This is a genomic window from Hyperthermus butylicus DSM 5456, assembly GCF_000015145.1.
Lineage (GTDB): Archaea > Thermoproteota > Thermoprotei_A > Sulfolobales > Pyrodictiaceae > Hyperthermus > Hyperthermus butylicus.
Genome location: NC_008818.1, coordinates 1,375,874 through 1,606,559 on the forward strand (window position 1 = coordinate 1,375,874; position 230,686 = coordinate 1,606,559).

Annotated in this window: 245 protein-coding genes, 3 tRNA genes, 1 other RNA gene and 3 pseudogenes (1 of these 252 only partly in view); 131 read left to right on the forward strand and 121 right to left on the reverse strand. The window is 54.9% G+C overall.

Translation table 11 applies throughout. From position 1 onward, the window contains the following. Positions 1–101: 101 nt before the first annotated feature. From HBUT_RS07215 to HBUT_RS07235, 5 genes are all read left to right on the forward strand, one after another. A complete protein-coding gene (locus HBUT_RS07215; RefSeq protein WP_011822523.1) occupies positions 102–1,130 on the forward strand; it encodes a 4Fe-4S dicluster domain-containing protein in 1,029 nt (342 codons plus the stop codon). Positions 1,131–1,142: 12 nt separating this feature from the next. After that, positions 1,143–2,072: a 4Fe-4S binding protein gene (locus tag HBUT_RS07220; protein WP_011822524.1), complete on the forward strand. Its 930-nt coding sequence runs from the start codon at positions 1,143–1,145 to the stop codon at positions 2,070–2,072. A 101-nt stretch (positions 2,073–2,173) separates the two neighbouring features. Then, complete coding sequence (locus HBUT_RS07225; protein ID WP_011822525.1) at positions 2,174–2,542, forward strand: hypothetical protein; 369 nt, start codon at positions 2,174–2,176, stop codon at positions 2,540–2,542. 129 nt (positions 2,543–2,671) lie between these two features. Continuing rightward, a complete protein-coding gene (locus HBUT_RS09590; RefSeq protein WP_048061546.1) occupies positions 2,672–3,307 on the forward strand; it encodes a hypothetical protein in 636 nt (211 codons plus the stop codon). Then, a complete protein-coding gene (locus tag HBUT_RS07235) occupies positions 3,273–3,620 on the forward strand; it encodes a GNAT family N-acetyltransferase (RefSeq protein WP_194840473.1) in 348 nt (115 codons plus the stop codon). The genes HBUT_RS09590 and HBUT_RS07235 overlap by 35 nt, the downstream gene beginning before the upstream one ends. A gap of 217 nt (positions 3,621–3,837) precedes the next feature. Here the strand turns inward: HBUT_RS07235 and HBUT_RS07240 are convergent, their stop codons facing one another. Then, entirely contained in the window at positions 3,838–4,689 is an 852-nt protein-coding gene (locus HBUT_RS07240; protein ID WP_011822527.1) for a M55 family metallopeptidase, read from the reverse strand. Between the two features lie 460 nt (positions 4,690–5,149). Between HBUT_RS07240 and HBUT_RS07245 the strand changes: the two genes are divergently transcribed. Beyond that, the gene (locus HBUT_RS07245) at positions 5,150–5,917 is read left to right on the forward strand and encodes a hypothetical protein (RefSeq protein ID WP_011822528.1); all 768 of its coding nucleotides are present in this window, start codon (positions 5,150–5,152) and stop codon (positions 5,915–5,917) included. Here HBUT_RS07245 and hemB read toward each other — a convergent pair. Continuing rightward, positions 5,914–6,930 carry a porphobilinogen synthase gene (gene hemB, locus HBUT_RS07250; RefSeq protein ID WP_011822529.1) on the reverse strand — a complete coding sequence of 339 codons (1,017 nt, stop codon included), beginning with the start codon at positions 6,928–6,930 and terminating at the stop codon, positions 5,914–5,916. The genes HBUT_RS07245 and hemB overlap by 4 nt on opposite strands. Before the next feature lie 113 nt (positions 6,931–7,043). On the opposite strand from hemB, the gene HBUT_RS07255 reads away from it, so the two are divergent. Both HBUT_RS07255 and ffs read left to right on the forward strand, forming a co-directional pair. Beyond that, positions 7,044–7,673: a hypothetical protein gene (locus tag HBUT_RS07255; protein WP_011822530.1), complete on the forward strand. Its 630-nt coding sequence runs from the start codon at positions 7,044–7,046 to the stop codon at positions 7,671–7,673. Positions 7,674–7,745: 72 nt separating this feature from the next. Beyond that, positions 7,746–8,059: signal recognition particle sRNA (ffs, locus tag HBUT_RS09280), an RNA gene on the forward strand. Positions 8,060–8,631: 572 nt separating this feature from the next. Here ffs and HBUT_RS07260 read toward each other — a convergent pair. After that, positions 8,632–8,769: a hypothetical protein gene (locus tag HBUT_RS07260; protein WP_153801418.1), complete on the reverse strand. Its 138-nt coding sequence runs from the start codon at positions 8,767–8,769 to the stop codon at positions 8,632–8,634. 433 nt (positions 8,770–9,202) lie between these two features. Between HBUT_RS07260 and HBUT_RS07265 the strand changes: the two genes are divergently transcribed. The 7 genes from HBUT_RS07265 (at position 9,203) to HBUT_RS07290 (ending at position 17,373) form a co-directional block, all read left to right on the forward strand. Next, the gene (locus tag HBUT_RS07265; protein ID WP_011822531.1) at positions 9,203–11,710 is read left to right on the forward strand and encodes a multiheme c-type cytochrome; all 2,508 of its coding nucleotides are present in this window, start codon (positions 9,203–9,205) and stop codon (positions 11,708–11,710) included. Between the two features lie 143 nt (positions 11,711–11,853). Continuing rightward, positions 11,854–13,371: a hypothetical protein gene (locus HBUT_RS07270; RefSeq protein ID WP_011822532.1), complete on the forward strand. Its 1,518-nt coding sequence runs from the start codon at positions 11,854–11,856 to the stop codon at positions 13,369–13,371. A gap of 175 nt (positions 13,372–13,546) precedes the next feature. Beyond that, positions 13,547–14,233, forward strand: a complete 687-nt coding sequence (locus HBUT_RS07275) for a hypothetical protein (RefSeq protein ID WP_110138763.1) — start codon at positions 13,547–13,549, stop codon at positions 14,231–14,233. 19 nt (positions 14,234–14,252) lie between these two features. Further along, positions 14,253–14,873 (forward strand): hypothetical protein, encoded by a 621-nt coding sequence (locus HBUT_RS09885; RefSeq protein ID WP_011822534.1) that lies wholly within the window; start codon positions 14,253–14,255, stop codon positions 14,871–14,873. Then, positions 14,857–15,321, forward strand: a complete 465-nt coding sequence (locus HBUT_RS09285; RefSeq protein WP_052287769.1) for a 4Fe-4S dicluster domain-containing protein — start codon at positions 14,857–14,859, stop codon at positions 15,319–15,321. The genes HBUT_RS09885 and HBUT_RS09285 overlap by 17 nt, the downstream gene beginning before the upstream one ends. 24 nt (positions 15,322–15,345) lie before the next feature. Beyond that, complete coding sequence (gene nrfD / locus HBUT_RS07285) at positions 15,346–16,602, forward strand: NrfD/PsrC family molybdoenzyme membrane anchor subunit (protein ID WP_011822536.1); 1,257 nt, start codon at positions 15,346–15,348, stop codon at positions 16,600–16,602. Positions 16,603–16,770: 168 nt separating this feature from the next. After that, positions 16,771–17,373, forward strand: coding sequence for a hypothetical protein (locus HBUT_RS07290; RefSeq protein WP_011822537.1), 603 nt, complete (start codon positions 16,771–16,773; stop codon positions 17,371–17,373). Between the two features lie 50 nt (positions 17,374–17,423). On the opposite strand, the gene HBUT_RS09055 is transcribed toward HBUT_RS07290, so the two are convergent. Then, positions 17,424–19,214 (reverse strand): radical SAM protein, encoded by a 1,791-nt coding sequence (locus HBUT_RS09055; protein WP_011822538.1) that lies wholly within the window; start codon positions 19,212–19,214, stop codon positions 17,424–17,426. Positions 19,215–19,420: 206 nt separating this feature from the next. On the opposite strand from HBUT_RS09055, the gene HBUT_RS07300 reads away from it, so the two are divergent. The 11 genes and pseudogenes from HBUT_RS07300 (at position 19,421) to HBUT_RS07345 (ending at position 29,669) form a co-directional block, all read left to right on the forward strand. Beyond that, complete coding sequence (locus HBUT_RS07300) at positions 19,421–20,677, forward strand: hypothetical protein (RefSeq protein ID WP_048061550.1); 1,257 nt, start codon at positions 19,421–19,423, stop codon at positions 20,675–20,677. A gap of 61 nt (positions 20,678–20,738) precedes the next feature. Next, complete coding sequence (locus HBUT_RS07305; RefSeq protein WP_011822540.1) at positions 20,739–22,076, forward strand: cyclic 2,3-diphosphoglycerate synthase; 1,338 nt, start codon at positions 20,739–20,741, stop codon at positions 22,074–22,076. 117 nt (positions 22,077–22,193) lie between these two features. Then, complete coding sequence (locus HBUT_RS07310; RefSeq protein WP_048061551.1) at positions 22,194–22,535, forward strand: translation initiation factor aIF-1A; 342 nt, start codon at positions 22,194–22,196, stop codon at positions 22,533–22,535. A 45-nt stretch (positions 22,536–22,580) separates the two neighbouring features. Beyond that, positions 22,581–22,796, forward strand: coding sequence for a hypothetical protein (locus HBUT_RS09595; protein WP_153801419.1), 216 nt, complete (start codon positions 22,581–22,583; stop codon positions 22,794–22,796). A 288-nt stretch (positions 22,797–23,084) separates the two neighbouring features. After that, positions 23,085–24,686, forward strand: a complete 1,602-nt coding sequence (locus HBUT_RS07315; RefSeq protein ID WP_011822542.1) for a hypothetical protein — start codon at positions 23,085–23,087, stop codon at positions 24,684–24,686. Positions 24,687–25,339: 653 nt separating this feature from the next. Beyond that, a complete protein-coding gene (locus HBUT_RS09600) occupies positions 25,340–25,489 on the forward strand; it encodes a hypothetical protein (RefSeq protein WP_153801420.1) in 150 nt (49 codons plus the stop codon). A 21-nt stretch (positions 25,490–25,510) separates the two neighbouring features. After that, positions 25,511–26,791 (forward strand): MFS transporter, encoded by a 1,281-nt coding sequence (locus HBUT_RS07325; RefSeq protein WP_194840474.1) that lies wholly within the window; start codon positions 25,511–25,513, stop codon positions 26,789–26,791. A 412-nt stretch (positions 26,792–27,203) separates the two neighbouring features. Then, positions 27,204–27,589, forward strand: a pseudogene (locus HBUT_RS09290) (HEPN domain-containing protein). Then, entirely contained in the window at positions 27,558–27,890 is a 333-nt protein-coding gene (locus HBUT_RS07335; RefSeq protein ID WP_228546737.1) for a nucleotidyltransferase domain-containing protein, read from the forward strand. The pseudogene HBUT_RS09290 and the gene HBUT_RS07335 overlap by 32 nt, the downstream one beginning before the upstream one ends. 424 nt (positions 27,891–28,314) lie before the next feature. Continuing rightward, entirely contained in the window at positions 28,315–29,094 is a 780-nt protein-coding gene (locus HBUT_RS07340; protein ID WP_011822546.1) for a serine protein kinase RIO, read from the forward strand. Further along, a complete protein-coding gene (locus tag HBUT_RS07345; protein WP_011822547.1) occupies positions 29,091–29,669 on the forward strand; it encodes a KH domain-containing protein in 579 nt (192 codons plus the stop codon). The genes HBUT_RS07340 and HBUT_RS07345 overlap by 4 nt, the downstream gene beginning before the upstream one ends. An 855-nt stretch (positions 29,670–30,524) precedes the next feature. On the opposite strand, the gene HBUT_RS07350 is transcribed toward HBUT_RS07345, so the two are convergent. From HBUT_RS07350 to HBUT_RS07360, 3 genes are all read right to left on the reverse strand, one after another. Then, positions 30,525–31,124 carry a hypothetical protein gene (locus HBUT_RS07350; protein ID WP_048061556.1) on the reverse strand — a complete coding sequence of 200 codons (600 nt, stop codon included), beginning with the start codon at positions 31,122–31,124 and terminating at the stop codon, positions 30,525–30,527. Positions 31,125–31,170: 46 nt separating this feature from the next. After that, positions 31,171–33,564, reverse strand: a complete 2,394-nt coding sequence (locus HBUT_RS07355; protein WP_011822549.1) for a hypothetical protein — start codon at positions 33,562–33,564, stop codon at positions 31,171–31,173. 438 nt (positions 33,565–34,002) lie between these two features. Next, positions 34,003–34,611: a restriction endonuclease gene (locus HBUT_RS07360; protein ID WP_048061557.1), complete on the reverse strand. Its 609-nt coding sequence runs from the start codon at positions 34,609–34,611 to the stop codon at positions 34,003–34,005. Positions 34,612–34,661: 50 nt separating this feature from the next. On the opposite strand from HBUT_RS07360, the gene HBUT_RS07365 reads away from it, so the two are divergent. The 7 genes from HBUT_RS07365 to HBUT_RS10075 all read left to right on the forward strand — a co-directional run bounded on the left by HBUT_RS07365 (position 34,662) and on the right by HBUT_RS10075 (position 41,219). Then, on the forward strand, positions 34,662–35,714 hold the full coding sequence (locus HBUT_RS07365) for an MBL fold metallo-hydrolase (protein WP_052287771.1): 1,053 nt from the start codon (positions 34,662–34,664) through the stop codon (positions 35,712–35,714). Positions 35,715–36,076: 362 nt separating this feature from the next. Then, positions 36,077–36,238: a hypothetical protein gene (locus tag HBUT_RS09605; protein ID WP_153801421.1), complete on the forward strand. Its 162-nt coding sequence runs from the start codon at positions 36,077–36,079 to the stop codon at positions 36,236–36,238. 21 nt (positions 36,239–36,259) lie between these two features. Next, a complete protein-coding gene (locus HBUT_RS07370) occupies positions 36,260–36,955 on the forward strand; it encodes an ABC transporter ATP-binding protein (protein ID WP_011822552.1) in 696 nt (231 codons plus the stop codon). Between the two features lie 314 nt (positions 36,956–37,269). Further along, a complete protein-coding gene (locus HBUT_RS07375; RefSeq protein WP_052287772.1) occupies positions 37,270–38,055 on the forward strand; it encodes a DUF72 domain-containing protein in 786 nt (261 codons plus the stop codon). A gap of 269 nt (positions 38,056–38,324) precedes the next feature. Then, positions 38,325–39,443 (forward strand): DegT/DnrJ/EryC1/StrS family aminotransferase, encoded by a 1,119-nt coding sequence (locus HBUT_RS07380; protein WP_011822554.1) that lies wholly within the window; start codon positions 38,325–38,327, stop codon positions 39,441–39,443. Positions 39,444–39,449: 6 nt separating this feature from the next. Next, a complete protein-coding gene (locus HBUT_RS07385; RefSeq protein WP_228546809.1) occupies positions 39,450–40,475 on the forward strand; it encodes a Gfo/Idh/MocA family protein in 1,026 nt (341 codons plus the stop codon). Positions 40,476–40,499: 24 nt separating this feature from the next. Next, entirely contained in the window at positions 40,500–41,219 is a 720-nt protein-coding gene (locus HBUT_RS10075; RefSeq protein WP_011822556.1) for an acyltransferase, read from the forward strand. Between the two features lie 87 nt (positions 41,220–41,306). Here the strand turns inward: HBUT_RS10075 and HBUT_RS07395 are convergent, their stop codons facing one another. From HBUT_RS07395 to HBUT_RS07415, 5 genes are all read right to left on the reverse strand, one after another. Further along, complete coding sequence (locus HBUT_RS07395; protein ID WP_011822557.1) at positions 41,307–42,194, reverse strand: ABC transporter permease; 888 nt, start codon at positions 42,192–42,194, stop codon at positions 41,307–41,309. A 2-nt stretch (positions 42,195–42,196) separates the two neighbouring features. After that, complete coding sequence (locus tag HBUT_RS07400; protein WP_011822558.1) at positions 42,197–43,294, reverse strand: ABC transporter permease; 1,098 nt, start codon at positions 43,292–43,294, stop codon at positions 42,197–42,199. Positions 43,295–43,331: 37 nt separating this feature from the next. Continuing rightward, positions 43,332–44,828, reverse strand: a complete 1,497-nt coding sequence (locus tag HBUT_RS07405; RefSeq protein WP_048061559.1) for an ABC transporter ATP-binding protein — start codon at positions 44,826–44,828, stop codon at positions 43,332–43,334. A gap of 136 nt (positions 44,829–44,964) precedes the next feature. Further along, positions 44,965–46,356, reverse strand: a complete 1,392-nt coding sequence (locus HBUT_RS07410; RefSeq protein WP_011822560.1) for a BMP family lipoprotein — start codon at positions 46,354–46,356, stop codon at positions 44,965–44,967. Between the two features lie 70 nt (positions 46,357–46,426). Further along, positions 46,427–47,401 (reverse strand): glycosyltransferase, encoded by a 975-nt coding sequence (locus HBUT_RS07415; protein ID WP_011822561.1) that lies wholly within the window; start codon positions 47,399–47,401, stop codon positions 46,427–46,429. Positions 47,402–47,520: 119 nt separating this feature from the next. Here HBUT_RS07415 and HBUT_RS07420 point away from each other — a divergent pair, with 119 nt between their 5' ends. Both HBUT_RS07420 and amrB read left to right on the forward strand, forming a co-directional pair. Then, on the forward strand, positions 47,521–48,882 hold the full coding sequence (locus tag HBUT_RS07420; RefSeq protein ID WP_011822562.1) for a nucleotide sugar dehydrogenase: 1,362 nt from the start codon (positions 47,521–47,523) through the stop codon (positions 48,880–48,882). 214 nt (positions 48,883–49,096) lie between these two features. Continuing rightward, positions 49,097–50,002, forward strand: coding sequence for an AmmeMemoRadiSam system protein B (gene amrB / locus HBUT_RS07425; protein ID WP_011822563.1), 906 nt, complete (start codon positions 49,097–49,099; stop codon positions 50,000–50,002). A 329-nt stretch (positions 50,003–50,331) separates the two neighbouring features. Here the strand turns inward: amrB and HBUT_RS07430 are convergent, their stop codons facing one another. From HBUT_RS07430 to HBUT_RS07455, 6 genes are all read right to left on the reverse strand, one after another. After that, a complete protein-coding gene (locus tag HBUT_RS07430) occupies positions 50,332–51,399 on the reverse strand; it encodes a hypothetical protein (protein WP_011822564.1) in 1,068 nt (355 codons plus the stop codon). 255 nt (positions 51,400–51,654) lie between these two features. Beyond that, positions 51,655–52,356, reverse strand: a complete 702-nt coding sequence (locus tag HBUT_RS07435) for a nucleotidyltransferase family protein (protein WP_011822565.1) — start codon at positions 52,354–52,356, stop codon at positions 51,655–51,657. A 100-nt stretch (positions 52,357–52,456) separates the two neighbouring features. Further along, positions 52,457–52,921 (reverse strand): NUDIX hydrolase, encoded by a 465-nt coding sequence (locus tag HBUT_RS07440; RefSeq protein WP_011822566.1) that lies wholly within the window; start codon positions 52,919–52,921, stop codon positions 52,457–52,459. A gap of 357 nt (positions 52,922–53,278) precedes the next feature. After that, on the reverse strand, positions 53,279–56,248 hold the full coding sequence (gene ileS / locus HBUT_RS07445; RefSeq protein ID WP_011822567.1) for an isoleucine--tRNA ligase: 2,970 nt from the start codon (positions 56,246–56,248) through the stop codon (positions 53,279–53,281). 52 nt (positions 56,249–56,300) lie between these two features. Then, positions 56,301–57,437 carry a hypothetical protein gene (locus tag HBUT_RS07450; protein ID WP_011822568.1) on the reverse strand — a complete coding sequence of 379 codons (1,137 nt, stop codon included), beginning with the start codon at positions 57,435–57,437 and terminating at the stop codon, positions 56,301–56,303. Positions 57,438–57,685: 248 nt separating this feature from the next. Beyond that, on the reverse strand, positions 57,686–58,399 hold the full coding sequence (locus HBUT_RS07455; protein WP_011822569.1) for a B3/B4 domain-containing protein: 714 nt from the start codon (positions 58,397–58,399) through the stop codon (positions 57,686–57,688). Between the two features lie 497 nt (positions 58,400–58,896). Here HBUT_RS07455 and HBUT_RS07460 point away from each other — a divergent pair, with 497 nt between their 5' ends. Beyond that, complete coding sequence (locus tag HBUT_RS07460) at positions 58,897–59,754, forward strand: pantoate kinase (protein WP_153801422.1); 858 nt, start codon at positions 58,897–58,899, stop codon at positions 59,752–59,754. Here the strand turns inward: HBUT_RS07460 and HBUT_RS07465 are convergent. The 3 genes from HBUT_RS07465 to HBUT_RS07475 are packed head-to-tail and all read right to left on the reverse strand — an operon-like array spanning position 59,736 to position 62,510. After that, on the reverse strand, positions 59,736–60,059 hold the full coding sequence (locus tag HBUT_RS07465) for a transcriptional regulator (protein ID WP_011822571.1): 324 nt from the start codon (positions 60,057–60,059) through the stop codon (positions 59,736–59,738). The two genes, HBUT_RS07460 and HBUT_RS07465, sit on opposite strands and share 19 nt — an antisense overlap. Positions 60,060–60,095: 36 nt before the next feature. Next, complete coding sequence (locus HBUT_RS07470) at positions 60,096–61,481, reverse strand: aspartate aminotransferase family protein (protein ID WP_011822572.1); 1,386 nt, start codon at positions 61,479–61,481, stop codon at positions 60,096–60,098. Positions 61,482–61,511: 30 nt separating this feature from the next. Next, positions 61,512–62,510 carry an NAD(P)H-dependent amine dehydrogenase family protein gene (locus HBUT_RS07475; protein ID WP_228546738.1) on the reverse strand — a complete coding sequence of 333 codons (999 nt, stop codon included), beginning with the start codon at positions 62,508–62,510 and terminating at the stop codon, positions 61,512–61,514. A 91-nt stretch (positions 62,511–62,601) separates the two neighbouring features. Here HBUT_RS07475 and HBUT_RS07480 point away from each other — a divergent pair, with 91 nt between their 5' ends. After that, positions 62,602–62,829 carry a hypothetical protein gene (locus tag HBUT_RS07480; RefSeq protein WP_048061560.1) on the forward strand — a complete coding sequence of 76 codons (228 nt, stop codon included), beginning with the start codon at positions 62,602–62,604 and terminating at the stop codon, positions 62,827–62,829. Here HBUT_RS07480 and HBUT_RS07485 read toward each other — a convergent pair. Then, positions 62,826–63,863 (reverse strand): MraY family glycosyltransferase, encoded by a 1,038-nt coding sequence (locus tag HBUT_RS07485; protein ID WP_011822574.1) that lies wholly within the window; start codon positions 63,861–63,863, stop codon positions 62,826–62,828. The genes HBUT_RS07480 and HBUT_RS07485 overlap by 4 nt on opposite strands. Positions 63,864–63,974: 111 nt before the next feature. Here HBUT_RS07485 and HBUT_RS07490 point away from each other — a divergent pair, with 111 nt between their 5' ends. Then, positions 63,975–64,736, forward strand: coding sequence for an ATP/GTP-binding protein (locus HBUT_RS07490; protein WP_011822575.1), 762 nt, complete (start codon positions 63,975–63,977; stop codon positions 64,734–64,736). Positions 64,737–64,798: 62 nt separating this feature from the next. Here the strand turns inward: HBUT_RS07490 and HBUT_RS07495 are convergent, their stop codons facing one another. Continuing rightward, the gene (locus HBUT_RS07495; protein WP_011822576.1) at positions 64,799–65,233 is read right to left on the reverse strand and encodes a hypothetical protein; all 435 of its coding nucleotides are present in this window, start codon (positions 65,231–65,233) and stop codon (positions 64,799–64,801) included. Between the two features lie 500 nt (positions 65,234–65,733). On the opposite strand from HBUT_RS07495, the gene coaBC reads away from it, so the two are divergent. Beyond that, positions 65,734–67,008, forward strand: coding sequence for a bifunctional phosphopantothenoylcysteine decarboxylase/phosphopantothenate--cysteine ligase CoaBC (gene coaBC, locus HBUT_RS07500; protein ID WP_048061561.1), 1,275 nt, complete (start codon positions 65,734–65,736; stop codon positions 67,006–67,008). Here coaBC and HBUT_RS07505 read toward each other — a convergent pair. From HBUT_RS07505 to HBUT_RS07525, 5 genes are all read right to left on the reverse strand, one after another. Further along, positions 66,961–67,662, reverse strand: coding sequence for a queuosine precursor transporter (locus tag HBUT_RS07505; RefSeq protein WP_011822578.1), 702 nt, complete (start codon positions 67,660–67,662; stop codon positions 66,961–66,963). The two genes, coaBC and HBUT_RS07505, sit on opposite strands and share 48 nt — an antisense overlap. Before the next feature lie 17 nt (positions 67,663–67,679). Continuing rightward, positions 67,680–68,498: an ABC transporter permease gene (locus tag HBUT_RS07510; protein ID WP_011822579.1), complete on the reverse strand. Its 819-nt coding sequence runs from the start codon at positions 68,496–68,498 to the stop codon at positions 67,680–67,682. Beyond that, positions 68,485–69,297 (reverse strand): ABC transporter permease, encoded by an 813-nt coding sequence (locus tag HBUT_RS07515; protein ID WP_011822580.1) that lies wholly within the window; start codon positions 69,295–69,297, stop codon positions 68,485–68,487. Before HBUT_RS07515 ends, HBUT_RS07510 begins: the two co-directional genes overlap by 14 nt. Positions 69,298–69,316: 19 nt before the next feature. Next, positions 69,317–70,354 (reverse strand): ABC transporter ATP-binding protein, encoded by a 1,038-nt coding sequence (locus HBUT_RS07520; protein WP_011822581.1) that lies wholly within the window; start codon positions 70,352–70,354, stop codon positions 69,317–69,319. 154 nt (positions 70,355–70,508) lie between these two features. Then, positions 70,509–71,369, reverse strand: coding sequence for a cation transporter (locus tag HBUT_RS07525; protein ID WP_228546810.1), 861 nt, complete (start codon positions 71,367–71,369; stop codon positions 70,509–70,511). A 92-nt stretch (positions 71,370–71,461) separates the two neighbouring features. On the opposite strand from HBUT_RS07525, the gene HBUT_RS07530 reads away from it, so the two are divergent. Further along, on the forward strand, positions 71,462–72,535 hold the full coding sequence (locus HBUT_RS07530) for a glycoside hydrolase family 130 protein (protein ID WP_011822583.1): 1,074 nt from the start codon (positions 71,462–71,464) through the stop codon (positions 72,533–72,535). Between the two features lie 296 nt (positions 72,536–72,831). Here HBUT_RS07530 and HBUT_RS07535 read toward each other — a convergent pair whose 3' ends face one another. Both HBUT_RS07535 and HBUT_RS07540 read right to left on the reverse strand, forming a co-directional pair. Beyond that, on the reverse strand, positions 72,832–73,230 hold the full coding sequence (locus HBUT_RS07535; RefSeq protein ID WP_011822584.1) for a type II toxin-antitoxin system VapC family toxin: 399 nt from the start codon (positions 73,228–73,230) through the stop codon (positions 72,832–72,834). Beyond that, positions 73,205–73,471 carry an AbrB/MazE/SpoVT family DNA-binding domain-containing protein gene (locus tag HBUT_RS07540; protein ID WP_011822585.1) on the reverse strand — a complete coding sequence of 89 codons (267 nt, stop codon included), beginning with the start codon at positions 73,469–73,471 and terminating at the stop codon, positions 73,205–73,207. The genes HBUT_RS07535 and HBUT_RS07540 overlap by 26 nt, the downstream gene beginning before the upstream one ends. Positions 73,472–73,735: 264 nt before the next feature. Here HBUT_RS07540 and HBUT_RS07545 point away from each other — a divergent pair, with 264 nt between their 5' ends. Beyond that, positions 73,736–75,223, forward strand: coding sequence for a hypothetical protein (locus HBUT_RS07545; protein ID WP_153801423.1), 1,488 nt, complete (start codon positions 73,736–73,738; stop codon positions 75,221–75,223). Here HBUT_RS07545 and HBUT_RS07550 read toward each other — a convergent pair. Further along, positions 75,220–77,079 carry a phosphoenolpyruvate carboxykinase (GTP) gene (locus HBUT_RS07550; protein ID WP_048061884.1) on the reverse strand — a complete coding sequence of 620 codons (1,860 nt, stop codon included), beginning with the start codon at positions 77,077–77,079 and terminating at the stop codon, positions 75,220–75,222. The two genes, HBUT_RS07545 and HBUT_RS07550, sit on opposite strands and share 4 nt — an antisense overlap. 288 nt (positions 77,080–77,367) lie before the next feature. On the opposite strand from HBUT_RS07550, the gene HBUT_RS07555 reads away from it, so the two are divergent. The 5 genes and pseudogenes from HBUT_RS07555 (at position 77,368) to HBUT_RS07575 (ending at position 81,116) form a co-directional block, all read left to right on the forward strand. Further along, positions 77,368–77,940 carry a nucleotidyltransferase gene (locus tag HBUT_RS07555; RefSeq protein WP_011822588.1) on the forward strand — a complete coding sequence of 191 codons (573 nt, stop codon included), beginning with the start codon at positions 77,368–77,370 and terminating at the stop codon, positions 77,938–77,940. A 420-nt stretch (positions 77,941–78,360) separates the two neighbouring features. Next, a complete protein-coding gene (locus HBUT_RS07560) occupies positions 78,361–79,389 on the forward strand; it encodes an SIS domain-containing protein (RefSeq protein ID WP_011822589.1) in 1,029 nt (342 codons plus the stop codon). Positions 79,390–79,467: 78 nt separating this feature from the next. After that, positions 79,468–79,719, forward strand: a complete 252-nt coding sequence (locus HBUT_RS07565; RefSeq protein WP_011822590.1) for a hypothetical protein — start codon at positions 79,468–79,470, stop codon at positions 79,717–79,719. A 415-nt stretch (positions 79,720–80,134) separates the two neighbouring features. Then, a pseudogene (locus tag HBUT_RS10140) lies at positions 80,135–80,380 on the forward strand (KamA family radical SAM protein); the annotation flags it as partial. A 451-nt stretch (positions 80,381–80,831) separates the two neighbouring features. Then, positions 80,832–81,116: a hypothetical protein gene (locus tag HBUT_RS07575; protein WP_048061563.1), complete on the forward strand. Its 285-nt coding sequence runs from the start codon at positions 80,832–80,834 to the stop codon at positions 81,114–81,116. A 68-nt stretch (positions 81,117–81,184) separates the two neighbouring features. On the opposite strand, the gene HBUT_RS07580 is transcribed toward HBUT_RS07575, so the two are convergent. Genes HBUT_RS07580 through HBUT_RS07600 form a run of 5 tightly spaced genes read right to left on the reverse strand, consistent with a single transcriptional unit; the run spans position 81,185 to position 85,733 of the window. Then, positions 81,185–82,642, reverse strand: a complete 1,458-nt coding sequence (locus HBUT_RS07580) for a menaquinone biosynthesis decarboxylase (RefSeq protein ID WP_011822592.1) — start codon at positions 82,640–82,642, stop codon at positions 81,185–81,187. 6 nt (positions 82,643–82,648) lie between these two features. Beyond that, positions 82,649–83,365 carry an ABC transporter ATP-binding protein gene (locus HBUT_RS07585; protein ID WP_011822593.1) on the reverse strand — a complete coding sequence of 239 codons (717 nt, stop codon included), beginning with the start codon at positions 83,363–83,365 and terminating at the stop codon, positions 82,649–82,651. Further along, on the reverse strand, positions 83,341–84,147 hold the full coding sequence (locus HBUT_RS09730; protein ID WP_048061564.1) for an ABC transporter permease subunit: 807 nt from the start codon (positions 84,145–84,147) through the stop codon (positions 83,341–83,343). Before HBUT_RS09730 ends, HBUT_RS07585 begins: the two co-directional genes overlap by 25 nt. Further along, a complete protein-coding gene (locus HBUT_RS07595; RefSeq protein WP_011822595.1) occupies positions 84,066–85,109 on the reverse strand; it encodes an ABC transporter substrate-binding protein in 1,044 nt (347 codons plus the stop codon). Before HBUT_RS07595 ends, HBUT_RS09730 begins: the two co-directional genes overlap by 82 nt. A gap of 54 nt (positions 85,110–85,163) precedes the next feature. Further along, positions 85,164–85,733, reverse strand: coding sequence for a hypothetical protein (locus HBUT_RS07600; protein WP_011822596.1), 570 nt, complete (start codon positions 85,731–85,733; stop codon positions 85,164–85,166). A 143-nt stretch (positions 85,734–85,876) separates the two neighbouring features. Here HBUT_RS07600 and iorA point away from each other — a divergent pair, with 143 nt between their 5' ends. From iorA to HBUT_RS10080, 5 genes are all read left to right on the forward strand, one after another. Next, on the forward strand, positions 85,877–87,712 hold the full coding sequence (gene iorA / locus HBUT_RS07605; RefSeq protein ID WP_048061885.1) for an indolepyruvate ferredoxin oxidoreductase subunit alpha: 1,836 nt from the start codon (positions 85,877–85,879) through the stop codon (positions 87,710–87,712). Between the two features lie 7 nt (positions 87,713–87,719). Further along, complete coding sequence (locus tag HBUT_RS07610) at positions 87,720–88,328, forward strand: indolepyruvate oxidoreductase subunit beta (RefSeq protein ID WP_011822598.1); 609 nt, start codon at positions 87,720–87,722, stop codon at positions 88,326–88,328. A 400-nt stretch (positions 88,329–88,728) separates the two neighbouring features. Then, on the forward strand, positions 88,729–88,890 hold the full coding sequence (locus HBUT_RS09610) for a hypothetical protein (protein WP_153801424.1): 162 nt from the start codon (positions 88,729–88,731) through the stop codon (positions 88,888–88,890). A gap of 240 nt (positions 88,891–89,130) precedes the next feature. Further along, positions 89,131–89,454, forward strand: coding sequence for a hypothetical protein (locus HBUT_RS07620; RefSeq protein WP_011822599.1), 324 nt, complete (start codon positions 89,131–89,133; stop codon positions 89,452–89,454). Continuing rightward, entirely contained in the window at positions 89,451–89,585 is a 135-nt protein-coding gene (locus tag HBUT_RS10080) for a hypothetical protein (protein WP_267195204.1), read from the forward strand. Before HBUT_RS07620 ends, HBUT_RS10080 begins: the two co-directional genes overlap by 4 nt. 18 nt (positions 89,586–89,603) lie before the next feature. On the opposite strand, the gene cobB is transcribed toward HBUT_RS10080, so the two are convergent. Both cobB and HBUT_RS09615 read right to left on the reverse strand, forming a co-directional pair. Next, complete coding sequence (gene cobB, locus HBUT_RS07625) at positions 89,604–90,362, reverse strand: NAD-dependent protein deacetylase (protein ID WP_048061886.1); 759 nt, start codon at positions 90,360–90,362, stop codon at positions 89,604–89,606. A 157-nt stretch (positions 90,363–90,519) separates the two neighbouring features. Beyond that, positions 90,520–90,672 carry a hypothetical protein gene (locus HBUT_RS09615; RefSeq protein WP_153801425.1) on the reverse strand — a complete coding sequence of 51 codons (153 nt, stop codon included), beginning with the start codon at positions 90,670–90,672 and terminating at the stop codon, positions 90,520–90,522. A 94-nt stretch (positions 90,673–90,766) separates the two neighbouring features. Between HBUT_RS09615 and HBUT_RS07630 the strand changes: the two genes are divergently transcribed. The 3 genes from HBUT_RS07630 to HBUT_RS07640 are packed head-to-tail and all read left to right on the forward strand — an operon-like array spanning position 90,767 to position 93,975. Next, positions 90,767–92,194 carry a bifunctional hydroxymethylpyrimidine kinase/phosphomethylpyrimidine kinase gene (locus tag HBUT_RS07630; RefSeq protein ID WP_011822601.1) on the forward strand — a complete coding sequence of 476 codons (1,428 nt, stop codon included), beginning with the start codon at positions 90,767–90,769 and terminating at the stop codon, positions 92,192–92,194. Between the two features lie 35 nt (positions 92,195–92,229). Then, on the forward strand, positions 92,230–93,654 hold the full coding sequence (locus HBUT_RS07635) for an FAD-binding oxidoreductase (RefSeq protein WP_011822602.1): 1,425 nt from the start codon (positions 92,230–92,232) through the stop codon (positions 93,652–93,654). Between the two features lie 18 nt (positions 93,655–93,672). After that, a complete protein-coding gene (locus HBUT_RS07640; RefSeq protein ID WP_011822603.1) occupies positions 93,673–93,975 on the forward strand; it encodes a 4Fe-4S dicluster domain-containing protein in 303 nt (100 codons plus the stop codon). Here HBUT_RS07640 and HBUT_RS07645 read toward each other — a convergent pair. Next, positions 93,972–94,595, reverse strand: a complete 624-nt coding sequence (locus HBUT_RS07645; RefSeq protein ID WP_011822604.1) for a hypothetical protein — start codon at positions 94,593–94,595, stop codon at positions 93,972–93,974. The genes HBUT_RS07640 and HBUT_RS07645 overlap by 4 nt on opposite strands. Before the next feature lie 169 nt (positions 94,596–94,764). Here HBUT_RS07645 and HBUT_RS07650 point away from each other — a divergent pair, with 169 nt between their 5' ends. From HBUT_RS07650 to HBUT_RS07670, 5 genes are all read left to right on the forward strand, one after another. Continuing rightward, positions 94,765–96,582 carry an ABC transporter substrate-binding protein gene (locus tag HBUT_RS07650; RefSeq protein ID WP_011822605.1) on the forward strand — a complete coding sequence of 606 codons (1,818 nt, stop codon included), beginning with the start codon at positions 94,765–94,767 and terminating at the stop codon, positions 96,580–96,582. Between the two features lie 16 nt (positions 96,583–96,598). Beyond that, the gene (locus HBUT_RS07655) at positions 96,599–97,552 is read left to right on the forward strand and encodes a carbohydrate ABC transporter permease (protein ID WP_011822606.1); all 954 of its coding nucleotides are present in this window, start codon (positions 96,599–96,601) and stop codon (positions 97,550–97,552) included. Further along, positions 97,552–98,529: a carbohydrate ABC transporter permease gene (locus HBUT_RS07660; RefSeq protein ID WP_011822607.1), complete on the forward strand. Its 978-nt coding sequence runs from the start codon at positions 97,552–97,554 to the stop codon at positions 98,527–98,529. The genes HBUT_RS07655 and HBUT_RS07660 overlap by 1 nt, the downstream gene beginning before the upstream one ends. Next, positions 98,529–99,656 (forward strand): ABC transporter ATP-binding protein, encoded by a 1,128-nt coding sequence (locus tag HBUT_RS07665; protein ID WP_011822608.1) that lies wholly within the window; start codon positions 98,529–98,531, stop codon positions 99,654–99,656. Before HBUT_RS07660 ends, HBUT_RS07665 begins: the two co-directional genes overlap by 1 nt. 120 nt (positions 99,657–99,776) lie before the next feature. Continuing rightward, entirely contained in the window at positions 99,777–100,175 is a 399-nt protein-coding gene (locus HBUT_RS07670) for a hypothetical protein (RefSeq protein ID WP_011822609.1), read from the forward strand. Between the two features lie 85 nt (positions 100,176–100,260). On the opposite strand, the gene HBUT_RS07675 is transcribed toward HBUT_RS07670, so the two are convergent. Further along, positions 100,261–100,917 (reverse strand): Snf7 family protein, encoded by a 657-nt coding sequence (locus tag HBUT_RS07675; RefSeq protein ID WP_011822610.1) that lies wholly within the window; start codon positions 100,915–100,917, stop codon positions 100,261–100,263. A gap of 565 nt (positions 100,918–101,482) precedes the next feature. On the opposite strand from HBUT_RS07675, the gene HBUT_RS07685 reads away from it, so the two are divergent. Continuing rightward, positions 101,483–102,730, forward strand: a complete 1,248-nt coding sequence (locus HBUT_RS07685) for a M20 family metallopeptidase (protein ID WP_011822611.1) — start codon at positions 101,483–101,485, stop codon at positions 102,728–102,730. On the opposite strand, the gene HBUT_RS07690 is transcribed toward HBUT_RS07685, so the two are convergent. Beyond that, positions 102,727–103,710, reverse strand: a complete 984-nt coding sequence (locus HBUT_RS07690) for a hypothetical protein (protein ID WP_011822612.1) — start codon at positions 103,708–103,710, stop codon at positions 102,727–102,729. The two genes, HBUT_RS07685 and HBUT_RS07690, sit on opposite strands and share 4 nt — an antisense overlap. Before the next feature lie 272 nt (positions 103,711–103,982). On the opposite strand from HBUT_RS07690, the gene HBUT_RS09065 reads away from it, so the two are divergent. The 8 genes from HBUT_RS09065 to HBUT_RS09625 all read left to right on the forward strand — a co-directional run bounded on the left by HBUT_RS09065 (position 103,983) and on the right by HBUT_RS09625 (position 106,857). Then, positions 103,983–104,459 carry a PadR family transcriptional regulator gene (locus tag HBUT_RS09065; protein ID WP_011822613.1) on the forward strand — a complete coding sequence of 159 codons (477 nt, stop codon included), beginning with the start codon at positions 103,983–103,985 and terminating at the stop codon, positions 104,457–104,459. 91 nt (positions 104,460–104,550) lie between these two features. After that, positions 104,551–105,201, forward strand: coding sequence for an SIR2 family protein (locus tag HBUT_RS07700; RefSeq protein ID WP_011822614.1), 651 nt, complete (start codon positions 104,551–104,553; stop codon positions 105,199–105,201). Positions 105,202–105,283: 82 nt separating this feature from the next. Continuing rightward, positions 105,284–105,559 (forward strand): hypothetical protein, encoded by a 276-nt coding sequence (locus HBUT_RS07705; RefSeq protein WP_228546811.1) that lies wholly within the window; start codon positions 105,284–105,286, stop codon positions 105,557–105,559. A 117-nt stretch (positions 105,560–105,676) separates the two neighbouring features. Further along, positions 105,677–105,817 (forward strand): hypothetical protein, encoded by a 141-nt coding sequence (locus HBUT_RS09620; RefSeq protein ID WP_153801426.1) that lies wholly within the window; start codon positions 105,677–105,679, stop codon positions 105,815–105,817. Positions 105,818–105,887: 70 nt separating this feature from the next. Next, positions 105,888–106,175, forward strand: coding sequence for a hypothetical protein (locus HBUT_RS07710; RefSeq protein ID WP_153801427.1), 288 nt, complete (start codon positions 105,888–105,890; stop codon positions 106,173–106,175). Between the two features lie 97 nt (positions 106,176–106,272). Then, positions 106,273–106,494, forward strand: coding sequence for a hypothetical protein (locus tag HBUT_RS07715; protein ID WP_011822617.1), 222 nt, complete (start codon positions 106,273–106,275; stop codon positions 106,492–106,494). A gap of 2 nt (positions 106,495–106,496) precedes the next feature. Beyond that, on the forward strand, positions 106,497–106,697 hold the full coding sequence (locus HBUT_RS07720) for a helix-turn-helix domain-containing protein (protein WP_048061571.1): 201 nt from the start codon (positions 106,497–106,499) through the stop codon (positions 106,695–106,697). Then, positions 106,684–106,857, forward strand: coding sequence for a hypothetical protein (locus HBUT_RS09625; RefSeq protein WP_153801428.1), 174 nt, complete (start codon positions 106,684–106,686; stop codon positions 106,855–106,857). The genes HBUT_RS07720 and HBUT_RS09625 overlap by 14 nt, the downstream gene beginning before the upstream one ends. Positions 106,858–106,946: 89 nt before the next feature. Here HBUT_RS09625 and HBUT_RS07725 read toward each other — a convergent pair whose 3' ends face one another. Beyond that, entirely contained in the window at positions 106,947–107,459 is a 513-nt protein-coding gene (locus tag HBUT_RS07725; protein WP_011822618.1) for a hypothetical protein, read from the reverse strand. A gap of 186 nt (positions 107,460–107,645) precedes the next feature. On the opposite strand from HBUT_RS07725, the gene HBUT_RS07730 reads away from it, so the two are divergent. Then, positions 107,646–112,070 (forward strand): coiled-coil domain-containing protein, encoded by a 4,425-nt coding sequence (locus HBUT_RS07730; RefSeq protein ID WP_153801429.1) that lies wholly within the window; start codon positions 107,646–107,648, stop codon positions 112,068–112,070. Between the two features lie 45 nt (positions 112,071–112,115). Here HBUT_RS07730 and HBUT_RS07735 read toward each other — a convergent pair whose 3' ends face one another. Both HBUT_RS07735 and HBUT_RS07740 read right to left on the reverse strand, forming a co-directional pair. Continuing rightward, the gene (locus HBUT_RS07735) at positions 112,116–112,715 is read right to left on the reverse strand and encodes a hypothetical protein (RefSeq protein ID WP_011822620.1); all 600 of its coding nucleotides are present in this window, start codon (positions 112,713–112,715) and stop codon (positions 112,116–112,118) included. A gap of 4 nt (positions 112,716–112,719) precedes the next feature. Then, the gene (locus HBUT_RS07740; RefSeq protein WP_048061573.1) at positions 112,720–113,028 is read right to left on the reverse strand and encodes an acylphosphatase; all 309 of its coding nucleotides are present in this window, start codon (positions 113,026–113,028) and stop codon (positions 112,720–112,722) included. A gap of 437 nt (positions 113,029–113,465) precedes the next feature. On the opposite strand from HBUT_RS07740, the gene HBUT_RS07745 reads away from it, so the two are divergent. Continuing rightward, positions 113,466–113,696, forward strand: a complete 231-nt coding sequence (locus HBUT_RS07745; protein WP_048061574.1) for a hypothetical protein — start codon at positions 113,466–113,468, stop codon at positions 113,694–113,696. A gap of 36 nt (positions 113,697–113,732) precedes the next feature. On the opposite strand, the gene HBUT_RS07750 is transcribed toward HBUT_RS07745, so the two are convergent. The 11 genes from HBUT_RS07750 to HBUT_RS10150 all read right to left on the reverse strand — a co-directional run bounded on the left by HBUT_RS07750 (position 113,733) and on the right by HBUT_RS10150 (position 121,874). Beyond that, complete coding sequence (locus HBUT_RS07750) at positions 113,733–114,188, reverse strand: uL10 family ribosomal protein (protein ID WP_011822622.1); 456 nt, start codon at positions 114,186–114,188, stop codon at positions 113,733–113,735. A 34-nt stretch (positions 114,189–114,222) separates the two neighbouring features. Beyond that, positions 114,223–114,531 (reverse strand): hypothetical protein, encoded by a 309-nt coding sequence (locus tag HBUT_RS09070; protein ID WP_011822623.1) that lies wholly within the window; start codon positions 114,529–114,531, stop codon positions 114,223–114,225. A 233-nt stretch (positions 114,532–114,764) separates the two neighbouring features. Further along, positions 114,765–114,902: a hypothetical protein gene (locus HBUT_RS09630; protein WP_153801430.1), complete on the reverse strand. Its 138-nt coding sequence runs from the start codon at positions 114,900–114,902 to the stop codon at positions 114,765–114,767. Between the two features lie 363 nt (positions 114,903–115,265). Next, a complete protein-coding gene (locus tag HBUT_RS10145) occupies positions 115,266–115,544 on the reverse strand; it encodes an MBL fold metallo-hydrolase (RefSeq protein WP_110138765.1) in 279 nt (92 codons plus the stop codon). Positions 115,545–115,692: 148 nt separating this feature from the next. After that, the gene (locus tag HBUT_RS07765) at positions 115,693–116,904 is read right to left on the reverse strand and encodes a cytochrome ubiquinol oxidase subunit I (RefSeq protein WP_011822624.1); all 1,212 of its coding nucleotides are present in this window, start codon (positions 116,902–116,904) and stop codon (positions 115,693–115,695) included. Between the two features lies 1 nt (position 116,905). Next, the gene (locus tag HBUT_RS07770; protein WP_011822625.1) at positions 116,906–118,585 is read right to left on the reverse strand and encodes a cytochrome ubiquinol oxidase subunit I; all 1,680 of its coding nucleotides are present in this window, start codon (positions 118,583–118,585) and stop codon (positions 116,906–116,908) included. Between the two features lie 311 nt (positions 118,586–118,896). After that, complete coding sequence (locus HBUT_RS09900) at positions 118,897–119,322, reverse strand: hypothetical protein (RefSeq protein WP_011822626.1); 426 nt, start codon at positions 119,320–119,322, stop codon at positions 118,897–118,899. A gap of 532 nt (positions 119,323–119,854) precedes the next feature. Further along, positions 119,855–120,235 (reverse strand): CopG family ribbon-helix-helix protein, encoded by a 381-nt coding sequence (locus HBUT_RS07780; RefSeq protein ID WP_011822627.1) that lies wholly within the window; start codon positions 120,233–120,235, stop codon positions 119,855–119,857. After that, positions 120,232–120,888, reverse strand: a complete 657-nt coding sequence (locus tag HBUT_RS07785) for a metal ABC transporter permease (RefSeq protein ID WP_228546812.1) — start codon at positions 120,886–120,888, stop codon at positions 120,232–120,234. The genes HBUT_RS07780 and HBUT_RS07785 overlap by 4 nt, the downstream gene beginning before the upstream one ends. Positions 120,889–121,245: 357 nt before the next feature. Further along, positions 121,246–121,602, reverse strand: a complete 357-nt coding sequence (locus HBUT_RS10085) for an ATP-binding cassette domain-containing protein (protein ID WP_052287775.1) — start codon at positions 121,600–121,602, stop codon at positions 121,246–121,248. Further along, positions 121,599–121,874 carry an ATP-binding cassette domain-containing protein gene (locus tag HBUT_RS10150; protein WP_052287776.1) on the reverse strand — a complete coding sequence of 92 codons (276 nt, stop codon included), beginning with the start codon at positions 121,872–121,874 and terminating at the stop codon, positions 121,599–121,601. The genes HBUT_RS10085 and HBUT_RS10150 overlap by 4 nt, the downstream gene beginning before the upstream one ends. Before the next feature lie 289 nt (positions 121,875–122,163). Between HBUT_RS10150 and HBUT_RS07795 the strand changes: the two genes are divergently transcribed. Beyond that, entirely contained in the window at positions 122,164–123,096 is a 933-nt protein-coding gene (locus HBUT_RS07795; protein ID WP_011822629.1) for a 4-hydroxybenzoate octaprenyltransferase, read from the forward strand. A gap of 20 nt (positions 123,097–123,116) precedes the next feature. On the opposite strand, the gene HBUT_RS07800 is transcribed toward HBUT_RS07795, so the two are convergent. The 11 genes from HBUT_RS07800 to HBUT_RS07845 form a co-directional block, all read right to left on the reverse strand. Further along, positions 123,117–123,193: transfer RNA gene (locus tag HBUT_RS07800), tRNA-Lys, on the reverse strand. 38 nt (positions 123,194–123,231) lie between these two features. Continuing rightward, positions 123,232–123,831, reverse strand: a complete 600-nt coding sequence (locus HBUT_RS07805) for an endonuclease dU (RefSeq protein ID WP_011822630.1) — start codon at positions 123,829–123,831, stop codon at positions 123,232–123,234. Between the two features lie 2 nt (positions 123,832–123,833). Beyond that, complete coding sequence (locus tag HBUT_RS09635; protein WP_153801432.1) at positions 123,834–124,004, reverse strand: hypothetical protein; 171 nt, start codon at positions 124,002–124,004, stop codon at positions 123,834–123,836. Positions 124,005–124,035: 31 nt separating this feature from the next. After that, the gene (locus HBUT_RS07810; protein ID WP_011822631.1) at positions 124,036–124,773 is read right to left on the reverse strand and encodes a hypothetical protein; all 738 of its coding nucleotides are present in this window, start codon (positions 124,771–124,773) and stop codon (positions 124,036–124,038) included. Next, positions 124,746–126,020 carry a DUF58 domain-containing protein gene (locus HBUT_RS07815; RefSeq protein ID WP_011822632.1) on the reverse strand — a complete coding sequence of 425 codons (1,275 nt, stop codon included), beginning with the start codon at positions 126,018–126,020 and terminating at the stop codon, positions 124,746–124,748. The genes HBUT_RS07810 and HBUT_RS07815 overlap by 28 nt, the downstream gene beginning before the upstream one ends. 17 nt (positions 126,021–126,037) lie before the next feature. Beyond that, positions 126,038–126,985: an AAA family ATPase gene (locus HBUT_RS07820; RefSeq protein ID WP_011822633.1), complete on the reverse strand. Its 948-nt coding sequence runs from the start codon at positions 126,983–126,985 to the stop codon at positions 126,038–126,040. Between the two features lie 126 nt (positions 126,986–127,111). Continuing rightward, on the reverse strand, positions 127,112–128,044 hold the full coding sequence (locus HBUT_RS07825) for an ATP-binding protein (protein ID WP_011822634.1): 933 nt from the start codon (positions 128,042–128,044) through the stop codon (positions 127,112–127,114). A gap of 22 nt (positions 128,045–128,066) precedes the next feature. Next, entirely contained in the window at positions 128,067–129,263 is a 1,197-nt protein-coding gene (locus tag HBUT_RS07830) for an MATE family efflux transporter (protein WP_194840478.1), read from the reverse strand. Next, a complete protein-coding gene (locus HBUT_RS07835) occupies positions 129,187–129,534 on the reverse strand; it encodes a hypothetical protein (RefSeq protein WP_048061580.1) in 348 nt (115 codons plus the stop codon). Before HBUT_RS07835 ends, HBUT_RS07830 begins: the two co-directional genes overlap by 77 nt. Before the next feature lie 131 nt (positions 129,535–129,665). Further along, on the reverse strand, positions 129,666–129,938 hold the full coding sequence (locus HBUT_RS07840; RefSeq protein ID WP_011822636.1) for a hypothetical protein: 273 nt from the start codon (positions 129,936–129,938) through the stop codon (positions 129,666–129,668). Positions 129,939–129,968: 30 nt separating this feature from the next. Then, positions 129,969–130,445 carry a TSUP family transporter gene (locus HBUT_RS07845; RefSeq protein WP_011822637.1) on the reverse strand — a complete coding sequence of 159 codons (477 nt, stop codon included), beginning with the start codon at positions 130,443–130,445 and terminating at the stop codon, positions 129,969–129,971. A gap of 115 nt (positions 130,446–130,560) precedes the next feature. Here HBUT_RS07845 and HBUT_RS07850 point away from each other — a divergent pair, with 115 nt between their 5' ends. After that, the gene (locus HBUT_RS07850) at positions 130,561–130,797 is read left to right on the forward strand and encodes a ribbon-helix-helix domain-containing protein (protein ID WP_011822638.1); all 237 of its coding nucleotides are present in this window, start codon (positions 130,561–130,563) and stop codon (positions 130,795–130,797) included. 20 nt (positions 130,798–130,817) lie between these two features. Next, the gene (gene sat / locus HBUT_RS07855) at positions 130,818–131,987 is read left to right on the forward strand and encodes a sulfate adenylyltransferase (protein ID WP_011822639.1); all 1,170 of its coding nucleotides are present in this window, start codon (positions 130,818–130,820) and stop codon (positions 131,985–131,987) included. A 52-nt stretch (positions 131,988–132,039) separates the two neighbouring features. Here the strand turns inward: sat and HBUT_RS09085 are convergent, their stop codons facing one another. From HBUT_RS09085 to HBUT_RS07865, 3 genes are read right to left on the reverse strand one after another with little or no spacing between them, the layout of a single operon-like run. Then, positions 132,040–132,270, reverse strand: coding sequence for a type II toxin-antitoxin system VapC family toxin (locus tag HBUT_RS09085; protein WP_011822640.1), 231 nt, complete (start codon positions 132,268–132,270; stop codon positions 132,040–132,042). 53 nt (positions 132,271–132,323) lie between these two features. Continuing rightward, entirely contained in the window at positions 132,324–132,485 is a 162-nt protein-coding gene (locus tag HBUT_RS09640) for a hypothetical protein (protein ID WP_153801433.1), read from the reverse strand. Then, positions 132,472–132,699 (reverse strand): type II toxin-antitoxin system CcdA family antitoxin, encoded by a 228-nt coding sequence (locus HBUT_RS07865; RefSeq protein WP_011822641.1) that lies wholly within the window; start codon positions 132,697–132,699, stop codon positions 132,472–132,474. The genes HBUT_RS09640 and HBUT_RS07865 overlap by 14 nt, the downstream gene beginning before the upstream one ends. 192 nt (positions 132,700–132,891) lie before the next feature. Here HBUT_RS07865 and HBUT_RS07870 point away from each other — a divergent pair, with 192 nt between their 5' ends. From HBUT_RS07870 to HBUT_RS07885, 4 genes are all read left to right on the forward strand, one after another. Further along, complete coding sequence (locus HBUT_RS07870; RefSeq protein ID WP_011822642.1) at positions 132,892–134,250, forward strand: alkaline phosphatase family protein; 1,359 nt, start codon at positions 132,892–132,894, stop codon at positions 134,248–134,250. A 122-nt stretch (positions 134,251–134,372) separates the two neighbouring features. Then, entirely contained in the window at positions 134,373–134,585 is a 213-nt protein-coding gene (locus tag HBUT_RS07875) for a hypothetical protein (protein ID WP_011822643.1), read from the forward strand. 231 nt (positions 134,586–134,816) lie between these two features. After that, the gene (locus HBUT_RS07880; RefSeq protein ID WP_011822644.1) at positions 134,817–136,016 is read left to right on the forward strand and encodes a glycosyltransferase; all 1,200 of its coding nucleotides are present in this window, start codon (positions 134,817–134,819) and stop codon (positions 136,014–136,016) included. A 99-nt stretch (positions 136,017–136,115) separates the two neighbouring features. After that, on the forward strand, positions 136,116–137,393 hold the full coding sequence (locus HBUT_RS07885) for a glycosyltransferase (protein WP_083756370.1): 1,278 nt from the start codon (positions 136,116–136,118) through the stop codon (positions 137,391–137,393). Between the two features lie 320 nt (positions 137,394–137,713). On the opposite strand, the gene HBUT_RS07890 is transcribed toward HBUT_RS07885, so the two are convergent. From HBUT_RS07890 to HBUT_RS09095, 12 genes are all read right to left on the reverse strand, one after another. Next, complete coding sequence (locus HBUT_RS07890) at positions 137,714–138,097, reverse strand: hypothetical protein (RefSeq protein ID WP_011822646.1); 384 nt, start codon at positions 138,095–138,097, stop codon at positions 137,714–137,716. A 119-nt stretch (positions 138,098–138,216) separates the two neighbouring features. Further along, on the reverse strand, positions 138,217–138,558 hold the full coding sequence (locus HBUT_RS07895; RefSeq protein ID WP_011822647.1) for an alkaline phosphatase family protein: 342 nt from the start codon (positions 138,556–138,558) through the stop codon (positions 138,217–138,219). Between the two features lie 189 nt (positions 138,559–138,747). Continuing rightward, entirely contained in the window at positions 138,748–138,894 is a 147-nt protein-coding gene (locus tag HBUT_RS09645) for a hypothetical protein (protein WP_153801435.1), read from the reverse strand. Between the two features lie 90 nt (positions 138,895–138,984). Beyond that, positions 138,985–139,824, reverse strand: a complete 840-nt coding sequence (tatC, locus tag HBUT_RS07900; protein WP_011822648.1) for a twin-arginine translocase subunit TatC — start codon at positions 139,822–139,824, stop codon at positions 138,985–138,987. Between the two features lie 116 nt (positions 139,825–139,940). Next, positions 139,941–140,276 carry a twin-arginine translocase TatA/TatE family subunit gene (gene tatA, locus HBUT_RS07905; RefSeq protein ID WP_011822649.1) on the reverse strand — a complete coding sequence of 112 codons (336 nt, stop codon included), beginning with the start codon at positions 140,274–140,276 and terminating at the stop codon, positions 139,941–139,943. Positions 140,277–140,415: 139 nt separating this feature from the next. Further along, a complete protein-coding gene (locus HBUT_RS07910) occupies positions 140,416–141,093 on the reverse strand; it encodes a hypothetical protein (protein ID WP_011822650.1) in 678 nt (225 codons plus the stop codon). A gap of 45 nt (positions 141,094–141,138) precedes the next feature. Beyond that, entirely contained in the window at positions 141,139–141,549 is a 411-nt protein-coding gene (locus HBUT_RS07915; RefSeq protein WP_011822651.1) for a hypothetical protein, read from the reverse strand. After that, on the reverse strand, positions 141,530–142,603 hold the full coding sequence (gene ccsA / locus HBUT_RS09090; RefSeq protein ID WP_052287777.1) for a cytochrome c biogenesis protein CcsA: 1,074 nt from the start codon (positions 142,601–142,603) through the stop codon (positions 141,530–141,532). Before ccsA (HBUT_RS09090) ends, HBUT_RS07915 begins: the two co-directional genes overlap by 20 nt. Before the next feature lie 247 nt (positions 142,604–142,850). Further along, the gene (locus HBUT_RS07925; protein ID WP_011822653.1) at positions 142,851–143,501 is read right to left on the reverse strand and encodes an ABC transporter ATP-binding protein; all 651 of its coding nucleotides are present in this window, start codon (positions 143,499–143,501) and stop codon (positions 142,851–142,853) included. Beyond that, positions 143,498–146,527 carry a cytochrome c biogenesis protein CcsA gene (gene ccsA / locus HBUT_RS07930; protein WP_011822654.1) on the reverse strand — a complete coding sequence of 1,010 codons (3,030 nt, stop codon included), beginning with the start codon at positions 146,525–146,527 and terminating at the stop codon, positions 143,498–143,500. Before ccsA (HBUT_RS07930) ends, HBUT_RS07925 begins: the two co-directional genes overlap by 4 nt. A gap of 17 nt (positions 146,528–146,544) precedes the next feature. Next, positions 146,545–148,116: a thioredoxin fold domain-containing protein gene (locus HBUT_RS07935; protein WP_011822655.1), complete on the reverse strand. Its 1,572-nt coding sequence runs from the start codon at positions 148,114–148,116 to the stop codon at positions 146,545–146,547. Between the two features lie 153 nt (positions 148,117–148,269). Next, on the reverse strand, positions 148,270–149,124 hold the full coding sequence (locus HBUT_RS09095; protein ID WP_011822656.1) for a helix-turn-helix domain-containing protein: 855 nt from the start codon (positions 149,122–149,124) through the stop codon (positions 148,270–148,272). Between the two features lie 539 nt (positions 149,125–149,663). Between HBUT_RS09095 and HBUT_RS07945 the strand changes: the two genes are divergently transcribed. Further along, complete coding sequence (locus HBUT_RS07945) at positions 149,664–150,056, forward strand: CBS domain-containing protein (RefSeq protein WP_011822657.1); 393 nt, start codon at positions 149,664–149,666, stop codon at positions 150,054–150,056. A gap of 21 nt (positions 150,057–150,077) precedes the next feature. Further along, a complete protein-coding gene (locus tag HBUT_RS07950) occupies positions 150,078–151,004 on the forward strand; it encodes a hypothetical protein (protein WP_011822658.1) in 927 nt (308 codons plus the stop codon). A gap of 104 nt (positions 151,005–151,108) precedes the next feature. Here HBUT_RS07950 and HBUT_RS07955 read toward each other — a convergent pair whose 3' ends face one another. The 9 genes from HBUT_RS07955 to HBUT_RS09650 form a co-directional block, all read right to left on the reverse strand. Beyond that, positions 151,109–152,563 carry a hypothetical protein gene (locus HBUT_RS07955; protein WP_011822659.1) on the reverse strand — a complete coding sequence of 485 codons (1,455 nt, stop codon included), beginning with the start codon at positions 152,561–152,563 and terminating at the stop codon, positions 151,109–151,111. A gap of 295 nt (positions 152,564–152,858) precedes the next feature. Continuing rightward, complete coding sequence (locus HBUT_RS09100; protein ID WP_011822660.1) at positions 152,859–153,524, reverse strand: molybdenum cofactor biosynthesis protein MoaE; 666 nt, start codon at positions 153,522–153,524, stop codon at positions 152,859–152,861. Between the two features lie 59 nt (positions 153,525–153,583). Beyond that, complete coding sequence (locus HBUT_RS07965) at positions 153,584–154,207, reverse strand: hypothetical protein (protein WP_011822661.1); 624 nt, start codon at positions 154,205–154,207, stop codon at positions 153,584–153,586. Positions 154,208–154,506: 299 nt separating this feature from the next. Then, positions 154,507–155,229 (reverse strand): DNA/RNA nuclease SfsA, encoded by a 723-nt coding sequence (locus HBUT_RS07970; RefSeq protein WP_011822662.1) that lies wholly within the window; start codon positions 155,227–155,229, stop codon positions 154,507–154,509. Continuing rightward, entirely contained in the window at positions 155,180–156,046 is an 867-nt protein-coding gene (gene panB, locus HBUT_RS07975; protein ID WP_011822663.1) for a 3-methyl-2-oxobutanoate hydroxymethyltransferase, read from the reverse strand. The genes HBUT_RS07970 and panB overlap by 50 nt, the downstream gene beginning before the upstream one ends. Then, positions 156,010–156,954 carry a ketopantoate reductase family protein gene (locus HBUT_RS07980; RefSeq protein WP_011822664.1) on the reverse strand — a complete coding sequence of 315 codons (945 nt, stop codon included), beginning with the start codon at positions 156,952–156,954 and terminating at the stop codon, positions 156,010–156,012. Before HBUT_RS07980 ends, panB begins: the two co-directional genes overlap by 37 nt. A 109-nt stretch (positions 156,955–157,063) precedes the next feature. Further along, positions 157,064–157,315, reverse strand: a complete 252-nt coding sequence (locus tag HBUT_RS07985; RefSeq protein WP_011822665.1) for a hypothetical protein — start codon at positions 157,313–157,315, stop codon at positions 157,064–157,066. Positions 157,316–157,336: 21 nt separating this feature from the next. Beyond that, the gene (locus tag HBUT_RS07990; RefSeq protein WP_011822666.1) at positions 157,337–157,927 is read right to left on the reverse strand and encodes a MarR family transcriptional regulator; all 591 of its coding nucleotides are present in this window, start codon (positions 157,925–157,927) and stop codon (positions 157,337–157,339) included. Positions 157,928–158,013: 86 nt separating this feature from the next. After that, positions 158,014–158,283 (reverse strand): hypothetical protein, encoded by a 270-nt coding sequence (locus HBUT_RS09650; RefSeq protein WP_153801436.1) that lies wholly within the window; start codon positions 158,281–158,283, stop codon positions 158,014–158,016. Positions 158,284–158,456: 173 nt separating this feature from the next. On the opposite strand from HBUT_RS09650, the gene HBUT_RS07995 reads away from it, so the two are divergent. Genes HBUT_RS07995 through HBUT_RS08005 form a run of 3 tightly spaced genes read left to right on the forward strand, consistent with a single transcriptional unit; the run spans position 158,457 to position 161,140 of the window. After that, positions 158,457–159,512: a hydroxymethylglutaryl-CoA synthase gene (locus HBUT_RS07995; RefSeq protein ID WP_011822667.1), complete on the forward strand. Its 1,056-nt coding sequence runs from the start codon at positions 158,457–158,459 to the stop codon at positions 159,510–159,512. A 19-nt stretch (positions 159,513–159,531) separates the two neighbouring features. Beyond that, positions 159,532–160,686 carry a thiolase domain-containing protein gene (locus HBUT_RS08000; protein ID WP_011822668.1) on the forward strand — a complete coding sequence of 385 codons (1,155 nt, stop codon included), beginning with the start codon at positions 159,532–159,534 and terminating at the stop codon, positions 160,684–160,686. A gap of 28 nt (positions 160,687–160,714) precedes the next feature. Next, a complete protein-coding gene (locus HBUT_RS08005) occupies positions 160,715–161,140 on the forward strand; it encodes a Zn-ribbon domain-containing OB-fold protein (protein ID WP_011822669.1) in 426 nt (141 codons plus the stop codon). Between the two features lie 43 nt (positions 161,141–161,183). Here HBUT_RS08005 and HBUT_RS08010 read toward each other — a convergent pair whose 3' ends face one another. Then, positions 161,184–161,477, reverse strand: a complete 294-nt coding sequence (locus HBUT_RS08010) for a ferritin family protein (RefSeq protein ID WP_011822670.1) — start codon at positions 161,475–161,477, stop codon at positions 161,184–161,186. A 156-nt stretch (positions 161,478–161,633) separates the two neighbouring features. Here HBUT_RS08010 and hmgA point away from each other — a divergent pair, with 156 nt between their 5' ends. The 4 genes and pseudogenes from hmgA to HBUT_RS09300 form a co-directional block, all read left to right on the forward strand. Beyond that, a complete protein-coding gene (gene hmgA, locus HBUT_RS08015) occupies positions 161,634–162,920 on the forward strand; it encodes a hydroxymethylglutaryl-CoA reductase (NADPH) (protein ID WP_011822671.1) in 1,287 nt (428 codons plus the stop codon). Between the two features lie 211 nt (positions 162,921–163,131). Beyond that, positions 163,132–164,376, forward strand: coding sequence for a hypothetical protein (locus tag HBUT_RS08020; protein ID WP_048061583.1), 1,245 nt, complete (start codon positions 163,132–163,134; stop codon positions 164,374–164,376). A gap of 937 nt (positions 164,377–165,313) precedes the next feature. Beyond that, positions 165,314–165,571: an AbrB/MazE/SpoVT family DNA-binding domain-containing protein gene (locus HBUT_RS08025; protein ID WP_011822673.1), complete on the forward strand. Its 258-nt coding sequence runs from the start codon at positions 165,314–165,316 to the stop codon at positions 165,569–165,571. A 46-nt stretch (positions 165,572–165,617) separates the two neighbouring features. Then, a pseudogene (locus HBUT_RS09300) lies at positions 165,618–165,986 on the forward strand (PIN domain-containing protein); the annotation flags it as partial. 221 nt (positions 165,987–166,207) lie between these two features. On the opposite strand, the gene HBUT_RS08035 reads toward HBUT_RS09300, so the two are convergent. Beyond that, a complete protein-coding gene (locus HBUT_RS08035) occupies positions 166,208–167,251 on the reverse strand; it encodes an MFS transporter (RefSeq protein WP_153801437.1) in 1,044 nt (347 codons plus the stop codon). Positions 167,252–167,373: 122 nt separating this feature from the next. Here HBUT_RS08035 and HBUT_RS08040 point away from each other — a divergent pair, with 122 nt between their 5' ends. Together HBUT_RS08040 and HBUT_RS08045 are read left to right on the forward strand one after the other, a co-directional pair. Further along, positions 167,374–168,363 (forward strand): ABC transporter ATP-binding protein, encoded by a 990-nt coding sequence (locus tag HBUT_RS08040; RefSeq protein ID WP_011822675.1) that lies wholly within the window; start codon positions 167,374–167,376, stop codon positions 168,361–168,363. A 1,235-nt stretch (positions 168,364–169,598) separates the two neighbouring features. After that, on the forward strand, positions 169,599–170,498 hold the full coding sequence (locus HBUT_RS08045; protein WP_048061585.1) for a hypothetical protein: 900 nt from the start codon (positions 169,599–169,601) through the stop codon (positions 170,496–170,498). A 142-nt stretch (positions 170,499–170,640) separates the two neighbouring features. Here HBUT_RS08045 and HBUT_RS08050 read toward each other — a convergent pair whose 3' ends face one another. The 3 genes from HBUT_RS08050 to HBUT_RS08060 are packed head-to-tail and all read right to left on the reverse strand — an operon-like array spanning position 170,641 to position 174,024. After that, positions 170,641–171,219 (reverse strand): CDP-alcohol phosphatidyltransferase family protein, encoded by a 579-nt coding sequence (locus HBUT_RS08050; protein ID WP_011822677.1) that lies wholly within the window; start codon positions 171,217–171,219, stop codon positions 170,641–170,643. Between the two features lie 5 nt (positions 171,220–171,224). Further along, entirely contained in the window at positions 171,225–172,379 is a 1,155-nt protein-coding gene (locus tag HBUT_RS08055) for a DNA double-strand break repair nuclease NurA (RefSeq protein ID WP_011822678.1), read from the reverse strand. Beyond that, positions 172,351–174,024, reverse strand: a complete 1,674-nt coding sequence (locus HBUT_RS08060; protein ID WP_011822679.1) for an ATP-binding protein — start codon at positions 174,022–174,024, stop codon at positions 172,351–172,353. The genes HBUT_RS08055 and HBUT_RS08060 overlap by 29 nt, the downstream gene beginning before the upstream one ends. Positions 174,025–174,139: 115 nt before the next feature. Between HBUT_RS08060 and HBUT_RS08065 the strand changes: the two genes are divergently transcribed. Together HBUT_RS08065 and HBUT_RS08070 are read left to right on the forward strand one after the other, a co-directional pair. Then, a complete protein-coding gene (locus tag HBUT_RS08065) occupies positions 174,140–175,339 on the forward strand; it encodes an FprA family A-type flavoprotein (RefSeq protein WP_011822680.1) in 1,200 nt (399 codons plus the stop codon). A gap of 56 nt (positions 175,340–175,395) precedes the next feature. Then, entirely contained in the window at positions 175,396–176,751 is a 1,356-nt protein-coding gene (locus HBUT_RS08070; protein WP_011822681.1) for a phosphoadenosine phosphosulfate reductase domain-containing protein, read from the forward strand. On the opposite strand, the gene HBUT_RS08075 is transcribed toward HBUT_RS08070, so the two are convergent. After that, complete coding sequence (locus HBUT_RS08075) at positions 176,707–177,015, reverse strand: hypothetical protein (protein ID WP_011822682.1); 309 nt, start codon at positions 177,013–177,015, stop codon at positions 176,707–176,709. The genes HBUT_RS08070 and HBUT_RS08075 overlap by 45 nt on opposite strands. Before the next feature lie 168 nt (positions 177,016–177,183). On the opposite strand from HBUT_RS08075, the gene HBUT_RS08080 reads away from it, so the two are divergent. The 5 genes from HBUT_RS08080 to HBUT_RS09920 all read left to right on the forward strand — a co-directional run bounded on the left by HBUT_RS08080 (position 177,184) and on the right by HBUT_RS09920 (position 181,238). Then, positions 177,184–178,518 (forward strand): DNA double-strand break repair nuclease NurA, encoded by a 1,335-nt coding sequence (locus HBUT_RS08080; RefSeq protein WP_011822683.1) that lies wholly within the window; start codon positions 177,184–177,186, stop codon positions 178,516–178,518. Positions 178,519–178,564: 46 nt separating this feature from the next. Next, positions 178,565–179,185 carry a YbhB/YbcL family Raf kinase inhibitor-like protein gene (locus tag HBUT_RS08085; protein WP_011822684.1) on the forward strand — a complete coding sequence of 207 codons (621 nt, stop codon included), beginning with the start codon at positions 178,565–178,567 and terminating at the stop codon, positions 179,183–179,185. Between the two features lie 122 nt (positions 179,186–179,307). Continuing rightward, positions 179,308–180,288 carry a hypothetical protein gene (locus tag HBUT_RS09910; protein ID WP_228546740.1) on the forward strand — a complete coding sequence of 327 codons (981 nt, stop codon included), beginning with the start codon at positions 179,308–179,310 and terminating at the stop codon, positions 180,286–180,288. Next, the gene (locus HBUT_RS09915) at positions 180,263–180,406 is read left to right on the forward strand and encodes a hypothetical protein (RefSeq protein WP_228546741.1); all 144 of its coding nucleotides are present in this window, start codon (positions 180,263–180,265) and stop codon (positions 180,404–180,406) included. Before HBUT_RS09910 ends, HBUT_RS09915 begins: the two co-directional genes overlap by 26 nt. A 109-nt stretch (positions 180,407–180,515) precedes the next feature. After that, a complete protein-coding gene (locus HBUT_RS09920) occupies positions 180,516–181,238 on the forward strand; it encodes an ATP-binding cassette domain-containing protein (protein ID WP_228546742.1) in 723 nt (240 codons plus the stop codon). Here HBUT_RS09920 and HBUT_RS08095 read toward each other — a convergent pair. Genes HBUT_RS08095 through HBUT_RS08105 form a run of 3 tightly spaced genes read right to left on the reverse strand, consistent with a single transcriptional unit; the run spans position 181,235 to position 184,518 of the window. Next, positions 181,235–182,455, reverse strand: coding sequence for a tyrosine-type recombinase/integrase (locus tag HBUT_RS08095; RefSeq protein WP_011822685.1), 1,221 nt, complete (start codon positions 182,453–182,455; stop codon positions 181,235–181,237). The two genes, HBUT_RS09920 and HBUT_RS08095, sit on opposite strands and share 4 nt — an antisense overlap. Positions 182,456–182,469: 14 nt before the next feature. Further along, a complete protein-coding gene (locus HBUT_RS08100; RefSeq protein ID WP_048061586.1) occupies positions 182,470–183,747 on the reverse strand; it encodes an amino acid kinase family protein in 1,278 nt (425 codons plus the stop codon). Between the two features lie 54 nt (positions 183,748–183,801). Next, positions 183,802–184,518, reverse strand: a complete 717-nt coding sequence (locus HBUT_RS08105) for an RNA ligase partner protein (protein WP_011822687.1) — start codon at positions 184,516–184,518, stop codon at positions 183,802–183,804. Positions 184,519–184,656: 138 nt separating this feature from the next. Between HBUT_RS08105 and HBUT_RS08110 the strand changes: the two genes are divergently transcribed. Further along, complete coding sequence (locus HBUT_RS08110) at positions 184,657–185,283, forward strand: hypothetical protein (protein WP_011822688.1); 627 nt, start codon at positions 184,657–184,659, stop codon at positions 185,281–185,283. 154 nt (positions 185,284–185,437) lie between these two features. Here the strand turns inward: HBUT_RS08110 and HBUT_RS08115 are convergent, their stop codons facing one another. From HBUT_RS08115 to HBUT_RS08135, 5 genes are all read right to left on the reverse strand, one after another. Next, positions 185,438–186,610 carry an RNA ligase gene (locus tag HBUT_RS08115; RefSeq protein WP_011822689.1) on the reverse strand — a complete coding sequence of 391 codons (1,173 nt, stop codon included), beginning with the start codon at positions 186,608–186,610 and terminating at the stop codon, positions 185,438–185,440. A 146-nt stretch (positions 186,611–186,756) separates the two neighbouring features. Beyond that, a complete protein-coding gene (locus tag HBUT_RS08120; RefSeq protein WP_011822690.1) occupies positions 186,757–187,056 on the reverse strand; it encodes a heavy metal-binding domain-containing protein in 300 nt (99 codons plus the stop codon). A gap of 111 nt (positions 187,057–187,167) precedes the next feature. Then, on the reverse strand, positions 187,168–187,521 hold the full coding sequence (locus HBUT_RS08125) for a DUF4258 domain-containing protein (RefSeq protein ID WP_011822691.1): 354 nt from the start codon (positions 187,519–187,521) through the stop codon (positions 187,168–187,170). After that, complete coding sequence (locus tag HBUT_RS08130) at positions 187,487–189,298, reverse strand: aldehyde ferredoxin oxidoreductase family protein (RefSeq protein ID WP_011822692.1); 1,812 nt, start codon at positions 189,296–189,298, stop codon at positions 187,487–187,489. The genes HBUT_RS08125 and HBUT_RS08130 overlap by 35 nt, the downstream gene beginning before the upstream one ends. 35 nt (positions 189,299–189,333) lie before the next feature. Then, the gene (locus tag HBUT_RS08135) at positions 189,334–189,813 is read right to left on the reverse strand and encodes a metal-dependent hydrolase (protein WP_011822693.1); all 480 of its coding nucleotides are present in this window, start codon (positions 189,811–189,813) and stop codon (positions 189,334–189,336) included. Between the two features lie 69 nt (positions 189,814–189,882). Here HBUT_RS08135 and HBUT_RS08140 point away from each other — a divergent pair, with 69 nt between their 5' ends. Continuing rightward, the gene (locus HBUT_RS08140; RefSeq protein ID WP_420804938.1) at positions 189,883–190,710 is read left to right on the forward strand and encodes an SDR family NAD(P)-dependent oxidoreductase; all 828 of its coding nucleotides are present in this window, start codon (positions 189,883–189,885) and stop codon (positions 190,708–190,710) included. Positions 190,711–190,750: 40 nt separating this feature from the next. Here HBUT_RS08140 and HBUT_RS08145 read toward each other — a convergent pair whose 3' ends face one another. From HBUT_RS08145 to HBUT_RS08165, 6 genes are all read right to left on the reverse strand, one after another. Continuing rightward, entirely contained in the window at positions 190,751–190,966 is a 216-nt protein-coding gene (locus tag HBUT_RS08145; RefSeq protein ID WP_052287779.1) for a DUF1641 domain-containing protein, read from the reverse strand. Positions 190,967–190,994: 28 nt separating this feature from the next. Then, a complete protein-coding gene (locus HBUT_RS09655) occupies positions 190,995–191,168 on the reverse strand; it encodes a hypothetical protein (protein ID WP_153801438.1) in 174 nt (57 codons plus the stop codon). After that, complete coding sequence (locus tag HBUT_RS08150) at positions 191,131–191,526, reverse strand: hypothetical protein (RefSeq protein WP_011822695.1); 396 nt, start codon at positions 191,524–191,526, stop codon at positions 191,131–191,133. Before HBUT_RS08150 ends, HBUT_RS09655 begins: the two co-directional genes overlap by 38 nt. A gap of 589 nt (positions 191,527–192,115) precedes the next feature. Then, positions 192,116–192,898 carry an FKBP-type peptidyl-prolyl cis-trans isomerase gene (locus tag HBUT_RS09105; protein ID WP_011822696.1) on the reverse strand — a complete coding sequence of 261 codons (783 nt, stop codon included), beginning with the start codon at positions 192,896–192,898 and terminating at the stop codon, positions 192,116–192,118. A gap of 6 nt (positions 192,899–192,904) precedes the next feature. Then, positions 192,905–193,447: a PUA domain-containing protein gene (locus tag HBUT_RS09110; protein WP_011822697.1), complete on the reverse strand. Its 543-nt coding sequence runs from the start codon at positions 193,445–193,447 to the stop codon at positions 192,905–192,907. Next, a complete protein-coding gene (locus HBUT_RS08165) occupies positions 193,420–194,442 on the reverse strand; it encodes an RsmB/NOP family class I SAM-dependent RNA methyltransferase (protein WP_011822698.1) in 1,023 nt (340 codons plus the stop codon). Before HBUT_RS08165 ends, HBUT_RS09110 begins: the two co-directional genes overlap by 28 nt. Before the next feature lie 87 nt (positions 194,443–194,529). On the opposite strand from HBUT_RS08165, the gene HBUT_RS08170 reads away from it, so the two are divergent. Then, positions 194,530–195,051: a nicotinamide-nucleotide adenylyltransferase gene (locus tag HBUT_RS08170; protein ID WP_011822699.1), complete on the forward strand. Its 522-nt coding sequence runs from the start codon at positions 194,530–194,532 to the stop codon at positions 195,049–195,051. 19 nt (positions 195,052–195,070) lie between these two features. Beyond that, entirely contained in the window at positions 195,071–196,150 is a 1,080-nt protein-coding gene (gene rtcA / locus HBUT_RS08175) for an RNA 3'-terminal phosphate cyclase (RefSeq protein WP_011822700.1), read from the forward strand. Here the strand turns inward: rtcA and HBUT_RS08180 are convergent. Together HBUT_RS08180 and HBUT_RS08185 are read right to left on the reverse strand one after the other, a co-directional pair. After that, positions 196,140–197,243 (reverse strand): NOG1 family protein, encoded by a 1,104-nt coding sequence (locus HBUT_RS08180; protein ID WP_194840479.1) that lies wholly within the window; start codon positions 197,241–197,243, stop codon positions 196,140–196,142. The two genes, rtcA and HBUT_RS08180, sit on opposite strands and share 11 nt — an antisense overlap. A gap of 58 nt (positions 197,244–197,301) precedes the next feature. Beyond that, on the reverse strand, positions 197,302–197,886 hold the full coding sequence (locus HBUT_RS08185) for a TFIIB-type zinc ribbon-containing protein (protein ID WP_228546813.1): 585 nt from the start codon (positions 197,884–197,886) through the stop codon (positions 197,302–197,304). Positions 197,887–198,082: 196 nt separating this feature from the next. Here HBUT_RS08185 and psmB (HBUT_RS08190) point away from each other — a divergent pair, with 196 nt between their 5' ends. Both psmB (HBUT_RS08190) and HBUT_RS08195 read left to right on the forward strand, forming a co-directional pair. Then, entirely contained in the window at positions 198,083–198,697 is a 615-nt protein-coding gene (gene psmB / locus HBUT_RS08190; protein WP_011822703.1) for an archaeal proteasome endopeptidase complex subunit beta, read from the forward strand. A gap of 22 nt (positions 198,698–198,719) precedes the next feature. Beyond that, complete coding sequence (locus HBUT_RS08195) at positions 198,720–199,463, forward strand: endonuclease V (protein WP_011822704.1); 744 nt, start codon at positions 198,720–198,722, stop codon at positions 199,461–199,463. A gap of 35 nt (positions 199,464–199,498) precedes the next feature. Here HBUT_RS08195 and HBUT_RS08200 read toward each other — a convergent pair whose 3' ends face one another. Continuing rightward, positions 199,499–200,548, reverse strand: coding sequence for an NAD(P)-dependent glycerol-1-phosphate dehydrogenase (locus HBUT_RS08200; RefSeq protein WP_011822705.1), 1,050 nt, complete (start codon positions 200,546–200,548; stop codon positions 199,499–199,501). Positions 200,549–200,650: 102 nt separating this feature from the next. Here HBUT_RS08200 and psmB (HBUT_RS08205) point away from each other — a divergent pair, with 102 nt between their 5' ends. Continuing rightward, a complete protein-coding gene (gene psmB / locus HBUT_RS08205; protein ID WP_011822706.1) occupies positions 200,651–201,289 on the forward strand; it encodes an archaeal proteasome endopeptidase complex subunit beta in 639 nt (212 codons plus the stop codon). A 263-nt stretch (positions 201,290–201,552) separates the two neighbouring features. After that, complete coding sequence (locus HBUT_RS08210) at positions 201,553–203,502, forward strand: beta-CASP ribonuclease aCPSF1 (protein WP_338034135.1); 1,950 nt, start codon at positions 201,553–201,555, stop codon at positions 203,500–203,502. 3 nt (positions 203,503–203,505) lie between these two features. On the opposite strand, the gene HBUT_RS08215 is transcribed toward HBUT_RS08210, so the two are convergent. Further along, entirely contained in the window at positions 203,506–203,994 is a 489-nt protein-coding gene (locus tag HBUT_RS08215) for a DUF1947 domain-containing protein (protein ID WP_011822708.1), read from the reverse strand. A 79-nt stretch (positions 203,995–204,073) separates the two neighbouring features. On the opposite strand from HBUT_RS08215, the gene HBUT_RS08220 reads away from it, so the two are divergent. The 9 genes from HBUT_RS08220 to HBUT_RS08260 are packed head-to-tail and all read left to right on the forward strand — an operon-like array spanning position 204,074 to position 213,533. Continuing rightward, entirely contained in the window at positions 204,074–204,307 is a 234-nt protein-coding gene (locus HBUT_RS08220) for an LSm family protein (protein ID WP_011822709.1), read from the forward strand. 57 nt (positions 204,308–204,364) lie between these two features. Continuing rightward, positions 204,365–204,553: a 50S ribosomal protein L37e gene (locus HBUT_RS08225; RefSeq protein WP_011822710.1), complete on the forward strand. Its 189-nt coding sequence runs from the start codon at positions 204,365–204,367 to the stop codon at positions 204,551–204,553. A 46-nt stretch (positions 204,554–204,599) separates the two neighbouring features. Next, the gene (locus tag HBUT_RS08230) at positions 204,600–204,851 is read left to right on the forward strand and encodes a DNA-directed RNA polymerase subunit H (protein ID WP_011822711.1); all 252 of its coding nucleotides are present in this window, start codon (positions 204,600–204,602) and stop codon (positions 204,849–204,851) included. Positions 204,852–204,896: 45 nt separating this feature from the next. Continuing rightward, positions 204,897–208,289, forward strand: coding sequence for a DNA-directed RNA polymerase subunit B (locus tag HBUT_RS08235; protein WP_048061910.1), 3,393 nt, complete (start codon positions 204,897–204,899; stop codon positions 208,287–208,289). 25 nt (positions 208,290–208,314) lie between these two features. Continuing rightward, positions 208,315–210,960 (forward strand): DNA-directed RNA polymerase subunit A', encoded by a 2,646-nt coding sequence (rpoA1, locus tag HBUT_RS08240; RefSeq protein ID WP_011822713.1) that lies wholly within the window; start codon positions 208,315–208,317, stop codon positions 210,958–210,960. 4 nt (positions 210,961–210,964) lie between these two features. Continuing rightward, a complete protein-coding gene (rpoA2, locus tag HBUT_RS08245; protein WP_011822714.1) occupies positions 210,965–212,239 on the forward strand; it encodes a DNA-directed RNA polymerase subunit A'' in 1,275 nt (424 codons plus the stop codon). 6 nt (positions 212,240–212,245) lie between these two features. Further along, a complete protein-coding gene (locus HBUT_RS08250) occupies positions 212,246–212,584 on the forward strand; it encodes a 50S ribosomal protein L30e (protein ID WP_011822715.1) in 339 nt (112 codons plus the stop codon). An 18-nt stretch (positions 212,585–212,602) separates the two neighbouring features. Then, a complete protein-coding gene (locus HBUT_RS08255; RefSeq protein WP_011822716.1) occupies positions 212,603–213,034 on the forward strand; it encodes a NusA-like transcription termination signal-binding factor in 432 nt (143 codons plus the stop codon). 55 nt (positions 213,035–213,089) lie between these two features. Continuing rightward, positions 213,090–213,533, forward strand: a complete 444-nt coding sequence (locus tag HBUT_RS08260) for a 30S ribosomal protein S12 (RefSeq protein ID WP_011822717.1) — start codon at positions 213,090–213,092, stop codon at positions 213,531–213,533. 67 nt (positions 213,534–213,600) lie between these two features. Here the strand turns inward: HBUT_RS08260 and HBUT_RS08265 are convergent, their stop codons facing one another. Next, positions 213,601–214,092 carry a bifunctional nuclease family protein gene (locus tag HBUT_RS08265; protein ID WP_011822718.1) on the reverse strand — a complete coding sequence of 164 codons (492 nt, stop codon included), beginning with the start codon at positions 214,090–214,092 and terminating at the stop codon, positions 213,601–213,603. A 143-nt stretch (positions 214,093–214,235) separates the two neighbouring features. Here HBUT_RS08265 and HBUT_RS08270 point away from each other — a divergent pair, with 143 nt between their 5' ends. The 6 genes from HBUT_RS08270 (at position 214,236) to HBUT_RS08295 (ending at position 219,412) form a co-directional block, all read left to right on the forward strand. After that, positions 214,236–214,844 (forward strand): 30S ribosomal protein S7, encoded by a 609-nt coding sequence (locus HBUT_RS08270; RefSeq protein ID WP_011822719.1) that lies wholly within the window; start codon positions 214,236–214,238, stop codon positions 214,842–214,844. A gap of 135 nt (positions 214,845–214,979) precedes the next feature. Then, positions 214,980–216,302: a translation elongation factor EF-1 subunit alpha gene (tuf, locus tag HBUT_RS08275; RefSeq protein ID WP_011822720.1), complete on the forward strand. Its 1,323-nt coding sequence runs from the start codon at positions 214,980–214,982 to the stop codon at positions 216,300–216,302. A 198-nt stretch (positions 216,303–216,500) separates the two neighbouring features. Beyond that, positions 216,501–216,809 carry a 30S ribosomal protein S10 gene (gene rpsJ, locus HBUT_RS08280; protein ID WP_011822721.1) on the forward strand — a complete coding sequence of 103 codons (309 nt, stop codon included), beginning with the start codon at positions 216,501–216,503 and terminating at the stop codon, positions 216,807–216,809. 553 nt (positions 216,810–217,362) lie between these two features. Next, a tRNA-Ser gene (locus HBUT_RS08285) sits at positions 217,363–217,450 on the forward strand. Positions 217,451–217,746: 296 nt separating this feature from the next. Then, on the forward strand, positions 217,747–218,175 hold the full coding sequence (locus HBUT_RS08290) for a ParB N-terminal domain-containing protein (RefSeq protein ID WP_011822722.1): 429 nt from the start codon (positions 217,747–217,749) through the stop codon (positions 218,173–218,175). 16 nt (positions 218,176–218,191) lie between these two features. Then, entirely contained in the window at positions 218,192–219,412 is a 1,221-nt protein-coding gene (locus HBUT_RS08295; protein WP_011822723.1) for a PLP-dependent cysteine synthase family protein, read from the forward strand. 645 nt (positions 219,413–220,057) lie between these two features. Here HBUT_RS08295 and HBUT_RS08300 read toward each other — a convergent pair. Together HBUT_RS08300 and HBUT_RS08305 are read right to left on the reverse strand one after the other, a co-directional pair. Continuing rightward, the gene (locus tag HBUT_RS08300; RefSeq protein ID WP_011822724.1) at positions 220,058–220,714 is read right to left on the reverse strand and encodes a hypothetical protein; all 657 of its coding nucleotides are present in this window, start codon (positions 220,712–220,714) and stop codon (positions 220,058–220,060) included. A 77-nt stretch (positions 220,715–220,791) separates the two neighbouring features. Continuing rightward, positions 220,792–221,757 (reverse strand): BadF/BadG/BcrA/BcrD ATPase family protein, encoded by a 966-nt coding sequence (locus tag HBUT_RS08305; RefSeq protein WP_011822725.1) that lies wholly within the window; start codon positions 221,755–221,757, stop codon positions 220,792–220,794. 329 nt (positions 221,758–222,086) lie between these two features. Here HBUT_RS08305 and HBUT_RS08310 point away from each other — a divergent pair, with 329 nt between their 5' ends. Then, entirely contained in the window at positions 222,087–222,569 is a 483-nt protein-coding gene (locus HBUT_RS08310; protein ID WP_011822726.1) for a hypothetical protein, read from the forward strand. A gap of 216 nt (positions 222,570–222,785) precedes the next feature. Here HBUT_RS08310 and HBUT_RS08315 read toward each other — a convergent pair whose 3' ends face one another. From HBUT_RS08315 to HBUT_RS08330, 4 genes are all read right to left on the reverse strand, one after another. After that, positions 222,786–223,943, reverse strand: coding sequence for a pyridoxal-phosphate-dependent aminotransferase family protein (locus HBUT_RS08315; protein ID WP_011822727.1), 1,158 nt, complete (start codon positions 223,941–223,943; stop codon positions 222,786–222,788). Between the two features lie 239 nt (positions 223,944–224,182). Continuing rightward, positions 224,183–224,260 (reverse strand) — tRNA-Glu (locus HBUT_RS08320). Positions 224,261–224,304: 44 nt separating this feature from the next. Continuing rightward, entirely contained in the window at positions 224,305–224,667 is a 363-nt protein-coding gene (locus HBUT_RS08325; RefSeq protein WP_011822728.1) for a hypothetical protein, read from the reverse strand. Between the two features lie 11 nt (positions 224,668–224,678). Beyond that, entirely contained in the window at positions 224,679–225,371 is a 693-nt protein-coding gene (locus tag HBUT_RS08330; RefSeq protein ID WP_011822729.1) for a 16S rRNA methyltransferase, read from the reverse strand. A gap of 35 nt (positions 225,372–225,406) precedes the next feature. On the opposite strand from HBUT_RS08330, the gene HBUT_RS08335 reads away from it, so the two are divergent. The 12 genes from HBUT_RS08335 to HBUT_RS08390 all read left to right on the forward strand — a co-directional run. Next, on the forward strand, positions 225,407–225,754 hold the full coding sequence (locus HBUT_RS08335; protein WP_011822730.1) for a ribonuclease P protein component 4: 348 nt from the start codon (positions 225,407–225,409) through the stop codon (positions 225,752–225,754). 1 nt (position 225,755) lies between these two features. Next, complete coding sequence (locus HBUT_RS08340) at positions 225,756–226,118, forward strand: YhbY family RNA-binding protein (protein ID WP_011822731.1); 363 nt, start codon at positions 225,756–225,758, stop codon at positions 226,116–226,118. Then, positions 226,103–226,564: a 30S ribosomal protein S19e gene (locus HBUT_RS08345; RefSeq protein ID WP_011822732.1), complete on the forward strand. Its 462-nt coding sequence runs from the start codon at positions 226,103–226,105 to the stop codon at positions 226,562–226,564. Before HBUT_RS08340 ends, HBUT_RS08345 begins: the two co-directional genes overlap by 16 nt. Before the next feature lie 59 nt (positions 226,565–226,623). After that, positions 226,624–226,977: a DNA-binding protein gene (locus tag HBUT_RS08350; protein WP_011822733.1), complete on the forward strand. Its 354-nt coding sequence runs from the start codon at positions 226,624–226,626 to the stop codon at positions 226,975–226,977. A gap of 34 nt (positions 226,978–227,011) precedes the next feature. Continuing rightward, positions 227,012–227,167, forward strand: coding sequence for a 50S ribosomal protein L39e (locus HBUT_RS08355; RefSeq protein WP_011822734.1), 156 nt, complete (start codon positions 227,012–227,014; stop codon positions 227,165–227,167). Positions 227,168–227,180: 13 nt separating this feature from the next. Next, positions 227,181–227,483, forward strand: coding sequence for a 50S ribosomal protein L31e (locus HBUT_RS08360; protein ID WP_011822735.1), 303 nt, complete (start codon positions 227,181–227,183; stop codon positions 227,481–227,483). A gap of 122 nt (positions 227,484–227,605) precedes the next feature. Then, entirely contained in the window at positions 227,606–228,283 is a 678-nt protein-coding gene (locus HBUT_RS08365; RefSeq protein ID WP_011822736.1) for a translation initiation factor IF-6, read from the forward strand. A 28-nt stretch (positions 228,284–228,311) separates the two neighbouring features. After that, positions 228,312–228,575 (forward strand): 50S ribosomal protein L18Ae, encoded by a 264-nt coding sequence (gene rpl18a, locus HBUT_RS08370; protein WP_011822737.1) that lies wholly within the window; start codon positions 228,312–228,314, stop codon positions 228,573–228,575. Next, positions 228,572–229,036: a prefoldin subunit alpha gene (pfdA, locus tag HBUT_RS08375; protein WP_011822738.1), complete on the forward strand. Its 465-nt coding sequence runs from the start codon at positions 228,572–228,574 to the stop codon at positions 229,034–229,036. Before rpl18a ends, pfdA begins: the two co-directional genes overlap by 4 nt. A 92-nt stretch (positions 229,037–229,128) precedes the next feature. Further along, a complete protein-coding gene (ftsY, locus tag HBUT_RS08380; RefSeq protein ID WP_011822739.1) occupies positions 229,129–230,067 on the forward strand; it encodes a signal recognition particle-docking protein FtsY in 939 nt (312 codons plus the stop codon). A 59-nt stretch (positions 230,068–230,126) separates the two neighbouring features. Further along, entirely contained in the window at positions 230,127–230,336 is a 210-nt protein-coding gene (locus HBUT_RS08385; RefSeq protein WP_011822740.1) for a protein translocase SEC61 complex subunit gamma, read from the forward strand. Between the two features lie 6 nt (positions 230,337–230,342). After that, positions 230,343–230,686, forward strand: the 5' portion of a protein-coding gene (locus tag HBUT_RS08390; protein ID WP_011822741.1) for a transcription elongation factor Spt5. It continues 175 nt past the right edge of the window; the window shows 344 of its 519 coding nt (coding positions 1–344); its start codon is at positions 230,343–230,345; its stop codon lies beyond the right edge, outside the window.

Sequence of the window (230,686 nt, forward strand, 5' to 3'; positions counted from 1 at the left end):
GGCTCCCGAAGCAATAGTAATCAACATAACGTAGCTTGCGTAATGTAGCCTGTGTCGTGCGAAGTAGAGGGATAGCACGGCGAGAGGGTGGTGTAACATACTTGGGTAGTCACCATCGCTTCTCTATGACGAGGCGTGAGTTCCTTAAGGCTGGGCTCACAATTGCAGCTGTGGCAGCCGCAGCACCAGTGTCCAGGCTCCTAGTCGGAATAGAGGTTGCTAGTACCAGCAGGGATTCACAGCGGATCTACTACGAGTTCTTCGATGTAACAGATGATGAGAATAGGATAGAATACTATGGAGCCCTAGGCTTCGTAATTGAAAGGGATGGAAGAAAGTGCGTAGCTAACGTTTTGCTCCCAGGCCGCTGCATTACCTATACAAAGCCTGTCTGGGAGGACTGGTTCCCTACCCCTCTACCAGTTGCCACTAAGGACTTCTATGCTCGGTGTATCCGCTGCGGCCTATGCTACTACGCTTGTAACTACATGGGATACCATGCCATACGCCTTGCCGGTTTAAGGGATGGATTCAGCTTGCTGGGTGCGCCTACACTAGATAATCTATTGACGAATCCATGTACGCTATGCATGGAGTGTGTTAAGGTGTGTCCAACTGGCGCGCTGGCAGAGACTCCTGAGGATGGGGTGTCGGGAGTAGCTATTATCGACCCAGACCTCTGCTTGGCATGGAATAGTGGTGACTGCAAGAGCTGCGCAAAGGCATGCCCATACGGTTCTGAGGTCTTCGAGTTTACGTTTAACGAGTGGGGCATCCATACGAGGGTTAAAGCGAAGGTGGTAGGCGATAAGGTGGTAACTCCGTGCAGGGGTTGCGGCCTCTGCGTGCAGGCCTGCCCGATAGGTGGTTCAGCGATACACATACTCCCACGTGACGAGTACATTCGGAGAGTGAAGAACTACAAGAATACGGGTATGAGCTACGAGGAGTACCTCCAGCTTATACTTAAGACGGAGCAAGAGGACACGTTTAAGGCTACCTGGCGCTCAGCGATAAACATCGATTACATCATGAACGTTCGCGGTCTTGAGGAGGAGAAGATCCAGGCGGAGCTAGCGCCCGCGGAGAAGACGGGGAAAGGGAGCCCGGAAAGGAGCATGGCGCAGTAGGAGTGAGCAGCCGTGAGGGCCAGGAGTTCGTTCGCGCATAAGCTGAAGCTGGCGATTCGTGGTGTACCACCACGCGGCAAGTACACTATTGCGAGGAGAGCCCTGCAACTGGCCATCCTCACATTATTCTCCACGCAGCTCCTCGTGTCGGGAGCAATACTTATGGGTAGCCTTGCTTCGAGCAGAATACTCCGCACAATCCCCCTAATGGATCCCTTTGCCTGGCTCGAGCAGACCGCAGCTGCACATGGCCCCGCTCCAGAGTCGATAGTGGCGGTGTTGATTGTAGTCGCGATCTACAGTGTGCTGGGCAGGTTCTTCTGTGGCTGGGTCTGTCCGATGGATCTCCTCTTTAGCCTCTTTGAGCGTAAGCTAGCTGGCCCGAGGGCGCCTCCACAGTCGAGGCCCCACATGGCCGGCAAGGTGGAAAAGATGATACCACTGGCAATGATGGCAGTCTATATAGTGCTATCGGTGCGGCTGGGGCAGCCATTCTTCACAACGTACTCTCCCGTGGCGGGCGCTACAAAGCTTGGATCCGCGATCGTGAAGATCTTGTTTAACATACCGGGGGCTGCAATAGGCTCAATCATGGCTTGGGCCACCATAACGGGGTTCGCCCTAATAGTCAACATCGCAGCAGAACACGTGTTTGGTGTCAAGAGGCTCTGGTGCCGCTACATCTGCCCAATAGGCAACCTTTACGGCTACGTAATGAACCGGTATAGCCCGCTCGTGCTAAAGGTGCGGCATGCAGATCAGTGTCGTGGATGCATGCTATGCAGCATGGTGTGCCCAATGGGCATCGATGTGGCCAAGTATGTTGGGGAGGGACGCGATGTGAGGGACTACCGCTGCTTCCACTGTGGCCGCTGCGCAGAGGTCTGCCCATGGGGAGTCCTAAGCCTGGGTTTTGCCCCGCCACGCGCAAGGAAGGCCTAGATCATACAATCTATTTCTTCTTTCCAGGCATGTTTCGGCTAAATAGTAAATTAGCGTGAAGGGCTAGGATTAGAGCGCGGGACTGTAAGAGGTGCATAGTATTGGCTTTTGCCTCGGGATTCATGATAATAACGCAGCCCTACCGTAGCGAGCCCAAGAGGAGCGAGGTTAGGCAGCACCTCGAAAGACTGGGCTTTGAGCTCTACGAGGTGGGCAAGGACGCTTTCATAGTGTTCTACGTTGAGGCGCCAACTCTAGCCGATATAGAGGAGATAATAAAGGCGGCAGAGCGGCATGAAGGCATTGCAAAGGCCTACGTGGTCTATGCATTTGCAGGAGACAACGCTACGAAGGAGTGGATTAACTGGGCGCTAGAGAGAGGCGAGATAGAGCTAGATGAGTCGATGATGGAGTATATCAGAAACATACTCGTAAAGCTGAAGGGGCCAGCAGGCACGGCGAATCCTTAGACAGCCCAGCCAGCTACATTATCCTGTGAACGCCTCTGACAAGCAACAATTACGGCTCCAACGCTCGTTATGGATAGCATGTTCAAGACCCCGCTACTAGCTGGGCTGCTCGGTTTCGTGGTGTAGTTTATGCTACGTATTGTCGAAAACTATGATGGAACTGATCGCGAGATAAATGAGGCTTTAGCGAGGGTATATGATGCTTTTCATGTCGAGGAGAGATGGTGTATTAGACGCCTAGATGCCAGCGATATAGAGAGGTGGTTTAGGGATACCTCCCCCGGCGAGAATGCTCTATGCTTTATGGGTGATAATGTAGCTGGTTTCGGGTTTGCTTGGCAGGCTTCCGGCTCTAACTCTGTCTGGATAGTTATAGATGCCTCGGCGCCTATAGAGTTGCAAATGCATACGGCTAGGTCTCTGCTTGCATGGGCTCGTTTAAGCTTTGAACGCAGAGGCATACGGGGAGTTGCAGACCTTAGGTGTGGATTCTGGTTTGGGCATATGCACAGGATGATGACGGATCTCCTCAGGGCATCGGGGCCTGAAATCTCATGGGGGACGCTAATGGTGTATCAGGGTGGGACTGAGAGGTATACAGCTCCTCGCGGCTACAATATTCGGCCGTGTAGCCTAGCTGACGTGCCGCGTATTGTCGAGGTTGTAAATGCTGCCTTTTCCGGGTACGAGTGGTGGCACCCTATCAGCGTCGAGGATGTGTCTAGACACATTGAGAGGGAACGTTATCTGCTACGTAGCGCTTGATAACACTGGGAACGTGGTGGGATATGTTGATGCTAGCATTTACGAGGCTCTAGACGGCGGCCGTACCGCTGACATGGGACTTCTTGCCATCGACCCGGAGCATCAGGGTAAAGGCCTGGGCAAAGCGCTGATGGGCACAGTTGTTGGTGCTCTCTCCAGGCTAGGTGTTAGGCGCATAGTCCTTGACAGTGTTAGTTGTCTTGAAAGGTTCTATAGCAGGTTCGGCTTTAGGGAGTACCGTAGATGGGTTACAATTAGAACACCTATCCAGACTCTGCAACAGGAACTACCCAGCCTAGAGAGGTGGCGATAACAGTACAACTACTAACGCTGACCAATGTTCAGCCGAGTCATCATCTTTACTCCCTTCCATGAGCACGCGAGCTTTAGAGCCATAGTCTACATCTGAATCCACAAGTACGACTACCCAACGATAACACAGTGTACCATCCGTCTGGCTTCCCCAACCCTACTGATGAAGTATGGGGTGAAAAGGGTTGACCTTGACATTCGTTGTGATTTCCGATGGATTACCCCCTCATTTTCTCCATCATCGCTGATGCCGCGTAGCCTATCCATGCGACGAGCTCTACGAATGCTAGTGCGTCGCGTGCCGAGTAGGCGCGGTAACGTAGGGTATAGGCGTCTAGCCTCTCCGCCCTGGGCAGCAGCTGTGCCATGTCTGCGTAGAGGCTGTCGCGCAGCTCTACTCGGAGCTCCAGCTCGCCGTTTGGCTTTAGTGGCTGGGCTTTGCCGCGCTTCAGCCTCTCAACGGCTTCTCTGACCGCCTTCCTTAGCTTCTGCTCTACCAGCGACTTCGACTCATACATGGCTGCAAGCCTTCCATACCCCTTCTTGAGCGGCAGGAATACAGCCCACGGGGTATGCTTCTCGACCTGGCTCCGGAGATGCTCATCCCCCGCAACCAGTACTACTGGAACACCGTGCTCGCCAGCGTAGAGCGCGTTTAGCAGGTACTCGCTAGCCAACTCGCCGTTGACGTAGATTCTGTGGATAACCCTGGAGCTGTAGGTGTGCTCGAGGAATCCACCTGTGGTGCCAGCGGCGGCGTGGTAGCCTATGAACATTGCAGCGTCGAAGCCCTCCTCCACGCCGAGAACCATCGAGAATGGTCTAGGGTAGCCTTGCACTAGCCGGACACGCTCATCAACATCAATGTAATCTATGTTCGCCATGAACCCGTGGCTATCAGCTACAACTACATCATCCACACCGAGCACTGAAAACTCGTCCGCAAGAACATTCACGATCCAGGTCATGATGCGGCGTGCATCCCCGTAGAGAGGGTAGCCGGGCGCGACCTGGGACAGCGTTGATATGCCAGGTAGGCCTTCAAGGTCTACGGAGACGTAGATCTTCAAGGCTCAGAAGCCCTCCAAGATACAGCCTGATCCAGGGTAGACGGTTAAACATCCAACCCTGCAGTAACAGTGCCATCCCCTAGCAGGCCCGGCCCTTCCCTCCATGGAGGCTTGTAGCTCTGACAATTAGGCCTCTGAACAATGCCTCGACGATGGTCTATCCGCCAGCCTACAGTTCCGTCCCGCAGAGCCCAAGATGTGACAGAGGGGTAGAGGCTCGGGAGCACAACACGATACCGCGGCCAAGCATCCAGAACAGCCATGCATGCTGGCCCGGCTCACGTGGCTCGCCGGTAGCTGCAGGATGTGTGGCAGTCATCTGGCATATTACGGCCATAGCATTGCCCGGGTTTGCGGCTAGTAGACATGTATACTGCCGGCTAGGTGGCTAGGTATTTGGTCAGCCCTAGCGGTTATAATACTCTGGCTTGCCTGTTCCCCTAGCTAATGGGTGCAAGTGTTGCACCTCACCATCTACATTCACCCATCCTGCCCTGCCAGCCGCAACCTGGTGCTATACCTCCACGAGAAGGGGCTCCTTAACCGGGTTGAACTCGTCTCGACGGCACGGCCATCTACATCGGGTTTGTTGAGGGAGGCTGTGTGGAGCGTACCGTGGCTTGTGGGAGAGGGGGTGCCGCTTGCAACGGACCCCATAGAGCCCGGGGAGGCGGAGCTCATCATAAGGGAGTTTAGGACTACGAGGACCAGCAATCCGCTGGATGATTTCGCTGAGGCTATCCTCCACAGCGCTTACGCGTCCGCAGTAGCATATCTTCACGGTAGCCTTGAGCCGGTACTGGATTGCGACTTTGTCATGGCTGCTACTAGGGCCAAGCTGCGTGGTCTGGACGTCTCCCAGGTGCTCCTCGAGGCTGGGCACCGTGCTGCAGACCTCTACGCCGACCTGGAGGACAAGATAATGAGGGCCCTCGGGATATCCTATGTACGCGAGCTCTACTGGGCCAGCGGCGGGAGCCTAAGCCGGGAGGAGCTTGTAGAGCTAGCAACACCCATACATGTCGGTGCGTGGCTGATAGCCAAGGCCAGCCTTGGCCGGAGCGGGCTCCCCTCGAAGCCGGTGCCGGATAAGGCCAGGCTTGAGAGGCTCGCAAGCTTCGTTAGGAGGGGTGCAGCTGGCCTGCTTAGGAGGATTGAGAGAGAGTACCAGGAGGTTATGGAAGATGAAAACTACTGGAGGATACTTGAGGAGCACGGGCTAGCCTAGAACGGGCTGTAGCCCTCCCGGAGCCACCGAGCCACGTCAAGCGCATGATAAGTTATCACTATGTCTGCACCCGCCCTCCTTATAGCAGTTATTATCTCCATTGTTACGAGCTTCTCATCTATCCAGCCCTTCTCAGCAGCAGCCTTGACCATGGAGTATTCTGCGCTCACGTTGTAGGCTGCTAGGGGGTACTGGGGAAACGCCTCCTTAACCAGTCTTATAACGTCAAGGTATGCCAGGGCCGGCTTCACCATGAGGATATCCGCTCCCTCCTCGATATCCAGCATCGCCTCCTTAATCGCCTCCATCGCATTCCTCGGGTCCATCTGGTAGCTTCTCCGGTCGCCAAACCGTGGTGCTGATCCAGCAGCCTCTCTGAATGGGCCGTAGAAGCCGCTGGCATACTTTACAGCATAGCTCATAATCCCGACCTCGGTGTAGCCAGCGTCGTCTAGCGCCTCCCTTATCGCTGACACCATACCATCCATCATTCCTGAGGGAGCTACGAAGTCTGCTCCAGCCTCAGCGTGGGTGACAGCTATGCGGGCGATGACCTCTAGGGTTGAGTCGTTGTCTATGAGCTGTCTCCCGTGCCTTTCAACGGGTATGCCGCAATGCCCATGGGTGGTGTAGCCGCATATGCAGACGTCGGTGAAGATGGCTGGCTCCCAGCCGAGCTCGCGGCGTATCAGCCTTATCGCAGTGGGCACGGGGCCCCGTGGGTCGTAGGCGTAGGTGCCGCGGAGGTCCTTCTTCTCGTCCGGGACAACGCCGAACAATAGGAATGACTTGATGCCGAGGTCTAGTGCCTCGCGTATAACGTCCACGACCCTCTCCGGGGGATAGCGGTACTGGCCCGGCATGCTGGGGATGGGCTCGGGCTCCTTTATCCCCTCCTTAACGAATATCGGCATCATGAGCTGGCTGGGCGAAACCAGGGTCTCGGCGACAAGGTCGCGGATCGCCTTGGTGAGCCTTAGCCTCCGAGGCCGGAGCTCAGGGAACCCGGGCACCCAGCATCCACCACTGTTAGCATAGGCCTAGCAGGCGATTAGGAACTTTACCCCGAGCCTTCCAGCAGCCCCGCCTAGCAAGAGACGCAGCGCGGGGAAGGGGCTGCAAGGCTTTGCGCAGGATACTCCTAGCCTACCATCGGCCAGGCAAGCCCCGGGAGGAGGAGAGGGTCGAACAGCTAGCCCAGACGGTAGCGATGTTGGCGCGCGGCAGGCTAGCTGTGGACACAATGGTTGTCGATGAGGTTGACGAAGCTGCAGGTGAGAGATACGACGCGATATACCTCCTAATGTTCACCAGGGGTGGCCACTGGCTCTCCGTGATAGAGGCTACTGGTAGAACGCCAAAACTGATACCCCTACACCTAACAGCCGCGATACTAGCCTCGAGAGCGGCTGAAGCAGGGGCCAGGAGGCTCCTGCTCTTAGGCCTCAGGGCCCGCAGGCTCGAGCACCTACAGCTAGAGGACCTGGGGAGGCTGAGCCTCCTACTGGCAACCTGGAAGCTGGGGATGAGCTACCAGCTCCTAGAAGCCATTGACTCCCAGCCCAGGATGCAGGAGAAATGGTGCCGCAGCGACACTCTAGTAGCGCCACTAGCTCTCCTCGACGGCAAGCTAGCGGACCATGCCAGAGCCCTAGCAAAAGCATGCGGTGCAGCCCACGCAGGCCCACTGCTACACCACTCAGCTCCCACGATAGCAGCCTGGATAGCCGAAGACGCGGCCTACCCCAGGGTGTAGAGGGAATGAACAAGATAACCCCTCCACAAGCACAGTAGACATGCAGGAGCCCCGGGGGCCCCGAAGGGGCTCCGCGCGGGTAGGGCCGGGGGGCTCGCCCTCCCCCCACGCCCGAAACGGGCGCAATGCGGGGGCCAGTAACCCGGCTTGGGGCTGTAGGCCCCCGCGGCAGACCCAGCCGACCAATGACCCCCGTCCCGCGGGGCCGGCGGCGGCGGAGCCCCCTCCGGAGGGAGGGCGGCTACCGCCCTTGCCGGGGGAACCAGGCCAGGCCCGGAAGGGAGCAACCTAACCCCGGACGCCCGGCGTTCGCGGGGGCGCGGGGTGAGGCAACGGCTGGGCCCGCTGCCGCCGAGGGTCTACAGCCGCAAGCCGGGGGCCGCGCGGGCCCCGGGAGAGCCCCGTGCCTCCTCCTTCCGGTGCTAGCGCTTATCCCCAGGCCGGCCGGCACACTATTCTACACGGGCCGGGTATCGCCCGGGCAAGCGTGCCGCGTAACGGCGCGGGGATGAGCCCGGGTATCCGTTCCAGGCCCCAGACGGGGGCACAAGCTCCTCCTCAACTTGCCGGCCTACTTCTATGGCGGTGACGCAGTTGTTGCCAGCTGGATTTTGCGGGCAGAGCTGCTTTGGCCATAACCGCCCACTGGTGGTGTCTAAGCCCGCGTCTACAGGGGCATAGCTGCTAGGAGGATCAGAGTATGCCCGGGTGCTGTGTCCAATATACATGTGTGTCCAAGGAAGCTAGAGGAGGAAATGGAAAAAAGCTCAGCGGCTTATTTTTAACTGAGAGGAGAGATATGAAGCTTCTAGAGGAGAGGGTGAAGCGGCATCGCAGGCTTGCAGGCCTAGGCCAGCAAGGTGCTTGAGCAGTGTTCAGTCATTCCGAGGGGCACGGCGGTAGGGTGCAACGTAGAGCCGTGATCGACTTGTCGCGAAGGAATGCTGTCCTGGAGGTGTTAGACCTCCTGTATCTCTATATTCTCGGGTAGGTACTGCGCTATGAATCTCCATACGCGCTCGTTGAAGCGCTCCTTGGGGACTAGCACTGTTATGCCACGACCGCGGAGTATGATCCTTATGAACTGGTTGGCCACCCCACCACCGGTTACATAGCTTCGCTTTTGTATATCTCTATATAAGTTTGCATACTTCATACACCTCTACATAATAAGCAGCGATAATTAACGGTTTGCTCTGGGAGTATGGCCTGCATGTACCTAGCCTGGCCCGAGACAAGAGGAACTAGTCTTAGGCTGTCCCTCCCTGAGGGCTGGTAGAGTGTCTTCTCCTGCTCGACAGTAATGCTGCAGGTTCAGCTACGCTAGTGTCTCCTAAGGCAGGCTTCTTGCGGCACCGGAGTCCTGCACGGTTGCTAGCCATGGTGTAACGGGACGCAGTGGTGTTTGTAACAGTAGTTAATTAACATATCATGGTGTGCCGAAAAATTAGGGTTGTAGACATAACTAGATGCACGTAATTGTCGAACTATCACGGCCTAGACAAGGGTGTGTGGAGGTACGTCGGGGCATGAAGCGTCTTCTATTAGCTAGCATTATAGTTGTGACTCTCCTTCTATCGAGTGCTGCACCAGCCTTCGCGGCTCAGTTTGGCGATGAGCTGGTAGCTAAGGTTCAGGAGCTAATGCAGAGTGACAAGGTGAGCCCACAGACAAAGCTGTGTATAAGCTGCCACATACAATACACGCCAGGCATTGTATACGAGTGGGCCAACAGCAAGCATGCAATGTACACGCCAGCCGAGCTAGCAGAACTCTACAAGGCCATTGGTGCCCCGGAGTGGGCTGACAAGATAGCCGACAAGTTCAAGGACTATCCGTACGTCGTGGGCTGCTACGAGTGTCACGGTATGTTCAAGGAGGCCGATAGGCCCGACGTGATCGAGAACCACAACGGCTACAAGATAGTGACCATTGTCACCAGGAAGGACTGCAGCCAGTGCCACCCCAAGGAGAGCGCAGAGCTGAGCTGGACCTGGCACGCGACCGGTGCTGCTATGTCGCCGTTTAAGCCCTGGTACCAAGGTATTCTGGAGTGGGCCAAGAGCCAGGGTGCAAACCCGTTCGGCGACGAGCAGGCCAAGCAGCTTTACGAGAAGTACCTCCCACCATACCTGACCAAGCAGCGCGGTGTAGATGACGTCAACTGGGACTTCTACAAGGAGATCGCAAAAGCTGTAATGGACTACTTTGAGACCGGCCAGGAGAACGACATAATAAAGATACTCAAGGAAGCAACCGGTATGATAACACCATATGACATGGACTTCAAGAACTGGATAAGCCCGCTATGGCCGGCCAGCGGCGTGCTCAACACAACAATACTAAAGAAGCTGAATATCGAGGTAACCGTAACAGCTATGGGTGAACAGACAGCAACAATAAACAACATCATGGAGCACCCAATGTTTAGGAACGGCTACTTGTACCACGCATGTTTCGAGTGTCACGGCAGCATAGTTGTTCCATACAAGAAGGAGACCGTTAACATCAACGGCGTACAGGTTAGCAGGGTAGCCCTATGGGGCTGGCCAAACAACGGCGCGGCCCGTATAGACCCCGACGGTAGCCTCGGTACATGTACAGCTTGCCACCCGAGACACTTGTTTAGTGTGAAGCAGGCACGCGAGCCATGGACCTGTGGCCAGTGCCACCTAGGCTATGACCACCCACACATTGAGATCTATGAGGAGAGCAAGCACGGCAACATCTGGGACGCCTATGGCCATGAGTGGAACTGGGAGCAGATACCATGGCGTGTAGGCGTCGACTTCAACGCGCCAACCTGTGCCACATGCCACATGAGCACCCTGGCAGACGCTAATGGCAACATACTAGTGCCGGGCACTCACGACCTAGCAAGGAGGCTGGTATGGGATCAGATGCACTTCTTCAGCCACCCGAAGCCAGTGATACCAGACAAGCTCCAGGTAAGCTTGTTCCTTGGCGGCTTTAGCGTGCTAAAGGGCAAGATGGAGGACGTCTACGCAGCAGCCGAGAAGATACCAGAAAGCTCGCCATACAAGTACCCTGTCTTCATGGGCCTAAAGATCGTCGACGAGGTGAAGCCAGGCGAGCCAGGATTCCCAAGGCTGCTAAAGATAGAGTACACTGGCGAGCTAAAGGAGCACCGCGAGGAGATGAAGGCTGTATGCAAGCTATGCCATAGCAGCCAGTGGGTGGACAACTTCTTCCGCACAGCTGACCAGAACATCATTGACTATGACGTAGTTGCTAGGTTTGCATTTAGCCTGCTACAGCTAGCCTGGAATGAGGGCATACACGATAACACGAACCCGCTCGACGAGTACATGGAGATAATGTGGTACTACATCTGGCACCATGAGGGCCGCCGCTGGAGGAACGGCGTCTTCATGATGGGTCCAGACTTCGCCCACTGGTTTGGCATCGTTGACACTGTCCTGGACAAGCTAGGCAGGATGACTAACTACCTCTACATAGCGATGAAGGTGAGGCTGCTAGAGACCGAGCTGCAGGCGCTAAAGCAGGCTGCTGCTGGCGCACCATACACGCCAGAGCTAGCGGCACAGATAGCAGAGCTACAGAAGGAGCTGGAGACCCTCAAGCAGCAGCTAGCAGCTCTAGAGGCGCAGGTGCCAGCGCTAAAGAGCCAGATACAGAGCCTAGAGGCTGGCTACAGCAGCGTTGAGGGCGAGCTAGGCACGCTGAAGACTGATGTCAGCACGCTGCTACAGCAGCTAGACGAGCTGAGCAAGCAGCTGGAGGCTCTAAGCCCACAGGCCAAGGATATACAAGCGCTAGTCTCTAAGATAAAGGAGATAGCTGTGCAGCTAGAGCAGCTGGGCCAGAAGACCGAGGCAGCGAGCAGCAAGGCTAGCCAGGCGCTAGCAACTGCTGAGGAGATTGGCAGCAAGATCGACGAGCTAAGCAGCAAGATAGACAGTGTATCCGCAACGGCCTACACCCTGGGCGCTATAGCGCTAGCAGCTGCTGTAATAGCTCTAGGCTTATCGATACTCTACAGCCGCCGCAGCTAGCCGGAAAAGCTAGCTCCCCCGAGGAGCTGTTTAGACCGATTATTTTTACCTCCATAACGCGTTACGCTCACCTCCTCTTCCCTCCCCCTAAGCGTATTAGGTGTGGATCCGTCTGCTTGTTACGGCTTGTGAGGGACTAGTAGATGCAGCTGGCCCGCTACGTGGCGGCTATGGTGTTGTTGGAGTTCATTGTCGGCCACGTGGTTCTTGCCGGTGTTGTGGAGGGTTTGTTGGCTAGGGACTTCTATAGGCTTGTTGTAGTGTTTAGAGAGCCTCTGGACGGTGATGCATGGAGTGTCTATGTGGCGTTTAGTGGGCCGGGGGCAGGTGTGAATTGTAGCGGGCAGCTGCGCCCTAACCTGTACTACCTGCAGACCAAGACTATCTCCCGCGGCTTGGTGGTGGCACCACTCTACTATGTTCTCAGCAGCATCTGTCCCAGGGTGCTCTCGGAGTTACAGCTCCTAGCTGGAAGTCGTGGCGATGAGCTGCTGGTTGTCGAGCTGGAAGCCCCCCAGGGCTACTCTGTTAGGAGTGGCATGGACTGGCGCGGGTTCGGCAAAGCTGGCGGTCCCTACACTCTCCCGCTCAGCGCTTTTGTGAGATACTACGTGTTTGACGGCGTTGTAGTTGCTGGTGAGGAGTATCGGGTGGTTGACGACTCGGCGCTAAACCTTACGGTGGTGGCTCTGCAGGCCTCGAAGGAGACTGTTGAGTATACAGTGGAGAGTCTTGTGGCTGTGCGGGATGCGGTTGCAGAGTGGCTTGGCCCTAGCCCCCGCTCGCCGGTTGTACTCGTAGTTGCCGGGCCGGGAGAGCACCAGTACCTGCCGCCCGGCACCGCCCACAGCATGGGGGGTGTGGTCTACGTCAAGCTGGGTGTGGTGGAGAACCTCCCATGGCTCGTCCACACGGTGGCACACGAGGCTCTCCACGGTTGGTTCAACCACGGCATGCTCTACGGCGATTTCAGCTTCCAGGAGGCGGCGGCAGAGTTCCTAGCGGTGAAGGCCCTGCACGACCAGAGGCCGAGCCTCTACGAGCTTGCAGCTAGCTACCTCGAGTACATGCTGGCAGTGGACGAGCAGTATGCTGTGTGGATGCGTGTCAACGCTGCGCTATGGCATGCAGGGCTGAGAGCCTGCGGGGAGGACTTGTACATGTACGCGGTCCGGGAACTGTACAATAGGGTTATCACGGATGGGTTCTCGGGGCCCGTAAGCCTGCTAGACGTGGCCTCGCTAATGGTCGAGAAGGCGTCCACACAGTGCAGGGAGGCCCTAGAAGCGATGATAGGCTGGGTACTCCTAGCACCTAGGAGTGGGACTAGCGAGTGGCCATACATAGACACCGGCAGCTACAATGCCGGGGCTGGAACATCAGCCATAGACAGCCTTGGTACGCATGTAGAGCCGGTGGTCCCCTACAACGCCACCCTGCCGGGGATGGAGCAGTCCGAAGCTGGTAGTGGAGAGAGCGGGGCAGCCCAGAGCCAAACGGGGGCACGGGCTCTACATCCCGCGGGCCAGCCGGAGCCTACTCCAGGCGCATGTGGGGGATCCGGGAGCCCTACCTACTGGCTAGTGGTTGGCTTCGTGGCAGGGCTGGGGGTAGCCTCCCTGGCCTGGATTGCTGCTAGGCGGCGTAGGGGGAGGAGCTAGGCGCGACTATGAACAGGATTATCCTCTTGGGTCTGCGGCGGGACTGACTGGCTGAAGAGGGGAACTTTTTCGGGCTAGTGTTTAATACTCAACAGCTACTGCCACTACCTCGTCATGGCGAAAGTGTAGTGTTAGCAAGTAACAGACCATTGTTGACTCCTTGGAGGTGCCTAGCATGTGCCAGTACTCCCGTGCAGAGTGGAGCCTGGCAGCTTTAGCCCTAGCCGCGGTGGTAACACCCCTACTCTACGCTGCAACGGCGAGCGCCCAGGACGCCACGCAGCTCTATCCGTGTACCACTTGCCACAATGTCCTAAACCTAACCGGCGACAGGAAGGCAGTGCCATTCCACGGGATAGACCTTACCGTGGGGGCACACCGTGGGCTCTACTGCTCCAACTGCCACGTCGCGCCTGTGATGCAGGAGCTTGTTAATGGTGCCGAGGTCTACATTCCAGGGTTGCACACAATGGAAGAGCTCATGGAGACCAATAAGGTGTGCGCCGTATGCCATCCACGAGAGTTTGCGGACTACCAGTACTTGGTGCATGGTAACAAGACCTATGTCTGCCCAGGCGGCAACGTGACGAAGGTTATAGGTTACAAGGGCGTGACCTACGACTTCCACATCTGCAGCGATTACCGAAACCTAGAGACGGTACCCGCCAGGGCCTGCGTGGAATGCCACAACCCTCATACACCAACCATGCCACCGGTCAGTATCCTGCCGGTACCCTCTGAGAGGCCAGCACCACCCGACGAGTCAAGCATTGCATACGGTACAGCAGCTGCTGTTATAGGCGGGCTAATTCTCGCCATAGGCGCCCTCATCCTCCCCCTAGGTCACACGCGTAGCCGGTAAAGCTGGGGTGGAGGCCGGGATGGTGGAGAGGAGCAGCCCAGGAAAAAACAGTACCCAGGTTGATCGGTCTAGGAGGGAATTCCTCAAGGCAGCTACTGTTGCAGCTAGCGTCTCGGCAATCTCCTTCCTAGCTGTGAACCGGGACGAGCTGGATAGAGTCCTGGTGCCGGTTAAGCTTGGGGACCTCCTAGCTGAGGCTGAAGAGGGCGAGAGCGAACTCGAGCGCAGGGCTAGGAGGAAGGAGGAGGAGCTGAGGAAGTGGTGCCAGGCGGAGGCCGAGAAGATATGTGGCGAGTACGGTGAGGACTCTGACGCTTGTAGGGAGGCTAGGAAGCGCTGCGAGATGATAAGGGTTAAGGCTACGGGGCCCCGGAAGGGAGCCCGCTACGCCATGGCCCTTGACATTAACAAGTGTATAGGGTGCCGCCGCTGCGCCTACGCTTGTGTCATGGAGAACAATCAGGCGAGAAACCTGGGGATAGAGTGGATCAGAGTACTAGAGCTGCCCAGGGAGGGGGAGCTAGAGCTACTTCACGCCGACATGTACTACGCCGAGGCCCCCAAGGAAGGACAAGGTCTACGTGCCAGTAGCATGTATGCACTGCGAGAACCCGCCGTGTGTCATGGTTTGCCCGGTTAGGGCTACCTGGAAGGAGCCCGATGGCATTGTAGTGATTGACTATGACCGCTGCATAGGCTGTAGATACTGTATAACAGCATGTCCCTACGGTGCACGCCGCTTCAACTGGGCCAAGCCCTATGTGCCAGTGACAGAGCTAAACCCCAACATGCACATACTCGGCAACGTGCCACGCCAGATACACGTCGTGGAGAAGTGTACCTGGTGCATACAGCGCACCCGCGATGGCGGCGTACCGGCGTGCGTCGAGGTCTGCCCTGTTGGTGCGAGAGTCTTCGGAGACCTCAACGACCCTGAGAGTCCGATACGCCGCGTCCTAAGAGAGTACGGTGGCTTCGTATTGAAGCCCGAGGCTGGCACCAAGCCCAGATTCTTCTACTTCTTTGGCCCCAAGCGTACACCTCCACGCGAATCCACGGAGACAAGGGCAGCTCAGGGACAAGGGTAGACCTCTCCGAGGGGGTGTGCCTGGATGACGCGTAGCGGTGGCTTCCTAGACACGATAAAGTACGTTATCCGGGAGGCGCTACTAACTGGTAGCCCACGCTACTACATGGCATTCTTGGGCCTGCTGCTGGTAGCAGCGTACGGCATCTACCTCTGGATATTCGTCCAGCATGCCCCGATATTCCTCGGCAAGGATGAGGGAGGCCTAATACTCACCAACCTCAGCGACACTGTGCCATGGGGGATCTACATATCGTTCTTCGTGTTCTGGGTCGGAGTGGCAGCGGCAGGCATAATGTTCGGCATAGCAGCATACGTATTCGGGGACAAGGAGTTCAAGAAGGTAGCGGTACTCGGCGAGGTACAGGCGGTAGCAGCAATAATAACCGTGCTGACACTAATCATGGTCGATGTCGGTAGGCCGTTCCGCGCGCTAATACTGCTACCGCAGCTGCCAAACCTAAAGTCGATGCTAGACTGGGACTTCATAGTGCTAACCACCTACCTAGCACTAAATCTGATAGGTGTGCTGGTAACAGTGCACTACTACCGCCAGGACAAGCCGCTACCCAAGAAGTTCATAGTGCCATTCATAATCATAGCGGCGCCCTTCGCGATAGGTATACACACTGTGACAGCATTCATATCGCAGGCACTAACAGCTAGGCCTATCTGGAACAGCCCACTACTCGCACCACGCTATGTTGCAACAGCATTCGCTAGTGGACCAGCCATACTGCTAATAGCACTATACCTCGCCGAGCGCTACATAGACGGTTTCAAGGTAGACTTCAGCGTCTACAAGAAGACTCTATACGTAATAGTAGGCTCGCTGATAGTAGGCCTATACTTCACCTTCAGCGAGATTCATGAGATATTCTGGTACACCACTGAGTCTATGAAGAAGGCGCAGGCTGAGGTGCTATTCTTTGGCTACCACGTGCCATACCTAGCGATACTAGTGTGGCTCTGGATAGGCCTAGGCATAGCGGCAGTAATCCTAGGCATACTGCCACGGGTACACAATACGAAGAGGGGCATACTCTTAGTCTCGGCAATAACGGTGATAGCAGTGGTGGCAGAGAAGACGATGACGATAATCATACCAGGATACATACCAGGAAGCCTTGGCGAAATACGCCCATACTACCCGACACCGCTAGAGATAGGTATAACGATCGGCGTACACGCGCTAGGCATACTAGTCTACCTGCTACTCGCAAGGCCAGCGCTGAAAGCAGTGATAACCCACTACTACAAAGGCGGCAGTGTACACCACTAACAACAGCCATGAAGTGGAAAACCCTACTCCCCTCACGGTGTTTCTAGATGTTTTCACACGCGTACAACGCCGCGATGAATACCGAAAACATACACATGGTGGGCTCTCGGGTAGAGTGTAGGGGATTCCCCAAAGGGAGAGGCAGGCCAGGATGGGGGTGGGCACTGCATGCGTGACCGCGCCTCGGCGCCTGTGTTACTTACAGCGGTACTCGTACTAGCACTAGCATCCATAGGTGCTGCCGCACTATCCGCGGAGGAGGCTGAGAAGCTATTCCAGTCGAGCGGTTGCACGGGCTGCCATAACGGTGTAGTAGCGCCAGACTTTCAGGGCACCATAGCAGTCATTAGGGAGTGGGCATCAAAATATGAGACCCTCGACGAGGCTGTGGCTGCAGAGGCTCCCAACTTTAAGATGTTTAATAATGCTAAGAGCTGGGATGAGCTAATGAGCTCGATGCCGGGAATAACACCTGAGCTCAAGGATTACTTTGCAAGGGTTTTCGAGGAGGCAAAGACTGGAGCAGTACCAGTCCAGGAGCAGCCAGCAGGTGAAACCACCGAACAGCCAGTGCAGCCGACAACACCGGTGGTGACGCAACCAAAACCCAAGCCGGCGGTTAACGTCACGAAACTGCCAGAGGTATCGGCTCCAAACCCCTCAGCGCAGGCAGAATCACTAGTAAAGACAGGCCTACCGGCAGGCGTAGCAGTCCTCATAACAGCAATAGTAATCCTGGCAGCCTTCACAAAGAAGGCCAGGCAGCACTAACCCAGACCCCCCACTATTTTTTACAACAGCTCCAGACCGTGTGGGGGCTCCTAGGCTTTGTATATGTGGAGCCTTCTGTTGTCGATTTGTATCGTTGCCAGCTCCAGTACCTTGTCGGGATCGTTTTCTGCTGGGTAGTCTAGACTGATTATGGATGCACCCAGGCCCTTCAAGGCTTCCAGCAGTTTTGCCACGGCTCTAGGTAGGAGGTATGCATATGCCGTGTCTGCCCGGCGCGGCCTGAACACGGCCAGGTCGGATACTACAGTGTGCGCCAGGGGGTTGTCTCTCAGCCTTCTATGGGCCTCTACTGCTAAGGTCTCGTCGAGCTCTAGGCAGATGGTGTGCATTCCCCGTTCCGCGGCCTTGGCTGCCACGGTGGCTGTGCCGCAGCCCGGCTCATAGTATATGGGCTGCCGGTTTCCGGCCCTAGCTGCAGCCATGGCTTCCACAAGGTCTAGTATCGTGTCCACGATATCGCTGCTTGTTGGAACGTAGGGCGAGAGGCTACCCGCAGCATCCATTATGGAGGCAAAGGCGTCGTAGAGTAGTTGTATTGTCCTACCAAGCTCTAGCTCGTCCAGTACAAGCTCATCTGATTCCATGGGGTCGGTGGGAAACCGCTCCTCCCCACCCTTGCGTGTCGGTGGCCTGTCTCTCGTCATCCCCCCACCCCCTGGCTGTTCCGTGTCTGCTAGCTTCCCTAAGAGCTTCTGGAGAGCACCTCCCTCTACTATGCGGCGTAGCTTGTTCTCGTGCACCCGGTAGGCTTTGCGGATCCAGCTGGGCTGGCCCTCCAGGCTCCCACTGCATGCTAGGCCTATGCCACAAGCCTTGTCCATAAACTCGGTCCAGGAGAGACTCTCGCCCCTCGCCGATGAGAGGTAGTGGTACTCGTGGAGCGTAGGCCGTACCGCCACCGGCCGCCGAAAACCGAGCCACTCTAGGCAGCACGTCTTGCCAGGCTGGTACCAGCGTGTCAAGCCCGGAGCATCGGGGCGGAGCGTGTCCTTGCAGGCGGAGTATACCGCGCCATACCGGGCTGCTAGTGCTGCGAGCGCAGTGTGCATCTGGAGCCTCCATGGACTCGTGGGGTGGAGGAGGGGCTCCCGGCCAGGCTCCTCGCCGAGCTGGTAGGGCTCCCAGTTCCACCTCCTCCAGTCCATGCCTAGCAGTTTGTAGAGCCTCTCAAGGCCCTCCCTCGTCTCGCGCAGCGGCTCACCTATGACGCCCCGGGCGCCCCTCTCCAGGGCCTCCTCCGCCGCCCAGAGGTGCTCCTCCTCTAGGCCGGGTATGAGCGGCTGAACCCTCACCACCACTGGCACCCTGTGGCCCACGAGGTGCTCGAGCGCTTCCAGCCTCGCCTCAACTGGTGGGGCTCCAGGCTCGAGCAGTACCGCTACCCGGCTACTGTAGGGTATGGTGAGCTGCACGATGAGGAGGCCGTGATCAGCAAGGGCTAGGAGGAGAGACTCTAGCTCGGGGTCGCGGCGCGGATCCCCCTTTGTATTCAGCACTATTGGCACCTTGTGGCGGAGCGCGATACGCAGCAGCCTCTTAATCACAGGGTGGAAGGGCCCTCTAGGCGGCTGGAGCGGGTCGCTGAGCGTGGCGAGTCGGAAGAATGGCTTCGGCTCCCTTAGCCTCTGGGCAAGCTTCTCGAAGAGCTTTGGAAGCCAGGGCTTCGCCTGCGACTTGCCGTGGGGGCCACGGTACCAGCGAGCGTAGCAGTAGACGCAGCCATAGCTGCAGGTCGTGAAGGGTTCCAGACGCAGTATAGAGTAGCACAGCGAGGAGATATAGTTGCTAGGCTTGATTACAAACTCTAGCCACTCAACCACATCATACCAGCCCGGTATGAGAATAGCAGCACCATAGCTAATTAGGCTATAAGTCTGGCAACAAGTCAAGCAGACGTTTCAGAAGCCATGTTACCGCGTCTAGTAGATGCTCCAAGGTTACTTGGGGCTACATACCGGTAGGTGTGTTGTAGCGCTAGTGGCTTGAAATAAGCTCTGTGGGACTTCTATGCTTGGTGGTTTGGGTTTTGCGCGGCTGCCTGGTATATCTTGCTTCACCCATTCACCAGCAAGAGTATGTATCTTGGCTCCGCTACACGTTCAAGACTTTCCTGCTGCATGCCGGTGTTAGTGTAAAGGATAGGGGTCTTGCTACGAGCCCCGAGGAGGCGGCAAGGCTTGTCGAGGGCTGCAACTATGTCGTAGCGGTTGTTGCTACTGGTGGATCCGAGGAGCTCATACTATCGGTTGTAAAGGCGGCTCGTGGCGCGCCAGTGCTAATTGTCGCTCAGCCCTATGCTAACAGTCTCCCCGCAGCACTTGAAGCCTACCCTCTCCTCCGCGGTGGGAATACTGCGCTAGTATTCCTTGATAGTCTCGATCCCAGCTCTGTGGGTGCTGTTAGGAAGCTGCGTAGCGCCGTTGCTGGGTTGCGTGGGGCTGCAAAGCTGCGCTCAGCCCGCATAGGCCTTATAGGGGAGCCCAGCCCATGGCTCGTCTACAGTCGTACCACGCTTGAGAAGCTACGGGAGAGGCTTGGCGCCATACTCGTCCGGATAGAGATGGAGGAGCTCTACGAACTTATGGACCGTGCTGAGCCCTCAGAGGAGCTTGTAGAACGTATCTATCACGGCGCAGCAGCAGTAGATGTCCCACGTGGCCGTGTTCCGAATGCCCTCCGAGTCTACCTGGCCCTTCGCAGCATCGTTGAGAAGCACCGGCTCGATGCTGTCACCGTGGAGTGTTTCCGCCTCATAAAGGAACGAGGCACTACAGCTTGTCTGGCCCTCTCGCTACTCAATAGCGAGGGTGTAGTGGCTGGCTGCGAGGCCGACGTGCCATCCACTGTTACGATGCTACTTCTCCACACCGTTTCAGCAGGCCCAGTCTTCATGGGTAACCCCTCAATAGTAAAGGGTGACAAGCTGATGATTGCCCACTGCACAGCACCCATCGCAATGGGGAGGCGCTACACGCTTCACAGCCACTTCGAGAGCGGCCTCGGCGTAGGGATCTCTATACAGCTGGAGCCGGGCACAAGAGTGACGATAGCCAGGTTCGACCCAGAGTTCAGGGTACTACGGGTCGGCCGTGGCGTGGTGGAGGAGTCGGGGCTGCTTAGCAGACTGCACTGCCGCACCCAGCTCTGGATAAGGCTTGACGGCAACGCGGAGAGGATAGTAGAGGAGAGCATCGGCAACCACTACGTTGTGGCCCTCGGGGACCACGTGGACGCTCTTAGGGCTGCAGCATCCATACTGGGGTCTAGTTTGGACATCCTCTAAGTAGACAGCCTCATCGATTTATTCCCCTGATCCATGCTGGTAAGACTGGTGACACAGCTCCTTGTCAAGGCCAAAGCGCGTAGTCATAATGGGTGCCGGCGGCCGCGACTTCCACGTCTTCAACATGGTCTACCGTGACAACCCCGAGTATCAGGTTGTGGCGTTCACTGCCACCCAGATCCCCGGCATTGAGTGGCGCCGTTATCCTCCGAGCCTCGCCGGACCCCGGTATCCTGACGGCATCCCGATTGTACCCGAGTCTAAGCTCCCCGAGCTCGTAAAGGAGCATGGTGTGGATGAGGTCGTCCTCGCCTATAGCGATCTCACCTACGATGAGGTAGGCCATCTCCTAAGCATGGCACTCTCAACCGGCGCCACATTCAAGATCATAGGGCCAAGGGACACAATGATAACAAGCTATAAGCCCGTAATAGCCGTCACAGCTGTGAAGACCGGCGCTGGCAAGAGCACTGTTAGCAGGGCCTTGGTGAGGGAGATCAAGTCCCGGGGCCTGGAGCCCGTGGTTATAAGGCACCCGATGTCCTACGGCGACCTCGAGGCACGGAAGCTGATAGTTATAAGGAGTGAGGAGGATGTCGAGAAGTACCCGCTAACCATCGAGGAGAGGGAGGAGTTCGAGCCCTACCTAGGCATGGATGTAACCGTGATGGCCGGCGTGGACTACGGCATAGTGGTCCGGGAGGCCGAGAAGAGGGGCGACATACTGGTATGGGATGGAGGTAACAACGACTGGCCATTCATAAGGCCCGACCTATGGATAGTCGTCGCCGACGCGCTGCGGCCCGGCCTGGAGGCATCCACTTTCCCCGGCGAGATAAACGTCCGGATGGCCGAGGTAGCAATCATCACTAAGGCTAGCGAGGCTGGCCCCGAGAACGTGAAGAAGGTACGGGAGAACCTACTACGGCTCAACCCAAAGCTGGACATCGCGGTAGCCGACATAGAGGTGACTGTTGACAAGCCCGAGATGATACAGGGCAAGAGGGTCGTAGTGGTCGAAGACTCGCCCACTGTAACCCATGGCGGTGCCCCGTACGCGGCAGGCTACGTAGCGGCGAAGAAGTATGGCGCAGAGATAGTCGACCCGAAGCCCTACGCGGTGGGCATCATAAAGGAGATGTACGAGACCTACCGGCACATGGGGCCAGTTGTACCGTCCACCGGCTACACGTCTGAGCAGCTCCGCCACCTAGAGGAGACGCTGAACCGTGTACCAGCAGATGTAGTAGTGATAGCGAGCCCGGCAAGGATAGAGAAGATGATAAAGCTCAACAAGCCCTACGTGAGGGTGAGCTACGAGCTAAAGGTACTAGAGGGCCCGACACCCAAAGACCTCGTCGACAGACTGCTCGAGAGGCACCCGGTACCCAAAGCCTAAGCCTCAATTATTTCTCCCACACCCATCCACTATCCTCCCCCGCGACAAGAGGGCATCCCGCCCGCGGGGTTATAGAGCTCCAGCCCTGCTCAACCCCTGGTAGTGGGTGAATAAGCCCTGGCGAGGAAGAAGAGGCGCGCCGAGGAGGAGGCTCGGAAGGAGCCACCACTACCAAGCGAGGAGGAGGGCACCCAGCTCTGCGTAGTGGTAAGGCTGCTCGGCGCAGACCACCTGCTGATAAGGTGCCAGGACGGGGTTGAACGGAAGGCAAGGATACCCGGCAGCATGAGGCGCAGGGTCTGGATAAGGGAGGGCGACATAGTCCTAGCAGCCCCATGGGACTTCAAGCCAGACCGCGCCGACGTGGTGTACAGATACTCCAGGGAGGAGCTAAGGAAGCTCGTGGAGAAGGGCATAGTGCCACAAGAGCTTCTAGAGCTAGCAGAGGAGTATGCATAGGCACCGTTAATGTGTGAAGGCTACACGTGGAGAGAGGCTGGAAGTTTGACGAGCCTTTTGTCATCATTTTTAGCTGTCATCACCGGGTTCACAGCAGCATTGGTACTAGTGGTTACCGGGAGGAGCAAGCCTCTACGGTACCTCTTCCTCGCAGGCTTCATGGTGCTAGCTTTTAGTGATGTCCTCGGAGGAGGCCACCTGTGGCCCATATGGCTCGCTGCTGGCGGCGCCATCCTAGCTGGGCTGCAACGAGAGAAATGAGGGCAAAAAGATGCCCGCTAGGCTGGTCCACGAGGCGTATAACATCCTAAAAGCTGTTAAGGTTAGCACAGCTAATGCTAGAACTATGATAGTGATGCCAACTAGGGTTAAGAGGGCTGGAATTACTAAATGAATACGAGCATGTACACCAAAACACCCCGGTTAGGTAACTCCATGTATGCGATAAAGACGTAAAAGCTTAAGTAATAGCACCGAAGTGATGTGTCTAGGTACAGGAAAGGGTGGGTTAAGCGTGGTAGTACGTTCTGTTAGGGGTAGAAGAAAAAAGTGATTATTCTCGCCTTGTTCGTAGTACTCCTTCTTCCTGCTATAGCTGAAGCCTTTACAAGGCTTGCAAACTATACCGCTGCCCCGGGCATAGTATTAGAATTCAAGTTCCTAAAGCCTACAGCGAAGGGTTTCACCACCTGGGAGGAGCCAGCTAGAGGAGGAGACATCATAGCAATGATTCACGTTGAAGCTGTAGCCCCAGCAGGTATACAGGGAGACTTTATCCCGCTCTACACCGGCGCCTACCACGGTAAGCCTATCTACCTACCCTCTAGCGGTATGCTTGGCGATATTGCAAAGGCCTGGGTTAAAGAATACACTAGGAGGGGGAGCAACCCGGACACAGTATACTCTGGGCTACTGGTTTTTGTTTCAGTGCTAAACCGTACAGCCCTAAAACACCATGATATGAGAAATGCAGTAATCTACTCCACCGTTGACGTGGTGAGCTACAAGCCAGCAGCAATAGCTGCAGGGAAAACATTGAAGTATACGATAAACGTCATAGTAGATCGTAAGCATAGGAATTTAGAGTATAGAGTCGAAGAGATGAAGGGGCTCTTAGAGACCATGGCGGTAAAAATGGCATCCGACAAGCCGAGATCTACAAATATGCAGGGCTATCAGCTCCAGCCTCAGAACCCAGAGGAGTCATGGTACTGTGACGAATTCTCCGAACCAATTGCATCATACTGCTGGCGTCGAGAACTCTACATTGCACCGGGGCATCTAACTGGTATCCTACCATCAGACTATTTCAGATGGGAAAACGGTAAGCTATACGTCAAGACACCGCTAATGATAGTCTACAACAAGTACTCCTACTCCGACACAATCACGGCTAACATAAACCTTGGGTCGACTAATGCTGCAATCTCGATATATGCAACCTTTGGTGCTGGTGAAGGACTCGTAGAGTTATTCAGGGGTGAAAAGGAGAGCGTACCGGAATTGACTATATGGAAGTCTGGGGATAGGATCTGGGGCGGCGAGAAATACTACTACTCTAGAGCAGAAACAGTTCCCCCCGAACACTGGTGGTGGGCATGGATATGGGGTAGGCCGGTCTTTGCAGTCTATAGGGAGTACTACTGCCTCTTAGACTGCGAGCCTCTAAGCAATAGCTATGTAATTGCAGCTGTAACAGATGTTATAACCGAGGGAAGTATTATAGAGGGGGGTGAAGAAAAGAGCAAGCCCGCAGAGCCGCTTATGAGCTACCTCTTTGAGGGAATCGAGTTAACTAGCGTTGGCACGCTCAATCCGGGCGATTCGCTACCTCTAGGCTCAATATTTAACACCTTTGATACTTGTGGTGCCGACTTTGAGATAGGTATACCTGTAGGAGCTATTGTTGGCGGGCTCCTGGGGGGCCCTGAGGGCGCCGCGATAGGCTCGGTTTTCGGTGTCTCGGTCTCGGCTGAGGGAGCTAAGATCTACATACTTGGTGGTATAGAGAATGAGGGCAACTATAATGTGCCAGAATATATATGGGTTGGAGCTAGCAAGCTCAAGTATAGGCATGAGCAGTGCTGGCTCTTCTTCTGTCAGACATGCTATTACAATGTACTGATAGGCATCTACGTGGAGGCTAGGTGATCCTCTAAGCCTTCGTGGCACCCCTTTCCGCGATATTTTTCTTCGTACCCCACTCGTGGGTATGGAAGATCTGGGCCGTTAGCTATACATGCTAAGCAAGCCGTTTTTGGGTGTATTTGTGCTCAGCTCATTTCTAGCTCCCTGTCGATTTTCAGAACCCCCTTGAAGCTTTCATGGTTCTGTGGCGTTGCTGCTTGTATGTGACTGCATGCAACAAGATAAATATGGATGTATGGTGTCTGTTCTAGGTGCTCTTGTATTGAATGGCTAGGGTCTAGCATCGGGCTGAGCAATTTTATTTCATCGCTGCGTTGCCCGATGTTTAGGCTGGAACCCTTCACCGGATGCAGCTTCGACCGTATCTACTGCTATGCGAGATGGAGGCTGTGAACTCATGGATCTCTATGGATCTCTAGGGTTAAGCGGTACGTGGCGCGGTAGTTTGAGAAGGTGGCCGCGAGGCTGCCCAGTGATATGTCTAGGCCGCTCTTTGGACCTGCAGTGTTCAGCGTCTCTTCTAACACTTTAACGGCAGAGTGCCAGGTATTGTTAAGTCACTACTCCGGATTGCATGAGGGTTTCCTTCATGGTTGACACTGGGGGGCGACTAGTGTTGTTGACGTGTGGATTGGAGCGTGTCTGCATCTGAGCATGTGCGCGTTAGTTTGGTCTCGTGGAGCCCCAAGAGGCAGGTTGGGAGCTGTGCCGGTGGAGACTTTCCGAGACAAGCCTCTGGAACAATGGACGGTATACGTGATGGGCTCTGTACATCCACGAGGCTTGGAGAAAACCGGAAGCCGTAAAGTGGAGCCTAGGTGCTGGGGTTGCGTTGGCAGTATAGCGTGGTGGCAGCGGCGGGGCAGCAGTGTTGGCCTCGCACCGTGGCGCCGGGGTGCCCCGTATCACTGCTAGCGGTTGTTATTGGAAGCGTTTTCCTGGCCAGTATCGGGTTTGGCTTGTCTAGGCTGGCGCTTGCCAAGTATCTCCGCGACGATCTTGGCGCCTCGGCGCTAGTTGTTTCGAGCCTTACGAGCTGGTTTATGGGTGCCAGGGCGTTCTCCTCAATACTCTCCGGCATTGCTGCTGATACCTTGCCATCTGCGAGGAGGATGCTCATGATTCTCCCACTGGGCCTCACAGCAGTTATCGTCTACACTATTCCGTCTCTAGAGTCTCCAATCGCCATATTGTTTCTCAACGCGCTATGGGGGTTTCTGAGCGGCGCAGTCTGGCCAGTTGTACAGACAGCAGCAGCTATGCTAGCTGGGCCCTGGAGTTCCACGGTCATGTCGGTATACTTTGCCTCGGGGAGCCTTGGCACTACAGCTGGCCAGTATCTCTACGGTGTACTCACAGTCGATAACCCAGGAGCAGTTAGGCTATCCGCATTATTCTTCGCCTCCTCAGCAGCCATGCTAGCCTATGTCTCTCATGCAGCTCCGGCAGCTGGCATCCGCGGGAGGAGAAGGAGCAGGAGCGGCCTGAAAGCCGTACTCGGGACTCTTAGGAGGGACAGGTTTGCCTCGTGGATACTCCTCTCAGCCCTGGCTGCAGGCTACCTCTCCGGTCTCCTCCGAGAATTCCTCTACGTATACCTCGGCGAGGTCTACGGCCTAGACCGCCAAGAGCTAGCATCAACCCTGGCGCTGGCGGACCTGGCAGCATTTGCTGTCGGGCTCGCGGTAGGCCAGCTTGCCGACCGGCTCGGCGTAGCCCCCGTAATAGCAGCAGTACTCGCAACCGGGCTCGCTGGTAGCCTAGCCCTAGGCCTCTCAACCAGCCTACCAGTAGCCATGATCGGGCTTGCTCTCGCGCTCACCGCTACTAGGAGCAGTCTACCACTAACGAGGAATGCTGCTGCGTTCAGCGCTGAGTACCGTGCAACACTCGTAGGCGCCTCCAACACGCTCTCAAACATAGGCCACCTAGCCAGCCCCATAATCGCTGGAAAGCTCTACGACACGCTCTACGGCAGCACCATAGCTGGTATAAGAGGCGAAGCAACACCATTCCTAACAGCCGCCATACTACTCGCACCAACACTAGCACTATACCCGGTATGCGTCAGGACGAAACAATACACGCGTCCTGTAGACCGGGTATAGCAGAACAGCCTTTCTATCCTCGGCTCACAGTTGAAGCCCACAAGCATAACATGCCAGCTGCAAATCATATGGGCTACAAGTGGCCTCTCCCGAGGACATTGCTAAAAGTTAACGCAGTGAATCCTAAGGGAGGAAATACCGTAAATGCTTGTAGCTCTCAGTAATAGCCAGTACCAGTGTTGCCGCAAGCGCAGCGGTTACGGCTAGAAATAACAAGGTACTCTATCAACACATCCCGCGCTATTCATGTACAGCCCTTCTGTGTAATAGTGTCTTACTAGCGGTTAGCGGATAGTTGTAGAACAATTTGTTGGTGCTGCCCCACTAATATGAGCTGGCCACCCTAACCATTAGAGACTGGGGGTACTAGTTGAGTATCGAGGAGTACAAACTGCTAATACATAGGAGCAGGATGTTCCTAGAGGAAGCCCGTGAAGCTTATGGTGGGGAACGCTATGATTTAGCGGTGTTTCTTGCTGAGCAAGCTTTACAGCTCTACCTCAAAGCACAGCTCCTCCGTGTACTTGGAGACTATCACGTACGCATAGTATCCGGCAGCTGCTTGCTATGCTCTCAAAAGCACTTGGCGGAGACTCTGAGAAGGAGATAACCGAGTTTATGAGGCGTGAAAGGCCTCGTCTATCAGAGCTGGAGGATGTGTACATAGCTTCCCGGTATGGTATCCGTACCTATACGAGGGACGATGCAGAGGACATATTATACACTGTGGAGAGAGTGATTAATCTTGTCGAGGAGCTACTCAGACGTGTTGCTCGAGGTGATGCTAGAGAGAGCTAGCTTGCTCAAGAGCTGGAGGCAGCTCGTGAAGAAAGCAGTGGATGCGATAAAGGAGGTCTGCCCGGAGGCCCACGTATACATTACTGGCAGTATTGTAAAAGGTGAATGGATTGCAGCCAGCGATATAGACCTCATAATCGTACTTACCCGTGAGCCAGACATGCGGGAAGCGGCACGAATAATAGAGCATGTGTGGAAAAAGCTAGGACTACTACACACTCATCCACTTGAAATACATGTAACCGGGCCCGAGGGCTTAGAGAGGTATAAGAGGAAAGGCGTGCTCGTACAGCTTGCGTGAAGACATGCGGATAAAACATTATGCTCTGATAGCGTTTATGGTGCTACCCCCCATTCCTAGCCTCCAATTTATCCGTCTTAGCTTCTCGTCGAATGCAACAAATACAGCATCGTAGCTTATTGCGGTGACTACCATATCGGAGCTAACAATAGCAGCATAATCCTTCTACGTGTTGCTTTCCACTCCAAGGAAGCAGGAAGCAATAGTAGCCGTATAGAGCACAGCAATAGCGAGCTTCAGCTCCACAGCGATAACATTATTTCCCTCTTGAACCCAGGTCGGACCCAGCTCTTTCATTCACCCGGCGTTTAAGATAGACGCTACTGTTAGAGCCTTGTAGCGGTCTACCCCGGATCTGGAAGGGTTGTAGCTGGGGTGTTGGCTGCTGGGCCGGCGTAGGGGGCGTAGGATCAAGGATAAGGACTTGTTTGAGACTGTGGAGGAGGTCTGGGATAGTCAGACCCTGCTGGCGGCCTACGAGGTTATGAGGAGGCTCCGCATAGACCGTTTTGCTGGCGTTGTTAGTGCGGGGAAGGAGGCCCGGGTCTACCGGGCGATCGGAAGGGACGGCAAGGAGTACGCCGTGAAGATCTACCTTACGGTTACCGCTGAGTTCCGGAAGAGCATCCAGAAGTACCTCCTTGGCGACCCTCGGTTCGAGGGCGTAGACATAAGCAATACCAAGAAGCTGTTCTTCGCCTGGGCCCGCAAGGAGTACCGGAACTTGAAGAGAATGTGGGAGGCTGGCGTAAACGTCCCCCGGCCGTACCTGGTCTACCAGAACATCATAGTGATGGAGTTTCTGGGCCGCAACGGGCTCAGAGCCCCGACACTACACGAGGTAAAGCACGAGCTGGAGCCCGAGGAGGCGGAGAAGCTGGCGTGGGAGGCGGTAGACCAGTATGCCCGCATCTACTGCTGCGCTAGGCTGGTACACGCCGACTATAGCGAGTACAACCTAATGCTCCTAGACGGCAAGCTATACGTGATAGATGTGGCCCAGGCTGTCTCGCTGGAACACCCCAACGCCGAGGACTTCCTACGTCACGACATTGAGAACATATACCGGTTCTTCCATAAACAACTCGGCGTGGAGCTACCCGAGCCCCAGGAGCTACTCGAGAGGGTGAAACAATGCAGGATACAGTGCGTCGAGAGGAAAGTGGAGGAGGAAACTCAGCGGGCCAGCAGGAGGGCAGGGTGACCCCAGGCCTCCTAAGGCTCTACGCTAAGGTGCCACCGGACCGTATCGGCGTGCTGATAGGCGAAGGCGGCAAGGTGAAGATAGAGGTTATGAAGAGGACCAGGACAAAGATAACCGTGGACAGCACCACCGGCATGGTTATAATTGAGCCTGAGTCGCCAGACGTGCCACCATACATGGTTATGAAGGCCCAGGAGTTCGTACGGGCAATAGCATACGGCTTCAGCCCCGAGCGCGCCATGAGGGTTCTCGACGACGACCAGGTACTAGTAGTGATAGATCTCAAGCAGTACGTAGGCGATAGCCCTAACCACCTGCAGAGGGTGAAGGGCAGGATCATAGGCGAGAAGGGCAGAGCTAGGAAGACCATAGAGGAGATGACTGGCACCTACATATCAATCTACGACAACTACGTCGCAATAATCGGGGACTTCGAAACAGCAAACATAGCAAAACAGGCAATAGAAATGCTGATACAGGGCAGGCAACACAGCACAGTCTACAGGTTCCTGGAGAGAACAATGTTCAGGCTACGCCGCGCACGCATGACCGAGCTATGGGAACAGCCATTCTAACCCCATTCCATCGGGGATGACGAAAGCCAGGATTACCGACAAGTGATGATTCTCCCGAAGCCCGACCCCTACCCATGCTGATCTACCAAGCTTAAGATAGTACCACGAATGCTTACCGTTAAAAAGTTTAAAAGTCCCACACCAGGTCACTTCATAACGATATAGGTATGCTGGAAAAGGGTAGCCTACCCAGACTATCATACAAAGCGATGGTATCTCGAAAATTATACTTCAAAGAATGATTCTATCCCATATAGGCATAGTGGTGTCCTGCAGGAGGAACATAGTAGAAGAACGGGGCCCCTGGGAGCCCCAGTAATACTAGGGGGTTCCCAGGTATTTAAACATATTGATTAGTGGTCTTTTTGTGAGCTAATCCTCGATGGTATACCAGTGTACCAGTCTTAGGAGGCGCTCGTCATAGACCCGATGAATGAGCGGTAACAGCTTTTTACTAGCCCCCCTCATCCTCCGAGGCCAAACTAGAGTGTAGAATTGCCATGGTTACCGTGTAAAGTGATAAGCTCGACGAGGTAAGCTTCTACCTCCAAACAATCCGCCGTGCTAGGGACGAAGCTGTCCGCAAAGTGTTCGAGGATGTTGCACGGGAGGAGAAAATCCATATAGGCGAGTGCGTTCGGCTTTTACTACTACGCTGTTATTGCTCTCCTAAAACAGCTTGACCCCGAGCAAGCCCAGGCGTTTGAGGAAGGATTACGGGAAGTAGCCGAACTCCTAGACGAACATGCAGCCAGGGGCGTCAGCGGCAGCAAGCAGAGCTAGCAAATGCACAAATATAGCACACATGGAAGCGCGCCAGGGCTCCTCCAGCGAGCTCTGCACCCGGCGGTTTTCCTAGCTGGTCGCCTCCACGGGTATCTCTGCAACGGTATAGTAGTTGTCGCTTATCCGTATTAGCACGTGTATAGTGTACTGGTAGCCACCCACGGGACCATATTCAACTCTCACGGTCACCGGGATCCCGGGCTCAAGCACACCTACATCATACAGCCTCAGTGCCACACAGTTCTGGATGAAGCTCGAAAGTTGATAGTAGCCATTCCCATAGGCTATGTAGACGTTGCGGCAGGGCGCGGTGATGCTGGCTAGTTGATTCCAGCCCGTGGGACTACTTGCATCTGCTATCTCGGAGGCTAGTATGTAGACATTAAAATCATAGTTTGAAGGCGGTGCTATCCTGGACGTGTTCCTGTCGAACGCTATAACGGTCACGTAGAGCCTCACTGGAGCTTCTAAAGCCTCGCCATAAATGTTTACGACTGTTACATTATCCTCGCCGTAGACAGGTACCGCGCTTATAGCAGCAGATGTCCTCGCGATAAGCGATGCTATCTCATTACCCGTACGCTGTGCCGCGATAAGCGGAGTAAGGTAGTAGATAAGACCATAAGCTATAACCAGAGCCACGCCAACCATTATAGCGGTGGAAATCAATTCAGCTTGACCACGCATAGTCACAAGCACCTCGTCCCTACGTCCCCTAACGGTGTAGGAACCACAAGCTAGTCCACTCAATGGCAACTGTGAAGTCCATATCGTTAATAGTGTTATATGCTGTCCAGCCATTAGTTTCAAGCTCACTTACGTAGGGATCGTTGAAACCCAGCACAACATAGAATGTCTCGTTCCTATCTGGCACTGCCAGGTAGACGGCATCGGTTAGGAAGTTGGTGTTAGGAGGCCATGTATCCTCAACGTCGTCGAGCTCCTGGTAGATGTACTCTCTACTCGAGAATACATAGCCAGTACTATTTATCAGGTAGACTCCGAACAAGCCCTTACGGGGATCGTCAACATCCCCCGTGTCTGAGCCCGAATTATCGTGGAAGTAGTAGCGAAGCTGCATCGACACTTGCGCCACCTCGCTGCCGTTGACCTCATATCCTATAAATACGACGTATATCGTGGCTGTAGTATAGTCAATACAGCCTCTAGCATTAAAGTCCGATAAAATTGTGCCATCCGGCAACCTATACATACTTCTATATATACTTGTTGCATAGCCCACTATATCGTCGTAAGTGTAGTCCCATCCGATTCCAGTCTCCTCAGTCATAAACACTAACTCCGTTAACCCGTTCGTATCAACATCCACGAAGGCTATGTATGGGTCAAGACCACCAGTTTCATCTACCTGAAACTCATAAAGTAACACCTTCACGTCTTTTGCATACAAGGTGCCAATAACATAATTGTTACCTTTGGGACCGGATACGGCACCGTAAAGGCCACTATAACCTTCCACGTAGTAGAAGCCAGCGTAGTAGTAAAAGCCGAACGCTTTAGTATCGTTCAGCCAGCCACTTGTGCGGTAATCATAGAGTTCAAGGAAGTGCGCCTTCTGGGCAGCCAGTTTCACGCGGAATGGATATGGAGTCAAGCCGCTGATATCGTTGCTTTCGTCGTCTATAATTGGACTGGCTACAACTACTAGATCTCCTGCTGTGCCATAACCTGTTGAATCTATGATCACACCGGTACGGTTAACGTAATCAGAGCCTAGTGTCACGTTTAAGTCATAAACCTTCATCACGTATGTAACCCGCCACTGACTCGTAGCGGATCCTTCGACTTTTAAGCGGGCAAGCCAGCAGCCACTCCCACGAAATACGACGCCGTTCCATGATGTTTTATTCTCTGGAGGACACCATATCGAGATAGGCCATCCTTCCTGATCTATGCCGCGAACAAACAGCCCTACACCATTGAGATCTAGAATTGCTCGCTCAATAGTAAAGCTTAGTTCTTCGTTCTCAGCGCCAATGTTGTAGTAGCTCGTTTCAACCGGTGCTTTTGCCAGTAGTGATGTGAGGGAACCAGTGGAACCTAGTGGGCACACATTCTTCATGTAGACATTGTTATCTCCGCCCACGTAGAGGCCGGTGAAGCATAGCTCCCAGCTTCCATCTGGCTTCTTGGCAACAATTGTGCCAAGGTGTACACCATCATCGGTGAAGCTTGGCCTCCATGGAATCCAGGTATATCCGGCATAGAGTAGCGAGATGCTATACTTTGACTCGGTATAGCTGCCGCCCATACCGCCAAGCACAAAACTGCCTGCAAACGGCATCATAGAGTCTATATAGACAAGGTCATAGACCTTCTCCCCGCTATACTTGTAGGCACCAAGCGCCCAGTACCCGATATCATCGTTTGTTTCAATGGTATGGTATCCCTTATCGGTTGCGCAGAGTGCCCTTGTAATACCGCTATCTGCTATTGTATCCTGGCTCTTTTTTGGCTCTGCAAGGTTTGTAGTGACTGCTATATCGGGGTTTTGCAATAGATCATCCAGACTTGTGTAATTAACGAATATTAGGTAGTATGCTTGTACAGCTCCAGCAACCTCTGCGTATGTCGTCTGGCTTTCGGCGAGTTTTAGTACTGGTATGTAGCTGCCTTCAACCAAGAATATCCCTAGCAGCTCGCCGTTAGTGATGATTACCTTCACATACTCGCCAGGTTTGATTGCTATACCACCGTAGTTAAGTATCCAGGAGCTAGGTGATGGTGACACCTTAAACCTAGTGGAGCCACTAATACCGCAGCCTAGGGTGCAGTTACCTGCCTTCACTAAATGGATATAGCCATTGTCGTCACGTACTATTAGTAGGTACACAATGTGAAGTCGTGAATCTTTGTTCGTTAATGTGTATGTTTTAGTTCCACCGCTAACCGTCACAGAGATGTCCAGCTTAGGTATGGCAGTCCTGGCCTTCTCAAATAGCGTAGATACGAGTCTGCTATGTGTAACATTGCTGCTAGCATGAAGGTATATGATGAACGGTATTAGCACAGATATCAGGAACGTAATTATGATTATTGCTGCAATGGTACCCGATATACCCCTAGTAGGCCTTGTAAGTTTCGGCAATGCCAGCCACCGAGATACCCTTAGCTGCACCTAAATCCTAATTCTAAGAGAGAGGTTAGTATTTGAGTACTAGTATAAAACCTTTCCTCGAAGAGGCAGGCAAAAATCGAACAGCAAGGAAATGAACGAGAGCAACTTGGTAAACCCACAGCTAAGCACTCTCCACCCAGGTATTAACACCCCCGAACAGGGTAAACCGAACCACAACCACAGACTAGAAGTGGAGCCCGCAGGGCCCGCCCCACCCTCCCCGCGCACAACCCAACACACCGAGCCGCCGGGGCCCCGGGGTCCGTTGGGCCGGCCCAGGGGGTGGGGTTGGGCTCTGTGGGCTCTCCATTCTCTCTTGCTAGTAGCTTGCCTGTGTTGTTGCTAGTTCTTCGAGGTGGGTTAGTGCTGGTAGTTCCTGGATGAAGCCTTTGAGCCTTGAGACGGGGACTATGAGACGCCCTCGGCTAGCTTGGGCACGTTTTCGCGCAGCGTTATGATGACTGGTATGAGTCGCCATGTGCCTCTTGGTAATCTCAGCTTCCACCAGAGCTTGGCGAGCCTCTCTAGTCTCTCGCGGTGCTGTCGTGCGGCTTCCCGGAGCCTCGATGGTGTTGCTGTTCGCGGGTTCCAGTGTTTGCAGTCCACTACGATGCCTAGCTTTGCTGGGGGGTCGAGCCCTAGCACGTCTACTTCTAGGCCTCCCTTTCCTGGCACCCTGAGGCTGCGGTAAACCGTGTAGCCCGCCTCCTCGAGCGCCTTGGCTGTATAGTCTTCGAACATTTTCCAGTCGAGGCTCCTAGCTACGATGGTCTCGGAGGCCCCGTTCTTCACGGCGGCTATTGCCAGCTCGACAGGGTCGTGAAGACACACTACGCCCTCTTCGATGGTTATGGCGCTTGTCGCCTTGGCAAGTGTTTGGAGGGCGTTTTCCACCACTATGGGTCGTAGGAAGGCCTTCTCGGCTATCTCTGTGACCGGCTTGCAGCCCTGTGGCGATAGCTCGGAGAGGATTATCGTGGCTAGCGCTGAGACTGTTAGTTTGTGCCGGCACGGCACCCCCTTAGCCCCCGAGCTTGGGGCTAGGATTTATCCGGGCTGCCTGGGCTGTGAGGGTTGAACTCGTCTGGTTCGACTCGCTGGGCGCCAAGGGTGCCTCCGTGCTCGTGGAGGCCTGTGGGCACCGGGTCGTCATAGACCCGGGCGTTGCCGTTATGCATCCCTCCTTCCCGGCGAGCCGTGAGGCCAAGGAGGAGTGGTACCGTGAGGGCCTCGGCCGCGTCATGGAGGCGCTGAAGAGGGCTGACATAGTTGTAGTGACACATTACCATCATGACCACTACCTCTACCGGCCCGAGCACATAAGCCTCTACCTGGGCAAGACGCTTTACGCGAAGAACCCAAACATCTACGTTAACGAGTCCCAGCACGAGAGAGCCCTAGAATTCTACTCTATGCTCTACCGCTTAGCCGGCATCGGAGACCACCTAGAGGAGCCAGCACTAGATCCAAACGATATTCCCGACCCTCTGGACTCTCTCCTCGAGGCTCGTTCGCGCAGCTTCCCAGGCTACGATAAGCGTAGGAGGGAACTCCTAGAGAGGGGACGCGGGTGGTTCAAGCGCCTCGTTGGGAGATGGGCTAGCTGGAGGTGGATACGTAGCCTAGAGGCGAATGGGCTCCATGTAGTGTGGGCTGACGGAGAGGTCTTCGAGCATGGCTGCTTAAGGCTCCGCTTCACAGGCCCCCTATTCCACGGTGTGGAGTACACTAGGGTAGGCTGGGTTATCGGCGTCATAGTGGAGGCTGGGAGGCGTAGGCTCTTCTACAGCTCCGACGTCAACGGCCCCGTCATAGAAGACTATGCCTCCATGATAATAGAGGCGGCACCGGACACGCTGATCCTCGATGGGCCTCCAACATACCTCCTTGGCTACATGCTCAACCGGGTAAACCTCAGCAGAGCTATCGAGAACGCCGTGAGAATAGTCTCCGAGACGACCAGGCTTGAAACCGTGGTCTACGACCACCACCTGGCAAGGGAGCCCCGGTTCCGAGAAAGAGCAGCACCCGTATGGGAAGTCGCGAAACGCAGGGGTGTCAAGCTGGCAACAGCTGCAGAACACATGGGACTCGTTCCAGCCGTACTACGTAGAGCCTAGCCGCCACCCCCACCAACCCCATCTCTTCCGGGATAGAGTTCCCCTAGAGCACCAAGCATGTCCTTCCCATAGTGGACATGTGTTGAGCTGGTCGCTGTGTACTCCTGGAGAGTGCTTATTGGTCAACATGCTGGTGGCGTTTTGCTGGTTGTTGTTTGTAGGTTGGCTCTAGAGCACGCCGTCCCAGGAATAATGTGGCAGATGCGTGAGGCTTCCCGCGCTATAGCGTCGTGGGCCATCTTCTTGGTGGCAGTATTTTTGGCTCTGCCCTCCCGCGTAAGGTTTGCATGGAGTCTGAGCGCTTGCTGCCCGGGGGCTGTGGGGCTGGCCAGTTGTGGCGAAGATTCTCGCGGTTGCACGCTATGTACTTGTTGAGGGGCTGCGTGGTGGTGACCGTGGACAACCATGTCCACGGTATAGCAGTGCTATCAGCTAGGATACTATCCATAGAGCTAGAAAGGCTTCTCCAGGAGCTAAGCCTAATCTACAACACAGTCATAGTCCAAGCATACACCTACACCTAGGCCTCAGAGGGCTGATGTTCCTTGACCGAGCCCATACTAGTGCTGGACAATGTGTGGAAACGTATCGCAGGCACAGCTGTGCTCCGCGGCGTGAGCCTCGAGGCCCGCGCTGGCTGGCTTATAGTTGTGCGCGGAAGGAGCGGTATGGAGAAAACCACCCTCGCGAGGATAGCTGTGCTCCTCGACGTACCCGACCAGGGCACGGTCATACTGCTTGGAAGGAGGATGGAGAGCCTAGGCGACTCTACACGGGCCAAGCTTCGCCTCAGATACATAGGCTACGTAGACCAGTTCTACACCCTCGTAGAGCACCTCACAGTATGGGAGAACGTGGAGCTGCCCCTGCGCCTCATGGGCATACCCCGGAGCGAGCGCGCCGCGAGGGTGAGAGAGGCAATACGCCTCATAGGCCTTGAGGAGCGCAAGCCAGGCCAGCTCACTGGTGGGCAGAGACAACGCGTAGCCATAGCACGAGCGCTAGCAAAGAAGCCCCGGCTGATAATAGCTGACGAACCCTTCTCGAACCTCGACCAGGAGGCCGAAGAGCAGGTCCTCGAAGCACTGAGGAGCCATGCCAGAGAGGGTAACGCCGTGATCATAACCGCTAAGGACCTCCTCCGGGACTATCGAGCAGTCCACGACTACACATTATCCAGTGGCATCCTCACTCCCACCGCACAATGTGGAACAAGAAAAACTGTCCCTGCCACCAGATAATCCACCACGGAGGGGGTTAGCCTGCGGCTAGTAAGCCTGGAGATGTTGTTGCAACTGTGCTAGCTGGTGGCACAGTGTGCGCCGCGTGTTTCTCCTCATGAAGTGCTGGCGGCGCTACATACAGAGCTACTCCCACGGTAGCAGCCACCTATCCCGCAACCCCCGTCTGAGATTCCTCACTTGGGCATCTAGCTATGTTGTAACACCAGAATCTATCGGCTCCCACTAGCATGCCTTGCAGCTAGAAGGGGGGTGGATGAGCCGCCAGACTATTCACAGTGTTCATCGCTAAATAGGTCATGGGCGGCTTCGGGATGGTTTGTAGGGTGGTTGTTGGCTGTTGCGGGTTCCCCTTCGCCCGGGCAAGGTATTTCCAGACATACCGTAGCGTTGAGGTGCAGCAGACCTTCTACGATCCGCCTAGCGTTGATACCCTTAGGAGATGGAGGGAGGAGGCGCCGGAGGGCTTCGTATTCCACGTGAAGGCTTGGCAGGCCGTGACGCATAGTAGGAGGAGCCCGACGTGGCGGAGGATAAAGCGTAGCCTCCCCGGAAACCTGGATAACTATGGCCTCCTCCGCCCCACGGAGGAGAACAGGTGGGCGTGGAGGGTAACACTAGAGACTGCAGAGGCCCTAGGGGCGGAGTACATCGTGCTCCAGACGCCCCCGAGCCTGGGCTACAGCCCTGAGAACGCACAGCGCATAGAGGAGTTCCTCTCCTGGGCAGTTGGGGAGGCCAGGGGCTTCAAGGTTGGCTGGGAGCCGCGTGGAGACTGGCACGAGCACCCCGAGGAGCTCAAGAGGATACTCTGTAGCGCCCGCGTGGTACACATTGTTGACCCGTTCCGCCGCCAGCCGATAATCTGTGACTGGCAGAGGGAGACATACTTCCGGCTCCACGGCATAGGCGGTGGCGAGGTGAACTACCGGTACCGCTACACAGACCAGGACCACGAGAAACTAGCAGAGACAATCGCGAAGCTCATAGACGAGTACGGCCTAGAGAAGGTATACGTGATGTTTAACAACGTCTACATGGGCCAGGACGCTGCAAGGTTCCGAGAGGTGGCAAGGCAGAAGGGCTTGAACGTGTGCTAGGCTGTATATAAGCAGGATCTCCTCCTTGTGGAGGGTTTCATTGTTCCTCTCAGCTTCTCAATAATGGCCCTAGAAGCTCCGGCTGGAACAGCCGAGAATACCTGGTCGGCTAAAGTAGTCCTCTAAAGCTATAGGCCGGGAATGGTTATCACTATAACCCTGCTGGCTCAGCTAGGCGGCTGCCTTGCATGTTATTGACATGCTGGAGCCTAACAAGTGTTTATATACTGTGGTGTAGAGGATTGTAGCTGTAGCTAGGGGCTTCCCGTTTGGGCTCTACCAGCTTTATCCCAGTCGCTAGGCCGCTTCTCGGCGAGGAGGAGTTTGAGGCTGTCCGTAGGGTTCTCGAGTCCGGCATCCTCGCTCACGGGCCTGAGGTCGAGGCCTTCGAGAGGGAGTTCGCCGAGTTTGTCGGTGTGGATTACGCTGTAGCAGTGGCTAATGGCACTGCTGCGCTGGACCTCATACTCAAGGCTTACCGTATCCGCGAGGGCGACGAAGTCATAACGACGCCTTTCAGCTTCATAGCTACCGCGAACGCCATTCTCTACCAGGGCGCCAGACCAGTCTTCGCCGATATAGACCCAGAGACCTACAACCTAGATCCGGACAAGGTGCTCGAGCTGATAACGCCCAGAACACGGGCAATAATAGTTGTGCATCTCTACGGCCACCCTGCGGACATGAAGGCTTTCAGGAAGATAGCCGAAGATCACAAGCTAATACTCATTGAGGATGCAGCGCAGGCCCACGGAGCCGAGTATCGTGGAAGGATTGTTGGCTCGCTCGGCGACGCAGCGGCCTTCAGCTTCTATGCCACGAAGAACATGACGACGGGGGAGGGCGGCATGGTTACTACTAATGACCGGAGGGTGGCTGAGAGGATTAGGATGCTCCGGGACCACGGGCAGGCCGAGAAGTACCTACACGTGGAGCTTGGCTACAATCTCCGGATGACGAATATAGCGGCTGCTATTGGGAGGGTTCAGCTCCGCAGACTCCCCCAGCTCAATAGTCGTCGCCGCGAAAACGCTGAAGTTATGACGAGGATTCTCAGCCGCGTGAAGGGTATCGTGCCGCCTATAGAGAAGCCTTGGGCTCGCCACGTGTACCACCAGTACGTGATACGGGTTACTAGCAGCTACCCCTACACCCGGGATGAGCTAGCCAAGCTGTTGAGGGAGAGGGGTATAGGTACGGCAGTCCACTACCCCAGGATCATACCGGATCAGCCGCTATACCAGAGCCTCGGCATAGGCTGCCCGAGGGGCTGCCCGGAGGCTAGGAGGGCTGCCAGGGAGGTTCTCAGCCTCCCCGTGCACCCCCATGTGTCGCGGGAGCAGGCCGAAATGATTGCCCGCACTATAGCTGAGCTAGGGAGGAGCTAGGCCTTGGTGCTACGGGTTGCAGTTGTCGGAGCAGGATACATGGGTACAGCTCACGCCAGGGTTTTGGCCCGTATCGCCGATGAGCATCCCGGCCTAGTAGAGCTGGCATACGTGGTGGATGTTGACCCGGAGAGGGCGCGCCGGGTAGCGGCAAGGTATGGTGGTAAACCCGTCCAGAGCGTTAGGGGAATGGGCGAGGTTGACCTGGCAATAGTATCCACCCCCACCGAGACCCATCTGGCCGTGTTCCGTGAGCTGCTCGGCAAGACCCGGGCAGTTCTCGTGGAGAAGCCCATGGCTTCAAGCCTTAGCGAGGCAGTAGAGATGCTTACACTTGCGCGGGAGCATGGTGTCTGGCTCGCTGTTGGCCACATAGAGCGCTTCAACCCTGCTGTGAGGGCTCTCCACGAGAGGGTCGCGCGGAGAGAGCTAGGCGACATACTAACTATCGTAGCGCGCCGCGTTGGCCCCTTCGCTCCACGGGCACAGAACACCGACGTAGTCTACGACCTCGGAGTACACGAGGTGGACAACGCCCTGGTAGTCTACAGGGGGCTCCCCGAGACTGTGCGCTCCTACACCCTCGGGGGTCTAGTATCCAGGCTCACCGACTACGCGCTCATAATACTAGGATACGGCGAGGGCTTCGCGAGCATAGAGGTTAACAGGATAACGCCGTTCAAGCAGAGAATGCTCTACCTAACAACACGGGCAGCGGTAGCATACCTGGACTACATGGAGCAAGTGCTCCGGATACACCGCGGCCACGAGGAGGCAACAGTAGTGATAAGGAGGGAGGAGCCGCTCTACCTCGAAGACCTGGCTGTGGTGTCCAGGTTTGCCAGCGGCGAGGAGCCTGACGTGGACGGCTACCAGGGCTTCCTAGCGCTCTACGTCTGCGAGCTGGCGCTGGAGTCGAGGCTCCAGCGCCGCGACATCGATGCAAGGGACAATAAGCTCTACAGCCACTACCAGGACCTCGTCGAGGAGGGGCTGCGCCGCCTCAAAGCCTACACCGATAAGCTTGCATAACCCTACTGTGGGGGATCCCTGGGCATGGTTGTGTATGGCTACGTCTCCAGCTCGGCCAGGATTCTCTCAAGCCTTGTCTCTTTCGGTGCAGTAATTCTTGGCCCTACACTAGTCGGCGAGGACACGATTATCGACCCTAGCGTGATCGTAGGCTACCCGTCAAGGGCCAGCCTGCGCCGCCTCCTCGGGGAGGAACGTGGGCTCCGGGGGCTAGAGCTGCTAGATGTTGCTAGTAGCGGTGCCAGGATTGGGAGGAGTTGCCATTTGAGGGCTGGCACTGTTATCTACGAGAGGGTCGTTATAGGTGACAGAGTGCAGACCGGCCACCATGTCATCATAAGGGAGGACACGGTTATAGGTGATGGGACCGCTGTCGGAACCGCTACGGTTATCGATGGCCGTGTGAGGATAGGGAGAAACGTCCGGATAGAGACAGGCGTCTACATACCACCGGAGACAGTTATCGGAAACAACGTGTTCATAGGTCCTCGGGCAGTTTTCACCAACGACAAGTACCCTCCGTCGAGGAGGCTGCAGGGAGCAATAGTAGAGGACGGCGCAGTAATAGGGGCTAACGCGGTGATACTACCAGGTGTCCGGATAGGCCGCAACGCCGTCGTGGCAGCTGGAAGCGTCGTGACGAGAGATGTGCCGCCAGGCACGGTTGTAGCCGGAGTGCCAGCGAGACCCATAGCAAGCCGCGACGAATACGAGGAGAAGAAACGCCGCTGGGAAGGAGCATAGAATCCATGCCCGGAGCGGCCCGGACGGAATCCCAACTATATGAAAAGACGTTCGGCAAGGAAATCAATGTCTAAGTGTGGAGATGGGTTACTCCCTCTTGTAGGGTATGCCTACATGTCTTGGTGGCTTGACCTTCCCTAGCACTCCTGCTACTGCTGCCAGCGTGACTATGTATGGTATCGTGTTTAGCAGCGTATCGGGGACAACAGCCTTCACGGCAGGCATCGTTTTGACCCACTCACGGAGAGTGTCGAAGAACCCGAAGAGAGCCGCTCCACCGAGGGCGCGTAGGGGGTTCCAGTTGCTAAACACTACTAGTGCCAGGGCTATGAAGCCCCTACCAGCCGCTATCTCCTTCGTCACTGTTGAGAGCCAGTCGAGGCTCATGTAGGCGCCTGCAAGTCCTGCTAGAGAGGCGCCAGCTATTACTGCTAGAGCCTGCGTTCTCTCAACCCTGACACCCACCGTGTCCGCTGCTTCCGGGTTTTCGCCCACGCTGCGTATCTTCAGCCCGGTTGGGGTCTTGAATAGTAGGTACCAGAGCAGCGGGGACAATACTATCGCGAAAAGTGTTATCGGGCTGAGGCCAGCCATGTGGGGTACCCTTGCATAGCTTGGCACTTGATAGTGGCCAGCGCTGTGCCAGTAGACTATCAGCGTGAAGGGTACCAGGCCGAGGGCTAGAGTGTTGATGCCCACCCCCGGGATTATGTGGTCGCCCTTGAGGTATGCTGTGAGGATAGCGTGTAGAAGGCCTATCGCCGCGCCGACGCCTGTGCCTGCCGCTAGGCCGATCCACGGGCTGTGCGCTGCTTCGCCAGCCATTACGGCTACCAGGGCTCCAATCATTATTATGCCTTCGAGTCCTATGTTTACTACTCCAGCGCGTTCAGCGAGTATCTCGCCTAGAGCCGTGAGGAGTATTGGCGTCATAGCATTTAGGACGCCTAGGATGAAGAGTGTAAGAGTCTCCACGGTTACTCACCCCTGGCCTGTAGCTCTCTCAGCTCCTTCCTACGGCGCAGGTACTCCGAGAGCATATGGAACACCCCGGGTATTGCAAGGGCTATGATTATCACGCCCTCCACGATTCTAACCATCTCGAGTGGGATGCCAGCGAATATCTGCATGTACCTAGCGCCAGCCTTAAGCCCGCCAACAAAGAATGCTGCGAATATTATGCCTATGGGGTGGTTTGCTCCTATCAATGCTACGGTGATGCCGTCGAATCCTAGCCCGTAGAGGTTGCTGAGCCCTGTCGTTATCGAGTAGTTCGGCGGTTTTCCTAGCACCTCGCCGGCACCAGCAAGCCCGGCGGCGATGCCGCCTATGAGGAAGGAGAGTATTACTGCTTTCTCAGGCTTTATGCCAGCATACCTTGCTGCTAGCGGGTTGAGGCCTGCTGCACGCAGCTCATAGCCTTCAACGGTGTGCCATAGGAGGAAGTAGGTCAGCAGCGTAAAGGCGATGGATACTATTATTGCTAGTGAGAGTTCGGAGTGCGCCATGAGTAGGGGTAGCCTCGCCTGCTCGGGTACGCTAACAGTCTTTGATGGATCCTCTGGGTTGTAGACAATGTACACCCTAAAGTACTCTACAACCCAGAATGCTATCCAGTTAAGCATGATTGTTGATACTACCTCGTGTACACCCCTCTTAACCTTGAGTAATGCTGCAATCAATGCTAGGCCGACAGCTAGAATGACGCCCAGAGCGTACGCGGCAACTGTGCCGAGGGGCGAGTCGAGTGCTGGAACCCAGTTACGGGCTATCCAGGCTACGAGGACTGCGCCAAGGGCGCCTATGTAGAGCTGGCCTTCTGCGCCAATGTTGAAGAGGCCTGCCCGAACGCCGACCGCGAAGGTTATGCCGGTAAGCATTATTGGAGCTGCAGCGCTGAGGCTCGTACTCAAACCATAGATGTCAAGGAAGCTCATCTCGAAGAGGCTGCGATACGCCTCCACCGGGTCGTAGCCACTCACATACACCACTATAGCTCCAACAAGCAAGCCTATTACTAGCGATAGCACGCTCTCGCCAAACCTTAGCAGGCCACGCCGCAGCCACTCCGGCATGGAGCTAGGCTTGAACCGGGCGAGGCTAGCCAGCTTGTCACTGGCCAGCCTTCACCACCTCCATACCGCCCATTAGAAGGCCAAGCTTCTCCTCGGTAAGCTCCTCGGGCCGAGCTATCGCTGTAAACCTTCCAGCGTACATTACTGCTACGCGGTCGCTAAGCTGTAGCACCTCGTCAGTGTCGGCTGACACTAGAAGCACTGCATGGCCCATGCTGCGCAGCTTCACCAGCAGCCTCCGGATATACTCTGTAGCTGCGACATCCAGGCCCCGCGTGGGCTGCGCAGCGATAACAAGTTTCGGCTGCTTAGATAGCTCGCGGCCGACCAGTAGCTTCTGCTGGTTGCCGCCGCTAAGGTAGCGTACTGGACTCCGGAAACCAGGCGCGACAACATCATACTCCTCTATAATCTTCTTGGCGTGCTCTGTCACTGCTTTCCAGCTTATAACGCCTAGTCTCCGGGTAAACCTGGGCCATCGATGCATGCCTAGAACACTGTTCTCAGCCACTGACATGTCGAGTATTAGCCCCATAGCTTGCCTGTCCTCGGGTATGTGGGCCAGGCCGAGCTTGTAGAGCTCCGATGGCTCCATGTTGGTTACATCTCTACCCAGGAGTATTATCCTGCCCTTTTCGACTCTCCGGAGCCCGGTGAGTGCCTGTACAAGCTCTGACTGGCCGTTGCCCTCAACGCCAGCTATGCCGAATATCTCCCCAGCCCGTACCTCAAAGCTTACACCCTTCACGGCCCAGGAGCCGGTATCACCCCTAACCCATAGATCCTCGACACGTAACACAACATCCCCCAGCTTCGATGGAGGCTTCTCGATTCGCAGGAAGACCTCGCGGCCAACCATCATCCTTGCAAGCATCTTTGGCTCAGCCTTCTCCCTCGGAACCTCCCCGACGACACGTCCCCTCCTCATGACGACTATGCGGTCAGCTATTTCGAGAACCTCCCTCAGTTTATGCGTAATGAATACGACCGATTTCCCCGAGTCGCGGAGCCTCTTCAGGGCCTGGAAGAGGATCCTAGTCTCGATTGGTGTAAGGTTTGTCGTTGGCTCGTCGAGTATCAGCACGTCCACGCGGCGGTAGAGCATCCTGAGTATCTCTATCCTCTGCCTCTCGCCGAAGGATAGCTGCTCGACGGGAACGTCGAGCCGGACGCGGAGCCCAGTCTCCTCCATAAGTTTCTCGATGTGCTCGCGCGCGTTGCTCAGCTCCTGGCCCCCAAGCCCTAGCACTATGTTCTCGTAGGCCGTGAATACGGGTACGAGGGCGAGGTGTTGGTGCACCATGCCTATACCGTTGCGTAGAGCATCGGCTGCAGAGTGGAAAACCACGCGGCGTCCACGGAGGTATATCTCGCCACGGGTTGGCTTGAGAAAGCCTGCCAGAATCTTCATGAGCGTTGTTTTCCCGGCACCATTCTCGCCTAGGAGTCCAAGGATCTCGCCGGGGTAAACGTCTATACTGACGCCTCGAAGGGCAACCGTGCCATCCGGATATATTTTCACTATGTCCCTCATGGATACCAGCGGGCTGCGATTGACTGACGGCAAGGGGCAGCCACGTCCCCTTTGAGTCGTCTCGGTTAGAAGGGAGGAGAGGGGCTAGAGGGAAAAAGGGGACTCGGTCCGGGATGTTTAATCGTGAGAGTGAACGCTAGCCTACCTTTAGCTTGTCTCTAATCTCCTTTATCTCCTTGCTGTCGAGTGGTATCATCTTCTCGATATCGCTGAACTTGAGTCCATATACCTCAATATCCTTGTTGGTCTTCAGTGTATCGCCGAGCTTGTAGGCCTCCTCCCATATCCAGTCTGGTATCTGCTCCCTCATCGCCTTAACCTTCTCGTAGATCTCCTGCTTCTGTTCGGGCTTTATTGTGCCGGCTTCGACCGCCATGTTTAGGAATGTCTCGAGGTCCTCGAGCTTGCTGAGTGCAACGCCACCCTCGGCTAGGCCTAGCTCTAGGACTCCACCGTATTGGTCCACCTTGCCGTTGTAGTAGTCTAGCGCCCTCTTTACAGCAGTGTAGACGCCGACATCGACGCGCTTCATCATGCTAGCGATTATGAATCCGGGCTTGATCCAGTCCTGGTCCGCGTCGACGCCGATGGCGAATGGTGGGCCCATGTCCTTGCCCTCTCTCTTGGCAGCCTCCTCTACGGCCTCGAATATGCCTAGGCCGGTCGCGCCAGCAACGTTGTAGACTATGCAGGCGCCCTGTGCCAGCTGGGCCTCAGTGGCCTGCTTGCCCTTAGCTGGGTCGTTGAAGGTGCCGGTGTATGTGAAGAATATCTTTAGTGGCTCGACCTGCTGGCCGGTGTGCTGCTCATAGATCTTCTCGCCGTACCTTATACCCCAGTAGTAACCTGCCTCGAACTTGTACAGCACAGGGATCTCCATGCCTAGCACTACGCCTACGGCCTTGCAGCCATAGTAGTGGGCTAGCATGCCTGCCAGGGCTCCGGCGAGCGCGCTACCCTCGTGCTCCTTGAATAGCACGCTTAGCACGTTAGGCTTACCCTCAATGTAGCCGTCGATTATGGCGAATAGCTGGTCTGGATGCTCGTCCGCAACCTGCTTGACAGCGTCGGTCATTAGGAAGCCCACAGCTACTATTACGGCACACTTGCCGCTCCTAGCTAGCGTTCTAAGGTTTGGCAGGTAGTCTGACTCGCTGGTACTCTGAACCTCCACCAGATCGAGGCCAAAGTCCTTAGCAGCCTTGCTGGCGCCCAGGTATGCCATGTCGTTGAAGCTTAGGTCTCCACGGCCACCAATGTCGTAGACTACGCAGATCTTGTTGCGGCCACCGAGCTCTCTAGCAGGCAGCTGCTGGGATGCCTCCTCGGCAGGCATCTCCTCGGCATGCTGCATCGTGGTAGACTCTGTGGCGTGCTCTACGGCGTGGTGTTCCGTTGTCTGTGTGGTTGTCGTCTGCTCGGTGGGGGTCACAGTCTTCTCTTCTTCGGGCCTTGTGGCGAAGTAGACTGCTACGCCGGCAACGATAATTATAATTACAATTGAAGCAACGAGGATGGTTTTGTTCACTTTGCTCACCCTCCGGCCCGGCTTATCCACGTAGGCTAGTTGCAGGGACCGGCTTTAAAGTTGTGAGCAGCTAGCCCTGGCAAAGCCCTGCAAGCTCTTCTGCCAGCTTTTCAGCGCCGTTGGGATATTGTGGCGGCCTACGCTTCCCAGCCTCCTCTATGGCCCTGGCTAGCTCTTCCACCGTAGGCTCGCCCTCTATGAGGATCGCGTTGAGCTTCATGGCGAATGCCTCGGCGTCCCCTGGTTTGAGCCCAGCCGTCCTCCCAAGCATGGGATTGTAGACTATGACGACTGGCTTCCCGTAGGTGAGAGCCGCCTCAACAGCCGTGTGGCCGAGATGCGTAACAACAACCCTGGCACCGGCGAGCCAGCGGTGGAAGTCAGGGTCGAAGCGGAAGACTGTAAGGCCCGGCCTTCGGGGGAGCTTTTCGGGGTCTACAAGCCTACCAGTCTGCACCACGACATGGTCGTAGGGGAGTCTCGCAGCAGCCTCTACGAGGCCTGGGTAGCCGAGAGTACCAGTTGCTATGAGCACGTAGCCCCCATCCCGGGGCGGGTAGCGTGGTCTTGGGTAGAAGGGGCCGTAGACCACGCCTTGTGAGTGTAGCTTCCTCTGCTCCTCCCACTGCAATACAACGCGATCAGCGATAGGTGCTAGTAGCCGGGCGGTAGCGCTGGGAGCCACAAACCGAACAATATCCTCCACAACGTATAGCCGTGCACCCCTCAGCTTTGCAGTCACAGCCGGGGCTATGCTGAGGTTCGAGCCTAGGCTCACGAGGGCACAGAGCCCCTTGGGGAGCCGGCGGAGCGAAACCATGAGAGCCCTTGGGGCCCTAAGTGCGGCGGCGAGCCGGGAGTCTGTGGGAGTACGTAGCAGAGGCACCTCGACAACACGGTGGCCCTGGAACCTGGCCCGTGTCCACTCGTCGCCCTCAGCAATAACCGCTACAACCTCAACGCCATGCCGTACCAGCTCCTCGGCTAGGGCTAGCGCGCGGCCCGAGTGGCCGCCCCTAGCAGCTGTCACCGCGACAACAGCCAAGGCCCTTGCTCCTCTCGTGGCTGGCTACGCGGGTCCATGGGCTTCCCGGTGGCTGGCCGCTCCCCAGATAAACCTCGCCTAGGCCTCGTAGCCTTGAGGCTGGGGGCCGGTAGGGGGTCTTGCAGCCCGGCAGCTGGCTAGACGAGCTTAGGGAGAAGCTACGGGAAAACCGTGTAGTGGTAGGCGTTGTAGGCCTCGGCTACGTGGGGCTCCCGCTCTCCCTCCTCTACGCCTCCAAGGGGTTCCGCGTCATAGGCTACGATATCGACCAGGGAAGGGTTGAGGCAATACGTAGGGGGCGCTCCTACATAAACTACATTCCCGACCACGAGGTAGCCAGGGTCGTCAAGGAGGGCCTACTCGAAGCCTACACGAGCCCGGAGCCGCTCCACGAAGCAGACTTCATACTCGTAACGGTGCCTACACCGCTCCGCTGCAACGGCCTACCAGACTTGAGCTATGTGAGGAGCGCTGCTAGGAGTGTTGGCAGGGTGCTCCGCCGCGGCCAGGTAGTGGTATTGGAGAGTTCCACGTACCCCGGCACGACGAGGGAGGTGCTGGCGCCGATACTTGAGGAGGAGAGCGGCCTACGCGTCGTGAGGGACTTTGGTGTAGCCTACTCCCCGGAGAGGATCAATCCCGGCGATACCAGGTATAAGCTAGAGGATATACCCAAGGTAGTCGGCGGCATCACACCTGAGATAACCGATATAGTGGCAGAGTTCTACTCAAAAGCGTTCAAGTATGTCGTAAAGGTGAAGGATTGTAAGACGGCTGAGGCCACCAAGATGCTCGAGAACATGTTCCGCTACATAAACATAGCACTTGTGAACGAGCTTGCAGTAGCCTTCGAGAAGATGGGGATAAATGTCTGGGAGGTCATAGAGGCAGCGAAGACAAAACCATTCGGCTTCATGGCATTCTACCCCGGGCCCGGTGTTGGCGGCCACTGCATCCCCGTAGACCCATTCTACCTCCGCTACAGCGCCTGGCGCCACGGCGCAGTCCTACGCCTCGTAGAGGTGGCAGCCTCTATCAACAACTACATGCCAGTACATGTTGTCAACCTCGTCGAGGAGGGCCTTGCAAAGCTAGGCAAGAGGATTAGGGGGGCCCGGGTAGCAGTTCTAGGCCTTGCCTACAAGCCCGATGTCAACGACGCCAGGGAATCCCCTTCAATAAGAATCATCGAAGAGCTAGTGGAGCGGGGCGCAGTTGTTAGGGTTCACGACCCCCTGGTAGAGAGTGTTAAGACAGTCTACGGAGTCTTCCAGAGCACTGTGGACCCCCTCGAGCTAGTAGGCTGGGCCGATGCTGTTGTAATAGCTGTCAACCATACAGCCTACCACAGCAAGGAGCTCGTGACAAAGCTGCTCAACCCAGGTAAGGAGCTAGTAGTGGTTGACACGAGGAACCTTCTGAGCGGCGCTAGGCCGGGGCCGGGTGTGGTACTGCTAAGGCTTGGAGCCCCCCACAGCTAGGCCTAGCAGCCTCAGCAGCATCATCCTAGCCCAGGAGTTAGTGCTAGCACAAGCCCCGTATAGGCCGGCGAGAAGCACAGACAAGGCCAGGGAATAGGGAGATATTACCTCCGCGAAGTGGCTCGGTCGCCAGACACCCTGCTACCGTTAGAGCCACGGGCAAGCCTATGTAGGGGCTCGCACTCCATAACATTCCCTGGGGTGCAGCGTCCCCTTGGCGCAGCTAGAGGTTAGAGAGCCACAGGCAGGCATATGGGGCTTCTACCCCCTCAACCGAGGCGAGCTTCTGAGGACCATTGAGGCATGCCTTCTCGACAAGCGGTTTGGGCCCGGCAGGCTCCCGGATAGAAATGCCAGGCCGCGCTATACACCGGTTGGCGGTGTGGTTCCGCATGCTGGCTACAGCTATTCTGGACCCTGCGCAGCCCACCTCTACCTGGAACTCGCCGAGAACGCCCCAGAGGTGGACACTGTAGTCGTAATGGGAACCAACCATACAGGCTACGGCGGCGTCTACACTACAACCACGAGGTATAAGGCTTGGGCTACACCGCTGGGCACGGTGGAGACCGATATAGAGTTTATAGAGCTGCTTAAGAAGCTCTACCCGCGCCTAGAGGACGACTACCTAGCACACATGAGGGAGCACAGCATCGAGGTTGAGCTACCCTTCCTACAGTACATCTACGGCAACAACTTCAAGCTAGTGCCCATAGTAGTGAAGGAGCCCAGTGAGAGGATGGCCCGGGAAATGGCGGAAGCCGTGAAGAGAGCTGCAGAGGAGCTAGGCCGGAGGATACTCGTAATAGCCTCCTCCGACTTCACCCACCACGGCTACATGTACGACTATGTACTCTTCACCGAGAACGTTAGGGAGAACGTGGCAAAGCTGGACATGGCAATTATAGAGCATATACTGCGGTTGGACACCAAGGGCTTCCTTGAAACCATATACCGGTACGGCGCCACGGTTTGCGGCTACGGAGCCATAGCAACCCTCATAGAGTATGCGAAACTTGAGGGGGCTAGAGCGAAGCTGCTAAAGTACTATAACTCTGCCGACGTAACCGGCGACGAGGCAGCCGTCGTCGGGTATGCTGCAATACTCTTCCACTTATAAGCGAGACAAATCCTCTAGCCATAATGTTCCAGCTTAAACCCTAGCTATAAACCCTGCTCTACTAGCCTGTGACACACTCCACAAAACATCTGTGGCGTACGAATACTTGTAGGTAGTACCTGGTATGTGCCTAGCAGCCTGGCTCCGGCGTGTCGCCCCCGGCGCATACTCAATACTCTCTGGCATAGCCAGAGCTGAGTATGGAGTAGAATTCTCCGAGCTTAGCTGCGAGGAGCAGTTCGACCTACTCCACACGTACATGCCCCACTTGTACCGTGTAGCCGAAAAGTCGTTCCGCAGGTTGAGGGACCGCGGTAGGAGGAAGTTTATTAGGAGAATATCCTCAGCCTCCTCGTATACTCGAGCACCTCCTTGTTATAGTCTAGAGTCCAGTCTCCCGTCCGCGGGTCTATAAACTCGAATGGTAGCGGAAATGACGCCTGGTACACGGTGTGGTTAAACAACTCTATGTCGTCTGCAAACCGTGCTACTAGCTCGTAGAACACCTCTTCGGGCAGCAGCGCTGAAACCACTATTGCGTCGCCATGCTCCGGACTGTAGAGCATGTATCCAGTCGCCCGGTAGGCTGCCAGGAACCGGTACACCTCCATCACCGCGCCAGCTGCAACGCGGAATGCTACTGTACGGTGCACCCTCACCGGCTGTATCCAAACTCTGCCGAAAACACCGGTTTCTGCTAGGGAGCGGTAGTGCCGTAAGACGTAGCGGAAGCTGAGCCTCCTACCCCCAAACAAGTCTTCATCCCCGAACCTAGCTATGGACAGCACTTTTGTCGAGACATCGCGCAGGGTCAACAACGGGTTGAGGTCTATCGCCGAGGTTATCAAGGCATCTATAAACCTGAAACACCTGGCTGTAGGCTCACACCTTATTGAGAGCTGTCGCCTAACCTCAGCCTCCGGGTTCTCGATGCAGTCCAGTGACTTGACAAGTACCGTCTCGTAGCGGCCGAGTATCTCGAGCCCCTTAACCTTCTCGAGCATTGCTAGGAACTCGTTGGTGAGACGGCGCGGAGACCGGAAGGTGACAAGCACAGTGCCGTCGGCGAAGGCTACAACCGATCCTACAAGCCTGTAGACCGGGTCGAAGCTGTCAAGGTTATTGTGGAGCTTGTTGAGGAACGATGTATCTGCTAGTGCCACGATGCTGGTTAGACCGAGGATGCTAATGCTACGCATGTGGGATGCGAGGAGCCCTGGCCGGAGAGATACGTAGTCGTAGATACAGCTCCTAAGCAGCTTCATAAGCTTAGAGTACATGCCACGGCTAGTGTAGCCTATGTAGCTTGTAATCTCCCTCCACTGCAGCCGGGGCTCGTAGCAGGTAAGCGCGTTAGCGAGCATGTCGAGGAGCGGGTACTGTTTCGCAGATTGCAAATCTGTTAAAAGTTTTCTACAAGCGTGAGGCAGAGTAGAAATTGTACTAGCAGAGCCCCTATATACCTGGTGAGGAGCCGGTGCCTCGAACATATCGCGCTCCAAAGATCCCATCCCTAGGTCCCAGACCGATACCAGTACCAATGCCCTAAACAAACAAGGACCACTAAACCCTAGGGAGAGGGACTCCCCGCCTTTTCCTATCCAATCCTCAGACGGATACGCTGGATCCCATTATCTGCTGCGTAGCGTGGGTTATAGTGTTGTTTTCTCGGCTAGCTGCTTGCTAACCTCCTCCAGGTCTTTCACAGTGTCTATGCTTCTCCAGTATATGTCGCGGAATTTTACGCCTAGTAGCCTCTTCTCGCTGGCGAGTCTTGGGAGGGCTGTGGTCTCTATGTCACCCTTCTCGGGAAGGTAGTCAAGCACCACGGGTCTCATAGCGTAGACGCCGGCGTTTATCCAGTAGTTGAGCACGGGCTTCTCGCGGAACACTGTAACCCAGCCTTCCTCGTTTACCTCTACCACGCCATAGGGGCTGCGTAGGGGTACCAGTGCTATCGCTGCTACAGCTCTCGGCTCGGCCTGGAGCGCCTCAACGAGCTTTGATACGGGCAGGTCTGTTATGATGTCGCCGTTTATTACCACGAAGTAGTCCTCGCCGCGGAGGAGGTGCTCCGCGTTCTTTATCGCTCCACCGGTTCCCAGGGGCTCATCCTCCACCACGTAGGCTATCCTTACGCCCAGCTTCTGTCCACTGCCAAGGTGTTTTACTAGCCGATCCCACCGATAGCCAGCAAGCACTACAAACTCGTGGAACCCGTGTCGCTTGAGCCATTCAATCTGCCACTCGATGATAGGCTTCCCTGCAACCTCTACAAGGGGCTTGGGCCTGTTGCTCGTAAGCGGACGCAGCCTCTTACCAAGCCCACCAGCTAATATGACAGCTTTAGCCACAGCCACCACACCAGCAGAATAGGGAGATTATAGGCCCACCTATATAGACCCAAGCCCGGAAAGAGGCGGCCCTATTGGCTGCTATGCAACGGCCTCTCCCCTACTCTGTGCGTGTCGGCTCTATAGTGCAGCCCCGTTGGAGCATCTCTGGCAGCTTCTGCAGTACTAGCCTAGCTCCAGGTGTCAACCTTAGCTTTAGCGCCTCCACCAGTGGGACAAACGCAGCATCCTCGGCATCACTGGAGGCCCTGGGCTCTCCACCCTCATACTCGAAGACAACGTCTATTATCACGTAGTGGTGCCGTCTCCCATCAGGCCCCTCGGCTACCAGCTCGTGGATGTGTATCACGCCCAGAGGCCTAGCCCGGATACCCGTCTCCTCAAGGAGTTCACGAGCAGCAGCCTCTAGCAATGGCTCACCAGGCTCAACATGGCCGCCGGGAAAGCTCCAATAGCCCCGAAACGGGTCATACTTACGCCTAACCAGGAGAACCTCTAGTCCAGCGCTACCGCGGCGTACAACTATAGCGCCAACACCAAGCACAAGCCCAACGATAGGAGTCACGAACCCCTAACCCCCCACCCGGCATGATGGGTAGAAACCTTCTACCAAACCCGAAGAATCCCCCGCTATAATAAGAACACGGCGGGGCAGCCCGGGAGCAACCCCCGCCAGCTACGCGCTCATAACGACTACCCCTAAGCCCTTAACCCCAGAGAATCCCTTGCAAAACCTGGCCTTAGGCATCAACGTGGAGAGATCTGCTGGACACATATCCTTATAGTCCTTGCAGGTTCGGTTCAACACACAACCATCATCTACGCTGGTAGAGTTCTTGTCTTTACACGCATCACTCCGAGATAACGCGGAGAATACTGGCTTGCCGTGGATTGCCAAAACGTGGATAGGGGTGGACTCGGGTTAGGGGGTTAGGGCTAGGTGTAGCTCACCCATATCCTCTATGCTCCACTTCTTCGCCTTATCTGGCGGTGTTCCCAGCAGTGTTATCTTCTTCGCTCTTACCTCGCTCCTTATTAGATCCTCAAACCTCTTCACGGCCTCTAACACCTTGCCGGTAGCATACACCATTAACTCCTCCACGACGTGGTCTACGGGGAGGTCGAGTTCCTTCCTTAGCACCTGGGCGCGGCGTATAACCTCTCTCGCTAGGCCCTCCAGTAGTGTCTCCTCGTCCAGCTCCATGTCCACATAGACGAGCATGCTTTCGGTGTCGATCTTTAGCGCTGACTGTGCCCAGTCGGGCTCAGCCTCTGCTAGCTCCACCGTCTTTATATTGGCGAATCTTGCTAGTACACTTGCCGCCTCCCTGAGGGCGTCACGTAGATCCTCGTTCTTGACGAGTATGACTGCCCTCCTTAGGGGCCAGCGTCTCTTTAGCCGCTTCTCGCTACGTTCTGCCAGTATCTTCTCCGCCGCGGCGAACGCCTCTTCCACCGCCTTGTAGGCCTTCTCGTCTAGCAGCTCCTGGGGTACTGTGGGCCACTGGTTGAGATGTATGCTCTCCGGCGCGTCGGGCTCGTATTTCCTCACGAAGGCCTGGTATAGGTACTCCGTGACGAACGGCGCTATGGGCGCCATTGCGGCGAGCACTGCCCTCAGCACATAGTATAGTGTCGCGTAGGCGGCGTCCTTGCTTTCTGTCATCTCTTCCTCCCAGACCCTCGGCCTTATCAGTGGGATGTAGCGGTGGCTCACCTGCTCCACCACGAGGTCTACGAGCGCCTGGACGGCCTGGTGCATATTGTCGCTCTCTATTGCCTCGCTAGCCTTCTCCAGGGCCTGCCAAAGCCTGTAGAGTATCCAGCGGTCCTCCACGGCGAGCCTGGCTTCCGCTGGGTTCTTCGGCTTCCACTTGTCCAGCTCCATGTACGTGTCCGCGAACTTCACGGTGTTCCATAGTATGTTGAGGTAGCCCTGGTACCTCCTAACCTCGTCGGGGTCGAAGTTTATGCTATCCCATGGCGCCCTGCTTAGGAGGAAGATCCTCATTGGGTCTGTACCGTTCTTCTCCATCCACTCCAGGGCCCATATCACGTTGCCCTTGCTCTTGCTCATCTTCTTGCCGTACTTGTCGAGCACGTGGCCCTGGAGGAGTACCTCGCGGTAGGGCTTCCTCTCGTGCCATACTACGCCGGTTACCAGTAGGGTGTAGAACCAGCCACGGGTCTGGTCTGCCGCCTCGGTTATCCACTGGTATGGGTAGAGGGTGTCCCAGAGCTTGAGCCACCCATACTGTGCCAGGGAGGCTGTGTGGGCTACGCCACTATCCATCCAGACGTCAACAACGAAGGGCTCCCTCTTCATCACGCCGCCGCACTTGGGGCAGCGTAGTTCCACCCGGTCTATGTAGGGTCTGTGGGGGTCGCTGGGCACGCTGTTGGGGTCGGTTGCGAGCTGTTTCAGCTCTTCAAGGCTGCCCACGACGACTATGTGGTTGCAGCTGGTGCACCGCCATACCGGCAGGGGTGTGCCCCAGTACCTCTCCCTGCTTATACACCAGTCGCGAGCGTTCTCAACCCAGTCGCCCATCCTCTTTGCTGCCCAGCTCGGCGCCCACCTCATCGAGTAGACCTCAGCGGCCATCTTCCTTCGCAGCTCGTCCGTTATCCTTATGAACCACTGCCTGGAGGCGTAGTAGAAGAGCCTGGTGCCGCACCTCCAGCAGAATGGGTACTCGTGCGGGTACTTGCCAGCGTATACCAGCAGCCCCTTGCGCTTCAGCACCTCCACCACGTGCTTGCTAGCCTCCTCGAACCAGAGCCCCTTGAAGGCGCCAGCATCCTCGCCGAAGTAGCCGTCCTCGCGGAGCGGCGTATAGACGTCAACACCGTGCTTCTGTGCCATCTCGAAGTCTTCTGGGCCGTGGGCGGGGGCTGCGTGTACTACGCCAGTACCCTCCTCCATCGTGACCCAGTCAGCTGTGTATACTGTGTGGTAGGGCTCGTGGTCGTGGCCCTGGTGGTAGGGGACCTCCTCGGCCAAGGGGTGACGGTACCGGCGGCCCTCCAGCTCCCTACCCCTGAGCCTCCCCATGACGCGATAATCCTTCAGTCCCACCTCCTTGGCGAATGCCTCGAGCCTCTTCTCCGCCAGTATCCACTTCTCGCCGCCAACCTCTACGACTACGTAGGTCTCGTCGGGATGGACTGCAGCCATCTCGTTAGCTATTATCGTCCAGGGTGTAGTGGTCCATGCTACCAGGTATGTGTTGGGCTCATCGAGAAGGGGGAGCTTGAAGTAGACGCTCGGGTCTTCGACGAGCTCGTAGCCCTGGGCTACCTCGTGGCTGCTCAGTGCTGTGCCGCAGCGGGGGCATCTGGGTACTACGCGGCGGCCCTCGTAGAGTAGGCCCTTCTCATGGGCTTTCTTGATGAAGCTCCACACCTGCTCTATGTACCGGGGGTGTCTCGTCTCGTAGGCGTGCTCGTAGTCTAGCCACAGGCCTAGCCTCTTGCTAGCCCGTACCCAGTGCTCCATATAGTAGTCTACGAGTTTGCGGCATTCCTCAACGAACCGCTCGACGCCCAGCTTCTCTATATCCCTCTTTGATTTTAGGCCGAGCTTCTTCTCAACCTCGAGCTCTACAGGTAGTCCCTGGGTATCCCAGCCAGCCTGGTCCCAGACGCGGTAACCCCTCATCCTCATGTAGCGGAGCTTGACGTCCTTCAGTGTTCTGCCACGCGCGTGGCCAACGTGCATAAACCCGTTGGTTGTTGGCGGACCCTCCAGAAAGGCGAAGACGGGGCCCTTGCCTTCCTCCCAGGACTTCTTCTTGGCCTTCTCATATATCTTGTTCTCATCCCAGAACTTGAGGACCCATTCTTCAACCTTGACGGGGTTATACGAGGATTTGAGGCTTGGCCTCTCCATGGATAATGGTCATCACCGTGGAATGTGTCCCTAGACGGAGTCCTTATAAGTATTATCCTCTATTTCGCAGCTTGTACGAGTATATGTGCACTCTGGACAGCTCATTGTTGCTAGGCAGTTTTGGGTAGTAGCGTAGCTCTATGTACGAGGCTCCACCGAGACTCGATAAGAGCTTCTCTATGCTCTTGGCTGCCCCTACAACAGTTTCTATGTCCGCGAAGCTCGGCGTATAGAAGTGCATGGGTGCAGGGTCAACGTGTTTTACAGGTGTTTCGAGCCGCGTAAACCAGTACATTTCGCTCCGCATGGTTTCTAGGAGCATTGCTATCAGCTTGGCTCTCTCCTTTGCAGGCACTACTACGACCCATGCACCTTCGATGAGTGAGGGTCTCCTCGTCTTGGACTTGCAAGCACCAAACTCCATGAGGGCTATTATGGTGTCTCGTATTGCTGCTCCATTGGGGTGCAAGCCGAACTCTGAGGCTTTAAGGACAATCTTAGAGGATGTTATCGCCTCGGTACAGAGTGCTTCAAGGCTTTCAAGGGCATAGGCCTCATAGTTTGCACATGACGGGTTTGGTACCACAAATGCATCCCTACGTATCATGACTATGCCGGAGGCGAGCATGTTTGCCAGCCTTGCTATGGGTTCTGCTGGGACGCCTAGGTTCGAAAGCTTGGATACGTCAACACTCCACTCCCTAATGATGCCAGTATGGCTCCACTCCTCAACAATGTCTGTAACAAGTTCCTCAGCAATATCCTTCTTTACGCGGTTAACCTTTGCAACCCATTTAGTGAGCCAGCGTAGATCGCGTCCTCCCCTTAGGATTACATGCTCCGGATATAGTGCACGGCGACATTTTTCGCATGCAGTCACGATATCCTCCAGTATGGCGAGGGCCTTCCTATTGTTGCTACGTTCAAACGTCCACAGCTCTACAGCTCGTGACGCCTTGCCGTTACAGAAACGGCATCTACCCTGGGAGCGTTGCTCTAGGAGCTTCCTAAGCCTCTCAATGGTGGTACTAGCCTCTTCAACATCGATACCAGCTATCTCAGCCAAAAGCAGCGGGTCAATTTGTGCAATGTTTTCCAGGCTGAGACCAGCCTCTAGCAGTGGCAGAGGCCGGGGTCTCGGGCAGAGCCTTTCAAGAGTTCTACATGCCGCTTCGTAGAACCGAGCCAATCTCTGGCACCTATCATGCTACGGAACATCTATATTAAGCATATACCACTCAATTCCATACTAATAGTTTTTACGTTTTAAAAGATATTGTCTCGTTTTAAAAGATATTGTCTCAACGTTACGAATCCGTTGCATCTACAGCATAGCATACAACACATAGCCCCTAATATGCAAGAGTTTCATCTCCCAAAACAAGGCGCCAAGTATTGAAGCGCAACAGCACTGTCATCACAGACCCAGGCGCCTCGTTAAGGCTTGGCCTCCACTCGGCTGCATGATGACCAGCCGAGGAGACCTACCAGCCTCTGCACTTCCTTCACAGTCTCCACTAGCTGCTCCCTCTGGACACCAGGCACACCCGCCGCAACTATTAGTATGCATGTTGTGTCCTGGGCAACCATTGTTTCCACAGAGTCCCTGTGCGGATAGACATGCATCACCCTTCCATCACCATCTACTAAGATCGGCGTTCCCTGCTCCAGCTTCTCCGGCTTGCCGCCTATCGGGTGGAACTCCTCGCCGCCACGCGCCAATGTTATCCGGAGCGGTGGCTTGAACTTTGCAGCATCGTACAAGCCCACAGGAACCATCATCCTAGCGGAGGCTATGTTACCGGCATCCACTACCGGGTTTATCCGCGGCCATTTGCCCCTCAACGCTCGCCGTACGAGAGCCTCGCTGCTAGGCCTAGTCTTCGTCGGGTCTATCCCTATCCTCCAGTAGAAGTCACGGTAAGTCCTCACTAGTGGATCCCTGGGCAGCTCCTCGACGCGATACCTCTCCCTAAGCTCTGCAAGCAACTTTTCTTCCTCAGCCACAAGCCTCCCTGGATCCAGCTCCCTCACAGGCCTGCCCCAGGAGAGGCTATAGGCAACGCGTATCCCGAGACCAGCCGCATCATCCTCAACAACGAGGAGGCCAGCTAGCTCCCTGCAAAGCCCGCTACAGTCAACAACGCACACCCCAGGCCACCCCCAGGGCCGGAGACGTGTACCTCCTCCGGGGTTTATCCTCCAACTGCACACCCCCAGTACCTACATGGATCGCCATACCTGGAATGGCGGCTACCAGTTAAGCCAAGACATGCACGGTTAGGGTGGAAGATGTAGGCACCAGCTAGAACCCCCTAATAACGCGGCTGAGGGAGGTGCTATAATGCAAGCATGAAGGTCTCTCCACTTGGGCCTCCTGGTTCCGGCTCAGCTCGTACGCGAGACCAAGGCGGCCACGGTGGATCCTAGTCTGTGTGTGCTCTACGAGGGCTACCCCTGAGGAGTACAATGAGCTATACTGCTGTGCTGCTTAGCAGGCGTGGCCCGGGGCCTCATCGAGGGGTGCTGCTTGGTTCCGGGTTTATTTGCTGCCACCTTTCCGTGTTGGTTCGGGTGTATGTGTCCTGGCTTCTGGGGCGCGCTGCCTCTACCGCATACGTATACCGCTCCATGTAACCGGTTTGTGGGTGCCAGTGTGGAGAGGATCGCCCCGGGAGACGGGGAGCCTCGGCGCGGGGCTTCTGCTTGAGCCTCCCGCCGTGGCTGAGGTCTACGAGTGTCCTGGGGGAGAGTGTGGGCTCCGTGTAAGGGCTTGTGGCGAGCTGGTATCCGCCTCTACTAGCATCGTCAAACACGTTGTGGAGCTTCTAGGCGGTCTCAACGTCGACGTCTCGCTCGAGTCTCCTGCCCCCCTGGCTGTCGGGTATGCTGTGAGTGCCGCTATCGCCCTAGCTATTGCTATTGGGGAGGGCTCTAGGCGGGGATGGAGCGTGGAGGCCTCCGCAGCGGTCGCACATGAGGCTGAGGTCCTGGCTGGCACAGGGCTAGGCGATGTAGTGGCAATGGTTTATGGCCGTGGACTCGAGCTGCGCCTCGCGCCGGGCGCGCCAGGGCTCGCACGTGTAGAGAGCTTCCCCGTCAACGCGAAGACCATCTATAGCCTCGAGCTGGGCAGGATGGCAACCACCGAGATGCACCGCGCCCTCGGGGAGAAGCTCGTAGCTCTTGCTGCGCCCCGGTGGCAGAGGATAGCTGAGAATCCGAACCTTGATACCTTCCTGAGAGAGGCTAGGGAGTTTAGCGTGGAGGCCGGCTTTGCGCCGGACTGGCTGAGGGAGAAGCTTGACCGGCTCGTTTCGAGGGGCCTAGTTAGGGGCTGGTATGTGAAGAAGAGAGTAGCAATCGTAGTACCAGAGGATGATGCTGCAGGGGAGGCCCGGGAGGAGCTGGAGGCCCTAGCAGCGAAGCGTGGGCTCCGGCTCCGCCGCCACAGGCCTGCCGGGTCGCCGCTTAGCGTCGAGCCTTGCTACTCCTCCTTTATGTAGAATCTCGGTGGGTCAATGCGCTGGCTCTTGCAGCGGGGGCACTTGCTGGGCTTGTAGGGCTCCGTGAGCTCTGCGAACACGTAGCCGCAGTCCCGGCACTGCGGCGGTATCATGTAGAGAACCGACCTACGACCGTGGCGGCGCCGTAGCGTCTTAACTATGTGGCGCAGGTGCTCGTATATCTCCGCCTCACTGCTTGCGGGATCGAGACCCAGAGTCATGGCTATCTCGCGCGCCGTGAGAGGGCGACGAGCCTCCATCAAGATCTTTATGATTCGCTCCCTTACAGTGCCCTCCTCAACCAAGGCCTAATCATTCCCAGCGGCGTCAGATTCTACAGCTTAAAATGTGGAGAGTGCTCCCTTTTTAACTAGTCTGTAGATCTCGTCTAGGAAGCTCGCGAACACTTCTATAAACCTGTCAGCATCCCGGCGGCTATGAGCCATTGATGGCAGCAAGTGTGCCATGTGCTCGGTCATGTAAAGTATACCGTTGAGCCTCATGTACATGTGCATTACCTCGTATACCTTGTTACTCCACCTCTCCTCCAGGGCTTCCCTCGCCGTGCGCGGCCTCTTGCGGGTGAAGTGTATCCCAACTATGCTTCCGGTGCCGGTTGCCCAGCAGATGTTGTCCCTGGACTCACACTCCTCCTGGATCCTCCTCCTCACACTATCCCATAGACTGTTGAACTCGGCGTAGACGCCGCGGTTATCAGCAAGATGCTTCACGGTGTGGTAGCCTGTGAGGATCGTTACCGGGTTGCCGGTGAAGGTGCCCCCGTGGAAGCTCCTCTCCCGGCCCTTTGGCCTCTTAAGCTGATCCAGCAGCTCCATAACCTCGGCTCGCGAGGCTATCGCACCCGCACCTGGCATACCGCCGCCAACAATTTTGCCTAGCACAACTATGTCTGCCTTAACGTTGTAGTATTCCTGGGCGCCTCCGAGGGCTAGGCGGAACCCCGTGATAACCTCGTCGAATACGAGAAGTGCTCCGGCTTCGTCAGCTATCCTCCGGAGCTCCCGTAAGTAGCCAGGCTCCGGCTCTATTCCACCGCCAGCACCGAGCACCGGTTCAACCCATATTGCGGCTACCTCGTAGCGTTTCACCAGCCTTTCCACAGCCCCGGCATCGTTGAATGGCGCTACTAGGGTGTACTTGATGCTCTCCTCTGGTAGACCCAGGGACTCCGGCCCCTCGTAGGGAGGGGTTACGCCTACGTGTAGCGCGTCGTAGCCACCGTGCCATGCGCCTTCGAGCTTTATTATGTACTTGCGCCCAGTGTAGGCCCTGGCGAGCCTCACCGCGTACATGTTCGCCTCGGTGCCACTATTCGTAAAGCGTACCTGCTCGACACCCGGGAGTACCTGGACTAGAAGCTCGGCGTACTCCAGCGCGTAGGGGTTCTCGTAGCCTAGGTGACTGCTAGCCTTAAGAGCCTTGCGTACAGCCTCCTCGAGGAGGTCCGGGCAATGGCCTAGTATGAGGGCTCCATGCCCCATCCAGTAGTCAGTGTATTCGTTGCCGTCTACATCCCAAACCCTTGGGCCTAGACCATGCTCGATGAAGACTGGGTATGGCTTGAAGAACCTTATGTGGTACGTTGTACCCCCGGGTAGGACCCTCCTAGCCCTCTCAAATAGTTCTCTCGAGCGGGGCGTCCGCTTCTCATATTCTGATGCCAGTCTTGCCCACCATTCTTCCAGCTTCTCCTCAAGCTGCACCATAGAGCACTCACCAAGCCCGCGCAGAGAGGTCTAACGGCGCACCTGCACAGCAAACTTTGGCTTGAAGGGTACCAGGTCCGCCATCGTGAGTAGGCCTGGCCCGTACTCGGGGAGGACCTCGGCTATGTTTAGGAGTACCGAGGCCGTCCCTATATCGCCTGGTGTGCCTGTGCTCCTCCACCTCACCGAGTAGCCCCTGCCCTCGACGATTATCTCCTCGTACTCCTCCGCTCCCACGTAGGCGTGGAATTCCACCCTAATAACCTCCCTTCCCGCTGCATAGCCGGCGCCATAGCCCTTAATGCCGAGGTTCATTCCCCTTGGAACCCTAACACCGGCTGACTCTACGTCCCTTTCAGCCGGCACGACCTCCTGGCCCTCGACGATCCTCTCGAGGTGTAGGCCTGCAGCATCAGCTATGAGTAGCACGGACTCGGCATAGCCTACATGCCCGGTTATATCGCCCCTCTTCAGCTTCTCCTCTACAACCTTGGGATCCTCGCCTACACCTATCTTCCGCTGGAAGGGCTTCCTCCTCTTGGCGGCGTCTACACTCCTCCTAGCAACGATCCTCTCCACAAGGTGGAACGGGGCTGCAAGAACTACTGCGAGGGTGTCCAGGAGGAAGCCCGGGTTGATGCCAGTACCGAGCACTGCTACGCCGTAGAGCCTTGCCAGTCTGTCAAGGCTGCGGGCTAGCGTCGGGTACAGGTAGTAGGGGTAGGCGAGGGTTTCACATGTCGAGACAACATCTCGGCCCATTCGAATTACATTAGCTATCTGAGGATACACCTTGTCCAGGTAGGAGCCCGTAGCATGGATAACAACATCCGCGGCAGAGAGAACGGAAGGATCCCTAGAAATTCTCACTCCAAGCTTCTCGCCGAGCCTGAGAACCTCACCCACATCACGGCCAACAAGCTCAGGAGCAATATCAACGGCGGCTACAACCTCGTAGCCACGCTCAATGGCGAGCCTAGCGGTAAGCATGCCTATGGAGCCGAAACCGTAGAAGCCGAGACGCAACACAGAGTCCCTCCACAATATAGGTAGGGGGTACCAGGTGAAAAATGCTGTAAAACCATCCCCGACAACCCGCTGCAGGGTTGTACCCTGAAGTATGGTGCCCAGAGGCTGGAAGGCTGCTACGCCTGGGTTTGTCGACGGGGTTGCTGGGGTCTCGCTGCAAAAGCTTCAGCAGACCCTCCAGGCGCGGAGAGGCTACGAGACAATGCTGGTGCTCTACGCGTTGGAGGTTTTCAGCGACGGGCCTGGAGGCGGCAGGAGCTTACGGTCTAGAGGATGCGGCCCCAACGCTCGTGAAATACTGGCCTACCACTCTGGTTAGAGGAGCCCTGCTGCTGCAGCCGCCAGAGCTGCAAAGCCTATTGCTGCTTCCACTGAGAGTACGAGAGCCACAACCCATGGCTCGCGGGCGCAGCCGCGGAGCCTGCCGATGATCTTTATGGCTAGCTGACCCCAGCTGTAGACTATCCTGTGCGGTGTTTTGAGGCAGCCATTCGGCCCTGGCACACCGAAAGCCTCCAGATCCTTCGTCCCGAGGATCCTTACAGCCCTAAAGTACATGTAGGCCTTGATGAAGTACGGGATAAAGAGGATTAAGCCGAACTTCTCCATGTTGCCGAGGACTACGAGCGTTGCAAAGTATGCTCCCACACCGTATGTCAACGTGTTCCCCGGAAACACCCGGGCCGGGTACCAGTTGTACCGGAGAAATGCTAGAAGCACAGCAGCCATAACCAGGGCGGCCTGGGCAATGAATACCAGGCCCTTCATGTACGCGTATGCTGCCGTGAAGAGCATTAGTAGGAGCCCCATGCCAGCCTCTAGCCCGTTAAACCCGGCAATCATGTTGAACCCGTTAGCAGCGCCAACAACACCGATGGGCACAGCTACGAGTGGATAGAGTAGGCCCAGGTCTAGGGTGCCGATGAGGGGGAGGGATATCGTGGTTGTTCCAGCCTTAACCGCAACTAGGGGCAACGATATCGGCACTGTAAAGGCTACACGGTAGCTCCTTGGGAGCCCCTTCTTCCAGCCGAGAAAATCGTCAAGCATACCGATGATACTCGCTAGGAGGAGTAACGTAATGAGCGCAAAGTACTCCACGATATGGTACTGGGTGCCAGCGAGGTAGATGTAGAGTGCCTCGAGCACCAGGAGCCCGAAGGCAGCAGCTATGACTACCCAGACGCCGCCAGCCTCAGCCACCAGCCTCCTATCAGGCTTGTTCATGTCCCTCCCTGCAAGCCCCCTCTCCAAAGCCAGACGTATCCAGCGAGGCTCAATGATGAGGACAAGCAGGCCAGCAATGGCCGACGAGATAACCGTAAACACTAGGCCTCCATGGCTTATGGCCAAGAGTCGAGCCCTCCAGGCCAGAACCCGCCATGGACTAGCCAGCGGGGCGGAGGAGGGGCCAGCCTCTATAAACCATTTTCCACACCTCCTGCAAAGTATTGGGGGCCCAGTATGGGGAAGGTCATAGTTGTATTTGTTGGGCCAGCAGGCTCGGGCAAGTCTACGCTCGTAGCAGCATACTCGAAGTGGCTACGCGAGGGCGGCATCCCGGTATACACCGTGAACCTTGACCCAGCTGTGGATAGGACTCCCTACGAGCCCGACTTCGACGTGAGAACCATAGTTGATGCACGCGAGATCGCTAGAAAGTACGGATTAGGCCCCAATGGCGCACTCGTAAAGTCTATGGAGTTTATAGCCGAAAACCTCGAAGCGATACTCTCGAAGATAGCATCCACAGATACAGACTACGTGCTGGTTGACACCCCCGGGCAGATGGAGGTTTTCCTCTTCCGCGACCTGGCGTGGAGGCTCGGCGAGGGATTGAAGAAGATTAGCGAGCAGAGCTACGCGATATTCATACTTGACGCCTCGGTCATCAAGGATCCAGCTGACTACGCCTTCCTGCTGGTGATGTCTACAGCTGTACAGCTACGCCTAAACCTAGAAACAGCCCCCGTCATAAACAAGGCTGATCTGGCTCCCAACATCGAGTTCAGGGGCGACATATGGAGGGATTACGCTAGGCTAAGCCGCATGCTGAAGGAGAGCCATACATTATACACAGACATGCTGCGCGATATAATGAAGGTCCTGCTGACATACAATAAGAGGGTTGAAGTACCCAGGGTCTCAGCACTCAAAGGTGAGGGCATGGAGGAGCTGCACCGCCTCATACTCGAGATGGGCTGTAGCTGCGGAGACCTAAGCTAGGCTCCGATTGACTCCAGGAAGCTGAAGCCCAGGTCCTCTTCCCTCCCCGCCCCCAGCCAAGCTTACGAGCTGCCAAGTACTACTCTATAGACACCCATGTATATTACACCATTATCAGCCACTACCTTTACCTTAGCCGTTGCCGTGTAGGGCAGGTCGCAGCCAGGCATGTAGGCCACCAACCTGTACTCCCTGCCGGGTTGGAGGATGTTATCGGGTCCAGCACCGTATATGGTGTAGTTCTTAACTTCGCCATAGAACTCAACGTAGACGTGTAACACCTTCACTGGTCTGCCTTCAACCCTGAGCGTCGCATTTAGTATACATGAGTCCCTGTATGCAACGGCGTCATATATGTAGAGTTGCTGGTTTGAGCTGTATATTGCAGCCGAGAATACGCCGGTCACCCAGCCAATAGCAGCTATAGCTATTACAACCGTAACTGCAACAATTATGATAACCGCTGCTAATGGATGTAATGCCCTCAATGTCTCCACTATCGCCACCCCAGCCGAGCCTAGGCATCTAGGCGTTCTTATTACACTAATTGGTTAATGCTATAGTAGAACCGCCAACCAAAAAAGTGTTATGTACTGCGTATGTATGCATTATGCCGATTTCCTCAAAAATGATGTAATATCTCTGTTACGCGATAATTATTTGTTCAAAACCTTATGCCTTGGCTGTAATGCCTTGACTTAGACGGTATTGTGCCTGTCCATGCTGATATGGTTTTCCTTACTCCCATACATGCCACTAGTATGAGTTCATGCATAGCTGTATGCAGCCTAGTACTAGGGGATACTAGTTGCAGACGTAGTGTCTTACAGCGGAGGCATTGGGGCGTGTGGATCTGGAGGTCGGTGTGAATGCCTCGGTTCGTATGTGGTTCTATATGTGCGTGGTGGGTACTTGCTGCGACTGCTACGTGTTATCTTCTGTGGGGGAGGCTATAGGGGCTGGATATGGCTTGTCTTTATGAGTGGGTGCTCCAGGCGTGGAGGCTGGCGAATGGTTATGGGGTTATCATCCTAGCAGGGAGATCGTAGGCGAGTATGGGGGCGACCTTTCCGGCCGCTGTATAGCCCTCGGCGTTACTGGTAGTGTCGCGCTGTACCGCAGCATCGACCTTGCAAGACTGCTTATGAGGATGGGTGCTCGTGTCCGGGTTGTGATGACTCCAGCTGCTGCCGAGATGGTCTCCCCCGCTGTCTTCGAGTGGGCTACCGGCGAGCCCGTCGTATCCAGGCTCACCGGCCTCGTGGAGCATGTTACCCTTGCAAAGGTGTGCGATGCTGTACTCATTGCCCCGGCAACACTGGACATCATAGCCGAGATTGCAGGGTTTAGAGCATCGAAGCCCGTCTCGGCTCTTGCACAGGAAGCTGCCGGTCTCGGGAAGCCCGTGCTCATAGTGCCTGCTATGCATGGCGGTATGTGGAAGCGTGCATCCAAGCTTGCCGACGAGCTCGAGAAGCAGGGCTTTCACGTGCTTCGACCGATTGTTGAGGAGGAGCGGGCAAAGTATCCACCAGTCGAGCTCATAGCATGGTGGGCTGAAGCGATTATCTCCCGTGGCCGCGACCTTGAGGGGCTAAGGTTCCTAGTTACTGCTGGGCCTACAAGGGAGCACATAGATCCTGTAAGAGTCATCACGAACCCCTCCACGGGCCTCATGGGCGTCTCTATAGCGCTTGAAGCGGCTTTCCGCGGTGCAAGGGTAAAACTCGTACATGGCCCCCTGTCTGTCTATGTCCCGGAGGGGTGGAGGAACTATCTCGAAGAGGTAGTAGGTGTTGAAACTGCCGAAGAGATGATGGAGTCTGTCCTAGCACGCGTCGGTAGTGTTGACGTGGCTATATATGCTGCAGCTGTTAGCGACTACCAGCCCGTGGAGACTAGCAGGGTGAAGATCCCAAGCAGGAAGGGAGAGTTAACACTAAGGCTCAAGCCCACGCCGAAGATAGTTGCTAGGGCTGTAGAGGCTGCACCAGGAGTAGTACATGTGGGCTTTGCAGCAGAAACCACGTCAAGCCTCGAGGAGCTAGTCAAGAAGGCTAGAGAGAAGCTTGAGGAGTACATGCTTGACGCTGTTGCCGCCAATAACGTGCTGGAGCCGGGAGCAGGGTTCGCCTCAGAGACCAACCACGTGATAGTGCTTACCTGGAGGGGCGAAAAACTAGAGATACCACATATGCATAAGAGGCTTGTGGCACGGCGCCTTCTAGACATTGTTGCTAGGCTTGCTAGGAGCGGTGCTAGGCCCCGCTAGTTTTGCGGCTGCTGGTAGTGATCTGCGTAGGATGTATACGCCGAGGTAGACGAATGGCGTATCAAGCACTGCTACTAAGACCTTCCACATCCACTGACCGAGTATCAGCTTCAATAATACATCGTTTGGCACAACACCATAGAATGCTAGTGTTATGAAGGTGACCGTGTCTATTAGCTGGCTAACAATTGTGCTAGCATTATTGCGGAGCCAGAGCCACTTACCCCTGGTAACCCTCTTCCATACATGGAAGGCCCACACGTCGTGGCTCTGGGAGATAATGTAGGCAACTAGGCCCGCCACTGTAACCCGGAGAGCCGGCATGAACGCCTTACTATAGAGATCCTGCATATCCGGCATTAGAGGCGGCATATAGTAAGCAGCGAGGATGAGCAGTAACGATGCTACTGCAGCTACGAGGCCTGCAGCAACAAACATCTGTGCAATCCTCTTTCCATAGACCTCGCTTACCATGTCGGTTATCGGGAACGTAACTGCATACGCTAGGAAGCCTGCTGGGAGCACGAAGCCCCACAAAGTTACCAGCTTTACGCCAGCCGTAAAGTTGGCAACAATCACTGCTGTAACGAAAATCGCTAGCAGCACGAGTATCGAGCGTAGGGGGACCATTTGCTTCCACTCCTGGACCTCCATGCCTCATCGCCCTGCTTCTACATTCTGCCTACACCCTTCACCCCGTGACGCCTTATGTAGCTCTCCTCTACCCATCTATGGACAGCATAAGCCGCAGCAAACATGGCGGCCGCAATGAGTGCCGAGAGAATGAGCTCTGTTCTAAGCCCAAGGTATGGTTCTAGGCCTGTTGCACCATAACGTATTATTTCTACTGCATGAGAGTATGGGGTAGCTATTGCTATCCACCTTATCGGCTCGGGGAGCATAGCTACGGGAGCAGCAATACCCCCGATGAGGAAGAGGAGGAAGTCTGTTACGTCAAGTAGTGTACCTGGGATGTTTAGTCTAAGGCCTAGCGCGGCCAAGAGCAGGCCATAGCTCAGCGCCATTATAGCCATTGTAGCTAGTCCGTATACCAGCAGCAAGGGGTGCTTTACGAGCGAGGGCTTCTGTCCCGCGATGTGGCGTACGAGCATGTAGAGCAATGGCAGCATAATCGCTGTTTGTCCTGCAACAGTGATGAGGCGCCCCGAGAGGAATAGTGCTATGCTAGTATTGTGGAGCATGAGTTCCTCTACAAGTCCGACATTCACGACAAACCATATTGTCCAGCCTGCGGTATAGAGCACCGTGAACGTCATAATGTTCCAGGCTACTATACCCCAGAAGATGTGTGGCATCATTTCTCCAAGCTTCTCGTTGGGCATGAATATTATGACACCGAGAACGTATATTGCAACCCAGAGAAACATGGTTAGAGCTGCATTTATGAAGCCATACTTGTACCTCCAGGTACGCAATGCATGAAGATAAACTATGGCAACGAGCTTATGGGGGAGACTAGTCGAACCCACTCTTCTTCACCCAAGCTTCAACCCTCGCAACTATGGGGGCGGATGCGGCATTGTACACGACGCCTAGGACGGCAAGCATGTAGAGCGCCGCCATAAGCGCTCTTCCCTCAAAGGTGCCCAGCGCTGCTAGTGAACGTGCAGCCTCCACAACATAGCGTACCGGGACTACGCGTGACACCTCTTGGAGGAGTTCCGGCAGCACTGCAACGGGGTAGAATACACCGGATACGAGGAGGAGGAATGGCGAAATACTGCTAATCACGTTGCTCTCCTCCTTGACTATGAGGAGGAGGCTTGCAACGAGAACAGAGAAGCCAACCAAGGGTATCATGCCAGCCAGCATGAGGAAGTAGATAGCGGCGACTATGCCCAAGCCGCGGAGCCCCTCGAAGACTATGGCTGCCGGCATCGCTGCTGCAGCCATTACGGCCGGGCTGAGTATTGCTGCCGGTATGCCGGCAGCCAGGAGCTGCTTGGGAAGCCTGGCTGGGGCAAGCGCGATGTATGTTAGGGTTCCGTTCCACCTGTTGTACAGCGTATAGCCCGCCACATCGTCTATTATGGCGACAGTCGACATCGCAATAACGCTAGCCGATAACAGGAAGAATACTGGGTTCTTCACACCCATCCTCAACGCGTATATGCGTGGATCGCCAAAGAGATAGCCTAGACCCAGCATGACGAGCATCATTAGGTAGGGCCAGAGCAGGAATGTAGCGAGCATTGCACGACTATTCTTGAGCCATCTCGTATACGCGTAGAACTCGGCGCGGACCAACTGGAGGAAGCTTACAGGCAAGCCCCTCAGCCTCCCCCTCCTAGGCCTGCTCGCCGCGCCTCGTTAGAGCTATGAACACGTCCTCGAGTGTCGGCTTGCCAACCTCTATACTCCTAACACTATAACCCAGCCCTGAGAGGACTGCCACTACCCTCGAGATAGTTTCTTCTTCCTCGCCAGGCTTAACCAGTACGCGTAGACGAAGATTGTTTGATCCCTCCTCCTCTTCTACACGTAGGTTCCTGGTTCCCAACGCTTTAGCGATCCCCTCTTCGAGCCCAGTTAGGGAGGTTGCCGCAGCACGATGAGCCCTAAACCTCACTGTGACGGTTACGCTCTTCGCAACCATACCCTTTAGCTCGTCGGGCGAGCCTATTGCAGCTATGCGTCCCTCGGATATTATTGCAACGCGGTCGCAGACTATCTCGGCTTCAAACATGTTGTGCGTCGTTATGAGTACCGCCTTCCCGTTTTCGCGGGCCAGCCTTATGAGCAGCTCGCGAATCCTCCGGGCGGATGGAGGGTCCAGGCCCAGCGTGGGCTCATCGAGGATTAGTACTGGAGGATCGTGGAGTAATGCTCTTGCAAGTGCTAGGCGCGCCTTCATCCCGAGCGAGTACTCCTCATAGAGCTTGTTCACGGCGCCTAGTTCGTCTAGCCCCACGAGCCTTACAGCCCTCTCAACAGCCTCGTCGAGCTGCCTCCCCCTGAGTCCCCGCAGCATGCCGAAGTAGCGTAGGTTTTCCCTGCCGGTTAGCTTCCAGAAGAACCCCCTCTCAACGCTCAGCACAACGCCTATCCGCTCCCTAACCCTTACAGGCTCTGAGACGACGTCGTAGCCGGCAACCGATGCAGTACCCTTGTCGGGTAGAAGTAGCGTAGAAATAATCTTCACAGTCGTTGTTTTACCTGCACCGTTCGGGCCTAGGAGGCCAAAGACCTCGCCCCAGCGCACTGTAAAGCTTACACCGCGGAGAGCCTCGACCACCCTCTTTACCCGTTTGAGGAAGCCCCTCCTCTCCCAGGTGGTGTAGCGCTTCACCAACCCATTAGCGATGATGGCGTAGCCCGAAGGCATGACTGCGACATCCGGGCGCCAACATCCCGTAGCGGGCCCTAATTAAATGGAGGGTCTATGAGTGGGCTCGGAATGGGGCCTCGGGGTGGGACCCGCCGGCTCATCCAACACGATGCGCCCCAGCCATCGGGGGCTGTCGCCGGCGCGGTGGCCACTAGGCTCTATTCTCGGGGCCTCCTCTTTTACTCGTCGCAGCTGAGCGAGCCTCCGCTATGCCAACGTGTATCGTCAGTTCTATACCCTTGACTGCAAGGGTGTCGCGAAGCTCATCTGCTAGGAGGTCTGCTATGTCGGGGGTCATCCTCTCATCTATTGGCACTACAACTATGTCGCCCTCGTAGCGTCCCTCGTCGAGCCTACGTATCTTGATGGATACTGGCCGGAGGCCCCGCAGCCGCGCCTCCCTCTCCACGACCTGGTACACGGTCTCTGGTGCCGCCCGGTCAGATATCATGTCTATGAGTAGGCTGTAGGCCTCCCTCGCTTCGTGGTATATGTAGGCTAGTATGATGAAGCCCCCCGCGAGGTCTAGGAGGTAGCTCACGCTGTGGCCTAGAAAGCTGCTAATAGCCGATACAATACTCTCGAAGACCTCGCTAGCAGTGAAGCCCGCGTAGACCCTCAACACGGGGTCTATGCCGCGGGCAGCTACGATAGCTAGTGCATAGAGTAGGCCTCCGATGGCTGCAGCAAGGGGGCTACCTATCTCCACCTCGTAGCCCGAGATGCTGTCTAGGAGGGCTAGTGTTGAGAAGCCAGCTACGTACATGTAGGCTAGCAGGCTGAACAATGTGCCCCCATACTTTAGGCGCACGTGCCCGTAGGGGTGGTCAACGTCTGGAGGCTTCTTCGAAGCCCAGTAGTAGGCTAGAACCCCTGCCAACGCGACAAGGTTTGCTATACACGTTGCAGCATCTACTAGTAGTGCACGGCTACCATAGGCTACGCCAGCTATCTTAACTATGGCTCCAGCTACCGCACCTGCTACCGCGACGTGGAGACGGTACCGGCGCACCAATGCTTAAGCCTCCAAGCCGCCTGGTAGGTGGCCAGCTTAGGGGTTATAGGCTGCCAGCCGCACTAGCAGCACAGCAGGATTGATAAGCCGTGGCTAGTGGGAGTAACAGCTTCTTCCCCCTTGCTGAGGGTGCAGCTGAGGCTGCCTCAGCTAGGCGCCCGGAGACCAGGGATATTGTTCGCCGGCTGGGCGTCATACCGCCGGAGAGGATAACGATTACGAACTATCCCGTGGCGCGCCCACTAGCGGTATTCAATGCCGCGCTAAGCGTCGAGGAGGACAACGCAAGGATATACGCGAGAATAATAATGGGCTATTACCTCTACATCTCAGCTATAGCTGAGATAAACATACCCCTCGAGGACATCAATGATGGTAGTGTGGGTTGGCGCAACTACGCTGCGGCCATAGTTGTTTACCCGTCAACACGCTACGATGTATGGGGCACCGAGGACCCGAGAGTATTCAGGCTCGACGAAAAACTATACATGGTTTATACAGGTAGAACAGTCAACTACTTCAGGCAAGGCGCGGAGAGGGAGCGCACCCTCCCCGTCGCAGCAGTAATGGAGGAGAATGGCTGGACGAAAAAGGCGGTATTCGTGCTACCCCCGGGGCTCCGAAGGCATCTTATAAGCGATAAGAACGCCTTCCTCGTGAGGGTCGGCGGCGACCTCCTGCTATTCCACAGGCCGCACATGGACGACAATAGGTTCTACCTCGCAGTGAGTAAGGTTGAAGAGCTCCCGCATACGTGCAGTAGCGGTATCTGCGAGATCGAGGTTAGGGATACTGTTTGGGTTCTACCGCAGGCACCCTTTGAGACAAAGATTGGCTGGGCAACACCGCCAGTCGATGTGGCAGGAGACACCGTGATAGCCCTAGCACATGGCGTCGACCGTGAAATTGGCGTTTACCGCGTCTTCGCGGTTAAGCTACGCTACAGCCGGAAAAGGGGCATCACAGTGGAATCCGTGACCCCAACATACATCATGGAGCCCAGGGAGATATACGAGGTGTACGGCGACAGGCCCTACACCATATTCCCCTGCGGCGCCTGGAGAGTAGACCGCGACACCGTACTGCTAACCTATGGCGCAGGAGACTACGTAGTCGGAATAGGCTCCCTCAACATCAACGAACTCATAGATATGCTCGAGTAGCCCCGGAAACTCGAAACAATAAAGTCATTTGTGCACAGGGACTACGCATCGGTCAGCATCGACGTCTGGTACCAGTATCTTAAACTTAATGATAGCCATCTCTTTTCCCCGAAGCCAGCTTTCAAGGAGAACGTAGATTTCGTTGGCACTGTATAATGGCGGCTGTGAGGAATCTACGGTTTGCGGGGGACATCTGTACCACCATTTTATTGAATAAAGCCCGGATATATGTATCGTTCCTAATCTTTGAACTATAAATGATTTGTATTTGTAGATCATAGAATAATACATGTTGTTTATATCGTGTATTCTTCTACTGCTTTTATGATATCGGGGTCGTTTGTTACTGGTTTTGCTTTACGGTTTATGCACTGAGCTGCTATGAGCGAGTCGAAGTAGTCTATTCCCTCTTTCTCGGCTAGCTCTACGGCGAGGGCGAAGTCTGCCGGTAGTAGTGGCTCTACGGTTTCCTCGTTTAGGATTGCTGCCAGGAGCTGCCATGTGTCCCGGCGCTCGCTAGGGGTGAAGCCTCTACTCTTCATCAGTAGGTCTAGCTCTATGAGTGCTGCCTGTGATACTCGGCGGCCCGGGTTCAAGCTCTCGATGAGCCTTGCAGCCTCCTCGTGGAGGGGATCGTCGGGGTTTAGGTAGGCGACGAGGTATACTGTGTCAATTATCTCTCTGGTCTGCTCCACGCTTCATCATCTCCTCTAGCAGCCGTGTAGCTTCATGGTTTTCCTCTCTCCAGCCCTTCATCTTCCTGCGGAAGGCCTCTGCTACCCGCTCGTAGAGCTTGTCTAGCGGCACCAGCTCTATCACGCCGTCGCTCCTAACCCTTACTAGGAGCCGGGAGCCCTCCCGCAGCCCCACCGCGTCCCTTACCTCGCGGGGTACCAGTAGCCTTCCACGCGAGTCAAGCCGCACAATCCGTGCCAAGACGCTGCCTCCCACTGGTCTAGGTGTAGCCCACAGTTTTATTGGCTTGTGGGCTCTCCCTCTACGGGCTGCCCACTGTAGCGTGTTGCTACCCTGCAGCATAGCGTATATGCATAGGCTTATGGGTAGCCTTCAACAGTGTAAGTCCCGGCCCACGCTAGGGCTGCCGCAGGCCCTCCCAAAGGGGATGCCTCGTTGGCCGGGTCTAGTGGTAGGTGCCTGCTCGCCTTCTTTGGTGGCTCGAGGCAGGAGCTTCTGGGCCTGTTGTCGCTTGCCGTCAGGGTTTGGGAGACTCTCGGCACAGACCACGTCTATGTTGCTGGCGGCCGTAGTGTTGAAGCCGTCATGAATGCTGCAGAGGCTCTGCGCAGCTATCTTAGAGCCCAGGATGTTGATGCTTCCGTGGAGTTTGCAGGCGCCATTAGTGGGGACGACCCGGTTAACGCTATACGCAGGCTTGTAGCTGGATTACGTGGGAAGTGCGGCTTCCTTGTGGTGTCACCATCACCGGCTAGCCGTAGGCTTGCTACCGCTGTTGGGCTTGCTGCAAGGGGGCTACCTGAGCCGCAGGGTGTGGCAATTGTGCTTCTCGACTTTCTCTGGGGGCCCTGGAGCGGGCTCCCCTACCCCTACGTGCCCCGCGCTGTGGAGCCACTCCTGGTCCTACCGCCCACGGGCCGTGAGGCTCTCTCCGAGCCACGCAAACCCGCTATGGCGAGGGGCGATCTCGTATCTAGGGGCTGTAAAGACCCGGGGCTGGGTGGACTGCCACCTCTACGGTGCAGAGTTGCAGAACTCGCGAGAAGGCTCAACGCCGCCACTGTAGGCGCACACGTGTACATAGAGCATGAGAGGGTATGGATACGGTGCAACTGTCGTGCCGCGATAAAGCTCTCCCTGAACAATACCGTGCACCGGATCAATCTTGGCGACCCGTGTAGCCATGAGGCGTGGTGTAGCGCAGCAGCGAGGCTCGCCGAGCTTGTCGAGCACGTGCTCCCACAGCTTTACCAAAGCCGCCACGGTGGCCGCCACAGCCTTGAGGGTCTGGCACAACAGCTGGCGCTGTTTACGGGGCTCCGCCGCATAGAGCCCTGTAACCCTAGCGGAGAGGAGCTGGGCTCAGCAAGAACAATTGTTGATACTAGCCTCGTCTACGCCGGGATACACAACTACGCCTACACTGGCGCCAGGATATTACTACCTTACTGCGCCATAGTGGAGGTTACGAGGAGGTATGCAGAGTCCGCGAAAAGGACCGTGGAGCCCCTGGAGGGTCTCACCGACCTCCTGGCCTACACGGCGCTGGAGGAGCTAGAGTATGCAGGCGCCTCGGTAGCCCCGTCCCCGGCGACAGATTGCGACATAGCTATACCAGACATAGACCCTCTCATCCTCAACGGCACAGTACTAGCCACGAGGGATACGGGTGCTGCGAGCTTCTGGCAACGCCACCCAGCATCAAGGATAGCAGCAGGCATAGCCCTGGTACACGATGCCGAGCAGGGCTGCAGAAGCCCACCACGTGGCATGGAGCACTATGCTGCGCGGAGAACCGGAGAGAACTGCCAGGGGAGCCGGCTAGGGGCTTCGTGGGCCTCCTACGCTGTGCTCCAGGCCTTGGTGGCGCTCAAAACACTTGAGAGGATAGATGCAGAGAGAATGGGTAGGGGGAGGCTCAGCGTGGAGATGGTAGTGGACTGCGGCGATGGCGCTGTGGGGGTGCAGGTGCCGGCCCTGCCGGTGGGCTAGCGACGGTCAAACTTGAAGGGTGATATGTAGTCGCCCCAGCGGCTCTGAGCCTCCTTAAGCCTCTCCTTCTGCTTCCTCAACACGTCGAAGAGCACCTTGGGCGTATCGGGTATCTGCTCGTACACCTTCCACACCCTCTCTATCTTTGCTAGGTGCTGGGGCACTCTCAGCATGAACTCCTTCTCGTACCGGGACTCTGGATAATCTTTCCCAAGGTGCTCCTCGAATAGCTTCACCAGATCCTGGTAGACCGGTATCAGCCCGGTGGGAGTTCGTACGGCATCTACGTCGCCGTGGACGCGTAGCTCCATCCACTTCAGCCAAACCCTCTTATCAACCTTCTCAGCTATGTAGCGGCCCTGCTCGTCCCGGAGGAAGTAGTTGACGCTGAATATCCTGGGCAGCTTCTCGACCTTTTCTGCAAAGTCTAGGTGCAGCTGGATAAACTTGCCTATGGAGATTGGTAGGAAGTCCAGGATGGCGAATGGGTTTAGCTCCCGAACACCCGCCTTCTCGAGTATCGCAGCAGTCTTCTCAGACTCCAACGCCGCGGCCTTCGTTATAATGCCGTGTACCCAGTCAAAAGCCTCCTCCACCGGGACCCAGGTGTCAGGATCCCTGCCGCCAAAGATCATCGCGCTAATGGGTACGCCCATCGGGTCGTCGACCCGAGGGTCTAGGTTGGGTAGGCTGCGGAGCGATATGGTGAACCTTGCATTGGGGTGTGACGGCGGTACCTCCCTGCCGTTTTCGTCCTTCTTGCCGGGCCACCAGCGGCCAGCATAGTTTAGGCCGGGCCGGGGCTCGCCCTCCTTGCCGTTCCACCAGACCTCGCCATCATCGGTGAGCAAGACATTTGAGAATATTATCTCGTTGCTTGGGTCTGTTAGGAGCTTGTAGAGTACCGGGTCGTCCCGGGGGTTGACACCGTCAATTATGCCGAACATACCCATCTCTGGATTTACGCCGTGGGGTACGCCGTTGACGGGCTTTATGATTGCTAGGTCGTCGCCTACAATGGTGTCGGAGATGAAAGCCGTTGAGGTCTTGCCACAGCCTGCTGGGAATGCGCCTGTGAAGTATGTAAGCCTCCCGCCAGGGCCACGGACACCGACTATGAACATGTGTTCGCAGAGCCAGCCCTCCAGGTAGCCCTTGTATATACAGAGGCGGAACATTAGCTTCTTGAGGCCTATAGTGTTACCCCCGTACTGGGTGTTAACACTGTAGACAGTGTAGTCGTGGAGGTCTACGTATATCCTCCTTTTATCGATGTTCTTGCTCCAGCCATTCTCGCCCCGCTCCCCCGCAGAGTGTATGAACCGGGCATAGAACAGGTTGGGAGCCTTCTCCACGAACTCGTCGTAGCAGAGACGGTAGAGTATGTTCTCGTTGTGAGCCACGTAGGCCGAGTCGGTGATCTGTACAGCGTGGAGGGTAAACGGCGACCTCTTAGGCCCGAAACAGTAGAAGCCTATGAACATCTCGCGACCGCGCATAATGCCGCGTAGCAGCTCCCTGATCTCAGCCAGTCCCTTGTCCCGGTCGTAGGTGTTTATGAAGGGTATCTTCTCCCCGCCTGGCAGCAGGATGCGGGTATTCTTACGATCCCTCGCAATATCCCGAGGCCCGTCAAAGTGCACCGTATGCCTGGGATAGCGGGTCGGGAGTTCCTCACGGTTACGCAGCGCAGCCTTCCTCACATACTCAAAGTCTTCCTCACTCGTGATAAGGTAAACCATGGCTGGTTCGGTAACCCTTATGACATCCGCTATCCAGCGGTGCAGCTCCGGGTCACGGATACGCAGAAGCTTCTCCAGCATATCCCGGCTCATCCGCGCCTCAAGGACAGCCATATAGTCGTACTCTTCGTCAAGAAGTCGGGTCCTAGGCACGGCTCAAACCCGCGCAAAGAAGGTACAATTGTGGGGCATTAATAAAAATCCGTACACCACAGCAAAAACGGTGGCAAAACTCAAGACGTACTAGCAGGTCTCCCTAGAATTGTACTGATAGCTCCTAGAGCTTAAGCTGGCACTGCTGACTAGTAGTGCTGTCGTGTCACGCAGCAGCTCTCTTATTATTGAGCCTAGTGTCTGGCCAAAGTCTGGCTGTAGAGCGGTCTGACGGAGAGTGGTTTAGCCTTGGCCTACACGTTGAACGATCTCTCATGGCTGTTTAGGAAGCTGCAGGAGCATGGCATAAAGGGCGTTGTCATTGGAAGCACGGTAATTGAGCTGGCGCTAAGGCGGAAGTCTTTCGAGGATGACGTGGACGTATTTGCGTTGGAACCTAGCCCCCTCATAGAGGAGGACTTCTACCGCTCGGTAGCCGAGCGGGAGGACTGGCAGGTCAGCTACACAGCGCTCGGCACCCCAAAGTTCATAGTAAAGCTGCCCTCCGGGGAGGAGGTCATAGTGGAGTTCTACGAAAACATCCACGACTTCTACGTGCCACCCGAGATACTGGAGCAGGCCCCGAAGAAGAGTATTGGCGGTGTGGAGATCCGGGTGATAAGGCCTGAGGACTATATAGTCCTCAAGGCTAAGGCCGCCAGAGAGCCCGACATCGAGGATCTAAGGATAATCAGGGAGTACATAGACGAGGGTAAGCTCAAGATAGACGAGAGGATAGTCAAGAGGGACATAGAGCTGCTACCCGAGGAGGAGCAAGGCTTCGTCGTAAACAAGCTCCGTGAACTAGGCTTCCGCGTCTAGGCCGCACAGAAAGCATCCCCTAGCTCCCAGAGTTTTAACCCAGGCAAGCCAGGCCTTGCCAGCGATTACTAGGGCTAGGCTTGCCTCGAAGCGTGTTATAGCTTGTAGAAGATATTGCAGGATTAGCACTGTGCCATTCTTGCCCACTTCCAGGAATCGCGTCTTGAAGCCCTCGGTGAGACCGACCTACGGGAAGATCGGGAGGCCGGATAACTGCTGAGACTAGGCCTGGTGCATGGGACTGCTTGGTGAGTATTGTGTTGAGGGTTTCCCCGCGTTAGGCACGTACTGCTAGACTGGGTTTACCGTAGTAAAGCCCGGGGCTTGTCTCGATTTCTGCTAGCCGTCTTGCTGCCTAGCGGGAGCTAGTTGCTAATATTTCCTGGCTAGCTGGGTGCCCTGTGTACCTGGTGTGCTAGCTTGCCGGGTAGGCTTTACAGATTCTACCTGGATGAGTGGGCTGGCGCAGCACGCTCTGCTTATGCTGCTGGGGTTTCGCTAGGGCTTTCGCCAGGCTATGCCTGCGTGGACACTGTTGTTGTCTGTGGTATGGGTGGCAGTGGGGCTGCCGGAGACTATCTTGCCCAATTGTCAGCCCACTATGGCGGTGTACCCATATACGTTGTGAAGGCTGCATCTGTCCCGGGCTGGGTCGGAAGCAAGAGCCTCGTCTACGCTGTGAGCTTCTCTGGCAATACGAGGGAGACGCTCGAGTGCGCAGTGAAGGCCTACCGGCAGGGGGCTAAGCTTGTCGCTGTTACGCGTGGCGGCCTACTGGGGAGCTGGGCAAAGAGACACGGCGTGCCAGTGGCGTTTATCGGGGAAGCGCCCGCGCCGAGGGCTGGCTGGCCAAACCTATTCTACACGATGCTGGGAAGCCTTGAGTCCCTGGGACTGCTTAGGCTGCCGCGTAGCGAGGTCGAAGAGTCCATAGAGCTGCTGGGCTTGAGGGAGGATGCGGAGACTGAGGCCGGGAGGCTTGTAGACTGGCTCGGCACCGTTGCCGGGGGCTGGCTCTCCATAGTCGCAGCTGAACCATACTACCCGGCTGCTGTGAGGTTTAGGAGCGAGCTGGCGGAGAACGCAAAGCTGGCTAGCGATGCTAGCCAGGTGCCGGAGGCAGGACATAACATCATCGTGGGCATGGCCGGGAGGAGGGATACCGCACTGCTCATACTGGACCCGGTAGAGGAGCCCTGGACCACGATACTGAAGGGCTTCGCTGAGGCCGTAGGACCGGCCTCGAGCTACACGCTAAGACTACGCGGTAAGGGCATGCTGCCAAAGCTTGTCTGGGCCACGTGGATAGCGGGGCTATCCTCAACACTCTACGCGGAGAGGCATGGCCTGGATCCGGAGGCGATACCGGCAATAAAGGCGTTTAGGAGGCTTGTGGAGGAGAAGACTAGCTGGGGCCAGCAGGCCATTAGGGAGTCCGAGAAGAGCTAAGCAATGGGGTATTGAAGGTGGATATACTTATTATGGGAGGCACTGGCACAGCCCCACTGCATGGAGGGGTTAGGGATAATGCCCAGCGAGTACCTAGCCCAGCTACGCGACCTCATTAAGCCAAAGCTCCAGGAGAAGGGCCTAAAGGCCCTCCTAGTGGGCTCGACGCTGAAAATAGTAAAGGACGGCGAGACCGTGATGAACATATCTGATAAGGGTGAAATAGTCGAGCTAACCTTCAAGGGGAAGAAGTACACCTATGACAAGTGGTACACCAAGCCTGAGCACCTAGCAGCCACGATTAAGACCACGTTAGAACATCAGCTCTAACCGAACCAGGCACATCGTTGTCATCCACAGTTCTTAAGCAAATGTTTTTAAAGTCCAATTGAGCCAGCTCCTTCTCCATACACAACTCCGTAACCGCCAATATCACCGTCCCTCATTAGCGTAAATAGGCTCAAACAGTCACCTACCACATTACGCAAATCATGCTACACTATGCAACAGCGAACGGCTGTTTGATGCAGGACCCCAAGATATCACAACAATCAGTTAAGTACTACGCTATTGTTTGTAGGCAAGGTAATACTACAGTCATAGCGGTTCTTCACAGAGTCTCTCGTTGTGCTCCTCGCGGTTGGTGGAGTCAGACACTTAAGCATCCAATCTTACGAGGACGAGGCTCCACGAGTGTACACGCCATGCAGGAGCTGGCAGTGGAACACTATGACTACTCGCGAATGAAGAGCCAGTCTTCAACGTGCCAAGGCTCGGCAAGAACCACCTGCGAGCAGGACAGGACCACGAGCTGATAATGATAAGGCCTGACGGCCGCCGTGTCTACCTCTGGCATCCATGGGAGAAGAACATACAGCTAGTAGACCCCTACATCTACACAGACATGATATCCATAAAGATGTACCTCGACAAGCTCCAAGAGGTGTTCGGCGAAGACCCAGAAGACTACAAGAGCATATGGTACTACTACCAGCCCATAACACACGTACGATCTCAGGCAAAGAGCCAGCAATCAACACCTTTTTACGCATCATCCCAAACCGCTAGCATATCCACAACTCCTACCATTCAAGCCTACACCCATAGAGTGGACAGGAGCATAAGTTCTCGGTAGGTTAAGTTATAATGCTGCAATGGGTAGTAAAGACATGCCCAGGCAGCCTAGGGGTGCAGTATAGGCTTGCAAGAGTGGAAGCCCGTCGTACATGACGAGTTTACCGGAGAGACGAGATGAAGGCTGAGAAGGGACTGGTTCGGTACTATTGAGGTTGACGATGGGAGAGCGTTACTGTGTACCGGTCCAAGCGAAGCTTTGTACTATTCTAATGCAGAGATTGCCAATGGAGAGTTTGATTAGCTGCCCTGAGAGCCCTCGTCGTCATTGAACTCGCGCCAGCATGACCGGGCTTCACTATGGCAGTATGGGGATTGGCTTCTGGAGAGGTATAAGGCTGTGGATGCTCCTCTCAACAATAGCCAAGCCCTTGGTACCAATAAATATCGTCTCCACCAGGCCTGTCATGCTTGATATAGAGCTGCAAGAGAGGCATGTGTACCGTGTAGAATACATCGGTGATAGAGCGAGATTCCTAATTGACGGCAGGCTTGTTGCCGAGCTGCCTGCAAGGCCTGGTAGAATGAGGGCTTATGCTTGGATAGACAGTGTCGTCTTCATGGCCGGGGCGGGATGCTGTGATGGTCTATAGGCATGTCACGCAGAAGGTTCGCGAAAGGGTGTGCCTGGAGCTGGACTGGGCAAAGATATACGTCCGGGCTAAGCCAGGCCTAGCTTTTCTAGCACTTTTGCAGCTTCCTCCTCTACCTGGGGGTCGGGCTCGACTTCCTCTGGCCAAGCCTTCCCCCCATACTCCTCGGGGAGCTTCCTGGTTGCATCTATGCCTAGCTTGCTGCCGTAGCCTGGTACTGGGGTTGCTGGGTCTAGCTGGTCTGTATGGGTGCCAGGTACCACTACGACGTCGCGCTGGGGGTCCACGTGCGCTGCTACCGCCCATAGCACCTGGTTGAGATCGTGAACGTTTATGTCCTCGTCAACCACTATGATTATCTTGGTTAGCGCCATCTGGCCTAGGCCCCACAGGGCCATCATGACCTTCTTTGCCTGGCCCGGGTAGGTCTTCCTTATCGAGACTATCGCTACGCCCTGGAAGACTCCGTACTCCGGCATGTTTATGTCTACTACTTCTGGGAGTAGGGTACGGATTACTGGTAGGAATATCCTCTCGACAGCCTTGCCTATATAGGCGTCCTCTAGCACTGGCTTACCCACAACCGTGCCCACATACACCGGGTTGCTTCGGATCCACATCCTCTCCACGGTCATTACGGGGAACTTCTCCGTGGGCTTGTCATAGTAGCCCCAGTGGTCGCCAAAGGGGCCCTCCTCGGAAAGCCTGCCGGGCTCCACGTAGCCCTCCAGGACTAGCTCCGAGGATGCTGGGACAGGGACGCCATTGGGCAGCCGGTATACCTCTACGCCGCGGCCAGCCATGACACCAGCGAAGAGCAGCTTGTCGAGCGGATAGGGTACCGGCATGACGCCCGCCAGCATTGCAGCCGGGTCCGAGCCCACCACCACTGCTACGGGTAGGGGCTCGCCACGCTTCGCGGCTTCAAGATATGCATGGCGTCCCCTCTTGTGGAGCTGCCAGTGGATAACCAGCTCCCGCGGCGGCCTGAGCATCACCCGGTACACGCCTATGTTCGTTACACCAGTGGCGGGATCTACTGTGTAGACTTGGCCAAAGGTTATGTAGCGGCCTCCGTCGCGTGGCCAGGACTTAAACGCTGGTATCGACGATACATCAACCTTCTCACCCTCAACGACTGTTTCCTGGAAGGCTGCACGGCGCACCAGCCGTGGCGTATAACGACCCAGATCCATTACCTCCTTTAGGCTGCGCAGCTTACCTCCAAGGGTCATCGGCGGCTGGCGCCAGGCCTGGGAGACGAGCCTCCACCCTATCTCCTCAAGGTTCTCCACGCCAAGGGCTAGCTTTATCCTCTCCAAGGAGCCGAATATGTTGCCCGCAACACGCCAGCCAGGGTAACCCTTTACGTTCTCGAAGAGGAGAGCTGGGCCACGCCGCTCCATAACCCGGCGGAGCACCGCAGGTATTTCAAGCACCGGGCTTAGCGGCTCCCGGATCCTGCGCAGCTCTCCCCTCTCCTCGAGCACCTCGAGGAATTCCCGGAGGTCACGTGGAGCCTGCACAGCCCTCTAGCCCTCCCTACGCCTCGCAGCCCTGCTCAGGGCCTCGTATAGAGCTGCTGGCCTCTCCCCCGGCGGCACATCTCGCAGATCAACTACTGCTTCGACCCGGGTCGGCGGGTTGGTGAGCACGTAGACGCGGTCAGCTATCCTAGATGCCTCGTCGAGGTTGTGGTCCACGAGTATCACTGTCTTGCCGGAGGCTGCTATCCTCCTTATGGCTTCTCCGAGGCTCCTACGGGACTCCACGTCCAGGCCTGCTAGGGGCTCGTCTAGGAGGAGTATGTCGGGGCCAAGGACGAGCATCCTAGCTATGGCAGCTTTACGGGCTGTGCCCCCGCTAACCTCGCCAGGGTACTTGTCAAGATGCTCCACTATCCCCAGCATCCCTGCCACGGACTCCACAATCTCCATGGCTTTGCGGCGGGAAACGCCTCGGTATAGGAGGCCCAGGGCTATGTTGTCTCTTAGCCTCCTCCAGGGCAGGAGTAGGTTCTCCTGGAACACGAGGAGTACACGACCCTTCACAAAGACCCTGCCACGGTCGGGCTTCTCTAGCCCAGCGATTATCCTTAGAAGGGTTGTTTTGCCGCAGCCGTTGGGCCCGACGATACCCACTACCTCGCCCCGCCTAGCATAGACACTAACGCCCGCCAGCACGGTGATGCCATTGAAGCTCTTCCAGACATCGGTAGCTTCTACTACTGTCTCGGCAGCGTCGCCCAACGCTTTACACGCTCCTCAACCCTTTCGAGCACCAGCTTGTCCAGGAGCACCATTAGTGCTACCAGGAGTAGGCCCCATGCAAAGACTCCCCGGGGCTCTGCCAGGCTATAGTACGTTGCTATCATGTAGCCTATGCCACCACTACTCCCAAACGCTTCTGCAACAACGCTAATCCTAAGCGCAGCGCCAAGAGCTGCCCTGGCAGCACCTGCGAGCTGCGGCAGGAGGCTGGGCAGGAGGAAGTCCGTATAGGTGCGTAGCCTGCCCGCGCCCAGCATTGCTGCCAGCTCGTAGAGCCTAGGGTTTACCGATTCAAGGCCGGAGACTATGGCTGATAGGATTATGGGGAATGCTACGAGCCCTGCAACCGCTACTGGCGGGACTGGGCTGAGGACACCAAACAACATTACCAGGATGACTATCCAGACTAGCACCGATACACTCTGCACAACCGTGTTGAGAGCCCTGACCGCCTCCCTAGCAACTGGAGACAAGGTGTAGGCATAGCCTAGTAGCAGCGCTGCCGCCATGCCCGCTGCGAAGCCAAGCAACGTGCGGGATAGTGTTAGCCAGGTGCTCCACGCTATCCTCCAGAGTCCCTCCCCCGCAAGGAAGGCTAGGGCCTCGGCTGGGCTTGGGACCTGGCGGGGGTAAAGGATATGGGCTAAAAACCAGATTGAGCCGAGGCTGGCTAGGGCTATTAGCCAGCCTGCCAGAATGCCCCTTCTGCCAGCTGGTCGGGGCTTGAGGATATGTATCCTCCCCGTCTGGCCAGCTCCCATACCGCCAGTATGTTCTCCACCATAGGCTTTGACAGCGCCTCCGACTCCTCCATCTTCAGTCTCTGCCAGCAATACTCTGCAGCCTCCCGGCTCAGTCCATAGCCCTTAGCGAGAATGTCCACGGCTAGGCTCATATTGTTGTTCCAGGCGTGTGCAGCCTCGCTCCTTGCAGCCTGGAGGGCTTCGACGAGTTCTGGGTTTTCGCGTGCCCAGCTACCTCGGGCAGCATAGACAATCATTACGCCCTGGTCGCCGACGTGGCCCGGCCACTCCCTCCAGAGCTGCTCGTAGCTTACGAGTATCCTGCCACCATACTCCACCACAAGCTTCGAGACCAGGGGCTCCCAGAGAACAACAGCGTCAACGTCACCCCTCTCGAAGGCCTGCACAAGCTGTGGCGGCGGGGCGTCCACGAGTGTAAAGTACTCCTCAACGTCGATACCGTAGATAGCCTTCATGTAGGCCCTGAATATCGCGTAGGTACCGGTTGGCTTAAACACGCCTAGCCGAGCACCCTCCAGGTTCTCTATGGTCTCTGCCTCTACGCCAGGCCGCACGACTATAGCCTGGTTCTGGTAGAAGTCAACGGCTATTATCACTGCATCTGTGCCCTGCTCCCGGAGCTTGGCCACAAACTCTGCAGGTATAACAGCCACATCTATGTCTCCGCGCGCGAGCGCGTTTGCGAGATCTAGAGTCTTGGCGAAGTATAGTGTTTCAATCTGAAGGCAGTGCTTCTCATCCAGTCCCAAGGTCTCGATAACGTCTAGCGTTGATACCCCGCCGCGCAGCGTGCCAATACGAACCGTTTCAACCGCTGCGCAGTGCTGCTCCGCAGCTGTACTTGCCTGACCAGGCTGGCTGAGCTGTGTTCCACCACCACCCCAGGAGACGAGGACAGCTGCAACAAGTGCGGCAGCTACCACTACCACGGCTACGGCAATGTACGCCCCGCGGCTCACGCTCGGCCACCCCCGGCAGCCCCGGTGCCCCATGGAGAGGCTAAAGGATGTAGCCTAAACGTTTCCCTTAACACTCCCACTCCTCCTGGCCAAGAGCCTGCCAGTCTTCTCAAACCCGCACCCCATCGTTTTGTCCTCGAGCCCTGGGAGGCTACAGCCCGCGACGAGCAAGGTGTAGGCAATAGCGTCCAACACCTCGCCGACAAGCTCCTCGTCGAGGAGCGGCTCGCCGTTAGCCTCGTGGAGCTCTATGCTCGGGTGCAGCCAGGCCCCGAGGGAGAGGTAGATGTGGAGGAGCCACCTCTTCCGGGAGCCATGCACGCCCCTCAGCTCCTTTATCATCGTTGCCGTGAAGCTTGCTGCAAACCTGCTCCTGTGCCGAATCCTTGCTAGCGCCTTTTCCCATTCGAGACCCTGAAGCCAGTAGTACGCGTATTGCACCGCCGCTTCGAAGGCTAGCCTTAATCTGGAGTAGAGGCAGAAGACGTCCCCGGCACCGTAGGCTCCTACTGCGCGCCTCAACGCTGTACACGCGAGCCCCGTAGCGCACTCCGAGCCACAGACAGCCTCCGCGAGGGCCTCGAGACAGCTCCCTGTAGGTCCGCCAGGAGGGGTACTACTCATTAGCCCTAGCCCAGAGCTATTGGAGATGGTTGGACTGGCCTATAGGCTAGCCCCTCCCTGCCACGAGGGTGACGCAAGTATTGCATGGCTTGGCCTGCCCTGAGAATCCTTTGAAGGCACCGGCGGGCTGTCGCTACGCGCTCATGGGCAACGAGGCCATTGCACGGGGCGTGGTTGAGGCTGGAGCCTCGGTCGTGACGGGGTACCCGGGTACCCCTTCCTCCGAAGTTATTGAGACCCTGCAGAAGCTCGGCGATGGGCTTGACATCTACGTGGAGTGGGCTGTGAATGAGAGGGTGGCATTCGAGATAGCCTATGGCGCCGCCATAGGCGGCGCAAGAGCTATGGCCACGATGAAGGCGCCTGGTGCGAACGTCGCTGCAGACCCGATGATATCAGCAGCCTACGGAGGCGTTGACGGAGGCCTAGTAGTCCTCATAGCTGACGACCCCGGGCCACATACGACGCAGACCGAGCAGGATAACCGGTGGTTCGCGGAGCTGGCAAAACTGCCAATGATAACCCCCTCCACGCCGCAGGAGGCGAAGGACTTTACTGTTAAGGGGTTCGAGCTGAGCGAGATACTCGGCCTACCAGTGCTCCTCCGCACTACCACTAGGGTAAACCATGCCGTTGGGGACGTTGTTACGGGACCCACTCGGGAGCCAGTAAGGTTCAAGCGGTTTGTTAGGCAGCCAGAGCGCTTCGTGAGAGCAGGCATGGCCTGGAATCTTGAGAGGCACCGGTGGCTAAACAGGACGCTGGCACAGACTGAGGATGCTGCAGAGAAGCTTGGGCTGAACATGGTGGAGGGGGGCGAGAACGCTGAGCTCTGCATCGTAACTGAGGGGGCCGCGTACAACTACGTTGTGGAGGCCCTGGAGAGGCTCGGCGCCCTGGAGAGGGTTAGGATTGTGAAGCTTGGCCTCCTCTACCCGGCGCCTCGCAAGCTGCTATCAAGCCAGCTGTCGCAGTGCCGCAGGGTGCTTGTGGTGGAGGAGCTTGACCCCTACGTGGAGCACGTGGTTAAGAGGGTTGCGTTCGACGAGGGGCTGAGGATTGAGGTTCTCGGCAAGGATGAGGGCTTATTGCCCCTCGAGGGCGAGCTGGATACTGCTAAGGTGCTAGCAGCCCTCGCCAAGCTGCTGGATGCTGAGCCCCCAGCGGTGGAGTCCGCGTCGCCGAGGAGGGAGGCTCCGCCGAGGCCTCCGCCGCTGTGTCCGGGCTGCCCCCACCGCTCCAGCTATCTCGCAATAATCCTCGGCATCCGGAGGGCCGGCTACCGGGTCGACGAGGTGCCAATCTTCGGCGATATTGGCTGCTACGCGCTGAGTGTGTATCCACCACTAAACGCTATATGGACCGAGCACAGCATGGGTGCGAGCATATCTATGGCTATGGGTCTCAAGCTGTCCGGGTACCCGAAACCTGTGGTTGCAACCATTGGCGACTCGACATTCTTCCATGCGGGGATACAGCCGCTGATAGAGGCTGTCCACAAGAGGGTAGACATGCTCGTGGTGATACTGGATAACGACGTCGTAGCTATGACGGGGCACCAGTCAACACCGGCCTGGACCAGGACCGAGACCGGCAGGCCAGCCAGGCCCGTGAACCTGGTAGACATAGTCAAGGCTATAGGTGTCGATAACCTTGCAGTTGTGGATCCATATGATGTTGACGGGATGGCTAGGGTTGTCGCGGAGTTTCTGAGGAAGCCCGGGGTAAACGTAATCATAGCAAAGCATCCATGTGCACTGCTCGAGGCTAGGCTGAAGGGCGTAGAGAAGGTCTACACTGTGGTGCCGGAGAAGTGTACCAGCTGTATGGCTTGTGTGAAGGTTACGGGGTGCCCCGCACTCTACGTTACCGAGGACGGCAAGGTGGGGATAGTGGAGGAGGATTGTACTGGCTGTGGGCTCTGTGCCCGTTTCTGCCCCTACGGCGCCATAGTCGAGAAGCCAGCCGGTAGGAGGTGAGCCCGCCATGGCCTGGAAGGTAAACATTCTCATAGCCTCTGTCGGGGGGCAGGGGGGACTTACGCTGTCCAGGGTTCTAGCAGCAGCTGCTGTCTACGCGGGGCTTAGCGTGAGAACTGGCGAGACGCTAGGTATGTCCCAGAGGTTCGGCTCGGTAGTCAGCTACGTGCGGATCGGTGAGAGGGTTTACGCGCCGACCTTCCCACCGGGCGAGGCAGACTGCATGGTCGCCCTGGAGCTGACGGAGGCCGTTAGGAACCTGCACATGCTCCGGAGGAGCGGCCTACTAGTGGCAGCCGATACTGTGAAGCCGCCGGTGAGTGCTAGCCTCGACCAGACCCCCCACCCATCCAGGGGGGAGCTGCTGGCAGCACTGAGAGAGGCTGATGCGAGGCTCGTAGTTGTGCCGGCCCGGGAGCTGGCTCTGAGAACAGGGAACCCCCGGGCGGCAAATATGGTGCTGCTTGGTGTGCTCAACAAGCTTGCAGGCCTACTACCACACAGCGCCGTGGAGAAAGCTATCATCAACGTTCTGCGGGGCCGCCGCGGTGAAACTTCCGTCAAGGCTTACTGGCTCGGTGTAGACTATGCTGCAAGGCTGAGAGAATCATCCTAAAGCATGGAGGCTGTAACAGCTTCTCCCTGAGCCCAACCATAGCTATGACAATAGCCCTAAAGCCCTAATGCTATACAAGCCAGAGCCTCGATCCCATGAGCCATCACAGCTAAAGCCTTCAAGCCCCACTTACTAGTGGGCTCCTCCTCTATTGCTGAAGTAGCTAGCTACCACGAAACCGCAACCACCAGCAATTGAAAGCTATTGAGATTGATAGGCCCCTCCCTCTTAGCCAGAACTAAGCAGCATGCACGCCAAAGCCTAGCTAAAATACTCCTCATATAGGTACTCAGGATAGAATGGCCTATAGTGCACACCGAGGGATTACCCTTGGAAAGCCATGCTGCTTCTAGCTCACGCAGGTTCCTCTTGCCCCTAGTTGCAGCTGTGCTGGTCACTGTTGCCCTCCTACTGGTTCCATCCCAGCTACACTATGGAGGTACAGGAGGAGACAGCGACGCCAACACTGAGAACTGCGTCCTGCAGGCTAGCCAGACCGGTAGCTTTACTCATGCCGGCATACACTACTATGGAGAGTGTAGTTTTAAACACTACGGTTTAGTATTACTGCAGCTTCCAGTGTAACGGGCTGGACCTCAAGGCTGTTCAGGAGATCCGCATAATTCTTGGTGAGGAGAACATAACCTTCAATCTCCCACAACTCGTCCGGGCTGTGAGTGTTGGCGGCATTATATACTTTGGTGTTGCACCGGGAACTGTACGGGATGGGGAGTACTAAACCAGTGTCGACCTACTATTGGTAGCGTACAATGAGACTACTGGTACCCGCTTTGAGACTAGTATGCGTGTTGAGTTACCGGAAAAGATTGTAGAGTATAGACCGTCGGTAGTAAAGCTAGCAGAGTACGAATACACGCTTAACAGCTCAATGCCAACGATAAAAGTGAACATTTCAGAGGTCACTGGAAGGGAAGGAGCGTATTATGCCAGTATAACCCTCCAGGGTGAGGGCTATCTGAAGGTAACCTACATCGATGAAAAAGGCGCTACAGCCGGCTATATAGTCCAGCTAAGTGATCTGGGGTGGCCACGGGAAACCCTCAACATACCATTCATGGTGTCTGCAGCTTGTGGCGAGAAGCCAGCATGGCCCAAGGGCTGTTGACCTTTACCCTCATAGAGGGCGAAGCCAGGGCTACTGTAAAGATCTACCGGTCCGAGTACATAACACTGGTACTCGTATTCGAGGATGGGAGCGAGAAGCCGTTGTACCTACCAGTCACCAGCATGGACTAGCAAACCCTCCACGCAGGGCTAACCGTGGGCCAGCAGCTTTCTAGCTTCCTCAACGAGTCTTGGCAGCACCTCACCCGCCCTACCTTTTAGGAATACATCAGCTATGGGGGTTACCGCTGACTCCTCTATGTTGACTTCGACCACGTAGCCGCCATGCTGTTTCACGATGTGCGGGATATAGCCTGCAGGCATAACGACACCGCTGGTTCCAACCACGAGAATGCCCTGGCTAGACTCTGCAAGCTCGACCGCTGTTCTCCAAGCCTCCTCGGGTAGAGGCTCTCCAAACCAGACCACGTCGGGGCGCAGGAGGCCGCCACAGCGCGGACAGCGTGGCGGGACCTCTCTTGGGGGCTCCCTGAATACCAGCTTGTAACTGCAGCGCATGCACCTGGCCCGCCAAATATTCCCGTGGAGTTCTACAACACAGTGCTGCCCAGCACGCTGGTGCAGACCGTCAACGTTCTGCGTCACCACGCATCTTATGAGCCCGAGCCTCTCAAGCTCAACTAGCGCGTAGTGCGCGGGATTCGGCCTGGCCTTGTAGATTATCTCCATCCTCCACCTGTACCATTCCCAGACAAGCCGGGGGTTCCTCTCAAACGCCTCCGGCGTAGCAAGCTCTTCCGGCCTGAACCTCTCCCATAGCCCACCACGCCCCCTGAAGGTCGGCACACCACTCTCAGCCGATATGCCAGCCCCGGTGAACGCTATGAAGGGCCGATACTGTACAAGCAGCTCCGCAGCCCGGCGAATATCCTCCACAAGTCCAACCATAGGAAGCCATGCCTCCAAGAGAACACCAGTCCACGAGTAGCAGCCATATACCCCACGCAGCCCAAAGTACACCCTGGCTCCGCGGAGCAGGGCCGCTGCGTAAGACGGCCCGCTCGGGATGATGCGGAGCCGGGGTCTTCTCGCCCGCAGCCCATGCCTAGACCATCAAACTCCATGCCTTAGCAGCCAGCCTAGCGTGGTAGGTGAACCTTGTAATCATGAGGACGTATAGGAGGAACCTTCTTAGGTGTTGCCACGGCCTAGCCATACCATAATCTGGTTTTGTTGCAGCTCTAAGTGTTCTGTTCATGGCAAGGTGTGCTATCACGTTATTTAAGGCATATACACTTGGTTAGTACCCCGTTCGCCACCTAGGCCTAAGCTAATTAGGTTAATTATGCATATTGGTTAGCGGGGGTGTTCTCCTCGTGGACAACCATGGAGTTCAAGTCATCTACCCGGTTGCAGTTACTGTTGCTGGTGTTGATCCTAGTGGTGGTGCAGGCATTGCTGCCGACTTGAAGGCTTTCGCAGCCATGGGTGTTCATGGGGCTGTAGTTGTTGCCGTTGTCACTGTACAGGATACCCGTGGTGTTCGCCGTGTCCATGTGCTGCCCAGCTGGCTTGTAGAGGAGCAGTTGCAGGCCGTGCTCGAGGACTATCGTGTTGGGGCTGTTAAGACCGGGGTGCTGGGCTCCCGCGAGAATGTTGAAGCTATAGCTAGGCTCCTCCGCGGGCGAGACATCGCCCTTGTCGTGGACCCTGTGTATCGTGCTTCGGCGGGCCAGCTACTTAACAGTGATGATGCATTCAAGGCTATTGTGGAGGAGCTATTTCCACTGGCTAGCCTCGTTGCCCCGAACGTGCCTGAGGCCGAGAGGATTACGGGTACACGTATACGCAGTATCGAGGATGCGAAGAGGGCTGCCAGGATACTCGTGGAGGACTATGGTGCTAGGGCCGCCCTAATCAAGGGGGGACACTTGCCCGGCGAGCCTGTTGACGTGCTCTACTACGAGGATGTTTTCTGGGAGTTTAGGGGCGAAAGGAGAAGCGGCTGCAGCCACGGCACTGGCTGCACCTTCACTGCCGCGTTAGCTGCTGGGCTTGCAAAGGGCTTGGACCTGGTCGAAGCCGTTGTGAGGGCTCGAAAGCTAGTCGAGGAGGCTATAGAGTACGGGTTCCGTGTTGGTCGCGGCGATTGTCCCGTAAACCCTCTAGCTGGGCTTGAGAGGGATGCTGAGAGGTACCGAGCCATAGCCGCCGTCGAGGATGCTCTTAGACTCCTCCTCGAGAATGCTAGCCGGGTAGCCCGCTACGCTCCCGAGGTAGGCATGAACATCGCCTATGCTATCGAGCCTCGCCTCGCCCGGAGCATCGGGGACGTCGCAGGTGTCATGGGGAGGATCGTGAGGTACGGCGATACATTGAAGCCCGTTGGTCCAGTGAGGATGGGTGCTTCCAGCCACATGGCCCGCCTGGTCCTAGCAGCAATGGAGCGCGACCCCTCGCTAAGGGCTGCACTAAACATTCGCTACGCCCCCGAGCTGATAGAGGCTGCTAGGCGAACCGGCTTGCGGGTCGTCTATGTTGATCGCCGAGCTGAGCCGGAGGAGGTGCGCAGAGTTGAGGGCGCCAGTATGAGGTGGCTAGTGGAGAGAGCCTTCGCTGTTGCCGGTGCTACGCCAGATGTAGTCTATGATACAGGGGATGTGGGAAAGGAGGCCATGATACGCATCCTAGCTCGCACACCGAGGGAGGCCATTGAGAAGCTCTTGAGGATACTCGAAGCCCTGGAAGGGAGAGGAGGCATGGAGCAGGAAGAGGCATAGCCCCGGCCTTATAGGAGCCCGTGGGTAGGGACTCTGTGGGGGTGCACCGGGTTACGGGTATCGTGCAGGAGCTTGAATCCATCCTTGGCAGGGGCAAGGTCTACGACGATCCAGCAGTGGTGGCACTCTACTCGCGCGAGCCCAGCGGCCTCGAGGGTTTTGGACTCGCTGTAGTCTTTCCGGAGACCGCCGAGGATGTCTCTAGGCTTGCAGCATGGGCCTATCGTAGGATGGTGCCGCTCTACCCGCAGGGTAGCACTACGAGCCTCTCCGGCTCTGCCGTGCCGGAGAATGGTGTGATAGTTAGCTTTGAGAGGATGAACCGTATCCTTGAGGTTAGCGTGCTTGACTCAGTGGCTGTTGTCGAGCCGGGTGTGAGGATAGCCGAGCTTAACCTCGAGCTCGCCCGGTACCAGCACATGTTCCCCGTGGACCCGGCTAGCCAGGCTGTAGCAACGGTGGGAGGCGCCATTAACAGCGGCGCTGGCGGCATGAAGGGGGCAAAGTATGGCACGATGAGGGACTGGGTTAACCAGCTCGAGATAGTGCTCGCCGACGAGAACGGTACGAGGATGACTATTGGCTGCCGGACCGTGAAGTGCCGACAGGGCTACGACCTGGTAAGGCTTATCGTGGGTAGTGAGGGTACTCTTGCACTTGTAACGAGGGCTGTGCTCCGGATAACACCGCTGCCCGAAGCTGCACCCACAGTACTAGGGTTCTTCGACAACCTGGGGGACCTTGTTGATGCCTTTCTCGAGCTGCGTAGCGCTGGTGTACAACCGCTCCTAGCCGAGTTTCTCGACGCTAGAACAGTATCGATAGCTAGGCGTGGACTCCCCGGCTTCGAGAACGTGGAGGGCCACATGCTGCTGGTTAGCGTGGAGGCTAACCGGGAGGCTGTGGAGCGTATCCAGGCCCAGCTGGTAAAGGTGTTCGAGTCCCACGGGGCTCACGGTATCCGGGTTGCAGGGGACCTAGGGGAGGCTGAGGAGAAGGGGTTGCTAGCGCTACGCCGCAGGCTCCTCCCCGCACAGCTCGAGTACTCGCGGCGCTATTGGGGTGCACCAAGGGTGCAGGTGTTCATAGAGGATATTGTGGTGCCCCCATCAAGGCTCGTGGAGGCCGTGGAAATGCTGAATCAGCTAACTGAGGACTACGGACTCCCCATGGTGCTCGGAGGCCATATAGGTGATGGAAACCTGCACCCCGCCGTAGGCTTCGACCCCGGAGATCCGGGAGCGGCAAGCCGGGTCCATGCATGGTTTACAGAGGTTATGAAGCTAGCCGTGAAGCTGGGCGGAAGCGTTAGCGCCGAGCACGGGGTGGGGATGCTGAAGAGGGAGGGGTTGAGGATTGAGCTTGAGAGGCTTGGCTCGCTAAAAGCCCTCGAACTCATGAAGGCGATAAAGAGGCTATTCGACCCCCACAACGTGCTCAACCCCGGCAAGCTCTTCTAGGCAGTGGAGGCGGCTGATATGGATGCTAGGGAGCGGCTAGCCAGCGAGGCTGGTAGATGCGCGTACTGCGGGTTCTGCGAACAGGCCTGCCCAACACTACCCTTGGGATCCCATCGGGGCTACGGGCCAAGGGGCCGCGTGCTACTCGCGAGGCTCCTCGCCGAGGATAAGATAGAGCCCACAAGGGAGCTAGTAGCCTCCCTCTACACCTGCACGCTCTGCGGCGCTTGCCTAATCTATTGCCCCGCCGGAATAGATGTCGTCAATGTTGTAAGGCTAGCAAGGATGCTGGCTGCCGAGAAGCTCGTAGGGGAGGGTTAGCCATGAGACATGAACTTGTCTAGCCCCAGCTGCCTCCCCTCCCTCCTGGAGGCTTTCTCCAGCGCCTCAAGCCTCTCAAGTATGCTCTTTGGCGGCCGGGGCTTCTCACCCTTCAACAGCATTATGAAGAAGGTGTCCCTCACCGGCTCATAGACGAGCTTGAAGAACTTCTGGGGATCACGGAGAACCCATTCGGGGAACAGGGAGACATACTCGAGAGCCCCCCTCCATACCCTATCCCATGGCAGTAGCTTCCTAACCTTCAGCACCACCTCCCGGTCGAAATCGCGTGGTGTCTGCTCCTGTCCACCAATCACGAACCAGCCGCGAGGGCTCACCTGGACGCACTCTCCCAAAACCTCAACCATGCCCTCTGGACACTTTGAGCCAGGCCTCCTCTCGCGACTCCTCCGCAGCAGCTCTTCCAGCGTCACACTGTAGGCCCGGTACCTAGGCCCATAGTGCTTAGCCCATGCGTAGAATATGGCGCGGTTGAGGCCCCAGCTCTTAGCCTTCTCAAGATCTCCCCGCAGCTGGTAGTACCGAGCAGCCTGCAGCAGCGCCATAACCTGAAACCTCCCCAAGCCAGCAAGCCTTACAAGGTCCTCCGGCCGCGGCAACCCAGCCCCCTCCAACACAGCGTAGAGAACAGGCTTGCCTCTGTATAGCTCTACATGTTGCTACGGGCTGACGCTGCACCATGAGAGCCCACTAAAACCCCCACGGCGCTCGTTGTAGAGATTCCGAACGATTACATAAACTACCGCTTAGCTTTTAACCTGCGCGATAATGTTTAAATTTCAGCTTACGCTACTATATTGTGTGGACTATACTACGGATACGACCGCCAAGCTAGAGCTTCTAAGGGTGGGAGTTGTGGCGAGTCGTGCGGCTTTAATAGCTGGTATTGTTGTGCTTGTTGTTATTGTTGCTGGTATTGCGGTCTACTTTGCCTCCAAGCCTGAGGAGAAGCCTGCAGCACCAACCGAACAGCCAACAGAACAACCAACAACAACACCAACAGAAGAAAAGCCTACGGAGACCAAGCCCCAGCTACCACAGCTAACCGGCAACATAGAGGAGGACATTGTTAACATTGCAAACTACCTGATAGCAAACGGCGTCAAGGAAGTTAAGTTCACCGTCTGGGGCGCCGGTGACCCCAACAGCGTCCTTAGAACCCTGGCAATCGTCGAGGCTGCCTATAGGCTCAACAAGATACTAGAGGAGAAGGGCATAGACTTCAAGATCATTATCGAGCAGGACTTCAAGCGTGGCGGCGGCGACCAGCTAGCAGAGAAGTTCGCCACCGCGTTCCAGAGCGCGGCCAATGCCGACATAATGGCTAACAGCTACAAGCACCTGGCAAGGTTTGCTGAGGAAGGCTACATACTCGACATAACACCATACGTTGAAGCCTACAAGGACTTCATAAGCGACTTCTACTCAAGCCTACTAGAGGCCGTCAAGTACAATGGCAAGTACTACGCCATACCACAGGACACAGAGGCTAGGCCACTCTACTGGAGGACAGACGTAGCGGCATGCATCAAGGAGAAGACCGGTGAGGACATCCTCGTAAACCTCTACGAGAAGGTTGAGAAGGGCGAGGTAACCTGGAAGGACGTCTACCGCTACGCCAAGCTAGCAGTCGAGAACGGCTGCAGCGAGTGGGGCGTACTGCACAGGAAGGGAAGCGCCCACCCAGACCTAATACAGTTCATATTCGCCTTCGGCGGCACACTATACGACCCCAACACCAACAAGCTAGTCCTAGACGTGCCCGCTGTCTACAAGTGGCTGTACGTAGAGTGGAAGATGGCCCGTGACGGCCTCATACCAAAGGACATGATGAGCTGGGACTGGGCAAAGCAGATACACCCAACAGTCGTCGACGGCAAGACGCTAGCCTGGATTGGCGGCACCTGGCACTGGACAGAGTGGCAGACCAAGCCATACCACACCGACCCGCAGACCGGCGAGAAGAGGCCACTAACAGCCGAGGAGGTCAAGAACTACTTCTACTACACGCTATTCCCGGCAGGTGAGCCCGGCCAGAAGCCAGTAACGCTAAGCCAGCCATTCGTGTGGTACATAGCTAGCAATGCTGGCAAGGACAACCCGAAGTACGACGAGCTCAAGGAGGCCTACCACATGCTAGCATTCCTCCTAGTGGTCAAGGCTAGCGACCCAGACCTGGTAGCAATACACAGCATCATCAGCGCACACCTACCAGTAACCAAGAGCGCCGCCGAGCTAATCAACGATAAGGCATGGGTTGAGAAGCTAGCCAAGCTAGAGGTACAGCTAAGCGACGAGGTTAAGAACGCCATAAAGGACATAGTCGAGAAGACGGTCAACGATATTAACGTAGAGTTCCTAGCCGATGCCAGCAAGATGCTAGAGTACACCAAGCTAACACCGATACACCCAAGGTACCCAGCACTAGCCGACATATTCGCTGACGCAGTCAACAAGGTGTTAATGGGCGAGATGGAGCCCAAGGACGCCGTCAACTACATCATACAGAAGATCGAGGCTGACCCAGAGCTAGCAAAGAGCGTCGAGATACGGGGCGAGATACCAGAAGGCTGGACATTCCCATAAAGAGGTGAAAAAAGCCTTGGCCCTCCCCAAACCCCGCGTAAACCCTGCATTGTTTTTCCTCATACCCGCCCTAACGCTTATAGCCATATTCTACGTTGTACCCCTCTTCCTCTCGATATACATCAGCTTTACCCCACTCAAGAACTGGAACATCCAGAAGTACCTTGGAGAAGTCACAACATACAACTATGAGCGTCTTATACACATGATACGCTACGACCCCGACTTTGGCATGGTTGTTAAGACGACACTGTTCTTCGTACCCGTTACCTTGCTTATCAATGTACTTGGCGGGCTCGCCCTGGCCCTCGCAACATTCCTCATGGAGGAGGCTGTCTCGCTTCCAACCCGTGTGCTCTGGATACTCCCCCGCATGACACCTGTCGCAGTCTACTCGCTCATGTGGTACTACTTCTTCCTCGGAGATGCGAGTGGCACACTCAACAACCTATTGATGAGGCTCGGCATTATAGACCAGCCAGTCAACTGGGGTAATGATCCCAACCTACTCCCCTACAGCGCCTGGACCATACTCGTCATAGTTAACGCTCTTGTAGGCGTTAGCTTCGGCATGGTCGTGTTCTACAGCGCGCTCCGCAGCATCCCCCGAGAGCACATAATCGCCGCCCGCATAGACGGAGCCTCCACTTGGCAGCTCGTCCGCCACATACTCATCCCGCAGCTACGCTGGCACCTCATCTACGTTACTGTCTGGCAGCTACTGAGCCTCCTGACAACGTATACCCACATATTCCTGCTCGTTAAGTGGGGCGCTGTACACAAGTACTGGGGGAGCACCTGGGCCCTCTACGTCTTCAATAAGGCCTTCGAGGCTGAGTGGGGTAGCGAGCAGGGACTCGCCGCTGCCGCTGCAACAATACTAGTAATCATAGGCTCTGTGCTCGGCCTCATAGCGCTAAGAATACTCGGCTATGGCAAGATGATGGGTGAGCCGAGGGGTGAGCTGTAATGACGCTAGCAGGGACTGTTAGGAGGCTCGCTGCGAGGCTTATACCGCGCCGTGCCAGGCTGGAGGCTGAGCACACCACTATACAGGATGTCGAGACTATCCCCCGGAGAAGGCTCACCCTAGTCATAGGCCTAGCTGTTTTGCTCGTCACCATACCCCTCATCACGCTCTACCTGCTCCTCATACTCTCAAGCTTTGCGGACAGAATGCTCTCCGGCCCGGACATATTCGAGGCTAGATACAGCCTCGAGAACTGGAAACTGCTTTTCCAGGGTAAGCTGGAGCCAGCTGCTGCACAGCTCTACACGCCCCGCGACCTACTAGTAATCATTGCTAATACGTTCATAGTGGCGCTAGGCGTTACGGCCGTGGTGATATTCACCAGTGTCATGGCCGGCTATGCGTTCTCCCGGATGAGGTTTTGGGGCCGCCGCAGACTAATGGAGTTCATGATACTGCTACACGCCTTCCCCGGCGTAGCATTAATCATCGCAGTATACGCTATTTACGTGTGGAGCCTCTCCGGCATACCAAGGGATGTGCTTACCGCTTACCGGTTCACCTACACGATATTCGCTCGCGCCGCACTAGAGATACCCATGAGTATCTGGCTGATGAAGGGCTTCTTCGACAAGATACCCTGGGAGATCGAGTGGAGCGCAATGATAGATGGAGCCTCAAGGTTCAGAGTGTGGTGGCAGATAGTTCTCCCGCTCGTGAAGCCGGGCATAGCAGCGCTAGCGATATTTGCCTTCCTCGCCGGCTGGGAGGACCTAATCTACGTCCACGTATTCCTCTACACGGGCGGCATCAAGACCCTCGCAACCTTCATAGAGGAGGTTATAGGTAACATTGAGACAGCATACCTCCCCATAGCTGCTGCAGCTGCTACGCTCTACCTCCTCCCAACCATTGTCTTCTTCGTACTTACCCAGAAGCTCCTACTCGAAGCAATGAGCGGCGGGGTGAAAGGGTAATGGTGGAGGTGCGACTGGAGGGTGTAACCAAGAAGTTCGGGAGAGTGGTTGCAGTCAATAATGTGACGCTCACCTTTCCCGACGGGAGGTTCTCTGCTATACTCGGCCCAAGCGGCTCCGGCAAGACTACCCTACTATACCTCATCGCTGGCATATACAAGCCTACAAGCGGCAGGATATTCTTCGGAGACCGCGAGGTAACCAACCTCCCGCCAAAGGAGAGGAACATTGGGCTCGTGTTCCAGAACTACGCACTATACCCCCACATGACGGTGTACGATAATATCGCGTTCCCCCTGCGGCTGAAGAAGCTGCCAGAGCGGGAGATAGACCAGCGCGTCCACGAGGTTGCCAAGCTGCTACGGATAGAGGAGCTGCTGAACCGCTACCCGAGCCAGCTCAGCGGTGGACAGCAGCAGCGCGTCGCACTAGCAAGAGCCCTCGTCAAGCAGCCTGACGTGCTCCTGCTTGACGAGCCGCTGAGCAACCTGGACGCACTGCTCAGACTCACCATCCGTACCGAGCTGAAGAAGCTGCAGAGCAAGCTCGGGATAACAGCTATACATGTCACCCACGACCAGGCAGAAGCGCTAAGCATAGCCGACACGATAGTCGTCATCGATACCGGTAGAATCCAGCAGGTAGGGTCGCCAGAAGACGTCTACCATAGGCCGCGCAACCTCTTCGTAGCAGGATTCATAGGCTCACCCCCAGCAAACATGCTGCCAGGCGTTATTGAGAGAAGCAACGGCAACGTCTACGTGAAGGTCGCCGGAGCCAGGTTTACGCCGCGGGAAGAGCACGTCAGGGTTATCTCCGAGGCCGGGCTGGACCGCGTCATAATTGTGTTCCGGCCAGAGCACGCTAAGCTGCGCTACGAGCCAGCAAATTCGGGGTTAACAGTCCCGGCAGAGGTCTACGTGGTAGAGCCTCTCGGCAAGGAGAACATAGTATCGCTACTCGTAGCAGAGAACCTAGTCAAGATAGTAGCACCGCCCGACGTTAAGCCCGAGCCCGGCGAAAAGCTCTACATAACAGTACCCCTGGAGAGGATACTACTCTTCGACCCCGATACACAGCTAAACCTCGAATACCTCACCGCCGAGACACACGGTGAACCAGACTAACCCGTAGACTTCAACCCCATTTCTTTCCAATACCGACGCCTAGGCCTAGTTCTGGGCTAGTGGATAAACGCTAGTCCAGCACTATATCCTCCCAGGGATTGTGGAGGAGGAGCTGTAGCTTTGGGCCGGGGTGGGGGAGAGCGGGGAGCCCGTAGGAGGCCTATGTTTGCTACTGGCGAGATCGTCGGCGACTATGAGCCGCTCTACCTGTACTGGCAGGAGGCTGGTGGCCGTGCCGAGGAGGCAGTGCTTAGTGGTGGGGATTTCGAGGTTCTCCGCAGGCTTGTCGAGGAGGAGGGTGTCTCGAGGCTTGACGAGGTGCTTGAGAGGCTAGCTAGCCACTTCGCGTCGAGGATTGATGCTCGTGCTGCTCGTAAGGCTCTCGAGAAATATTATGGTGTTGAGGTGTCTGAGGAGGAGGCTGCTAGGAGGATAGCTGGCATACTTGCTGGCTGGCTTGTAGAGGCTGCGGGAGAGCTTGGAATGTACCGGTTGAGGAAGAGGTGGGAGAAGGGGTAGGAGCAAGTGGCCCCAGACGTGGGGGTTGCAACCGTCAAAAACGTGAGAGCCGAGTGGGTCACCGGCTGTTGTTGAAAGTGTGGGGTTACTTCTGGTCCTGCTGGCCGCTTGGTGTCGGGAAGGCAGTGGGTAGCTCTGGGAACTCTGCCTTCATCCTCTGCTCTGCTACTGCAGCAGCCTCCTCCATTATCTTCTTGGCTTCCTCGCTGTAGTATGATGGCATGCTCATGAAGCTTGTGAACTCGCCTGCCTCGGTTACCACGCTCTCTAGCAGCTCGCCGATCTCGGCCATCTCGATGCCGATTTCTGGCACTAGGCTGGTTAGGTAGCGGCGTAGGTCCTTGATCACGCCTACTACTGGTGCTAGGCCCACCAGTACGTCGCCCATGGTCATTACTGTCTCTAGCCTTAGTGTTACTCTCTCGATCGCGTACTTGGCTGTTAGCAGGCTCTTAATCATCTTCCTGAGCTCCGCTACCTCGGCAGCGTACATTGCTGCCCTTGTCTGGTCCTTCTCTATCTGTGCCTGTACAACCTTCTCGAATAGCGCCTGGTCGCGCTCCTTCATCTTAGCGATTATGTACTCTAGCTTGTTGTTCTGTACACGCAGCTTGTATAGTGCTATGGCTAGCTTGTGCCTAAGCGGCGGCGGCGGGTTGATCGTGTTCTTGATCTTCTCAATGATGCCTGGCTCCTTGGGCTGTGGGCTCCAAACTTTTGCGAAGTCCTCTACCCTAGCCAAGGCTCTCAGCGCCGTTGAGTCATATTCTGGCAGCGTTTACCCAGTAAGCCCGGCGGGGTAGTGTCATGCAGCCAGAACACCTTTAAACCGCGTAGAGGATCCACGACCATCAGCCCGCCTACATACCAGCCAAAGCTCTGATTACGGCTACGGCCTCAAGTGGTAGCACTGTGTCACCCGCACAGCCTCCGCGCGTAGAAGAAGCGCCAGGGCTAGGCGTAGCTGCTTAACACTATATACGTACTGTTGTGGCTCGGCAATAGCAGTGTCTCGACTCGTCCCTCCTAGAGCCCTCTAAGGCCCGTGGTTGGGTGAGGCTGGCGTGGAAGGGCCATGCTGAGAATAATTTGGCCACCTACTACTCGCTGTGGGCCTCGTAATAGCTGTGTAGGCATGAAGCCATGGCTGACCCTAGTAACTCTTGACAAGCACTTTGAGGCTATACGTGACCACGTGGCGCCAGAGCTGCGGCTAGTATGCGGTGTTACATGGGTCCTCGTGGGGTGCCGGGTGTTCCTTTTTATCGCTGCCCGGGGGCTTGTTCCACGTAGGTGTGTTGGCCCCCATGTCCTCTAGTGGTGGTAGCGAGGAGCTCTATGTTGTTAGGTTATTGGAGAAGTTGATCTCCGTGCCAACTGTCAATCCTCCTGGCGAGAACTACCAGGAGATGGCTACGCTGCTGAGAGAGGAGCTTGAGGCTCTAGGCCTGGAGGTTAGTATTGTGAGGGTTCCCGACGATGTTGTCGAGAAGTATTATCCCTGGGCTCAGGGCTATCCTCGCTTCATAGTCGTTGCCCGTCTCTACTCGGGTGCTGAAGAGCAGCCTGTGCTGCACTTCAACGGGCACTACGATGTTGTGCCGCCGGGGCAGGGGTGGAGCCTCGACCCGTTCAAGCCGGTGGTACGCGACGGGAAGGTCTACGGCCGTGGCGCGAGCGACATGAAGGGCGGCATAGCTGCCATCATTGCTGCTGTCCGGAGCCTTGTGGAGCAGGGCTGGAGGCCTCGGAAGGGTGTGCTAGAGCTGAGCTTTACGCCCGACGAGGAGACGGGTGGCGAGACCGGCGTAGGCTACATGCTCGAGGAGGGCATAGCGCTTCCAGACTATGCTGTGGTGGCTGAGCCCAGCACCACTGAGCGGATATGGATTGGTAGCAGGGGTAACCTCTGGCTAAACGTTCACATCTACGGTAAGCAAGCGCACGGCTCAACACCTTGGAGTGGGCTTAACGCGTTCGAGGGAATGGTCGAGATAGCCTATCGACTCATACACGAGTATAAACCGCTTCTCGAGGAGAGGAAGACAGACCTGCCAATGGATGATCCCAGAGCCGCCAAGCCAACTGTAACGCTTGGCGGCGAGGTGCAAGGCGGGGCGAAGACGAACATCGTGCCAGGCTACTACCGGTTTAGCATTGATCGCCGCATAATACCCGGCGAAAACCCCGACGAGGTGGAGAAAGAGCTGCGAGAATTCATAGACCGTGTCTCTGCGCCTTTGCGCGCCCGGGGCTACCGTGTCGAGGTAGAGGTTACCGCTAAGGCGCCCGCGACATGGATACCGCCTGACCACAACTTTGTGGAGCTCGTAGCCTCAACCATACGCGACATGCTAGGCATAGAACCCCTCCGCACCATCTGCGTAGGGGGCCTCGATACTAGGTACTTCCAGCTCCGCGGCATACCAGCTGTAACCTATGGCCCAGGTGCACTCGACGCTGCCCATAAGCCCGACGAGTACGTACCCATAGAGGAGCTTGTTAGGGCTAAGAAGGTCTACATGGAGCTTGCAAAGAGAGTACTTGGAGCCTAGACCCTTACAACGATGTATATCACTTTTTTCTCGGGATCCACACAAAACTCTTGTATAGCTCTCCACAGCGCCTCCGTGCCTAGGTATTCTCCACCACCGCTCCTCAAGTAGAGCCCTACCCTGCCACCGAGCCTTACACTGTCAATCCTAACGCTCTCGTCTGCAAGCCTCACCATGTAGCCATCAGTATACCTTGAGAAATCGAGCTTCCCCAGCGGAGCCTCACCCATCTCAACAAGCTCGCTAGTTGGTAGCTTGGGACTATACTCCAGCGGTATTCTCCCTGACAGCTCCTCGTCTATCGGTAGCCCCGCCGTTAACAGCCTAGCCATGCACTCGGACACCGAGAATCCCGAAGCAGCTCCAGGAGCCGTAGGGGCAGCCTCGGCATGCTGCCGAGCCTCTGCAGCCACAGCTGCTGGCTGTGCAGCAGCCGCCACCACCGGCTCAGCAGCCTCGGCTGCCGGGGCGGCAGCTGCCTCGAAGCCTGCCGGCACCTCTGCAGGCTGCGCTACAACCTCCCCTGTCTGTACCTCTGCTGCTGGCTGCTGCATAGCCTCTTCACGCAAAGCACCTAGCTCCCTAGCCCTCATCATAACATGGTCTACAATCTCGTTGAATACCCCGCGGGCCCTCTCCTCGGATATCATCTCTACAAGCTTACCGGTCACGACGAAGTATATGGTCAGTATGTCGTTATAACATGAGAACCTTGCCTCGAACGAGAGGTCACCCCTACCAACGAGCCTAAGCATGGAGGAGGTACGATCAACAATCACCTTTGTCTTTGTCTTACCGCCAAACCTAGCCCTAGGATTGTACACATATGTGACGGTCACGGTGTCTTTCTTAGCCGATATGCCGGCTATTGGTAACAGCTTAGCCATGCTGACAACGTCGAGCGGCGATATGTTCTCGAGTAGCTTCTCACAGCCCCTAAGGGGCAGCTTCTCTATAAAAGAATGCATTACAGAAGACACGGCAGCTTAGCCCCCCAGCCCTCCCCTGCACTCCTCCTTTCAGCTCTACATCCGCTTGTCTAAGGTGTAGCATGGGACTACTAATTACATTTACCGCTTATACCCGAGTCTGTAAGGGCTGCCCTAACTAGAACCCTTTAGAAGAGCGTTACCGCGCCGCCGGATGCTGGGCGCCAACGGGCTCCTACAGCTCTTAAACCCCGTAGGGGGATGGGAGGGGTGGCTGTTAAAGGCTAGACTGTGCACCCTTACCCAGGGTGGAGTTGGCAGGTATGCAGCGGCCAGTAGAGATTGGAACAAGATACCTTGTGCTCATGCTACTGGCTGAGGGGCCTAAGACCGGGTACGAGCTCATCAAGCAACTTAGGAGCCTATTCGCCAGATATGGTGGCAGAGCTAGCCCAGGCACCGTATACCCTGTTCTCCGTAGGCTGGAGGAGGAGGGGCTCATACGCTCAAGGCTTGAGCCCTACGGTGCCCGCGTGAGGAAGGTCTACGAGCTTACGGGGGAGGGTCTACGAGCCCTCCTCGAGATGATGTCACGCTGGGTTTCGGTTCTGGAGACGGCGCTGCAGCTCCACATACCCGTGTTTCGGCGCGCTGGCAGGGAGGACGGGGATACGGTAAAGCTTGTGGAGGAGGTCCTGGAGAGGCTTGAGGCCGCCGCTGAGCAGCTAGAGAAGCTGCTAACAGAGGCTAGGCGGGTTCTCCGCCAGGCAAAGATGGAGGCTACAGCTATACAGTACTAGGCCGTCTCAGTACATCTGGAATGCTACTTAGGGCTGTGAGGAGGGCGATTGGGGCCGACCCCCTCTTGCACTGCAGGGGTGTGGCGAGCCCGTGCTCCGTGCCGAGCCCCTCCTCAACGTTATTGGGGCCGGTGGCAGCATCGCGCTAATCCTCGGTGCCAGCTCCCTGGCAGAGCTTATCGGCGTGGAGCCTGGCTCCCTGGGGCTGTCAGAACTTCACCGGGCAGCTGAGAGGGCTAGGTATGTGAGGCTTCTCGCACAGCTCGCCGGCAATCAGGTAATATCGAGGATAATCTACTTCGGCGACGACGGAGTGCTTGCCAGGCTTCTCGGCGAAAAAGTGTTAGACGTTTATGGCAGCCGTGGACGGATGAAGTGCAGCAGCTGCGGCTACCGCTGGTGGTACATAGTGGACGGCCCAGCCAGATGTCCCCAATGCGGCGGTGAGGGCATTGAGGACTATGTGCCGTCAGGTGCTGCTCCTAGGCAGAAGCTGCTAGCCGAAGCGGTCTACGAGGCAACAACCGCCGACGCTGTCCTCGTACACGGTATAGGGTCCGAGGCTATACCACTACTCCTAGCTCTCATAGCCTCGAAACACACGAGGGTGTACCTCCTCGAGCCGGGCAATGAGATCCTCGAGTCACTAGGCCTCGAACGCATCGGGCTAACCCTTACCAACGCCCTGGAAGCCATGGCTGAGGCAGCTGCTAGGCCCAGAAAGGATATGGCAAAAAGCTAATCCAGCCAATACCCGGATGAGTCTAGGCACCGGCAGCTTTTGCCGCACTCCTGGGAATCTAGGGAGCTGTAGGCCTTTGGAGGTGGGTCTGGTGGTTGTTGATCTGGCTTTCGAGCTATCATACATTCTAGGCGATCGTCTCGGAAGGAGTGTAGAGGTTAAGAGTTACAGCTTCGACCCAGAGAAGGGGCTGCTCTGCATCGAGACGGAAGTTGAGGGCGTGGGGCTCCGCCAGGCGTGCGTCGAGGTTAAGGCCTGCAAGGGGCTCAGCAATGAGGCTAAATGGGTGCGCTGCGTGTCTAAGACGCTGATGCAGAGCGAGAAGTACCTGGACGAGCTTGCCAGGCAGCTAGCCTAGGACTACGTGGCGGGACAGCCTCTCTGGCCAGGAGCTGGCCACAGGAACGGAGCTGTACCTACTAGGACTAGACACCCCAGACTATAGACCTGGAGAGCAGCCAACGTCTGGGGTGTAATGGCCGAAGAGCATGTCCAGACGGGTAATGGGGGCTCAGAGGTAGAGGAAATACGGGAGGCCGTGAAGGGGGCTGTGCAGATAATTAGGGAGATAAAGGAGGGCCTCCTAGCCTCCATGAGAGATTGCCAACCTGCTTGACGGCTCTAAGCTTGGCGAGGACGTGGGCAACTTATACAGGAAACTGATTGAGAGCGGGCTACCCGAGGACATGGCGAGGCAGATGACAGAGAAGTATTTCGAGACGAAACTGAATGCAATACCAAACATATCAAGCATCATAAACGCCATAGCCAAGGATATCAGTGGGAAATCCGGGCCAAAGATCTTTATTGGGGGAGGCTCTTCCCCCGAGGCTGCTGCACGCCAGCTCGAAAAGCTTGCCGAGACGCTAGATGATGAGGAGAAGAAGGAGAAGCTGCTTAGTGCAGCTAGGATGCTGATGGCAATGAGTGCAACAGAAGAACAAGAAGAGAAGGAGAAGGAAGAAGAGGATTAACCCAGCTGTCTGCGCTAAGGGTTCCTGCTTGTAACGGCCTCTTTTTACACCACTTTGACCTGTTTTGGCTCGTTGCTGCCTACGTGGGGTTCGGCGCTTGGCTGATGTTGAGGAGAGGCTGGAAAGGATTGAGCGGGAGCTGGAGAGGATTAGGAGGCAGCTGGAGAGGCTCGAGGCGTTACTCTCGTCGTTTAGTAGTGTTGCTGGGGAGGCTGTGAGGCTTGCCGCTGCCCTATCGCTCTCTGTGGAGGAGGCTGTACGGGCCACGGAGAGGCTTGTGGCCAAGCTTAGGAGGCTTGGGGGCGGCCCGATCCGATAACTATGGCTGTGCTGGAGGCGCTAGCGGGCTGCGAGGCTCTCAGCGTCTCGGAGATAACGCGGCGTGTCAAGGCTCTTAGGGGCTCTGCAAGCCGCACAACCATACGGTCCAGGCTAGCTGCTCTTGTCGAGGCGGGTGTTGTGGAGAGGCTGGGGAATGGAGTCACGGCTAGGTATAGGTTGAGGAGCTGTGGCAAGGACTAGGTATGTGCTAAAACTATTGGCTGTGCTTGCCTACCACCTGGCCCTCCTTGCAGCTGCTGTGCTGGCTGCTGTTTCACGCTTCTGCATTAAGGATGTCCGGCTGCGGGTCTGGCGGAGGCTTAGCATCTGGGGTTCAAGCGTAAACTACACCGCAATGTAGTGCCGAAGGAACTTGCTGAGAGATTCGTTGGGGCTTACCAGCGCAGGCTGCGTGAAGTGGAGAGCCCTCTGAAGCTCGTGCGAGAGTTGTTACGGAGTATTAAGTGGTAATGGCTTGGCCCGTGCTGGGTGCCCTGTCCTCCTCTTCCTCTTCCTGAGGAGCCACTCGCTATACCTCTTGGCAGCCTCGGGGAGCCATGCTAGAAGGTCTGCACGCCCCCTCTCGTAGAGTAGTACTGCTGCTGCTAGGCGGTGGACGCATAGCGGCGCACCGGCGAGCCTCGTTAGTGGACACTGGCACGTTGCATCCTCCCGTGTGATCTTTACGGTGTAGACTTGCTGGTCTTCCGGTAGCCTGCCCACGCTGATGTCTACGTGGCGTGGCTGCCGCCCCTCAACTATGTCTAGGAGGTCCCAGTGGGTGGCACTGTGCACCGGGTTCTGCTGGTGGAGCCTCTGGCTCGGCACCAGCACCACTGCCTCGTCCTCGGCGAGCCTCGCCATGGTTGCTTTCTGGGCTAGCCTTAGCGCCCGCCTCGCCAGATCCTCTGGCACGCCCTGGCTCCTCAGCCACTTGTACACCTCTACACCTCCTAACACCATTTCAGCACCCCCGTTAACTGGTATTACCAGTTCCACCCTTATAACCCATTGCTGGCCTTGACGGAGTTGCATATAGAGACTACATTCTATTCCGATGATACCCGGGTAGCACTGGTACCCCGCACGGACCACATGGGTGTCGCTGTATGAGTGATACCGCACACGAGTATGCTGGGGCTCCACGCTATGCCCGTAGCTGCTAGATGCGGGCCGGCACCGAGGAGGCTGCCGAGCCTCACTGGGACCGACGCAGCCAGGCTCGACGAGTACCTGCCACCACTGCCTAGCAGGGTTAGGGTGTACCAGCAGGTCCAAGAGGCTCTCAACGAGATGGAGCGTAGCAGCGACCCGGTAATAGTGATGCTTGTTGCTGAGTGGGGTGAGGGGAAGACAAGCATCTACAATGCCAGGATAAGGCCGTGGCTGGAGTCCAGGGGCTGGGCTAGCCTCGAGGCAAGAGCTGCAACTGTGATGGAGCATCTCCGCTCCCTGGATGGGAGGCCCGAGAAGAGCCCAGCCTACCGGCTCCTAGCCGCGATCCTCGCTGCCGGCCTCGAGCAGGCCGGGCTACTGGCGAAGTACGGTGTGCCAGGTGCCGCGGGCAGCCTCCGCAGCTACGTCGAGAACGTGCTCAGAGAGCTGACCAGTGGCGGGGGCAGGCTCGTAGTATTCATAGACGAGCTTGAGGACCTCGTGGCGGGGGCTAGCGAGGAGCAGCTAGCCGATCTCGTAGCCGGGCTTGTGGGGATCCTCAATGGCGACGTTGAGATAGTGTCTGCCCGCTGTAGCGGAGAGGGCTGCATGCCAGGCTCGCTCCACCTTATCGTCAGCCTTACGCCGCCAGCCTATAGCAGGCTCATGGGGCTGAGGGACTTCTCCACCATAGCGTCTAGGTTGAAGAGGAGGGTTCGCACCATCTGGATACAGCCCCTCCCACGCCGCGAGGCCTTCGCGTTCCTCGAGAGTCTCGCCCGCTACAGCCTAGGCGCAGGCCTAGACTCCATCCTGGAGTCCCCATCAATGGCTAACGCTGTTGTCTCAGGCACGCTCGGCAACATGGGTGCGCTCGTCTCAGCCTTCCGCTACCTTGTGTCCTGGGCTAGGGGCCGTGGCGGCTGCGGCGACCGGGTAGCAGTGCTAGGTGCCTCCGAGCTTGTCGAGGCCCTGCAGGGCCTCACACTGAGTGTCGGCGGCGCTGAGCTGCCAGCCCTCAACCCCGAGGCCTATACGAGGCTCATGGATGGCTGGGAGGCACGCTCAAAGCTAGCAGGCTTCGAGCCCGCAGCCGCACGCCGGGTCCTCGACGAACTCGTGGTTAGGGGCCTCGTGGAGGCCGAGGAGCTAGCCCAGGTGACCGGGCTCGAAGACTCCGTAGGAGATGTCATTGCCGAGCTGAACATCTACGGGGAGTCCGGCTGGCCCCGCCGCGAGCTAGGCGTAACGAGGATGGTCCATAAGGTGCTGGCTGTAGCTGCTGTCGAGGACGCCTTCAAGCTGCTACGAGCGGTGGAGCCGGAGGCTGTGAAGAGGCTACCCCAGCTAGCCCCTAGGGACGACTTTAGGCCCCTTGAAGCTCTCCTAGACAGCCTCGTCTACATGGACTCTAATGGCAGGCTCGTAGTGGCAGTCCCCGAGTCTAGGGAGGAGAGCGTCGAGCTAGTCCAGGACACGGCGCCCCTGGAGCTGAGCCGGAGCGAGGCTGAGAGGCTAGCAGGGCTCCTATGGGACAATGTGTTCTCGAAGCTAGCCGCTACGGGTGGCGCACGGGCCTACCTGCTATCGCCCAGACTGCAGCGTGTACTCTACGTCAGCCCCGAGCTTCACTACCTAGACTTCATATCCGATCGCGTGGAGAGGCTACACCTCCTACGCCGCGTATACAGCGAGGCAAACCGCTCACACCTCGTGGCTGGCCTCGCAGCAGTACTCGCTGGTACAGGGCTTCTGAATGAGCCCCTAACAGCTGCTGGCGAGGGGCTGGCGAGGGGTGAGGTAAGGCTCCACGGTGCACACGTAAGGATACTGGTCTACGCTGTGCCAGGCCAGGTTACCAGCAGCGAAGCCGAGAGACTGGAGAAGAGGCTTATGGGCATAGTTATGAGCGGGTGGAGGCCCCACGCAGTACTACTAGCATACCATGGCCCCGTGGAGCCCAGGGCTGAGGACCAGCTAGAAGCACTGGAGAGGAAGCTCTTCATAAAGATTGTGAGGCTCCCCATAGCCTCGATGGTGTCTAAGGTTCAGCTGCTAGTGCTCGGAGCCAAGCTAGCCGATGCTGCAGGAGGCCTCGACGGCGCCCTGCGCGAAGCCAGCACAGCTGCGAGAGACATGTCAAGGGCTAGGGAGCTAGGTTTCGACCCGCTGCGCCTGCAGAGCCTCCTGCGGGAGCTCGCTGGGGAGCTGCGGCCTGGCGAGAGGCTAGAGAAGGCGCTAGAGGAGGGTATAGCTGGCACCCCGCTGATAATCTTCGACCCCAAGCTTGGCTACGATGTCGAGAAGCCAACCGAGCTAAGCGGGGCGCTGCGCTACTTCCTAACAGTGCCCGCAACCAGGGCCGCCGCACAGGAGGCGCTGAGGACAGCCTACGAGTACGTTATGAGGTACCACATCCACCGCTGGGGCGGCGAGGCGGCAAGGGGCCTACTGAGCCCCGACATCGAGCGGGGCGAGGTTGGAACACTGGAGAAGTACATGCTACTACTAGCCGCCAACAAGATGGTGGAGAAGAACAATGGTACCGTACGCATCGACGTGCTGAGCCCCGCTGAGAAGGCAGTGCTAACAGCTCTGGAGCAGGCAGGGGCTCGCAGCGAGGAGGGCATCCCTGCTGGTGCTGCATGGAGCCTCCTCGTGGTGGCTGCGAGGAACCCTGGCACCAAGAGGATGCTGCTACAGTCCCTGCTCTACCGCGGCCTCATAGAGGTAGTGGGTGGAGGCAAGAGGATAGACCCTGACCGGGCTAGGATCCGGCTAGTAGACTCCGACGAGGACATAGCCCGGCTAGTAGAGAGGGCTACGGCTCTACTCGATAGGCTAGCCTCGGACCCCGAGGCCCTGGCCTGGGGCTACACAGTCTCGGCGAAGGCGAGGGGCTACCGTGCAGGCAGCCTGGAGGCATTCATCGAGAAGATGAGGGGGCTCCTCGACACGGCGAGCGAGGCGCTTAGGGCTGGAGAGAAGCTGATGGCGCTAAGGCTTCTACGGACGGTTATCGATGTAGCCGAGTACGTGGCAGAAGAGGTTGTCGGTAAGCACGTGAAGCCCGCTGCTGAAACCGCTAGGAGGCTACGTAACGAGCTGATAAGGGCCATAGAGGAGGCCCGGGAGCTGAGGGAGCGCAGCGAAAAGGCCCTCGCCAGACTGCTAGGTAGGAATGTTACACTTGAAATCGAGGAGCTCGCCAAGCTTGAAGAGGCACTAAAGATGTTCGAGGAGGTTGAAGGGCTCAGGCTTAGCGAGGAAGAGCTAGACACAAGGATTGCCGAGCTGTGGGAGGAGGCCAGGAGGCAGAGCCCACGAGACCCGGGTAGGAGGCTACCATTCTACGTGCAGGGCCTAGGGCCTGTAATACACTTCAACTATAAGCTTTGGCTGCTCGCCGAGAAGCTCAGAGAGATAGGCATAGCAGAAATAGGTGATGACGGCGTTAGACTAGGCCCACTACCGTCCAGGGTCCTGCAGAGCCTCGAAGCACTCGTAGAGGAGGCTAGGAGGATTACCGAGGAGATGGCTGATGTTAGGAGGAGGGCTGAGAGACTGGCAGAGATGCTCAAGAGCCTGGGCGTCGAACCGCCAAGGCCCGAGGCCATAGTGTTGAGGGGGCTCGAGGCGCCCGAGAAGCTCACTGTAGATGATGCACTGCAACTGCTAAGAGCCGCGAGGGAGAGGGTAGAGGAGGCCAGGAGGCCCATAGTCGAGCTAGAGGAGAGGACTAGAAAGCTCCTCGAGCTAATGGAGCAGCTCGACAGCCTAACGAGAGAAGCAGGGACCTGGCTTGAAGGCCTACGTAAAGCCTCAGAAGACGCGAAATGGGCTGGCCACGGCCTGGCATCCAGGCTAGCAGAAACAGCTGAGGACCTAGAGCTCGCGCTAGGCCAGGCTGAGAGCCTGCGTGCAAAAGCACTGGAGGCTCTTTCCGTAAGCCCTAGCATAGGAGAAGCCGTTGAGGCGGCATTGAAGCTTGTGGAGAGCGCCGTGGTAATGCTGAGAGACAGTATCGACCGTGGCCGCCGCATCTACAGCGACGTTGAGAGGGAGGCTGAGAGGATAAGACAGGCACTAGAAGCCGAGGCTGAGGCTCTCCGCGAAGCCCTAGCCAGGACCGGCGTCGCTGTACCAGAGAAGCCACGGGAGGCAGACACCTTCGACGCGATAAGGAGGCTCTCAGCCTACATCGAGGAGCTGCAGAGCATCGCGCTAAACGCGGGAGCGCTCACAAGCCGGGAGCTAGACGCCTACAAGGCTATAGCACTTGAGAGGAGGAGGCGGGGCGAGCTACTACTAAGGGAGGCCGTGGAAATCGTAGCTGAAAGGCTATCACTCCCAAGAGAGGAGGCTAAGAAGATAATCATAAGCCTCATCGAGAGAGAAATACTCGAACCCAAGCTCTAGTCATCGTGCTATAGCTGGCAGCGTATATGCAGGAGCTGGGCAAGGCTAGGAGGAGACACCAGCAGCTCTACACGCCTCACCTGCTTCTTTAGCAGCTATGCCCGCTATCCTACTAGCCTCCTCCCGGCCTAGCAGATCAAGTCTGGCCTGCCACTGTGTAGCATCAACAAGCCCACCCGTGAGACAGTTAACCCAAGCCACTATGAGCCTTGTTTCCCTGTCTCTAAGCGCTACTTCAATCATGTAGGGGCTTGCAAGCCATTCTAGGAGGCCCATCCCAATCCTCTGGAGCCGCCCCTGGGATGCAAAGTGCAGCCTTTGAGCCCATACATCTGCCTCATACCTGGACATGATGCCAGCATGCATAGCTATAGCCTTTGGAACATTATCCAGATACGCCTTAGCTACTTTATCGTTCCCGAGTTCCGCCAAGATCACTGCCTCGTAGCCTGGATCTAGGCTCAGCGCTAGAGCGTTTGAGCCGTCAATAGGGTTCTCTAGTACGCGGACCGTGAAAACACCACTTCCAAGCCTCGTCGATACGTAGAGTTTGTTTTTGCCGAGGGGCCTGGAGTAGACTGGGAATCCCAGCCGGACCGCCTCAACCACTATCCTGTGAGCTAGCATGGATAGGCTCTCCTGCATGGTTCTAGCCCTCGCGCTTGCCTAGCGGCTTGGGAGTATATGGTTCTAGGTCGTAGCGTATTATGAAGTCGTCCATGTCGCCTCGCGGCTCCTCCCATACAACCTCAACCCTGTCAACGCGAGCCAGCGGCGGGCCGTGATGGGCCCACACGATAACCTTTTCTACGGCTTCACGTGGACCCTCGACTACCGCTTCGACACTACCGTCAGGCATGTTTCTAACCCACCCCACAACACTGTGCCGCCTAGCTATTCTGGGCCACCTTTCCGCAGCCTCCCTAGCTAAAAAGTACGCCGACAAGTACGATTTCATCGACCTCCTGCAGCTTAAAGCTAACAGGTTATATGATCCATCTCTAGGTGTGGTTAGGACTGTCAGGGCTGGACTCTTATATCTATCTCGGCGCTTAAACTTCGAATGGGACGTATTCATCCAAGTTGATGCTGACACAATACTGTTAAACAACTATATCTATATTGTTATTATATATGACTAAGCATGGTAGTGTAGGTGTAGCCGGCGGTGTAGTCTTGAACGAACCCCAGGCCCGATTCCACGTGCCGAATACTGGTATGGCTGTGAGGAGAGAGGTGTGGAACGACTGCGGAGGCTACAGGCCTGTGCCAGCTCCTGACACTGCATACAACTCTGCGCTTTGGCGAGAGGGTGGAGATTGGGTATTGCAAAGAATGCGAAGATGATACTGCTGAGGCCGACACACATCAACCCCTATAAATCGGGGTTTGTTTATGGACGGAGCTACGGGAGGATTACTTCTCTACTCAATACTAAAGAGTGCAAGGAGATCCCTAACGACTAGGAAACCCGACGTCAAGTGGATAGTTTCATACATGTCGGGCTTCGTTTCTGGGAGACTAAACAGGAAATCATCCCCCTTCCTCGCAGAGCTTGAAAGGCAGAGAAGGCTCATCGAGAAATATAGATTGAAAGCCCTTCTTAAAGGAAAATACCTCTACTAACCGCTACCTGGTAAGATCGAGAAACTGGGAATGGAATTAAATAGATAAGCGGGCCGAGCGTGCCGCGCTGGCTAGAGGCCGAATAGTCCTCCAAGACCCTCGCTGAGGTCTACTTCTCTCTTCCTCCTTCTCCTCTTCTCCTTCTTTTTTCTTTTCCTCCTCCTTGGCTGGCGCTGGCGCGGCTACTGCCTCCAGGCCCAATTCTTTGGCTTTGTCTCCTAGGGCTGCTATGACTGCTAGTTCCTCCTGTACTGCCCACGCGATTATGTCCTCCTCTAGGCCTGGGAGTAGGATGCCCGCCTCTCCAGCTACTGCCTTAGCCTCTAGGAACGCCTTTGCCAGGGCTGCTTCGACGGCTCCGGGTACTGCAGGGTAGACTATCTCGACCGCTAGGCCTATGGCCTCCTTAGCGGCGTTTATGAAGTCATTCTTCACCTCCTTCAGGTCGAAGAGTAGCTGGTCCCTCGGGATTATCACTCCATCGTCGTACATTGCGAGTATCTTGAGGCTTATCTCTAAAGCTCATTTAGGCGAATCCTATGGGAAGGATGAATCGTATCCTCCTATAACCCGCCCTGATGTAGGCCTTGGTTACATCAATTGCCTTCTCTACACTACGGTACTGTACTTTCGCTTTGAATAGCCATGGGACTTGGCAGAACTTGCACCTGGATTTACATCCCCTCATTAGCTCTATTGGTGGGTATAATTTGAACTCCTCAACATATGGATCATAGTCGTCGAGATCGATCATCTCGATCCTAGTAACGTTAAATACCCCATTCTCGTCCATGTAGGCTATGTTTGGAACATTGCCTGGATTCTCCCTCCTCATTATACTCTCAATTAGACCAGTTATTGCGTTCTCCCTGTCTCCAATTACGGCGGCCCACGCGCCATCCCTGAGGAGATGCCAGTACGCTCCCTCCGCATGTGGACCGCTAACTATTACGAGATATTTTCTAGCTACCTCTCTAATTTCTGAGCGGAGTTCTAGGTATAGGGGGAAGGATACTCCATAAAGGATGACGGGCTGGTATCCCTTAGACTTCCATTCATTGGCTTCTTCTAACGGGTTTCTTCTACCATGGTGATTGGTATGTTTTTACCGTACTCCTTGATTAGTGACGCTATTATTGGACCGAATGCGTTTTTCGCACCGTATGCTATTCTCGCGATTACAGCTATCTTCAACCCTAACACCATCGTTGGCTTAAACCATGATTGTTGTGCCAGGCATATCTTGCATGATCTATCAATATATACCTCATTTAGTATCTGGCTTAATTCTTCGCTCATACAGTGGGATACACATAAAGGTCCCTCAACTATCGAGACCAGTTTTCGTATGTTTTCCGGTGTTATACCGCCGATCCCTCCGACTATCATATATGGTTTTTACTTAGTATTGTGGCTGCTTTTTCTACAATATTTATTGTGCCTGGATGACCGCAACCTATGATCAGTATTGGTCCCTTGTTTGATTCAAGTATAAGGCTTAATTCGTAGATGTCTTCTTTTGGATCGTAGAGTGGTGGCATTAGTACTATGTCGTCAATTCTCATGACCTCATTTATAACTATTACTTTGAAATTGAAACCTAGCCTCTCTAGTTTGTTTGTCGGTCCTGGAGGCGCGTAGATTGTTATGTTCTTGTTGCATTTTTGTTAGTGCGGAGAATCCAGCGTAGTGGTCTCTGTGCCAGTGACTTAGAACTGCGTAGTCTAGTTTAGATAGGTCTAATCCCAGTATACTGGCGTTGTATTCTAGGGAGTAGTATTTTGATCCTGCATCGAAAAGTACTTTCTTTCTTGCTTCTATGTAGATGCTTAGTCCTTTTCCCCTCATTATTCTTCCTGTTTTAGTGGTTTCATTTAATATATGTAGTATCGCTATTGTTCTTCACACTAAGTGCTGTCAGGACTCTTGTAGGAGGTTATGAGTGAGATATATATAAAGTGAGATATATAAAAAAATGGGGGTCGGGTTTATAGCGTTATTTTTCTCTTTTTACTAGTATTACGTAGAGGAAGTAGAATGTTGATGCTATTAGGAAGGCCATGAATAGGCCTGTTATGACTTGCACACTTTGTACTGTAGCTAGGGTGTTATATGTTTCGAGGTTTAGTATGTTGGCCAGCCTCGATATCTGTTCTGGTGGTATTTGGGCCAGTATGTTTTGGCATGACGCTGGGCTTCCTAGGCATGCGATGAAGTAGGGGTATTGGCTGAAGGCGTTGAGTAGTTCTCCTAATGCTACTGTGAATAGTGCTATCAGTCCGCCTAGTAGTAGTGGTGTAGCCTTTGATTGTGGTATGATTCCTGCCCTAAGGTGCTTGTACGCTGTTGCGATGATGTAGATTTGTGCTAGGAAAAATATCATCTTTAATACGAATAGCCAGCTGACGTCAAAACCTATAGTCCCGTCTCCTGCTTTCCAGCCTAATCTAGCGAACACATTGTTGAACTTGTATGGAATGTTCCTTAGACTTACTGCGTACCAGAGGCCCATCACAATCATTAAGACCAGGCCTATTGCAATGATTGGCGTTAACTCCTTCACTACCTGGCTTACGGCCCTCTTGTATCCCTCATCTGTTGCCTTCACATATGAGTATGCTAGTCCTCCAACTATTGCGAATGCTCCAGCCGTTACTGCTGCTATCAGTGATTTGAGGTATAGTGGCCAGTATGTTGGGTTACCTGTTAGAGCTTTTGCAACGTTGAGTGATAGTTTGCCCCCTGATAGTTCAAGACCTACTGGAATGTTTAGGAATGCAAATACTGCTCTGAAGGCGAATGGTATTAGTAGTGCTGATAGAGCGAGTAGCGCGCCGAAAAAGTAGTGCACTCTTCTACTCCACCTGTCCCAGCCATAGTAGAATCCTGTTATAGAGAAGAAGTGGACTACGATCATGAGTATTGCTAGGCCGAATGGTATTAGTGTAAGGTGTCCTGCTAGTCCTAGGAAGTCTGGATAGAAGCTTAGTAGGAAGACTGTGAATGCTGTTGCGTATACACCGGCTACCCCATAGGTTGCGGCGTAGAATTTCATTAGCTTATGGGCTACTTTATCCAGGTCCTCGTCGCCACTATTGTCTGCTTTCCTCTTTAGGTATGGCACATAAAGTGCTAGGAATATGCCTAGATTAACCATTACTATGTGGAACGCGAATACTAATGCTAGCCAGAATATGCTCCATAACATGTTATTTCACCTCCTCTGGTTTACCTGGTAGCCATAGGAATCTGTAGACGCTGTATCCTAGTGCTGCTAGTATTGCTAGGAAGAATATTGCCACTAGTGTCACGGCACCGACGCTTGGCGGGTTGACTGTGTGGGCTACATCGGGCGTCATTACTCCATAGATCGTCCATGGCTTCCTCCCTATTTCTCTTACTGCCCATCCTAGGAAGCTGACGAACTGTATGATTATTATCGAGAGCGGTGCTACCGACAGTAGCCATCTAGGAGTTTTTTCCGGATCCTTAGTCCTCCATAGGTAGAAGACTATTGCTAGGGCGTATAGTCCCATGAGTATTCCAAGACCGGTCTTGGCATAGTATAGGTAGTGTATTATTAGTGGTGGTTTACAGGAGCCGATTCTCGCTGCGTCCTCCTGAAGCGTTGCTGGGAAGAAGCAGTAATCTGATGGAATCTTATCATAGTTGGGTAGTGGAGCATTGGGATCTCCGTAAGCTAGGAGCGCTACTAATTTCTCGCCGCCTGGTAATATTTTCGTGACGGGTGTTATCTGGTCGGTGGTGGCCTCCATCGCAGCGAATTTCTCTGGGTTATAATGGGCTATTGATGTACCCATCTCGTGGCCGAATACGAAGCCCTGTATTGCTATTGTAACGAGTGCTGATACAGCTGCAAACTTGAAGGCAGCATTGACGTAATCTTTGTACTCTTTGGGTGATTTGCCATAGCTCTTTATCCTCATTGCATACGCGGCCATTATTGTGAAGGAGCTTACTGTTAATGCCGCCCCTATAACGTGTAGTATTGAAGCTAGGTAGACCGGGCTCTTGAAGGTGACCGTTGTTACTCCGACAGTCTCTATTGTTTTGACAAGTATCTTGTCCACGATGTCTTTAACGGGGACGTTTAGGATGTCTGGGTGGGCCTGAACGTAGTCTTTGTTTGCAACCAGTGCCAGTATGCTGTCTTTAACTGTATAGCCTGCCCAAGCCTCATAGACTAATCGTTGAACTATCTTTACCGGCATCTCTACTACTACGGCGTCGCTCAATGTATCCTTGACAGTCATTCCAGCGGCCTGTAGTGCTGTGACGTTTAGTGCCTCGACTAAATTGCTGGGTACGACAAGAGTCATCTTTGGATAACCTTGATCGTATAGCCATGCACCCGTGTTGGGATCATAGGCAGGCACTATGCCAGTAGGGGCTACCATATAGCTGTTTACGGAGACGATCATTGCAGCACTGTACCATGGCCCTATGAATGATAGGAATAGCAGTACGACCATGGCGCTTTTACCGAATTTCTTCCATCCATAGTATGTTAAGTATATGAATACGACTTCTAGTAGGAAGGCGAATACCTCAGCGTACAGTGGGAAGTATATGTATCTACCAGCTGCTTCTGTTAGGTTTGGCCAAAGTAGGACAAGGCCGAACTCGCTTGCCGTGCCTGTAGCAGCTCCTACTGCGAATACTATTACGAATCCCTTGAACAATGTATACGCTAGTCTCTCCCATTTTTTATCATTGGTTTTGGCATATATTAGGTATGCTATAAATGATAGGAAGCTGAGGCCGACGACGTATTGTAGAATCGCCCAGTGGGCCTCAATACCTATGAGTGATAGGACCCTGTCGGAAAACGCTGGATATTGACCCCATTGACCTAATAGGTCGGCCAATACCTCACCCATCAACTAGTTATTACAATGTTCTGTTTTTAGTTCATAACACAAGCTCAAATAAAAGAATTTCGTTTAGAAGTGGTAATTTCGAAGAAGAAATTCTTTCTAACCGTACCCATTTTGTAGAATAAGAGTTTTCTCTAGATGATATTTCAACACTATGTCACTCTCATTCTATTATCCTTTTTCCAAATATGAGGAGTCTGAAATACTAACAAGCACTAATAGGAACCCCAGTATGAGCTCTATACTCCCATACAATTCTGAAATGAGCGCTATCAATACCGAAAAGATTAGGAGTGATAGTGCTATTCTCCATGTGAGGAATGGTATTTTGACGGGAGCATTATTGCAGTTGTGAGGAAGGCGTTGATGTCTGTGAATGTGAGCATAGTCGCTATTATGGTGAATTTGAAGAGCCAGGGGTCTACGATTAATGTGAGTATGCTCAATATAAGTAGTGAGATGAACAATTTTGTTCCAGACCTTATTAGTGTACCAAGGATAGCTCCTAGTGTAAGGGCTCCTGCATAGAGTGTCAGACTCATGTATATGTTACTCGACACGGCACTTGGCATATACACGAGCTTTGCTATTGACAACATGGAGATCAATAATGCTATAATTTGTATAGTGATTCTATTGTCCTCTTTACGAGGGTTTATTAATGCTTCTGTGAATTTGTCGACTACTTCGAGAGTTATCGCTGGTATGATTGGAGTCCGCTCCTGCACAACTATTAATATCATAAAAATTATAATTATTAATATAATAGTTAAGATATGGATATCGAAAACAGTATACAATACTGACAACATTGCATGTGCAATACCAGGAGTAAACCCGTAGCTTCGAAATAAGAGATGCTATATCCCCCGACGGATCACCGCGCAGAATAGAAGCCAAACAGTAGAGGTACTTACGGCTAGGGATGAAGTAGAGAGTAGATAGGCAATCATCGCATAGCAGATGGAGTCGAAGACCATAACAAGGGAGACAGCTAGTATCGAGAGAATGGTAGATACAATAGTCTCCCTTCCTAGAGTATGCTTGGACAGTATATGGTACTGAAATTCTATAGGATAAGAACCATGTAACACCCCATATAGCAACCAATAAGGCAATATCGGTATACCTGTCCGTTAGCAGTAATGATACCTTAGCCTCAGTCAGGCTCCATACGAATAGCACACTGCCAGTAAATGCTACATACGGCCAGACCCTCAATGGCCTCCTCCATCCCCTAACACTATCATACCACTGGAGTTAAGGGGGTACATTCCCAACTGGAATGTATCTTCCCTTACAACCCCTTTTGAGAATCTCAGAGTAAAGGCCCATTATTTTACGTGATTCACCCTCAGCAAAGAAGGCCTCCATACAGGCCTCGTTTAGGTGAGCATGTAGCCATGCTACAATCACCTCACTGTACTCCTCCGTTATATTAGATAGCTGACCGCTAGCCGGACAGTGAGCTACCAATATTCCCTTGCAATCATGTGGTACTAGTAGGTGGCTATGATCCTCTAAGTAACCCTTTATCGCTTCCTCAATTAACCTACTTCTATTTACTCCCGTCTGGTTGGATAGGACTTCGAGCATTTTGGCAATAGACTCATTAATACTTATTCCAAATCTTCTCTTCACCTGTACCACCCCGCGAAATACACGACTCCAAACTCTAGTACGAGTAAGCACCCCGTCATCGCCGAGGAACTCTGGTCAAATCCAATTGCTAATGCGAGTCCTGCGAGGAATGAGAATAACGCTATTAGAATGCTCAGTGTTAAAGCCCTATAGACACCCTTTGAAGCATAGTGCGCTATGAGGCCTGGTATAAGTATTAATACGTGCTCTAATATGAAGCCGACTGTATTGATCATGACTATGACTACAATCCCTATGCTAGTATATAATGCGAGATCGTAGAGCCAGACCTTGAGTCCGGAGAGCCTTGCATCCTCAATGTCGGCTCCTATGTATACTATCTCTCTAGTCGTCGTATACGCGAAGAACATGAAAAGTATAGCGACGATCATAGATATTACCGCGTCGCTTCTCGAGGAAAGCAGTGGATCTCCAAAAACAACGGCCCATATCCTTGATGAGTACGGATACCTAGTCAAGACATAATATGAAGCCAGCACCCCGCCACTTGCAGTGAGACCAACGAATAAGCTGGTCGCCTCATCTGGATCCATGCCCTTATAGGTCAACCATCCGACTAGGTAGACGAGTACAAGGCCGATAACTAGCATCCATACTCTCATCGGGAGGCCTATAAAGACTGATAATGGTATTTAGAGGGCGGCGGCCAAGAATGCACTGTGAGGTGAAGCTGCTGCCATGTACATTAGCCTTCTTGAATAAACCAGCAAACTAAGTGCACCGAATGCTACTCCGCTTGAAGCCATTACAATTACCCACAGTGGATTGTATTCTAATGCTAACACAACCGCTAATGATAATGATGACATCAGTATTATTGTGAGAAGCAAAGTGTGGTTCCTCATTTTCTAGCACCTTCATGCTCGTCAAGAATATGTATATGTTTCTCCACCTCTACTATTGCCTCACCGTATACTTTCGATAGGAACGCTCGCCCTTAACACCTGATCCGGTGATCCCACCGCATATATTATTCTTATTAAGTAGTACTACAACATCTGTGTATTTCTCCAGCAACAGGGATCATGGCTTGTTACATTAACCAGTTTCGTCTTTGATATCTCTCCTAGCAGATATGAGAATTCAATCTTGCCATGGGGATCTATGGGTGCTAAAGGCTCATCTAATAATAGAATTATAGGATCGTAGAGTAGGGTTCTGGCAATGAATACTCTCATTAATACTCCACCACTTAGCTCCCAGAGCCTCTTTCCAAGGACGTCTCTCGTTAATCCAGTCCTGCGTAGAACGTCATAGAGTTTTTCCTTGACATCACTTCCCTCACTTAGTCTAGGCCAACGGCGCGTGAATAGGGCTCTAGATGAAAGGAAATCGTACACCGTCATGGGATTGTACCTAGATATTGGAGACGTTGTGGCACATAGCCAATACACTCACCCGCAATGCTAGGATCGCCAGTAGCTTCACTTCCACATACTCTGACTATTCCCTTAGTCGGTTTGATGAGTCCTGCCATAATTCTTAGAAGGGTAGTCTTACCAACACCGTTCGGTCCAATAACCTGAACTAATGCTGGACCTTGTATGTTTATGTTAATGTCTTCTAATATGGGCTCGCCATCAACCGAGTAGCTTGTGTTAATCAGTTGAATCTGCATTCTCCTCTGACCGTGCACAATATACAATGAAATCAAACTATTTATGCACACATCAATAGCCTTGCTACGTCTCTCATGGTTGCTCTGAAGAATACGCCCCGCACCCTGCCATAGATGCGGAGGTACGCCTTGGGTATCCCTACTGTAGAGCCGTGTAGCGCTGCTCGGGGGCGATATAAAGCTGGCACCCGGGCCGGAGGGCTGGAGGCCTTCCAGGCTATGGCTTGTATTCTGGGCAAGGAGTAAGACCCGCGGGCCGTCTCGTGTGACATGTCTTGGGGGCCTGGCCGTGGGGTCTCAGGGTGCGCCAGCAGCCTGGGATCCAGGTAGGCTTGGCGGCAGAGCTGGTAGGCTTCGCGCTCTCGCCCGTCTAATCCGTATCGAGCACACACTGTTCAGCCTACCGTTCGCCTATGCTGGCGCCCTCATAGCCTGCCCGGAACGCCTCGATGCTAGAACAGTTGTGCTCATAGCGCTCGCAGTGTTTGGTCTTAGGACGGCAGCTATGGCCTATAACAATATCGCGGATCTCGATATTGACCAGCTGAACCCACGTACGAGGCACAGGCCGCTGGTGATTGGGGTTGTCAGGATCCGCGACGCGTGGCTCCTAGTTTTCGCTGGCTCCCTGCTATACTATGCCTCGGCTGCGCTGCTCAACCGCTACGCGCTGCTTCTCAGCCCGCTGCCCTGGCTCCTAGCCATGAGCTACCCTCATGCCAAGAGGGTGCACTGGGTTCCACACATCCACCTGGGCATAGTCCTGGGCCTCGTTGTGTTCGGCGGCGCCGTAGCTACAGCCGGCATGGAGGCCACTGGGCTAATAGATGTTCTCCGCGCTGTGCCATGGCTGCTCGTGGCTGCTGTAACGCTATGGGTTGCAGGCTTCGACACATACTACGCAATAATGGATCTGGAGTTTGACCGCAAAATGGGGCTGGGCAGTATACCTGCAAGGCTAGGCGTAAAGGGCGCATTCGCGGCGAGCAGGCTCATGCACTGCGCTACGGCGATCCTCCTAGCCTGGAGCATCCACGCCTATGGGCTCGGCGTCATAGCAGCTGCCTCGGCCATCATTGCTATCGGCTTGCTGGCGTACCAGCACCTGCTCATCGCCAGGAAGGGCCTCGGCGCGATACCCGAGGCCTTCAACACAAACCTGCTGCTAGGCCTGGTCATAAGCCTCGGAATCGCGGCTGACGTGCTAGCCAGGCTGGCGTGAAGGAGGAAGGGGAGGTGTTGTGGCGGGCCGGCCGGGATTTGAACCCGGGACCTACGGGTTAAAAGCCCGCCGCTCTGCCAGGCTGAGCTACCGGCCCAGACCCCATCATTCCTCCTCCCCACGTGCCCTGGTTTATTAGGATTGTTTGCCATGCCCCTTGAGGAGGCTCGCCAGCTGCCTTGAGAGCATTGAGGCTAGCTTGTGTGCTGTGAATAATGGCTCAGGCTGCCTCGTGTGTAGCTGAAGGCTGCACGTCAGGCTCCACGCCTCCCCCGTTTCCATGCCGTAGCTCGCCAATAGCAGCTCCCCCTTGGGGCACGGCATCTTGGATAGCTTCGACCAGACCTTCTCGAGCAGCTTCAGCCTAGTCCTCCAGTCGGGAAAGTGTAGCTCAAGCGCTCTCCTCACCGCATCCCGGTTCGGAGGGTACCAGTACACAACTATGACGGGCACGCTTGTCTCCCTGTGGAGCGCTTCGGGGTCTAGGATGTTGAAGCCTGCATAGATGTTCGTATCCAGCAGTACCGCCTGCAGCCTATGCCTCTCCATAGCCCTCGCGACTAACTCTGCTGCCCTAGCGGTAGCGTCTAGACCGTCAATGGTTAGCATCGCCGTGTAGGCGCCACAGGGGCATAGGCTGCTACCCCTCCAGCAGTGGACCGCCAGGACTGCTATCGTTCTCCTCCAGCCCCTCTCGAAGAAGCCGTCGTCGAAACCTGCTATGCAGGCCTGCATGGCTAGCGCTTCTCCTCCCGGTAGGCGTCTAGGCCTGATGCGACGAGGTAGTAGCCTATGGCTGCTGCTAGCAGGCCCGCGAGAACATGCCTTGCGTAGAGTAGCGCAATGCTTGCTGCTAGGAAGGCTAGTCCAGAGCCTACGAGTAGTGCTGGAAGCCCAGACCGGGCCACGGCTGCCACCAGCCCTGCTGCGGGGCTACTCCTAGGGCGCAAGGATCCGGGCTATCTCGGCGTCTACGCCTAGTAATAATGCTGCTGCAGTGTATGCAGCCATGTAAGCTACTAGCCTCGCCCTAGGCTTCACCTGCACCGCTATGCCGCCTGCTGCTAGACCCGCTAGGACTGCGGCAAAGACTGCTGGCTCGCTGAATACGGGGATCATCGTGGCAGTATAGACTACTACTTCGAGTATGTGCCAGGGCCTTAGCCTTGACGGGGGACGTAGAAGGGGCCTAGGCGCCGAGGCAAGGTAGGAGATGGCGGCGGCAACGAGGGCGGCGGCAAGGTAGGCTGAGCCCTCCGCGCCAGGGTGAGAGGCTAGTATCGCTGCGTAAGGCTGCACCATCGCCAGCGCATGTGCCGCGAGGGATGCGTGTAGCGCTGCGAGCCCGGAGAAGGCTATGGCTAGGAGGAGGCTCTTCGGAGGCTTGTAGGGGGGCTGGAGTCCGGGCCCCGGAGCAGCTAACGTCAATAGGGCTATGCCGGCGAGCGCCGCCACTGTCTCGGGCCTGGACTCCACGGCTGCCGCAGTCAGCGCTACCGACAGTGCTGTGAGCAGCGAGAGCCATAGCCTCCCCACAGCTGCTGCCGCCGCTGCCACAGCCATGCCTGCTAGCAGCCAGGGCGCGGGGAGAACAGTGTAGGCTAGCACGAGAAGGGCTAGCGCAGCTGTGGGGACGGCGAATCCATGGGCTATGCGGGCGATGCTATCAGCCTCCAAGCCTCCCTCACGAACTGCCCGCCGGGGGCCAGGTATAGTCTTGCCCCTGCCCCGCCAAGAACGCTGGAGGCCCTGCCTGCAAGCCTTACCGCAGCCGTGCGGGCCAGCCTGGAGGCCTCTGCGTCGCCCACCGGAAGAACCACTACGACCACCGCGTTTAGCCCCGCGAGACACGAAGCCATCTCCTCGAGCCTGGGCTGGACCAGGGCGTGGGGTCCGGTGAGTACTAGGAGCAGCATGCCCCTGGGGAGCAGGGTTCTAGCCTCCTTGACGGCTCCGCAGAGCCCCCAACCGCTATGGGTTAGGGTCTCGATGGGGTCTAGGCTTGAGAGCTGCGTGAGGAGCTGGTGGAGCCTCTCCCCAGCCCTGCCTGGCTGCACTGTTAGCCAGACATCGCCGCGGAGCAGCGTGTAGCCGAAGACGCCGCCTAGGCTGGCGATGCTGCGGGCGAGCGAGGCTGCAAGCCTTGCAATATGATCTCCCGGAGTGTCCCCGGGCTCTCCCGCCCAGCTGTAGCGGGAGAGGTCCACTAGCATGTGGAGCCTCGGCTGCAGCTCGGAGAGGTCCTCGCGGACCATTAGCCTCCCGACCCTCGCCGTGGCGGTCCACACGATTCTCCTCGGGTCGTCGCCTGGCTGGTACTCCCTCACCTCGTAGAACTCAAGGCCCACACCATGCACGAGCCTCCTATAGGCCTCGAGGAACCCGTGCACCGGGCTCGGGGCACACGGCTCGGAGAGGCTTGCCACTGGCACCGTCTTGATGCTTGCTGGGGTCCTAACCGTGCGACGGTAGACAAAGAAGCCCAGTGGGTCCACGACATCCACGGTCAGCTCGCTGAAGATGTGTAGCCCTGGAAGGGGCTTCACAGTGTAGGTGTAGGCTGCAGATGCGCCTGGCAGCAGCGAGACACGAAATACTGGGCTCTCCTCAACCCTAACCCTTGCCGGGATAGCATCGGTCACCACCGCCTCGGCGCGGAGTCTCGACGCGTTGTGTACACGGATAGTCACCTTGACCGGTGCGCCCTCATAGGCTGTCTCTGGCTCCACACTCCTCTCAAACATTAGGCCTAGCGCTGCCCTGGAGAGGGTGTAGGCGTAGCCGAGGCTCCAAGCTAGGATCCCCGAGAGGAGGACCGCAAGGCTGCCCGTTAGCCACGGGTAGACCCCGGCATAGCTGGCTATGAGGAGGGCTGTTATCGACGCGGCAGCCAGGAGCGCCTTTGGCGTCGGCTCTACGGGCAAGAACCCTCTGGCCCTCCCTACGGGGGCTCCACACGCTCCAGCACCGAGTCTATGATGTCGTCCACAGTTACGCCTGCAAGGCGGGCCTCAGGCCGCAACACTATGCGGTGGAGTAGGGCTGGCCTAGCAGCACGCTTGACATGCTCCGGCGTTACGTGGTCGCGGCCCTCTATGAGTGCCAGAGCGCGGGACAGCTGCATCATCGCTATAGCTGCTCTCGGGGAGCCGCCGAGGAGTACGTGGGGACTCCTACGGGTCTCCTCGACTATCGAGGCGATGTAGAGCTTCACATTGTAGTCAACGTAGACGTTCCATACAGCCTTCCGCAGGAAGAGGAGATCGTCGCGGCTAGCGACGGGCCGTACGGGCCATTCCTCCTCTATGACGCGTACACGCTCCATTATCTCTACGAGCTCCTCCCTCGAAGGGTAGCCGACGGGTATCTTCGCGAGAAACCTGTCTACCTGCGCCTCGCTAAGCGGGTAGACACCCTCCGACTCGACAGGGTTCATTGTAGCTATGACGGTGAATGTGTCGGGTAGCCGGAACGTCTTACCCCACACAGTGACCTGGCGCTCCTGCATAGCTTCCAGCAGCGCGCTCTGCGTCTTGGGGCTCGCACGGTTAATCTCATCCACCAACACTATGTCGGCGAATATGGGTCCCCTGACAAACTCGAACCTCCCATCGCGGTAGACGAATGTGCCTATTATGTCTGAGGGTAGGAGGTCGGGGGTGCACTGAACCCTGCTGAACTCCACGTTGAAGGCTGAGGCCACGGCACGGGAGAGCAGTGTCTTGGCCACACCCGGCACACCTTCGAGCAGCACGTGGCCCCCAGCAGCTATTGCCGCGACCATCAGGTCTACGACGTTGCGTTTCCCGACGACAGCCTTGCTAACCTCCTCCACGACACGCTGTATAATCATGCGCGCCCTATCGAGCACGACACTGGACTCACTCACAGCTCCATGCCCTCACAGGATCTGGCACAGTGCGGGGAGGATATACGCTTACCACAACACTAGATCCACGAGGCATGGGGTGTGAGGAGGCCTGCATCGGGGAACCCCGCGTGGGGATGCCCGGCTTCACCTGCGGCCGACCCCTAGCAGTTCTCCCAGCACCTCACGGTAGACCGGTAGCTGCCAGCAGTATCCTGCAGCGCACACCTTCCTGTCCTGGAGGGGCTTGGCTTCGCCGCTGTAGACAACGTCGTGGGCCTCGAGCAGTTCTAGGAGACGCGGAGACGCTGCATCAGGTCCCTCTTCCACAGCCCTAGCAAGCTCCTCTTGGAGTCCACGGGCCTCCAAAAGCCTTGCAACTCTCCGCAGCCTAGCCGCAATAGCGCCCCGCCAGAACTCAACATTCCACAGGTACCGATGTGCCAGCAGCACGAGCTCTCCAGGGTTGCCCTGAGTCAGCTCCCAGAAGCCGTGAGCGTTGAAGCCTTGAGGAGCCCCGAGTCTCCGGGCTAGCTCTGCATAGGATGTAGCGTCTATGCCCTCGACAAGCACGGGCTCAGCCACCCCACGTAGCATACGTGCGCCTAGAGCCCGGCCAGCCAAGAAGAAGGCTACAGAGACGGCACCACGGGCTACCAGGCGTTCAGCGAGCCCAGCTAAACCCTCTGCAAAGCCTCTGAGGCTCTCCCCGCCAAGCACACGGTCGACATGATCCACGACAACCACTATCCTGAGCCCCTGGGCTGGAAACCCACCAACAACCACGGGCAGTGCTAGAACCATGCCACGCCCCACTGGGACGTTAGGCGATACGGCTGCGCGGAATCTTGCAACCAGCAGGGGGGTCCCAGAAACAGCCAGGTCCTCCCTCTCACCCTCAAACCCATCCACATAGGCCACAGCATACCCCGAGACGTGCGCGAGGCTGCTGATAAACCAGCGGAGAAGACTCGACACGCCAACACCGCGGGGGCCATAAACGTAGTAGACCCCGCCACCGGCGGCAAGGCTGAGCAGCTCGCGCAGCTCGGCGGAGCGGCCCAGCATTCCGGCCTGCACGGCTACACTGGCCCCTACAGCGCTACGTGGGCAGTGCTAGGTCTACTAGTGGCCTGAGCTGGTTGTAGAGCTTTTCCAGCCGATCCCTCGGGATGAAGGCTGAGGCTAGTTCTGCTGCCTCGCGCCGGGAGACTATGCGGAGCCGGCCATAGGCTATGTATGAAGCGGCAAATAGTATGAGTGCAGGGACAGCGGGGACCGAGGCGAGCCTCGCAGCTGCGGCCAGCAAGGCTGGCATAGCCACAGCTACCAGAAGCTTTCTGGGCTCAACCCTTAGCTCCAGCTGCCTAGCCACATACACCGCCGCTAGCCCCGTGTATGCTTCGAGAGTGTATGCTATAGCTGCTCCCAGGCCTCCATAGAGGCTTGCAAGTGGCGCGTAGAGGATTATCCTTGGCAGGTTCTGAGCAAACCCCATGCCTGCCACGGTATGGTACCGGTTTCCTGCATAAGCCAGGCTTGACACCGCAGTATAGAACACCATTGCCGGCGCCGAGGCTGCCAGGATGCTTAATGCTGTAGAGGCTTCACGGTAGCTCTTCCCGAGCAGGCCCAGGACGAAGCCAGGATATGCTACTATGTAGGCTGAAACAGGCATAGACAGCGCGAGCGCTATGCGGAGCGACGCTGATGCCAGCTCGCCTCTACCATGCTCGACACCGCTTAGTACCGGGAGGAGCATCGAAGCAATACTCGTACCTATCGCTGCTGCAAACCCCGCTATCATCACAGCGATATAGTAGTGGCCCGTCTCCACGCTCGTCGAGGAACCGTAGACGGCTAGTACGCCGAGCCACTGACCGGCAAGAACCATTACGCCGGGGAGCCAGGAGGCCAGCCCTGCCGTAAGCACCTCCCTCAGCGCCACCGGGTCCACGGCAAGGCTTATACCAACCATCCTAGCCACGTAAGCCGCCGACACGATTAATATGACGAGGCTCATAGCGGCAAACCCAGCCACCGCGCCAGCCCACCCGAACCCTAGAACTACTAGGCCTACACCCACAGCTATGCGGGCAGCATTACCAGCAAGGAACGCTAAAAGCTGTAGATCGGTCCGTAGCAAAGCCACGAGCATTGATACGAAGAGGTTTGTAGAGGAGAGCGCTACGAGCAGGCCAGCTGCAGCAAGCATTGCCGCGCTATAGCCTCCAAAGCCGCCGCAGCAAGCGGCATAGAGGACTAGTATGGCGCCTAGGGAGGGATAGATCGCTGCCAACGGGATTACCGTGCTCCAGAAGTAGCGGGAAGCACAGCCGCGGAAACCGGCAGCCATCAACATACCTCTGCAGGCCGGCACCAGCGCCGAAACTGAGTACGCCAGCTACCAGCATGGAGAAACCTACAACAGCTGAGGCTGTACCAACAGCACCGGGGTCAGCAATTATGGATACGAGCAACCAGAAGATGAAGCCCGCAAAGCTGTTCACGAGACTAGCAGCGTAGAGGAATATCCCGCTGCGAAACACTGTTGCGAGCCCTTGCACCATTAGCCGACAGCCTCACCCTCCATAGCCAGCCTAAGAGGGCCATGCAGCCCCCCTTAAAAGAAGATAAAACTACGCCGCCATGGATGAGCCATGCGGAATATCCTAGACCGTAACTCTACATAGAGCATGGACTACATACGTAGCAGCTCTGCGAGCAACGAAGCTGCCAGGACAGCAGTGAGTATGGCAGCTATCCTCTCCGGCTTTGCCCGGTTAAGGAGCCTAGCCGCAACCGGCAACGAGGCTAGCACACCCAGCACTAGCATGGCTGTGTAAGCTGGCTCTGTATAACCAGCCAGGGTGTAGGGTGCTGCGACAGCCATGAATGCTGGCCGTTTCGCCGCTGGAACTAGTGCTATGGCGCTCCGCAAGTCGATGCCTGCAGCCAGCTGGGCTGCAACCATTATTATACATAGCCTCCACCCAAGATTGCCTTATCCACGCCAGCAAGAACCCCAAGAGCTGCAGCCATGGCTACTGCTTCTCTCCGACCCTGCAGGATTCGTACGGGCTGACTTGCCGTGGCGGGCTAGGAGCAAGAGTGGCGGTACGAGCGTGGCGAGGGCCAAGGCGTATGCCATGTGTGCTTCGCGGATGCTGAGCCGGACTGCCAGGGTTGATGCTGCTAGCGCCGCTGCCGTGGATGAGGCCGCCAGGACTACTATGACTCTCTTGGCATTGTCTATTGCTTCTGGTGCTATGTTGCCAGCCCGTCTATGCGCCATGAGCGCCGGGATTATCGTTAGGATCTGGACTGCTGCCGCTGCCGCCGCTACAGTACGTGGATCCCGGCCAAAGACTACGACCAGAATTAGGCTCGCAGCTAGCCCGAAGCCGAGCCCGAGCCCGTAGTCTGCCAGGCCTGCAGCAATGCCTGCCACCAGCCACACTGCAGCCTCGACAGCCTCCACGACGTGTCAGCCCATTAATTACATATAATTAAAAAGCCGGGCCATACCTCCCCCTAATAATATTTAATTAATGCGCTCTTACCAGCTCCTGCCCTCTAACCGGGGCCCAACCGGTATGACCGACCAGCCTCGAAGAACGAAGTACACCACTGTCTCGATACCCGTGACGCTCTACGAGAGGATTAAGAGGCTGATAGAGGGAACAGGGTTCACCAGCGTCTCACAGTTCGTGACCTACGTGCTGCGAGAGGTCGTGGCTGAGATGGAGGAGGAGAAGCTCCGGAGCGAGGCTGTAAGCGAGGAGGAGAAGAAACGCATCATAGAGAAGCTCAAGGCCCTAGGTTACCTCTAGCCGGTGGAGGTGCATGAATAATGGTCTCCCGTCCTCACGGCGGCAGGCTGGTCGACCGCACGGTCTCTGATAAGAGGAGGGAGAGGCTAAGGGAGGAGGCGAGAGAGCTACCCGCTATCCGGCTTACAGCCGGGCTAGCAGCTGATGTTGCCAATATAGCGCATGGCGTGTATAGCCCGCTGGAGGGCTTCATGCTGCAGGAGGACTACCTGTCAGTGCTGGACGAGATGAGGCTAAGCAATGACCTCCCCTGGACCATACCGATCATCCTCGATGTCGACCCAGGAGAGATAGCGGGGGTCAGGGAGGGCGACGATATAGCATTAGTGTATAACGGCAAGCCGATAGCGTTGATGAGGGTTGAGGAGATATACGGGTGGGACCGGAAGGAGTATGCTGCCAAGGTGTTCAAGACCACTGACCCCGCACACCCAGGCGTCGCAAAGACCATGAAGAGGAAGGAGCTCCTCATAGGCGGCCCGATAGACCTCATCGAGGACCCGCCAGAGCCGTTTGAGAGGTACCGGCTCTGGCCCAAGGAGACACGGGTTCTCTTCAAGGCACGGGGCTGGAAGACCATAGCAGCGTTCCAGACGCGTAACGTGCCACACCTAGGCCACGAGTACGTGCAGAAGGCAGCACTCACATTCACCGACGGCCTGTTCGTAAACCCCCTGGTGGGCTGGAAGAAGCCCGGCGACTACCGCGACGAGGTTATAGTCGAGGCTTACCAGGCGCTGATAAAACACTACTTCCCCGTGGAGAGCGTGGTCTTCAGCGTCCTGAGGATGGAGATGCGCTACGCCGGGCCACGCGAAGCAATACACCACGCCATCGTCAGGAAGAACTTTGGAGCAACACACTTCATAGTTGGAAGGGACCACGCAGGCGTGGGCAACTACTACGGGCCATACGAGGCCTGGGAGCTGTTCCGGGAGTTCCCCGACCTCGGAATAACGCCGCTCTTCGTCCGGGAGGCCTTCTACTGCCGGAAGTGCGGCCAGATGGTTAACGAGAAGATATGCCCTCACCCCGAGGAGTACCGGGTGAGGATTAGCGGGACGAAGCTCCGGAGGATGCTGCTGGAGGGGCAGAGGCCGCCAGAGTACATGATGAGGCCCGAGGTTGTAGACGTTGTTCTAAAGCATCCCAACCCGTTCATAGAAGGGGACGAAGCATTCCAAGAATAATCCTCCAGGATGAGGGCCCGCGACACCACGAGAGCCCTCACCAAACCCCTACCTACCCTGTTCCGAGGAGCTCCCGCGACGATATTGTTTCAATGCGCCGACCCAGCAGCTCCACCACGGTCTTCTCCATACTTCTCACACGCTTCCTGAGCTCGCCATCATCGGTCACTAGTACAGCGTCAAGCATACCGGCAGCCACCACGTAGGATGCATCGTAGAACGTTATGCCGAGTTCGTATGCCACCCTAAGCGTCTCAAGGCTACTTGCCTTCACGAACCGCATGCGCTCAGAAACCCTTAAGACGGCTTGCAGAAGCTTTAGTGCATCCCCAGCACTTATCCGTCTAGTAGCTTAGCCTCCTTCCAGACAGCATTGCCCACCTCGTATAGTGTTAGGTCGAGCAGATAACCTCCCTCAAGAACTGCCAGGGGGTCAACGCTGCCGCGGATAATGTTTAGCAGCGCCGAGGCGTCAAAGAGTAGCCTATCTCTCCTCACGGCTCTCCCTCACAAGCCTCACAATCTCCTCGGGAGGTATCCCCTCCAGGATCCGCCTGGCCTCTCCCAACAGTCTGCGCAACTCGGCATCCTCTCTACGCTTAACCTCCTCCTCAAGCGCCTTGCGTACAACCTCGCTGATGTTTATCCCGTATCTCTTAGCCTTCTCATAGAGCTCACGGCTAATCCGGGCTGAGACCACAACAGAACCCATCAGCAATCCCCAACCGTAATACATTCGCACGTAGCACGCTATAAGCAGTACAGACCGGCAGAGGGCAACGCAGCAAGAGAAGGGAGGCCCAAGCTTCCCTTCTCCTCCAGGTACGCGTAGAGCCGGTTACTGCGACAGGCAATGCTATAATTGGCTTTGAGCCCTTCTGGCAGATGACGGGGGCGCTGAATTTTGGCTAGGAAGGTCTTCATACTAGGCCTGGACTCTATGCCTCCCAAGGTGCTCTACGAGGGTATGGACGGCGGGGGGTTCCAGTACCTCCGGCGAATAGTGGAGGAGTCTAGCCGCTACATACTCGAAACATGCCACCCACCGATAACCGTGCCAGCCTGGATGGTCATGTTTACGGGTAAAACGCCCGGAGAGCTCGGGATCTACGGGTTCCGCCACAGGAAGCCCGGAGAGTTCGGCTACTACATAGTAAACAGCAGCTACATCAAATACCCGACAATCTGGGATGAAGCCGGTAGGAGGGGGCTACGCGTAGGAGTCTACGGAGTACCACCAACCTACCCGCCGAGACCGGTGCACGGCTTCCTCGTAACCGACTTCACCACGCCGGGCCCCGAGAAGCCCTACACCTTCCCCCCATGGCTGCGCAGAGAGCTGGAGCACGTCGCCGGGCCAACAGTATTCGACATAGTCTACCGTAGCCATGACAAGCAAAGGGTCGCCAGGGACCTCTTCCACATGCTTGAAAACCATCAACGCCAAGTAGAGTACCTCGCCACAAGGAAGCAGTGGGACCTCTTCATATACGTGGAGATAGCTGTGGATAGGGCGCACCACGCGTTCTGGAAGTACTTCGACAAGAGCCACCCACGCTACACCGAGCACCCCGAGTATAGCAGGGTCATACCCGAGCTCTACAGGAGAATCGACGAGTGGTTTGAAAAACTCCACAAGAACCTGCCAAGGGACACAGTGATAGTCATAGCTAGCGACCACGGGATAAAACCGATGAAGGGCGCATTCACGATAAACCAGTGGCTCATGGAGCAAGGCTACCTAAAACTAAAGGTAGACCCTGGCAAGCTAAAGCCAGGCACCGACCTCGAGGAAGACATGATCGACTGGGAGCACACGATAGCGTGGGCCTGGGGAGGCTACTACAGCCGAGTATTCATAAACCTGAAGGGGAGAGAAAAACGCGGCACCGTAGAGCCAAAATACTACGAGGAAACCGTGAAGCAACTCAAGCGGGACATCGAGAAGATAACAGGACCCAATGGGGAGCAGTGGAGGAATATGGCCCACCAGCCAGAGGAGCTATACCCCATAGTACGGGGCGACGCGCCAGACCTCATGGTGTACCTCGACAACCTAGACTGGAGGCCAGCAGGAACACTAGGCTGGCAAACAATGTACCTCCCGGAGAACGACCGAGGCCCAGACGACGCCGTACACGACTGGCACGGAGTACTAGCAATCTACGACCCCGAAGGCACAATAGACAGAGGCGACAAGGGGGTAATTGGCATCGAGAAAGTATACAATCTCCTACGGGAAACGCTCATCTCCAAAGACTAGCCCAAGCCTTTACAGTACTACACATCACTACCATCCATGAACGCGACATCACAATACGGCAAAGTGTGGGCGAGAATAAGTAACCCTAGCCTCGTTCAGCTGGTAAGCCTGGTGTGGAAGGCTTGACAGAATACATCGAGGTACGTATACCGAGAGACCTATACGAGAAAGCAAAGAAGTTCGTAGAAGAGCAGGGCGGCTTCCAGAGCGTCGAGGAGCTTGTAGAGTTTCTCCTAAGGGAAGCGCTACTAATAGAGGAAGCCGGAGAACAAAAGATAAGTAAAGAAGATGAGGAAAAAGTGAAAGAAAGACTTAAACAACTGGGCTACATATAGACCCGTACCCTCAAGCAGAAAACGTTAGCCAGATTTATTTCTAACACATCCATCACTAAACAAGAGACAAAATATGGGCTTGCCGAACATCTTATCGTTACAGACAAAAAAAGGGGCAAACCAGACAGCTAACCATTAACAATTAACAATATTTCTCCAGACCTTGCCCTGCCCTTGCCGGGTAAATCAATCAACACGTAATCACCGAGATAGAATGCGGGGCTAACTAGCATGCACATACTTGTTGCACATCACCTTTGGCGTTTTGGCGGAGAAACAAGATTCAACCTCGATTTAGCAAGTGCTCTATGCAGACTCGGATATAGGGTTAGCATAGTATCTGTATCAAAACCTATCAAAGCTATTGAGAATGAACTAGCGGCTCTAGACTGTATAGAGAATAAGTACTACATAATACCGATAAGTCTACAGTTATTTGCTTTATATCAAAGGCTTATGCTTTATCGTGCGGTACGTAAGGCTTTGAAAAACACAAAAATAGACTTGCTATGGATTGACTCAAATACTTACAAGCCGCTAATAAACAGCAGATCTAGCTCCTACAGGATAGTCGAGTATATACACTTTCCGCTCGAACTACTAAACCAGCGTACAATAAACCAGCTTCCAGATATTCTGCGCAAAGAAGTTACATCATATTTTTCAAAATACCTTGAATCAAGAAAATGGAAATTGTACCTAAAATTATTAAGCTTAGTTCAAAAAAGAGTTCAACGAGACAATCCATTTACATCGGCCGATTTAGTCCTAGCAAACTCAAGGTATACAGGCGAGCTTGTTTACCATCTATGGGGAGAGAAGCCCTACATATTATACCCACCTGTCACAATAGAGGATTTTAAACACAAAGCACACAAAGGCTACGAAGAAAGAGACGCTAGCATCATCATGATTGGCAGGATCTCGAAAGAAAAGCGCTACGAGATAGTCATAAAGGCAATTACCCATACTGATACTAAGCCTCGCCTACGCATAGTAGGCTCACTAGCGCCATCAGCGAAAAGCTACCTACAAAAGCTAAAGAAGCTAGCCAGAAACAACAACATAACCCTTGAAATCCACACAAACGTATCCAGAGAAAAACTAGTGCAGCTTGCAACGCAAAGCCGCATCTTTGTGCATGCAACCATTGGCGAACACTTCGGCATAGCGGTAGTAGAAGCTATGGCGGCAGGCCTGCCCGTAATAGTTCATATGAGTGGCGGACCCTTCCACGATATTATTGAGAAAGGAAAGTACGGCTACTATTACAAGACTGTTGAAGAGCTTGCACACCACATCGATAAATTGTTATCAAGTAAAAGAGAATGGAATCACTATCACAAGCTCTCCCTAGAACGTGCATCAAACTTCTCATTCGCTAACTTCGTCAAGAGATTAGAAGTTTTACTGAGCTTCATACAAACTTGAATATGCTGAAACTATTTCAATGATTAATGCTTTTGAACATACAATCTAAAATTTAAAAATCTTGGTAATTCGATTGTAAAGCTTTAGGGAAGATAGGTGATGTACACCGGTGTTGTAGGCTTTTCTTCATATTTCCCTCCAAATGTAAGATCATGTTCTGAACTGTTGTATCTTCGAAGGAAAGCTGGCAGAATGCTTGGTTGGTCAACATATATTCTGGCAAGCCTCAAAAAATATGGTTCACGCTTTGATATACTCTACTCGATTATACCATCACTCTGTCAACACAATAGATATACCATACGTAGCGAATTCGGAGTTAATGTTGATATTGTTGAGTTCCCTGTACGCCGAATCGTGAAGAATATCTATGATTACAAAGACTATAATGCAATAGTATCATTCATATCAAATATTAATAAGGAGGAACTCATAATCTATACACATAATCTATTTTCACTTAATTTTGCATATGAGTTATTGATTTTCTTCTCTAAACTAAAGAAAATAAACAAAAATATAACTATAGTCGCACATCAACATTCACAGCCACCATTCAAGTACTATAGCGAGTCCCTTGGTAAGCTAAAGGGTAGCGCAATAGGTGTTGCCGGTGAATTTCTGTTTAAGCTTTTACACAAGTATATAGACGGCTACGTAGTATCAAACAAAAAGACGTTTCATTATCTCGTTGATGAGATGAACATAGACCCCAGTACAGTACTATATCAACACGTTGGCGTTGACTATGAGAATGTCAACCCAGCCAAATATCGTGCCTACATGCATATAGTCGAAGAAAAGGTATGGAAAAACTGTGATTACAGATTGGTGCTTGTATCAAAGGTTACACGTAACTATGGAGGCTATGTGAAAGGCGTAGATCTAGTGCCCCATGTTGTCAGTATGCTTAGAAAATTAGGGTATAGAGCATGCATAGCTGTTATAGGCGAAATACTCGACAAAGAGCTTGCGTTAAAACTTAAATCAACAAATGGTATAATTTTAACGGATCACCTACCCCGCGATGAAGTTTTTAAAATAGTTGCATCATCTGACCTATATATCTTGCCAGCAAGGAGCAATTACTATTATGGTGGTATTGGTGTCGCTGTCATCGAGGCACTCGCCTTAAACATTCCCGTAGTATCGCCTACACTTGAGCATGTACCTGACGAGCGCGTAGTGAAGTACCTCGGGGTAAAAGCAAAATGGGTGGATACAGCTGGCATATCTAGATTCGTACGAGATATCGTGCATGCGTTAGACAATATTACACAGTTCAGGCCGAGGCAGTACTCGATAAGGTTTTACGACATACGTATAATGGTTAATAACCTCGAAAAATTATTTACATCATTGACAAGGAAAATCTAGTGAATCACCATTGTTATACACATCATTGTATATTACTTCTTATGTAAGTTCTATATTACCCTAGAGCCGACTTTCTTATTACCTTAACTATTTCATATTTTGTAATTGTAATTCGCTGTTTTGCACACAATGCCCATTCTTTCACACAGTCTGGAATCTGTATCGTGTGGTAGGGGGAGCCCGAGTGCTAGTAATATGAGAGCAGCATAGTCCAGGGTTCACGTATAGCCTTTGCAGCCTCCATTAGGATAGGGTCATCCTTTGGTGTTACAGCTATGTGGATGTTCATGGGATGATTGCCAGTGCTGCCGAAACTTTGTCTATTGGTGGAGCGTAGAGGTTGAACTTGCGAAACTATAGCCTTTCCTTGGTACGACGACGAGGTGCTGTGCACGGCCACTATATGGGCCATAGAATATTCCGCCACGTCCTCTTACTATGCTATGTATGAACTTATGACTGCTCTCTTCCTCGAATTTCCTGAGAGCATGAATAACCCGGTTTATAGTCCTCTCTACATCGTGCACTACTCTTGTGTTTATATAGATCCCATAGTTTGATTCTTGCACCACAATGACAGGGCTATTATCTTCATCTACTACGGGTCTCTCCACATGCAATACAAATCTCCGTAGTGCTCCAATCCTGGCAACAAGGGCCCTACCAATACTCGTTATCATCTTTCCTGTCACACTGTTCTTCATGAATATGTTCACTACCCTAGCATCGGGGCTCTTTCTATACGCTGTTTTCCTATCATGCCTTCTCTTATGGGCTTGAACTCAGGCTTTACAAGGCCGTAATCGTATAGTATGTGAGGCACTTAAACACGGTAGTACGTTCTACCATTGCCATGGTCACTTACAACTAGTACAAGACCATCGTCAAGAAAGAGAGGCGAGAGTATCTCTCCTACAAGTTCGTCGAGTAGCTCTAATATCCTGCGCATACATTCATCGTGCGGGCCATAGGCCTCCTCAGCATGCCCATGAAGTACTGCATCCACGAATCCAAGCATTATAAATACGTAAGCTTTATCGCCTAGGAGGCCTCTACGCGACGCTTTGAGGAGTGTTTCAAGGACAGTCATATCGTGGAATACAAACTCGCAGATACCACTTCTCGAATCATTATTCTCTGCCGCAGTATCGCGTTGCATTTTCATAAATCTCATCAAGTCATGCTGGGCTAGCATGGCTTCTTGGCGATAACCAGTCGGCTATTAATGCTCCCGAAACGGCATGCGTGGCCGCAAGGATGATGGTTAGGTTGACCACTCCCATCTCATGTTTTCCGGGGCTTACTCCGCTTGTAATACCTGTCCACATGGATGTGGTATAAGGTTGGAATTATATCATATGGATCTGAGGGTGCCACATGACTCTAGCTCGGCGAATGATTTAAGGCCGCCATGTCCTCTAAGGCTCCGGTAGACGTTGAGGAATAGCCCATCAATGCTGAATAGAAGTGCTCTATACTTGTTCGTGCCAATTACGCGCACCACCCTTCATCAAGTGTCTACTGCTGCCAGGAGCGTGCTTTGCATGTACTGTGATGTTAAAAATGGCTTGGTGTATTCATAGGCGAGTGTTTAGCTTGTCGTGGTTGCCATTGCTTCTTCTACTTGTTTTCTTTGTTGTGCTTTCTTTTTGCCTAGCTTGATGGCTATGTGGAGTGGTATGTAGAGGCTTAGGCCTATTATGAGCATGCCTAGGCCGCTGGGGTCGGGGGAGATTATTGCGCCTACGATCATTGTGCCTAGGAGTATGTACTTCATTGTGGTGGGGGTGAAGTGGTCTGGGCTTATTATGCCGTAGGCTAGGAGGAGGTATATGACGATGGGTGTTTCGAAGAGTAATCCGAATGCTATTGCGAGCTTGATTACGAAGTCTACTACCGTGCTTATCCTTATTGTTAGTAGGAATTTGTAGCCTGACGGTACGAGTGGTGGGTAGAGCTTGAGCATCATCGTGTATATGAATGGCGCCACTATGTATATTGCGAAGAATACTCCGAAGAGGAATGCTGCTACGAAGAGGAACATGAAGCGTTTTGCGAAGCGCTTCTCGTGGGGGTAGAGTGCTGGCTCTACGTAGGCCCATATCTCCCGTGCAGCTATCGGTGTTGAGCCCATAACTCCGAGGAGGAGGATACCCTCAACCATTATCTGTATCGATTCGAACTCTGTGCTGGGGAGTATCGTGACGTTATAGGTGTGCCCATCAAACGTGGTTATCTGCTTTGGAACAGTGTGAGCCACAATCAGGCTTGGAAGCTTCGCGGCCAAGGGAACGTAGAGTAGGCCACCCTTACCCGCCGGAATAACCGAGAGCACAAGTGCAGATATGATAAACGCTATGATTATTCTACGTAGCCTAATGGCGAGCTCTGTTAGGTGCTCCCAGATGCTAGCCTCCCTATCCTCAGCCAAGGGGCGCTGCCCCCTCCCTCCACGCGGCGGCCGTGTGTCTGGCCCATAGCCTAGGGGCTCCGGGGTGCTGGTGGCTGCTCCGTTTTTCTTATACTGCTATCTTGGCTTGGGGCGGCCTACTTTTTCTCCGAGACCTTTATCTCGTCGAGGAGACCCTTCTTCTTTGCCTCGTTTATTATCTCGGTTATGAGGTCGTCCTTGCTCTTCTCCTTAGTCTCTATACCGAGCTTCTCGGCTAGCTTCTTAATCGTCTCCTCGTCGACGCCCTCCAGTTCCCTCCTCGTCTTCTCTGTCTTTCTTTCCTCCTCTAGGAGGCCTTGGGAGGCCTTCCTAAACTCGTAGAGTGCTTGTCCCAGGCCGCGGGCTAGCTGTGGCAGCTTGGTGGGCCCGAATATGAGCAGTATTATTACGAGGATTATTACCCACTCCATGCCCTGAAGGAACTCGAACACTGCTCAACGCCTCCCCGACTGGTTCTCCCTCTACGCCTCGTTTCCGGGTTTCTCCGTGACGAGTTGTGTTGGTTCTGGGTGGATATATGTGTTGTATCGTAGGGTATCGGCTTGCTCTTGTGTTGAGGCTTGGCTCTCCTCATATCTCTGCGAGGGGCTTTGAGAGCAACGTAGCTATCACCGTGAAGGCTACAGCTACTCCTGCGAGTAGTGCTGTGTCGCCTAGTGTTGCTAGGCCTGCAGCGGCGTAGCCTAGGGGCTGGACTGCCTGTTGCAGGTATGGTGTTAGGAGGCCTGCAAGCACTACTATGGAGAGTAGGCTCCGGGACTCACTGTACACTATCATGAAGGAGGTTAGTGCTGCAGCGGCGGAAAAGTATAGGCTCACCACCATAACCATGGCTATGTATGCTGGTGATACTAGCTGGCTCCAGGAGGCTAGGAACGCTGTTGACAACGCGTAGGCTAGGGAGAGGCTGGCTACAAGCATGTAGATGTAGGCGAGTTTGGCCAGGAACAGCTCCTCCGGCGGGATAGCGGATGCGCGGAGCCCGTCGAGCGTGCCCTTCTCGGCCTCACGCAGCACAGCAAGGAACCCAGCGGCAAGGGATACAATGAGCATTGTGAGGATTTGGCCTGCTGCGAGCACCGCCGCTGCATCCTCGTACTCCGCTATAGGTGCTGCTGGCCCGGAAACCATGTAGGATGAAGCTAGGCCCGCCACACCAGCGACGATGAGCAGCGCTGCTGGCTCCTGCCAGCGCCTCATAGTGGATAGGAGATCCTTACGCAGCAGCGCGGCAAAGGCTAGCGGCAAGGCTGGCAAAACCCCGCGACGGTGGGGTGGGGGCACGAAGAAGGCTTAGTCCTTTATCGCTGGCTGACTGTAGCCGCTGTGGCAGCCCTCGAGGATGTCTATTACGCGTAGGGTCCCGGTTGCCGGGTCGTAGACGCCCTCTACCACGACGCTGTCTGGGTCCCAGCGCAGGTACTGTATCGGGCCATACTTCTTCTCGATATACTCGGCATCGGCCACTGCTAAGAGTTTACTACCATCGCGGCCCTCTAGTACGAGGTATAGCTTGCGGCTAGCCTGGTCATAGTGGAGGCTTGCAAGCCTACCCTTGACCGTTACCTTGGCCTCCCTAACGAGTTTAACCACGTCCGAGACATCCATGTAGCTGCTACCCTTTACCGCATAGTAGCCTATCACCGCGAAGGCGGCGAAGAGTACTATTGCTGCGAGTATAGGCTTAGCCTTGCCAGCCGCCACTATTCCCAGCCCCACCACTTACCAGTCTCCGGGCTACAATATAGGCTAGCCCCGAAACAAGCAGCCCATAGAGTAGCGTGTCGACTATAACGCAGCCCGGCCGGAGCACGGAGAGCGCCGATGCGACAGTGGCCGAGAGGCCCCCTAGCCTCACCACGTGGCCCTGGAGCGCTACCTTGCCGTCAACCAGGTACTTGTCGATGGGCCCGGTGTAGGTTATGTTGACGAAGCCCCCGCTAAGCCTCACGGTGAGCACTACACCGTTCCCTGAGGGGAAGACACCGTATACCCTTGTAACGGTGCCGCCGAGGTAGCCGGTGGCCATGTAGACTGCTGTAGCCACTATTATCAAGCCGGCCGCAATGCCTGCTAGCCTGAGCCTCCTGGCATACTCTACGCCGGCTCCAGCAGCCCGCACATAGGCCTGCACCGATAGCAAGCCTATAGCGAGGACCAGCAGTATCTTCGAGTAGAATATCGCCCGAACCGCTGGATCCTGCATGAAATCCTGGAGGAGCGCTTGTGTGGGATGCAGGCTCGACTCCGCTATACGGGGCGCAGCATAGCTAATCGGCACCATTGCATAGGCGGCAACGGCGTAGACCGAGGAAACCACTGGGGCCCTGTCGGGGTCGGTTATGCTGGCCCGGAGCGCAAAGTAGACCAGGTAGACTAGGAAGAGTAGGAGGACGCCCGTCTCGCGGGGATCCCAGTTCCACGCCTTCCCCCAGGACTCGGCTGCCCAGAAGCTGCCCGAGACAAGCGTGTAGGCGGCGTAAAGCGTTGCAACGATCAGGAACCCAACAACATACCTATCATAGACTTGGCGCCGGCGGAGCAGGTAGAGTATAGCCGAGACAAACGCGCCAGTGTAGAGTACATAGCTGACCATAGCTGTCGGCACATGGATGTAGATGTTGAGGTAGGCAGCAGGGCTTCCCAGAGGCACAAAGGCAGGATAGGACCCCTCCAGTACTGCATAAGCCGACACCAAAGCGTCAACAATTAGCAGCGTAGCGAGAAACCCCACGAGCCTACCAACACTACCAGCCAAGGCCCGGGAGTCACCCCGCAACAGCACAGCTGTAGCGTCCTCCCAATCCAGGTGCAAGGCCCACCGAGAACCAGGTAATAAAGCCACCCACGCAAAAATCCGGAGGCGATAGAGCCCCTGGACAGCATAGCCACATACCACTAGGCGATGTCCGTCCTGCAGCTCAGCCCTAGACACAGTTCTACAGGAATGCCCCGCCAAGCGTCGACGGCTCGTAACACTGTGCTGCCCTGGCAGAGCTGTGCCCCTACCGTTTCCCCATCTCCAATAGCTTACCCTCTCTTATCTCGTAGACCTTGTCGGCTATTCCTAGGAGTTCTGGCTCTCCTTTGGGCGTCGCCGCTATTATCGCTGTGCCGCTGTCTGCTAGACCCCGCAGCATGACCGTTAGTGTCTTGGCAGCGTCGGGGTCTAGGCCGGTTAGGGGCTCGTCTATGAGGAGTAGTCTTGGTTTGTGGGCCAGGGCTCGGGCTATGTCCCCGCGGCGGCGCCAGCCGAAGCTCAGCCAGCCCGCTAGCTGGCTGAGCCTCGCCCTTAGCCCTAGCTTTTCCACGATGGGATCGGATGCGGACACGTAGCTTGACGCGTTGTTTAGCCTAGCGTATAACTCGATGTTCTCAGCTACGGTTAGCTCGTCGTAGAGGAAGCTGTGGTGCATAACCACGCCTCTGCAGCGCTTCGCCTCGAGGCTCCAGGGCGGGTGACCGCAGACCCTTACCTCTCCCCTGCTTGGGCGGAGAAGGCCAGCAAGTATCCTTAGCAGCGTGGTCTTCCCGGAGCCGTTGGGGCCTACAATGACTACCAGCTCGCCCTCCTCTACTTTGAGTTCTACCCCGCGTAGAACCCATTCACCTGGACGGTAGGCCTTCCAGAGGTTCCTCGCGTAGGCTATGGTCAAGCCCTGCCAGCCCTCCTCGATGCGAGCACGCCTACGGCTGCGAGGTATAGTGCTGAGACCGCCATTACCACTGGGCCTATCCAGACGAGCCTCACGCCGGGCACGAGCTTAACCTGTAGGCGTAGACCATCCCTTACCAGTGTAGAGTTTGCAGGGTCGAACTTCGAGGCCAGAATGTAGACGTCTAGGAGGCTGTTCTCCAGGAACGCCCTTGCCTGTTGCTTCTCGAGGCCGGATACGAAGTCTGCGTTGTAGCCTCCAACCATTACTGCTGCCAGGGCTAGTCGATCCGGCACGGTGAGGTTCTTGAATGCCTCGTGGAGATAGTAGATTAGCAGCTCGTGATACGCCACGGCCTTGCCGTAGATTATGCTATCCACTACAGGCGGGTTAATGACTATGTATAGCTCGTCGAGCCCCAGGCCGGGATGCATAACCTTTGGTACAAGCCCATGGATACCTTGTACCTCTCCATAGGCTTCGAATCGTATCCTCAGCTTGACCTCCCTAAGGTCATCGCCCCTTCCCACCAGCAGCTTGACATCCAGCCAGGCTGTTTCGGGTACAAGCCTCGGCGCCGCCACGTAGGCCCTGCAACTATCAGCGAATAGTGCACCGGAGGCTAGACAGTCCCTGGTGAACGCTAGCTCGAGCACTCTATCCGGCTCCCTCAGCAGCTCGTAGAGACCTGTCTCGTTAAGTAGGCGCATCAGCTCCCGGTACCTCTCGTCCTGGGAGACCACAGCGTAGACTACGAGGGGGCGTGGTAGCTCAGCCGGTATGGCTATAGAGGTGTTGCCCCATACCACGAGCCTACCAGCATCAATGCCTATCACCGAGTCCTCGCCGGTTATCCTCCCATCTTCCACCCTTAGGGGGGCACCCTTCCCCGCTGATAGCATCGCCTGCGAGGTTAGCGTAGCATTCACCACCTCTACAGTAATGTTGCCCAGGACTATCCTTGTAGGCTCATTGAATTCTAGTGCTAAAAGCTCGTGTACCCCCAGGAGGGGCGGCATGAAGGCTGACACGTTCCTCTGAAGCTCGAGGACCATTCTTGCAGCGCTCAGCCTCAGGTAGACCATGAGCCTGCCTGTCTCCTCGTCCAGGACCGGGGCTGGTGTGAGCGTTACATTCGTCAGCATGATGCGTACCGGCTCGTTGTAGGCTATAACCATTGTAGCATTCTGTGTGAAGCTGATAAACCTCACGGTAGCGTTAGCCTCGACGGTAAAGTTGCCCAGGTATACTAGCTCGTCGCGCATCGTTAGGTTGAGAAGGAGGCGCAGCGTCCTGTTCTCGTATAGGCTCCTACCGACCTCATAGTCACGTATAATGGATGCCATATCGTTTGCCAGAGTGTAGAGGGCCACTTGGCCATAGTAGTAGCTGCTGCTTCTCCCAACGTACTGCGTATAGATGTCCACTCGGGAACTGCTTATTCCGTAGCTGTAGTCCTCAAAGACTAGCTTGACTCCGCCCGGGAGCTCGAGCACCTCGCCCGGCTTCAGCGTGTAGTCCCGAAGGTACACCGTATTGAAGGCGTATGTGCCGCTGAGCAGGATGCCCAGCACGGTGAGTGAGAGGCCTAGGTGTAGGAGTGAGAGCCCGGAGAGACGGTCGCCGAGCAGTGTTGGGGATCTACGGCGGACCTGCAAGGCTATGTACGTAGCTGTGGAGGCCGCTGCAGTGACGGCCCAGGGGAGCCCAAATGCCATCAGTATACTGGTTTCCTGAGGGCTAAGCGGGGCTAACACAATGTAGCCACGATACGCGGCTACTGCTAGCACACTAGCTATGACTGCTGTGGTTGCTGTGAGTGCTGCGTAGCCCCTCCAGCCCAGCCACTTGCCGGTAAACACTGCCGGTATTGCAGCGAGCATCGCTATGAGTAGCGGGTAGAGCACCGGGTGGTAGAATTCTACGCCCTCCTTCATCTGCGGCACCGTGACTTCGTGGCCGGCTAGCGTGTAGAGAGCCGGGATGAAAAGCGACGCGTAGACAAACACCGAGGCTGCCAGAAGCGCCGCAAAGGCCACGGCGAGGCCTACACGGTACGTGTCGAGGCTGCGAATCGCCCTCGACAGCTCCTTGCCCGCCAACTCTACGCTGGTGTAGAGCCTCCAGACAGCGTAAGCGAACGCTGCCGCGCCCAGGGAGAGGAGGCTCGCTGCACCAATAGTGGAAGCCGCGAAGCTGTGTAAGGGGCTAAGACCGCTCCTCGTAACGTACATCGCGGTGAATATGCTTGAGAGAAGCCAGGCAGCATTGAACCCGCTAAGGCTGGGGGCTACTGCGAGCATGTGGGCTAGCAGGGTAGCTACGAGCCAGACCATTAGCTCGCTGGTCTCAACCGGGTCCCAGGCCCAGTAGCCTCCCCAGCCGAAGGTCTCGTAGCTCCAATACCCTCCTATCAGTATGCCAAGGGTTAGCAGTGCCCAGCCAACCTCGTAGAGTATGTAGCCCTCCCTCCTGACGCCAGCCAGGAACGCTATAGAGGAGACAGCTAGCAGGGCGTAGCCCCCAAACGTTGTGAGCGGATGGGGGTAGAGCCAGGGGCTCTTAAGCAGCGGATTTAGCCCGGCACCGCTAGCCGGGGGCTCCGGCAGCACCGTGAACGCATCGTTGAGGAATGCTGCAAGGAGACCGACGGTAACAACGACGGCTACTCCACCAGCTAGCCACCTCACCTCGTGACGGCGTAGGAGGTAGAGCCCCGCAAGGCTAGCGACAACGCTGAAGAGGTAAAGACTCCCGCCGCCCCCAGCCCATGCAGAGGCAAGCCTCATCCACAGGGGTAGGCCGGGGCTGGTATTCCAGAAGACCTCGTGCAGAGTGAAGTCCAGCCTTATGAATGGTATCCAGTAGACTAGCCAGCCAACAGCAGCCAACACGAGGCCGAGCTTGAGTATCCTCTCTACACGCCTACCAAGGGCTAGCGATGCTATGGCGCTATAGGCTACCAGTGCAAGCGCTGCTGCAGGCAGTATCGCTGTGTAGTGGAGTCCAAACAGCGAGAACGCCAAGGCAACACATCACCTCTCTAGACCAGCTGTAGGCTGTACATGAGTAGGTAGAGCCCCGAGGCTAGGAGGACTGCTCCACCAATCCTGCTTAGTAGGCTGCTCCTGGCGAGGAGCCTGTCTACAACACCCGCGCCCAGCCTGGATACGGTGTAGAGGGCTAGGGCTAGGGGCACGCTAACGCCGAGGGCGAAGCTTGATGCGACAAGCAGCGCTGACACAGTGCTCCCAGCACTAGCGATGAGTAGAAGTGCACCCACAACGAGGGGAAGGTTGCACTGCACAGCAAGGAACCCATAAGCGGCACAGAAGCCTATGAGGCCGCCCCTCCTAGCCGATATGATCCCCTCCAGCTCAACCGGGACCCCAAGCAGCCCCCCGAAACCAGCAGCAATAACAGCCGACGCTATAACTGGTATTAGCACCTCCTGCAGCCTCGACACAGCGGCGCCGAACAGGACGAAGAGGGCACCTATCCCGAGCACCCCCACAAAGCTCGCGAGACCACAGAGCCCACAGCTGCTAGCCGACATGACGCGGCCCCGAGAGCTGACGACAGCTGCCTGCGTAACCAGTAGCGGGAGAACACAAGGCGAGAATGCGGCCACAAAACCAGCTGCAAAGGCTGCTAGTGCACCTACAAGCCCTACTAGCTGCTGACTCCCGCTAGCCGTTACACTGATGACTGTAGCCTCGCCAGGCCCGGGCTCCACAGCCATAGCTTCAAGCGTGTCGTTGAAGAGTCTAGGCGGCTCCCTGCCGAGCAGCATAGCAGAGATGTACTCTAGCAGGTACGTAGCCCTATCAACCTCGTAGGATGTGAGGTCCTGTACATACTTCCTCATGCCAGCTACAGCCTCGTGGAGCAAGTTGTAGCCACCGTAGAGCTCGCTTAGCGTCCGATTAGACCTCAACGCTTCGACAAGCCTCTCGGCAAGCATGTCGCCTGCCACAGCCCTACGCGACTCAAGCCAAACCCTCAACGATTCAGTGTCGATACCTTCTATGTGGCCGTGGCATACTGCGCATCTAGAGTTGAAGACCTGGAGGCCCTCAGAGGCAAGCCTCTCCGGGTTAGAGGCCACAGCAAGCCCGGCAGCTGAAAGGGCCCAGGATAGCATAGCCTCGGTTATGTTTCCGCCCCAAAAGCCCCCCACATGCCTTGCAACCGGTTTACCGTCAACGAAGACTATGAAGGTCGGAGTCTCGGAGACGCCATAGCGGCGAAAAGCGGGGTCGCTTTCACCACTGTACATTATGTGGTAGAACTCTACGGGGAGCTGGCTACTAGCCTCCTCCAGCCGGGCCCAGTACGGGTACATCTTCCTGCACACCGGGCAGCTGGGAGCCTCAAACATTACAGCCACTGGCTTCTCCGTCTCCTCTAGGAGCTTCTCGAGAGCAGCAAGGTTCGGTATACTGTTCCCCGAAACCTTGAGGTAGACCTTGGAATCTCCCTCCATGTACACAAGCAGCGAGAACACTACAACAGCAGATATGGTCACCAAGACTACGAGTAGCGCGCCGCTACGCTTCCGCCTCTGGAACCCCTCAAGGTCTAGCCTCATGCTCCTACGCCGCAGCCCCGACAAGACCCCTCAGCCACACCCCAGTACGGCCCGCAACCAGGCCCCCTTGCCAGGCGAAGCACACAGCAGCCACCCCAGTACAAAATTATACCTTTCAAGAAAATATTCGGGTGTAACAGCCGGGAGGCCCGAGAGCCCCATGTAGGGGCTCGCCGTCTAGGAGCCCCCAGCCGCAACTACAGCTGCGGCCTTCCCAGGCTCGGAGACACTTGTCTCCTCGTCCTTACAAGCCTTCTTGTTGCTGGTAAGCTTCTCCTCGATGAACCTCCGGTGCGCCTCACGGTTTAGTATTATGCCGACAAGGTAGTGTGGAAGCTCGTGCCGGACAAATGCCTCCACAACCTTGGCCTCAGCCTTCCGGAGTAGTTCAGCCAGCGTAGAAACCGAGACGCCGAGCTTTGCAGCTAGACTCTTAAGACTAATCCTTCGTGGGAAGCTATAGTAGCCCATCAGGTAGGCGTAGATAAGTGCTAGCTCCTGCTTCTCGGTCAGCATGTAGTCGTACTCGTCGATACGATGCATGAATACTATCCTGTACCCGCTAGACCGGAGGTAATCTAGCCCCTTCCCCCGCGCCACTATGAACTCGCAGAGAATACCATAGGGCGCAATTATAACGGACTTAGCCATAACACCTATGGGAGCTGATACCAGTAGACAGCTCTTACCATTCCGTAGGCACGCACACTTAGACACATCGACGAGGATCCTGTATACGTTGTTAAACTTGCTGGAATAGACGCGCTGGAAGGCAAGCCCATCCATTCGCTTCAGCTGTCTCTCAAACTCTTCCATCGATCCGTTCCCGCCGCTAGCCCGAACCCAGAGCTCCGTAACGCCCCGCTCCCAGTCAATGTTAACCCTCAAGACGCGCGCAGCGAGACCACTAACAAGCCTAAGCGGGCCGCTATCAGTATCGCTGCTCTTCTTAGCAGCACTGCTAACCGCCATGTACAGCGGACATTCAAGGTTGTCGCGGAGGCAGAACACTACTAGTGGCACATTCGACATGCTAACACCCAGAGGCGCCAGAGCCCAAGGTAACTACCCTGCTACCAGCCCAAACCTATACCAACGATATAGTATGCAAAATGTTTTGCCGAAAATTTTCGGGACGTATGTACGGTATACCCAGCTTCTACCCACACAACGCCCAGCCACGCTGCCAAAAACGGCACCTAACAACCCTCCCCCTCACGGCGAGAAAACCGTGGAACCCATCCAAGGCTGGGTACCCATAACCCCCTATTACATCAAGGTTACCAACAATGATCTACGGCAGAGACAGCATTAGTGCCATGAGGTCTTCGCGATTTCCCCTTGAGTTCTCGCCGTATAGGAGGCATGAGAGCCGTTATAGTTTACTGAGTTATTTAAATTCCGAAATGTGGAGTGAATAGTTGGACCTTGGCCTGGCTGTGAACAGCAAGAACATACAATTCCTGTTGCCTATTATCGTGAATTACTTGGCTTACTTGTTTGGGCCATGTGCTTGGCTGTGGTGGGTTTTTGTTGGGGGTGTGTTGTGGGTTTGTGCTTGGGGTGGAGTTTTGCCCCTTGTTACTGCTCGGGATTTGATTAGGGATTCTCGTCTGGTGTATGCTTTTCTGGATGGAACAATTACTGATGCTGTTAAGCGTAAGACCGAGCCTAGTGTTGGTAGTGTACCGGTTGTTGGTCATGATATGAGACTTCTTGGTATTTTTACCGAGAGGGATCCTGTGGGGCTTATTGCTAGTGATGAGAGTCTCGATCGGAGTCTTGGAGAGGTTATGATGTGGGGTCTTGGTGTGGCTCATCCTGATGATTCGCTTCCGAGTACTGCATATAAAATGGTACGGCACGGGGCTAGGCATACCCCAGTTGTTGATGAGGATGATAGGCTCCTTTGCGTGGTGAGTATTCGTCGGGTACCGCAGTACATGCTTGCTGGAAGTGAATAGCCTTAGGGGGTTGTTGGGGTCTTGGCTGTGCCAAGGATCACAGTGTACGTTGTTGATGTAGTGTTTAGGCCTTTGAGGAGTGTCCAGCTCAGGGGTGCCTGGAGTGGGGTTTTCTCGGGGAAGGTTGTGTATGATGCGTTGAGCCTTTCTGGCCTGGTGCTTGATCGTGGCGGGTTTTTCCGTGTAACTCCGGTTTACCGTGCCAGTGTCAGCCTTGACGCTCCGAGTAACGCTCCGGCGCCAGTTGCTGGAACGCTGTTCTCTGGGGAACGGTACCGGTTCCGTGCCGTATTCTGGGGTTGGACCGGGTTTGTAGAGGCTAGGGATGCCGTTAATGCCCTGGTTAGCGGGCTGGGCGGGCTAGACTATGTCGAGGTACTTGAAGCTAGAGCCAGGACCATTGATGTCGAGTTGCCAGAGCCTCACATCGAGAATCACGGTGAGCGGCCGGTTGCCGGCGAGTTCGAGGTGCTTCACGAGGCTACATTCTACCGATTCCACGGCGCGCTAGTCTCGTACCCTAGCCCCTGGAGACTCATAGCGAGCGTTGCCCGGCGCATCTCAATGGCCTCAGGGATAGACTACCGCCCACTTGTCAGGCTCCTCCAGCCCTGCCTGGAGGTGGCTGTGGATAAGACTAAGAGGATGAGGATAAAGCTCACCCACGGCGAGGAAGTACCAGTCTTCAAGGGCCCCGTGGTCTACCATGTTGTCTGCAGCGAGCACCTCTACAGGCTAACCCAGCAAATGCTAGAGCTAGCCAAGCTCTTCGGCGTAGGCGGGAGCCCCGGCCTAGGCATCGGAGTAGTCTACAACGTTAGGAAGGTGCCATCACGCCATAAGTTACCGCCGGGCGTACTAAAGGATACCTATGCCCTTGAACCCGAAGAGGGGGAGAAACTTGTAAAGCATGGAAGCGCAAATGGTGATGATACCAAAGAAACGTAGTAGTAAACTGTATTGTGAAGCAACCCTTCTCAATGGTACCATGGTATTAACTGAAGTGTATGAAACTTGGAAATTCACATGAACACCGTACCCATATCTCTACGCTATTCCTTTCTCTTCAGCCAGCGGTCTAGCCCAGTTGTCTTTGGCTGCTCTTTTGCTCTGCGGAGTACTTTTTCGATGAAGCGGTCTCTTACGGGCTCGTAGACCTCCCTGTAGAAGCGCTGTGGGTCCCGGAGGACGCTTCTCGGGAACTGTTTGAGGTACTCTAGTGCTGCCCGCCATGCCTCCTGGAAGCCTATTCCTGCTTCCTCGAACTTCCTGGCTACGTGGCGGTCGAAGTCCTCGGGGCGCTGCTCAACACCTCCTATCACGTACCAGCCCCTAGAGGATACCTGGGCCTTTTCGCCGCCGACCTCTTCCCAGCGCAGCTCGTCCTCTGGAACAGTTGCTGCCCGTGTACTGTAGCGCCTGGCCTCTGCTGCTAGTCTCGGCCTCCTAGCTGGGCCATAGTACTTGGCCCATGCGTAGAATATGGCGCGGTTGAGGCCCCAGCTCTTCGCTTTCTCGAGGTCGCCCGTTAGCAGGTAGTATCGGGCAGCCTGGAGCAGCGCCATTACCGGAAAGCGGCCCGGCTCCCTCGGCTCACCGGGAGCTGTTGGCGCAGCTGCCGCTGCTGGTATTGCCGCCTCCAGCATTGATGGTAGGCCTATCTTGGCTGCTCTTGCCTCCATTAATGCTCTCTTCTTCACCTTGCCTATCCTTCGGAGAGCCTCTCTAGCATAGTCGTCGGCTTCGCCCTCCACATAGCTTCTCCACGCGTCTGGGTTGTGGTGGGGCCTAGCTGGGAGGCTCCAGTCGGGATTGAAGCTATCCAGCTCCTTGGGCGATAAGGCTACTGCTACCCTGTCGAGGCGTCGGTGTAGGCTGAGGGGCGCGGTGAACACACGCTTTGCTGCTACGAGGTTTTCCACCTTGACAAGCCCGCCACAGCCATGTACGGCGCGTAGTATTTCGGGTTCCAGCTCCTCAAGCACTAGCTCAGCTGCTGCAAACGCCACGTCGAGGGGATGCGCTTCCCCTAGAATGTCGCGGAACGCTCTCTCGTGGATCCTTATGTGCATTCCTGCACCACTCCAGAGCATGTAGACGCTGCTGCAGACGCCGTGTTCCCGGCAGAGCTGCTCATATATCATCCTGGCGATTTCTACCACGCAGCGCCACGCATCACCGATTCTCTGCTCGTCAATAATATCCACGTCTATGAACGGCGTAGCATAGGCCACGTTTTCCTCGTATCCTTCCTCCACATCGCTACGGGCCTCAAGCCTACGATACACCTCTATGGTCCCATAGAAGCTCCTGGCACCAATACTCTGGAACCTCCTAACAATCTCCAGCACGTCCCGGGGCTCACGTACAACCAGTGGTCTCGGTCCAAGCCATCTAGCCCACTTCTTTCCCGGACCTTCAACTGCAGCCCAGCGGCCACGGAGGAAATCCGCCATCTCCCTCTGAACTTCATGTCTGGAGTAGTATGCTAGGGGGCTAATAGTCAAGGCCGAGGAAACCCCATGAAGTAGTATTACGCATAGCTGCCAGATTATTGCCTGGCAGGGTCTTCGGCCCAACCACTGCAAAGCTAGAATATAGCTTCCCAGTAATCCACGGTTGCATAGCTACATAATGCCCTGTAACAGCTATAGCTAACACGTGGATGTGAGCCAGCGAAAATCTGTACCAGAGCTGGAAGACTCGAATACCAGGTTCTGCCGCATGGCGGGCTCGGCGACTCTACCCATCCACATAACTCCGCAGGGGTTCGGCGCCGCCCAAGCAGCTAGGCTGTTGTCCTCACCGCCCCAGTTTACGTGGTATCCTCGTGTGGTCCCCTAGTATCCAGTATTCGCCATCGCTCCTCTTCTCAAGCTTATATACTGGTACCTTGTGTTTAATCTCCTCCAACACTATTGCTGCTGTGGTGAATGCTTGGTGCCTCGAGACCGCTGTTACGAACACGTATATCGTTGGGTCGCCGGGCCTGCGCGGGCCGTGGTAGTGGTATACTGCTATGTCACGTACGCCGGGAGCTGATGCATACTTCTCAGCTATTCTCATCATTTCCCTCTCAGCTAGCTCCCTCACAGCTTCATAGTAGAGCTCGTGCACTGTCGAGCCTTCAACTAGGCCCTTTACGAAGCCCGCAAACGAGACTAGTGCCCCAGCACCGGTAGCGCCTCCCCGCAGCGAGAGCACCTCGTACACCATGTTGAAGTCTAGACGCTCGTTAGGGCCGAGTAGCCTGGCTGCTACGGGGCCAGGTGGGGGGCTGAGGAGGTAGACCTCGCTAGCGCCCTCCGGCAGTTTGTCCTCGACGCGTCTGCCGAGAGCGTAGATGGCTCCCTCAACACCAACCCTCTCTATAATGCACTCAATTGTTACACACTCCTCGGACAGTTCTAGAACGTGGTGGAAGGGGTTGCCCTCCCGGAACCCTAGCACGTGAAGCCTGCGGCCCACCAGCACAGCACCCAGGATAGAGGAAGGATGGGCGGGGTTATGCGGGCTTGCCTGGAGAGCTACAGGCGAATGCCATGCTTCACTTTTACCTCTAGCAGGCCGCGCAGCTTTACACCATAGTCTGGGGGCAGCTTGTGGCCGTGCTCCGCGTAGAGCTTGAGCACATAGCCCTCGTAGCTCCGGTAGCTGGCTAGCATCTCTCGGAGCTCCCAGGGCTCCGGAGCCTCCTCCAACACAACCACACGGTGGGCTGGCGATTCGAAACTATAGCTTTCAGCTAGTCCCAGCCTGTCGACATGGCTGAGGGTTCTTGCTAGCAGCGCTGCCTCCTCTACACCCGAAGCATGGGCTGGCGGACGGCCAACATCCACTAGGGCTGCCCGGTAGCACAGCTTGTCGCTGCGATGATAGCCTCCAGGCGTAGCACAGGAGCCGTAGACCTCCACAAACAACACCCTCCCACGGCTAGCAGCACCATAGTCGGCACCAGCCTCCCGCAGCGCATTCAGCATCCAGGCTGGCGCCCTCCTTCCACTACCAGTATAGACCCTCCCATCGACAACTACCGCGAGATAACCGTCAAGCTTAACCTCTACTATAGCCTCGCCGGAAACCCGTAGCCTGCCACGCCTCACAAGGCTCCAGTAAATGGGGAGTGTCAGCACTGGATGCAGACGCGCCATGTCCCCGGCCCCTAAAACATCGGACACGCAAGACGGGGTATCTGGTTTACTAGCTTGTCTAGCCTGCTCTCCTCTTAGCCCAATCATCTGCCCTAGACTGGCACCTTCTCTAAAATACTCGTCCCGGCAGGACGGATCCTGAAGCCATACTCCATCCCACGGAGCGACCCAGCTCAGCCTAAACATCCTCGTCGATTGATACTTTGTAGACGTAATACTCTCGCCAACGTGGCAGACTCAATAGCCTACCTATTATGGCCGCCGAGTGTAATGCCCAGCACTGATAGCATTGGATGCATTCAAGCACAGCGGAATGGTATAGTGCCGCTAAACATTATCCTCAATTTGTCGCCAGCTCTTTCAGCGCTAAATCTGAGCCCACGCACCGCAACCCCAGCCTCTAGGGCGATGCATAGGCTACGGGCTAGCAGGGGGTCTGCACGGCCATTCGGAGCTATAGCCTCCACGTCGCCCCTCAGTGCAAGAATTGCCAGCTCAGCCTCAAAGCCTTGGAGCCGTAGCATCCGGAGAGTCTCGACATGTTTTAGCCCGCGTTTGCTAGGAGCGTCAGGCCAGAGGGCTATGGGGCCAACAGCATAGTTTGTAGCTTTTACCTCTACGATCCTAACGGAGTTGCCGACGGATACTATGAAGTCGAACCTGGAGCCGAGAATCTGCCTTTCCCTCTCATAGCTGGCACCACCATAGATTAGCGGTATAACTTTCTCGAACAGCTTGTTCGGCAGCCTTGTGTCCTCGAGTACTAGCATGTCATTATCGTAGAAGGCTACGAGGTCGCAGCTCGTCCTTCGGCCTGGCCTCCAAGCTCGCTTGTAGAGCACACGCGTCCCAGGACGTAATGCCGGGATCCTACCCGGATCATGTATGTGGCATGTGAACTCTCTTCCCGCAGCTTCTAGCACAGCTGTAAACCTGTTGGGCCTGGCTAGCAGGGTGGCCTCCTCTACACCGCTAATCTCCAGAACCAGCCTGCTCGTTGATGAGGCGTTGGAGCTTCTCATACTCGCCCCTCTTCATCCCCCAGTACATGCCTTCGCCGGGGAACCTGCCATTGCGTACATCCGAGGCATACTCGCTGACGGCTCTCCGAATAATTGCGGCAAGGTCAACATATTTCTTGGCGAACGGTGGCGGGGTCGGGGTTAGGCCGAGGAGATCATGGATTACCAGTACCTGGCCGTCACAGTAGGGACCACTACCGATACATATAGTTGGTATTGAGAGTTTCCTCGTTATCTCCCTCGCTACTTCCCACGCCGTAAACTCTATGACTACAGCAAAGGCGCCAGCCTCCTCTGCACCTATAGCCTCCCGGATAACCTCCATGGCTTCGCTGGCCGTTTTGCCTGCCAGGCGGTAGCCACCGAGCAGCTTGTAGCGTTGCGGGGTAAGCCCCACATGGGCCACGACTGGTATACCCGCCCTCACCAATGCTCTTATGGTGTCGCTGTAGCTGGCCCCGCCCTCTATCTTCACTGCATCAGCCCCGGCTGCAATTAGCCTGCCAGCATTCAGTACCGCGTCCCGGGTTGAGGCCTCGTAGCTCATAAACGGCATATCGGCGACGATTAGGGCTCGGGGCTGGGCTCTTGCAACAGCTGCTGTATGCCTCTCCATGTCCTCAAGGGTGACCTGGTGAGTAGAAGGGAGACCTAGAACAACCATGCCGAGAGAGTCTCCCACAAGAATCATATCTACGCCGGCTTCGTCGACGAGCTTTGCTGTTATGTAGTCGTAAGCCGTAACCATTACTATGCGCTCTCCGCGCTGCTTAGCACGAACTATATCTCGCACGGTAACCTTCTCCCGGCCAGCCATCGCTCTAGCAACCTCACAGCTCTCCACATAGCTTCGTTGAATGGTGCCCTTAGCCCGAGCCTCCAAGCCTCACGGGCTACCGAGCCATTGATATAGTCTACCTCGCTACGTCCCCTCCTCGCCACGTCCTGGAGCATTGAGGAGCAGTTGTCTCCCGTAGCCCTAGCCACCCGGAAAACCTCCTCGACGGGATCACCCGGTAGCTCGACTCCCCGCCTCCAAGCTACTAGGGCAACCTCGCGGGCCAGCTGTGCTGCTAGCTTCCCCGCATCGGGGTTCTCCAGGATGACCTTGTTTCTCGACCAGGCTAGCACAGTCACCGGGTTTATCGCCGCATTGACAGCCAGCTTTAGCCAGCGATAAGGCTCCACGTCGCCCACATGGCTCGAGGGGAGGCCCCCCGCCGTCAGTGCCTCTGCAAGCTGGTGGGACCAGAAGCTGCAGCTACCACCGCGCGCCCAGCAACCCAGCAGCAGCCCTCCCCTCCCGAGGAGCCTGGCGCGGCACGGTGCAACGCCTACAGCTCCAAAGTAGACCACGCCGCCTATAGCGCGGTCTACACCGTAGGTTTTTGAGAGGAGTTCGAGGCTGCCCAAACCGTTCTGGAGAGAGACCACCGCCTCGGGGTTCCAGCCTGCCTGGAGAGAATCCTCCACAGCACTTGTCAAATCGTACGCCTTAACAGCGTAGACTACGAGCCTCGGGCGGAGCCTCGCTGCACCCGTCCATCCGCAAACGAGCAGCTCGCCGAAGCCCAACCCCTCGACGAGAACCATATCCCAGCGGCACCCGTCAGTGCCGCTCCTCGTAACCGCTGCCACCTGCACACCCGCCCTCGCCAAGGCCAGAGCTACCGTGCTCCCAACAGCCCCGCAACCCACAACAACCACATCTATGTTGAGGGACACAGTCTAGCGCCACCCCAGCCCCAAGCAACCCGGCATGGAAGAGAAAAAGAAGCAGGGAATGAGGAATCATGACACAAGTCTTGTTGAATGCCTTCGGATCAGATAGGGCTTACCCTGCATGCTCTAACGTGTCCGCAGCTTGCTCGAGTAGACTCCACTCCAGACAACCCCGTGAACGTATAACGTCTGCAGCTACGCGGAGCAGCTCTGCAGCCTGCTCCAAGACCGTCTCGTCGCCGCCATAGGAGAGGTATTCCTCGATTATTAGTAGGGCTTCGTCTAGCTCTGGCGTAGTACCGCAGGACACTTGAACCGCCTTAGCCATCGAGTACGCTTCATAGATCATCCTCGCGTAGGCCATGCTGAATCACATCCCCGCGCCCTAGGCTATGAACCCATCGTAGTCAGCGTCGAAACCCGCATCAACATCTACGCCCGTGTCTCCGCCCTCGTAGTCGCCATATTCACCGCCCTCATAGTCCTCGTATCCCTCAACACCGACATGCTCTTCGTGGTCCTGCTCTTCGCTGGAGAGAAGCTGCGATAACAACACGGCTTCTCCAAGGCCTATGAGGCCTAGTGTCTGCAACATGGGCAACACAAACAAGAGATCCATCAATGCTAGACCTGGCGCTAGGTAGCCGGTACGGCTTGCCGGCTGGAGCACTGCTTCGGAGCTGTGCACCTCGGAGAGCTGGCTTGCAATCCTCCTTGCAGCCTCTGCTGCATGTTCTAGTAAGCGCATAGCCTCGGGGACCGCATTGAGACCATGCTCTGTTAGCCTGATCCTCCTCCTCTTGATTATAAAACCTGTAGTATATTCTTCAACGAGCCCCCGGCTCTTCAGCTTCTCAATGATGGATTCTACTGTCTCGCGGCTGGTGTTGAGCAGTCTGGCTATCGATTCTACAGTGTCGAAGCCTCGGTGCACAGCTAGGAGTACTGCTGCCTCAGCTGCTGTTAGACCCTCCACTCTCTACTCCTCCCCCAAGCTTTTCACGAAGAAACTCGAGTATCAGCTTATACCGCTTCATCCTGTGTCTCGGTTTAACCCTAACGTTATGGCCGTACCTCCCGGAAGCAGCCAGGCAGCTCTCCTTGCTGTGATGCCCCGGTGCTACGTGGAACACCACTGACCGGTCCACGAAGCAGTGGTAATCCTCCATGCCGTGGATTATGGGGGACAAGCGTCTGGACCCGGCCCATATAGTTTACCGGGTCTTGCCCCTCACAATCCTCCCTATCACGCCATGACGCGCCACGTATCTGGTCGGGGTCGAACCAGTAGCCGACATTAGCCGACTCGCTCGCGTCGAAGCCGACCTCCAATCGCTAACACCATGGCCAGGCAACCCGAGGCTTGGGGAACCAGCCAGCTAGGGGTAGCTCTCCACATTTTTCTCGGCGATAGTCGAATAGTACTCTAGGCAGTTGTTGTAGAGGGAGGCTTCTTTTAGCTATGCAGCTGCCTCGTACCCGAGCAACTGGCAGCGTGAAGCGGCATGCCGCGTGGAAGCGGCATAGTTGGCTGGGGCGGCTACGTGCCCCGTTACAGGATCAAGGCTGCGGAGATTGTAAGGGTTTGGGGCTGGGAGCCTAGCGTTCCCGCAGGGCTCGGGGTGAAGGAGAAGGCTGTGGAGAATGTTGACGAGGATTCAGTCACAATGGGTTATGAGGCTGCGCGGAACGCAATAGCACGAGCCAACGTAGACCCCAGGGAGATAAAGGCCGTGTTCTTCGGCACCGAGTCCAAGCCATACGCTGTCAAGCCCTCTGCCACAATTATCGCCGAGGCTCTCGGTATAACACCAGAGACCATGGCGTCGGACCTGGAGTTTGCATGCCGCGCTGCCAGCGAGGGGCTCCGAGCGAGCCTTGCACTAGTAGAGGCTGGCTACATGAAGTACGCACTGGTAGTAGCTTCCGATACTGCGCAAGCAAACCCGGGCGACGTGCTAGAATTTACTGCTGCCAGCGGCGCAGCAGCCTTTGTTGTCGGCCCTGCATCGGAAAGCGTTGCCGTGCTCGAAGGGGTCTACACCTACGTCACTGACACACCGGACTTCTGGAGGGGCCAGCACAGCCGCTACCCAATGCACGGCGAGGCATTCACCGGCGAGCCAGCATACTTCCACCACATAGAGAGCGCAGTCAAGGGCTTAATGGAGAAGCTCGGGCTAAAACCCGAGGACTTTGACTACGCCGTCTTCCATCAGCCTAACGGTAAGTTCCCCCTAAGGGTTGGAGCAAGACTCGGCTTCCCCAAGGAGAAGATTCTGCCAGGCCTCCTCACACCAATAATCGGCAACACATACAATGCCAGTGCCCTACTAGGCTTCGCAAGGATACTCGATCAGGCAAAGCCTGGCCAGCGAATACTCGTAGCACCATTCGGCAGTGGCGCGGGTAGCGACGCATATAGCTTCATCGTAACCGATCGCATCGAGGAGGCTAGGAATCGTGCACCAAAGGTTGACGACTACGTGAACTGGAAGCGCTATATAGACTATGCTATGCACGCACGCATGCGCAAGCTCTATGACAGAAGACCCGTCTAGTCGTGGCGGGGTGATGATTATGCCTCGAGTCTACGTAGCCGGAGTCGGGATGACAAAGATCGACCGTCACTACGACAAGGGTATCCTGGACCTAGCAGCCGAGGCCGCCTTTAGAGCCATAGACGACGCAGGAATCAAACCCGATGCTGTGATTGTTACGAGCATGCTTGCGAGCAAGCTACAGGAGCAGGACAATCTTGGCGCCTACGTAGCTGCTGGACTGGGGCTGCGCTACAGACCCGCACTACATGTTGAAGCTGCCTGCGGCAGCGGAGGCGCTGGCGTTTACACGGGGTTTGCCTTGATACGTTCGGGGCTCGTAGATTCTGTGCTGGTTGTTGGCGTTGAGAAGATGACTGATTACCCGACAGCCATTGTCACCGCTGGCTTGGCGCAGGCTGCCGACGCAGAGTACGAACTCTATTACGGGGCCACGTTTACCGGACTCAACGCACTCATGATGAGGTATTATATGGAGAAGTACGGGGTTACAAGGGACGAGATGAGCGAGTGGCCAGTAATGATGCACGAGAACGCCCTCAGCAACCCATACGCACAGATAAGGAGGAGGATAACGAGGGAGGACGTGGCTCGCAGCCAGGTGATAGCTGATCCGATAAGACTGCTTGACAGCAGCCCCATAGGTGATGGCGCTGCAGCCGTCCTACTAGTCTCGGAGGATGCCGCGAAGAGGCTGCCCGAGAAACCCATCGTCGAGATAGCCGGTGCTGGACTGGCCGTGGACACCGTGGAGCTTAGCAATAGGGAGATTCTCGACGGCATGCCTGCCGCTAGGAAGGCTGCCGAGCAGGCTTACCGTATGGCAGGGGTGGAGCCAAGCAAGATAGACGTCATGGAGATCCATGACGCGTTCACGATAAACGCGATACTGCTATTGGAGGAGCTAGGCTTTGCGGAGAAGGGCAGGGCGGCTAAGCTAGTAGCTGAGGGCCGCTTCCACCCAGGCGATAGGCCGACGGCAAACCCGAGCGGAGGCCTCAAGGCCCGCGGCCACCCAGTAGGCGCAACCGGTGTCTACCAGGTAGCAGAGGTGACGATGCAGCTGCGCGGCGACTTCCCCGGCGTAAAGGTCGATGGCGCCGAGGTAGGCTTAGCAGTTAACGTTGGTGGCGACGGCTCGACGGTTTCAGCCCTAGTCCTCAGACGCGCCTAGCCCATATCACTGTGAAGGGTGTATATCCATGACCATAAGCATGCACATATCCCCGGCTAGGATATGGCGTGAGCGAATCTACAGGTACAGACTTGTTGGCAGGAAGTGCCTCAAGTGCGGCCGTACACACTATCCACCAAGGCCAGCATGCCCTCACTGCGGCTCTCGCGACCTGAAAGAGGTTGAACTACCGAGGACCGGCGTACTGGAGACCTATACGGTGATATACACTGTTATGGATGGGTTTAGAGAGAAGGCACCCCTAGTGATAGGCATAGTCAGGCTAGACGATGGCACCCGTGTGCTCGCACCGATAACAGATGTCGAGCCCTCCGAGGTTAAGACTGGCATGCGTGTCGAAGCGGTGCTAAGGAGGATAAGAAAAGACGGAGAGGACGGCTTGATAGGCTACGGTACTGCTTTCCGCCCAGTACTCTCCGCGAAAACCAGCTAGCAGCCACCATACCGTCTTGTTTTTACCTCTCCCAGGTCCCATCCTACCCCTCGCCTAGCAGTTCCTCGGCCTCCTTTGCGCCCTCCTCCAGCTCCCGCACCTGCTCCGGATCCAGCCTCCTAAGAAGCTCTAGAAGCTCGCCTACGTGAGTCTTCTCTTCGCGGGCTATCTCCTCGAATAGCTTTCTCGCCTTCTCGTCGCGGACACACCTAGCTATCTGGAGGTAGAGGTTTATTGCGTCGAGCTCACCGATTATTGCGAGCCTTACAGCTTCTGCTAGTGTGAGCTTGTCAAGACCGCCGTTACACTTGGCTAGAAGAGGGTGTTGCGAGAGCATACATGTACCCCTCCACACTACCAGTAAGGTAGGCCATGACTTTCCCTTTTATAGTAGTCGGGGCTGCTCGTTCTGCATATCATTGTGCTGCGGGCCGGGGTACTGAATAACGCGGCCCGGGACTACGTTGCTGTCTGCGGGAGGTGTCTCGGGGGCTTGCAGGAGAGTGAACGCTCAAAGCTTGAAGAGGTTGTACGGGGGATTATCGAGGGCCGCATAAAGCTTCATGAAGCCGACAAGATTCTCGGCAATGCCAATGCAGGTGCTCTTGCTCGGAGGCTTGCGCTTGAAAAGATGCTTGGCGTTAGCCTTTCAAGTATTGGGAGCACCATACTGGACTTCGAGGAGCTTGTTGGCAGGAACATCGAGAACCCGATTGGCGCGGTTCAGATCCCGGTCGGCATTGTTGGCCCGTTGAGGGTTAGGGGCGACTATGCTAACGGCGATTACTACGTGCCAATGGCTACTACCGAGGGGGCCCTTGTTGCAAGCGTGAATCGTGGCGCTAAGGCGATAACTCTTAGCGGTGGTGCTAGGGCCAAGGTGCTCCGGGACGGCATGGCGAGGGCTCCCGTGTTCTGGACGCCCGGCATTGAGGAGGCTGCACGCTTCGTTGAATGGGTACGCGAGCACATGGACGAGGTTAGGAGGGAGGCAGAATCCACAACAAGGCATGGCAAGCTGTTGGAGGTTCAGCCCTTCATTACGGGTAACCTTGTCTGGCTGCGTTTCGTCTATGAGACCGGTGACGCCATGGGAATGAACATGGCTACTATAGCTACTGACAAGGCTGCTGAATGGATACTGGCAAACTATCCGGGCACTGTCCGGCTCATAGCGCTCAGCGGTAACATGTGTACGGACAAGAAGCCAGCACTGCTAAACATGCTCTTCGGTAGGGGGAAGACAGTTGTAGCCGAGGCGGTTATCAAAAGGGATGTCGCGCTAAAGGTTTTGAAGGCTCGGCCAGAGGAGATAGACTTCGTAAACCGTGTCAAGAACTTGCTTGGCACAGCCAGGGCTGGATCGTTCAGCCTCAACGCTCACTTCGCAAACATCATAGCAGCAATATTCATCGCGACCGGGCAGGACGTAGCACAGGTCGTCGAGAGCAGCATGGGCTACACGTGGACAGAGGTGCGTAACGGAGACCTCTACATCTCGGTAACACTTCCAAGCCTAGAGGTGGGCACCGTCGGGGGAGGCACCCGGCTCCCCACACAGCGGGAAGCACTAGCCCTCATGGGTGTAGCAGGCGGCGGAGACCCGCCAGGGAGCAACGCCAGGAAGTTCGCCGAGATAGTAGCAGCAACAGTGCTTGCAGGCGAGCTAAACCTGCTAGCCGCGCTAGCCGCAAACGAGCTAGCCAGAGCTCACAAGCTACTAGGCAGGGGCGAAGCCAGAAAAGAGAAAAACACGGCAAACAGCAAACCCACCAATTAGCAAACAACACCACACACAAGCAACAAGACACCAACAACAAGAAAAACCTACTAGCAGGCTCCTTTCTTAGTTCCATTCGCTCACTTATATATTTTGGTTAGATACCCCTACTTGCAGACCCAGAGCTCGATTTTTTTTTTTTTTTAAAAAAAACAATTAGAAAAAACAATGTTTAAATGGAAATAAGAATAAGAATGCAAGGTGAACAAACATGGGAGGCAAGGTATTTTTGGTATCAGCACCGCTCCTACTTGCCGCCATGACTGCGTATATGCTTTTCGTAGCAAACTATGTGCAGCATGCCCCACAGTGCTCCGTTACTGACAATGTAGTAAAGCTCTGTGTCAAACCAGTAAATGGTTCATCACTTACAAGAGGATGGGGGACAAGGATAGCCACCAACTATATCGACGACAAACGATATGATGCAAATATATTTGTGATATGGTCGCCAAACCCCTGGTATCGCGTCGATGATGCACTGAGATACCTTAGGTCTAAGGGCTACAACGTAACCACCGAAGATATTAATAAGCTCACAGTCCTCTTCGCCATAGAGGTAAAAGTGTTTAAGCCAGTAAAAACTACTCTGCCCTTCACGCTAAATGACACCGCCACGCAGGGTCCCACTATAGTTTATGGGGAAGAGAGAAATTATGCGCTTGACGAGAAGGTGCTTGTTCTCGGCAATCCCGCGAAGGGCGTATTCTACGCGCTGAAACTGAGAAACAACAGGATAATTGACGCTGCCAAGCTCTACCCCGTACTCGTAAACTACACTGTTCAAAGAGAAGTAGACAACTCTTCGTGTATCTCACTGGAGGAGTTTGTCAGGAAGTACCATGTTAACCATACTGTCGAGGAGCTTAGAGCCCTCGGTGTACCGGAGAAACTCTGCAACGAAGGAATAACCATCATTGCCCGCTATAAGCTACGTCCCGCAGATGCTAACCCGGATGTATCGCGGATCTACGTGGATTTACTCGGCAAGGATGTAAACGTCCTCGACTACTTTTACTATACGACCTATAGCGAGACAGCAAGCATAATGTCTGGTGCAGCTAAGAGCGTGGCAAAGATGACCGTATGGTGGGCAGGCACTGTCCCTGTCTACGTACGCGACGAGAGCTACTGTAAGATAGAATGGTGGGCCTACTTGCTAGGCATATGGAAGAATACAGAGTGTGACCACGCAGCCTTTATAGCACCCTATAATGGCATTGATACTGCGCATGTTGAATGCCTCGGAAAGTTCTACTATATAGGGCCATTAGCCATAGCAACGTTCTGCGGATCAGCTAAAATAGACGTTAACGCATACTCCGAAGAGCCCTGCCACAAGGTTTGCTCTTGTGGCGAGCTCTGCCCGTGTTCTGCAGTTAATAGCTGTCCATGTCGTTACGCGTGCGACCCCTGCCTTGGATGCACAAGATGTACACTGCTATCACACAGCTAGATCTTAGTAATACGTTCACTACTAGATTCAATAGAACTCTTAACTCATATCGATATCATTAATACTTTTATTTATTTAACAACATTTTAATAGCAAGTATAGGACTAGAGTTAATAATGTTCGTCACTAAAGACACATATTATATGACTTAATTCACTACGGTTAGTATGCATACCTCCTTACTGCATAAATGTTCTCGAGCTACTAGGCAGAAGCAAAACAAAAGAAGCCAACAAGCAGTATGAAACTATTAACTAAGCTGCATTTGTGACCCAAGATCCTTGCAACTGACAGGCTAGCCTAGTCCGTGAAGGGGGCTACTCCAGAGTTCGCGGTTTCTTGGCGTGTATTGCCTGGGTTTACTCGCCATAATGACTTCAGCTTGTTTAGGACCTTGCTCTATTAATTTTACATCGCTGTAAAATAGCCAGAGTATGGCAGCTGCGGAGGCTACATCTCAGAGCCTCATGTTGAGTGTTGCTACGTAGTTGTATCCGGGGAGCGTATAGTAGGCCTTCTTTTCGACTCCCGAGAACTTGTCGTAGCCAAGGTGGATTGTTATTACGCTGCGCCCATCCGGTAGAAGTCTTGTTACGTGTATTCGCTCGTAGAGGTTGTTGAAGAGTATTCTTGGAAGTATGTCACGCTGCTCTACAAGGAATACTCGAATCTCTCACGTGCCCTCTCCTCACGTGGATCTTCAAAACCAGACCGACGTCACGTAGAAGCTTTCAAGCATTTCTCCAGTAGACATGTACCTAGCACACCAAGCATAAAACCACCACAATGACGGTTGAGTATTAAGATTTCATGCCTAGAGGACAATCAAGCATTTACAATGCTTCCTCATGCGTAGACACCGCTCATGCCCACTCTAAGATTTTGCTCAGGACTAAGCCTAATAGCGTGGGAAATCCCACCTTATAGTGGCGGGATAGTGGAGATTATAGCTAGGGTTGACAAGAAGGGCAGAGTATTGATACCGAGCGAGATACGATTCCAACTCGGCATAAGAAATGCCGTTAAAATACGTGTTGAAAACAATAAGCTGATTATAGAGCCTGTAAAGGATCCTATAGAGGCACCAGCATCAACAGTGCCTAAGGGCACCCATGACGTTGAGGCAGAGATAAACGAACTTAGACAAACTGCTGCAAGAGAGGCCATGCAGAGGCTGAGAGAACGATGGTTCTAATAGAGACAGATCTTCTGCTAGCGTTGGCCTCGATAAGCATCATAATGAGGCGGCTGAGATTGTTAGGAGAATAAGGCCTCTCCGTCTAACACCATACGCGCTGGTAAAGCTTGATCTACTGCTTCTATCCGGGCGAATAGAAGCTAAGCTGCAGGAATTCTATGAGAGCCTCGAGGAACTACTAGCATTCTACAACATAGATATTGCTGTCCCTAAGCCAGCCCACATAGCGTTGGCCTGGAAGCTCCGCGAGACATATGGGCTATCGTACTTTGATAGTCTCCACGCAGTAACAGCAATAGTTGAAAATGAGGCCCTAGCAAGCTATGATAAGGTGTACGCTCGTGTAAGGGAGTTAAAATACCTTCATCCCAGAAGCCTCCTAGCAGCAGATAGCAAGCATACGTTAAGCTAGATTAAGCGTAGAAGGTATACGACGTAATCCGACTTATGTAGCAGCATCAACTCATATGTGCATCCAGCACATAACCTACAAGTAGCCATTAGGGAAGTTCAGTTACTAATACATCACCTGAGGCTAGCACTACTTAGTTATGTGTAACCTAGCGGTAGGAACGCTAACAAGTAGCCTTACTATGCAGCCTCTGCCTCGTCTGCGATGGTAGCGTCTCCGTGTCACCATACATGTGCTGCCAGGCTGCCGTAGAGTAGTATTGAGCCTGCTACTGCGAGGCCGCGGGCGAGGCCGTAGATGCCGTAGCCTGTAGCGCCACTCTTTACCATTGCTCTTGCTACGGTCTCGAAGCCTGCCTCTGCGACGCCGCTTGCTGCTGCAGCTGCATAGGCTAGTAGTGGTAGCGTGGGCGATGTTACTGCTAGGATGCCTCCGGCTAGGCCTACCACTGCTGGGAGGGCTACTGCGAGGCGCGGATTTGCGTCATATAGGAGGCCTATGGGTATTGCTATGAGCGCGTCTGAGAGCATAGCTATGGCATAGATTATGAATGCTCCTTTCTCATCCACTACGCCGAGCATCTTAGCTACATGCTCTATTGCCAGTGGGCTGGCTGCAAGGGTGCCTGCTACAAGTACGTAGGCTACGCTGTGCCAGGTGCCTCGGAGGGTCTCAGCCAGATCCACGTGCCTGGGTTTCGGCACCACGCTGCGGGGATAGAGCTTCATCGCAGCCACTATGACTGGTATTGTTAGCGCACCAGGTATGGCTAGTATCCAGAACTTTCCGAGGGACACTACTATCATTGCTATGAAGGGGCCTAGGACGGCGCCGAACTGGTCTAGGAACTCGTGCACCCCAAATACGAGACCACGTCTTTTCCCTGCTATACTGGAGAGTAGTGCATCGCGTGCTGGGGCACGTACCGCCTTGCCTATACGCTCAAGGGAGTAGCCGAGAGCCAGCATGGGGCCTCCTAGGCCAGCAACGAGTATGCCTAGCGGTATGAGCCCGTAGCCTAGGAGTATGAAGCCCCAGTATGCCCCCAGTCTCTCAACGACCAGGCCCGTGAGGGGTCGTAGACCCCATGCTAGAACCTCGCCGACGCCTGCAACACCGCCCAGCTCCACAGTGCCAGGTATGAGTACGGGTAGCGAGCTACGGAAACCCTCATAGCTAGCATCGCCTAGCATGCTTACGAGCCCGAATAGCGCGACAACAACAAGTATGGCGCGCAGTCCTCCACGCCGCACCGCCGTGCTCACCTAAGAGTCTCCAAGACCAAGACCGCGCTGTCATGGGGCAGAGTTATTATATTTGAGGGAGGCCCGCGACAACTCCGGCTGGGTGCGCTCCATAGTAGTCCCGGGCGTGGAGGAGGTAGACCATGCCTCCAATACTTGAGGTCCGCAACCTATATGTGCACTACTACACACTCAGAGGCATCGTCAAGGCTGTCGAGAATGTGAGCTTTACCTTGGAGCCCGGCGAGGTTCTAGGCATCGCCGGTGAGAGCGGCTGCGGCAAATCCACCCTCGCCTGGTCACTTCTACGCCTTGTGCCCCCGCCGGGCAGGATCGTGAAGGGCAGCATAATAATTGATGGCCAAGACATAGTGAATATGAGCGAGGACGAGGTAAGGGCTAGGATAAGGTGGCAGAAGATAAGCATGGTGTTTCAAGGCGCCATGAACGCTCTAAATCCGATGTACAAGGTCTGGGAGCAAATAGCAGAGCCACTCATAGTCCACAGGGGTATGACGAAGGAGCAGGCTTACCGCCGCGCAGTTGAGGTACTAAAGCTGGTCGGCCTAGGCGAGGACATTGCTAATAGGTATCCGCATGAGCTGAGTGGCGGGCAAAAGCAGCGCGTAGTAATAGCCATGGCCCTCGTGCTCGATCCCCCAATACTCATAGCCGATGAGCCCACCACAGCCCTTGACACAATCATCCAGGCCCAGATACTAAACCTGCTCAAGCAGCTTAAGAACGAGCTAAACATGAGCATAATATTCATCACTCACGATCTGAGCGTCATTGCGGAGATGGCTGACAAGATCGCAATAATGTATGCTGGCCAGATAGTGGAGTATGGCCCGAGCGAGGAGATATTCAACAACCCACAGCATCCATACACGAGGGCACTCCTAAGAGCAATACCCAGGCTGAGAGGGCCAAAGGAGAAGCTACACTACATACCAGGCCAGCCACCAGACCTTCGCACACCACCGCCGGGCTGTCGCTTCGCGCCACGCTGCAGCGAGGTAATGCCAATCTGCAGGGAGCAGGAGCCACCATACTTCCAGGTCAACGAGGGCCACTTCGCAAAGTGCTGGCTACACCGTGGCAAGCCGCAGAAGGACAGCATTGTAGACTAGCGGCTCGGCATTTGCTCCCCTGCCCATCCCCGCCCCCGCCGCGGGGCGGGTCGCCAAGGCCAATCCTCCACATCGCCACCTCATTCTTTTCCTCACACCCAGCAGCGCCAACACCCATTCTCTCTGTCACGGTTTTAACGCTGAAGAGAGGTGGGAGGGTTTGGCCGCGGCCCCTAGCCGGCCCCAGGGTCATAGAGCCGCCTCCTCGGCGGCCTCACCCCGGGTGTCGGCCGAGGCCCCAAGACTCGTAGATGTAGTACATAGCGCGGGGCGGAATTAACAGCTATCCCCATGCTTCGCTAGCACCAATATAGCGTGCCACAAGGGCTATCAACACCGTGCTCCAAGCCTCCCGGCCATACCCCTCCACCGTAACGACGTGACGGGAACAGCTCATGAGCTTGGAGGTTGCTCCGAGGCTATATTGACTGCATTATTGTCCGCAGCGCTAGGCAAGGACCTGGCAACAGGAGGTGACAATACACGTCACATCGCCAGCAAGCTAGGAAGAGAGTTCAGCATCAACAAAGTCCACCCCCACGGGACCTGGTAGACTATGTGCTCATGTCTTGCGGGGGAAGCATTAACCCCACCCGCCCAGGGCTGTCTACATGAAGCCCCGCGGGCGAAGCCGCCGCAAGCGGCGGGTTGTGAGCCCGCGGTCTGGGGGCGCCCGTAGAATCCCACTTACTCTGCCACAGTAACCTTAGCCTCGTAGTTTTTGGTGACAGATGCGACAACGGTCCACGGGGCTGCAAGACATCGCTTCACGTGTATCTCCAAAACATCGTTGACATGGGCTTCTGGAACATACTATGCGCTAAACGCCTTGCCCAGTGTTTTATAATCTTGATCATCTAGCTGTGCGGCACCTAGCGCTCGTAGAAGTAGCTAAAGCCCCGGAATATGTTTCGAGGAGCTTTATGGAGCCGGGTATGCTGTAGAATGGTTAGACTGTTTTCGGGTCAGCCTCGAGGTGTACGGCCTGGCCCCGGGCTGAGGCTGGAGCGACGCTGGAACAATTATCCCGATACATGGTAGGCATCTATGATGTAGTTTATGCTCGTCTGACAGAGGAGCTTGACACAAACCTATACACTGCTAACGATGCACAGCCTGAGAAGCTAAGGGGGGGCGTAGGACTGAACTACACATAGCAGATAACGGAGTACGACAAGCCGTAGTATAACAGTGCAGACACCATACCAGCTTAGGTGCTTGAGGTTGACCACAGCTTGGCCCGGGTAGTCTACGTCACTGGCGAGGGGCGCCTTGCAAACCTCTCCTCAGCCGCCTCGGTCGTCGTAACCGTTTTGCTCGCAGCTGCTCTCTCCGGCTCGCTACGCGCTACGCTGTATATCCTCCTCATGTTCACCGTGCTCACACTGATATTGTATATGGCACGAAGACTCTTTACTAGAGGCGTCGAAGCAAAGCTGAAGGAGATCATAGCAAGTATGAGCAGTTCGACACTCACCTTCGCAGAGATCATCGAGGCCGAGATAGGGAAGCTAGTTTCGCGCGGCTTCTGGGCCAGACTAAGCGGCTACCAGCGCACCGTCGAGTTCCACCCAGAGCAGAAGACAAGGCTCGACAAGCTGGTGCTCGAGCAGAAGCAATTCCTGACAGTAATTGGCAGCGACGGCTCCGGCGTGCTCCAGCTCCCCGCAGTGAAGCTCCGAAAGAGGGGCTACGAGGATGTCATAGTAGCCTACGCTGCACCGGGACTCTTCCGCGTCGAGCCAGACAGCTTCAACGTGCTAACCGGCGACGATTACGTAGAGGTAAGCTTTGAGAGGGAAGCCCGGCACCTAAGTGGAACCGTAACAGCCCTCCTCACAAAGGCTAGGAAGGTCACCGTGGAGCTGGTGTACGAGAGTGGGAAACAGCACCGTGTCAAGCTGTTCTCGGGCCGCGAGAGCCGCAGAATAGAGTACATGGGGCTTACCGAACCACTAGTCATCATAGGCCCCGTGAAAGCTGTAACACCACTAGTACTCAAGGAGAAGCTCAAGCTGAAAAATACGCTACTAGCAGGCTACGGCGAGTTCAAGCTGAGAATAGTACTCCACATGCCCCGTGGCCGCCGCATAACAAAAGCCTTTACACTTCGCCTTAAACCCCTGCAACGCTAGAAGACAGTACCAGGGGATGCGGAAACCGCTGGGAGCACCCTCGGCGCAGACCCGGGGGAGGAGACCCGGGGCTGATGACTGGAGGGGATTACCGAGCCCCAAGATCCTCACAGCATACTAGCCCCTCCCTCAAGGCCATTCGTTACTTCTTGCCCAGCTGGCGTATGCCCTGGGCTAGTCTCTGGATCACCGTGGCCCATGAGGCTGCCGCAAGTATCGCGTAGAGCTTCTCGGCTATGTCTAGTCCTGTGAACCCATGCACTATGAGGACCAATGCTTGTGCCGCGACTCTATCGCTTCTTTCAAGGAGGCCTATACCCTCCATGGATTTCCCGGTGAGGCTTTCGTAGCGTGCTCTCGTGTAGCTTGTTACCAGTGCTCCGGAGAGGAATGCAAGAACAAATAGGGGGTTGTAGCCCAGTAGGAGGAAGCCAAGCGCGTAGACCGTGTCGGTTATCCTGTCGAGAACGCTATCTAGGAAAGCTCCGCGGGGGCCTGCTTCGCCACGTAGCCTTGCTACTGCACCGTCGAGAGCATCTAGGAGCCCACTAGCGGCGAGCATTACGGCTGCTGCTATGGGCTTGCCGCTACTGCATGGTGCGAGGTAGGCTAGGGCTGCGGCGAGGCCCAGGACCGTGTATACGTCGGCTGGTAGCAGTGCAAGGGGCTTGGCTGCTCTCGCGAATAGGCCTGCTACCTGGCGGCGGAGTTTTCCCAGCATGCCGGCTATTCCTCCAGGGCTGCAAGCGCCTTTAACACGTCTATAACCGGGTTGCGCTCGGGCACCGTGGCCCTCGCTATTATCTCACGGTAGACTAGCCTTGCTAGGCTACGGCGTATCTGCACCTTTTCATGCGCCAGTACCACTGGTAGTGGCAGCCGGTAGCCGGGAAGCGTTAGCTCGTGAGCTACTGCTACGGCCTCTGCCGTCCAGGCATTGGGGTCTTCGCCGCGAGGTACTGGCACGTCTAGCCTGTATGGCCGTAGGGTGTTACCGGGTAGAACGTAGGTCGACACAATCTCTATGCCCGCTGAGCGGTAGGCGTTGCAGAGCCTCTGGGATAGCTGGCTGCACAATGGAACGGGTTCTGTGTAGGCTGAACCCACGCCAGCAGCCCTAGCTGCAGCTGCGAGAGCCAGTGCTAGGTCCTCGTCGCCTAGGCTTCCTGGTACTTCTAAACCAGCACTACGTGCCAGGCTTGTGAGGATGCTTAGTCCTGCAATACGTTTTACCACACCAATAACCCGAACGCCTTCAGAGAGCTTCGAAGCGAGAATTGTTGCCCGCAGATTGTGGTAGCGCGGAGCAAGCCTTAGAGCTTCAGGCTCAGCCAGTCCGAGCACCTTCATGTACGCTACCGCCATTGCCGCCGCGTCGGGGTCGTGTGGAGGATCCGCTATGGGACCGTCGAGGAGTATGTAGCTACCCCTGGGGGGCTCTACCGTGTCTAGAGCTGCTGTTTCAAGGAGGAGCATTGCATACTCGGAGACGAGTTCTACCATGGAGCCCGCCGGGTCTACCAGCTCGAAAACCTCCACTGCTGGATAGGAGACCCTGGCCCTGCCGTCTCGGTACTCCACCACTGCGGAGGCGGCGAAGACGTAGTAGCGGCCGAGCCTGCCACCGACATACTGGCGCGAACCGTCAACACCGTAGAAGGTGTTTGCACGTACTTTCCCCGGTATACCGTGTAGGAGGCCTCGCTCCTCTAGAGCTGCGAGGAGCTTCTCGCTGAGCCCCGCTAGCCTGGCATAGTCTTGGCTCTGGGCCCGGGCTAGGGCGCGGCGGAGGAGCTTCTCTACAAGCTCACCGTCGCTAGCTATCTCCGATGCTAGCGCTGCTAGTTTCTCTCTAACCCTTTCCACCAGCTCCCTCTCCAACACCATACACCCGGCGTAGGCTCTCCACAAGCCGTGTTCTGCCCATCGCATGGCTTACCCTGCGGCGGCCGGTGCGTACGAGTGCCGGGAAGCCGAGCATGTTCATCTGCCCAGTTACCACTGCTATGCCGCGCGGTAGACGAGTAAGCCTCCTTTCGAGGCTTCTCGGCAGACCACCGCTAAGCTTGGAGACATACGGGATATCCTCTACCGCGAGCCTATAGATTATCCACGTGTTAACCATCGATAGAACAACAGGATCCACGAAGGCTGGCCTCTGGCTCACGAGTACAAGGCATAGCCCGAACTTGCGGCCCTGCGTAGCTATCAGCGCGAGGTAGTCCCTGGCTAGGCTCCATGCCACTGGGTATGTGCGGGGGTTGGGTGCGTAGTTCTGGGCCTCCTCGATCACCAGCGCGAGGTAGCGCTCCTCACCCCTCACCTTGTACTCTGTAAACACCTTGTAGAGGAGCCGGGCCAGGTAGGCTACAACGAGCTGGCGGACGGGCAGCGGTATCCCTGGGGCGCCCTCGGCTGAGAAGTCGATTATCGCGAGGCTGGGTTGCGCCGTCAGCTCATCGATAAACCCCTTGTCTATGCTGGGCTTCCTCGATATAACACCGTAGCCCTCAACTATGTCGCCGACAAACTTGTCCACCGCAGAGCGTACCGCACGGGCTGTCTGGGGGTGTATCGGCGCCCCGCGCCCAGTGCTTAGCTCGGAGAGCAGCTCGTAGAGCTCCGAGACCCTCCTCGTGAATATCTCTGTGTAGCTTTGGTACTCCTCTCCCAGCTCCCTCAAAACCCTCTCAAGAGCTGCCACCTGCAGCTCGTTAACGTCTACGCCTCCAGACTTGTAGGTGACTATGAACTCTGCAAGCTCGCGAGCAGTAAACACGTCGAGGTCTATCGTGACGGTTCTGGTGTACGGCTCGAAGCGCGCCGGGCTCCGCGGGAAGACGAGCCTGTATACAGCATGGTACTCTCCAAGCCGGTGCCCTGAGGCGAAGGCTTCGTGGTAGTCTAGATAGTCGCCATTAGCATCCACCACCACTGCCGGTAATGCACCATACCGGCCATCGCCGAGGGGTATTCTCGATAGCAGCTCTAGCATGTAGCCAACACCGTAGCTTTTCCCGCTACCTGTCTCCCCGAAGACACCAACATGCATAGTGATGTTCTCGATGTCGAGCGGCAGTCCGAGACCCTCATAGCCAAGCAGCTCACCGTACCAGACGACGCCAGGAGCATCACGTTCTACTCCGAGGAGCTTCTCGAGCTCGCCAGACCCCAGCATTCTAACACGGTCACCAGGCTTTGGTGGCCGGTCGGGCTCCTCCAGCCCTCTCCTGCCAGCTTTGCCCAGTATTGCTGCCTCTGCAAGCGTGTAGCGGCGAGCAACCTCCTCAGCTAGGGGTGGCAGGAGTCCACGCCGCCTGGCTTCACTCCAAGGGTCGCCTTCGACGAAGAACTCGTTTACTGGCACAATCCTCTCGATACGGGCTAGCAGGAGTTCCGAGCCACGGTTAGACTCTATGATTACTAGTTGGCCTTCCCTCAGCCGCTCCTCGCCAGCCTCCGTCAGCTGAATCTTAGCCTCATCGCTTGTCGAGCCACTAAGCACAAAACCTACGAGCAGTGTCAAAGTATCCGGTGCCCCGCTCCTATTCCCTCGCCGGGGTTGAGTAGTGAAAGGGCTGCGGGTTCATCAGAGGGTCTAAAATCTCCTGGTTTTGCTTAATCTTCCGGAGGCGGCTGGATTGGCTCGTGCGAGAACTGTTAAGCTTTATGATAACCTCTACCTTATACGTGTCGAGGACGATGAAACAGGGTTCTTCGAGGCTCTCTGGGAGATACCAGAAGGAGTAACCTACAACTCCTACCTAATCCTAGGCCAAAAGCGTACAGTTCTGCTTGACACTGTTAAGAAGCCCTTTACACTTGACTATCTGGAAGCTCTTAGCAGTATTACTGAGCTGCGCGATATAGATGTCATTGTGGTCCACCACTCTGAGCCAGACCACTCTGGCGCCTTGCCTGAGCTGTTAAAGCGTGTAGGTAACGTTGAAGTCTATGGTCATCCAATGGCGAAGACTATTATTGAGAGCCACTATGGTGTAAAGCTGAACTCGTTCAAGCCTGTGCGGGAGGGCGCCAGACTAGACCTCGGTGGCGATGAGTATCTAGTGTTCTATCAGACTCCATGGGTTCATTGGCCCGATACAGTTATGAGCTTCTATGAGGCTCGGGGCGTCCTATTTTCCGGTGATGTGTTCGGCTCCTACTCTATACCTTCAAGCGTGACTGACGAGCATGTGGAGGATTTTACCACATATATCCGGTTCATGAGGAAGTACTTGGCTACTGTTGCTGGGAGGTATAGGAGCTGGATATTGAAGACGCTGGACAAGCTGGAAAATGCTGGCGTTAAACCTAAGACAATAGCGCCGCTTCACGGCCTAGTACTGCGACGCTACATCGGAGACTTCTTGAGGCTTTATCGTAGCTGGGTGAGCGGCGACCTAGACAAGAGTAGGGCTGTTGTGATCTACGGTAGTATGTACGGTGCTGTGGAGTATGCAGCACACATCGTGGCCGACATGTTACGGGAGAAGGGGCTTCACGTAGCTATCTACGGTTTCAACGATAAGAGCCGGGCCCTCATAGCCGACGCTATCGGCGATGCGTTTGACGCAGGCTACATCGTACTAGGGGTTCCGACATATGAGGCTGAGGCCTTCCCCCTAATGACCTATGTTGCTGAGCAGCTCTGCGCTAAGGCTGCTGCTGGGCAGAGAGTGATGCTGTTATCCTCCTATGGTTGGGGTCCTGCTGCCATAAAGAAGCTGGAGCCTTTGCTGACAAATTGTGGGTTCAAAATTGCTGCTCGAGTCGAGGTCCGCGGTGTAGAGTATGGTGACAAGCTGCGCGAGGCCGTAGAGAAGCTGCTAGCTGGCTAGGATAGTGATAAACCGCTATACAGCTGGAGGCTCTGCCCCGGGTGCAGCTAGGATCCATGGGCGGGCTTGGGGGGCTGCTAAAGGCGTTAGAGAGGGTTGGCTGGCTGCTAGATCGTAACGTTCCAGTGCTAGGCTGTAGGCTTGGATCTCGCAGCTGCTGGAATGTGAGAGGCGACTACTGGCTAGCGGGTGGGTTTGAGAAGAGCATTGTCAGCCAGCTCTTCCACTCTACTTTCGGGGTTAGAGTATCCTTTGATGAGAGGCTTGTGGTTTTTCACCGTATACCAGCACCTCAGAGCGAGTATGCCATCGAGGTTTTTGCTGAAGCGCTAAGACTCAGCGCAATAGAGTATGTGGCTGGGCGTGGCTGGGTTCTCCACCCTAGTGGTGCAGCTGCAAGTCTTGCAGCAAGCCTTGGCGCTCCAACCATCGGCGTTTCAGGGCCGCGGGGAAGGCGGCTTAAGGGTAAACGTGTAAGGCTCCCAGAGTGTAGCATTGGGAGCCGCAACTGGGTCTTGGTATCCGTTGATGGCTGGGTAGGCCCTGCGAGGGTTGTTGGAGAGTGTACTGTGAAGGTTAAGGACTTGGCTCCAAAGGGTATGAGGCTCCTAGATCCCGGCAGCATGGAGGAGGCAGTGGAAGTTAACGCGGAGGTAGTAGGCGGCCTAGCCTCTGAGGCTAGGGAGTTTATCAGACGCGTCTACGCGAGGTACCAGGCTAGCAGGGGCAGGCTATACGTAGCCTTTAGCGGTGGCTCCGACTCCGCCACAGTCCTCAGCCTCGCGAGGGAGGCTGTTGGCCCCGAGAACGTGGTAGCAGTATACGTTGACACCGGCATGGAGTTTCCGGAGACACGAAGGTATGTTGAGAAGGTTACTAGCATCCTGGGTGTAGACCTAGAGGTTGTTGAAGCTGAAGCTGAACCCATCGAGGAGATTAGGAGAAGAGGGCTCATGACGAGGGATGACAGGTGGTGTACCCGGCTACTAAAGCTCAAGCCGTTGCGGCGCTTCTACCGGTCACGCGGCGTAAGGCTCATACTCGACGGGGCTCGCCGCTGGGAAAGCACGACGAGAGCCTCGACACCTAGGATTGGCGAGAATCCCCTCATACCTGGCGTCGTGAGGGCACTACCCATACATCACTGGCCACGGCTGGCTGTGCAGCTCTACCTCTACGAGAGGGGCATACCATTCAACCACCTTTACAGCAAGGGGCTCACACGCATAGGCTGCATATCATGCCCCGCAATGCATCTCTACGAGCTACACATAGCATACCATCTACACCCCTGGTGGTTTGAGAAGCTAGCTGAGGCCGTAGCAGAGCACTACGGGCTCTCACAGCGCGAAGCCCTGCGGTTGCTATTAGTCGGCTCCTGGAGGAAGGCTGGAGGCCGAAAGGCGTCTTAGAAGCTGGGCTGCCTCGCGCAGCTCAGCTCCCGCCTTTGCAGCACCACGCAGCTCTAGGGTGTTTGCTATCGCTTCAAGCCTATCAGCTAGAGCCTCCACAGCTACGAGATACCTTGGAGCCATTGATAGTTCGTACTCTCGAGCCTCGTCGAGCGCAACTACAAGTATGTCCTCAAGCTCCTCACATAGGTCTCGCGCGGCGGACTCGCTGCATGCACTACGTATCCGGGACAGTGCCTCTACAATTATCTCCCCCGGCTCCATGTTATTCAACCCCCAACCTCTCGGGGCTGATGAATTCCAGGCCCCAAGACCCGAGAGGGCAGGGGGTGACGAGGGGATTAGCCGCCTGACCCTCCCCTCTTGACTCACTGGTAGGGGCTTAGCCGATAAGGTATTACCTCGGTTATGGTTTCCCCTGGGGCTCCGTGGTTGAGGCCAGGCGACTGGTTCATAGACATGTTTACTAGCGAGGCTGAGAAGCTCCTGGAGTCCCTGAAGGCGCGGCAGGCTGGAAGGAGTCTTCAGAGCGTTGATACGTACTGGTGGGTTCCAGGCCTTCCCGAGGATGGGGATGCTGATCGCCCAGTTGCAGCCGTGGATGGAGGCGGCGGATTCCAGCCTCTTGCTATGGGGTGGAGCCTCTACATAGCCAGGGCGTACGGCTACGTTGAGGGTGGGGAGCCCGAGAGGGGGCTGGAGCTTCGCCTCTATCCTGTCCGCGATACCCGTGTCCTCGACTCGCTAAGATCCTGGCTTGAGCACAGGATTGCTGTGAGGCTCGTGCACCGGCTCCCACCGGGCAGCATACTCCTAATGGATGGCAGTTTGTGGACCACAATCACGTCGGCTTTCCGCTCCATAGCCAGACTTGCATCTAGTTCGATAAGCGGTATCGGAGGGGTCTACACGGCGCTCCACAGCAGCTACCTACTCGCCGAGGTAGCTACACTCTGTAGAACTGCTGCTGAGCGGGGGGTTAGGCTTGCCTATGTATCGAAGGATCACGGGTTTAGGGCTTTAAAGGAGAAGGTTTTACTTGAAATGGTTGCCTCGAAGGCCAAGCCGCTGGCCCAGCTGGTTTCAAGGGCTCTGGATTACTACCCGCTAGCGATGAGGGAGCAGCTGCTATCCGCTCGAAGGCTCGTCCCGAGAGAGCTGAGAGGCCTCTATGACGCTGCACTAGACCCGAGCTACCGAGATCCAGCATTCCTAGCTGACACCGCGGGCTTCAGTGTTGGCTACACGTGGCCGCTAAGGCTGCCACCGCCGCACCAGCTGCACAGCAGGCTAAGACGTGGCGGGCTACGCGGTCTCCTCGAGGCTGCAGCTGAGAAGGCCTATGTACTCCTCGGAGACGAGCCGGAGGCTAGCGAATTCCGCTCCCTCGCAGAGAGGCTGCCAGAGCTTCTAGACCAGCTACCCGGCGTAAGCATGGTCTATGTTAGGCTTGCTCCTGGCGACCAGCCTCTCCTCGTCGAGATACCCGGGCCTTCAGGCAGCTACTATTCGACGGGAAGGGTGCTCGTAGAGCCCGACGCCGCCGTGGAGGAGGTGCTCGCTGCTCTTCGCAGAGGCTACGGGGATCCCGATTACTACAATATACCGCTCATAGCTGCCCACTTGAACGCTACGATCACAGGGAGGCAGATGGAGGAGTACATGGGGCTCCTTGAGAGCCTAGCACTGGCCCAGGGTGTAGGGCTGCGGTTTACAAGACGCTACAGTATATCTCGAAGGTTTAGGAGGAGATTTGGAAGACTGTAAAACTCCTTAACCCTTGTAGACACTCGTTACTACATGGGTGGGTTTGATGGCATCTAGACGGCATACCACTCTTCTAGCAGTACTTCTGGCAGGTATCATTGCAGCTACTGTTATCGCCATTTATGCTCGTGGCAGGAGCGGTGCTGCCAGTGTTAGCCCGGTAAGCCTTGACAAGCTGCCGTGGCCACGGCTTGTCAAGGTTTCGACTCCTGCCATAGGTTCTAATGGCGTGTTTGAACACGCATATACTTGCGATGGTTCCGATACATCACCAATGCTGACCATAGAGCTTACTGGTAACGCTGCGAAAGCCAAGTCACTGTTAATAGTAATGTTTGATCCTGATGCTCCCCGTGGAGTGTTTATCCACTGGCTCGTCTACAACATACCTGTAAACTCCACTGTAGTCGTTGTACCCGATAGTTTACCCAGACAAGCTGTAGTGGACGGCTTTTACCAAGGTGTTAACGACTTCGGCTGGATCGGCTACGGTGGGCCCTGTCCACCTCCGGGCGACCAGCCACATAGATACTACATACGTGTATTCGCCCTAGACTCTATGATCTCCTTGAGGCCGGGGCTACGGCTCGATGATGTGTGGAACGTCGCTAAGAGCCACATTATAGCGTATGGCGAGGCTGTCGGAACGTATAGCAGGGCTGGCTAAGGCATCTTAGACTTGTGGAGCTACAGGGGAGGATTCGGGAGAAGTGTAGTGAGGAGGAGTGCCTTGGCCGCGTACCACATACCTATCATGGTCCCGATTAGGGCCAAGGTTGTGCGTATTCCGTGTTCCCAAGGGTTGGCTCTCGATGGCTTGGAGGAGTAATAGTTGAGCTTGAGACTGGCGCGCGTGTAGACATGCTAATGCCCGGCTCTATTGCGCGGTGGCTCCAGCCTGGAGAGCACGTAGAGGCGTTATTCACGGAGGAGCCCGAGGCCATTAATGGCGCCTATGTCGCGCCAAAGGATAGCTATAGGCTTTGGCGGCTATGGAGTGACGGCAGCCGGGTCGAAAAGATACCGGTTTGGCCGCCGTGGAAAAAGGAGGTAAGACTGGAGAGGGAGAGCGTCTTCGGAAGGAAATTGTACGAGTACAGGATTGTTGCCAGGGAGGCTGTCTCGGAGGATGACTACAAGGAGATTGTGAGCCTGGAACAGTACCATTATGCAAGCAAGGAGGAAATAGTGGCTATTTGGCGCTGCCCGCTCTGTGGCAGGTACGCTGAAGCCAATGTACAGCCGGAATGTCCAATGTGCGGTGTACCTATGAAGCTACAAGAGATAAGGGGTAGTCTTCCTTCGAGCCGGTTTATGGTTCTAGAACTTGTCTCTAGGGAGCCCTATGAGCCCAGGATAGTGGGCTATGTACGTGTCGACACGCCGATACCCCTAATGCATCGGCGCATAGTAACTGAGGACGGCAGGGTAATAGTCGAGAAGATGATTAGAGAAAAGGTGTTTCCAAGGGACTGGTTCCACCCAACCTTCTGGCCCCTTGCCATTCAGAGGAGAAGGCAGATACTTGAGAGGTTTAGGGAGTTAGCAGACCTCTATGGCTCGAAAAGAATTGCACGTGCAGCCGTGGGCGAAGAGATAGCTGAAGAGGCTCTACGTAGGGCTAACACCGCCGCTGCCCGCATTGCCCGCGTAGTAGTACACCCTGACTACCGTGGCGACGGTCTTGGCGTGTTAGCTGTAAAGCTTGCCGTGGAGTGGATAAAAGGAGCGGCGAATACCAGAGATGAAGCGCGCCAAACACGTCGTTGAGACCATAGCTCAGATGGCTAGGTATAACCCGTTCTTTGAAAAGGCGGGCTTCTACTACATGTGGGATACTGCGAGCAGCCGCCCAGTCCTCATGTACCCGCTAACCGAGGAGGCTTAGGAGGAGGATACTCGAGTTCCTACAACGCGACCCCCAAGCGAGGAGGCATGGAGGCAAGCTGTTCCAGCCAAGGTATGGCAGGGTTGAGCCATTAGCTGGACCTATAAGGTTGGTAAACCTCACGAAGATGTATAGGAGCCAACTAGACGTCTCTAGGCTCCCGCCAGATCTCCAAGACGTGCTCAAGGCTTTCGGCGCTGAGAGGAGGCTAGTAGAGAGATACGTACTCAGGGACGTAAACATAGAGGTCAAGCCAGGGGAGGTTGTGGCCGTCGTCGGCGCTAGCGGTGCCGGCAAGACAACCCTTCTGAGGATGGTTATCGGAGCAGCACTCGGCATTGACAATGAAAACTACAGGACAACAAGTGGCAGGGTCGAGTTGCCAAGCAACGTTAGACTTGCCGCATTATTGCCGGGAGAGATTGAGCCCGAGTTTGGCGATGAGACCTTGCTGGAGCACGTTTCGAGAAAGACTGGCGACCCTGCTGTGAGCGTGGAGATACTCAACGCTGTAGGCCTCAGCGACGCGATATTCTACAGGGCAAGATTTAGCGAGCTATCTACTGGGCAGAAGGAGAGAGCCAAGCTTGCCAGCCTCCTAGCCGAGAAGCCAAACCTGCTGATAATAGACGAGTTTACCGCCCACCTGGACCGACTCACAGCGCAGAGGGTTGCAAGGAAACTCGGCAAGCTTGCAAGGGCAGCGGGTATAACCGCTATAGCCTCGACTAACCGTCCCGAGGTGCTCGAAGCACTAGCGCCAGACAAGATCATACTAGTGGGCTACGGCTCTGCCACGGTGGTCTCCAAGGAGGAGCTAGGCCTTGGCTAGGCCTCAACACCCGCCTCTTTCCTAGTCATGGATGGAGCTGCCTGGCTGGCTAACGGCTGAGACTGCTGCCATCCAGCGTACATGGAGACTGACTGCTGAGTAAGGGGTCGCTGTGCCGCTAGCTGCATGTAGGGTGTTTGGATCTGCTGGATAGGCGGCTGAGGAGACGCCATGACGGGGTATGGTGCTGGCTGCAGCATTGGTTGGGCCTGCTGGGCTGGCAACTGTTGCGCCATGGGGAGCTGCGGCGGCTGGACTGGCGGAACCACGGCCTGCTGCAGGTACGGCTGGGCTGCCGGTGGTGCCATGGGCTGAGAGAACGCTTGCTGGTATAGGCGGCGTATATCCTCGTTTACGAGGTGTAGGTACACCTGGGTAACCTTGATGTCCTTATGGCCGAGGAGCCTCTGCACCGCAGGCAGTGGTAGACCCCTACGTAGAGCCTCTGTTGCGAATGTATGGCGTAGCACGTGGGGCCTAACCTTTCTCGGATCGAGACCTGCCCGCTTCGCCAGCGTCTTTAGCCTCTTATAGAGCCCACTATAGCTTATCCCAAGCAGCTTATCGTCTGGCTTCATGTCTGGATGCAGCTGGAGCCAGATCTGCATCGCATACTCAGTCAACGGGCCATAGAGGACTATCCTCTCCTCCCCGTACTTGGCGCCTCTTACTCTTATCTCGCGGCGCTGGAAGTCTATATCGCCGAGCCTGAGTTCTACAGCTTCCTGGGCTCGTAGCCCTGTCTCAAAGAGAAGCGCGACTATGAGGAGGTCTAGGGGGTCCCGGGCTGCCGCGAGTAGCTTCTCAACCTCCTCCCTACTCAGGGCTTCGACGCGTGCGCCGCGGGGCTTCTTTACCACCGGCACCTTTACATCTAGGCCTAGCCATGCTAGGAAGCCCCGGAGGAACAATGTGTAGTAGTGCATTGTTGCCTGGCGGCTGCGGGCGTCGAGGAGATTATTGCCGCTGCTCCTTGGCCTTCGCACACCCTTGGAGAGCCTCTCGTATATCCATGCGGAGACATCGCTGCTGTCTATCTGGAAGATGTGTTTGTCGCCTATGAAGTCTAGGAAGTCGCGTAGTGCTGCACGGTAGGCCTTCACAGTCTTTGGGCTTGCACCAGCTGCGGCTAGGGCTGCAAGGAAAGCCTCAACTATCTCCTCGTTGCTCTTCGATTCTATTCCGGGCGGCGGCGGTGGCAGGTCGAATTTCGTCAAGCAGCGTCCCTATCCTAGGTATTCCAGGCCCTTGCTGGGGCTTGGGGCTGCGGCTCCGTGTATAGCGGGGTGTTACCCTCCCGGAGCCTAGCATGGATTCCCAAGGCTATGTCCTCAATATTTTGCTCTTCTACAACAACCAAGTATGAATCATCGCTTGCTGGTAGTGCTGCTGTAGCCTTAAGCCCGAGCTGCTCGGGGCTGGCTTTGACACCGGCTAGGAGGAGCAAGGTCGCCCTGGCAGCCTCTACCACTCTGGTTTTGGAGGAGCAGAACGGCCGCGAGCCTAGCTCCTGTACCACAACAGTCTTCCCGCCTAGCACCTCGACCCTCGCTATCTCGCAGTACTCTTCGCCGCTAGGCGCCGGCCGCCCAATAATAGCCGGTACTATGCCTACTGCTCCCCCGCCACCCACAGGCGTGACATGCGTAGCTTGACCCGTAAAGCCCATGTATACGAGTTTAACCTCCATAACCATGTTTCTGCCAGCCTTAGGCGTGAGCCTTAGTAAGCCAAGTCTAGCCAGGAGGACTGCCTGGCCCACACCTATCGCTCTAAGAGGCTCGGCACCAGGCTGGGGAGGCTCAACCGGGTATATGCCGGGTGGCTCTCTCAACACTCTAACCTCTCTCGCTCCCAGCAAGTTGCCGAGCACTAGGCCGGTGAGCACCTCTCCCGCCCAGCCAAGCATCATTATCCGGCCCGTGGAGCTTCCAGCCACGCCACCAGCTACGACGGGCACGACACCATGCTCGAGTAGTATGCTTATCTTTGCCTTCACGGACGCACTCGAAGCCGCGTAGTCCGGATCTGCGTTGAGGGGCTTACCTACAGCGATTATTCCGGCTTCCCTGCCGCTAAGCCATACAGCCTCGATACCCCTGCTTCGCAGTGCTGCCGCTGTAAGGGCTGCTGAGAGTTTTGACCCGTAGGAGAGGAGTAGGGCTGCTGCTTGCTCCCAGGACTCGCCGGCAACAGCCATGGTCCAGGCGATACGGGCCATGTCGTCGGAGAGACGAGAGTACTCGCCGCGGAGTATCTCTAGCTCCCTCTCACTAGTAACAGCGCCACGAGCCATCGAGGCATACCTCGACATGACTGTTTTGACTATGCGCTCCCAGCTGTAACGGTGAGGTGAAATAGTAAACCTCCACAACTCCTCCTCAACATTGTACGCCGGACCGGCTACCAGCACCAGGCTATACTTATCCATAAGACCTTCAACAGTGTTTACTAGCGATATGAGTCGTGAAGAGTCCCGGAGAACCGAGGGCGTCACAACAACTACCAACGGCTCACCATGCAACCAGGCCGGCCCCGGATAGGGTAGAAGGCTGGGAGGGGGTCAAGAGGTGCTATGTGCCTCCTCCCTCGCCACCCCTCCCGTCTTGGAGTGGCGTAGCAAACCTTGCAACACGCTTATGAACTTAGGTGGATCTATTGATATTACGCCCAGAGCCTCCGCAAACCTCCTCACACCCTCGTCATTGCTCACAAGGACTCCCCTAACCTCCAGTGCTAGGAGCACAGCGTCTAGATCCTCAACACTGTCCAGCATACCATGCCTTGTTGCCTCGCGGTAGCGCTCCCGTAGCCCCCGAATTATCGCGCCAAGCTTCTCTCTCCTAGCCTCCCTACTCGCCGTCTCTGCCGCATAGAGGCCACCGGCTTCGAAGGCTCTACGCACGTGCTCCTCTGCTACACGAAGCCCCCTTGCCAGCCTAGCACGAACCTCCTCCACGTAGTCCCTCACTATGCTTGCTGGTATCCTTATTTCATGCCTCGTTGGGGGCTTAATGGTTATCCATGCAGCTAGGGCCTCGAATGACTGTACTGTGACTCCATTGGAGAGGAGGAAACGGCGAGCCTCCTCGTACACCGTTGGCGGCATGTATACCTCCACGCCATAGGCTATCCTTACCGACGCTATGAGCTCAGCAAACCTTCTCACAGCTTCGTCCAAGCTTCCACTCCCGAGGAGGCTTCTCAGCCTTGTATCGGTTAGCGCGCTCGTATCCAGCACATAGACCCTCAGCAGCCGCTGCAGCCTAGCCTCAGCCATGGCTGTCACCTCTAGCCCGCATCCTCGCCTCCCTGCTGTATGCCTTGTAGCCTAGCCTACTCTAACTGTGTCTACGTCGCTACATGCGAAGGGTTTTATACTAATCAGCTCTGGGGCCTACACTGCATAGGGGCTAGCTTGGCTGAGAAATGCCGGCTCCCCGTAGCGCTCATAGCTGTAACGAGCTTCTTATCAATCCTCATACTATTCCTCCTCATAGCCAGTGACTTGGCCATCCTAGATCTCGTTGTAACCTATCTCGTCGCGGCAAGCCTAGCTAGCGGGATAGCCACATATCTTCTTGCTAGGAGGCTCGCAGCCACAGTGTATAGGGCTGCCGAGCTGCTACGACAGAACCTGGAGCAGCAAGCCTGTGTTGAGCCGAGGGTCCTCACAAGCTACGCATTGCTCCTCCACTCTGCAGCTGGCTTCGAGCAGGTAGGAGCTATGTGGCCCCTCGTAACTGCATCAGCCGGGATAGCCGGCATATACATTCTCGTCACATCATACTACCTTCTATGGAGAAGCATAGCTGCCTTCAGAGAGGCCTGCAACGCAGATAACATGGCAAGCTATCCGAGTGTCGCAGCTATCGCTGCCGCCCTGCTTGCAAGCCTCGGACTAGCTGGCGTGTTACTAGCACCACTCTATAGTAGGGCTTGCCGCCTACTCGATAGCTGCGGGGTACAGCATGACGGACAAATGCAAGATGAAGCAAATACTAGTACTCCTAGCATTAATAGCATACCTTTACGGCCTAGCTAACCCCCACCTATACATGTACGTCGTACGGGCTAGCCTCGCACTACTCGCCATTACGGCCACCTACATCCTCCTCTCCTACATCTCAACCAGCTGCAGAGAGCCCAAGGCGCCGCCCAGGGGAAAGGCTGAGAGAAATTAAGGAGACATCTGTGGGCTAGTCTACCGGCGACAGACCAGTATCTAGCACTTTGCGCAGTTGTATCCACGTATCCTTTATCTTCCTCATCCTGGCCCGGAGGCCCTCATCCTCCCTAGACGTTGAAACCACAACTATATCAACACCAAGCTCGGCCATGTAGCTTGTAAACTCTTCTAGCTCAACCTCATCGGCGAATACCAGTTCGAACTCCTCATAGAGCATATCACCCATTGCAACCTTCCTTATAGACTCCAGCGCTGGCTCTGTGGCTGCTCTGCCAAACTCTAGAGCAAGCTTCTCGAGCTGGGCATCGCCAAACCCCTCCTCATAGGCTCTAAAGAGTTCTCTTAGCAGCCTCGAGAAGAGGAAGGAGCGACCCTCCTCCATGAAGAATCTCATCCCATACCTTACATCGCCTATGTTTACCGCCGAGGTGGTGTATTTTAGCGGTGGCACCCTGTACTCGGGATCCTTAGCGACTACGCCCTCACGCCCCTCCCTATCGAGTTCTGCAACTATCTGCTTAAACATCTCAACATCATTCTTGTCTATTACTCCGAGGAGCCGAACATGCTTTAACCCGTACTTTTCCAGCAGCTCGTTACGCTCAAGCGGCGGCAACGGCTTCAACTCATGAAATAGGTCGAAGACGAAGTAGTCGAAGCGTGGAGCCTCCGGGTAGAAGTACCTCGTGTAGGGGTTTTCGAGGCCTACAACCTCGCCGGCAATAGTGTAGGTTTCAGGGTCTATCTCGCGGAACAGCTCCCTAACCCTGCCACCGATTAGTCTCTCGAGCCTCGCCGTAGTGTAGGGGCATATGAAGCCGCCCCGCGTTACAGCTAGGAGCTTTCTGTGGAACATTACGAGCCTCACATTATACCCGTTCATCTTCTCCTCAACAACAACTTTATCGATGAAGTGTCTTGGCAGGGCAATTGTTGGGAGAACCATTCTCTGAATCGGCGGATAGCCAGGCACCAGCCTAGCACCATTACGCTCAAGAAGCACTACCGTACCTTCTGGGTGGCCTGCAATCTCTCGCCGAAGCAGCGCGTATACGACATCCCTATAGCCCCTAAACCTGATGGTACCATGCCTCGCAAGCGTCTCAACCCTCTCCACGTCAAGCCCTAGCTTCTCAGCCACAAGATTAACCATCCACGGCTCTGGGTTCTTGATCCAAGTCAACTCCAAATCACCTCTGGCGATCTAGAATTGTGTTTAAACCCACGGATGTCGGCGTTAACAACTGCGTGGAAGCCGAAGGATTGGGAGTCTACCATTACGGGTCGATAGCTCGCTGCTCTTGCTAAAAACAATGAGCGCTACTGGCACTAAGTACCCGCTTGTGCCTCTTCTTTCTCTAGGACTACTGCTGTGCCGTAGCTGAGTAGGAGCACCCATTCACCTCCCACACCTGCTACACGCTGCACTTCAATGCGTGTGCCGAGTACAGCATTTGCGCCCTTTCGCTCGGCCTCGCTTCTAAGCCTTTCTATAATAGCCGATAGCTCTGCCTCTAGACCTGCTACTGTCAGGCTGACCGGCCTCGAAGCATAGACAAGTCCCTTGATCTCCTTAACCCGATAGCCCTTTGGCGGAGCGTCAACGGTTAATATTATGGCGCGCACCATTCCCGCACCACCTCGGTTACCCTTTGCTGTAGACTGTAAACCCGTAGGTATTACTGTTAATGACATGCTATAATTGTTTTCGGTTCGACCACACCGCTGCCACCAGGCCACTTAGCCGTGGCGCACTCGATCTAACAGAGTACTCGGTATCGTCGCGGGCCTAGCCTGCCCAGCAGTGCCTCGTAATCTTTTTCTACGCATAACAGTTACTATCTCGACGATGAGCCCCCTTACGGCATATACTACTGCTACATCGTTATGTCCAAGTGCTAGATGTACGTCGCGCAAACGGTCGTAGACCAGCTGCACCGGCGCCTCCAGGGCTTCAACGACTTCCCTAGTACTTATGCCACGTTCTGCCATCCTCTTTCTAGCGTGGGCTGTGAATACCAGCCTATACAGCTTCGCAGATAGGCTATACCCGGTGCAGCTAGATGTCTGCCCCGAGGCGGCGTAGCTCTTCAAGCTTCACCCTTCCCTCGGCATCAAGGCCCCTAGCCCTATAGTATTCGGCGAGCATCTCCTCTACAAGCTGGCGCGGAGCCGGGGCTTTGCCATCGGCTGACTGTTCTAGGAGGCGGGCCGGTATCCTATCGTAGCTGGCCGCTCTGCCAAAGACATTGCGCTCAATGTAGTGGGCCAATAGTGTTATGAGCCTTGCCTTTTCCCTGACTAGTTTAACATTGTAGTCTAGGCCTGTTACGACTGCCAGTGCTTGGGAGGCCTCTTCAAAGTGTACAACGTCCCTGGAGAACTTACACATCGTTATGCTGTCAAAGAGGCTCATTCTGTCCTCCCACTCGACTATAGCCATTATCTTCTCCTTGCTGAGACTCCTCGAATCGCCTGCTAGACCGCGTATATCGATAATGTATGCCATGTGGCGTAGGTGGCAGGCTCCACGAGGCGAAGTAGCGTATGCTATGTACATCCCCCAGAGGCCCCTGGGATCATAGCCTGGCGGCTCTAGCCCCCTTACATGAACTGCTAGCTCTTCGAGGCCAAGCTTCTCTGCTATAGCCTTCACACCCTCAGCGAGTATTTTGCCCACACCGCGCCGGTACGCTATGTCCTCTACAAGCTTGGCAAGCACCTCTACATCAGGTTTTCCACTAGGTATGTCTAGGCCTAGTTTCTCTCTAGCTGCAAGGGCTAGACCGAGCACATTGCCCAAGCTTATCGTATCAATACCAAGCTTGTCAGCAAGGTCGTTTAGATAGGCTATCGCATTTGGTTCATCTAGCTCTAGGAGGGAGCCTAGAGCGTATGTTGTCTCGTACTCTAGCCCCTCAACCCTACCACTCCTACCGTTAAGCCTGTACCTGGCATCCCTACCACAGGCTATGGGGCACGAGATGCAAGCCAGCCTTCCCCTCACCACTTCGCTATTAATTTTCTCGGCTGTCAGACCCTCGAAGCGTGTTCGCGTCCAGTACCCTGTTGGGAGGAAACCCAATGCATTACCAATGTCAAGCATTGCCATGGTACCATATCTTCTGAGTACTATTCCCTTCTCAGAGAGCTTCTTGACAAGGCTCCTAGCTAGATCCTTAACCCCCTCCTCATCCGCCACGGGAACACTCTTCTCCTCAGCTATGGCAATTACTGCCTTTAGCTTCTTCGAACCAAATACTGCTCCGAGGCCAGTCCTGCCAGCCTGGCCGCCTCTGCCTATACCGAGCCTAGGCGAGCCGTGAGTTACTACAGCGTAGCGTACGAGGTTCTCGCCCGCTGGACCGATAACTATTGCCCGCGCCGTAGAAACCCCATACATCTTTACCAGCTCTTCTTCAGCATCGTAGGCGTCGAGGCCCCATAGCTGGCTTGCATCCTCCACCCTACAGCCCTCACGCTCTAGGACTATGTACGCTGGCTTCTCGGACGCACCCAGAATTACGAGGGCATCGTAGCCTGCCCACTTGAAGAAGGAGGGCCATGAACCTCCCATACTTGATTCGCCGTAGCCACCAGTAAGGGGACTCTTAAACACGAAATGTACACGGCTATTCATAGGTATAGCTGTCCCAGTGACTGGACCGACAGCAGCTACGACAACATTACCTGGAGATAGCGGATCTCCTGTACCTGGAGCATAGTCAAGAAAGAGCCTTGCCGCAAGGCCGCGGCCCCCAATATACGTCTCGAGGAGACGACTGTTCAGTTGCTCCACATGGCAGGTTCCACGTGAAAGGTCTACCCGGGCTAGCCTCCCAGTCCAGCCATACAAGCTACGAGCCCTCATCCCGCTACCCCTCCATTTATAGCGTCCTATAGCACCTAGGGTGTCGGAAGTAGTGTTTCTAGCATTGTAACCAGCCTTACCGCAATGCTTAACGAGCTGTAGGCAAATATCAACAGCGATGCTACGGTTATAGCTGTGTTTGCGACCGTGCTGCTCGACCTTAGCCTGGCTAAACGCAGCCTTCTAGAGGTGAGCGGGTACATGAAGGCTACACCCCTAACCGTGAACATGTCTAGTAGGATGTGGCCCAGGTAGCCCGCAGCTAGCCCGACAATCACTGGCTCAGTATGCCCAAACGGGCTAAGAATAGTATATGCCGTTAGGGCGAGCACTAGGAAGACATTAACATTATGCAGTGCCATCCTGTGGCGGAAGTACAAATCCAAATCTGGGAGTACGGAGGAGACTATGGCCGCCACGATAGCCACCACATACTCGTAGACAGTGTAGCTGAGCAAGACTGCAGCTGTCGAGGCAAGAGCAAGGCTAAACGCTACATGGGTCTGCTTCTGCACACCCGCTAAACCCCGCAGAAAAACTAATGTTAACCCCCTTAAATGCTCGCCAACTTCGCTAGAACCCTGGTGCTGTGCTTGGCTCTCGCACCCCAACAGCTGGAAGAGGCTAGGTCTGCAACACGTCTAGAAGTTAGAGAGGAGGAGCCTACAGGCTATGTCCTGGTAACCGGGTCTAGCAGGGGCATAGGAAGGGCTATAGCTCTACGCTTCGCCTCCGAGGGCTATGCAGTCGCTATAACCTACAAGTCTGACCAACAGAAAGCACTAGAGACTGCTGAGAGGGCACGTCGACTAGGTGCAGCTGACGTCGTAGTACTAAAGATGGATGTCACTAGCCCGGAAAGCGTCCAGGAGGCATATCGTGTACTCGAGTCCAGGTGGCCACACCTAAACGTGCTCATAAACAATGCTGGTATACTACACGTTGGAGGCATTGAGGAGACAAGCCTGGAGGACTGGGAGAGAGTTATCAAGGTAAACCTCACCGGTGTGTTCATAGTAACCAAGACCTTCCTACCAATGTTGCGCCGAGCTCCATGGGCAAGCATAGTGAACCTCGCAAGCATAGCAGGGCAGACCGGCAACATAGTAGCCTCAGCGGCATATGCTGCTTCAAAGGCTGGTGTTATAGGGCTCACGCGGAGGCTGGCAGTGGAACTAGCACCCTACGGCATAAGAGTGAACGCTGTCGCGCCAAGCTTTGTTGAAACCGACATGGTGCGCAGCTTCATAGATACGCCCGAGAAGCGCAAAAGGATTGAGGAGCTACATCCACTCCGCATGATAATACAACCGGAGGATGTAGCTGAGGCTGTTTACTTCCTTGCAACGCCGGCATCGCGAGCAATAACAGGCCAGGTTCTCGGGGTAAACGCTGGCAGGCTAACATGCTAGAGGATGAGAGTACCCGGGAGAGGAAAAGGGAAGATCGATGTTAGGCTTTTTCACCGCTAGCCCTCAAAGGCCTACTGTTTCTTCTCTGCTTCTCAGCACATCTACCAAGGCTTCCAGCCAGCTGTAGGAGTATACCTAGCCCCTTGGCGACATAGGGGTCCTTGAGAACTCTTAGGAGGCTTGGCACACCCTTAACCGGCTCGGCCTTCCCGATATCTTCTGGCGAGATCGCATTTACGAGGCAAACCGTCAGCATCTCAACTGCTGGCTTGGCCTTTCACGGATCAACATTCTTCAAGCCCGTGAGGGCTTGTCTCAAGGAACCTCATATTCCTAGTCCATACGAACTCGCTATCCTTCAGAGGCCCCGGCGGTTCTACTGGTGATGTAACTATTAGCAGGTCATACTTCATCGTTTCACTATCCCTGAAGTATATTGGTCTTCGTATTAGGGTCAACCCTCTCTAGCTGCTTGCCCAGGTGGTACTCAATATCGCCCATCTCCTCGTGGATTCTGTACCAAGTTCTTGCAACGCCAAAGAGGCTGTCCATCGCAACCTCCATTGGAAGGCCATGTACCAGCTTAACTCTAGCCTTTACACCACACCCCCTAGCATGGAATACTACGCGGCTAGGGATCTCAAATTGGTATCCTGGACAGTGATTTGGAAACTCTGGGGCTAGCACTACTATGTCGCCGCCCTTAAACTCTGCAAGCGCCTTTCTAAGTCCGAGTGCGCCCTCAAGCGTAAAATTGTGGCAACCTGCCTCACGTAACCCCGGATAGCGATCCCATGCATAGCCTGTACCGAGCATATGAAGAGGTAGTCATAGTAAATATCTTGGCATAAGCTGTCTCAACAATCCTATTGGCCGGGTCAACTTTTGCAACCTTGTCGAGCACGAGTTTAGCTCTATACAGTTCAGCAATGTTTCTGACCGGCGCCCTAACGTCATCGGGCTCCGCTTCTCCGAACGATACATCTGGAAAGAAATGCAAGGAAAGGGAAGTAGTGATACTCGCTGCTTGTTATGAGCATGTTTTTCAACATCCAGCCAGAACGCTGGGGCCTACACACTTATCCTCCGCAATGCAACAAGCGAACATGGGCCTCCACCAAGGTAAACCATCTTCTTGGCTAACTAAGCTACCTCGTTTGAACCTAGGCTGCCGGTTCTCGCGCCGCTCCACAAATTATTGTGTTTAATTCATTGGCGATATTTCTATGCGTCTTCAGCATAATGGGCTAAACTATATAAGGTTATGTAGCTGGGTCCAAAGCCTCACTCCTAGAAGCCGAGATAATGGCCAAGAAAATCCGATGGAAGAGGGAAACAATCGGCAAACCCCGCCTTACATCATAGCTCTAAGAGGGTTCAGCCCCCGTAGGCTCTTTATGCCTCCTCATCCGCCCTCGGTTTTGGCTTGTTCCCCGCTCTTATCCTCTGCTTTGCCAGCTTCGGTTTCTGTCTGCTTCTTCTCGCCTTCCCCAGCTATTCTTATGTGCTCCGAGAATTCTAGCTCGCTTACCGCGTTTGCAAGGTACTTCCTAATCTCGCCCACTACAAGTCTCTTTGCAGCCTGCATATCGGCTATCTGGAGTATCTTCTCGTTAAACATTATCTTTGCATACTTCTTTTTGGCGTCATAGTCCACCTTTACGTCCTCCTCGCCTATTATTGGTGGCAGCCTCCGGAGTACTAAGTGGAGCAGCTTCTCGCCCACATCCTCAATCAGCTTAATCAGCTTGACCCGTGCTAGTATGGTCTTGCCCGCGAGGGGGTGGTTGAAGTCTACGACTACTCTGCCGCCGGTAACGCTCCTTATGACTGCTAGCATGCCGTTTATCTCGACTATCTTGCCTGGCTCGGGGACTACGCCACTGCGTATGAAAACGTTGCGAGGCATTATCTTTATGTTTTCTGGCTTTCTCTCGCCAAACGCCTCACTGGGCGGTATCTCGACCTCCTTCTCCTCGCCGGGAGATAGCTCCTTTATCGTCTTCTCCAGGCCCGGTATGAGTCTACCCTCACCTATGATTACTAGGCGTGGACCATACCTCTCCTTTGGATCGTAGACACCTGCTTTCCTAGCCTCCTCTTCGCTCGTCGTGTCTATTACCTCACCTGTCTCCTTTACGCGGAGCGTGTATTCTACAAGTACGAATGCGCCATCGGGTAGCGCCACTGCCTGCTACACCCCGCTTCTTAGGTACCATCCAGCGTCAACTATGTTTTGGATATATATCCTATTGTTGTACTTGACTAGCCTGCCCCAACCCAGTGGCTCCATACGCTTGTTTAGTACCAGGTAGGTGTCGTACTTGTTGCAGCTCCCTGTGTATTCTGCGATAGCCTCTATGGATGACTGAAACACGTCGCGGCCATAGAGGAAGAGTTTTTCAGCATGCTCCGTAACAATCACGTATCCCGCCCTGTACCACCCAGCTTCCCGCCGTAGGAGCTGGGCTAGGCCGAGTAGGGGTATCAGCCTCCTCCTCCGAATCCTGGCTATATGTACGCCTGCTGTGAATGGCTCCACAGAGACGCTGCTGTCGAGGTACCTGTAGAGTTCGCCTAGGAGAGCGTAGACATCCACAATACCGCTGCTGTGTTTGCATAGGAGGCTGTAGTGCTTTAGGACGTCTACTCCTACAATACACTCTACAAGCCCTCTAAGTAGGTCTCGTATCTCACTACTGCACATTCCTAGCTTTTTCTCTTCACCAACCTGCATATTGTAAATCCCTCAGTCCCGTGTATGTGGGGGTAGAAGCGGCGGCACCTTGATACACGTCTGTCTAATTTTAGGCCAGCGTAGCTCTGCTTACCGGGTAACCCAGCCTTTATCGGTGGTTCCTCGAGATCCAGACTGCTGTACTCCTCAAGGATCCTTGTGACGACGTATTCATTTTCCTCAACCGATATGCTACAGGTTGCATATACGAGTACGCCATTGTCGGCTAGTGCCTCTATACCTGCTTTTAGGAGTTGGAGTTGGAGTTCCACCCTAGAGGCTATATCGTTGAAGCTTCTCGGCCAACGCCCCCGTTGGAATGCTAATAGACCCTCGCCGCTACAAGGCGCGTCGAGTAGTATTGCGTCGAAGCGTCCTAGTTGTGGTAGACGGCGAGCATCCATGTTTAGCGCAACTATGTTGAAGACTGCTAGCCTACTAGCATTGTTTTTGAGTGCGAGGAGCTTTCTCCGGTTTATATCTAGTGCTACAATGTGTGCTTGTGGGCTATGCTGGGCTATCTGCGTAGTCTTTACACCTGCCCCGGCACACATGTCAGCTATCCTACCCTTCCCTGGAGGATCCAGCGCTGGGACTACCATCATCGATGCTGGCCCTTGAACCGTGTAGAGGCCAAGCATGTATTCGTGGGTTGCACCAATGGGTATTGGTTCTTCGAGGACTACGAGACCGTAGTCTATGTATGGATGTCTTCTCAGCCTAAATCCCTTTGCTTCCAGCCTCTCGGACACCTCTTCCGGATCTGCGAGCAGAGTGTTAACCCTTATGGTTTTCATTACCTTGTCCTCGCCTGTTGACAGGAGCCTCTCGACCTCCGAGACCGTGTCAAACAGCTCTAGATATCTGACCACCTGGTCTCTGTGGAGACGCACACTATGATACTTCTCCACTAGGCTTTGAGCTAGGTCTCCGTACTTCTCCTCCAGCCGGTGAAATGCCTCCTTGAGTTCTCTCAGAGCTGCAGCTATATTCATGGCTTTCCTCTCCGTGCTGCCAGGCCTAGCCGCAATATGCTTAGCCTGTCTGGCAGCGTGTCCAGCGAATCCGGGTGAGCGGGTTCTATGGTTTATCGCGGCCTCTTTGTTGGCAGGTTTCAGCCGCTACACTGGGGGCACATCGAGGTTATTCGCTGGGCTCTCGAGAGGGTTGACGAGCTTATAATAGCTATTGGCTCTGCACAAGAGAGCCACACGGTTAAGAACCCATTTACTGCTGGAGAAAGGATCGAAATGGTTAGGCTTGGATTACGGGATGCCGGCATAAGTGCCGACAAGGTCTACATAGTACCGATTCTTGATATAGAGATGAATCATGTGTGGCCACGCTATGTTGAACTCATGGTGCCTAGGTTCAGCGTTGTTGTTGCTAGGAACCCGCTTGTTGTGAGGCTCTTCGAGGAATACGGTTACAAGGTGCTCGAGCCTCCAGCGTTTAGCCGGAGCGAGTATAGTGCAACACACATCCGCGAACTCATGCTAAGAGGGGATAATTCGTGGCGCAACCTTGTACCACCCTCGGTTGCAAGATTTATAGACGAGATTAAGGGTGTTGATAGGCTCAGGGCTATAGCATCACACGACTAGCATAGGGAGGGCTTGGACCTTGATAGTTATTGATGGCAGTATCGGTGAGGGTGGAGGCCAGATTCTACGGACAACACTGGCTCTGGCAGCACTGCTCGGGAAACCGGTTAGGATAGTCAATATTCGCGCTAAGAGGCCAAGGCCTGGGCTACAGAGACAGCATCTTACCTCTGTTAAGGCTGTTGCAGAGTTAGCATCTGCCAGGGTTGAGGGCTTAGAGCTTGGATCTACTACGCTTGTATTCATCCCTCGCGGTCTCCGGAGCGGCAGGTTTTACTTCAACATTGGCACTGCTGGCAGCATTACACTTGTCCTACAAGCTCTCCTCCCGGTTACAGCGTTTGCTCCAGGCCCGGTTGAGGTGGAAATTGTAGGTGGTACCGATGTGCCGTGGAGTCCTCCAATCGACTATGTACGGTTTGTACTCAGAAAGCTACTAGCAATGTTCGGCTTCGAGTTTGAGATCATTGTTAAGCGTAGGGGACACTATCCTAGGGGTGGTGGTAGAGTAGTTCTACGGGTGACACAGCCCCCTCACGTGTTGAAGCCTGTAAAGCTCGAGGAACGAGGCAAGGTGCTGCGTGTTGAAGGCTTATCTCATGCTGTCAGGCTTCCACGCCATGTTGCTGAGAGGCAGGCTAGGAGCGCAGAAGCTGTACTACGCTCAAAACTTCCAGGAGTACCCATATCCATTGATCTTGAATGGTATGAGCCTAGCCGCGACCCACACCTAGGGCCTGGAAGCGGTGTCGTAGTCTGGGCTGTTGCTGAGCACAGCGTACTTGGCAGTGACTCACTCGGCGCTAAGGGTAAGCCTGCAGAGGCTGTTGGTAGGGAGGCTGCCGAGAAACTACTAGAGGATCTCGCCACGGGCACCGCTCTTGACCGCCATGCTTCCGACATGCTGATACCGTATGCAGCGCTTGCTTGTGGAGAATCAATACTTGGTGGTGCAAGGCTGACAATGCACGCCTGGACTAACATCGAGGTTGTTAAGATGCTCGTGCCGGGAGCTGAGATGGAGTTTATTGAAGGTGGCAAGCTGAATGAGAAGTTTAAGCTGAGGGTGAAGGGTATCTGCTACAAGCCTAGCTCCTAGGCTCTGCTCCAGGGAAGAGCCAAGGCGTTTTACGCTTCAAACACTCAATAACCACATCTAGCAGCTCGCCTACACCTTGCCCATGCAGTGCAGATATCGGTATCGGCTTGTTGACACACCGCACGGACTGGTTTACATCACGTAGTAGCGATGAGGCCATCTCTATAGCTTTCTCCACTTCCTCTCTAGCTGACGCATCAACCTTATTTACGGCTATAATTAGACCTGCCTCCCGGGGCTTCACTATACCCTCATATATACTGCGTAGTAGCCTCTCTTGGTTTTCAAGGCTTTGCACCTTCTCGGGTGAAGGATCAAGGAGAACAAGTACTATGTCTGGAAGTGTTTTGAGCGCCGCAAGTGCCTTCCTCTCGATCTCGTTGTGTAGCTCGAGAGGCCTCTCGAGGATTCCAGGCGTATCAACAACGTAGAAAACCATGCCCTGGTGGCGAGCCTTACCAACTATAATGCTCTTCGTAGTAAAGGGGTATGATGCTATCTCGGGTTCAGCTGTTGATATCCTGCGCACCAGTGTCGACTTACCTGCACTAGGTATTCCAGCAACAACTACCACAGGCAAACCCTCGGCGACGACATGTGTTTTTAGAAGCTCTCTACGCACCCTTTCTACCAGTTCTAGGTGTTTCCGCAACCTCCTAACAACTGATAGTATTCTGCCGCTACCCTCCTTACGTAGTCTCGCCGCCTCAACTGCAGACTCTGCTGAGGCTATTAGGAGCCTGTACTCTGCCCAGAAGTTCTTGACCAGCTTTAGTGCTCTACGTATTCTGCGTAGCGCCTCGTCGTACTCTCTGCCAACAAAGCTCTCTACGAGTACCCGGTGAAACTCACTCATCTCCCTAGTCGTGGGTAGCTTTGCTGCAGCCTGGAGCCTGCTGTAAGCCACGTTGAATACTACTTCGAGCCTCTTGATCTCAAACTCTATCTTGCCAGGTAGCCCCGGCTTACTCCGGCGAATTCGTCGATATCTCTCGCCAACTATCCTAACTATCTCATCAGCTGTGTATACGTGCACCTCACGCAGCCTTCTCACAGTCTCAACTATCTTCTGGGCCTCTAGCTGCCTAGCCAACCAGGGTAGCTCCCTAGCCTCCATACTCCCCTCTAGGGGCAGCTGCAGCCACACCCTCTTAACCAGTTAGGCTAGCGGCTATACTCATTGAGGCTAATGCCTCAGATAGCGATGGCTGACCCATACACTTGCGAACCCGCCTAGCAAGGCTACGCACCCGAGCCCTACTCACCCCATACCTTTCAGCAACTATCGATAGGAGGGGGTACTCGCCACGCATAAAGCTGAGGGCAAGCTCGACAACAACTCCACGCTCGGGTTCGGGTAGGCTACGCATGACATCCTCTAGACATTTATTGCTAGCTATAACGCTAAGTGCATGCCTATCACCGGCTGCTGCCTCCCTAACACGCTCCACACTCCTGCTACCAAGCAGCTTAGCTAGCTTCTCATAGAGCTTTAGGCCTGCAAACTCATAACGTACCACGTTAGCCTCAGTAATCGTGTACCTCTTCTCAACAGGCAAGCTACCAGCATGACTTACTATGAGGGGTGGACCTGGAGACTCGTAGGATACTATGAGATCGTCAAGAACCGCTCCACAAGCTGCACATACGAGTTGGCCTCGTGCACTCTCGACTATTAACTTACTCGAGCCACAGTACGGACATTTTTCGAGCCTAATCAGCGGATAATACAACACCAAGATTGCCACACCATGACTGCTGCTTTACACCCCTTATACTTGTATTGGAGTGGATGCCGCATCCACAATGGCTGTGGCCCAGCCGAAACTATTAGAGTTGGAGGATGGAAGAAGGAGGCCCTACCCGCAACACGCATAGTTATAGATAATAGTTATAACCCATACCCTAGCACAGACTGATATGGTGGCAGTGATGAGCTATGAGTATGGTACGGGTGCTACTGCAGTAGGAATACGCGGCGCCGGCTACGTCGTACTAGCTGCCGAGAAGAGAGTTAGCTATGGAGGCTTCATAATCAGCAAGACGGCACGAAAGGTCTACAAGATAACAGATTACCTAGGCCTTGCGCTCGCTGGCCTTTTCGCCGACCTACAAGCAATAAGTAAGATACTACGCGCTGAAATAGAATACTACAACATCGTGACAGGGCGTAGGATATCGGTAAGAGCTGTTGCAAGACTACTAGCAACAATACTCTACTCGTACAAGTACTATCCATTCCTCTCTGAGACGCTAGTTGGCGGCCTTGAAGCTGATGGTACAGCAAAGCTCTACGTAATGGACCCCTTAGGCTCGCTTATTGAGGACGACTACGCAGCCATAGGCTCCGGAGCACCCATAGCTATAGGTATACTCGAAAACGGATATAGTAAGGACATGAGTGTTGATGATGCCAAGAAGCTTGCAATAGCAGCTGTACGAGCAGCGATAGAGAGGGACGCCATGTCTGGCGACGGGATAGACCTGCTAGTGATACGCAGGGAGGAGGACAGCATAAAGGCCGAAGAGGAGTCCATAACAATCTAGACAGCCTCTGGGGCGGCTGTTTTTGACATACAGCTCGGTTGCAAAGCTCATAGAGCTACAGAAGAGGCTCTCCAGGAGGATAGTCTCAAGCCTAAAACCCATGGATACAGCAAGCATAAGAAGAATAGTCGGCCTAGATGCCGCGTACTCCAAGCGGTACGGTGGAGTTGCAATAGCAGCCCTTACAACCCGCGACGGCCAGCTACTCACATACTCGGTTGCACTAGGAGAGCCACCACTGCAATACATACCCGGCCTACTAGCCTTTCGAGAAGCCCCACTCTTCTACACAGCGCTACGCCTACTGGACAGTAATTATGATCTAGTAGTTGTTGACGGCCACGGCATCTCGCACCCCCGCAGAGCTGGCATAGCATCACACATAGGTATAGCTATAGCAAAGCCCTCCATAGGTGTTGCAAAAAAGAAGCTTTACGGCCACGAGCAGATAGTAAGCGAGGACTGTAAACCACCCTGCATAGCCGGGTACGTGGTAGATGAAGATACCGGAGAGAAGCTTGCAGCAATAGTTAGGACTGGAAGGAGCAAAAAGAGCCGCCTATACGTAAGCCCAGGAGCCTACACAGACCTAGACTCTGCTACTACTATAGTACTTGAACTCCTAGAGGCTAGGAAGACACCACTACCCGCACCCACATATCATGCTGACCGCATATCAAAGACTATAGCACGACAGCTGGACAGCGGCGAGCTAAGCCCGAGAAGCCTTAAGAAAAGACACCGCACATTACTAGACTACATCTAAGCATAAGCTATGTGCAAAAGCAATCAGTGTACTCCTCAGCCTATCACACCTGTGACTCGTGCAAGCCTCTCAGCTGCTTCCCACGTGAGGCCAGATTCTCCGAGAATAGTGTATCGTTCAGGCCTAATCCTATGCGCCATGGTCAACGCCTTTACTATGACCTCGTCACTTAGCCCCAGCTCCTTCGCTGTAACCGGCAGTCCAAGCCTCCTAATGGTCCTCCTAACATGCCTCCAATCACCACCATGCAGGTACATCATCATAATAGTGCCGAGCGCAACCTCCTCACCATGCAGTGCTTTACCGGGGGCAATCAAGTCAAGTGCATGTGCAAAGAGGTGCTCAGAACCGCTAGCAGGCCTCGTAGATCCTGCGATACACATTGCAACACCACTACTCACAAGGCCCTCAACAAGCACTCTAACAGCCTCCTTAACACCACGTCCAATCTGGCTAGCATACTCTATCACATGCTTGGCCGATAGGAGGGCAAGCTTAGCAGCATACTCACCATAATACTCCCCCTTGAGCTTATGTGCCAGCCTCCAATCCCTTATAGCTGTGAGCTTAGCTATGAGGTCGCCTGCACCAGCTCTAATAAGCCGAATCGGAGCCGAAGCAATAATGTCTATATCAGCAATAATAGCTGCAGGAGTTACAGTTCTCACCGAGTGAGGCTTATCGAGGCCCTTAAGAGAGGTGAATGGTGAGGCAATACCGTCATGTGATGGACTAGTTGGGACACTAATCATTCTAACGCCGAGCCTATAAGCAACATACTTAGCAAGATCTATCGATTTACCGCCACCAAATCCAACTACAAGCGAAGGTGAATAAGCCTTCACATCCTCCAGCAGCTTCTCTGCATATTCTACCGAGGCATTACGCGCCTCAAAGAAGCTATATTCGACAAATCCTTCAACAATGCTCCTAAAACGTTCACCGTACAACCTCCATACATTAGGGCCGGAAATAACAGCTATAGAGCTGTTCCTCCCTGCAAACTCTTCGAGAACCTCTCGGAGTGCATCTATAGCACCGCTACCAACAACAATCTTCTGCGGAAGCTCTATGCGGTGAAGCATAACTTACACAGCACCTAGCTCTGAAACGCTCTGTAGAAGCCAGGAAAATAAACTCTATTTAGGCTTCCCGCATTGTAAGCCCCGCATACCGGGTAGCAAGACTTGCTACATCATCCCGGTACAGGCCAGCTGAGAGCACTGAAGGGCACAACAACTGTTGGCATAGTATTCCGCGACTTTGTGGTACTCGCAGCAGACCGCAGGGCAACCGCAGGTTACTTCGTAGCACACAAGAGGACCAAGAAAATAATCAAGATAACAGACTACATGGCAATGACTACTGCTGGTCTCGTAGCAGATGCGCAAATGCTGGCTGAATGGCTGGCAAACCACACACACTACTATGAGATAGTCAACAAGAGGAGGATGAGCATCCACGCAGCCGCCCAGTACCTATCAATAATACTACATTCTGCAAAGTTCTACCCATACATAGTACAGCTACTCCTTGGAGGCTACGATACACAGCCAAGACTATACAACATAGACTGGTTCGGCAGTGTAACAGAGGAAAAGTACGTCGCTACGGGCTCCGGCTCGCCAACAGCTATAGGCGTCATAGAAGATCAGTACAGCCCTAACCTGAGTATGGAGGAGGCTGTAGAACTCGCAAAAAGAGCCGTAGCATCCTCCATAAGGCGCGACACCTTCACCGGCAACGGTGTGGACGTCGTAGTCATAGGCAAGGACTTCTACCGCGAATACTCCTTCGAGCTAAAAGACATACTGAAAACCAAGTAGGACTAAACCTAGGTAGTATGGATATGGCATAAGTTTCTAGGATAAAGCCATAGCCATATTTCTGGCCACATTTGCCGAAAACCTAATAACACCCCAAATGGCCGAGGCCTCGGCTGGAAGAAGCCCGAAGTCACTCCACCTTTTCGCACAGCCCAAAATGGAGGTGTAGCATACACATTCAAGCAGATGCTGTGCCTCCAATAGGCAGTTTAAGCAAAACACTTCACCCAACTTGCCTCAACGAGTAGGAGGTGTAACAGCCATTGTATAAGCGTAATGAGTTGAAGAAGATAGCATTGACAATAATGGAGCAACTTACACCCAAGTACATACAAGTTTCGAGAATAGAGTTTGAAGGACCCGAAATAGCAATCTATGTCAGAAACCCGAAGGCGCTAGCAGAGCATCCCGAGGTTGCAAAGGAGATAGCTAAGAAGCTAAAGAAGAGGATAGTAATAAGGACAGATCCCTCTGTCCGGAGGAGCGAGAAGGAGACAATAGAGGTTATCAAGAACCTTGTTCCGCCCGAAGCCGGCATAAAGGAGATAAAGTTTGATCACGTACTCGGTGAGGTCATAATTAAGGCTGAAAAGGTTGGTCTAGTATATGGCAAGGGCCAATCAATATATAATAAAGTACTCGCCGAGACAGGCTGGCGCATGAACGTTGTAAGAATACCGCCAGTAGACCCTAAAGATTTAAGCACACTCAACAAAATCATAGATTACATGTTGTCCCAGAGTAGCTATCGTCTAGAGTTTCTCCGCAGCAGCGGCGAGAGAATACACCGTGGTGTAATCTTCGAAAACCGCTATGTAAGGATAACAGCTCTTGGTGGCTTCATGGAGGTGGGCCGCTCAGCAATACTCATAGAGACCAGCGAGAGCAAGATCCTCCTGGACGTTGGCATAAACCCGAGTGGCATCGGCTACAACCTATACCCCCGTCTGGACATAGACCAACTCAACCTCGAGGAACTAGATGCCGTTGTGGTTACACACGCGCATCTAGACCACATAGGCCTCGTACCTTACCTGTTCAAGTATGGTTACCGGGGTCCTGTCTACGCGACAAAGCCCACCCGAGACCTAATGGTTCTACTACTCCTAGACCTTCTCGACATAATGCAGCGTAGCGGCCAGAAGCCGCCCTACACGCAACAAGAAGTTAAGAAGATGATACTACACACCATACCCCTCGACTACGGCGAGGTCACCGACATAGCTCCAGATATGAAGCTAACCTTCTACAATGCAGGCCACATACTAGGCTCAGCAATAGCACACATCCACATAGGCGAAGGCCTACACAACATAGTCTATACAGGCGACTTCAAGTTTGGCCGCACAAGACTCCTAGATAAAGCCCATACAGAGTTCCCGAGAGTCGAGACACTCATCATGGAGAGTACTTATGGCGACCGCGACCAGCCACGCAGGGATGAGGCAGAACTAGAACTCATAAGCGTTATAAGTAAAACCATAGCTCGTAGGGGCAAGGTGCTAATCCCAGTCATGGCTGTTGGAAGGGCACAAGAAATACTCTTAGTGCTCGTTGATGCTCTTAGGAAGAAATTGTTACCACCAGAAACAAAGATCTACATTGACGGCAGCATAAAGGAGGTAACAGCTATCCACCTAACCTACCCAGAACTCCTCTCAGCACAAGTTAGGGCAAGGATACTGCGCGGCGAAAATCCGTTCGACCACGAGAACATAGTACGGGTGGAAGGTAGACAGATGAGGGAAGACATAGCAAAGAGCGACGAGCCTGGAGTAATACTGGCAACAGCAGGTATGCTGACTGGTGGCCCCTCGGTAGAGTACTTGCGCCTATTAGCACCAGATCCACGTAACGTACTGGTATTTGTTAGCTACCAGGCTAAGGGTACGCTGGGTAGGCGTATACTTGACGGCGAACGCGAAATAACAATGGTTGACGAGGAGGGCAAGCCACAGCTCGTGAGAATACAGATGGAGGTAAAGTCTATAGATGGGTTCTCTGGCCACTCAGACCGCCGTCAGCTCCTAGCATTCCTGGCCAATATGAAGCCTAAGCCAAAGAACATAATACTGAACCATGGCGAACCTCAGTCAATCCACGCGCTTGCAGAGACTATTAGGCGTAGAGCCCGCCATCTAGGTCTTCCCGAAGACATCAGAGTCTACACACCAACGATACTTGACACCCTCCATATTGCCGGTGTAGCCTAGTACTCATAGCCTCTCAGCTATTTTCCAGTACCTGTCACCCACGTAGTGGAGCCTTCTCGAAACCCTGCCCTTCTCCATACCAGGAATATCCTTGCTAGAGATTAGAGCCTCATGTACAGCTAGGGGTAACCTACGGCTAGGCTCCACAATAACCACAATGTCGCCTGGCGAAAACTCCCCCACGACCTCGACAATACCCGGCCTCATGAGGTCTGCACCTCTAGAAATCGGCTTGACAGCACCCTCATCCACTACTATGTATGGGAGCCAGCTATAGCCGCGGCGCAGCAGGTATAGCAGGTGTGGCACAAACCTCTCACCAGCCTCTATGAATGCTGGGAGACTATCAACAATATACATCTCAACATCATCCTCTACGAGCTTCTCTATCCTAGCATCGCGTAGCTCGCCCACGCTTAGTCCTGGATAAGTCTCTGCAAGCTTCTCAAGTAGACGCTTCTTATCCCTCTTTGATAGCTGCCATCGCCTCAACAACCATCAACCCGGTATGAGGGGCTAGGAGAATCTCCTATAAAGCCCCTGGGGGATAGGGCCTCGCGGGGTGCGCGGAATGGCTGAGACAACACACCGTATACTCGGCGACAGTATTGGGAGTATAGTCCTCGTAAAGCTCAAGGGTGCAAACGAAGTTCGCGGAAGACTGAAGAGCTACGATCAGCACCTTAACCTGGTCCTCGAGGATGCCGAAGAGATATACGAGGATGGCCGCACAAGAAAGCTCGGCACAATAGTTATTCGCGGCGACACAGTGCTCCTCATATCGCCAGCACAAATCCAGAGCTAAGTAGAGCACAAGAGATATACGCTAACAAGCACACCGGGCTGGAGGGGGGAATACTCCTTGGGTAAGGGTACACCATCCTTCGGCAAGATGAACAAAAACTATACCCATATACGTTGCCCGCGTTGCGGCCGCCACGCATACAATGTTGCCAAGGGCTATTGTGCTGCATGCGGCTATGGTAGGAGTAGGAGGCTACGCCGCTACTCCTGGATGAACAAGAAGGTAAACCGTATACGCATAAGGTAGCCCTCCCTTATACACTGACACCGTACTTATTTAGGGGGCTCAGTACATGGCCCGGCAGAAGAAGAAGTTCAACATTCTAGAGCATGAACTCGTACCCAAGCACGAGGTTGTACCACCAGAGGAGGCAGCACGCATTATCCGAGAGCTTGGCGTACGTCCAGAGCAGCTCCCCTGGCTACGGGCTACAGACCCCGTAGCCAGGGCTATCGGTGCAAAGCCTGGGGACATTGTCCGCATTTACCGTAAAAGCCCGACAGCGGGTGAGGTAGTAGTCTACCGCTACGTTGTCGGCTACTAGGAATGAGGGGGTGAGGAAGGGTTGAGCCAGCAACAGTTTCCAACAATGGACGACCGCTGGCTTGTAATGAAGGCGTTTATAGAAGAGTATGGTCTGGTTAAGCAACATATAGATTCCTATAACAGATTCATAGAGAAGGAGCTGAAGGAAATAGTTAAGGAGTTCGGCACCATTTCAACGCCAAGGAGAGAGTACGAGGTAAGAATAGTTGATGTAGAGCTTGGTGAGCCTATAGTCATAGAGAGCGATGGTAGCGAGCACCCGGTAACACCCATGGAGTGCAGGATTAGGGATCTCACCTATGCTGCGCCGATAAAGGCTAAGGTAGTAATAGTAGAGAACGGCATCGAGCGCGAGGCTGAAGAAATTATCCTCGGTTTCCTACCCGTAATGCTTCGCTCAAAGGCTGACCCACTGGCCCGCTGCATGTACGAAGGCAAATCCTGGAAGGAGTGCGAGCAGAAGCTCATAGAGGCTGGCGAGGATCCGCGCGACCCCGGCGGCTACTTCATCATCAATGGATCGGAACGTGTGATAGTGATACAGGAGGATCAGGCTCTCAACAGGATACTCGTGGGCAAGGCTAGAGCTGGCACAGCGAGCGCCCTCTACACGGCCAAGGTCATATCAGCTCATGCTGGCGTACGATACCAAGTTATACTAGACTACCATAAGGATGGAACTCTACATGTTTCGATGAGTAGAGCTCTCAGTAAGATACCCTTCGTAATACTGATGCGGGCTCTCGGCCTAGAAAGCGACCGTGATATCGTTCTCGCTGTTAGCCCTGACCCGCAGATACAGCAAATGCTAATACCATCCCTGGAGCAAGCTAGGGCCATAAACACTGTTGAGGACGCTCTGGACTACGTGGGTAGCAGGTTCCGCGAAGGCCTCGCCAAGCCACGTGAGCAGCGTATCCGTGTTGCAGAGAGGATACTAGACACAATACTATTCCCACACATCGGCACAAGCCCGAAGGATAGGATTAGGAAAGCCCTATTCCTCGGACAGATGGCGGCCAAACTGTTAGAGTACGTTGCTGGCCGCAGAAAGGAGGACGACAAGGACCATTATGCAAACAAGCGTGTACTACTGGCAGGCGACCTCATAGCAATGGTGTTTAGAATCGCGATGAGGGCACTAGCCTACGACATAAGACAGCAGCTAGAGAAGCTACGCGCAAGAGGCCGTCACATAAGTCTCCGGATGATCATACGTTCAGACATAATTACAAACAGGCTACGCGAAGCACTAGCCACCGGCAACTGGCCAGGGCAGAGGACCGGTGTAAGCCAGATACTCGACCGTACCAACTGGCTATCAATGCTCAGCCACCTACGTAGAGTAGTCTCCCAGCTCAGCAGGACACAGCCACACTTCGAGGCACGCGACGTGCACGGCACACAGTGGGGCCGGATATGCCCATTCGAGACACCCGAAGGCCCCAACTGTGGCCTAGTAAAGAACCTTGCTCTCATGGCTTATGTGTCCGCCGGAGTCGACGACAAGGATGTTGAGAAGCTCCTCTACAGCATGGGCGTCAGGGATGCCGTGGAACTCTTCGAGGAGGTACGCAAACAAGGATACTACCCGCCAGAATACATCAAGTGGAGCAAGGTGTTCCTCAACGGCAGACTGATAGGCTACCACCCAGACGGGGAGAAGCTTGCAGAGGAGCTTAGGAAGCTGAGAAGGAGCGGCAAGCTACACTACGAGGTTAGTGTCTCCGTCTACAGAACTGAAACCATCAACGAGGTCTACATAAACACCGATCCAGGCAGGATAATGAGGCCGGTATTCGTAGTCGAGAGCGGCAAGCTCCTCTACAGACCAGAGCACGCAGAAAAGCTCAGGAAGGGAGAGTGGAGGTTTAGCGACCTGGTGCGCAACGGTATCGTAGAGTTCCTCGACGCCGAGGAGGAGGAGAACACCTACATAGCCCTTAACCCTGAAGACTTAACGCCAGAGCATACCCACATGGAGATATGGCCCGCGGGTATCTTCGGCGTAACAGCGAGTACAATACCCTACGCTGAGCATAACCAGTCGCCACGCAACACCTACCAGGCTGCAATGGCTAAGCAGGCCCTTGGCCTCTACGCTGCAAACTTCCAGATACGTGTTGATACGCGCTCACACCTACTACACTACCCCGAGAAGCCGCTAGTGCAGACTAGGGCACTCGAGCTAATGGGCTACAACGATCGGCCTGCCGGTCAGAACATGGTTGTCGCTGTAATGTCGTTTACCGGCTACAATATCGAGGACGCAGTAATAATGAATAAGTCTTCGATAGATCGCGGCCTCGCACGCTCAACGTTCTTCAGGCTATACGCCACGGAGGAGAGGAGGTATCCTGGCGGCTTAAGCGACAAGATCGAGATACCGGAGGCAAACGTTGAGGGCTCTAAGCCGCCGGAAATGTACAAGAAGCTCGACGCTGATGGCATTATAAGCCCAGAGGTCGAGGTTAAGGGCGGCGAGGTGCTGATAGGCAAGACGAGCCCACCGAGATTCATGGAGGAGTACCGCGAGTTCGGCACTGTGACCGTGAGAAAGAGAGATACTTCAGTAACGATGAGGCACGGCGAGAAGGGTGTAGTAGATACTGTCATAATAACGGAGAATATTGAGGGCTATAAACTGGTAAAGGTTAGGGTGAGGGACCAGCGCATCCCAGAGCTAGGTGACAAGTTCGCCTCGAGACACGGGCAGAAGGGCGTAATCGGCATGCTAATACCACAGTACGACATGCCATTCACGGAGGACGGTATAACACCAGACCTAATAATCAACCCACATGCATTCCCATCTCGTATGACCCTTGGCCAACTATTCGAGACTATAGCGGGCAAATACGCCGCCATTTACGCGAGATTCGTTGACGGCACTCCATTCGCCAAGGAGTCGATCGAAAACCTCCGCATAGAGCTGCTGAAAACAGGCTATGCGCCCGACGGCACCGAGATAATGTATGACGGACGTACAGGCGAGATGATAAGGACACCTATACTGATAGGCCTTGTGTACTACCAGAAGCTGCACCACATGGTTGCAGACAAGATACATGCAAGGGCACGCGGCCCAGTCCAGGTGTTGACGAGACAGCCCACTGAGGGTCGTGCAAGAGAGGGAGGTCTACGCTTTGGCGAGATGGAGCGCGACTGCCTCGTAGGCCATGGCGCAGCTATGCTGCTAAGGGAGCGTATGCTGGAGAGCAGCGACCGCTACGTGCTATACGTGTGCGAACTGTGTGGCCACATAGCATGGTTTGACCGCAACAAACGCGGATACATATGCCCAGTTCACGGCGATAAGGGCAAGATAGCGGCTGTGATCGTACCCTACGCGTTCAAGCTGCTACTTCAGGAGCTTATGAGCATGTGTATCATGCCCAGGCTCAAACTCGCATCAAAGCACGAGTGGAAGCCGTGAACAACCCCTCTCAAGGTGAGAGATCATGGTGGTCGAGGAGAAGATCATTAGGGAGGTTAAGTTCGGGATACTCTCTCCCGACGAGATACGTAAGATGTCCGTAACGGCAATCGTTACAAGTGAGCTATACGACGAGGATGGTCGCCCCATACCAGGCGGCCTAATGGATCCACGCCTCGGCGCCATCGCGCCCGGCCAGATATGCCCCACATGCGGAAACGATGCTAAGGGCTGTCCAGGACACTTTGGACGCATAGAGCTTGTAAGGCCCGTTATACATGTCGGCTTCGCCAAGTACATCTACGACGTGCTACGGGCAACCTGTAGGCAGTGCGGCAGGCTACTGTTGCCAGAGAACGAGGCTAAGAGGTATCTAAGACTCCTTGAGAGGCTTGAGGAGAGGTGGCCACTCCTAGCAAAAATGCTAGTCGCTGTCGTGAAGAGGAAGGCTGCAAAGGTTACTGAGTGCCCACACTGTGGCACAAGACAGTACAAGATAGTCTTCGAGAAGCCATACACGTTCTATGAGGACCGTCCTGAAGGACGTGTACAGCTAAACCCGCTCGAAATAAGGTCTAGACTTGAGAGAGTGCCCAACGATGATGCTAGGCTTCTAGGCTTTGACCCTGAGAGCGCTAGGCCAGAGTGGATGGTGCTGACTGTCTTACCGGTCCCACCGATACATGTGAGACCCTCAATAGTCCTTGAAACTGGTATACGTGCCGAGGACGATCTAACACACAAGCTTGCAGACATTGTTAGGACTAATGAGAGGCTTCGCGAACTCATAGATAGCGGTGCACCACAAACTCTGATAGATGAGCACTGGACCCTACTCCAGTACCACGTAGCAACATACTTCGACAATGAGCTTCCACGCATACCCGTTGCGAGACACCGTGGCGGCAGGCCGCTCAAAGGCCTAGCACAAAGGCTCAAGGGTAAGGAGGGCCGGTTCCGCGGCAACCTTAGCGGTAAGCGTGTAGACTACTCGGCACGCACTGTGATATCGCCAGACCCGAACATCAGCATTAACGAGGTCGGCGTACCCATCGAGATAGCTAAGACGCTCACCGTGAGGACACCGGTAACCCCATGGAATATTGAGGAGATGCGTCGTTACGTGCTCAATGGGCCGGACCGCTGGCCCGGCGCCAACTATGTTATAACAAAGGATGGTAGGAAGATAGACCTACGCTATGCTGACCGCAAGCGTATAGCAGAGATGCTTGAGCCCGGCTGGTTCGTCGAGAGACACTTGCGCGATGGCGACATAGTATTGTTCAACCGTCAGCCAAGCCTACACCGCATGTCCATAATGGCTCACATAGTCAAGGTGCTGCCCGGCAAGACTTTCCGCCTCAACCTGCTGGTATGCCCGCCATACAACGCCGACTTCGACGGCGACGAGATGAACCTCCACGTGCCGAGAACTGAAGAGGCACAAGCCGAGGCTAGGGAACTAATGCTGGTGCAGTACCACATACTATCCCCGCGCTACGGCGGCCCGATTATTGGTGGCCTGCAAGACTACATCAGTGGCGCCTACCTGTTGACTAGCAAGGCTACACTACTCACGCAAGAGGACGTAATAGACCTGCTGTCGGCTGCTGGTTACCGCGGCGAGATACCAGAACCCGCCATACTATCTCCGAAGAAGAGGTGGACCGGTAAGCAGCTAGTAAGCCTCTTCCTACCGAAAGACTTCAACTTCAAGGGTAAGGCAAGAGTATCAGCAGGCATATTCATGTGCGAGGACGAGTGGTGCTGGAACGACTCCTTCATAGTAATCAAGAAGGGTGAACTGCTAACCGGTGTCCTAGATAAGAAGGCTATTGGTGCTGAGCAACCAGAGAACATGATGCACTGGCTCGTGAAAGAGTATGGTACCGACTACGCCAGGTACGTGTACGACAACATGTTCAAGATGTTCATAAGGTTCATCGAGAAGAGAGGCTTCACAATGACTGTTGACGACGTTGCACTGCCACCCGAGGCACATGAAAAGATAAAGGTTGTACTAAGGGAGGCTGAGGAGAGAGTTAAGGAGCTAATTGAGCAGTATCGTCAGGGCAAGCTAGAGCCTGTACCCGGCAGAACGCTAGAGGAGACTCTCGAGCTACGTATCCTCGACGCGCTATCCGATGCCCGTAAGAAGGTTGAAGACATTGTCGTGAACTACCTTGACCCATTCAACAACGTCTTCATAATGGCCCGTACTGGTGCGCGCGGCAACGAGCTGAACATAACCCAGATGGCTGCACTACTAGGCCAGCAGTCCGTACGCGGCGAGAGAATATACCGCGGCTACCGCGACAGATTCCTGCCACACTTCAAGCCAGGCGACCTGGGTCCAGCAGCCCGTGGCTTCGTCTACCACAGCTTCTACCTCGGCCTAACACCAGTAGAGGTGTTCTTCCACGCTGCCGGCGGCCGTGAAGGCCTGGTAGACACTGCTGTCCGTACATCGCAGAGCGGCTACATGCAGAGAAGGCTGATCAACGCACTGCAGGACCTACGAGTAGAGTACGACGGAACAGTTAGAACCCCCTACGGCGAGATAGTACAGTTCAGCTATGGCGAAGACGGTGTAGACCCGATGAAGAGCGCCCATGGCAAGGCCGTAAACATAGACCGCGAAATAGAGCGTGTAATAGGCTGGAGGGTGTAGCGGGATGCCAGCTGTGCAGGGCCTCATACATGAATGGGAGAAGCTTGAGGAGCAGATAAGACCCGCACTCGAAGATGCTGCTAGAAGGCTACCAAAGAGAATCTACGACGAGTTAGTAGAGAAGTTAAAGGCAACAACAGAGAAGCACGGACTTACACCCGAGGAAGCCAAGAAGATAATTGTCAACGTCCTATATGAGTACGAGTATAGCAAGGTTGAACCAGGCGAGCCAGTGGGTACGGTGGCAGCACAATCCATTGGCGAGCCAGGCACACAGATGACCCTACGTACATTCCACTACGCTGGCATACGTGAGTTCAACGTTACGCTAGGCCTACCACGCTTCATAGAACTTGTGGATGCCAGGAGGGAGCCTTCAACACCAATAATGCACATTTACCTGGACGAGGAGCACCGCTATGATGAGAATAAGGCTAAGGAGGTTGCCCGCCGCATAGAGTTTACGAGGGTCATCAACGTAGCGTCGGAAGTTGACATAGACCTTGTCAACATGAGAATGGTTATCAAACTTGACCCAGTAATGCTTGAGGATAAAGGAGTGACTGTAGAGCAGGTGAAGAAGGCCCTAGAAAGGCTTAAGCTCGGCAAGGTTGAGCAAGACCCATCCAACCCATTAGTACTCTACATACCGATAGAGATTAGTGAAGGCTTTAGCATTATAGACCTTCAGAAGAAGAGGGAGAAGATCCTCAACGCGAAGATAAAGGGTATAAGGAAGATTAGACGCGTCATAATACAATCCATAACAGGGCCGGACGGCAGGACTGAATACTTCCTCGTGACTGAGGGCAGTAATCTCAAGGAGGTCCTTGAAGTCCCCGGTGTTGATCCGAGGCGCATCTACACGAATAGCATCCATGAGATCGAAGAGGTTCTCGGCATAGAGGCCGCTAGGACTATGCTGATAAGGGAGATGAAAGATGTACTTGATGAACAAGGTCTAGACGTAGACATAAGGCACTTAATGCTTGTAGCCGACATAATGACCATGACTGGTAGAGTTAGACAGATAGGTAGGCATGGTGTAAGCGGTGAGAAGCCTAGCCCATTCGCTAGGGCAGCCTTCGAGATGACCACCCAGAACCTCTACGCTGCTGCAGTTGAGGGCGAGGTTGATAGGCTGCTAGGTGTAGCCGAGACCGTTATAGTTGGCGGGGTCATACGTGTAGGCACCGGGATGGTTGAGGTACGTATGAGCCCGACCGCGCTAGCCAGAACAGTTAAGGGCTCCACCGGAGCCGGTGCTGGGTCGGGGTGAGCCGTTATGAGTCAGGTTCAGGTTACGGATATCGAAAAGGAGCTTGTCAACGCCCTCAAAACAGGCAAGGTCATACTCGGCTCCCGGAAAACGCTCAAGTACGTAAAACTTGGCAAGGCTAAGGCAGTAATTGTTGCTGCTAACGCCCCGCCAGAGATACGCAACGACATCCTATACTACGCTAAGCTAAGTGGAATCCCAGTCTACGTCTACCCGGGTACAAGTGTTGAGCTTGGCTCTGTTTGTGGTAAACCATTTACAGTTGCAAGCCTCGCAATACTCGACCCAGGAAACTCTCGTATACTCGACCTCATAGAAGCCGCATCACAGACAAGTAGCGGGTGAAGGGGGAGAGGCTGAGCCTTGGCGAATATCAAGCTAACAGTTGAAGAAATGAAGTACATGGCACTACTTCAGGATCTAACCGGCGCAGTAGCCAGGGACTGCATCATAGATAACGAGAACAATCGCATAATCTTCATAGTGAGGCCGGGCGATGCTGGCAAGGCCATAGGACGCCGCGGAGCAAACATAAACAAGTTGAGGAGGCTGCTCGGCAAGGAGATTGAGGTTATAGAGCACGCAGACGACCTTGAAGCTATGGTTAAGAATATCTTTGCTCCTGCACGTGTCCTCGGGATAAGGCTTGCACAGCGGAATGGCAGGAAGATACTATACGTCACCGTAGACCCCAACGATAAGGGCAGAGCTATCGGTAAGGGCGGCAGAAAGGTCAACATTGCGAGGCTTGTGCTCAAGCGCTACTTCGACATAGATGACATAAAGATAAGGTAAGCTTGAAAAGGGCTAGGCTGGAGCCCCAGCGATAATATGTGGAGGCCGGTACGCCGTGACGGGTAAGAAATCGCCTAACGGCCTATTCGCGGCGAGAAAGCTTAGGAGGAAGAGGTTAAAGTTCCGCTGGAGCGAGCGCGAGTTCAAGATAAGAATGCTCGGCCTAAAGAAGAAGTATGATCCACTCGAAGGGGCACCCATGGCTAGAGGCATAGTACTAGAGAAGGTTGGCGTTGAAGCACGTCAGCCAAACTCCGCCGTACGTAAGTGTGTACGTGTACAGCTAATCAAGAATGGCCGCATAGTCACAGCATTTGTTCCGGGCGACGGTGGCCTACTAGTAGTTGACGAGCATGACGAAGTGTTAATTGAGGGTATTGGTGGTCCACGCGGCCGCTCAATGGGTGACATACCTGGCGTACGCTATAGGGTTGTAACCGTTAACGGTGTATCGCTAAGAGCTATCCTTGAGGGGAGAAAGCAAAAACCACAGCGCTAGCCGTCAAACTAAAACATTAGGGACTATTTCCAGATACACCGGTTTAGGAGTCATCGTGTAGCTTGCGTTACTCTTGCTGCTCCTCGCTCTCCTCACGCATCATCCTCTCGTACTCCTCCTGCTCATCCACGAGCCTCTTAGACACGTATATCGGCTTGTTGAATAGTAGAGCTAGGAACACAGCATGGCTGGGAACCATCCGGCGCATCATGTATATACCTTCCTGGAGTATGAAGCTTACCTTGGCAGTGTAGAGCGCCGTGGCATAGTCTATCTCGTCTATAACCACGTACTCGAGACGCTTGCCGAGCTCGCTCACTAGCTCACGGAGATCTACAAGTAGCTCGAAGACTGTTTCGCGCTCACCAGGAGTCGTAAGCTCCTCGTGCTGCAGCTTGTTTATAGCCTGCACAATCTCGAAGGGCACATTGTAGAGTGTAAACTCGCGACCATCCTCGAGCTCAAGAACTATCACAGGTATATGCGGAGGGCTGGGCATTATCATCGCATTTATACTGCGAGCTTGTAAGAGGACATCACTGCCCCGTGGAGGAGGCATAGGCTCTTCCCCGTAGCTCTCCCTGTCACGGACTAGGATTCAGCCACGCATACCCGTATCTACCTATCGGAGGCCTCAGAGCCCGTTAGAGTGGAGCCTTAATTACCCGGTGCTGTAAAGGCTCCGGGTGCGTGGGGGGCTGTATGGCTGCTACAGAGCAAAGCGAGGTTAAGGTTGGCATAGACCCCGCCGAGATAAAGCTCTTCGGAAAGTGGAGCTTTGAGGGCGTAGAGATTAGAGACCCCAGCCTTAAGAGGTACATAAGCCTCAAGCCTGTCTGGCTCCCCCACACGGGTGGCCGACACGAGCACCGCCGCTTTGGCAAGGCCGAGGTACCCATTGTTGAGAGGCTAATAAACAAGCTGATGAGACCCGGCAGGAATATGGGTAAGAAGCATCTAGCATACAATATAGTCAAGCAGGCCTTCGAGATCATATACCTGCGGACAGGCGAGAACCCAATCCAGGTACTGGTACGCGCTATAGAAAATGCCGCACCACGCGAAGACGTTACAAGGATCATGTATGGTGGTATAACCTACTTCGTCGCTGTAGACGTGTCGCCACAGCACCGAGTTGATGTCGCCCTCAAACACCTCACAGAAGGAGCTAGGATGTGCGCCTTCAACAATCCAAAATCTATAGAGGAGTGCCTAGCTGAGGAGATAATAGCTGCAGCCCAGGGCGACACAAAGAGCTACGCTATAAGGAAGAAGGAGGAAATCGAGCGTATCGCTCTCAGCTCAAGATAGCCCCTTTTATGGCTGCTACCCCATTATTTCTTGGCTGTCTTACTGGCTCGGAGCTACACTTATCCTAAATATTTATAAGACTCTCTTCACCTATGTCAGCCTTCCGGCGTGGAGTGAAGGTAGCGGGTGCGGATTATGAGCCAGCAGAAGCCACACATAAACCTGGTAGTCATAGGTCACGTAGACCACGGTAAGAGCACGCTGGTAGGCCACCTACTATACCGACTAGGCTTCGTCGATGAGAAGACGATAAAGATGCTAGAGGAAGAGGCTAAGAAGAAGGGTAAGGAGTCCTTCAAGTACGCATGGCTTCTAGACAGGCTAAAGGAGGAGAGAGAGCGCGGCGTAACCATTGACCTAACCTTCGTAAAGTTCGAGACAAAGAAGTACTACTTCACTATCATCGACGCGCCAGGTCACAGAGACTTCGTAAAGAACATGATCACCGGTGCCAGCCAGGCCGACGCTGCCATACTAGTAGTATCGGCGAGGAGGGGTGAGTTCGAGGCCGGTATGAGCGCAGAGGGTCAGACACGTGAGCACCTAATTCTAGCAAAGACTATGGGTATTGACCAGCTAATCGTTGCTGTAAACAAGATGGATGCAACCGAGCCTCCATACAGCAAGCAGAGGTACGAGCAGATCGTAGCATTCCTCAAGAAGTTCATGAAGAGCCTAGGCTACAAGGTAGACCAGATACCATTCATACCAGTATCTGCATGGACTGGCGAGAACCTAATCGAGCGGAGCCCCAACATGCCATGGTACAATGGTCCAACCCTAGTAGAGGCCCTTGACACCTACATACAGCCACCAAAGAAGCCTGTAGACAAGCCGCTAAGGATACCAATACAGAACGTCTACTCGATCCCAGGCGTTGGCACTGTACCAGTAGGCAGAGTAGAGACTGGCGTGCTAAAGGTAGGTGACAAGGTCGTCTTCATGCCACCGGGTGTGGTCGGCGAGGTTAGGAGCATCGAGATGCACCACCAGCCATTACAGCAGGCCGAGCCCGGCGACAACATCGGCTTCAACGTACGTGGCATATCCAAGAAGGACATTAGGCGTGGCGACGTAGCTGGCCACGTAGACAAGCCACCAACAGTTGCTGAGGAGTTTACAGCAAGGATCTTCGTCATCTGGCACCCAAGCGCCATCACCGTCGGCTACACACCAGTAATACACGCACACACCGCCAGCATTGCCGCCAGGATAACTGAGATACAGGCTAAGCTAGACCCGAGAACCGGCCAGGTAATTGAGAAGAACCCACAGTTCCTAAAGGCCGGCGATGCCGCCATCGTGAAGTTCAAGCCAATTAAGCCAATGGTAATCGAGAAGTACAGCGAGTTCCCACAGCTAGGCAGGTTCGCAATGAGAGACATGGGTAAGACCATCGGCATCGGCATCGTCGTAGACGTCAAGCCTGCCAAGGTTGAGATAAGGGCTAAGAAGTAAGCCCAAATAATCTCTTTTACTGTTTCCAGCTACCGCGTTTTTAGCAGTGCGAAACACTCACGTCCGGTTCCGATAACCCTATTATCACCTCCATACATCAATCTTCCTCTCTACTACCTGTTCCAACCAAGGCTTCTCCATGTTAAGAGCTTTAAACCCGGTAGCGAAGCCAGTAGGGTGCTCGGGGGCGTAAGCCGCATGGTACAGAAGGCCGAGATCAAGCTTTGGAGTACTAATGTTGAGAGCCTCAACCAAGTTGTAGAGCAGATAAAGGCTATTGCCAAGAAAACAGGCGTCCGGATGCGCGGCCCGATACCCCTCCCAACGCGGAGACTCATAGTGCCAACACTAAAGCTGCCGCATGGTGAGGGTTCAAAGAAGTGGGACAAGTGGGAGCTACGCATCCATAAGAGGCTAGTGATTCTCGACGCAGACGAGAGAGTCATTAGGCAAATTATGAGGGTTAGGGTTCCCGAGGACGTCTATATCGAGATAAGACTGCGGTAGTAGCCTACAACATGTTTTAGCCAGGCAACAACCTCTCCTAGACCCAGACCGTACTTCCCAGTTTCTAGCTGTAAACCTGTAGTCCGAGAGCTTTGTTAACCAAAAACACTGTTTCGGCACAACAATATACCGCCATGAAGGCCCGTGGGACAACTCGACCGAAGCCTCTAGAGAACTTAACATCTACAAGGCTTGCTAGAATCAGCGTTAGATGCCAAGGTACAGCACACAGAGACTTAAACCCCGTAGGCTGCACATCCTTCCACAATAACCATACCGCAATACACCGCTCGAGACATCACACCAGAAGTATAGCCTGGCCTAAGCCCAGGCATAGCAGACTGAGACTCCAGGAACGCGCTACGAGGCTGCAGGAACGCTCCTATTCTTGTAACTGCTTAGCAAGGTTATGGTATAAATAGACACTACCATCAACAATAACTAGAGAACCCCTGGAGCAAAAGCCTGGACCCTATAGACTTCGACATACCGCAGAGCAAAACTCTAACCCCCACACACCGTGGTAGAGAACACTAACCCGGCAGCCCTGGGCGCCGGGGTGCCCGAGCGGTCCAAGGGGCCGGCCTGGAGAGCCGGTGGCCGACAAGGCCGCGCGGGTTCAAATCCCGCCCCCGGCGCCATACTACTCCTCTTCACACATCCTCAGCACAGCTTCTGTACTGCACAGTACCGCTCCATAGTCTGACTGGCTTTTCCGCCTCCCCTATGCTAGTGGGTACAATACAAGCTTAAGTAGAGATGCTTGGAAGCAGCAGGTCCTGGATAGGCCTGGGTACCCCGCAGCTCCAACTACATGCCTGCCGCAGCTTCTTGATGGTTTTCAAGTCTAGTTCTAGGCGTATACGCCAAACCTTCATTTTAACCTGCGCTAAAGATAAATACGTACATTATTTTCACTATTAACGCAGGGAAAGTTATGACTCACTCAGGGCTGACGGGTAGGCAGAGGCTAGAATACTACGAGCTTAAACTCGTAGAGATCTCGAGGCTTAAGCCTCACGAGAAAGTCGTTGAGAGTCATGTAGAGAGGCTCATAGATGAAATTAGGAGCAGCGGCGTACTAATGCGCCCCATACTGGTTGAAAGGAAGCATTACATAATACTGGATGGACATCATAGAGTTGAGGCTCTTAAAAGGCTTGGCGCTAAACTGGTTCCAGCCATACTTCTAGACTATGGGTCGCCGTGCGTAACAGTAACCTCGTGGCGCCCTTGCATCACCGTTACAAAGGACGATGTTATAAGGGCTGCACTTACTCGCAAGCTTTTTCCTCCAAAGACCAGCCGACACCGCGTCTGCTTCGAAATCCCCCGCTTGAACATACCATTATATAAGCTTATGTGAAATATCTCGTTAGGGGGTGGTCGTAATAGGGTATAAGATCGTTGATATAAAGTCGATAACACCTCTTAAACCTGTTGAGCTTCAGGACGTTCTAGACACTATTACTGCCTTACTTTCAGCAGGAAATGTTTACAGAACTATTGCCGTCGATGCAAGCTATAGAGTTGCCGAAGAAGATTCCAACATGCTCTACTGGGCGCTCAACTACATTGGGGTGAAACGCGTACCCATATCGTATAGCACACCTATCAACATCACCATCAGCCTTGAGGAGCTAGGATTCTATGACGACATAAACCCCGAGCCATTACGCGTGTTTAAGAGCAGCCTAGAACTCCTCTACCGTAACTGGCCGACGCCGCTTGTTAGGCTAGAGAGCCTCTCAACGGACGGATATCGAGTATGGGCTAAGCTCGAGTGGTATAACCCGTACAGTATGAGCGTGAAAGATAGAATCGGCTGGTACATGATTGTACGCGCCCTTGAAACTGGCTGGAGAGGCAGAGAAGTCTACGAAACCACGTCAACCAATACGGGTATGGCGCTCGCCGCAATGGGCGCTATTCATGGATTCAGGGTTAAGCTGTGGATACCAAAGACTATACAGAAGGCTAGCGATGTTCTCCTTAAAGCGCTTGGAGCCGAAGTTATTAGAACCGATAAACAGCTAACGGTAGACCTCATAGAGGATGTTAAGACAGAGGCTAAGCGTAGCAACGCACTACACGTGGACCAGTTCAATAATGATGCCAACTTCCTCGTGCATTTGAAGTACACAGCTAAAGAGCTTGAGCTACAACTAAAGCATGCAGGAGTAAAACCGAAAGGCATCATTGGCGGGCTAGGAACCTCAGGGCATCTCGCAGCGCTCACGCTCTACTTCCGCTCACGCATGAGCGGCATAAGAGTCTATGGCGTACAGCCAGCTAGGGGCGAGGTTATACCTGGTATACGCCGTATCGAAACCGGCATGAAATGGGTTCACTGGGCAAAGCCTGACAATATAGTCGAAGTTAAACGTTGCGAAGCTATTGAAGCGCTGCTACGTGTTGCACGGCGTGATGGTATACTACCTGGCCTAAGTAGTGGTGCCGTAGCTGCAGCCTTCCTAAAACTCTTGGAGAAGGGCGAAATCGAGCCAGGAGACTATATCCTGATATTCCCCGATAACGGGTTCAAGTATGTTGAGCAGCTCAGCGAGTACTTTGCCGGAAAAGGCGGAGATTGCAGCTCCTAACATCCTTTTGCTGGTATCCATACTCCAGTTCGCCCAAGCCGCGCAAACCTACAGTTTTTAATTCTGTACGATAACCTCAACTAACAGACGATTCGTCTAGAATTTTTGTAAACTCTGTTTAAATATTCTAGTTAAACTAGTTGTGGTATTGGAAGAGCTAGTTTATAATCTAACCAATGGGGCTGGCCACGGCTTGTTTTAAAGCTTCTATCCCTAGCTTTACTAGCCTCGTTTAAGGTGCTGGGTTTACCGGCTCCCTTTAAGCCCTGGTTGCAGAGCTGACATATTCCCTTCACGCTGCGTCGTGAATGTTACTGTGTTACCGGCTGCTCTGTTACAAGTGCACCGTGACAGTAAATGCCGTCTGCCATTAATCCTATTGTAGCTAGAGCCATGACTGGTTCGGCAGCAACGATGCAGGTTAAGTAGAGCCTTGAGAAGCTTAGAGCACTGCCATGACTAGGAAGAAGTACCGTAGCCAGGCTGGCATTACCATTGCAGGCTCAGGAGACCCTTACAGGGCTATGGGCAAGGCCTTATTGCGGTGCGCGACGAGTCGAGATACTGTCTAGCCGGGGAGGGGATGAGAACTCTTCAAAAACTACGTGAGGTAAGAAGCATCTCCGAAAGCCTTAGCTGCAAGTTTTAGCTCTTACGTTTTAGGGTTATGAACGCTACTAAAGTTACCACCACTACTCCCACAATAGCTCCATAGAGTAACGCATTGCTAGTAACACCGCCACCTTTACCTACGAAGTTACTGTCTAAAAGCTCCACCATGAAGTAGGTTTTCATACCATCCTGCTCTGCCCTAGCCTCGGCTTCTAGCAGCCAACCTGTCTCCTTGTCGTAGACTGCCGTAATTGTTCCAAACTCTGGATGTGTTAGCTCAACTTTGCCATCCTCGGGTAGCTTGGCAGGGTCCACGTAGAAGCCCATGTCCACCATGCTTGGCTCCTTGCTAAACTCTATGTGCTGCTGACTATCAACGTTCATGTTGAGCATCTCAGTAGAAATCATTTGCGCGATTGTTTCCGGCTCAACCTTGTAGTCCTCCAGACTCGACAGCGCGGTGAACCCGTTCTCATCCACGGACACTATCTCAACCTTCACCATGCCTTCGATTGACATTTTGTCCAAGCCCATGAACATGGTGAGTGCCTCGCCACTAATCTCCATCCTAAACTTGTACTTTGCCCAATTACCCTCCTTAGCCCAGCTAGGTGTTGCATAGACAGTATTAGATGCTAGTAGAGCCGCCAGGAGAAGAATGAGGACTGTCCTAGCTACGACCCTATACATATCTATGCTACACCCTCTGCTAAATCTTACGATAGGGATGCAGCTCGCCACTCCCTTATTTAATTCTTTCCATTCCGCTAATCAGAGTATAGCTTCTCGGCAATAGACTCTGCATGGGTTAGCAGCTGCACTATATCACCCTTGTAGCCGGCACTACGTAGCGCTAATAGTAGAGCGCCAACAGCAGGATATATCCTCCTCTCCACTGCTTTAATGCCATGCCGGCTCAACCTCTCGGTAAACACTCTCCTAAACACCCTACTCCGGAACATTGAGCCCGTATAGTAGGCTTGTACTATGCCAGTCCTCCTAGCTGCAACTATAGCTGCTTCAGCCAACAGCATAGCTCCCTCTTCAAGTATGTGTATAGCCTCGCTACATCCTTCGTCTGCAAGCTCTACTACGTGCCTAGCTACTGCAGCAATTCTATCTATCCTCCCGCGGGTCAAGTAGAACCAGTACATTAGTTCATCACTGCTGGTTACCCCGAGCCGCACTGCTAGACCACGGCTGAGGCAATCCCAGCCACTACGGCCGTCAAGGCTCCGTGCCAGCCTACGCAACGCTACACGTGCAACCCAGAACCCGCTGCCCTCATCGCCTAAGAGCCAGCCACGATCACCCACTACTACGCGTTCACCACGGGCAGTGTATGCGTATGCTATGCTGCCAGTACCAGCTATAACTACCAGGCCTGGAGCACCTCGGCTAGCATGCATCAACGCTATATGTGCGTCATGCTCTACTACGAGGCGGTCTCCAAGCCCGCTAGACTCCTTCACGTAGGATTCTAGCTGTCTCCGGACGATGGCGCTGTCGAGCCCTGCAAGACCTGCAACCACCACTACAACATCATCTATGCTATATCCTGTACCCCTCAGCGCCGCTTCTATAGCTGCAACGATATTCCTACCAGCTTCAACAGCCCCAACGTTTACCGGGTTTGAAGGCCCAGCTAAACCTGCCCAGACACTGCCCGTCTCTAGGCTAGCAACAATAGCCTTTGTAGAGGTGGCACCACCATCAACCCCAGCTACGAGCAATACACCACTCCCACACACCATGTACACATAATGCCTAGGGAATTAGCATTACCTCCTACCACAATGGGAACATTCCCTATAGAAACAGTTTCATGCTGGGAATTTCTAGGCATAGACTGCAAGGGGATGAGAGAATAATGCAAGACACTACCTCTCCTAGCATCTGATGTAACGGAGTCCAGGTACAAGAGACACACCAACTTTCATAGCCGAATCCAAGCTCTGCAAGGCCGCATTAAAGCCCCAAATAACATGCACAGCCTCTTTTCCAGCCGAAAGATTTTCTAGCACGACCCCCTGCTGTTAACCTACAATTAGGTTTCATAGCCTTGACTCAGAACCTAGACGATCTAAGACTCCGCCTCAGCAAGATCAGGGAGAATCTTAGCGAGGTTAAGAAAACGCTTGAAGCCATAGCATTAGACGAGGCTAGCGAAGCGGACGCCTACGCTAACATGGCCAGGGAGGCTGCCAACCCTGATCTACGCTGGAAGCTATTCATCATAGCCTCGGACAGCATCCTACACCGCGAGATAGCATGGGCGATAATACGCGCTGCCACAGAGATACAACTCCTAGCACGAGAACTGGCAGAGTACCAGCCGCAGGAAACACAGGACAGACTAGCAGAGCGGGTAAAAGCACATATCACCATCGAAACCCTCGCAGAGACAAGCTATGACGACTTGTTGAAACTAGTAGAGCCTGGCACCACGCTATACCGTCTATTCAAACTATTGAAAGAGGAGGAACAGAAACACTCCAGACTAGCAAGACACTTAGCAGAAAAGCTAGCCAAGTCCACCACTTAGGAACCATTACACCAAACAAGGCAAGGATACAATAGCATTATCTACATTGAGCCGCAAGTGGTTCCACCAACTAGTCGATTTTTCTTCTAGCTCAGCTTTTCTACAACACTAATCACATAGCATGAATACGTGTTAGAAACATAACTATACAAAAAGTTTGTGAATTCTCGAGTGAATCATTATGTGAGGGTTCGCAAGCGAATCTGTGCATAAGCGCTAGACGCCGTGCTCGTGTAGCTTCTCCTGGAGAGCCCTCAGGCCGGAGCCTAGCTCTAGGTCGTATCCGAGGGACTTGAGGGTCCTCTCGAGCGCCGCTATCGTGGCCGCTATATCGGTGTAGCCTGTTTGGCCCATATGGCCTATCCTGAAGATCCTACCCTTAAGCTCCCCCAAGCCCCCGGCTATCTCTATACCGCGGGCCCTCATACCCGAGTATAGCTTTGGCCACTCCACCCCATCCGGTATATAGGCTGCTGTAACTGTATCGGCACGGAAGCCCTCCTCCGCCACGAGCTTGAGTCCCATGGCCTCTAGCGCTGCTCTCACAGCCTCGGCCATTATCCTGTGCCTCTTGTACCTCTCGCTGAGGCCTTCTGCCAGGATTATCCTGAGGGACTCCCTTAGCGCGTAGACGAGGTTAACAGCCGGTGTGACGTAATAGTTCCTAGTCGACTCCATCTCCTTGAGAAGCTTCGGCATGTTGAAGTAGAGGCTCCAGGGACCCTCGCGCCCCTCAAGCTCCTCGCTATACTCTCTGCTGAACGCTACTATACCCAGGCCCGGAGGTACGCCCAGCGCCTTCTGGGAGCCAGTGAAGCACACGTCCACACCCCAATCGTCGAGTCTAACTTCCATGCCTCCTACAGAGGCTACGCCATCCACGAGGACCTTGACACCGTGCCTCTTGGCCTCAGCGGCTAGCTCTCTGAGCGGGTTAGCGACGCTAGTCGAGGTATCCACGTGCTGGAAGGCTACGACCTCGGCGTCGGGATGCTTCCGGAGCACCGCTTCGAGGTCGCTGGCTGTGAACCCCCTACCGATAGGCGCCTCTATAACAACTGCATTACCCCCTAGGGCCTCAACTCCTCTGGCCAGGTAGTCGCCAAAGAACCCGGCCTTGAGCACTACTACCTTGGAGCCCGGCTTGACTACGCTCCTAAGTGCCAGCTCCATCGCACTAGTCCCGCTGCCCGGTATCACCACAACCCTGCCCTTAGTTGCAAAGACCTCAGAGAGCATCTTGAGGACTTCACTATGTATTTCATCGAACTCCGGCGAGACATGGTTGATTGTAGGCTTAGCCATAGCCAGGAGGACTTCTGGATCAACCATTGTAGGTCCAGGAGTCATAAGGAGAACCTTGCCATGAACCATTAGGGGTCACCGAAGGGCTGTGTAGTATCGCGTCAATTCGCTTTTAACATAACACATCCTATTAAAACTTTACCGCAAAAACACTAAAACTATCTAAGACACCTACTTCTCAAGCTACTACCTAGCATATTCATGTAGCTCAACTTGACAAGAGAGCACTTCCTATGCTTCTTGGCTACAGCATGACACATGAGATGAGTAGAACTAAGTAGGGGTTGCATGGAAGAGTGATGTGGATTTGGTGCCGCGGCCGGGATTTGAACCCGGGTCACGGGCTCGAGAGGCCCGCATACTTGGCCGGGCTATACTACCGCGGCAGCCAGAGGGCTTCCGCGCAGCTAGGCTCCATGTTAGCGTTTCTTCACGTATGTGTGGCCTTTATATATTTTTCTCTTAGCTTTGTATAGATGTCTCTCGCATGAGATGCTGCTAATGCTATTACTATCAACTGTGCCACGTCTATGGTGGCCGAGGCGTAGCCGCGACTGTCAACGTAGATGTCTAGTAGCGGTTTAAGATGGAGCTCCAGGTTGTATATCCTCGCATAAGCTATTGTGTAGATTGCGTGTAGTAATGCCGTTAGGAGTGCAACCGCTGTGAGCAACTTTCGCGGCGCCTCTATGACCAATAGGATTAGCAGGAAGACTATTGATGCTAGTACGACTGTACTTAACAGAGTTAATGCCGGATCTGTTTCAAGAGGAGTAAAGTATGATGACATCATGCCTTGCCACCCTATACTATGCCTAGGTGGTCTGCAAGGATTGCCAGGAGGTGTGATACTACTGTCCAGGTTTCAAGGGGCTTCCCACCGTATATGCTGTAGATACCATCTGCTAGCTTCTTATTCTCCGGGCGGAAGTCCCCGTGAGGGAAGGCTCCTACTATCACTGCTGGTGCCACCTCGCGGGCTAGCTCTATCGCGATCTCTCTCAGCCGCCGGGGCTCACCATCCTCTGCTAACAATATAATCTTCGTGGGCTGGATTGTTTCAAGGAGTACGCGAAGACTCATAGGCTTCAGTGTGAGTAGCGGCTCTCCCTCGGGGGGCACCCTACCTATCTCGAAGAGCTGCTCTATGAGGCCTACGAACCGGTTATAGTTTCTCGGGAGCCTAGTCTCGGGCTTTATGAATATTGCATAGTCGCCTATGGTGTGCACATAGGTTTCGAGGAGACCCTCGCGGTTTAGCGGGCTGCTAAGCGCTTCGAGGAGCGATATGTGGACTATGTCCGGCCGCCCCCTCTTCTCCGCCTCGGGTAGACCCTTCATGGCCTGGTGGTGTAGGCTCCGGTCAAGCAGTATGCTTGCTGGGGTCTTGCCGCGACGCTTTGCCGTCTTGTAGACTGCAGGGTGACCCCATATCTCCCGGGGCACAGTCTCTAGGGCGGCTTCAGCGAGCACCAGCTTTATCCTGGGCCGCTGCATGGCTCTACCCTACCCAGCTAGGGGTTTCGGGGCCGGTGTCTGGTTCAAAAGCTAAGTCCAGAGAGCTTGCTAGGGATGTCGCACTACAGGCCATCCGTACCCTCTACCTGGCAGCTGTTGACGCCGTGCGCAGGGGAGACTACGAGCTTGCTAGGAGGCTCGTAGCAGAGGCTGATGAAACTCGCCGTGTTATGAGGCTACGCAAGCCCCGCTTTCTGCGCCGCGGCGTCTGTAGAAATTGTAGTCTTCCACTCGTACCGGGGGTTACGGCGCGCTACCGCCTCGTCCGGGACGGCAGCGTGACGAGGCTTGTCGTAACCTGTCTAGCGTGCGGGTATATACACCGCCACGTTCTCGTCCAGAGGAGGCGGGGAAGCCGCTAGTATGCGTTCCAGGCTTGCAAGGCTGAAGGAGATTGTTCAGCAGGGCCCAGCTGACGTTATAATAGGCAAGAAAGGGCTCACCGAGGCAGTGTTAAAGGAGATTGACCGCAGGCTTAAGGAGAAGGGTATCGTCAAGGTTAAGGCTTTGAAGTCCGCAATCAAGGTTACCGGGCTTGACCGCAGAGAGTTGGCGAAAACTGTTGCAGAGCGACTCAACGCCAGGCTGCTAGATGTTAGGGGACGCACCTTTGTCCTCTACCGCCCCGAGCCGCAAACTAGAAAGTCTCGGAGTAGTGGTGGAGCTGATAAAAAGGCCTCAGCAAGTGTGGGCTCAGCGGGGAGGCGGAGATGGTTACAGCGCTAGAGGTTCCAGCGGATCTGCTCATAAAGCGCGTAGCTGAGAAGCTGAAGAAGATGCCCCAGATAAGACCGCCAGCATGGGCCTACTATGTGAAGACCGGCGTGCACAAGGAGAGACCACCAGAGGACCCTGACTGGTGGTATTATAGGGCAGCTTCTATACTCCGGAAGCTCTACAAGCGCGGCACCCCCGTAGGTGTTGAGAGGCTACGCACCGCCTACGGCGGCCGCATGAACCGCGGCGTAGCTCCAGAACACTTTGCCAAGGGCTCCGGCTCGATTATCAGGAAGATACTACAACAGCTTGAGAGAGCTGGACTCGTTGTAAGGGTTAGGGGCAAGGGCCGCACGCTAAGCCCGAGGGGCCGCAGTCTACTCGACAACACCGCCTACGAGATAATGAAAGAGCTTGCCGAGAAGAATCCCGAGCTAAGGAAGTACCTTAGCTAGCGAGGGTAGAGGATAATAATGGAAATGCAGGAGGAAACCAGGGGTAGGGGGTGGCGGCAGTGTCCGAGTACGACATCTATGATGCCGAGCTTGAAGAGATTAAGAGGCGGAAGCTGCTAGAGCTGCAGAGAAGGCTGCAAATGGAAGAGGAGCTCCGGAGGAGACAGCAAGAGGAGGCTGCAAGAAGGGAGGCACTTCTACGCGCTATACTCACACCAGAGGCTAGGGAGAGACTTGCAAACGTTAGGCTCGTAAGGCCTGAGCTAGCAAAGATTGTTGAGGACAATATTATAGCACTAGTGCAGTCTGGCCAGCTAAGACCACCTGTTAGCGATGAGGTCGTCAAGCGTATCCTCGAGGCAATATACGAGAGGACACACCGAGAGACACGTATAAGGATTAAAAGAAAGTAGCCCATGTCAACCGCAGCGGGGGGCCGAAGAGGCTATGGCACACTTTAAGCCTCTGGGTAAAAAGCTACGTCTAGCTAAGGCGCTCAAACAGAACCGCTCTGTACCCATATGGGTTATAATAAAGACCAACCGAAGGTTCCGTGACCACCCGAAGCGTAGGCATTGGAGGAGAACCAAGCTCAAGGCTTAGCGGGGTGTAAGCCATGCCTAAGGATAAGAAGGAGGCAATTTACACGATACCTCTCTCAAGAGTATACTGGGGTAGACGTACAAACCGTGCAGCACGCGCCATTAAGCTTGTCCGGAAGTTCATAGCTCGCCACTTCGGCGTTAAGGAGGAGGATGTCATTATACACAACAATGTAAACGAGTACATATGGTCTAGGAGCATCGAAAAGCCGCCCAGGAGAGTAACCGTCAAGGCAGTCAAGGACCCGGAGACAGGTAAGGTAAAAGTCATGCTCATAAGAGAATCGAAAATACAGCAGGGCCAAGCAACAAGCTAACCTTCACTATGAAACCAACTAGTTTTCTTCACATTTCGCGGTATGGAGAATTGCCGTGTGCTGGCCCTCCCACTTAACCTCCTTTACCCTCTAGGCTATCCCGCTTATACTGGGGGTTACAGTTGATAGAGTACCTTAATGTGCATGGAAACCCCAACATAGGTGTATACATATACGCTAACAACAAGATAGCGCTAGTACCACCAACACTGACAGAGAAGGATAAGAAGAAAATAGAGGAGACCCTAGGCGTCGAAGTTATTGAGACCAAAATAGCTGACATGATAATTAACGGGGTAATGATTGCTGGAAACGATAATGGACTACTCCTTCCACGCATCGTGAAGCCCGAAGAGCTAGACTACCTACGCGAACACATCGGCGACAAGGTTAGGCTCGAAATACTTGAGGTTAGGCAGACTGCCCTGGGGAACCTAATCGCAGCCAATAACCGTGGCGCTCTAGTATCACCGCTTATAGACAAGGCTATACTTGATAAGATAAAGTCCGTATTGGGTGTAGAGACTATATATCAGCGCCACCTAGCCAACATACCCACCGTGGGCTCAATGATCGTTGTTACTAACCGGGGCGGTGTTGTACACCCCGGTGTAAGCGATGACGAGATAAGGATACTGAATAGCGTGTTCGGAGTAGAATTCACGACCGCCACCGTAAACTTTGGCCTCTACTTCGTAAAGGCAGGCCTAGTAGCTAATGATCACGGTGCACTCGTTGGGGATGAAACTACTGGCCCGGAACTTATGCGTATCCAGCAAGCCTTAAGATTAAGAGGCTAGCCTGCCACTGCAGGCTCGGGGGAGGGGTATGGGAGAGGTAAAGTTCTACCTGGTTGAGGGCAGGATGCTGATAAGACACGACCGGATGCCGGAATGGTGGAAGTTTAGGAAGTATGTGCGTGCGCTAAAGCCAGAGCACGCCGTGGAGAAGGTTCTGTCGGAGCTTGGCAGCAACCACAAGGTTAAGAGGTATCACGTCAAGATAGAGCGTGTAGTCGAGGTGCCACCGGAGGAGGTGCCCGACCGCACACTACTAGTGCTAGCAAGTCTTACAAGGTGGGTTAAGCCTTGAGCCAAGCAGGGCAGAGCAGCAGGACTATAACGCTCGAGGAGGCGTTGGAACAACTATCCCTCCTCGAGTCCCAACTCAACCAGCTCCAGGCAACGATACGTGAGATAGAGGTTAGGATAGCACAGTTAACCGCTGTAGAGGACGCACTAGCAAGCCTTGCCGAGGGTGCTGAGGACGCACTCATACCACTGGATGGAAGGGGTACTGTACTAGTGCCAGCATCGATAAAGAAGCTTGAGAGGATACTTGTTCATGCCGGACTCAACGTGTTCGTAGAGGTTGACAGAGAGAAGGCGCTAGAGTATTTACGGGATGAAAAGGCTGCTCTCTCCAAACTCTTGGACGCCTATAGCCGCGAGTATGCAAGACTTGCACAGTACTATTCCGCATTACGCTCAGCAATAGAGTCGGCGCTGCAAGCTGCTCCACCACAGGCCAAGAGCCAACAGAGCCAACAATAACGTTACGTAGTAACATTATACAGCATCAGACTAGACATTGCCTATTCTTCCAAGGTTTATTTACCCACTATCCTGCTGCATGGTGGGCTGCAATGGTGTTCAACAAGCTTAAGGGTGTGCTGAAAAAGTTTGTTGATAGTGTTGTTGAAGTCGCTGTCACGAGAGAGCTTAGGGAGGAGGATATAGCACCACTACTCGACGAGCTAGTTATAGAGCTAGCTGAGAGCGATGTGGCTCTCGAGGTTGCCGAGGAGATAGCTAACCGTCTACGTGAAGAACTTATCGGCAGGAAGATTCCAAGGTTTAGCGATGTTAGGAGCCTTGTCGTGGAGTCTCTGGAGAAGGCTATCGTTGACGTACTGAGCAGAGGTTATCAACCACTGGATTTGATTGCCGAGGCTAGATCTAGGAGCCCCGGGAACCCTCTCCGCATACTATTCTTTGGCGTTAACGGCGTGGGCAAAACAACCACCATTGCGAAGTTTGCCTACATGTTTAAGCAGAACGGCATAACACCCGTCATAGCTGCTGCCGACACATATCGTGCAGGTGCACAAGAGCAACTACGCAGGCACGCAGAAAAGCTCAGCGTACCATTCATTGGTGGCCGCTATGGCGCCGACCCTGCTTCAGTTGTCTACGATGCTATAGAGTATGCTAGGGCCAGGGGGTACCGCGTCATACTGGCTGATACCGCTGGCCGCATGCACACAGACCGTGACCTCATGGAGGAGCTAAGGAAGATAACAAGGGTAGCCAAGCCGGATTACCGTGCACTAGTCGTAGACGCGCTTACCGGCAACGATGCTGTGGAGCAGGCACGCTTCTTCGACGAAGCTGTAGGAATAGACTTCATAATCTTGACGAAGGTTGACGCCGACGTTAAGGGTGGGACTGCGCTAAGCGTAGCAGCCGTTACAGGCAAACCAATACTCTTCGTCGGCACTGGGCAGAAGTACGAGGATCTAGAGCTCTTCGACCCCAAACGCTACACAGAGAAGATAATTGGGGAGCTGAAACAGAAGAGCTAGACCGGCCACCCGTAGGAATATCTGGGGCTAACCCCGCCTACTCCCTGGGGTCTACGGCAATGGCTAGCAAGGAGCGAGAAAGCAGCGGCCCCCTAGGCTACATAAGGATGGCACTACACGAGTGGAGGCTCATACTTCAGCGCGTAAGGAAGCCTGATCGCGAGGAGTACATACACACGGCCAAGATAATATGGCTAGCTATACTGCTTGTAGGCTCTGTAGCTTATGTCATACACCTCGTCGCTACACAAGTGGTAATGGGGGGCTAGTAGGCCTTGAGCCAGCCGGCTGAGGAGATACCCGGAGAAGCTAGGAGTGAAGAGCAAGAGAGAAGGCTGCAGCCGAGACTTTACGCTGTGAGAACCGTAGCGGGCCGTGAGATAGACGTCGCCCTCATAATGGAGCAGCGAGCCAGGGACCAAAATATGCCAATATATGCGATCATAGTCCCCCCACAGATCAAAGGCTACGTTATCGTTGAGACGCCAGCTGCATTCTATGCCACAAATGCTATTCAGGGCATAAGGTATGCTAAGGGTGTCGTACCAGGTGTGCTAAGGTACGAGGATGTTGAGAGACTACTCAAGCCAAAGGCAGTAATAGAGACACTAAAGCCTGG

Coding starts and splice junctions, on each gene's coding strand:
- HBUT_RS09590 (WP_048061546.1), top strand. CDS start 2,672: ATGCTACGTATTGTCGAAAACTATGATGGAACTGATCGCGAGATAAAT.
- HBUT_RS07265 (WP_011822531.1), top strand. CDS start 9,203: ATGAAGCGTCTTCTATTAGCTAGCATTATAGTTGTGACTCTCCTTCTA.
- HBUT_RS07270 (WP_011822532.1), top strand. CDS start 11,854: ATGCAGCTGGCCCGCTACGTGGCGGCTATGGTGTTGTTGGAGTTCATT.
- HBUT_RS07275 (WP_110138763.1), top strand. CDS start 13,547: ATGTGCCAGTACTCCCGTGCAGAGTGGAGCCTGGCAGCTTTAGCCCTA.
- HBUT_RS09885 (WP_011822534.1), top strand. CDS start 14,253: ATGGTGGAGAGGAGCAGCCCAGGAAAAAACAGTACCCAGGTTGATCGG.
- HBUT_RS09285 (WP_052287769.1), top strand. CDS start 14,857: ATGGTTTGCCCGGTTAGGGCTACCTGGAAGGAGCCCGATGGCATTGTA.
- nrfD (WP_011822536.1), top strand. CDS start 15,346: ATGACGCGTAGCGGTGGCTTCCTAGACACGATAAAGTACGTTATCCGG.
- HBUT_RS07290 (WP_011822537.1), top strand. CDS start 16,771: ATGCGTGACCGCGCCTCGGCGCCTGTGTTACTTACAGCGGTACTCGTA.
- HBUT_RS09605 (WP_153801421.1), top strand. CDS start 36,077: ATGTACTTGTTGAGGGGCTGCGTGGTGGTGACCGTGGACAACCATGTC.
- HBUT_RS07375 (WP_052287772.1), top strand. CDS start 37,270: ATGGTTTGTAGGGTGGTTGTTGGCTGTTGCGGGTTCCCCTTCGCCCGG.
- HBUT_RS10075 (WP_011822556.1), top strand. CDS start 40,500: ATGGTTGTGTATGGCTACGTCTCCAGCTCGGCCAGGATTCTCTCAAGC.
- HBUT_RS07400 (WP_011822558.1), bottom strand. CDS start 43,294: ATGCCGGAGTGGCTGCGGCGTGGCCTGCTAAGGTTTGGCGAGAGCGTG.
- HBUT_RS07405 (WP_048061559.1), bottom strand. CDS start 44,828: ATGAGGGACATAGTGAAAATATATCCGGATGGCACGGTTGCCCTTCGA.
- ileS (WP_011822567.1), bottom strand. CDS start 56,248: ATGGAGAGGCCAAGCCTCAAATCCTCGTATAACCCCGTCAAGGTTGAA.
- HBUT_RS07470 (WP_011822572.1), bottom strand. CDS start 61,481: ATGGTGCAGCTTGAGGAGAAGCTGGAAGAATGGTGGGCAAGACTGGCA.
- HBUT_RS07480 (WP_048061560.1), top strand. CDS start 62,602: ATGGTGCCCAGAGGCTGGAAGGCTGCTACGCCTGGGTTTGTCGACGGG.
- HBUT_RS07490 (WP_011822575.1), top strand. CDS start 63,975: ATGGGGAAGGTCATAGTTGTATTTGTTGGGCCAGCAGGCTCGGGCAAG.
- HBUT_RS07505 (WP_011822578.1), bottom strand. CDS start 67,662: ATGGAGGTCCAGGAGTGGAAGCAAATGGTCCCCCTACGCTCGATACTC.
- HBUT_RS07520 (WP_011822581.1), bottom strand. CDS start 70,354: ATGCCTTCGGGCTACGCCATCATCGCTAATGGGTTGGTGAAGCGCTAC.
- HBUT_RS07550 (WP_048061884.1), bottom strand. CDS start 77,079: ATGGCTGTCCTTGAGGCGCGGATGAGCCGGGATATGCTGGAGAAGCTT.
- HBUT_RS07565 (WP_011822590.1), top strand. CDS start 79,468: ATGCCCAGCGAGTACCTAGCCCAGCTACGCGACCTCATTAAGCCAAAG.
- HBUT_RS07575 (WP_048061563.1), top strand. CDS start 80,832: ATGGGGATTGGCTTCTGGAGAGGTATAAGGCTGTGGATGCTCCTCTCA.
- HBUT_RS09730 (WP_048061564.1), bottom strand. CDS start 84,147: ATGGGAGCTGGCCAGACGGGGAGGATACATATCCTCAAGCCCCGACCA.
- HBUT_RS07600 (WP_011822596.1), bottom strand. CDS start 85,733: ATGAGTAGTACCCCTCCTGGCGGACCTACAGGGAGCTGTCTCGAGGCC.
- iorA (WP_048061885.1), top strand. CDS start 85,877: ATGGGCAACGAGGCCATTGCACGGGGCGTGGTTGAGGCTGGAGCCTCG.
- HBUT_RS07610 (WP_011822598.1), top strand. CDS start 87,720: ATGGCCTGGAAGGTAAACATTCTCATAGCCTCTGTCGGGGGGCAGGGG.
- HBUT_RS07620 (WP_011822599.1), top strand. CDS start 89,131: ATGCGTGTTGAGTTACCGGAAAAGATTGTAGAGTATAGACCGTCGGTA.
- cobB (WP_048061886.1), bottom strand. CDS start 90,362: ATGGTTGGACTTGTGGAGGATATTCGCCGGGCTGCGGAGCTGCTTGTA.
- HBUT_RS09615 (WP_153801425.1), bottom strand. CDS start 90,672: ATGAACAGAACACTTAGAGCTGCAACAAAACCAGATTATGGTATGGCT.
- HBUT_RS07640 (WP_011822603.1), top strand. CDS start 93,673: ATGGATGCTAGGGAGCGGCTAGCCAGCGAGGCTGGTAGATGCGCGTAC.
- HBUT_RS07650 (WP_011822605.1), top strand. CDS start 94,765: ATGTTTAAATTTCAGCTTACGCTACTATATTGTGTGGACTATACTACG.
- HBUT_RS07660 (WP_011822607.1), top strand. CDS start 97,552: ATGACGCTAGCAGGGACTGTTAGGAGGCTCGCTGCGAGGCTTATACCG.
- HBUT_RS07665 (WP_011822608.1), top strand. CDS start 98,529: ATGGTGGAGGTGCGACTGGAGGGTGTAACCAAGAAGTTCGGGAGAGTG.
- HBUT_RS07685 (WP_011822611.1), top strand. CDS start 101,483: ATGTCCTCTAGTGGTGGTAGCGAGGAGCTCTATGTTGTTAGGTTATTG.
- HBUT_RS09065 (WP_011822613.1), top strand. CDS start 103,983: ATGCAGCGGCCAGTAGAGATTGGAACAAGATACCTTGTGCTCATGCTA.
- HBUT_RS09620 (WP_153801426.1), top strand. CDS start 105,677: ATGGCCGAAGAGCATGTCCAGACGGGTAATGGGGGCTCAGAGGTAGAG.
- HBUT_RS07710 (WP_153801427.1), top strand. CDS start 105,888: ATGGCGAGGCAGATGACAGAGAAGTATTTCGAGACGAAACTGAATGCA.
- HBUT_RS07720 (WP_048061571.1), top strand. CDS start 106,497: ATGGCTGTGCTGGAGGCGCTAGCGGGCTGCGAGGCTCTCAGCGTCTCG.
- HBUT_RS07725 (WP_011822618.1), bottom strand. CDS start 107,459: ATGGTGTTAGGAGGTGTAGAGGTGTACAAGTGGCTGAGGAGCCAGGGC.
- HBUT_RS07730 (WP_153801429.1), top strand. CDS start 107,646: ATGCCCGTAGCTGCTAGATGCGGGCCGGCACCGAGGAGGCTGCCGAGC.
- HBUT_RS07735 (WP_011822620.1), bottom strand. CDS start 112,715: ATGCAGGAGAGCCTATCCATGCTAGCTCACAGGATAGTGGTTGAGGCG.
- HBUT_RS07740 (WP_048061573.1), bottom strand. CDS start 113,028: ATGAAATCGTACTTGTCGGCGTACTTTTTAGCTAGGGAGGCTGCGGAA.
- HBUT_RS07745 (WP_048061574.1), top strand. CDS start 113,466: ATGGACGGAGCTACGGGAGGATTACTTCTCTACTCAATACTAAAGAGT.
- HBUT_RS07750 (WP_011822622.1), bottom strand. CDS start 114,188: ATGTACGACGATGGAGTGATAATCCCGAGGGACCAGCTACTCTTCGAC.
- HBUT_RS09070 (WP_011822623.1), bottom strand. CDS start 114,531: ATGAGGAGGGAGAATCCAGGCAATGTTCCAAACATAGCCTACATGGAC.
- HBUT_RS09630 (WP_153801430.1), bottom strand. CDS start 114,902: ATGGTGTTAGGGTTGAAGATAGCTGTAATCGCGAGAATAGCATACGGT.
- HBUT_RS10145 (WP_110138765.1), bottom strand. CDS start 115,544: ATGAGGGGAAAAGGACTAAGCATCTACATAGAAGCAAGAAAGAAAGTA.
- HBUT_RS07765 (WP_011822624.1), bottom strand. CDS start 116,904: ATGTTATGGAGCATATTCTGGCTAGCATTAGTATTCGCGTTCCACATA.
- HBUT_RS10085 (WP_052287775.1), bottom strand. CDS start 121,602: ATGACGGTGTACGATTTCCTTTCATCTAGAGCCCTATTCACGCGCCGT.
- HBUT_RS10150 (WP_052287776.1), bottom strand. CDS start 121,874: ATGCAGATTCAACTGATTAACACAAGCTACTCGGTTGATGGCGAGCCC.
- HBUT_RS07805 (WP_011822630.1), bottom strand. CDS start 123,831: ATGCAGGCCTGCATAGCAGGTTTCGACGACGGCTTCTTCGAGAGGGGC.
- HBUT_RS07835 (WP_048061580.1), bottom strand. CDS start 129,534: ATGGTGCAAGGGCTCGCAACAGTGTTTCGCAGCGGGATATTCCTCTAC.
- HBUT_RS07840 (WP_011822636.1), bottom strand. CDS start 129,938: ATGGTTGCAGCCCAGCTGGCTGCAGGCATCGACTTGCGGAGCGCCATA.
- HBUT_RS07850 (WP_011822638.1), top strand. CDS start 130,561: ATGACCGACCAGCCTCGAAGAACGAAGTACACCACTGTCTCGATACCC.
- sat (WP_011822639.1), top strand. CDS start 130,818: ATGGTCTCCCGTCCTCACGGCGGCAGGCTGGTCGACCGCACGGTCTCT.
- HBUT_RS09085 (WP_011822640.1), bottom strand. CDS start 132,270: ATGCGGTTCGTGAAGGCAAGTAGCCTTGAGACGCTTAGGGTGGCATAC.
- HBUT_RS07865 (WP_011822641.1), bottom strand. CDS start 132,699: ATGGGTTCTGTTGTGGTCTCAGCCCGGATTAGCCGTGAGCTCTATGAG.
- HBUT_RS07880 (WP_011822644.1), top strand. CDS start 134,817: ATGCACATACTTGTTGCACATCACCTTTGGCGTTTTGGCGGAGAAACA.
- HBUT_RS07885 (WP_083756370.1), top strand. CDS start 136,116: ATGTACACCGGTGTTGTAGGCTTTTCTTCATATTTCCCTCCAAATGTA.
- HBUT_RS07890 (WP_011822646.1), bottom strand. CDS start 138,097: ATGAAGAACAGTGTGACAGGAAAGATGATAACGAGTATTGGTAGGGCC.
- HBUT_RS07895 (WP_011822647.1), bottom strand. CDS start 138,558: ATGAAAATGCAACGCGATACTGCGGCAGAGAATAATGATTCGAGAAGT.
- HBUT_RS09095 (WP_011822656.1), bottom strand. CDS start 149,124: ATGTCGAATGTGCCACTAGTAGTGTTCTGCCTCCGCGACAACCTTGAA.
- HBUT_RS07965 (WP_011822661.1), bottom strand. CDS start 154,207: ATGGCGCGTCTGCATCCAGTGCTGACACTCCCCATTTACTGGAGCCTT.
- HBUT_RS07970 (WP_011822662.1), bottom strand. CDS start 155,229: ATGAGAAGCTCCAACGCCTCATCAACGAGCAGGCTGGTTCTGGAGATT.
- panB (WP_011822663.1), bottom strand. CDS start 156,046: ATGGCTGGCCGGGAGAAGGTTACCGTGCGAGATATAGTTCGTGCTAAG.
- HBUT_RS07985 (WP_011822665.1), bottom strand. CDS start 157,315: ATGGCCTACGCGAGGATGATCTATGAAGCGTACTCGATGGCTAAGGCG.
- HBUT_RS07995 (WP_011822667.1), top strand. CDS start 158,457: ATGCCGCGTGGAAGCGGCATAGTTGGCTGGGGCGGCTACGTGCCCCGT.
- HBUT_RS08000 (WP_011822668.1), top strand. CDS start 159,532: ATGCCTCGAGTCTACGTAGCCGGAGTCGGGATGACAAAGATCGACCGT.
- HBUT_RS08005 (WP_011822669.1), top strand. CDS start 160,715: ATGACCATAAGCATGCACATATCCCCGGCTAGGATATGGCGTGAGCGA.
- HBUT_RS08010 (WP_011822670.1), bottom strand. CDS start 161,477: ATGCTCTCGCAACACCCTCTTCTAGCCAAGTGTAACGGCGGTCTTGAC.
- HBUT_RS08020 (WP_048061583.1), top strand. CDS start 163,132: ATGGGAGGCAAGGTATTTTTGGTATCAGCACCGCTCCTACTTGCCGCC.
- HBUT_RS08040 (WP_011822675.1), top strand. CDS start 167,374: ATGCCTCCAATACTTGAGGTCCGCAACCTATATGTGCACTACTACACA.
- HBUT_RS08050 (WP_011822677.1), bottom strand. CDS start 171,219: ATGCTGGGAAAACTCCGCCGCCAGGTAGCAGGCCTATTCGCGAGAGCA.
- HBUT_RS08070 (WP_011822681.1), top strand. CDS start 175,396: ATGGGCGGGCTTGGGGGGCTGCTAAAGGCGTTAGAGAGGGTTGGCTGG.
- HBUT_RS08075 (WP_011822682.1), bottom strand. CDS start 177,015: ATGGAGCCGGGGGAGATAATTGTAGAGGCACTGTCCCGGATACGTAGT.
- HBUT_RS08085 (WP_011822684.1), top strand. CDS start 178,565: ATGGCATCTAGACGGCATACCACTCTTCTAGCAGTACTTCTGGCAGGT.
- HBUT_RS09915 (WP_228546741.1), top strand. CDS start 180,263: ATGAAGCGCGCCAAACACGTCGTTGAGACCATAGCTCAGATGGCTAGG.
- HBUT_RS08105 (WP_011822687.1), bottom strand. CDS start 184,518: ATGGCTGAGGCTAGGCTGCAGCGGCTGCTGAGGGTCTATGTGCTGGAT.
- HBUT_RS08120 (WP_011822690.1), bottom strand. CDS start 187,056: ATGGTGCGCGCCATAATATTAACCGTTGACGCTCCGCCAAAGGGCTAT.
- HBUT_RS08130 (WP_011822692.1), bottom strand. CDS start 189,298: ATGAGGGCTCGTAGCTTGTATGGCTGGACTGGGAGGCTAGCCCGGGTA.
- HBUT_RS08145 (WP_052287779.1), bottom strand. CDS start 190,966: ATGCTGACGGTTTGCCTCGTAAATGCGATCTCGCCAGAAGATATCGGG.
- HBUT_RS08150 (WP_011822695.1), bottom strand. CDS start 191,526: ATGCTCGGTACAGGCTATGCATGGGATCGCTATCCGGGGTTACGTGAG.
- HBUT_RS09110 (WP_011822697.1), bottom strand. CDS start 193,447: ATGCAGGTTGGTGAAGAGAAAAAGCTAGGAATGTGCAGTAGTGAGATA.
- HBUT_RS08165 (WP_011822698.1), bottom strand. CDS start 194,442: ATGAATATAGCTGCAGCTCTGAGAGAACTCAAGGAGGCATTTCACCGG.
- HBUT_RS08170 (WP_011822699.1), top strand. CDS start 194,530: ATGGTTTATCGCGGCCTCTTTGTTGGCAGGTTTCAGCCGCTACACTGG.
- psmB (WP_011822703.1), top strand. CDS start 198,083: ATGAGCTATGAGTATGGTACGGGTGCTACTGCAGTAGGAATACGCGGC.
- HBUT_RS08200 (WP_011822705.1), bottom strand. CDS start 200,548: ATGCTTCACCGCATAGAGCTTCCGCAGAAGATTGTTGTTGGTAGCGGT.
- HBUT_RS08220 (WP_011822709.1), top strand. CDS start 204,074: ATGGCTGAGACAACACACCGTATACTCGGCGACAGTATTGGGAGTATA.
- HBUT_RS08230 (WP_011822711.1), top strand. CDS start 204,600: ATGGCCCGGCAGAAGAAGAAGTTCAACATTCTAGAGCATGAACTCGTA.
- HBUT_RS08235 (WP_048061910.1), top strand. CDS start 204,897: ATGGACGACCGCTGGCTTGTAATGAAGGCGTTTATAGAAGAGTATGGT.
- rpoA1 (WP_011822713.1), top strand. CDS start 208,315: ATGGTGGTCGAGGAGAAGATCATTAGGGAGGTTAAGTTCGGGATACTC.
- rpoA2 (WP_011822714.1), top strand. CDS start 210,965: ATGCCAGCTGTGCAGGGCCTCATACATGAATGGGAGAAGCTTGAGGAG.
- HBUT_RS08250 (WP_011822715.1), top strand. CDS start 212,246: ATGAGTCAGGTTCAGGTTACGGATATCGAAAAGGAGCTTGTCAACGCC.
- HBUT_RS08265 (WP_011822718.1), bottom strand. CDS start 214,092: ATGCCTCCTCCACGGGGCAGTGATGTCCTCTTACAAGCTCGCAGTATA.
- HBUT_RS08270 (WP_011822719.1), top strand. CDS start 214,236: ATGGCTGCTACAGAGCAAAGCGAGGTTAAGGTTGGCATAGACCCCGCC.
- tuf (WP_011822720.1), top strand. CDS start 214,980: ATGAGCCAGCAGAAGCCACACATAAACCTGGTAGTCATAGGTCACGTA.
- rpsJ (WP_011822721.1), top strand. CDS start 216,501: ATGGTACAGAAGGCCGAGATCAAGCTTTGGAGTACTAATGTTGAGAGC.
- HBUT_RS08290 (WP_011822722.1), top strand. CDS start 217,747: ATGACTCACTCAGGGCTGACGGGTAGGCAGAGGCTAGAATACTACGAG.
- HBUT_RS08300 (WP_011822724.1), bottom strand. CDS start 220,714: ATGTATAGGGTCGTAGCTAGGACAGTCCTCATTCTTCTCCTGGCGGCT.
- HBUT_RS08315 (WP_011822727.1), bottom strand. CDS start 223,943: ATGGTTCATGGCAAGGTTCTCCTTATGACTCCTGGACCTACAATGGTT.
- HBUT_RS08325 (WP_011822728.1), bottom strand. CDS start 224,667: ATGATGTCATCATACTTTACTCCTCTTGAAACAGATCCGGCATTAACT.
- HBUT_RS08330 (WP_011822729.1), bottom strand. CDS start 225,371: ATGCAGCGGCCCAGGATAAAGCTGGTGCTCGCTGAAGCCGCCCTAGAG.
- HBUT_RS08340 (WP_011822731.1), top strand. CDS start 225,756: ATGCGTTCCAGGCTTGCAAGGCTGAAGGAGATTGTTCAGCAGGGCCCA.
- HBUT_RS08345 (WP_011822732.1), top strand. CDS start 226,103: ATGGTTACAGCGCTAGAGGTTCCAGCGGATCTGCTCATAAAGCGCGTA.
- HBUT_RS08355 (WP_011822734.1), top strand. CDS start 227,012: ATGGCACACTTTAAGCCTCTGGGTAAAAAGCTACGTCTAGCTAAGGCG.
- HBUT_RS08360 (WP_011822735.1), top strand. CDS start 227,181: ATGCCTAAGGATAAGAAGGAGGCAATTTACACGATACCTCTCTCAAGA.
- rpl18a (WP_011822737.1), top strand. CDS start 228,312: ATGGGAGAGGTAAAGTTCTACCTGGTTGAGGGCAGGATGCTGATAAGA.
- ftsY (WP_011822739.1), top strand. CDS start 229,129: ATGGTGTTCAACAAGCTTAAGGGTGTGCTGAAAAAGTTTGTTGATAGT.
- HBUT_RS08385 (WP_011822740.1), top strand. CDS start 230,127: ATGGCTAGCAAGGAGCGAGAAAGCAGCGGCCCCCTAGGCTACATAAGG.